Here is a 230,686-nt window from a genome sequence, read left to right as displayed (position 1 = left end):
TTTGCGTTTCTTGCTCCATTTGATACCCGAAACGCCTTCGAGTACGGTGGAGCCCTCCTCGATTCCCAAAGCCGTACTGGCTAAGGTAATCATCGACCAAGAGTATGCGACGTTGTTTATGATTGCCATGTTTACATCTATTTAGCGGTTAGTGATAAGCCTTCCTCGACATAGATTTTCACAGCTACGCCGACGGGTACGATGACGTAGCTGATGCGCAGCGTATCGTCCACCAGCACGTTCTGGTTGGGGTCGATGGTCACGGCATAGCCACTGATCTCCTGCGCTGCCTGCATCTTGGCCAGTATGTCACCGATCAGGGTCTTGAAGGCCGTAATCTTCGAGGGTGCGAGAAAGCCCGTTGCCGGGTTCACCATCAGAGGGCTGTGCAGATACGGCAGCAAGGCTTCGCGCACGGCACGGCGGCTCTTATTGATGGTACGGTTGCGGGCAATGGTGCGGTAATCTCCGTTGGAGCAGGTCTGATCTTTGGAGATATAGATGCCGTTCTCCCGACCCGAATACTTGATGGGGAAAATGTATCCCTTGTCATCCAGTTCGTCCAGCAACACCGGCGAGAGGGATTCGTACAGGTTGGTCGATACGAACTCGTCCTCGGCATCGAGCGTGAGATCTCCGAAACCGAGCTCGATCTGCTGGAAGTCATCGGTAAAGAGGTTGAACTGCCGCACCCAAGCAATGGATTCGTGAACGCTCGCCTTGGCAAGGGCGCCCATGACGGCACCCAGAAAACCGACCGGCGTATGGTTCGGGTTGCGGTACTGGATCATCGCGTTCTGGTCGTTTCGTGCCTGGCCGAAGATAACGCTGGTACGGGACGATTCACAGATAGCCGACGGGATGCGGTTCAGGTCGATGACCTTTGCCTCTTCCGTGTCTCCGCCCGTGTTGGCAGGGTTGGCACACAGCACCACTGACAGGGGCTGGTTCAGCTCGGCTAAAGCCACCGCCTTGTCGTTGATGCCTTTGACGAGGTTCAGGTTGTATTTCTCCTGCTCGCCGTTGAGCTTCCACAGCGGCTGTTCTGTCCAGATACCCACCTGCGAGATGAGCCCGTCTGCGGCACGCTGCATCACGTCGAGAGCGTCCCAGTTCTCGGAGCAGTCCGCGAACATGACGTACAGCCGGCCCGGACCGTCGATGTTGCCGCTCATGCGGAAGAACTCGCGGATGTGATATGCCGGAATGCCGAACAGGAAGTTTTCGTTCGTCTCTTCGTCAAGGTCGCACGCGACACGCTCTTTGATGCCGAAGTCCTGCACGGAGGATTTGCGGCTGGTGATGCAAATGACATCGCCCAGTGCCACGTTCGCCTCGTTACTTTTCCCGTAGCCGGCGGTAAAGAGGTCGGGCTGTCCCGATACGTCGAACAGCAGGCCCGTGATTTTCTCGTTGCTTGCGGATGCGGCATACGGCAGGTTGCCGTCCACATCCTTGATGATTACATTGCCTAATGCCATATCGCCTGCGTGTTATGATTTGTAATAGGGATTCTTGTAGAGGATGGCCTTGCCCCGGATGGCCGGAGCGGTCTGCGGCGTGTACATGCTGCCGTCGGCATCGATGTAGAGTTCCTTGTAATCGGGAAACTTTCCGAGGATGGCCAATGCAGCAGCAGGAATCTCGGCCGCCGCTTTCGGTGCCTGTTCTTTCTTCGGGGCTTTCTCGATTGCCGTATCTTTCTCTTCGGCCGCTGCCGTAGGTGCTGCTACTGTCGCTTCCGGCTGGGCGGTATCTGTTTCGGGAATGGTTGTTTGAGTCTTTGCCATAGATATTGCGGTATGAAAAAGGGGGATGGAGTATGGTGTCCATCCCCCGCACGTTGATATTCGGTGATTCGGTAAAGGGTTATGCCGTTTTGGTGTAGGCCGTATGGACGACGATCTCGGCAGGCTTGACGATGTTCACGTCCATCTTCATGCGCATCTGGAAGAAGAAGAGCTCCGAGTTGGATTGCAGGCGGTCCACTTTCAGTACCTCGGCGTCGTTGGCGTAATCTACGCCCATCCACAGGTTGGAGTCCATGCCCGACGTGAAGTTGCCCATGACGATGGTATGCTCCGGCACGCCCGTAATCGGAATGATACGCTTGCCCTTGAAGCGGTAACGGTTCACCTCGCTGTTCTCGGAGTATTTCACCATCTTGTCGGTGATATACTGGTCGTAGGCGTCCCACGCTTCCCAGCCCATGACGATGCTCAGGCCCGAGCGCTTGCGGATCTGCTTGGGGCATTTCCGCCACATCGAGTAGAGGGCCGCCTCGACCGCAGCACCGTCCTTGAGCTCGGTCGTACCGGAGACGATGCACTGGCCGCCCGCGATGGTCTGGGCGTCGGTGGCGTTCACGTTGTCGATGATACGCTTGATGACCCCGTCGAAGTATTTCTCCTTACCGGCTCCGATCTGCACGGCACCGGCGGGAGCCGTGATGCCTGCGGCGGCCGCACCGCCCTTGGCCGAAGTCCAGATGGCATTGCCGATGAACTCGTTTTTCTTGTCCATCAGAAGGCGCAGCATCGTGGCTTGCAACTTGGGGTCAAGCTCGCGGAAGACGAGGTTGCCCGTCGGCTGTGCGAATTTCCAGTACGCCTCGAAATCGCGCGGGTTGAATTCGAGGTAAACCATGAACTCGGCGGGTTCCAGGTGGCGTTCCGTGAACTGGTATTCGTTCTCGCCGTTCTCACCTTTGGCCCCGTGCGAACTCTGGGGCGTGGGCACGTTGTCCTGAATGATGTCTCCCAGCCGGATGGCGGGAAGAGTGTACTTGTGCTGGATGCCGGACTTGATGTGGATCAGCCCCTCACGGAAGGTGTCGTTGCCCTGCGCCGTATAGGTGAGCAGGTCTTCCAATACCTCTCCGGCATAGCCGTTCTGTAAGAAAGTTACTGTATCTGCCATTGTGTTAGTGATTTTCTGGGTTAGAATCTCGGCCGCGAACAGGGAGCATCGACTCAAAGCGGTAAACCACTTCCGGCAAATCAGTTTATGTGTATCGAGGTGGCGGGATGGTACGTCTCCCGCCGGACGGGGCTATTGCAGCTTCTTGAAGGCGAAGTCCTTGCCCACTACGGCTTCGACCTGTTCTGCCATCTTCTGCCCGGCACTTTTCAGAGCGTCGGCGGCCGCTTGGGCGTTACCGGGGTCGGTGGCGATCTGCTCGCTGATTTTCTCGCGGGCGGGAATCGAACCGATGGTGTCCTGTACCAACTGGAAGTTCGTGGCAGCCATCTCTTTCCAGCCGGGCACCGCGTCTGCCTCGATCTTGCCTTCGTCCACGGCTTTCTGCAAAAAGCTCTGGATGGCACTTGCTTTGGCATCGGCCTCTTTCTGCTCATAGACCTGCAACCGGGCGGTTACGCTGTCGAGGTCCTTCTGGAGATTGCCGATAGTGGCGTCTTTGCCGGCAATCACGGTCTTGGCATCGCTCAGGGCTTTGTTCGCCTCGGTCAGCCGGGCTTCCACACCGGTCAGCTCCGAAATGCGGGAGAGCACGTCCTTGACCTCGTTCTTCTCCTGCATGCCGAGTGAGGCGACCACCGCGCTGTATTCCGGGGATAATGTTTTCTCTTCGTTCATGGATCTGTGATTAAGTTTCGTATTAAGAATAGTGGTTTTCTCGTCCGACGGGTGATTTTCCTCTTCGGGCGGTGTGATGCGGTTCATGACCGCCTGTATGGCCGCCGCATCCGTAATACCCGACAGGTCGGCGCGCACCTTGTCCCGGAGCTGCTTGCTGGTCTTGAGCACATGGCTTTCGGGAATGATGCCTGCCTTCACGGCAGCCGCAGCATCGAAGAATGTCCCGTCCTGCCCGGCAGCCCCGTCCATGATGGCCCGGACCTTTTCACGGCTCAACCCGAACCGTTTGCGGTAGATGGTCTCGATTTGCGCCGTGAAGGCTTTGACCAAATCGGATTGCTCCCCGTCGTTTTCGTCAGGCAGGAACGGGTTATGAATCATCAGGATGCCGTAATCCCGCATAAATGACTTGTCCCCGGCTGCCCAGATGACGGAGCCCATCGAGGCGGCCATGCCTTCGATGACGCATTCGGTAGGCACCGAGGCGTTCTGGATGGCGGCATAGACCGTCATGCCGTGCAGAACCGAGCCGCCTTCCGAGTTGATGAGCACCCGGATAAGGGAGGGACGCACGATGTTCTCCAAAAAGTCGAACGCCTCGCTGAAACGACCGGCACTCTCTTCCGTGATGCGGCCGAAGAAGCGGATGGAAGCCGGACGCCCGGCACCCGACTGACAGACGATATGTTCAAAAGTTTCCGTGTTCATCTTTTCCTTTGGGTAAGAATAGCTTTGCTCGCGTGAAATGGTTTATAATCCGCTTTCGGAGCCGTTCGGGATATCCTCGGCGGGCTTTTCCTCTTCGGGTTCTTTTTCCTCTTCCTCCGGCAGGTCAGGCACATCGACCGACGGCTCGAATCCCGTAACCTGTTCGTAAACCGGTTCGGCATGGTGTCCGTGTCCAGCCGTGTCGTGTTCCGGGGCGTCGGCATGTTGCGTGAAAGGCGGCATGACCAAATAGCGTTCGACCCAGTTGCGGTACTTCCATGCGGAAGATTCCCGGAACCAGACCTCGTAATCCACCCAGTACGCCTGCAACATGTTGGTCGTCATAGGCATGTCGAAGTAAAGAAGATTGCATCGCTCGGTGAGTGCCGGTTCATGGCTTTTGGCATCCTGAATGGCGACGTTCAACCGCTGGAAAACGATGAACGGGTCGCATTCCCGCTCCGGGTCGGTGTGATTGAGCGTATTGAGGATGAAGCGGATGCGCATGGTGGCGCGGCCTTCGCCGATACGTTGCTGCTGCACGAGGTAGCGCACGTTCACGAAGCGGATGAAGACGGCCGGAAAGGCGATTTCCATTTCCAGATTCTCGCTGCGCACGATTCGGGAAAACTGTCCCGTGTCGATCATGATGGTCTTGAAAAACGGCGGACTTTGCGGCTCTTCCGGATGCTCTCGCAGTGTGAGGATGGCACGGCGGACAGCTTGATACATGTTCAGGAACGGATTCTCCGATACCTGTTCGGGCACGGCGACCGCAGGTTGTTCCGCTTTCGGAGCGGAACCGTTTACGGGTGGATTATATGGCTTCTTGTCTCTGATCATGGGTTCGGAAAGGGAAATCCCCGGAACAGGATGGGGATAAACAGTTGATTGACGGTATGGTTCAGTTTCGGGTTAATGCCGATAAATTGTCGGTGTTCAGGCCGGCGACTGCTATATTGGTTGACCGTGTAAAGCCCTAACGCCGGATCGGTATTATGGACGGCGGCATAGCTCTTGGAAGCACCGCGTTTTCCCGGCTGGTTGAAATTGCTCGCCTTGGTCCGGATGGCATAACGGGCTCCACGGCGGAAAATCTTCTTCCGCTCACCGTAGCCGCGCTGGGTGATGTTGGTGTGGTCCATGCGGTCGGCTTCCCCGGTGATGGAGCGCGACAAGGTTCCGGTGTCGTTCATCACGGGATGGGTGAAGCGTCGGCCCCAGCGGGATTTGCGCTCCGGCCACGGCTTGCCGCTGCCGTAAAAGCCGCCTTCGGCAAAGCTGGTGCGGAACCGACTTATGGAGTATTCGCCGGCCATTGTCACGAAGTCGTGGGTATTGAACTCCATCTTGTTGGGCAAATACCGGCCGTTGCCTTTCGGGGCCCATTGTTCGCAGAATTGTTCGAGGGTGATTCTCATGGCTTACGGGTTGGTGTCGGTTTGTTTCACGCCTCGGGGATGACCGTAACGTTTGTAGTATTCCTCGTCCGACATGATGCCCCGGTCGGACGAGCTTCCGCCGACTGCTATACCGCCTCCGCCGCCCATGCCGGGTATCACGTTGAGCTGCTTGCCCACGACGATACCGAACTCTTTTTCGATTTCATCCGCCGCCACCTCGTACTTATCCGTAATGAGTGAGTAGAGCTTGATACGGTCCTCGTTGTTCATGTCGATGCGGTTGGAATACTTGAATTCCAGTCCGGCGGAGATATAACCCATCGCCACGAACCGGGGGATGATCTGCTCGTTCATCACGTTCTCGATATAGCGGCGATACACCTCGATACGGTCGCGGAAGATGTCCTGATGTGCTTTGGTGGAGCCGACATACGACTGCATGCCTCCGGCCATTGATTCGGAGCCGAGGATTAGGTTCGAGACCTCCTTGTTGGCGAATTGGATCAGTCCGGTATATATCTTCTCGCTGTTGGACATGGTGAAGGTCTTGATGTCCACCTCGTCTTCCAGTCCTGTTACGATAACTTTGTTCTGGGCGGCATTGGAGATGTCCTGCGCCAGACGCTTGCGATCCATGTTGTTTTCGCTGACGGTCTTTCCGTGGATGATGGGCTGGCCGTAGGTATGACTGAAATTGACGTAGTTGGCGACCGTGAACTTTTTGGCGAGAATCAGCGGCGTCGTGGCCGAGAAAAGCCCCAGGTCTCCCGTCTTGATGAGCACATAACGTTTCCGATAGGCGGTCGAGTGGATGTCCCAGTGCGGCAGCCACAAGCCCTGCCGTTTGACGACAATGCCCTGTTCGGGCAGGACGTTACGGCGTTCGATGCTGTTCACCTCTTTCAGCCGTCCCGTATCAGGATCGATATCAGGCATGATTTCCAGCAGCGTATAGCCGTAGAGCTTGGCCTCGATGATGCCTCGGATGATTTTGTCGAACTGCGAGCCCTGTATCTTCTGGCTCTCTTTCACATCCTTGACGTATTTGCCCTTGTCGTTCAGGCGGGCGAGCATATAGCGGTCGCCGAGTATCTGGCTTTCGAGTGTCTCGATGACGGCACGGATGTGCGCATCCTGTTGCAGACACGCATCGTACAGGTCGATCAGACGCGCCCGGTCGTCGAGGATAGTTCCCAGCAGCATGTTCGAGCGCACCGAACGGTAGCGGTTGTGCCGTTCGATTTCCCGCACGTATTCCTGAATCGTTTTTTTCGACGTGTGGAATATGCTTTCGAGCAACTCGTGGTTGAATGTTCCTTCTTCCTGCATTTTTTTCGGGTTTCAAAAAGAATAGTTTGATCCCGAAAAAATGGGTTATCCGACCCCCTCGAACCATACGAACAAATCGGCTCCAATATGTTCGGTTTACCATACAAAATAGGCGGACGGTTACTTACAGATTTTTGGCTCGTTTTTGCGTCTGAAAGTCGCTTGTAAATACCTATAAATGAATTATTAACGATAAAATTTATCGTCAAATTTATAGTCAAAATCGAGCCGAAAAGTATATATTTGCCTGCAAAATTCAATATTTTGAGAAAATGAGAAGAATAGAAAATCATCAAGGGTTCAGACTTCGGTTCGGCGAGTTTCCGGATTTGCTGTTCACCGCCACTGATACCCGGACTTATTTTGACATGACACACTTCCTGCAATCCATGAAGCTGGACCCGGAAGAAAAGATTGATGAATTTACCGCAGGATTCGCCTTGTGGATAGACCATCTGGGCAAGATGTACGGCATACCGCCGGACGAATGTTTTGCCGTCGATGCCGCTACGGGACACTCTCTGGCGGAAGAATCTTTCGCCCTGCCATTCCTCTGCTGTGTCGATCCCGTATTCGGGGTGTACCTGCTGGAAAGCATGTCGCAGATGCTGCTGGCCGGAATCGCGTGTTCCGACTCCTACATCCTCATGCAGGCGCAACAGCGGTTTACCCAAGAAGAACTGCTTTCCACTCCAAATACCGATGAGCTATGAAAACGAAAGGACCATTTTTACCGTCGAAGCAGTTGCTGGTCTTCAACGGAGCGTATGTACTCATCGCCGTGGTGCGCTCGCTGCACAGTGCGGCGGATTTTTCAGGCATCAACCTCCAAAGCATATCGTTCTCCTGTACCGGGAAGTATGTAGCCACCGGAGGCTTCTATTTCCGACATGCGCACCCCGATGTGCAAATCGACCTGTCGGACCTCGACAACCTGACATTGCAGGAGTACGACCGCCTATGCGGTGTGGAACGCCGCTATTTCACCGTGCGTGAGACCGCCCACAAGCGACAGGCGTATGAGGAACGGCGCAAAGAGTTCCGGAAGTTCTGTAAACAACGTGATTTAGAAGAGAAAGAATGAAAAATAATACAAGATGAAAAGCAATGCGATACTATGTGAAGAGTACCCGGTCAGGGTGCTGTTCAACGATGACAAAACCTTGGCATGGGTAAACCTGCATGACCTCTGTAAAGTATTGGGGCGCGAGGAGATGCTGACCGACAAGGCGGCTATCCGCCAGTTGCCCTCCAGTATTCAGATTCCGTTCCGCAAGAAAGGACGCGAGATGTGGGCTATCAGCCCCTACGACGTCTATAAGCTGATCCGGCCCATGCGGCGCGAAAACTCCATCGCGGCAAAGAAGTGCGCCGCAGTGGAGACATGGCTCAACGAGCTGCTTGAAGATGCGGCCATACAGTCTGCCAAGGCGACGCAACCCGCACAGCAGGAAGACGTGGTGTTCAGCTATCAGGACCATCCGATCTCTTTCCGCGCGGCCAACAACAAGATGATGATAAACGCCACGCAGATGGCCCGCAGCTTCGGCGTGTTGCCGGCAGAGATACTGCGCAAGGCGGATTTCGTCCGCTATCGCCAGCATCTGGTCGAGAAGGGCATCTCGGAAAGCCTCGACAGCCAGATTTTCACCACGCGCGGCCGTAACAACGGGGCGACATGGATTGATGAAGAGCTGGCGATGGAGTTCGCCCGGCAGTTGTCGCCGGAGTTCTCGCAATGGTGCAACACGAAAATCAACGAACTGATGACACGGGGCTATGCCACGTTGGAACCCCGACCCGAAAGCGATACGAGCACTACCGAGAATCTGCCCGTGCCGCAAAGCCTCGACGAGGCGCAGCAGTTAATTGTCGCCCAACGCCACGAAATACACCTGCAACAGGAACGTATCGACGCCGATTCCTACAAGGTGGAGTTTTACGACAACCTGATAGAGGGACGGGATTACTATTCGACGACATGGCTCGCACAGGAGCTTAATACGACACCCCGGCAGTTGCACCAGTTCCTTGCCGAAAAAGGCATCTGCAAGTTCTCGAAAAACCAATGGGTGGCTTTCTTGCCGTACCGAAGCTGGCAGATTGATATGCCGTATTACTGGAACAACCTGCGCACCGGCAAGTGCTACGCGGCAGGGACACGGAAGCGGTGGAGCAAGATCGGCCGTGACCAGATTCTCGAACTCTGGAACAGGGAGCCGCCTAAACGTCCCGAGCTGCCGTCCGGACGCCGCAGGGTGGAGAACCCATACAGTCATCTGACGGAAGGCGTGGATTACTTCACGCCCACGCAACTCGCCCGGGAAATCGGCATCTCGGCCAGCCGCATGAGTAAGTTTCTGGAAGATAGCGGCATTTGTCAGTTCGTGAAGAAGCAATGGGCCGTCCTGCCGGAATATCGGGAGTGGCAAATCGACGTGCCATACTACTGGACGAATCCCAAAACCCAGAAACGATGGGCGTTCGGCTCCCGTAAGCGGTGGTCATTACTCGGTCGGGAGAAAATCATCGAATTGTGGAACAGAAGGAATGCCGGACAACAACCGGAATAGACAGTATGAGCAAGGAACTGACCGAAAAGATTTCAAGGGCGACGGGCCGCTATCCCGTGAGCTGCGACTGTCCCCGTTGTCGGAGACAATGCCTGACACCCTGTCTGGGCACGCCGGAGGACATCTGGCGACTGATAGAGGCTGGATACGAGGAAAGACTGCGGATTACATTCTGGGCTGTCGGTATGCTGGTTGGAGCCATCCCGTTCCCGATACTGATGGTACAGGCTCTCCAGACGGAGCGCGGCTGCATATTCTGGAAAAACGGGCTGTGCGAACTGCATGACCTGAAACTCAAACCGACGGAAGGGCGCCTGTCGTATCATATCCTCACGGAAGAGAGTATCTGTTTTAGCAAATCACTGAGCTGGAACGTGGCAAAAGAGTGGATCAACGTGGAGAACATCCCGCTCATTACCCGAATCCTGCAACGCATGGCAAAATGAAAACCGCATGAAACACAAAGGGAAAAGCAACAGTTCATTCCGGCACCCGAAACAGGTGCTGCTGTTCGGCCACACGCGCATACTGGTCGCCGTATTCAAGTCGATGCAGTCGTGCGCCGAAATCACCGGGACATCCGTCAAGACGGTCAGCCGGGCCTGCAAAGGCGAATATGCGCAGGCGGCGGGATTCTATTTCCGACGGCTACACCCGGACGTGGAGATTGAAATGGCAGACCTCGATACGCTCCTTCTGGAGGAGTATGACCGGCTCTGCGGCGAGGTGCGCCGCTATCTGCCCAAGGAGCAGGTGAAGGCTTTCAGGGAGAAGTTCGAGCAAACCTACGGGCATAAAAAAAGCTCTGATGGAGGCTGACCGACACCTATTTCCGGTTCTATAAATACAGAAAAGTAAGATGCAGTAATATATTATATATACTATACTACTATCTTACTTTTCTTTTTTTATCTACTAAAAGAAAAACATAGCGAACCCCTTTAGGGGTGAGCATTAAAGGGTATAAATAAACACTGGAGCGTAGCGGAAGTGCTTTATTTATACCCTCCACCTTGCTTCTTCTTTAGAAGAAGATAGAGAATACCGATACAAAAATTTCAAAGTGGGATTTACTTCTCCAGCAACAAGGTGACGGATAGCGGATGATTAGAAAATGACTATCCCTTTAACGGATGGCGGGACAGTTGTTCCTTCCGTTTCTCCTGTAACCGTAAGGCAAGTTCTTTTATGCTCTCTTCATCGGTGGAATAGTTACCGGCTTTGGCTCGCTTTATATCCCTTCGTCGTCCTTTATCCGTTGTCTTGCAGACCTTCCAGAACTCTTTCAGGTAGTAATACACGGTCTCTTCAGAACGGGAAACCGCACCGACACCCAGTTCGTTCAAAAGATATCTCCGGAGTTCCTCCATCGGTTCCCGATACCGGGAATAGTTCCCGTTATTGAAATACTTCGCACCTTTGGTCTTGCCTTGCTCGATAGTCCTGCATACCTCCCAGAACTCGTCCAGGTAGTAGTAGCCTTTTCCTGCCGGAGCCAGATAATTGACCGGCTCGATCCGTTTGTAAAACCCGTTCCAAAGGACACCGGCCTTTTCCAGCTCTTTCGCCAGTTCCTCACGCTGTCCCACGTTGATAGGCTCCAACTGGTAATCTTCTGCCGGTCCGACAACCTCCCGCAGCGAATAACGCACCGGACCGTCTTCCGGTTTCATACAGTACATGACAATCCGTCCCTCGGCATCGATTTCCCGAAACACACCGTAACCGATTTTCCGACCCAATACGCTGATTTGGTACTGGACATTCTCTTTGGGTGTTTCGCGCGGTCTGAGTCTGTTGCGCCACCGGTTCCAGACCAGCCCTTCCCTGTAAAGAGCCCGTTGCAGGCGGAGAACCGTCTCCTTGTCGGCGATTTCCAACGAGGTGTAGTCGAAACATCCGGAAGCAGCGTTCAGTTCATCACCTCTGATAGAAACGTACAAGCACACGGATTGATTTACGCCCACTGTTTCGACAATCCCTGAAATCCCATGCCCCACAAGGTTTACGACATCACCGCGTCGGGGCGTATCCGTCTCGAACCATTGTCGGAACTCTTCGTATGTTACGGGCAACCGTTTGTCGGGTGTCGCGTCGATAGAGACGACAAAGCGTCGCTGGGCACAAAACTGCGCGATGGCCAGTTCATGCGTCTCATTCTTCGGTCTGTAACATCGGAAGAAATCATGGATTGCCGACTTGCTTTTACTCATCCGGTATTTGCATCTATAAATTATATACAGGTTTACTTTAGGCAAAGATAAAGATTGTCGGGGAAATGCGGGCTTAAATTATCAATTTTCTTTTTAGGGAAACCTAATAAAAGTTTCGACAAAAAATTCGATAATTCATTAGCGCACAAATTTCTATGCAAGACTGTATATGCGACCGTCTGCTTTAATGCCCCATTTTGGAATGTTTTAGTAAACAAGATTCTCCGCATAACCGTGTCTGCCATAATATGAAATGACAATCGTCAAGAGGATCCGACAATGCAAAGCCGGCGGGTAAATGGATTCTTGCAAAGTCTGTCTATGACCGGACGGCTTCTCCCGCTGCAAATCCTGTTCTGTTTTGAACAAATAATCCCCCGAAACTGTGCCAAACTTTGAACAAAAAAGTCAGAGCCAAAAACGGGACTTGAAAATCAGGCCGTAGGGCGCGTATCGAATCCGCACCGGGGGTAGTACCCACCCCGTTCTTTTCAAAAATTATTAGTGTACTGTTATTCAGCATTTTAATGCCTTCACTTTGTAGAAAAGTGAAACTAAAAGCCTATAAATAGACCTCTGTTTCTTTCGGATTGAAAGCAAAAAAATTTTTCTCCCTTGTTTTTAGTCTGTTTTTAACTCGCAAATAATTGACTATCAATATATATAGTTTTTCTTTCAGTCTGTTTTTAAGCGTTGAACCCTATATTTTTTTGAAAAAAAATTTTTCTTTTCTGTAATAGATTGATTTTCAATCAAATAAAAACAGCCCTCGCGCGCGAGCGTCCACTCTCATTTTAGAGCCGTTTTTTCAGTCGGACGAAAAAAATTATTTGGAGGATTGAAAAATTTGTTTTAGAGTTGAATTGAACCCGAAAGGGAAACAGCCCCGACAAACAGACGGGGAAAACAGAAACAAAAAATATACAGACTTTCAAAAGCGGAACAACCGCAACAAGTCTGTAAATAGTAAAAACAAAAAAAGTCAGTAAGTAAGAAACAGACAGCAAAAACCGCAACAGCGAGAAACAAAGAGCCTTTTTTGTGGGAAACCTATTTTCGTGGCTCGGACAAACGAAAATTAGCCTGTTCGCTATGGAGCGATTAAATAGGGTGTTAAATAACCACACCGCGCAGGACTACAAACCAATGTAGCAAGTCGGAACGGTCGAAATACGTGTATTTTGTCCGCATACGCAAAACCCGTGATTTTGGGAGGGCGAGAGTCGTATGGAAAAAGGGAGGCGATAAAATAATGCCATAAGTCTGCCCTTGCGCAGCCGGAGATAAAAATCGCTATGCGGTAAAAGCAATCCGCACGGAGCTTGAGAAAAGAGCATTGCCAATGTCATGCCCATAATCACCAGCCGCCAACCGCCCTAATGTTAGCTGCCCCGTTGGAAAAGACGGGGGACGTGCCAAAGAAACACCCGTCGAAATTGGAGTATGTCGGGCTTGCCATGACAGCGGAAAACCGCCTTTGCGTGTGAACAATGCAAATGTAGGGCTTTTTTCCGAAATAGCGAGTATAGGGCACGTTTTAGTGAGGTGCAAATTGAGATGAAATCTGCACGCTATCGGGTGAAAGGTAGCGTGCGATTTTTGGGCGCGCACAGGTCGTGCCGTTTTGCCATCCGCAGAACGTGCGGTTCGATTCCGCAGTGCCCGCAATATGCACTATCGCATAGAAACCAACTAAATTTTATCATTATGGCAATCAGTAAGTTAAATGCAGAACAGTTTGCAAACATGGCAGTTAATGCCGCAGGTGTGGTTTTCGAGTATGCCGGCAAAGACGGCAAGAACACGGCTATGCACTTTTTCGGTGCCGATTACGAAGCAACCGTGAAAACGCAGGACGAAATGTTCCGTGTACTGCGCAACGTGGTGACGACATTCTGGGAAGTGAAGACCAAAGAATCGCTGCTCCGTGAATCGAATGACGGTATCCGCTCGAAACTCCGTGCAGGAACTCCGCACCGGCTCATCATTCGCACCTCCGCAGGCATTACGGTCAAAGTCTTCGACCTCGATGCAAGCGTATGGGCGCGAATCGGGTTAATGCCGACCAAAAAGGACTTGGAACGCTCCGCCCGCGACCGCAAGAAGTACATCCACAATGCCACCAAAGCACTCATGGAGGCTCTAAATTTCCGTGTGGAACTGCCCAAAGACATCGCCCAGCCCGAAGAGGTGCAGCCCGAACAGCCTGCCGAACAAGTTGCCGCCGAAAGTGCGACACCCATAGCCGTTGCCGAAACGGTGGCGGAACAGCCTGCCCGCAGGCGTGGCAGAAAGCCGAGAAGCGGAGCGGAAACCGTAGCGATTGCAGCGTAACGGCATAACGAACCCTATACAATCGAAGCTGGACAGCGTGCAGGAAATGTGCGCTGTCCTTTTTGTTTCATGCCATGTATAAACTCATCGCTTTCAACGAAGTGGCAGAAAATTTTTCTGCCCACTTTGCGCTCGGCATCTCCCCGTACTTCGACCGCTGCAAAAGCCATGAAACGGGGATGCTGCACTTCATCACGCACAAATTTGTGCGGTACTTATGCCAGAATTGCGGGTATGAACGCACCGAATCGTTAGAGAATTTCGTGTGCCGGAGATACAGCCCGCAGGCTTGGAAATTTCTCAAAAAACTAATGTAACAAACCTGAGTGTATGATTGAAATATTCAGCGAAGACCGCACTCGCAATTACGGGCGTTATGCCCATTTCAAGGCGGCCAAAGACACGCTCGACAAGCTGCGGGCAAAAGGCGAAATTGCCGGCGAACCGCCCGCCGTACTGGTCATGTGCTACAAAGGCACGGAGTTGCAACGCATCTATACGGCAACGTTCAACAGCCGTTGGCGTGTGCCTAAAGAGGCGAAAACACCCGATGCCGGAGAAAAATTGCGGGCAAAAGGAGTGCCGCAAAAACAATCTAAAAAGCCTCGGCGCATCCGTGCGAAAGAAGCACAAAGGCGTGCCGACAAGTGTTTCCATGCCGGTCAGCCCGATTGGCTCGTAAAGCCGCTGCCGATATTCATGTGAGTTCGGTAATCCAATCATGCACTAAAATCGAATGACAATGATAGAATTATATAATAATGCCGGAACCGAGAGTTACGGCAGTTTCGACAAATTGAAAAGTGCCGGAGGTGTGCTTGCAACTCTGGCTTCAAGAGGTGTGAAAAGCGTTACAGTAAGCAGTTTTCGCGGGCGAAGGCTCGTGCGGGTATATCGTGTGCTCACGGACGAGAGTTGCCGTATCATCAAAATGCCGACACTGCCACCGACGCCGACACCGGCGGCATAGCATAGTGTGAAATATATCGGTGCAGGCACGGGCGGAAAACTCGTGCCTTTTTTATGCCCGATTGTAGTCGAACCGTAATAATCAAAGCCATGAAAAAGATAATCGCCTTTGCCCGCAAACGGCAGGATGCCATTCTGAACACGGTGTTTGTCGCAGGCTTGCTCTTGCTTGTCTGGGTCGGAATCCGTGTGCTGACGGCTCCTTGTGCTCCTTGTTTCGGATTCTGAAACTGGTAACAGCATGAAACGGATACGTGCAGTTTGAACGTATGCCGACAAAAAAATATGCCCGAATTCCGACCGGATTATTCGGATAGCATCTATTCTTTAACAAATTCCGATTTGCCGATGGAAACAAAAGAACTTAATACCCACCAGCGCGGAGTAATCCTGCGCGGAATATGCGGCGGTGCTGCGCTGAAAGGCAAATCGCCGCTTATCTCAGAAAACAACACAGTCATAACCTGTACCCATGCACTAAATGTTTGGGACATCTGCTGCATCAGGTCCGATGCCGAGGCTTTCGGTCTAAAAGTAAAATTCGGTTATGACGGTCAAACCATAATAACTTTTACACATAAGAAATAAATGGCAGAAATCATAAAAACAAACGGGACGCGCCAATCGGTGCAACCTGCTAATGGGACCGACTTTACGCTGAAAGAAATGCAGGCAATAGTCGGCGGAGACATCGAACTTGTATTTCTGAACGAAACGGAAATCATGGTCGTGAACGAAGAGGGGAAAATAAATGACCTCGCATACAATTCTGCGGCAACCCGCATTTTCAAAGAAAACCACCCGAGTGTATCGGACTACATTGTCGGAGATGTGCTCGTGTGTGATAACAAACAAATCAAATAGCTATGTCAGGTGCAGATAAAAAATACAGATGTGAATGATGCGGAGAACCTATTACCCGAGAGGAATACATCAGTCAGGGATTATTTAATGCGTTTTGCAAAACCTGCAAAAAATTAAGCCCGAAAAAACGCAACGAGAGGGCATATCGGCTGTGGCAATCCGAGCATAAAGACAAAGATTAACTTTCTAACAATATGATTAACTTGTAAATGGCAGATAAGATATTGCAAATGTTTTTCGACATCGAGCGATGGACGAAAGCAATCGAGAAAGGTGTGGGCAAAGACATCCGGAAAGACCAGCTCATCCGGCTGACCGACGAACACACCCGGCTGGCAATGGCTGAAGCTATGATGCTGGGGAAGTATGAAATCTCTCCGCCCCATACGGCTCAAATCCCCAAAGACAACGGCGAGTTCCGCACGGTGTACGTGAACGAGCCGATGGACCGTGTGATACTCAGTATCGCCAACGACCTACTGTTCGACCTGATGCCTGAAATGCTCCACGAAACCTGCAAATCCTACCAGACAGGAATAGGCTGCGGCCGAGTGGTTACCGAAGTCAGTCATCAGATCGTAAACGCCGCAAAGAACGGAGTTCTGGGCTGGAAATCCGACCTCTCCAAATATTTCGACAGCGTACCGATTCAATTCGTCGATGAGGCATTCGATAAGGTTGAGGCCCAACACGGTCATTCCGTTTTAATCGACGTGCTGCGGAAATACTATCATTCGGACCTGTATTTCGATGAGGAGAACAGGCTCCGAAGTCAATACCAGTCCCTCAAGCAGGGCTGCGCCGTGGCGAGCTGGCTGGCCGATGTACTCCTGTATGGCCTCGATGAAGAATTGTCGGAACTGAACGGCTACTATGTCCGCTATTCGGATGACATGCTCTTTGTCGGTGCCGACTATGAAAAAGCAATGGAACTGCTCCAACAGCGACTTGCCGAGAAGTCCATGAAACTCAATCCGAAAAAGGTGGAGTACCTGACAGCGGACAACTGGTTCAAATTTCTCGGGTACAGCATCAAAGGCAAGATGATTTCGCTCTCGTCCAGCCGTATCAAAACCTTCCAGAAAGAGATTGAACAACGAACGATTCGCTGTCGGGACACGACGCTGACGAAAGCCGTCCATGCCGTGAACCGTTACCTGTACAAGGGCAACGGCGAGTTCAGTTGGGCGACACAGATTCTTCCCGTATGCAACGTGCGAAAAGACCTTGACGAACTGAATCTGTTTGTCATGGATTGTCTGCGGGCAGTTGCAACCGGCAAGCGCAAGATCGGTGGCCTGGGATATGTCAGAAACAAGTCTGACGGATGTATCGTCCGGGGACGGGGACGCAATGTGAAAGCGAACCGTTCCAAAACCGGAGGCAACATCCCCGGCTATCTGACGATTGGCTGCATGAGGAATGCACTGCTGACAAGTCGGGCTGTGTACAACACGCTGGTAGCATCACTGTAACAATGCCGAGTACACGGCAAGCTGATGAAGGGCTGGAATTCATATTACAGGTAATTTAACCAGAATTATCCTGAGTGAAATCCGGTTTATCGACCGGTTTCACTCAGGATTTCTTCTGGCAATAGCCTGTAACCATCAAAGTGATAAAGGAATGTGCCATCCGGCCAGACATCTGCACGAAAACTGAAACACATCAGCAGAAGTTCGAGGAATGAATTTGAGATTCCCGCGTGTAACCCAGCTCTATCGAGAGTCTTGAAGGTGATCGGACCATCACCTTCAGACTCCTCAAGAGCTGGGCTCTCGCGGGCAACATCAAGCAAGTAAAGAAATGTGTCTGTCATTATGAGAACTTCCCCTTTAGCACGAAAGCGCGGTGATTCAAGGAATATGATTCAACATGCCGAGTTTCGATACAGCCCGTCCGGCGCCGTCGTATCCCTAACGTCATACGACGGCGACCATCCGGCTTCCGAAACTGGCGTACATCAAAGCAATAAAGCAATGTGCCGATATTCTGAGAATCATGAGAAGCTGAGTACACAGCTACAAAAGTCGAGGTCGGAATTTCAGTTATGCTGCTCTTGAACTTGCGGCCACATACCTCCTCATCTCCGAGCGGAGATGAGGACATATCAGGCCAGCAGAACAGAGCAGCGCACATCAGGAAAATAAAGGGATGTACCGTCCGAATGAGATTTTTTCAGCACGGAAAACTGCGGTTCAGGGGACAAGAATCAGCGTGCCACAAGCAATGAAGTCCCGGCAATGACGTCGTTATTCACTATCAGGAACACGACGTCGCTGCCCGGACTTCAAATCGCGGCGCACATCGACCTATTAAAGCAACGTGCCGCAATCCTAAGAACCGCAAAACTTAGCACGAAGTGAAAAGTCAAGGTCAGGAGTTTAATGGTGCAGCTGATAACAGCAAGGACCATTGTCCCAAACCATCTGATTAGATGGTTATGGACAGGTCCGTAGCTGAATAGCTGCTCATATCGAACAGATATAGCAATGTGCCGGCCTGATTGAGACTTACGGGCAACGCAGCCCGATTTTGCATGAGGAATTGAATTTAACATACAGTATTCTACCTGGATCCTGACCAGGCGATTACCTGGTTCTGGATCCAGGACCTACTGTATTCATCAGAGCTATAAAGCCATGCGTCAGCGATTCGAGTGCATAAAATGACAAACAATTTAACCAGATAAAAAATGAACGTAAAAGACATTGAAATCGGAAACTGGTATCATATCTCGGGAGATATAGATAACGGGACCAAGGACGGGAAGCCTTACACCTCCCATGACGAAGTTACACGGAGAATCAAACGGGTTACGGACACCCACATCATTTGCGAGTGCGACAGGAAATTCCTGATTAACGACAACCTGAAGCTGAGCATTCCCGCCTTCAGGAGAACAGACATGGCCAATTCGTAGAAGCTATGGACAATATCTATCAGGAAACTGTCCGTGCCGTAGAAAACGGGGCGCGTTTCAAGGTTGATTTCCAAACGCGGAGCCTCAAAGTAAACGGCAAGTACGTCATCCGGAACGGCTCGTATGAAGGCGTGCTCGGAATACCGCATTGCAGCGATGAGGAATTCTTCTCGAAAGTGGAAGAGCTGTACCATCGTTACAAGCACTCGATTCCGTCGGAACGCAGCGAGAGTACATCGCACCGCTATTTTATGGCATTGCCTGAACGAGAACTAAGTGATGATGACATGCTCTATGGAGAGCGGCGCGACAAATCACAAATCGAACTGGAACTGTTCATCCTCTGCCAACTGCTCGGCGGCTTCAAATGGAATCCCGAGAAGTTCGGCAGGTGGTTCTGGCAGAGCAAAGAAGACAAGGAACTGGTAATACTCAGACAATGGGTAGAGCCGAATAATAATCAATCAACTATTTAATCATGAAGAAAAAACAAGAGACGAATGTTACGTGCCCGGCATGCGGGACGGAACTTGCCATCGCAGGCAAAAAAGTTACCATCGCAGAAACCCCTGCGGCATCAATCAAACAGGCACGACTGCCCAAAACGGCGCACGAACGCATCGAGGCACTCCGCAGTGTCGGCGTGGACGTGAGCTGCCTGTTCGCTATGCAGGGAGCCAACGGCGGCGATTATGTCGCCTCGAACAAGGACGGCAAGCTGTCGATTCTGGACGACAACGACCCGATTTTCGATTACATCCTCGAAAAGGGAACCGTACCCAACCGCCGTCTGTTCCGCCGCTTCGTCATGGCGCAGATGTTCCACATGCTCTCCTACAAGGACTACGGCGCTTGGGGTCCGGTCGGCGTGACCGAGATGATCCACCGTCTGGGCTATGAGTACCAGTGGAAAATGCTGCTCGACGAACTGCGTGCCCAACAGAAGATGGAGCGCAACGATCCCGAGAACTTCGCGGACAGGAACCGCTGGTTCAACGTCAAGGTCGCCACGGCTATGGCGGAAGATTACATCGAACACCTGAAAGCGCATGTCGATGGCCTGCCGGTCAAGAAATGCAAGGGCATTCCTTACAAACGTTTCGGCAGCAACAACATCTTCGTGCAGGACCTGCACTCCAAACTCTACAGCCCGCTGCGTCTTGCAGCCTACCACATCGGAGCGGCTAAAAATGCCACCCAACTCTACAATGCCGTGAAAAAGTTCAACGACAAGCGGTTCAAGATGAAGCATGCCACGCCCCAAAGCAAGGCATGGATAGATGCCTACAAGGGCGCCGGCGCATTCTACACGATGCAAAACCTCATCCGCTTTCACAACTGTACGGCCATCGACGACAGCGGACGACGGCTGGACAAATACCAGTCGCTCGCATTCCTCTCGGTCAAGGCCGAAGAGTATAAGAACGGCAATGGCTGGCGCCTGCTTGCCGCACTGAAAAAGATGCTCGACGACAACAGCATCGACATCAAAAAGAAGATGGCCCAGTGGCGTAGGAAATAAGCCGTCATCGCCTGGCAGGCTTGATGTGATGGACCGAAAACTTTCAGTTCGTCTTCCTTGACAGGATCCTGAGGCGCTGGCTACACGCCGTGCCTCAGGATCCTTCCGGAAGACCATACATCGAACGGATAAAGCCATGCCCCATATCGGTAATCGCATCATTTTTTCATACAATCAAAAAACAATCGAAATGGAAGAAAAAGAGATATCAGAAGTGCTGCTCGATATAGCAGATGACCTCAAACGCAAAGGCGATCAGCCGTGTGACCTTACCAACGACTGCGGTGAACCGACCGTGTTCGATGCCCGGAGCGAACTCTATATCCAGTACATCACACTCAATAAGGATGGTAATCCCTGCGCATTGATCCCGCTGGGATATTTGGAGGATGAGACGATCCGCGAAATTGCAAAGATGGTACATCAATGAACCGTCTGTTCAATCCTGCCGCCGAATGCACCGATCCCGATTCGCTACAATTCTGCTTGAAAATATCAGATACGGTATTCTGGTATTGCGAGCCGAATACCTGCCACCCGGATTTACTGCCGTGTGCTGAAACTGAGGCCAGCCGGATACACCAACGGTATCTCGGATACCCGACAAAGTTTCTGCACGATGCGCACAATGTGCCCGAGGTCCGAAAATTTGCAACGGACAACATGCTTTGGCGGGAAGGCAAAATCGACGTAACGGATTTCAGCCGGTCGGAGCAAGAAGAATTACTGAAAGATTACGGTTACAAGTGGGATGATTTCTCCACAGACATCGACCGTAACCAGATCATTTGTGAGAACCATTTCGAGCAATACCTGCTCGACTATCGAAACGACATTTGAATGAACAATCAAAAACATAAATCATCATGCAATACGAAACGACAGATTGGCGCGCGAGGGCCGTAAAATACCTCCAACAATACACCCGCGCCATGCGGGATGTGATAGAGCGTTTTGTCGAACTGTTCTGGGATCAGGATGTGGCGGACGAAGAGAACCTTATAGCTTTCGAGAATTACGAAAGCGAGTTGGAAACTGCTTATACATACTGATATGAACAGATACGAACAAATAACCTATAAAGGACACCACATCAATATTTACTACGATGACTGTCCCGAAAGTCCGCGCGAGTGGAGCAACCTCGGCACGTTCTACACGGCACACCGGCGTTACCGTCCCGAAAAAGAGTTCGACGAACATTTCGACTTCGACGAAGTATGCGACGGCCGCCCCGGAAACATTCGGAAATCATTCCTGCAAAAACATGTCGCTTTGAACCTTTTCCTCTATGACCATAGCGGTCTCAGCATTTCATCAGGCCCATTCTCGTGCCTATGGGACAGCGGATGGTTCGGGATTGTGGCGGTCAGTGTTGAACAGGTAAAAAAGGAATACGGCTGGAAAGTGCTCACGCAATCCCGCCGCAAGAAAATCGAGGAATACCTCCAAAATGAAATCGACACGTACAATGAATACCTGCACGGTGAAGTGTACGGATTTCAGGTTACGCCGGAAGATGACGACACGGAAATTCTGGACAGTTGCTGGGGCTTCTTCGGTGATGACGGGCTCGACCAGCTCAAAAGCGAATGTCAGGCGTACATCGATGATAAAATTGCCGAGGACAACCGGCAAAAACAAGCCGGGCATCTCCGCACATTCGGTCTGGAGCTCCCATTTCCGGAATTTGCATTATCAACAAACTAACACATACCGCAATGGCTGATAAACTGAAATATAACGCAACAAAAATCATAAACGGCTACAAAATAGACGTTAAGGTGCGGCTCGATGATGACTGCCGCAACGGACATGCCGACTTCGGCATTACAGCAACCATCTACGAAAAGGACAAATACGGTGTCTGGAAATGGTGCATGGCAGGGTGTTGCCATGAACAAATTGCAGTGGCCTTTCCCGAACTGTGTCCGTTCATCGCCTTACACCTGTGCGACGCCAAAGGAGCACCGATGTATGCGCAAGGCAACGGATTCTACCACTTGCGAAACAGCTCCAAGGAGGTTACAATGAGCGAACTCCGTATTACCCAACAAGAGTACGACCGATTCCTTCGTGAGGCGGAAGACCAACTTTACTTTACCTACCTGCTTCAGACGATGGGAATACCCGCTCGTTGGGAGGAGGAAGCTCGCGCTGCAATCAAACAACTCGAAGAACTGACCGGAGAACAATTTGAGGACACCTCCGTTCGCTATCAATTCACCCCTCTCACAGAGGAAGAATTCCAGCTTGTGGAATCCCGAATTGCCGAAGGGTATTATCTGCCCGCCAACATCAAAAAACGCAGACACGAAGCTCTGCTTGCTGCCAGACGGAAGAAAATAGAAGACCTTAAAACCCATGCGGCAAATGAAAAGGCGAAAATCGATCAGGAACTCACCGTCAAACTCCACGTGCTTCGCTGTGGTATGCCACTCGACAACTTCATCTACTACGACCATCGAAACACGGGCGTATTCAACTGGCGGGATTATGCTTCCAAGAACGACATCGTTACCCAGGAACAATTTGACCGCTTCCTGAAAAAAGTGGACTATTCCAAACTGCCTTCCGGCATCGAATTCCAACTCAAATCCGCGTGACATGATACAGGTACGATATATTCAGGAATGCGTATGCGGAGCGATGACCGTAACATTTGAGAACGGCGCAAGTAACAGTATGAGTCGCGAAGTTTTCAACCGTATCGGATTCACGGGAGAACATCTGCCGCAGGTCTTCTGTAATTGCAATCATTGCGTCAACCATTGGGGCATCGATCTCTGCAAATGCGGCTCGGGGCAGCCCGTCGGCAAATGTGACTGCGGAAGTGATGAAGCCAGCGAGGAACTCGGCATAAAAAGGCCTTTTGTCGGATGGGTATTTTAGCAGACCAAATCAACGCACTCAACCGTTTGGAAGAACAGTATAAACGGGAGAAAGAACGTATTGAACAAGCCATTGCCGATACCGTGCGCAACGTAGGGCAAAATCCGGCTGTCAAGCCAATCGGGAAAAACATGTTCACGATTCCCATGTCCGAACTGACAAACGCCCCTTGGTCTCCGGAATTCCACGACTGGACGATTCAAGCGGAACGCCTGCTGGCCGTACTGAACAAAAAGCCGGCTAAAGATTGGCTGACATTCATAAGGGAACTGCTCGACAAAAACTCCGGTAACGGGTGGTCCGGTGTCACAGTCTGCAAACAGGTACTGAGCAAAAAATTCCTCCGGAAGGTTCTCGAACGACTATAAAAATTAACACGAGAGAGAAGGTCTTCGTCTTCGCCTTCTCTTTTTCATTTTCAACTATTCTTCAACAGATAAAACAGAAACATCATGAGATACGTCGTAGATGCCCCGATGGTCGCCCATCTATGGGCACATCAAAGTCAGGATAGTGCACGAAATGGGCGCAACTTCTACTTCGAGGGCAAAGATATTTATTCCTATGGATCACATTTCCGATGTGCCTCGGTAGAAGCAAATCAACAAGGGCAAAAAGCCTATCTGGTAACGACCCGGACCTATTCCAACACCACCTGCAAACACATGGGCATGGTGCGGAAAGCAATTCCCTACGGAGAACTGATTTTCTACACACCCCGGTCGGTTTCCCTACACAACAACAAGCTGTCGGAATACAGCTATTACGAATCGGCATATTACATTGTCGATCAGGTGGAAAAAATCAGTGAATACATCAATGCGCAACAGAAATCCCGCACTCAGAATTATACGGAACATGTCAAAGAATGCCTGCTCAACATCGGGCGCTGGATTGAATTCTGGGGACTTGACAAACGGCAAAAGTCTGCAACCGGTCGCTGGCTCATGCCGGTACTGGCCAAATTGAGCAGTACCGCAAAAAAAGACATTACGAAATTCTGGACCGTAACAGGCGAACGACCTCGTTATTGCAGTGAACTGCCGAGAGAAAACAAGTCAGAATATCAGGAGTTGTTCCTCGATATTCTTGCACGAGGTCTGCTTCAGCCCACATCAGCCGCAGAATACAAGCCCCGGCTTTCTCAACTCTTTATTGACCGTACCGGCGATCCGCTGCTATGGGAGCATTTTGCCGAACGTAAAGAACGGCAGGACGCAATCAATCGTCGTAATGAAGAACTACGGGAGCAGCGGTATGCCGAACGTCGTGAGAGATGGTTGCGTGAGGAAAAGGAGCGGTGCCTCATAGCCAACATGTCTTTCGAGGAGAAAAAAGAACTATGGTATTCGGGCGAAATCTCAAATAGATGGTTCACCGTTCCTTACGGTCTTGACTTCAATGCGTTGCTCCGGGTACACAACGGGTGCATCGAGACCTCAATGGGCATTCAGGTCAAAGCCAAGGAAGCTGTCCGCCTTTGGAAATTGGTTGAACTGTTCCACAAAAACGAAGCCGACTTCCGACATGACCTTGTCCATGATGCCAACAACCATAATTGGAGTATCAATTCATACAAGAACGACATTCTGACGGCCGGCTGTCATCGCATCAGATACGAAGAAATGCGGAATGCCGCCCGACAACTTGGCATAGCCGCATAAATAAATGACTGATGGCTATGGAGCAGAAACCAATCCGCAAACTCAGAAAAGGAGAGCTTTTCCGCCTCTCAGACCGCGAAACCGCTCCGGTCTGGGTGCGTGGAGAATATATCCGTGAAGTGAAGAAATACATCACCTACAAATACGATGATGTAAATCACGAGCGGTTAGTCTCCGGCGGCAAGCGTGTCATCGTCGATTTCATTTTTTGACCGACAATAAAAATCTATACAATATGAGCAGAAGTTTACACACCGGAAAAATCTACCGCATTGAATACATGAATTGCAACCACGGAATGTTCGGCGGTGACGGACAAGAAGCATTTTACAACATCCTGTCAATGTTCGATATCGCCAATTCGGCAGAAGACGAGTTCGATGACGATTACGAGGTTCAACGCATTGAATTGGAACGCTTGCGAACGATCATTGGTGAGGAAAATGAAACATATCAGGCACATGCCGAGGAATTTCACGAGGAGTTGAACCGAGCACGAACAAGCAAAGAAGACTTTATAAATGTGCTCGACCTCCTGATCAAAGAAAGCGACCCAGGCAATGATTGGGTTCTCGTCTCTTGGTTCTAATACATCTAAAAATATGAAACGTACAAATGAAAACATCGTCTCCAGCTTCTTCTACTACATGTGGAACCGCTGGAGCAAAACGGAATGCGAAACCGTATTCGGAAGTATGTCCGGCCATTTCTGGGCAAAATGGTGCGGTCTGAGCAGCGCCACGTTGTCGGGTGCAGCCGAACGCTTCTATGCCGAACTGGGCAACAACGCCCGCGACAAAATCGTGGAACGGGCGTGCGAACTCTATGACGGACAAAGGTTCGTTACCGAAAGGGAGGTGGATGAAAGCCAAATCGAGGTATGTGAATGCTGCGGCGGTCGGAATATCGCTCCTGAACCTTATGACGACGGCTGGAGTACACGTACATGGTGTCCGGACTGCGAAGAGGAGCATTATGGCACCAACCTCAAAGAGTACAAGGAGACAATCAATGCGTGGTGGGATTCACTCGACAACGATACGGCAGAACATCTGTCCCAAGGAGCTGAAAACCGCAAAGCATGGTGGCAGTCACTCTCTTTCGACCAACAACGGTATCTGTACAAGAAAAATTATTGGGATAAAGAGTAAGAAAAAAGATGATGACAGAATTACATACTCTTGGCCACTCTGTCGCCATTACCGATGACGAAGAGGAAATCGTTGAGGTTTGGACGACACCCCAAACCAATCCGAAAACTTTCCGAAAAAGGGTAAAAAGTCTGATGATTTCCGGGTTGTCGCAATCGAAGGCCGAACACATTGCCTCCACCGAACCGATGAAACTGGAACTCTTCTATGATGTGGAACTCGGCAGCTTTGCCATTGACGCGGAAGCTGTCGGCAACACTCCGTTATATCATCCCTATACGGGCAACGAAATACCCGATGAAACGACATAGTAAACACAATTTATTCACCCGAGGCGGAGAGCGAAAGTTCTTCGCCTTTTTTATTCTTCAACTGTTATGAGTAAAGGATACAACGCCCCGGCAGAAGTCCGGGAACTGGAGAAACAAATCAACGACTTCACGTATCGGAACGGACTGGACGTGAAGACCGTCTTTCAGGACCTGCTACGCTACATCATCCACGGGTTCTCGCTCCCCGACACGCCTCCGCTCTCCGATTGGAGGTATAATAAAGAACAGACCAAAGTATTCTACGACATGTACGCCACATGGATACAAATCATGTCGCAGCAGATCGAACGATACGGCTGGTACGATGCTTTCGGCGACCTGTTCATGGCACTGACCTCCCAAAGTGGCCAGCAACAGAAAGGCCAGTTCTTCACACCCATGCACATTACCGACCTGATGTCGAAGATAACTATGGGCAAGCAAGAATCGCCGTCCAAAATCATTTCTGTGTGCGACCCTACGGCAGGCAGTGGCCGGACGCTGTTGGCGGCCAAGGCCGACCGACCGCAAAGCTATCTTGTCGCCTGGGACATCGACTACACCTGCTGCCTGATGTGCGTGTGCAACTTCCTGATAAATGGCTGTGTGGGCGAGGTGGTCTGCATCGACTCACTCCGGATGGATAACTTCAGGGGAGCATGGATTGTCAACGAAGCCCTATGCAGAACGGGACTTCCCACAGTCCGCAAACTCGACAAAAAAGAGTACAACCTCTTCAAGCAGGCCGAGATTCCGCCTTACGTCTTCTTCATCAATCAGAAAGGCTACGACGACTATTTCCGGATGCGGGAAACGTGGGCGAAAGTTATGTCCCTTTTTCAGGAACCCCCGATACCTCAAACAGGCATGTGATGCCGCATTATTAACATAAATCCTACATGTCTATGTCAGTCAAAGGTCAAATAACCACCGCCGAACCGCTGGAATTCAAGGATTTCCTCCGCCTGCTTTCCGGCCTTCACGAGGACGGCAACTACCTCTGGGAACTCTATTGCTGCATCTCTTTCTGTACCGCCTGCCGCATATCAGACGTTCGTTCCATGACATGGAAAGACGTACTCGAAAGAGACGCACTCTACAAAATCGAACAGAAAACCGGCAAGACGCGCCAGATTCCGTTCAACGAAAACGTACAGCGGCGAATCACGTCGCTATATAAACTGCTCGGCTCACCGGATAAACGGTTACCGGTCATCTGCAACCCCAAAACGAAGAAACCCTATACTTCACAATACATCAACGACACCCTGAAATATCTGCGGGTAAAATATCGGCTGCCGATCAAACGAATTTCCAGTCATACCTTCCGCAAGACTTTCGGTCGGTACGTTTACGAATTGATGGGACGTACAACCGAATCCCTGATTCTGCTGTCGATGATTCTCAAGCATTCCTCGCCGCAAGTAACAATGGTCTATCTGGGAATCCGGCAGGACGAAATTACCAGTGTATTCGGAAGTATCCAACTGAACTACTGACATATCATTCGCCATAATGATAACCGGAGCTGTTCTGACGTGAGTCCCGGCAGCTCCACCTTTTTTGAAAAATCAAGAGACGAGTAACGCCGGTCTCTCTCATATATCAACTAATCTTTATAAAATCTCTTCTTTATGGATAACATAAGCAATATCATGGCCGCCATTGTGGCCATTCTGAAAAACAACGGTTTGACGGAACTCTCGTTGGGCGATTATGCAGAACAGGAGGATCCGACCTTCATCATTTGGTTCGATAACGACGGAATTCCTTACGATGACCCTGCCATCAAAGTCATCGTGGAGAACTCCGATATCTCGGTAGAAGTGGAGGCCCGTGACTTCTCCAATAATGTAACCCTTCAGGATTACGAAATAGACCGTCTGGAATGGTGGCAAGGTCTCCATGCCGGTGTATTGGGTATTCTCGAAAAGGATGGCAAACGCCGCTGTCCGGCCTGCGGGAAACCGCTTCGCGCCCGACAGAAATACTGCTCCGAGACCTGCCGGAAATTCGCAATGCCCCAGCCGACACCGCAAAAAGTAGCCGAACTGGCTAACAAACGCATTCAGAAACTCATTGCCCGAATCGCACAGGGCAACCGGAAACTACGTGCGGAGTTAATAAAAAAATACATCGTCAAATTATGAAATACAAAGACTATACTATCGAGTACACATCGACAGGTAATACACATGTCGATCACATGGACGATATCTTTTGCAGGGTGTACCGACAACCCAAGGATGCGTCGGAAGCCGAGATGCTGAATAGCTTTATCATTCCGGGTGGAGAGATTCACGATTACGGATCGGCAGAGGCCGCAATAACCGCTTATATGCGGCGGGACTATCCCGACAACGATGAACAGGACGCACAAGATTACCGAAAATTGCAAGAGTATCGTAAAGAACTGCAACAACAGATGAAACTGCTCATCGAACGTCTGCTTACCCGACATGGCGGGAATATAACATCATATCCCGTCACCGACGAATACGGAGGTGGCGATTATCCCGTAACAATGATTTTCTATGGAAGACACGGCGCCCAGAATATCAACATTACCAACGTATATCTCGACGGAGCAGGGCGATTAAAAGCCGGTGGCATCAATGACCATGAAGGTGCCATTACGCGTGAGCTCGAAATTCTCCCCGAGCATTACACAGGGATACTTGCTTTTCTCGCCTTCGCACTTGGGATAAAACCGATTCCCCGTTAAATGCAATTCTAAAAAAACAATGATATGGACTTACACCAGTATTACAGAGAGAACAAAGACGAAATCAATTCGTCTATCATGGAAATTGCCAGCGATTTGGCCGTTGCCCGATTGGTTGACAAACACCAAATGCCTTTCGATTCCTTTGTCGAACCGGAGGACCCTGACGATCCTGACAGCGGAACCTGTTACAAGGAAGAGTATCAGGACGAATACAATCGGTTCTACGACGAGGAATACAACCGCCTTGCCCAACTGATGAAATTCGACATCACGTCTCCCGATGGTATCGCCTGCGACAGCATTGGTTCTCAGGCAACCGAAGTCAAGACGGTTTACGCCACGGTTCGCTACGACATCGAGAACCGAAACGGCAACGAGGTATCCGAAGAGGATATCGACGACATTCTCGACCAGCTCCACCGAGACACGAAAACCGTGGGCGACATCATCGTGAACACAGAAATCTGCGGCCGCAATGACGAAGGTGGTTTTTAGAAAATGGAAGAACGGCGACATCATCGCACTATTTCCGGATGATGTGAATCAACATGACGGCACCGTAACATCCTACATGCACATCGGTCAACACGGAGCCGCAGACTATGCCGGTGTAATCGCCGATACGTCTCCCGCACAAGAAAACGAATACAGGGATTTGCTTAATGAACTGAAAGCCATCGGTTATACCGATCTGCGCGTCGTTCAGCGAGCACGCCCCAAATTCACTAACAAAAACATGTAATGGAAAATAAGACTTACGAAATAGAAATAGACGGACGAATCATTCCCGTCACAACAAAAGAAGTGTTGGACTTCTACCCGAAAGAGTATCATCTTACCGAAGACGATATCCGGCAATACGCCGCCATGTACACTGCCCGAATCAAATGTTACAGAGAGTATGACGGCCCGCTCGATGCCGCTTACGTTCGCAGGCTTTTGGACGAAGAACGCCTGATGAAAAACGGAGAGTCGGACGGCTTCCGCCTGCAACTTGATTTCAGATGGTATGTAGAACTCCGCAAAGAAGACGGACCGCGAGTTGCCCCGTTCAAATATGCCATAGAGGCTTACTGTCTGGACAATATCCAATCTTTCTCACGCCGGTATGTCAGCATGGAAAAAGCACTGCTGCATTGCCTGAACGGATTCAACGAAAACGCAGCCATACCGAATCGCTACGAATCCATCCAAGATTACTTATCCAAACACCCTGAACAATGACAAAAGCAATAATCATCTTCGGTGGCGATGCCATCAGATACTATAACGAAACCGGCCAAATCCCGTCAGCCGAATGGTTGATGGACAACGGCGGTGCAGTTCAGAACATTGAATTCCCCACAAAAGCGGAGTACAACGCCTACGTGCAAGGCGTATCGGATGCCCACTTGTGGGGCGATTATCATATTCTCCCGAAAACTGCCGAAACGCCCCAACCAGAAAGTACGCTTTGGATGCGATTGGGCATAACCGTACACGGGACCAAAGACGACATCGAGAAAATCATTCAAGGAGACCATACGGCTTTAAATCGGCTTCTCGGAAAGAAGAGCTTCGACATTGATGGCGAGACATACATCCCGTCATCCGTGATTGAAGAATACAACAAAGAAAATCAGACCGACTTCGACGAAGAGGATATTGATTTTCCAACTACTTACATATCACAATAAATTATGACACCGCAAGAACAACAACAAAAACTATCGCAAAATATCGTGGATTCTCTCTGCCACATATCCGAACGCCCCGACGGGTGGTTACCTCACATCGTATTCGTGGAAGAAGAAGGAGAAGACGGCTATCCCTGCTATGTCAGGTATAACCTGATCGACTATCACGCGGACGGCACTTGCACGCTCCAGCGCCCGAATACGGATGTTCAGGAAACAGACCGTGAGCTTTGTGAAATCAATGTAGATTGGCTTATAACCGTCTGGAACTGGTACGTCGAGTTAAGCATCGAGCAGAAAACATGGAAGGACCATGCGGTTGAGGTCCTCCTGCAAAACTGCACCGCCGACGAAGGCTTGATTCGGGAATTCGTCGAAGAACACTGGCAGAATCTGCTGCTGGACAAAGACAACAGCAAGGCATTTGAGAATTGGCTGCATCAGGATGAATCAAAGCCACGTTACTATGCTTTCATCTGGAATTGCTGCCATCTGGACCGCAATATTTCCAATGAGCAACTGCTTGAAGCCTGGCGAAACGGTCCTTCCCGCAGCACCACAGACGAAGAAGACGAAACCGAATACGAAGTCGAACGACTGACGCTCGACGAATTAGCCGAGCGCATCAACGATGAATGCTTTAACGATACCGAAGACTATGTCCGATTCATACAAATGACCGATTAACACGGAAACATCATGGAAACAGATAGAAAAGAATACCTCCTGCGTCCTCTTATAGAGGGCGTTGTTTATGAGATCACAGACAATCTCATACGTGTCAGTAATTCCAATACACTCTTCATAAACCTTGAAAAAAGGGAGCGGATTCAGCTTACTGAAGTCGAAAAACTTTTCCGAGAATTACGAAAAATCGCAAAGAATAATCCCCGGCTCAAGCTGAAAGGAGTTACGAAATTCCTTCCGATTATACGAGAACTATATCCGGAATACTGTGATAGCGTCTCTCTTATAGAGAAAAACTTCTCGGAAATCAGCGAACTGTTCAGGCAAATCAAAACCGACGGACTTCACATAGGGTGTCGTGATGATGAATTGCTGAATCTGGCCAATGCAAAAAGATTCGAAATAGAACGTCAACACTACCAAAATAGCCCATATTCTCGATTTGTGAGATGTTATACGAACCTGAAATCCGCTCTGAAAATGCAGGGATGGAAAGACGAGGGAATCGTTTGCTACACCGTATTGCTGTTACCGTTCTAAATACTGATGCCATGTTCATATCAAAATCATTAGCGAAGAAACTTCGTCATTCCGCCTCGGTATTATTACACGACGGAACAGACGAAAACGGCATGCCGAAAGTCGCGGTTCGACAAGTGAAATCCGCTTGGGGTAAATTCGGGCCGACCGGCCGTAATGGCGGTGTCTGCTTTCCTGCGTTATCGGACGGCGCCACCCAAATCTCCTACGCAAACATTTTAGGCTACCATACCGGAAAAGAAGCCAGCATTCAACCTTTGATACTCAAAGACTACTTCTGGCGGTCGAAAATGTCGTACCATGACTGGCCGGAGTTTCTCCGGAACGCGGCAGAACTGCTGCTTGCTTCCCGAACAGATGCCGCCACCCATATCACAGCCTCAAAGCTCACAACCACGAACTATTGGTTCTGCGACAAATGGTACGGAAACCGGCTCTCTTTCGTCCGCTTGCGGGACGCAAAAAAAGCCGCCCGAGAGCAAATCGGAGTAAGCGTAACCATATTCTCCCGCAAAACCGGAGACATCGTCTGTTTCACCCCTGCATCGGGTTATTGCCCGCCTTGATATCACAATGTAGTTCACTCAATACCAAACATACGAAATGGCACAATTCAACATTCAGGATTACGACCGATACATCGTAAGTTTCAGTGGCGGCAAAGATTCTACCGCCACTTTTCTGTACCTGCTCGACCACGGCATTCCTCGTGAAAAAATCGAGCTGTGGCATCAGGACATCGACGGACGGGAACGTAACTTTTTCGACTGGGAAGTGACACCCGACTATTGTCGGCGGTTCGCCCATGCCTTCGGAGTTAAGATATACTTCCAGTGGAAAGAAGGCGGTTTCTACCGGGAAATGATGCGGGAAAACAGCCTGACAGCCCCCAACTGTTACGAATTGCCGGATGGCACTATCGGACGTTCCGGCGGCACTCGCGGCACACCGAATACACGATTACGATTTCCGCAAGCTGCCGCAGATCTTCGCACCAGATGGTGTTCCAGCTACTTGAAAATCGATGTCTGTTCCGCCGCTATTGTCAATCAGTCCCGGTTCAACAACATCCGGACACTCATTCTGTCGGGAGAACGGGGTGAAGAAAGTCCCCAGCGGGCAAAATATGCCATCTGGGAACCTGACAGGGCGGACTGCCGGAACGGAAAACATCATCGCCACGTTGACCGCCATCGTCCCATTCGCGACTGGACGGAAGCGCAGGTCTGGGAAATTATCAAACGTTACCGGGTTCGGGCACATCCATGTTACTACATGGGATGGAGCCGCTGTTCCTGTCGGTTCTGCATCTTCGGCAACAAAAACCAATTCGCCAGTGCTTCCGCAATCAGCCCGGAACGCATTCAGGAAATCGCCCTGTTGGAACAACAATTCGGGTGTACCATCAAACGGAAATGTGACATTCTGTCCTTCATCCGAACCGGTACTCCGTATCATCACATTACCGAAGCATGGAAAACAATAGCCACATGCAGGCTCTATATACTGCCCGTAATTCTTCCGGATGACGAACAATGGGAACTTCCGGCTGGTGCCTTCGGGGAACAATGCGGGCCGGTTTAACAACACCAATAATCCAAATCAATCATGAACAAAGACAGACGAAAACAACTCGAAGATGTGAAAGATTCCCTCGACGAAATCATCGCATCATTGAACGACATCAAGGACGAAGAACAGGATGCCTACGACAACATGCCTGAAAGCCTCCAATCATCGGACAACGGCTCCCGTATGACCGACGCCATCGATGCAATCGACGAAGCCATCTCTTCCGTCGAGGAGGCTCAACAACACATCGACGAAGCTGCCGCATAAAAATAACAGGGCGGCTTGCACCGGTTCCTTCGTCCAGAGCATTATTCTTTATTTACATGAACCATTAAAAGCAACGCTATGACAATAGAAGAACTGTTAAACAGCTACTTTCAGCGCGACGCGAAAGTTTCCGAACAGCTCGACACAATCGAACGTGCCGAAGCCGATAGGCAACCCGTGCCGAAATTGACTATTTCAGTACCTAACTATGCGGATGAAGTTATCCGGCCTATCCTGAAAATGGTGGCCGAGGCACTTCCCGAATACGAAATCACGGTGCCGTCCTCAAAACAGTGCAAACTGGTCAACGGACTGTTCCAGATACGGACGGACAAAATCTGCCTCGGCGGCCTCTCGTATCCGACCAAGGACGACCACAAACTCTATTTCGCCCCGCTGTTTCATCGCAAAGCCGGCGAAAGGCAGGAAGTGAAGACCTTGGAGCAGTTAGTGAAATTGCTCCGTGCAGAACTCAACAAACGGGGATTGCTAATCCTTCCGAAACACCTTTAATCCAATAGTGCCATGACAGAAGAAGAGTTAAAACGACAGACCGAACGGGAAATCCGGTGGCAGATAGGCTTCCGTCTCCTTCCGTGGATGCTCCTGATACTTATCATCTGTATCGGACTGCTGAAAGACTGCATCCGCTCACGAGACCTGATAGACGACAGCATCAACCGTGCGCAGGAAGTCGTCCGGCATCTCGAAGTATGCGACACCACCCGAAACGGATTCCGTGTAGTTTACGTCACCAACAATGCCGTCACAACAGAACGGTTGAACGAAATCCGACTCCGCCGACCGTTGAATCTGGCATTCTGCAAGCTAAAGGATAGTGCGGCATCGTACTTCGGCGGGAGCCTACTCCAAACCGACATCTACGACTTTGCAGCATACGCCCGTCGGTTCGATGTGGACGATGACGTGCGAATGCAGAACATCTTCGTTTTCGGCTCCAAGAAACAGAAATTATACGTTGGAAAGAACCCTCGGATAGAAAATTCCGCCACATGGATCAATCCTGCCACCGAACAGGGGGTACAATATATCAATGCAGATGATATTTATTTCCGTGTGGGCAAAGGCGAAAGAGTCTATCGGTATTGGAAATGTCACGGGAACCACTCAACATCCACTACTGACGAACGTTTCAGCCATTTTTCCGAAGACGAAAGACTATGGTAACAGGCTCCGTTTTTCTCTGTAAATAGCCCGTTTATCGGTCAAAAAATAGTCGTAAATTTATTTGCTTACTCGGAAACGAAAATATAAATTTGCGATATGATTTTAATAATAATGACTGATTTACATTTTGTTAATTGACCGTAAAACCAGATTGGAATAATATGAGAACGGAGTATGATATCAGAGCGAACGCAATTAAAATTTGCGACCTCGGAAAGAACCGGCGAGATCATCGGATTCGTGTCGCGCCATTCGAAGACCAAGCAACTGCGAGGAGTACGTGAGGATTCACCTTACAAGAAGAAAATTTGTGTATTGTCTGAAGACCTGAAAGGCAAAGTCCAGCCGAACATATTGTATTCGGTCGAACTCAAAGCAATGCACTCACGCAACGGTTTTGTCGTAGTAGCGGCTACACCGCTTCTTTTCAAGGCCACGATTGACACACTGGTGATACCGGGTGAAACTTATCGGGTAACCGTCAACTTCGGAAACAAAACCGTTTACTTCGATCCGCTGGGAGGTAATTCATACTCCAGCAAGACAGTATCGGGAGTTGTCTCCCTGTTACAACGCCGCACCGACATCGAAAACTTGGAGGGCGTAATCAACAGCTTCAAATCCGCTGCCGCGAGACTTCTGCGGAGAATGGCCGACGACGGATTCAGCACACCGACCATTCCCGGTTTGTAATGCGCCCGGAACGTGGAATAGCCACCGACGGGGCACATTCTATGAAAAGAGGAGTTACCCGGTACAGAGCCGTTGATTTGGCCACCGGCGAACTCCTCTTTGAACAGAATATCGGGAACCAGACCATCAATATCGGTGAATTTTTAGGCGTTGTCGAAGCCGCAAAATACATCATCGAACATCGTTTCAGCCCGGCAATCATCTACACCGATAGTCTTACCGCCCTGACGTGGTTTAACGAAAAACGAACAGCCTCACGCAAAAGAAACTCCGCACTCAAAAAAGCGGAAATCTTTCTCAAAGCGATGGCCTCCGAAATCGACAAAATCAAAGTGCTCCACTGGAACAATTCCCTGTGGGGCGAGACGCCCGCTGATTTCGGCGAGAAATAACAATTCAACCCCGCGACTTATGGCAAGACTCAAAAAAGACCTTCACAAATACGTTGAGATTCAGGAAGAAGACTACCTCCAATTAGTTGAAAACACAATGATTGTTGAGGCCATGAAACTGGCCGGAGTAGAAAAACTTCCCCTATGGAAAGCTGTCCGCCGAATCTTGGACGACAGACGTATCGAGATACACGTCAAACCCGTCAATCGCCGATACGCCGATTGACCCCAAACAACCGGTTCCCTTCAAAAATGGACAGGTCGTAAAACATCAAAAGCCCTCGAAAACAACGTTTTTTCGGGGGCTTTTATCGTCCATGTATCTCGTAATGAGTTCGATACTCCTTTCACTTTTGTCGGAAAGTGAAAACCGACACAAAAATCTGACAATTAACGTCTTATATTAAATAACTCTGTATATCTTTGTACTCGGAACAAATTCTAATATTAACCGGCTCATGTACGGCTGTATGTTAGGAATAGCACACCTCCACACAATTAACACCTGATAAACAGGGAGTTGATATTAAAGTTGAATAGTCTGCGAGGCTGTGAAGAAGGGATCCTTCACAGGAAGAAAAGACCCGTTGAACCTGAAGCAGTATTTGCAGATATTAAAGAAGCAGGCAAGTTCAGACGGTTCAGGTTAAGAGGCGTTGCTGGAGTCAATATAGAGTTCGGATTAAAAGCCATTGCACATAATATCAAGAAGATTAGGGCTTGCCGGGGGAAATGTGTCTTTTGGTGTAATAATTTGCAGAAAACAACTGTTTATTACGGCAAAAATCCGTCTTTAGAGGATCACAGATTAGGAATGGTTGCATAAGGAAGAAAAGAGGAAAAATATCATATAGGAAAAGAAAAAAAGAGGACTGCCAACATTTTATTGTTAGACAGTCCCTTTTTATTCATTACAACCATCAATTAATACTCATCCTCGTTGAAGAGTTGTTTCGTGTTTGTTTATCAGTAATTTATTGTCAAATCTTCATCATTTAGCCAAACAAACCACATCATTTGAGGCGGTCTGAGGCGAGAGTAGAAATAGGTGGACAAACAAATATTTTTGTATTCGATTTGGCAATCATAGTGGATATTAGAAGTCTCTTATGATTATCCGCAAAATACAATATCACTCTTTCTTTCCTCTGTGGATTCCTCCTCCAAGCCACTTGGCTGTAACAAGCCAGTTTTCATAGTAGTAAAACCATTCTGAAATCCAAGGAACAATTTCAGTTATTTTGTGCGAAGCATTCCATTCTTCTGATGGACGATGATAGATACAAAGGTGTTGGTCCGTGCTATAAACATGTGGTAATTCTTTCTCTCCTTCACACAGAGATAACTTGTCGATAGCGAACACGTCCACATGCTTTCCTTCTTTGTAGCAAATCTTGAACTGATATGTTCCGCTCAGTGACGATGGCTGCACGGAATACTTCCAGCAGAAACTTGATGGAGTTTCTGCGTAGAAATGTCCGTTAGGATAAGCTTGTTGCAAAAATGCCTTCTGATGTGTTTTTGTAAATTTCTTTTCTCTACGCATTTATTCGTCTCCGTGGAATGTATGAGCCTTCACTACCGTACCAATAGTTCCTAAAGTACCTGTTGTCGTAGCTTTTAACGTATTATTATCTCTGCCCTTACGCTGACTGTCGGCTATTGTGCTAAAAGTTCGCTGCACTACATCTCTACCGAAAGGTTTGTTCATCAACTCGGCAATCAACTGCAAACCGCCTCTCTTTGCAGTGATTTGTTCCATATCTTGCTTCACTTGTTTTAACCATGCAAAGAAGTTTAACTGTTTCTGTGGCGTTTCTACCCATTTGTCGGCAAAGTTCTCATCTGGATTTACGGGATTACGCACAATACACTGACCGGTACGTGGTTCACGTTCGATATATCTCTCCATGCCGTTGACAACGTTCACCAACGCATCAAGCACGTCTGTTTCTTTGTTGTATGCACGTGCTGCTAGTGTTGTGATGATAATAGAGATTGGCTTGTTTTCATCGCCGTTAAACATCATGTCACGGTGACGTTTAAGTATCTGAACAACACGTTGCAAAGGACTTTTCTTCTCTTTGTATGCTGGCACATTGCCAACTTTTGCTTCGGATAACAACACTGTTCTCTGAGTCAAGACACTGCACCTATCCTCAAACCATTTGGCATAGCCAAACGGATTGCTCTTAAGCCATTTGGTACTATCTGTCTCATATTTATAGTTAGGGCGTTCTCTGTCAGTAATGCGTAGAGCAAGCTTGTCAACCTGCTCCACCGACACGCTGAAATATTGCTCCCGAAGGCGAGTCTTCTCGTTATTCACACATGGTAGAATATCCATGTGATATTTGTCGCTCGCATTGTTTGAATTCTTGCGATATAAGAGTGTCCAACATCGGTGCCTCTCTTCGTCCAACAATTTCCTGTAGCGTTCAGAAGATTTCAGTCTATCGCCAACTTTTGCTTTTAAGTTTTCTGCTGTCCAACTAGGATGCTTTTCCATAAACTCACATACTAAGTCAATGTCAAGATCATCGTTCTCGTTGACCGGAGTAATCATCGTTCCTAGCAGAAACGAACCTTGCGGTTGTATCTCTGGTTTGTACGGTGCTAGTGGTGACGAGTCATCTCCAAGAAACTTGCCTACAGCCTGATAACTACTTACCAATTCGTCATATCTCGACTCAGGTACGTCCAGCGATGCACCCAAATTCTCAAAAATCTCATTGAACTGCTTATGTTCTTCTGTTGTCAATATTCTCATATCTTATTCAATTGTAATCGTTTTGTTTTCAGTATTGTTATAATAGTCATATAGTACTAGTTTCATATCGGCTTTAGGCATCCCAACGTGACCGAGTGTAAACGCACAAGCAACAGGCATAGCCATGTGAACCAAAATCTCATTATAGTCTGCTGATGATGCCTTTATTTTATCAAGCACTTCTCTAGTGATGTTTGTAAATTCTTTAAGCTTTGCTTCTGTCTTTAAGAAGTCATTGTTAGGATTAGTGCATGTAACCGTCCATATCGAAACTTCCTGGCTAGAATACAATGCCTTAATCCTCTCCGTGATGGCTGTAGCACTCAGCGCAAACACAAGGACTGGCTGCTTGCTCTTGTCTGTTGGTTCGATAATCTTAAACTCAATGTTCTCATCACCACTCCTCTGCCATTCCCATTTCCTTGTGTTGCGATGAGGTTGATAGATTTTCAACTCGCGGATATCGTTGAATAATGTACCAAGCCTTACCAACAAAGGCATGTCGGCAAACGGAAACAAAGAAATGTGCTTTGTTTCGGAATGCTGAATACGTTGCTTTACTTCGTAATCAAATGCAGCTTGCAAGTTCTTATCCTCTATCTCCCAAAAATTCGGATCAGAGTCCTTTATGGCATTTCCTTTCATACTGATCTCAATTGCTGTACTCGCCTCAGGGAAATAGTCCGGAAACAGGACAGAAGAGATTGTGTTGAACGAGAAGTCGGGAAGGTGTTTCCCGATTTTGCTATAGTACGTCACCACATGGCTCTTTTTGTCGTGTGCGATGCCTGTCACGAGACGAATTCTGTCCTCGTGACGTTTCTTCATCCCTTCTACTATTTCTATTGTATATTTCTTTGTGTCTGAGTCTATTATTTTATGACAAGCAGGGCACATCAATACGATATTTTTGATATCCTTTGCCAATGATTCTGACTTTTCTCCGCCTCGAGGACCATTTGGTGAATCTCCAATGACATGGCATAGTTCTCCAAAGTTTCCATACTCCTTCGTTATATCTCCTTCATAAAGGATTTTATAACATCCTTCAAACTCACATCTACCTGCGGCTCTGATCCAAAGCAATCGTTTTACATTTTCTGGGATACTTGTTTTTGACATATATTTTTATTTTTCAGCTTCGGTCTTACTATACATACTGCTCATTGCGTCTGCTGAGTCTTTCATCATTTGACGTAAAGACTCTGGCGCCAAGACTTCAATCTGTTCACCAAAAGAGCGAAGTAAGGAACGAAGTTCATAATTATTTTGAACCTTGAGAGTTACTTGCCTGTATCCGTTTTCCAAAGGAGTGGACACTGTAGATTGAGATTCATGCAATGGCTTAGTAACGATATATCCGTAGGTTTTATCACTAACCCTTAACACCACATTCTCAACAAGAGCATTACTTAATGAAACCCCTACTACATCACTAAAATACTCCTTGAGATCAATATCTTCTGCTAGGGGCTCGTATGGTTTTGAAGTTTCTTTAAAGCCTTCAATCCTATCAATCGCAAAATTGGAAAGATATTCTGAGCCCTTGTGCTTACCGATGAGAAACCATCTATTGTTATACTGCTTCAAGTAATATGGGTTAACCACAATCGTTCTTGCCTCTTTTCCAAAGGGATGATACACAATTTCAACAACTCTTTTACTAACAATAGAGTCAAATATTGGCTTATAGTATGCATCCATACCTCGCAAATAAGGATTATGCTGAAAACATACAACGGAATTCAGAGTTTCCCCCAGTTTACTGGTAGTATAAAGACGTTTTTCCAAATCATCCAACCACTCAAATTGTGGTACACCTTCAAATCTCCTCAAAAGTAGTAGTGCATCATGTATCAAATCAATTTCTTCCTGATTAATCGGTTGCTTCTTGATTGATGCGTCCTTCTCGTGGTAGCGATAATACCTACGATGGCCATCTTGAATCGCATCAATATCCATTGCATAACCCTCTTCGCTTCCAATGAACTTTAAATCCTCTTGAACCTGACGCTTCTTAACTCCACCTCCATTTTTTGTCTCTCCATTATGTAAGTAAAGAGCATCATTACATGCTTCAACAAGGTCTTCGATGTAATAACGTCTTGACCAATTGCTCAAACATTTATCGAGGACTTGATATCTTAATTGTGCGTTCTTATTAGTAGGCATAAACTCTCTGTTTTTAATGTACACGACAAAGATATAGCAAAAGAGTGCAGTCTTTCTGCACTCTTCTTTTATTCACTCTCATAGAATATTAATTTATGGTTTCTTTCCGAGGGATATTCTGCCCAAGGACTTCAGCAAAAGTAGTTGCACAACTTTTTATATCTTCATATTCGATTAACTCTTTTCCAGAAAATCCATCGGTTGTCCAATCTTCTATATTCATTGCATATATGCCCTTAATCGCTTTCTCGAGATATGACGGTGGTAGAGGAACGCTCAATGTTTTGATATTCATCTTATCAATGATTGATTTAAAGTAAGAGTAATCACCGTCAATCACAAATCCCATATCAACAGCTACACGATAGATAGCAATCCAATGTCGCTGTTTAGTGAAAAGAGATTTCTTTGGATTGTAACCCAATAGCTGTTTAATACTTCTTTTGAGGATGTCAATGCGAGTCTCTTCTGGTAAGTTCCGTACTTCAGCTGGCTCTGCGACCATTCCATAGCGATCTTCATAACGATATGGTTCAAAACTGATAATCTTACTAGTTGATGCACTTGGCATTTCACTATTCAACACATCGTGTCCATTCATTTCCAAATCAGTTATCGAGGAGCCTGTAACATAGAAATACATTGTTGTTATGATACTTATAGCAACATCCACTTCTTTTTCTGACGCAGTAGGAGATATATGAGATTCTGCATTTCTCCATCCTTTAACAAGAAGTAAGTATTCGTGTAATTGCTGTTTCGCAGGATCGGCATTGTATTTTAGATTCCATAAGCATTTATGAACATAAATAACATCCTTCCAAGTAGGATCTTCACCCTCATTCCTCGCTGCAACTTCTTTATCTTTAATCAAGTAATATAATTTCTTGAGATATGCCTCAAACTTTGTAACTAACAAGTTGAATGACACAAATTTATCCACAATAGTTGCCCCCTTCCCATATAGCGTAGCAAATGCTTTTTGGACAAATATGCCTACATTGTCAAGGGAATCTATAGACTTTGCATCAATAACATAGAATACGCTTTCAATAACTTCATCAATAGGACGCATATACGGAAGTACATCAGTCAAGGTTGCGGACAAAGTTTCACGAATTCTGCCCTTAATAGAAGTTGTAGTCTCAACAATTTCTCTTGGCTGTGCAGTGCTAGTTTCTGGTGCAGATGTTTCAATAACATCGACACCGCTTTCCAATTCTTGATTATCCTCAAGATTTAAATATGCCTTTAATATTCTCTCTCTTGCAACTCCATCAAGGATGAACTCTCGCAGTATTTTATCAGCCTTAGGCATAACCATACGGGCAGGAATATCCGTACCTTCAACTTTAGAGATAAAATCTCTGGTCTTAGACATATTGAGAGTAAGCTTGAGATTATCAAACTGGCTAAACTCATTAATTGTCTGCTCTGTCACATCTCGACCCATAATGTGCTCCAACTGGCTAGAGTTCACCCCTGTAGCCTCCGCAATAATCATAATTTGCTTATGGAGCTCTCTCATTTGATACTCCGTAATATAGTCATAGATAGTCTTGCCTGGCGAAAGATGTAAATCCCCACTTTGAATGTCGTGCAAGATAACCATTGCGGTACGCTGCTCCCGTTGAGACAGCGTGGAGAAAGTCTTATGAAATTCCTTCAACGCTTCTTTTGTCAGTTCACTACCTGGGCCTGTTGTGTACAAGTTCTTTATGAACTTAACAAACTTTGAATTGATATATTCTGCATCAATAGTACCAGTGCCAGTTTCTGTGATATAAGTGTCAATAGGATAATCAAATTCCTTAGATTCACCACTACCGCCACCTCCTGAGAATAGCTCTCTGTATCGCTGGAGTAGTATCAGGTAAGTTTGCTCATCCAATAACATAGTCACATAGGTATAAGTATCCCCATGCTGGAATTCATAATCTTTCTTTTCCCAAAGGAAACCTTGCAATTTCGCTGCCTCCAACAAATGAGTTATCTGGCAGAAATCCTTGGCGAACATATTTCTATCCTCTCTTGTTTCAGGAAGCTTTTTGAAATCCTCAATTTCATGTGACTTGAAAATATCACTGATGTGCAAGAAACGCTGATTGATGCTATTCAGATTGCTTTCAAGTTTATCAACAAACACGCCCAATGGCCTATCTACATAGACTTCCAGAGCATCATTAATATTCTGCTCCATAGTGTATGGGAAAGAATAATACTTAATGATACCAAATGGTTTGTCTGGACCAAACAATCTGTTTGTCCGGGAGAAAGACTGGATTATATCCACATACTTCATCACCTTATCAACATAAAGAACATTAACCCATTTCGAATCATAACCAGTTAGCATCTGTGACACAACAATAAGCAAGTCTATTTGCTGGTTATGATCGTGCTCAATACCAATATAAGGCTTTTTATGGGCTAACCTCTTAGCCACATCTTTCTTATACTTGGCATATGTAGATAACTGAAATGTAGTTTGATATTTGAGATTATAGTCTTCCAACATCTCAAGCAATGCATCTTCCTTAACAATACCACCGTCGGAGTTATCAATGTTATTATCAAATACTGCCACTACGTTTAACGATGGATATTGTTCCTTGAAAATTTTATAATAGGCGATTGCTTCAAGGATGTTTTTAGTTGCCAAAATACCATGGAACTTCCCATTTTTGCTAAGCCGATCACGCCCTTTGATTATATCAGCAGCTACGGCTTGATGATGAATTGGCTGTTGATACAGATCTTTGGGTAGGTAGTGTTCGATACCATGGCGAACTTCACCACCATCATTGTAAGTAGCCGGCATCTCAAGCTCGTTAATGAACTTGTTATAAATGGCCATTTTTTGCTCATCACCCTCAATATCTTCAATATGTTTGATACCTAATTGGGAAAAAGCAGCTTTCTCTCGCAGCTCATTATCATCGTATGTCTTAACCTGGTATGGGTCAAAACCTAATACATTCTTATCAGGTATTCCATTGGCGATAGTATATTTATGAAGCATATCGCCAAAGAGTGTTTCAGTTGTAATTTCATTCTTGGCATTCTCCTCAAACACAGGTGTACCCGTAAAACCAAATAAGAGGGCACGAGGAAAAGTATTTTTAATATCAATCAGCATATCACCAAAAACGCTTCTATGGCATTCGTCAATGATAAACACCAATCTTTTACGTCCAATACAATCTATCTCAGCTTGCAGTATTCCGTTCTTAACATTGACGTTAGACATCTTTTGTATAGACGTGACTATCAACTTGTCATCGTTATCAATACTCTTCAACTTGCTGACTAAGATAGCCGTATTCTGAGTGTCTTGAATTGCCTCATCTTCACCTGCAAAACCTCTGTACTCATCAAGAGATTGTGTGCTTAACTCAATTCTATCCATTAAGAACACAACCTTATCGGCATCTCCGGAATTAGCTATTAACTGAGCCGACTTGAAACTGGTCATAGTCTTGCCAGAGCCTGTTGTATGCCAAATATAGCCACCTCTATGCTGATGTGTATCCCAGTTTGTTTTATGAGTAACATCGCTTATCTTGCTTGCGGCAAAATACTGGTAGCTTCGGAGCACTTTTAAAGTCTTGTCCTTATCATCAGCAATCGTATAATATCCTATCATCTGGTGAGCCATCGGAATGCTCAACAGATCTGAGGTAACTTTGCGCCAATCACTTATCACCGTATTATTGAAATCTTGCCAATGGAAATAGAACTCAGGTTTGAAATTTTCTTCAAGTCCGGGATTTGCAAAATATAATGTCTCCTCAGGAGTCATCGCTACAAATATCTGAACCATTTTGAAAATACCATTGCTGAATATACCTTCATGCACATAACGTTTAATCTGGAATGTGGCTTGACTAACATCCACCTTTGATCGCTTCAATTCTATGTGAATCACGGGCATACCATTGATAAGCAGCATCACATCACCACGCCTTTCACCACCTAATGAATGAGACGCTTTGAAACGAGGTTGTCTTGCAATCTGATAACGGCTCTGACCAGCACTGATTTCACGCGCATCAAAAATCTTGAGATAGACCTCCTTACCAAAATTATTCTTATCAGCTGTATTATCTCGTTTGATACATACCTGACCGCCATTGATAAGCCTATTCATGGCATAAGGACTGTCACACATATTTATCTGGTCGATAATCTGCTTCATCTCACTATCAGTAAGAGCAGCATCGCCAAGTTTATTAATGTCACGGTTATTATCAAAGATAATCTTTGCCCAGTTCTTCACAAGATCCTCTTCGTAGGGCTGAACCAATACCTCTTTCTCCCAGCCATGATGTGGAAGAAGATCAACGAGAGCCTGTTCAAAGACAATCTCCTTAACGAAGAATTGCATATTATCAGTATTACTAGACATATCTTACAATATTATGTGGTTATACAAACATTTTATCTAAACATGCAGACTTGACTCGCTTTAGCTTTTTAAGGCACTTTAGTTCAAGAGATATTTGTTCTTCAAGTGAAGAAAAGAAATTTGCTATTGCCTGCTGCTCTTGAACAGAGTTTGGCACTAAAATAGGCATCAAAGTAAAAACGTCATCAGTGATAGATAAGCGGTCAAATCTTGCCCCGGTATTACCATTATCAAACATAAACCTATGCCACAAGGTGGTTTGAAAAAAATATGATAGATATTCTTTATTAACACCATGTGTCTTAAACACATAATACAAAGGAGACATAACGCCTGTATATCCTAATTTATTTCTATTAATAGGACCAACAGGTGCAGTAACTGATATTCGCGGATTATATACAAAATCATCGTTTTCAACCACATAATATCCAGAAATATTGCTGTTATTAGAAATTTCGTGGTCAAAAAAGTCTAATTGATTTATAACACCATGTTCAGCAGAATTGGTAAGTGTTATTTGATAGTTATTATTTGCATTTTTTAACGTTACTTTTTGGCTTATATCTTTTAATCGCACACAATTCCAGTCATCTTCAAAACCCTTAAATCTAACTTTAGGCATTGTCTCTCCCTTTTGTGGAAACATGGCAACAAAAGATGCTTCTTTCATTCGCTTAAGTTTCTCAATCTTTTTAGTCGTGGCAAGTATTATGGCATCCAATGATTGGAAGTAATTGACAATATCTTGTTGCTCATCAAAATCAGGAATACTTATATATCCTTTGAGCGCATTTTCATCGCTAATATTCATAGTGTTTTTTGCACCCTTACTTATAAGTGGCAAGAGATATCTATTAATCCTAAAATTAGGCTCAAAATATCTTTCAATATAGTTAGGACAAACACCCTCAACGGCATCGTATATTGCGTATAATACTGACACTATGCCGGAATCCCCTTTATTCACTTTAATTATTCCATAAGGTTTTTCTTTTAGAGGCGATTTAGTATAAACGACTTGATTAGGTTTAAGAATTTTGTAATTCTCAACTGAAAAGCCAGCATAGCTACGTCCTAGATGTTTTATTTGATTTACAACACCAAAGTCATCAGAAACAGATAACACGTGTTCTTTCCCATATTTGTTCCCTTTGTTTTTTGAAACATTTATGAGAAGACAATCTTGAAGAAGTGGATGTTTCCATCCTCTATCATATCCTTTTATTCTTATTTCCGGTACTTTCATGCCTAGTCATTGTTTTCATTCATACTCTCATTGTCTGCTGTTGCGATATACTTCTGGTCTGGATCGTTCGATTTTGGCTTTGTAGGACGCAGAAGTCCGGCAAAAATGAGTTGGGTAATATATTTCTCTCTTGAACGGCTTTGGTTAACAATACCAAGATGCTCAAATATCTCATTGCTTGATTTTGCATATACAGCACAAAACTCCAATACCATTTTTTGTTTTTTGTTGAGCTTGATGTTAGAGGTCGGTGCATTCCCATCAGAGGTTGGTGCATTTCCAAAGGGACTTGGTGCGTTTTTATCTGGGGTTAGTGCATTTTCAAGAGAACTTGGGTCATTTTCAGTTAAGGTTAGTGCATTTTTTCTCCAAAGAATTGCCCGAAAATTACTTTCTTGAATAAACTCAGGAGCTTTTAGGCCCATTGCTACGCACTCGTCAACCATATCACTTGTACCTGTTCCCAGACGTTCGATATAGCCGGCAAGGTAAAGCGGATTGGCAAGCACCGGATTGGCAGGGATTGATGTATGAGGTAATGACAGCTGAGCAGTAGTAATTCCAAATGGCAATCGTCCTGGATTCCACACCTCAAGCCTATCTGGGAAGAGCATCACTTGTACACTACCATTGCTTGTATAGTCGCGATGACATATGGAGTTCACAATACTCTCTGTTACAGACTTTATCGGAAGTTCAAAATCTATATCTACTTCGGCTCTTTTATCTCTTTCGCCTACACGAGCATCGATATGAGACATAACAAATGAAACAGCGTTGTCAATCATCTCGAACAATGAGCCGTTAAACACCTGGTAGGAAGCCAGCGGTTTACTAATGGTATTCGTGTAGAACTGGACACACTTTACTTCAGATGTCGGGAAGAATTTCTGAGGCTCTTTGCCAAAGAGTAATAATGCAGCATTGGTAATCTTGCCATTATCCATCAGATTCAGACTTTTCAGCACACGTTCCACACCTGCATCCATAGATAGTGGAAATGCACGTTTCTTACGAGCCCGCTCAACGAAAATGTCAACCTTATCTGCATCTATATCAGCAAGTGTAGCAGTAGAATGAAGAGTTGCATCAAAAGGTAACAGCCTTAGATATTCATTCTCCTCCAAGTAACGCACTAATGAAGCATAGATTGCAGAACGTAATTCTTCGTAATCACCGAAAGATTTACGGACAACACATTGTTCGGCTTTCTTGATAAACTCTATTTCCTTGGCATGACGCTTTTCTCGCTCCATTCGCTTAATAAAAATAAGGCGGTCCTTATGCAACTGGGTAGCCAAGTCAAATTCGCGTTCTGTAGGCGAAATACCTTCTGCATCTTCATAGCCATAGTTCGCACCCAATAACGCCAAATAGATATCAGCCTGTTCTACTTCGCCAAGATATACTTGTACAGCAGATTGTGATCTTGCAGGCATTTCTTCAAAGATGAAGACCTCGAAAAATCTGCCAAGCAAAGCATCGATACGGATATACTCTGCTAAAGCTCGCCTTTCATTTGCAAACTCTTGTTGCACACTGCTTATAAATATTCTTATTGGTCTCATACTCCTTATTCCTTTATTAAGTTTTGTAAACCCCTAATCGAAAATTCGTCACCAGTCAATTGCCCTATCAATTCTGCTAATTTATTCTGATTGTCAATAATTTGAACTTCAATATCGTTATATGATTCAGCATATTTCCCCTCAAGAGCTACAATTGCTTTCTCAAAGGTATTCAAAACTGCTGAGAGCGTATTTGAAATACCCTCACAAATTGGATCAATCCATTTCTTGTGCAAAAACATATTAATCTCTTCATCAGAAAGATGTTCTATGGTTTTGATGGTTTTAACTTCTAAGGAAACTTTATCAGCTTTGATTTCCTTGTTAAGCTTAGAGGCCTTATCCCATAATGCAACAATCTCTTTGAGCTTATCTTTTGTCTCAGGTTCAATACTGTTACCCTTGCCTTTCGCATCAGCTTTTATTGCATTCTTGTTGAATTTCGTATTATCATCTTCATCAAGATATACTTGTGACTCATCATCTGAGAAGTTATCGCGCAATTCATCCAATTTAGAAGCAATATCTTCAACCTGCATTTGCTTGGCAGCGATTGCATCAAGTTCCAGCTGAAATTTCTCCTTCTGTACCAAATCAAAAGGAATTATTCTGCCTTTCAATCCGTCGGACACCTCTATATCTTCTCCATCCTTCTTTACGATTTTATACGCAGGCTCAACCACACGCACAGCATCCAAGCCCTCTGATTGGATGGTTTCAATGTCGTTAACAATCTGTTGCCAATTATCGGAAAGTGCCTGATAAGCCGTGTATTTATCAATCAGAGGAATGACGTTAAGTCGTCTGAAAATATCATTTGCAATTTCATCCTGAGCATTCATTTCACGAACCTGAAGAACATTGGTAATCAGAAATTCGTGTAATTTGTCAGGGAAAGTAGTAAAGGCGTCGACAAACGACTTCTTCAATTCGACAACATCGACATTTTCGTTAATAGACTTTGCTACATCAGCCGATTTTACAGAAGCATATGGAGAACCATCTTCACTTGAAACAAAGATATCGGAACGTAATGATGGCAAAGCATCCCAATACTCGTGCAACAGGTCGATTTCATTCTCAGGGATACCGCCAAACATAGTCGCATAAATATCATATTGTTCAGCTATTTCAGACGAGTCAACATAACGAGGTATATTCAGGTTATAACCATTCTGTCGTATCTTGTCACGACTTACTTTACAAGAATAACCTTCTATATTTTCTCTGTTCCGTATAGTATCAGCTATGCGCTTAATATCACAAGCTCTGAGCTTGTTATTCTTACCGTCCTTCACAAAGCCTTTTGAGGCATCTATAATCAGCACATCGTCATTGTCACGATGTTGTTTAAGAACAAGAATAAGAGTAGGGATTCCTGTCCCGAAGAAGATATTCGCAGGTAATCCGATGATAGCATCCAAGTTGTTCTTTTCGATGAGATTCCTGCGGATTTTTCCTTCTCCGTCACTATTTTCATCGGCATCACCACGGAAAAGCACTCCATGCGGCAATACGATGGTAAGAATACCATCCGGTTTCAAGTGGTGCAACTCATGGAGCAGGAAGGCATAATCTGCCTTGCTCTGAGGTGCGACACCATAGTCTTTAAAACGGGAGTCAAACTCTTTATCCGATGAATCCCAGTGCTGAGAATAAGGAGGGTTAGAAACCACTGCGTCCACATATAAAGGCTTACCAATGTTACCCCCATCCCAATGTAGTGGCCAGTCTTCATCCAGTGAGTCAGCACATCGCGTATTAATATTGTCAGGTTTAATGCCTCTCATCACAAGGTTCATACGGGTCAGGTTATAAGTGTTCTCCTTCAGCTCCTGAGCGTAATATTTCACCTTGTTCTTATCTTCAATATGACGACCAACCGATTTGCCGATGGTAATAAGCAACGAACCGGAACCGCTTGTAGGGTCATAAATTTCAATCTGCTGTTTGTTCTTATGATGTTCGGCGACGATTTCTGACATCAGGATAGCAACTTCATGTGGTGTATAGAACTCACCAGCTTTTTTGCCTGCACTAGCAGCAAAGTTGCTAATAAGATATTCATATACATATCCCAAAACGTCATAATCCTGACTACCATCAATCGGAATGTCCTTAATAAGCTTGATCAAGTCTTTCAAAGCATGCGTCTGCGAAGCAGGATTCTCACCCAATTTGCTCAATCCTGCCTGCAAGGTCTTGAAGATATTGGCATATACATGCTTGTAGGTAGGACTAATCAGACGGTCGAAACTGCTCAACGCTGCTGAAAGGTCGGCAACGGTGAATGTGGAATTTGGCAACAACCAGGTACTGAAGAGGTATTTGTACTCGATGAAGTAGCCTATATTATTCTTACAATAATCAATCATCATGGCATTGTCGCTATCTTCATAATCTTCCACAAGCGATGGCAAGTCTTCATCTGTCCAACCATCTTTCTTGAGATAGCTTACCTCATTATCAGATAAAAACTTATAGAACACAAGTCCAAGTATATAGTCTTTGTATTCATTCGCCTCAATCTTTGAACGCATCTTATTTGCCGATGCCCATATCTTATTTGCCAACTGTTGCTTATTCATGTGTCATCAATTAATTATCTTGCTCTCGAATTAAGTCTTTAATTTCAACCTCTAGTACTTTGGCCACTTGCAATAACATCTCTAAACTAGGTTGTGCTGCATTTGTACACCATTTAGAGACAGTAGCGGGATCTTTACCAAGTTGTTCTGCAAGCCATTTGTTGGTTCTACCTTTCTCGGCAAGCATCACCTTAATTCGATTGATTTTTTTATTAGCCATATCTTTATGTATTAACCACCTCTGCAAATATAATGAATTATTCTGCAATAGAGTTATGATTAAGAGCATAAATTCGAATTAATAATAAATAATATTGCGAATAATTCATTTAACAATCACATACCATTCACCTTCTATATCCTTTTCTCTCAACCATCCCTATATTGAAAGCCTGCATCAAGCACCTCCTGCGATATACCTCTTCCTCTTCGTCAGGTCTTTTCTGTTTTGACGAGACTGCCCTATATCGAAATACCAAACAGCGCACATAATTCAGTATCAGGAAAAAGCTCCATTCCGAATTTCCAGTAAGTCTTTGTTTCCATTTTAATACACTCCGGATAGTCGCCACAATAAATCCGACCACACATATATGCTAAAAGCACTTTTGATTCTTTCCATTTATAATGGGAACCATGTTCTTCCATATAACCGGTTTCAATGGCTTTGCCGAAAACTTTCTTTGCGAGTTCCGTATTCAATGTCCCTGACAAAACAACGGCAGCGTCAATACCTGCTGTCTGTTCCTCCGAAACGGGAGTTACAATGATATTACCATTTTTATTTGTCTTTCCCTTATTTTTCTCTTTCAGTATTTCTGCACAAAAGGCGAGGGATGCGCCTGAAATCAATGTTATGATGGTGCCCAAAAATGTCGTAGAACCGGTCTTGTCTCCATCGATTGGATTTATTACACCAATTCCGACAAGTAATAGCATACCGGCAAACAAGACAATTGCACTTGACCAAAGAATCGGCCTTGCATATCTCTTGAATGCAAAGGATTAATCTTTTCGGTCTTCCCATACACTTTCCTCCTTTTAGTGATATTCCTGAGGTGAAGCAAAGATATGGAATTTTAGACAAACAAACCGCACCATCCCACACCATAAAACACCAGCGCGACAAACAAATTTTCATTGTTCATCGCGCTAACATTTAATTATTTAACCTATTAAGAGGCTGTTAATACTCATCCTCGTTAAAGAAGAAATCATCTTTACTCGGATAGTCCGGCCAAATATCTTCAATACTCTCGAAAATCTCCTCGTCATCTTCAATATCCTGAAGATTTTCAATCACTTCCATAGGCGCCCCAGAGCGAATGGCGTAGTCGATCAACTCATCTTTTGATGCAGGCCAAGGTGCATCTTCCAATTTTGAGGCTAATTCCAGTGTCCAATACATAGTTATATCGTTTATATAGTTTTTTCTATTTTGCCGCGAATATATACTTTATTTCTAATAATACAACCTCTTTACAATATAGAAGGAATTATTTAGAAACATTACAAGTAAAATATTTCACTCACTAATAACGGGAATACGGCTAAATAGTTACATATAAATTCTATTCATCATCGGAGAAGTGAATTAACACTTTACGGTAAGTATTGAATATCTTTGCTTTAGACACGAAACCGAGATATTGATGATCTTGTAAAACTGGCAAATTCCATGCCCCGGAATCCTCGAACTTTTTCATGACAACCTCCATCGAATCATTGATATCAATCACCACGGAAGGCGTCGTCATAAAATCCCTCACGTAAGTCTTGGAATACATATCCTGATTGAACATCACCTTACGGATATCGTCCAATAACACGATGCCCAATAATTGCTGTCGATCATTCAACACGGGGAACAAGTTCCGGCTCGACTTGGATACGACTTTTACCAGATCCCCCAACGTGGCATCTACCCCGATGGTTTTAAAATCCGTTTCCACGACCTTGTTCAACTTCATCAAGGTCAACACGGCCTTATCCTTGTTGTGAGTCAGTAAATCGCCTTGTATAGCCAACCGACGGGCATAAATAGAATAAGGTTCCATGCCTTGACTCGTCAGATAAGAGATAACTGACGTCAGCATCAACGGCAGGAACAAAGCGTATCCCCCCGAAATTTCAGCGATCAGGAACATCGCCGTCAAAGGTGCTTTCATTACTCCCGACATCGTGCCCGCCATACCCGCCAACACGAAATGACTCGGTTCCACGTGACGGATACCACTCAGGTTTATCAACATGGCAACCAAGAATCCGGCAACACCACCCGTGAACAAACTCGGTGCGAATACACCACCTACTCCACCGCTACCATTCGTCAGTGCCGTGGCGATCACCTTCACGAAAATTAAACCGACCACGAAAAGAATCAACATCAACGTACTATCCCGAAAACCGAAAAAATACGTGTTATTCAATAATTTATCGGAATGCCCAGCCATCAAATCATCCAACGCCGAGTAACCTTCACCGTATAGCGGGGGAAAAATAAAAATCACCACTCCCAATAACGCTCCACCGATAGCCACCCGTTTCCAGATATTTTTCACCCGCCCGATCAACTGCTCTATCCGGATATTCATCCGAACGAAATACACGGACAATACCCCGGCAAAAACACCCAAAATAACATAGTACGGGAAATTAGCCATCACGAACTTATCGGTAATCTGATACGAGAACACGAAACCGTCGCCCATCAGGAAGAAAGTCACGACATACGAGGTAATAGCGGTAAACATTAAAGGTACTAACGAAGCCATCGTCAAATCAAGCATCAGCACTTCCAGCGTGAACACAATTCCGGCAATAGGAGCCTTGAATATTCCGGCAATAGCACCGGCCGCACCACACCCGATCATCAATGTCATTACCTTATAGTTCATCCTGAACATACGCGCCAGATTCGAACCGATCGACGCCCCGGTCAATACAATAGTTGCCTCCGTTCCGACAGATCCACCGAACCCGATAGTCAATGTACTGGCAATCATAGAGGAGTAATTGTTGTGCGGTTTTATCATACTATTCCGACGAGAAATAGCGTACAAAACTTTCGTCACCCCGTGACTGATTCCCTCTTTCACGAAAAATTTCACGAACAACGTCGTGAGCAGAATACCGATAACAGGGTACACGAAGAAAAACAAGCTACCGCTATCCACCTGCATCCGTTCCGTGAAGAACACGTGAGTGTAATGTACCATATTTTTCAACACCACTCCCGCCAACCCGGTTACAATACCCACCAAGATACTCAAGATCACGATGAACTGTTTCTCCTTAATATTGCGAACACGCCACACCAAGAATCTCCCAAGTAACCCCTTATCGCTTACCTCCGCCATAAATAGAATTGTAAATACCTGAAATTATTTTTTTATCACACTTTTCAACGAACCGTATAGCGGATAAAATTCAAGGGCAATCCCCTCGTTATTGATCACATCCAACGGGAATTGCTTGATCACGCCTAACTGTGGAATAACACCGCTTACCGTCATCAGTACCTCTTTACCTTTCAAGAGGCAAATGTCAGCGATTGCCGGCTCTCGGTAAAACAACGAGGGAACCGGACGGGCAGACTCTTTTTGCGGCGCGTCTTGTTTCCGAACCAACAAATTACGAAGTTCCACGATATAAGGCTGTGCAGAAACATTATTCTTAGCCGTTATCCCGTCTTCCGCGGAAAAACGGAATAAAACAACAGCTTCGTCCGCTTTCTCGGGTACAAAGGTAAATGTACGAACAACTTTACTCCGCACCTTCTTACCCATGAAAAGACTCATATAATCCTGTTCCAGTTTATCCAACGCTTTTAGAGCCTCGGCAGTAGCCGTTCCGTTGGTTAAAAGTTCCAATCTCTTTTTCCGTATGGCAAATAAATCTTCCGTGATTTCGCTCACGTAATCTTTTTCTTCCTTCAGCACATGACGCTCGATCGGGTCCCACACTCTACGAATCTCTCCCTCTACTTCCATCTCCGTGAAATTGGAATCCAACACCTCTTTTTGCGTGGAACGCAACCCGAAACGCACGTAATCAATATCGGCATCCGTGGCTTCTTTATCCGGCGCATACACCATTTTCCCGTCGTGACTATTATTGGTAGCCCCGCTTCCCAATCCGGCCAAAAAACCTTCCGGGGTCACGTTGACCGTTATCGAATTATATTCACCCGCAGCATTCAGCGTGTACATCGCTTTGGTATCCGGCAACGCTTTCGGCACGAAACGGATATTCTTGATCGTCCATTCCTCTCCCGGCGTCACGATTTCCGGCTGCACCCCCAATTGCTGCATGGCATATTTACGGAAAGGTCCCGGCACAGCCTCCACACACTCCATCGTGACCACTATATCATAACCGATCTTCGGCAAGGCATAATTCACAGATACAGGAGTCGTTAATTCTCTCTTCTTCTGTCCTAAAACAGACAGGGATACTAATCCCATCAACCCGATAATCAATAAAAGTCGTTTCATTTCGTTTATCACTACTTAGCAATATTATATGTTTCCAACGTTTTCCACACCAACCCCAGCTTATCCGCGATGTCGCCCGCCCGGACTCCCCTCATTCCAAATTCCGCGGCTGCCAGATCACCCGCCTTACCGTGCGCGTAAACACCGATAACGGCTGCATCCAACGGCTCGTGTCCGCTTGCCAGCAACGCGGCAATGATTCCGGTCAACACATCTCCCGCCCCGCCTTTTGCCATTCCCGGGTTTCCTGTCATATTAAAATAACAATTACCGTCGGGAGAGGCTATCACCGTGCGCGCACCCTTCAATACAACATACAGTTGGTGTAGACCTGCAAAGGTGCTTAATTTATTTAATCTATCAAAATCATTTTCACTTTTTCCTGCCAATCTCTCGAATTCTTTCGGGTGAGGCGTCAACACGGCTCCCCGGGGTACCAGACTCAACAATTCCGCGTCGGCAGCAAGCAGATTCAAGGCATCGGCATCAATCACCATTTTCCCCCGCCATGCCTTCAGCAACCGACGCATCCCGTACCTCGTCACATCACTCGTCCCTAAACCGGGTCCGATCCCGACAGCCTGCACCCTAGACAAATCGTTCACGCCCGAGAAACAGTAGTCACTTGAGTCCATCTCCACCAATGCCTCGGGCACGGCAAAATGGATCATCTCTTTCACGGAACGAGGCACATGCACCGTCAACAATCCCGTTCCCGAACGAATGGCTCCTCTTGCCGCCAAAACGGCGGCTCCCGGCATCGCGGGAGTCCCCGCTATTAATAAGGTATTCCCCAAGGTCCCTTTATGCGAAAACTTCTCCGGCATCAGCAAACGGGAAGCCACCGCTTCCTCGGTCAAAAAATAATAAGAAGAATCCCGTTCCCGCAAAATACCCGGATGCAAATGAATATCCAACACCTCTACTTCCCCGACATACTTCCCGTTCTCCGGGAACATGAATGCCAGTTTAGGAAATTGAAATGTAAAAGTGTAATCAGCCTCCACGATAACCCCGTCATTCTCCCGGTTATCTTCACCGAGTAAACCGGAAGGAATATCTATTGCCACAACTGTATTAGGCAACTCGTTCACCTTTCGAATGACATCCCCCAAAAATCCGGTCACCGGACGATTCAACCCGGCACCGAAAATCGCGTCAATAATGACACTGTTTTCATCCGGCAGAAAATCTTCCGCTTTTTCCACCTCGATACACACTCCACCGTTTCGTACAAAACGCTCCCTGTTCACGGCACAGTCTGGCGATAATTGCTTCCCCGGACACAAATCGAACACCTTGGTTATCAACCCTTTTTCATTCAACAACCTAGCCACGACATACCCGTCGCCGGCATTATTCCCGCTCCCCGCCAGAATGTTAAAAATATGACCACGTGAAAAAAAAATCAATAATTTTTGTGTCAATAAACTAGCCGCCCTTTCCATCAGATTCAACGACGTTATCGGCTCATTCTCAATCGTATATTCATCCAATTCCCGCAGTTCGGATGTCTTGAAAATTTTTCTATATTCGTTCTTCATAACAGAGTTCAAACGTTTTCAAGGACTAAAGATAAAAAAATAAATTATATTTGCGTGCTGTTAGCGTGAATGAAATAATTTTAATATTAATCAATACGAATCAAAAACAAAAGTTATGTTTAAAAATCATCCTAAAGGGTTGCTTACCGCGGCTCTAAGTAATATGGGAGAACGTTTCGGCTACTACATCATGAATGCCGTACTCGTGTTGTTCCTATGTTCTAAATTTGGTTTGAGTGAAGCTGCCAGTGGTACTATCTACTCTTTCTTTTACGCCGGTATATACATTTTAAGCCTTGTCGGAGGTCTTATTGCTGACCGCACGCAAAACTACAAGGGTACCATTAAGACCGGTCTTGTAATTATGGCATTAGGATACATTATCCTGTCCATTCCAATCCTCGCTACCGCGGCAAACACGACTTGGTTGTTGACGCTCACTTGCGTTGCCCTGTTTCTCATTGCCTTCGGTAACGGTTTGTTCAAAGGTAACTTGCAAGCTATCGTGGGTCAAATGTACGATAACTTCGAGGCTGACGCCGCCAAACAAGGTCCGGAAGCTCTCAAAATCGCGAAAGACAAGCGGGATTCTGGATTCCAAATCTTCTACGTGTTCATCAACGTGGGTGGTTTGATAGCCCCGTTCATCGCTCCGGTTTTACGCCAATGGTGGTTGGGAACAAACGGATTCACTTACAACGCGCAACTCCCGGCACTTTGCCACGAGTATATTAACAACGCTGCCGCTATGGCACCGGAAGCTCTTGCCAACTTACAACAACTTATGGTTGCTGCCGGTGGAGCCGTTTCCGACCTGACCGCATCTTGCAGCCAATACCTGCAAATTTTCAATGAAGGTATTCACTATTCATTCATTGCATCTGTTGCAGCCATGCTTATCTCTCTTGTAATTTTCTTTATTTCACAAAAGACTTTCCCGAATCCCGCGAAAAAAGCTACAACTCAAAGCGTAGACTACACCCCGGAGGAGAAAGCTGCTATGGCTAAAGAAATTAAACAGAGAATGTACGCGTTATTTGCTGTTTTGGGTATAGTTATTTTCTTCTGGTTCTCATTCCACCAGAACGGTATGTCACTTTCATTCTTCGCCCGCGACTTCGTGGATTCCTCTGCAGTCGCTCCTGAAGTATGGCAAGCAATCAACCCCTTCTTCGTGATTGTCCTTACCCCCATTATCATGGCTATTTTCGGGGCTCTCGCGAGACGTGGTAAAGAAATTTCAACTCCTCGCAAAATCGCTATCGGTATGTTCATCGCGGGTATGGCCTTCTTGTTCCTTGCAATTTTCTCCTTGATGAAAGGTTATCCTTCAGCAGATTCATTCAAATTACTGCCTATCGCGGAGCAAATGGCAAGCAAGGCTCACTGGTGGGTTCTTATCGCCACTTACTTCTTCTTGACAGTTGCAGAGTTGTTTATCTCTCCTCTTGGATTATCCTTCGTGTCAAAAGTTGCTCCCAAGAGCATGCTCGGTTTATGTCAAGGTCTATGGTTAGCGGCTACAGCTCTCGGTAACCTTCTGCTTTGGATTGGTCCCCTTATGTACAACGCATGGCCAATCTGGCAATGCTGGACTGTATTCTTAATCGTATGCCTTGTATCCATGGGCGTTATGCTTGGCATGGTGAAATGGCTTGAAAGAGTTACAAAATAAGCAACAACTTTATTCATACAAAAAGAGGCTGCACGATGCAGCCTCTTTTTGTATCTTTATAACCGCCGTAACTGTTACGGCGGTTACAGAATAATAATTATCATTGTTGGCTTTCCGGTTCGCATGAACAAGTGTAATCCTATTGAAGAGCCACTGTAAAACCGCAGTAAAGTTACCTTTCTTACCAATATCGCTCCGTTCGTGCATTTATGTTGCTCCATGTAAGATAGGGGCAACATAGATGCACGAACACCTCAAGCACGGTAAAAACAGTAGCTTTAGGGTTATTTCTCTTCAGCTTTGCGGTTAAAGTAAGGATAATTAAACACAATTATTGGACTAATCAAGCCACTCCCTTGTATTTAGATTGCTCTAAAGGACAGACATATTTAATAAGAGTACATTATTGCCTTACTTCCCTATGATTATTCATTCAGTTCATATCGTCATTCTCGTATAGAATTAATAGGCTTTTTCGATGCGGCATATAATAAAATTCCTTCACCTACTGTTTCAATTGAAAGTCTGCAAGAAACAATTGAGCTATTGCAAGAAGAAAACAAAAAACTAAAAATAGATTTAGCAGCATCTAAAGCAAAATTGAAAAACATTTCAATGATTATAAATGATATAAAAGAAGACTAGAAAAAAACGTGGAATACGGTGCCTTGCAAGCATTCCGTATTCCACGTTTACACAAAATCTTGGTTAATCTTCCTAGAAATGAATCTGCAACCCCACTCCCAACACTTCTTTAAACTGAACCCGCGGTCCGGCGGTTCCGTCTTTCTGTGCGATCTTCACGTCATTATCATACAGCAAGTTGGTAGACAACGTGGTTGAAAACCATTTATTGATAGCCATATTCAACTGCACGTCCCAACGGACATCAATATTCTGCGGATCTTCCAAGTAATTGGAATACAATTCCAAACGGGAATAAATCGTCATGTTCTGCAAAAACTCGTAGTTTACTTCGGCCTTCAAGTTGGCACCGAACTCTGACAACAGATGTTTTCCCTTGTCCACGCCGAAAGCACCTTCATCCGACAGGCGTTTATTTGCCACGATAGTTCCCCGCCACGAAGCAGGAGTAATGGTCGCCGTAAATATTTTATTCGGACTCCACGTGGCACCGACTCCAATCACTAAATACCCGGGCGCCAAGAATTTAGATATAAAATCAGAATCCTCGATGTTATAATCATAACCCTTGGCAAACTGCGTGTTAAAGTTCAACAAGGCACTCCAGTACCAAGCTTTATACATCTGATAACCGTATGTAGAGGCGAAATAGATCTTATCGTTTGTCTTCCGGGCGCTTTTCCCGTCATTCTTGGTCAAACCGTATCCCAATTCCAAACGATTTTGCCATAATTGACGATCGCGTTTAAAATCGGCACTGTACGTTATCTGGCTATCGAATGCCATCGCAGACTCACCTCCGGCAGACCAACTACTCAAGCTAACCTGTGTCAATTTCAACCCGAAATATCCCGCTTTAGTCCAAGCCGTATCCCTTACGGGCTGCGCATCCAATTGCCCCCATCCCAACAGGAACAAGGCAATACATAAAAATCCTCTCATCATATTCTTTTTAAATAATTCGTGATATAATTCTACAAAGTAACTTTATCACATGAAACGTGAAACAATGAAAATTTGTTACACGTTAAGTTCATAAACTCAAACTTTAGCACAAAATTCGGATATCTTCACGATCAATTTAACCGCATTCTCCATGGACGACACGGGAATATACTCGTAACGCCCGTGAGAATTATGTGCCCCGTTAGACAAATTCGGGGTGGGCAATCCCATGAAAGACAATTTCGAGCCGTTAGTGCCTCCCCGGATAGGCACAAACAAAGGTTTGATGCCTAACTCCACCATGGCTTGTTTGGCGATATCCACGATGTACCGTACAGGTTCAAGTCGTTCTTTCATGTTCGCGTACTGATCCTTCATATCCAACAATACCGGCAAATCGTATTTTCTGGTAAACTCCCGAACACCGTTCTCGATTACCCCTTTGCGCCACTCGAAAGTTTCTCTATCAAAATCACGAATCAATATTTCAAGTACCGTTTCTTCCACGGTTCCTTTTATGGAATAAATATGGAAAAAGCCTTCGTAACCGGAAGTATACTCGGGAGCTTCCTTTTTCGGCAGACTTGCCATGAACTCGTTGGCTACCTTGATAGAATTAACCATCTTGTTTTTAGCGTAACCGGGGTGGAAATTCCTTCCCTTGAACGTCAAGCGAGCCAAAGCCGCATTAAAATTCTCGTATTCCAATTCCCCGATCTCACCCCCATCCAAGGTATAAGCGAACTTAGCCCCGAATTTCTTCAAGTCAAAATGATCTACTCCTTCTCCAATCTCCTCGTCCGGGGTAAAGCAAACGGCAATTCTCCCGTGTTTGATTTCCGGATGCTGAATCAAATACTCCATCGCCGTTAAAATCTCGGCAATACCCGCTTTATCATCCGCACCCAAAAGGGTATTCCCGTCCGTCACAATCAAATCCGTCCCCACGTAATTCTTCAACTCGGGGAAATCATCCGGCGACAAAGTAAACCCTTTTTCTTTATTTAAAAGAACATCTGTACCCTTGTAGTTCTCGATTATCTGTGGTTTCACGTGTTTACCCGTCATATCCGGGCTAGTATCCATGTGGGCGATAAACCCGATAGATGAACACTCCTTGTCCGTGTTCCCGGGCACAAATCCCATCACATACCCGTAATCATCTACTGACACGTCCTGCATACCCATTGCTTGCATCTCCTCTGAAAGGAGATAAGCAAATTCCAATTGTCCCGGTGTGCTCGGAATCAACCCGGTTTCCCGATCCGATTCCGTGTGTATCTTCGCATACCTGAGAAAACGCTCAACTACTGGCAACATAAAACAATTTTAAATTTTAGACTTTAAATTTTAAGTTTTAAATTATCCAATTTCGACTCAGACTGCCATTGCAATCTAAAATCTACAATTTAAAATTTAAAATTAATAAGCTCTCGCTATCAACACCCTCCTGCGCGACGGCTTCCCTGTCACCATGCACTTGCCTTCTTCCTCGGGAGCATCAAACGGGATACAACGAATCGTGGCTTTCGTCTCGTTCTTGATCTTCTCCTCCGTTTCCGGGGTTCCGTCCCAATGACACAAGAAGAACCCGCCTTTCGTGTCAATCAACGTTTTGAACTCCTCGTAAGAATCCACTTTCGTGATCCAATTGTTACGCCGATCCAGTGCCAATTTGTATATATTCTCCTGAATCTCGTCCAATAACTTCTCGATGTGTAATTCAATACCTTCCAAGGGTAACGTTTCCTTGGTCAAAGTATCGCGACGTGCCACTTCAATCGTTCCGTTTTCCAGATCACGCTCTCCCATGGCCAAACGCACGGGAACACCTTTCAACTCGTAGTCAGCAAATTTCCAACCCGGTTTCTGCGTGTCCCGATCATCGAACTTAACCGTGATTCCGGCTTTCTTCAGTTTCTCGATTAAACCGCTAACCGTTTGACGGATTTTCTCCAATCCCTCCATGCTCTTGTAAATCGGAACTATCGCCACTTGAAGCGGAGCCAGTTTCGGCGGCAACACCAAACCGTTATCATCGGAATGAGCCATAATCAACGCTCCCATCAAACGGGTAGAAACTCCCCAAGATGTGGCCCACACGTACTCTTGTTTCCCCTCTTTCGTGGTAAATTGCACGTCAAAAGCCTTGGCAAAATTCTGTCCCAAGAAATGAGAAGTACCCGATTGCAGAGCCTTCCCGTCCTGCATCATGGCCTCGATCGTCAGTGTATCCAAAGCCCCGGCGAAACGCTCCGTTTCACTCTTGTGTCCCATGATAACGGGCATTGCCATCCATTTCTCGGCAAACTCGGCATACACGCGTACCATCTTATGAGCCTCCTCGACAGCTTCTTCTTTCGTGGCGTGAGCCGTGTGACCTTCTTGCCACAAGAACTCGGCAGTACGCAGGAACATACGCGTACGCATCTCCCAGCGCATCACGTTAGCCCATTGGTTACACAAGATCGGAAGATCCCGGTACGACTGAATCCAATTCTTGTAAGTATTCCAGATAATCGTCTCGGAAGTCGGACGAATAATATATTCTTCTTCCAACTTGGCAGCCGGGTCAACAACTACCCCGCCCCCGTTGGGATCATTTTTCAATCGATAATGAGTTACAACCGCACACTCCTTGGCAAATCCCTCCACGTGGTCAGCTTCCTTGGAAAAGAAAGATTTGGGAATCAACAACGGGAAATAAGCATTGCTATGCCCGGTGTCTTTAAACATCTGGTCCAACTGACGTTGAATCTTCTCCCATATGGCATAACCGTAAGGTTTTATCACCATACATCCTCTTACTGCTGAATTCTCTGCTAATCCGGCTTTCACGACCAGATCATTGTACCATTGTGAATAATTCTCTTCTCTTGAAGTTAAAAACTTAGCCATCTCATTATTTTTTGATAAAACAAGCGCAAATTTACAACAAAAACTAGGATTTCCGATTTTTATTTTCTATTTTTATCATGATAATAGGCATTTTGCCTTTTATTCGTGCAAAATGCAACCGACAGATTGACAAGTTTATGACTTGTTAGCATGAAAGTAGGAGAAATAAACATAGCGTGGTACGCAATTTGTTATATTATAGAATAAACCAAGACACTCAAAAATTGTCATACAAGAAAGAAATAAATTTACAGCCATGAAGATAGCGTTATACATTTCAGCATTAGCAGTCATTTTCGGTGCCTGCTCTTCCTCGCAAAATTTCACACGAGCGCAGGAAGACGATATCTACTATGTTCCCGGGCAACGTTCTCTTTTCGCGCAGGAAATCAAGAAGAAAACGGGCGTGGACATCGTAGCGGACAAGAACTCATCTTCCAAAGAGAATACAGCAAACGATAAAGTCTATCCTAAAGAACAAGACAACAGCGTGAATCCTAAATCTCACGCCATAGGAATGGCACGTTACGCTACTGAAAAACAAGTACAGAAAGAAGAAGAAAGAACGGGACAACCCGTGACAAGAATTGAAGTTTCGGAAGGCGACGGGTATTGGATCGGGGGCTTCAGAGGCTCCGATAACGACTTGGAAGAATGCGTGCGCATCATGAACCGTTACCCGGAAGGCTTTGCTTATTTCGGCAACGGGTATGAAATCGCCCAAAACCTGTCATTCAGCTCCGACTGGAACGTTTTCACGTTAAACGGTCGTTACTGGTGGTTCCCCAGCAACTCGAATATTTCATTATATAACGAAATGATCTTCGGTAATTACCCGAAATACATTTGGACAGTAGCATGGAACGATCCCCGTTTCGACAGTTTCGCGTGGAGCAACCGCGTGGCATTCGGTTGGGATCGTTGGGGATGGAGAGGTTCTTTCGGATGGGGTAACTCGTGGGGATGGGATCCTTATTGGAATAACTACGGGTATTATCACGGGTATTACGACCCTTGGGGTTGGAATTCATGGGGCCCAAATTACGGTTACTACCCGGGATGGGGTTATCCGCACTGGGGACATCGCCCGGGATGGGGACACCACGGACCGAACTGGGGACATCATCGTCCGGGTTGGGGTGGTGGTGCAGTGGAAAGACCAACGGCTTCAACAACCCGTTATGCTCCTAAAAAACAGTACACGACAAATCGTAACGCCCGATCGTACAGCACGTACTCCCGCTCTTCGAGAAGTTCCGGCACAACCAGAAGCAGTAGCTTCGACCGCGGTAATTCAGGCTCAACCTACAATCCGTCATACAGTTCCGGAAGTTATTCCAGAGGCAATAGCAGCGGCGGATCATATGGTAGCAGTTCCAGTTCCCGCTCAAGCGGTGGCGGTAGCGGACCAGTTGAACGTACAAACACGGGCAGCAGAAGATAATTCTAAATTAATACTTTTGGATATGAAAATATTATATATACTCCCGGTTCTATTCCTCTTCACATTATCAGCTTCAGCACAAAACGAGGAAGATGCGCTTAGATTCTCCAGAATAGTCCCATTCGGTTCCGCAAGGGTTACTGCAATGGGTGGAGCTTTCACAGCACTGGGTGGTGATTTAACAACCTTATCAATGAATCCCGCCGGTATAGGGGTGTTCCGTAAATCCGAGTTTAGCTTTACTCCGATGATGGATTTCGCCCATGCCAAAACAAAAGGAATTGATAACGAAAAAAACATGTTTATCATGAGTAATGCCGGATTGGTATTATCCTTTAGTCCTAATAATAGAATATTAAAGAATTTCAATGTCGGTTTCAACTACTCGACCTTGAATAACTTCAACAGGAATATTTTCCAAGGATATTATGAAACAGACGGTAATTCATCCTTAGCAAACGTGTGGAAAGAAGAAGCAGACGGAAAATCGCCTCAACAGTTGAACGATTTCACTACAGGATTAGCTTATGACGCTTATATGCTTTATTTAAGCAAAGAAGCTATCGAAAACAAGGATTATAATTACGAGAATCCCATTCGGGAAACAGATCAACTGCAGCACTATAAATACACGAGGGAACGAGGATTCCAAGGTGAATATGCCATATCGCTCGGTGGTAATCTCAGTGATAAATTCTATTTTGGAGCAACGCTCGGAATTCAATCCCTGCACTATAAATCATATTCAGTTTATACAGAAGAGATAATTGGAAAAGACATAACAAATAAACTGGAAAAATTCAGTATGTATCAAGATTTCACATCAAGCGGTACTGGATTAAATTTCAAAGCAGGATTTATATTCCGTCCGATTCCGGCTATTCGTATCGGTGCGGCAATTCACACCCCGACATACTATAATTTAGATGCATTTGCGCAAAATAATGTATCGGCTAAATTCTCTGAACTACCAGTAGAAGATGCAGAACCAAAGCCCGGCTTTGAATATGGATGGACTGCCTATACAGATTATTCATACAAGCTGAAAACCCCATGGCGGGTAATGGCAGGCGTAGCTATCGTTCTCGGGCAACGGGCAATCATTAGTGGTGATTACGAGTACGTGGACTACACGGCAGCAAAATTCACAAATGATGATGCAAAAAATGAATACTTAGAAACCAACAACGCAATCAAAGACATCTACAAAGCCACCCATAATTTTAGAGCAGGTGCCGAGTTTAGACTCAACAGTGTTTTCTGCCTCCGTGGCGGATACGCTCTTTCGGCTTCTCCTTATAAAAAGGGTGAAATGAATGAAGATAATGACATTCAAATATATTCAGGCGGTTTAGGGGTAAATCTCGGTTCATTCTATGCCGATGCCTCTTACATGCACAAGAAGTCAGACATCAACGGGTTGTTCTATTACTATGAAGCACCTTCCGGTGTAATCGAATCCCCGGAATTCAACACGAAATTCAAAAACAACGAATTCAGACTTACATTAGGTTTCCGGTTCTAAATAAAGAGTTGTAATATAATAAAAATGCCGTCGCAAAAATTGTGACGGCATTCTTTTCATATTGTCAGTTCCTAGAACTTCCATCCGGCAGATAACTGGAATACACGGTTTTGGTTATTACCGTAAGTTTTATCCTTTTCAACCACGTTAGTCAATCCCAAATTGTAACGAGCCGATAAAACCAATCCCATATCGAAATCATAGGATAATCCCATTCCGAAACTCAAATCTACCGTATTCAAATGTTTTATAGTGGATTTCGTTTCAGTTCCTCCATGCTTTGTTTTATGCTTTCCATTCAAGGCAAATCCCAATTGCGGACCAAGATCAACACTCAAACCTTCCCACACGTAGAACTTCGCCAAAACGGGAATATTCAAATAATTCACCCTCATCCAATATTTAGTACCTCCCTCTTTCCCTTTATCACCTTGCCGGGAATAGCTCAACTCGGTTTGCAAACCAAATAAATCATTGAACTTGAATTCGGCAAAAGCTCCCACAAGGAAACTCAATTTACTTTTATTCGGGCCATCACTTATACCGGCCACGTTGAATCCGAATTTCGGACCGAAATAAAATTCCGTACCGGTTATACCTTCGACTTTGCTCTTGAACGCGGTCTGAGCATGAACACTTCCTAACGTGACCATAGCGATCACCACTAATAAAAACTTTTTCATTCCATCAAATTTTAGATTATTCAATTACAATAGCTCACAATGTATTAACACTACGTAACAACTCTATCAAAAAACAGACCAAAACAATACTTATTTTATTGTATTATTATAAGTCCCATCCTGTAAAGTCTTTACAGCCGCGTTTAACACTTTGTTCTGCTCATTGGAAATCTTGTATAACTCTGTCATATTCCACAAATCCCGAGCAATCAAGGATTTCACGAATAATTTTATTTCCGGAATAACCGGAGTCAACAGTTTCTCGTCCTTTTTCACACCCTGTTTCTCCCCTTTCTGCACAATCTCGTTCACCATGTCGTCGGTCACTTGAAAATCCTTCTTGAACATCTCAAACTTCGGGTATTTTTTCTTCAAAGCATCCCGGTTCTTATCCACGTAATTCAAAGTAAATTCACCGATAACACCCTTCGCCAACAAACGATTGAAATAACTGTAATTCACGTTCGTATCAATCGGCACGAACACGTCGGGAATAATACCCCCCCCGCCATAAACCAAACGATGCTCCTTCTTCGTGTAGTATTTCGTGGAATCCGTCAACGCGATACTGTCGGCATTCAGCAACTCCCCGTTAGCGTAACGTTCATACAATTCTATCTGATAATCTTTTCCCTTGTACGGTTTTTGGATACACCGTCCGGACGGTGTAAAATAATGGGATATCGTAAGACGAATAGCAGACTTATCTGCCAAAGGGTATTGACGTTGCACCAATCCTTTACCGAAAGAACGGCGTCCGACGATTAACCCGCGGTCCCAGTCCTGCACGGCACCTGCCAAAATTTCACTGGCAGAAGCGGAGTTGCCGTCAAGAAGCACGACAACCCGACCATCTTGGAATAATCCAGCGGGAGTAGAAAACTCTTCAGCCCTGCCATAAGCGGGACTATCCGTGTACACGATCATTTTTCGCCCGTCCAACAAGTGATCGGCAAGACCGATAGCCGCCCCCATGTAACCACCGCCATTACCTTGCAAATCTATAATCAAATCTTTCATCCCTTCTGCCTGCAATTGCTTCACGGCCTTTTCAAACTCCTCGACAGTCGTGGCAGCAAAACGGGCAATCTTGATATACCCGATATTCTTGTCAATCATGTATGCGGCATCGACACTGTAAATCGGAATCATGTCCCGCACGATATTGAAATCAATCCATTCATTCCCTCTCTTCACCTTAACTTTCACCACGGTTCCTTTCTCCCCTTTCAAACGCTTCCTCACGTCCGTGTTACTGATACCGATTCCCGCTATATTCTCCCCGTCAACCTCCGTAATCCGATCACCGGCGAGCAACCCGACCTTTTCAGAAGGTCCTCCCGCGACCACGTCAACCACGGTTAAGGTATCATGAAGCACGTTAAACTGTATCCCTATACCGAAAAAACCTCCTTCCAAAGGTTCATTTGCCTCTTCCAATTCCTCCCGAGGTATATACACGGAATGGGGATCAAGGTCAGCCAACACTTTCACGATAGCATCCTCCGTAATCTTTTTCAAATTAACCGTATCCACGTAATATCCGGCTATCAATTGCATTAATTGTTGATACTTGATAGACTGTTCCCGCACGGCTTGCATATCCCGTTGCGCCGAAACACTTTGCCAACTCAAACAAGCGATTAACAGAGCAACCGCCGATAGTAAAACTCTTTTCATATAATATATATTTAGTATTCTCTCTTTTCTACGAGTAACATTTGCAAATGTAACACTCCGAAAGCATTAATTCTATTAACAGAGTCTTAAATTAATTATTTTTCCAACTCTATCAATTCCAAATTCTCAATCCGATCCCCGTTGATTTCAAAGCGTGCGGCTGTTCTCACGGTATGAAAACCGAATTTTCCCGCCGCACCGGGGTTTATATGCAAACAATCCAATAATTGATCGTATTTCACTTTCGCGATATGCGAATGACCGCAAACAAATAATTTAGGTCGTTCCCGTCGTAAAACATCCGCCGCCTTCTTGTCATAATGACCGGGATATCCCCCGATATGAGTCATCATCACCTTCACCCCCTCGCATTGGAAAACCTCCGTCCCCGGAAACATTCTACGCAACAATTCCCCATCAATATTCCCGTACACGGCACGCAACTTAAACCGTTTCGCTAAAGCATCCGCCACCGCCACATCCCCGATATCCCCACAATGCCACACTTCATCACACGCTTTAAAAAACTCCACAATCTTCGGGTCTAACCACCCGTGGGTATCTGATAATAAACCGACTTTCATATTTTTAAATTTATGATTTATGATTTATGATTTATGATTTTAAACTTCCTCCCCCCTTCGGGGTATTGAGCCCGGAAACCGGTCTCGAACTGGCTCTCGTTCGACAGACAACGAGCAAGCTCTCTGTCTGTTCTCTCTTACTCGCCAGTTTCCCTCTATAAACAGAGGGAGAGCTGAATTACTCACTGTCTTCGGTGAGAGTCACCAACTCCTCCTCTGTTTATAGAGGAGGTGGCAGCCAAAGGCTGACGGAGGAGTTCTTTTCATTTTCAATTTTCAATTCTCCATTTTCAATTGTCAATTGTCACAACGCTTCCCCGTTCCGTCGTGTTCTCCACGAACACGCATACCGGTAATTCCTGCTGCATCTCTTCCACGTGAGAAATCAGACCGACAACCCGATTCTCTTCCCGCAACGACTTGAGTGTTTCAAAAACGACACGCAAAGACTCTTTATCAAGAGAACCGAATCCCTCGTCCAAGAAAAAGAAATTCTGGTCACTCCCCGTCAAATGCCGGATATTATCGGTCAACGCCAACGCTAACGAAAGAGAAGCTTGAAATATCTGTCCCCCGGAAAGCGTGCGGGCGCTACGGGTTCGTCCCTCGTTCATGTAATCCCGGATCACGAAATCATTATCCTCGTCCAACTCCAACTTCAAACGCTGGCGAGTCATCCGATAAAAACGCTCGTTCGCCGCGTTACACAAATTCTGCAAATAAATCGACGACACGAATTTCACGAAATCATTCCCGCGGAACAAACTTTTCAACACCAGCAAATTCCGAAGCCTTGCGTCCAGAACATCCAACTCCTTCCCGATCTTCACCCGTGCCGCAGCACGGTTTTCCATATCTTTGACTTGATTTGCCAACGCGCCATGTTCTGCCAACACTTCTCTCTCCCGTCGCCGATTCTCTTCCAGTTGACGAACCAATGCCTCGTGCTCCTCTGCCCGGTATTCCACCCCGGCAAGCAACTTCTCCAATTCCAATTTTCTTACCTGCACGACGTGCAATTGTTGATTAAATTGATTTATCCTACTTCGGCTGGCAGGTAAATCCAGTTTCTTATTCAGTATTTCCCGCACCGCCGCTATATCTTTATAAACACTCTCCCTTAACAACACGTTCAATTTCTCTTCTCCGCTCTTTTTTTCCTCTTTGAGCAACACGATTTCTTTCTCTTTTTCTTCCGCACCACCTTCCCATTTTCGATACTCGTTCTCCATAAGCTGCAATCGCTCGGTAGCCTCCCGGTAATCTTTTCCCAATTTTTCAAAAACAGTAAGGCATTTCTCTTTCTCTTCCTTCAAACTCTCAAGTCCGGTTTCCATGTACACGGTTACATCAAAGCCTTTCAACTGTTCCCGCACCAATTCCATCTGCGTTTCACGCTGCACCACTTCCCGGTCAATCTCCTCCAACCGTTTACTGTATTTTTCCAGATGACCTCTCTTCAATTCAATCTCCGACTCCGTCTGCTTCACCTCCGCCTCCAACTGTTTCCGTTCATTCCCTAAAGACGCCGCCCTGTCGATCTCTTCCTTGAGATGTCGTGCGTCATCCGGGGCGAAACCCTCCCATACAAAACGGGACAAATGCTCCTGCAATTTATGTTGTATTTCTTCTTGCTTTATCTTCGCCTGTACCTGTCTGTTCAAATTCAAGCGCTTTCGTTCACCCGCGATGGCTAAAACGGAACTCCACCGGTTCAATTCCTCCCGCTCGCGCTCCAACGCCTTGATTCTCTCCGCGGTCAAACGCATCACGCCCTCCATCTCCTCCGCGTGCAAAGGTGCGGGATGTGACAACGCACCACACAACGGGCAAGGTTCCCCCTCGCTCAATTCTTTGGCAAAATCGACTAAACGCTGACGAGTATTCAGATGCATCAATTCATCCCGACAACCCTTTAATTCCCGCTCTATCTGTTGGCTCCTTTTTTCAGATACTTCCAACAACTCTTCTGACGTATCGCTTTCCGCGTCAGCGAAGAAGGAATATTTTTGCTTATGGGACAGAACAACTTCCTTATCTTTCAACAGCTCATTTTCAACCTGCTTCAACTCCTCCCGCACCCGTGTTTCTTCCTCCCGCGCATGATGATACTGGCTATACCACTCCCGAATGTCAGACAATAACTTCATATCCGGGATAGACTGCACCAATTTCTCCAGTCTATCTTTCCGCTCCGCCAATTGACGTTTCAAAACCTCGACTTCCTCTCGTGTGGTAGCCACCATAGCCTCCCCTTTGGCATGCCGTTCCCGTAAATCCTTCTGTTCCACCGTCAAACTTCGCAAGCGAATCACCCCTTCCAACCGCTCCGCCCGCACTTTCAACTGATCCCGCTCCTCGTATCTCAACTTCAATTCATTATATTGTTCTTTAAAACAAGTCAACTCCTGTTGTTTGCCAACCAACCGTTCCCGATACCCGGACAAAGCTTTTTCAGATTCCGCCAAACGGCGGGAACTATCTTCCCAGCGATTGATCGGTTGTTGAAAATATTGCAAACAATACTCGTACTTCTCGACCTGTTTCAATAATTCGGCGATACTCTCTTTTTGTCCCAACAAACCTTTTTCCTCCTCTTCCCGAACACCCCGTTCCTCCACCAGCTGTTTCACTTTTTTCAATTGATTTTCCCGTTCCGTCCCCTCTTGCAACGCCTTTTTCAATCGTTCCGCATCTTCCCGCAATCCCACCAATCGTTTCTTGCTCTCTGCCAATGCATCCTCGCTAACCTCTCCCAATCCGGTCAACTGTCCTTTCAGATCAATCATTTTCTTGTTGGTTTCCCCCTCCAGATAAGCCACCTTACCGCCCAAATCATAACGGCGCAACTCCCCGAAAAGCTCCATCATCATCTCCGTGCGCTCCTTATCCCGAAGCATAAGAAAATCTTGAAACTTACCTTGAGGAATAATCACAACCCGCTTGAAATTTTGCGCGTTAAGCCCTATCGCCGCGATAACATCTTCCCGGGTACACGGCATCCATTCCCCGTCCTTCCGCGCGTGATATAAAAATTTCGGAACAGAGATATCGGTAAACCTTTTCTTGTTCCGCTTACTCTCGACCGTGGCTCTAAAATCCCGTCCCTGTTCGCCCGCCTTGAATTCAAAATCCACGAACAAGCGATCGGACTGAAGATTCATCAAATTATACTTCACCTCGTTGTTCAACCGATCGATCACCCCGTAAATCACGTAAATCATCGCCTCCAAAATCGTCGATTTCCCACTTCCCACCGGACCGAAAATACCGAACAACTTAGCCTCCGTCAGCCGATTGAATTCTATCGTCTGCGCTTCTCTATACGAATATATACCTTCTAATGTCAATCTAACCGGAACCATAATATAATTGAAAATTAAGAATTGAAAATTGAAAATGAGAACTCTTGATTTCGATTTGATAGCTTTTTATAATTTTCCATTTTCAACTTTCAATTTTCAATTGATAAAGTTTCTTTAAACAACGCCATAATCTCGTCATTCGGTTCCTGCCCTTTACGACGACGAAAATACTCGGCGAAAAGAGCGTTCACGTCAGAACGCAAATCATGTATCGACGCCACCCGTTCATCGGAAACCGACGCTTCTTTCACCTCCGGAATCAAACACACGATACCGTCATGCGCCTCGTGTATCGACTTCGTTTCAGCGGCAGTCAGGTAAGTATCGGTCGCTACCGTCAATTCCACCCACGCCTCGGGATGCCCCGCCAACCAAGCCACAGCCTGCTCCACCCCCTCGAAACGCACCCGCACCAACGGACGCCCGCTTGTCAAACGCCGCTTCTCGAAACGCACCTCTTGTCCCGGCTCCGCCTCCACGAGCGTGACATATTTATTCTGCTCCGCCTCGCTAAAACTATATCCCAGAGGACTACCGCTGTACACCGCCGGACAAGGCACCGTGTCCACCACTTGCCAGCGATGCAAATGCCCCAACGCCGCATATTGTATCCCGTCGGGTATCAATGACGTGTACACCGCATCCGCCCCGCCGATATTAATCGGACGTTCATCCTCGGGTTCCTCCGGCATATCTCCCCCTTCCCGCGCCACGTAAAGATGCGTCACCAACAAATTCACTCCCGCGTTATCACAATACTTCGCGGCTAACGCTCCCCAATGCTCCCGAAGCACGGCACGCAATCCCTCCTCCTGCTCCTCGACTCCAAGAAATCGACACAAGCGTAGACTATTGGCATAAGGGGTATGCATCACCCGCAAAGGATACTCGTATCCCGGCAACCGAAATTCGGAAATTCCCTCTTCCGAACGCGATAACTCAATCCCCCCGTCCGTCACCGTGGAATTAAAATGAACCTTCGGGCTACCCACGAAAAAGATTCCATGCTGACGAGCCAACACGTCGGGCGAATCCACCCGATCGGGCGAATCATGATTCCCCGCGATTGCCACCACCAACCGCTTGCCCCCGTTCGCCAAGCGATGCAACGCGCGATACAACAATTCTATCGCCTCCACCGACGGGTTAAACGTATCGAACAAATCCCCGGCAACAACAACAACATCCACGTTCTCCTCTTCCGTGATTCGCACAATTTCATCCATTACTTCTACCTGCTCCTGTATCCTTTCCCGCTCGTTCAAGCGTTTTCCCAAATGCCAGTCCGAAGTATGTAATATTTTCATTTTACAAATCCTTTCAACATCTTGATTTCCTCCGGCCATAACGATTCATCCGGTGTTTCCAGAATCAAAGGAATCCCGTCAAACCGCCCGTCTTGCATGATCCATTTGAACGGCTCGATACCTAACGTTCCCTTACCCAAACTATCGTGACGATCGACACGGGAACCCAACTCTTTCTTGGCATCGTTCAAGTGCATTCCCCGCAAATATTTAAACCCGATCACGTTATCGAAATGCTCGAATGTTTCCGTGAAACCGGAAGAAGTTGCCAAATCATACCCCGCCGCGAACGAGTGACAAGTATCAATACAAACCCCGACACGGGTTTTATCTTCCACCTTATCGATTATATAGGCAATCTGCTCGAATTTGTAGCCCAAGTTAGAACCTTGTCCTGCCGTATTCTCGATCACGGCAGTAACCCCGCGCGTCCGTTCCAATGCCATATTAATCGACTCCGCTATCAATGTCAAGCAAGCCTCATCGCTAATCTCCTTCAACGTGCTTCCCGGGTGAAAATTCAACCTGTCCAAACCCAACTCCTCGCAACGCTTCATTTCATCGAAAAATGCCTCTCTGGACTTCTCCAAACTCGCGGCTTCCGGATGCCCGAGATTAATCAAGTAACTGTCGTGCGGCAATATCTGTTTAGCCGTGTAACCATACTGCTCGCAACGCTCCCGAAACAGCCTTATACTATCTGCCGACAGGGGGGCAGCCTTCCATTGTCTTTGATTTTTCGTGAACAGGGCAAAAGCCGTTGCCCCAATCTCGTGCGCGTTAACCGGTGCGTTTTCAACTCCTCCCGATGCACTCACGTGTGCTCCTATATACTTTTCCATATCTTCCATTTTAGTTTTACAAAACTACGATTTTAAAAGACAAAAGTTAAATTTCACGACAAAAAGTTCGTCCCTTCAAGAGCACCCTATCTCTTCCCGAGACAAACGAGTGAATGCAAGTATCCTTTTTCTCCGGTATTTAAGTTAAAATAAGCCATATAATATATACAAAATATAAATATTATTTGTAGTTGGTTTATACCATCTCCTATTCAACTCCCATTCAACTCCTATTCATCCCCTATTCTAAAGGTAGAATAACAGAAAATTAATTGAAATTGAATAAAATTTGATAATTAAGAGATACATTATATCAATACAAATAATAACAAGAAGATTATTGAACACGCCAGAAACTTACCTCATCTCCCCACGCACCCCGGGTATAAATTTAAAATTTATTTCTATCTTTGCACCCGCGAAAATAAAATCTAAAATCATCAAGACAAATGGGTTTCAAGGAAGAGATTTTGAAAAGACGGACATTCGGTATTGTCAGCCACCCGGACGCGGGTAAAACTACATTAACGGAAAAACTATTGTTATTCGGGGGTGCTATCCATATAGCAGGTGCCGTAAAATCAAACAAAATTAAGAAAACGGCAACTTCCGACTTCATGGAAATAGAACGCCAGAGAGGAATCTCGGTTGCCACATCCGTTATGGGTTTTGAATACAAAGACGTTAAAATCAATATTCTTGACACTCCCGGCCATCAAGATTTCGCCGAAGATACTTTCCGGGTACTGACGGCTTGCGACAGCGTAATTATCGTGATTGACTCCGCCAAAGGTGTCGAGAGCCAAACCCGCAAACTCATGCAAGTATGCCGGATGCGCAAAACCCCGGTCATCGTGTTCATCAACAAACTCGACCGCCCGGGACAGGACCCGTTCGACCTGTTGGATGAAATAGAAAAAGAACTTCAAATTCAGGTAACCCCTCTGAGCTGGCCTATCGGCAACGGAGACGTCTTCAAGGGTATATACAATATACATAAAGAAAACTTGTGCCTTTACTCCGCCAGCGTGCAGACCATACAAGACGGGATTGAAATTAACGATATAGATTCCGATGAACTGGATAACCATATCGGTGAAAGATCAGCCTCCAAACTGCGTGAAGATTTGGAACTCGTGCGTGAAGTCTACCTCGCCGCAGACAGGGAAGCCTACCTGCAGGGGCAACTGGCACCCGTGTTTTTCGGTTCTGCCTTGAACAATTTCGGTATCCGGGAAATGCTGGATTGTTTTATCGAAATAGCACCTACACCCCTCCCGCGTGAAACAGAGGAACGTATCGTGTCGCCGGAAGAAGAGAAATTTACCGGTTTCGTCTTTAAAATACACGCCAACATGGACCCGAACCACCGTGACCGTATCGCTTTCGTGAAAGTTTGTTCCGGTACATTCAAACGTAACACGAATTACCTCCACGTGGGATTAGGTAAAAACCTTAAATTCTCGACTCCGACTGCATTCATGGCTTCCAAGAAATCTATTATCGACGAGGCTTATCCCGGTGACATCGTCGGGCTGCATGACACGGGAAACTTCAAAATCGGCGATACCCTCACGGAAGGAGAAAAACTACATTTCAAGGGAATACCCAGTTTCTCGCCGGAATTATTCAAGTATATCGAGAATGCAGATCCCATGAAATCAAAACAACTGGCAAAAGGCATCGACCAACTAATGGATGAAGGTGTCGCCCAGCTTTTTGTCAACCAGTTCAACAACCGGAAGATCATCGGAACAGTGGGTGCCCTTCAGTTTGAAGTCATCGAATATCGTTTGCTTCACGAGTATAGTGCGGCTTGTCGCTGGGAACCGATCAACCTCTACAAGGCTTGCTGGATTGAAGCATTGGACGACAAGGAACTGGAAGATTTCAAGCTTCATAAAGCACAGTATCTTGCCAAGGACAAATGGGGACGGGACGTGTTTCTTGCCGAATCGCAATACATGCTCCAAATGGCACAAAGCAATTATAAAAAGTTAATATTCCACTTTACCTCTGAATTTTAAAACAAGAAAACATGATTGTTTTGATTTGTGTTATTGCCATTTTTTTAGTTCTCGCCATTTTACTGTTACGCGGTAAAGGAGCGTCCCTTATCGCTGGGTATAACACAATGACAAAAGAAGAAAAGGAAAAGTATGATTCCAAAGCGCTTTGTAAAAGTACAGGAAAACTCATGCTTTCCCTTGTTTTTTGTATATCACTTATGCTTGCCTCCGAAATCTTTTCGCTATCTTTTTTACGCGTCATCGGGGGCATCGGAATACCCGTGTGTATAATTTTTTACCTTATTCACGCTCGAAACGGGGAAAAGTACCGTAAATCAAACTAAAAATTTAAAATTATATAGCCCATCTCATTGTCCCCGAAGAGGGGATTAATACCTCTCATTTTTATACAAAACTTAAAAGGGGGAAATATTATTAAATCATCGTTTATTAATGCGCAAATATATCAACATTTTTCGAAAACACAACTATATAGATAGCTTTTCGTTAATTTTAATATACAATTAATTGCGAAAATGACATCACTCGTGACAAATTTTCGATTTACAGTATCATTAAACGATCGTTTAATGATACTATATCGACATGAGAAACGTAAAGAGAAACAAAACTTGGCAACATTCCGGATACCGCATGGTTTACGGGAAGACACGAACACGCCAATACCAGAAATGCGCCTTACAGATGGCTTATTACTCACTTGCGCTTTTCGCGTTATTGTTAGTCCAAACGCCCTCTTTCGCCTACAATACCCACATGCGAGACAGTTTGGCACAAGATACGGTCATATTCCACTTCTCCCCGGGCGAAAAACTATTCCTCAAAAACTATAAAAGAAATAAAACAGCCATCGAACTCCTCGGTCTGTCTATCCGCAAGCATCGTCAAGAGATTGAAAATGGGGACATCAAAGTGCGGGTGCTCAGTTTTTGCGACTCGTTCGGCTCACCTGATATCAACCTACAAAAGACTAGGAATCAAAGCAATCAAGTAAAAAGTTATTTTATCATCCACGAGAGAATGAAGGAGCATCATTTCCAAACCACTAACACTCCCAACCGGTGGCATAACGTGGCGGACTTGGTTACCGTCAGTTACTTGTTTCGGGTGAAACAAAATGAAGTGGTAGCACTATCTATCCCCCCGAAAGAGGAACTTATCGCGAAAAAAGAATCTACCGATACGATTATACCGGAACCGACCTCACAGGTTGAAGTCAAAGACGTTCCCCAACCGGATACGACAACTCTCCTCGTGCCGAAACCCGCGAAGGTAGCCTCGCTCGAACGGCACCCGTGTTACCAATGGGCAATAAAGACGAACGTTGTCTACTTGGCAGCCACGGTCGCCAACATCGGCACAGAGATGGCTTTCAACAAACATTACTCAATGGATCTCTCTTTTATTTACAGCCCCTACGCCGTGGCACGGAATTACAGTTTGCGTTTTCTCGCCATTCAACCGGAATTCCGTTACTGGCCAAACTCGCCGATGAAAGGGCATTTCTTCGGTATCCACCTCAACATAGGGGCGTTTAACATTTCTGTAGACAGAGAGAACCGCTACCAATCACCCGATGGTTTCTACGGGGCAGGAATCAGTTATGGCTATGCACTCCCCTTCACCCGTCGCTGGGCAGCCGAGTTCACGATTGGCGCAGGTTACATTCACACGAAATACGATACATTCTATAATATCCCGAACGGCGCCCGCTACAAGAAAGACACGCCATACAACTACTGGAGATTGACGAAAGCCGGCATCAACATGGTTTATAAATTCGGTAAATAAAGGAGGCATGGACATGAAGAAACTAGCTATCTATATCGTTTGCCTACTCGTTCTCGCCATGACAGGGTGCGGCAAGACAATTCTGGAGTCCCCGAAAGACGGGGGTGTCGACCCCACGCTGGTGAACGTAGACCTGACGTTTGAAACCGACCCGAGCATAGAACCCTACACGTCGTCGCGTTCCGAAACCGCAAATGCCGGTGAACACGACACACGCTGGATCATCGAGGTGTTCCGTGACGAGATCAACGGCACTCCCGCTGCACGTCGCGTACTCTGTTGCAACCCGACGGTCGACGGCAAACATACCATCAGCACCTCGCTGCCGTTGCACGCCGCAAAATATTACATCGTGACATGGATGGATTACGTGCAGGACGGAACGTTAAAAGACAAATACTATACCGTTAACTCGCTCGCGTCCATCAGCATCCCCGAAACCAAGGCATATACCGGCAACAACGACTACAAAGACACGTACGTCGCTCGCCAAGAACTAGACTTGACGGGGTACCGCAAACAATGGAACGCGACAGTGAAACAGACCGTCACGCTCCAACGCCCGATGGCAAAGATCGAGTTTATCACCACCGATCTCGACAAGTTTCTCGACAAACTTTCCGAACGACTGTCGAAAACCGGAACCACGGCGGACAACAAACTCTCCCGAACGCCCGATCTTTCCACGATTCGGGTAGAAGTGGAATACACCTGCTACTTCCCGTGCGGTTTTAACGCCTATACCAACAAACCAAACGACGCCCGGTTAGGAGTGGCGTTCAGCAGCAATATAATCCGGCTCTCGGAGAAAGAAGGACACCTTGCCAGTGACTATATCTTCGTGAACGGCACGGAATCGGCGGTAACGGTCAAACTAACCATCCGCGACAGCGAAGGCGTCGTGCTCAACGAAATAGGCGGAATCAACGTACCCATCACACGCGGCAAACTGACAACAATACGCGACAAGTTCCTGACACGCAGCTACTCCCCCGGTATCGGCATCGATCCCGACTTCGACGGCGAAATAGACATTGTTATACCAGACTAAAAAAGATACACTAATGAGGTTGATAAACAACAAAATTTGAAGAATATATATATAAACCGTTGAGTTACCATCTTCCATGAATTTCCATGGGATAGTAATTCACTAAAAACTCAATACATTATGAAAAAATTATTCTTAATCATTGCAAGCCTTGCATTTACACTTGTAGCTTGCCAGAAAGAAAAGATCGAAGGACTTGATGCCGCGAACTCGCAAACGATCAGCGTGACCATCCCGCAAGCGGGTACCATGAGCCGTGCAGCCGGTGACGGAACACAAATAAACCGCTGTATCTTGGAAATTTACCGGAACGGGGAATTGTACGGGGAACGGAAGATTGCAACCGTATCCCAAAACCAAGCCACTTTCTCCGATTTACGCTTGGTGACCTCGCAAACCTACGACTTCGTGTTCTGGGCAGATGTCGCGGGGGAGAGTAATGCGGATAAGCACTACACCACGGCAAATGGCCTTACAGCTATCAAGGCAAAAGAGTACGCCGGGAACAATGACGAATTCGACGCATTCTTTGCCAAAAAAACGCTCAAAGTGACCGAGGCTTTCGCGGAAGAAGTTACACTCACCCGTCCTTTCGGGCAATTGAACGTGACAACAAATGACTTGAGCGAGATCAAAGACGCAAGCTTGAAGCCGACCCATGTAAAAGTAAATTTCAAAGCCGTACCCACCGAGTTCAACGCACTGACGGGAGTGGCGAGCGCTGAAACTGCATTAGAGTACACCGCGACCGTATCCAATGGCAACACCGGTCTGTTGACCATCGACTACATCTGGGCAACACCGGAGGAGGGAAGCACTTTGGCTGACTTCTCGATGACGTTTATCAACAACAAGACCAATATCACCACCAACGACGCATTTCACAACATCCCCATCCGCCGCAACTACAAGACCAACGTGTCCGGTAACCTGTTGACGAAGAAGGGAAGCATGAGCGTGACCATCAACCCGGAATTTAATACCCCCGATATCGAGAGTAAGATTGTCGAAGTGGGTACCACGGCTGAGGTGGCACAAGCCCTCAAGGATGGCGCCACCAACATCGTGGTAAAAGAAGCACCCGCCACGGATGCAGTCACAATCAGTATTCCGAAGATATACGAGGAAAACAACGCCGTACAACTCGCCATCTCTATACCTGCCACGGAACAGGAAATAACCCTCAATTCCGGTGAAGAAGAAACCAAAGCTCCTGCCGCCGTAACACTCGCCATTCCATCCGCCAAAAAGGTGACCATCAACCTTCCCGAGTCAACCGTAACCTTAAGCGGAAGTTACGAGGAAATAGACGCCACCACGGCTGATAACACATTGGTTATCCCGGAAGGAGTCACAGTAAATAAATTGAACGTGAAAAAAGGTAACGTCGAGATTCTCGGCACGGTAGGCGAAATCTCTTTCGAGGAAAGCGCCGGCATAGTAACAACATACGCCGTAGGTGATGTAGCCACCCTGAAGAAAGCCGTTGACCTAATCGGCACGAAAAAATGTACACGCATCGTGCTGACAGCCGATTTGGATATGCAAGGCAACACATCCAACCCGTGGGTACCGATTGACACAGAAGGCAAAGCCTTCAAAGAATTGGATGGAGCGGGATATACCATCAGTAACCTCTACGTGGACAATTACACGGGAAACAGCAATGACAAGGGGTACTACTATGGCGGACTGTTCTACGTGCTCCAAGGTACGGTGAAAAACCTGACCATCGACAAAGCTACCGTAACTTGCCATCGCGGAGGTGCCTTAGTCGGACGCATGGACCACGGTACGATAGAAAACTGCCACATTAAGAACGCTACTATCACCAGCTACCAAAAGGTAGCCGGCTTGGTCGGATTCATCTGTAACTCCGATAAAGACATCACCATACGCAACTGCTCGGTAAACGGTTGCGCCCTAAAAACCACAGCCCCGGCAGAAGGACTTTACCAAACGGGCGGTTTGATAGGTTACATCCAGTCATTCGAACGCAACGTGACGGTTGAAGGCTGCTCGGTAAGCAACATCTCGTTCGACAAAGTGTACGAATGTGCAGAGGATGTAAACGACCGTGTCTATGAGATGGAACAATGCTATTCCCATGCCTTTATCGGCACGATAGCTAACTGTTCATCCCAACCGGAGGCTTACAGTAAGTACACAATCGAATTGAAGAACAATACCGTGGCACAACAAGCCGATAATATTCCCACCTGCGACCGCACTGATAACTACATCGGTTGGTGGGCTGGTGACTACAATATCGGCAGTCGTCCTTATGCCCCGAAAGTGATTGTCGACGGCGTTGCCAAAGACCGGTACATCGAAGTGAACCGCTTGGTTAAACAAATCGAAGCGGGCGGCGAAGTGACCATTCGGCGCTATTACGACCTGTCGTCTATTGCAAGAGCTATTAATATTACAAAACCGACAACCATCACGCTTCACCAGAGCAATTCCAATTACGCAGTAGAATCAAGCCACGAGGATGTTTGTTTCATCAACACCAGCGAACTGACCATCAAAGGCAACGACAAGAGTGCTATCAACTTCAAAAAACGCGTGGTGGAAAACAAAGGAACCTTAACTGTCGAAGGCGGTCATTACACGACGAACACCATCGGTTCGGGTACCCTGTTCTGGAACAATGATGCCAAGGCTGTGATGACCGTAAAGAACGTGCAGGCTGTTGCCTCAAACTTTGCCATTGCCGGTGGCGGAGAGATTCATATTGAAGGCGGATACATCCGCTCCACATCCACGAACTTGAATGGACCAAACACGTGGGCGTATTGCGTGCGTGCTCAAGATGGTGGTAAAATGACTATCAAGGACGCTACTGTCGAGGGCGTACAGGGAGCCATTGCCTGTAACGGAGGCTCACATATTCTACTCACGAAGGTGAAAGCATTAGCAAAGAAGACACCTAATCAACCCCAAAATGATGCATTCTATGCACTTTACGCGGCATGGAACGGCATCATCGAGGTTGAAAGCGGCGAGTTCTACTCCGACCGCACGCCTTGCTGCCTCGCTTCGGATGAAGACCAACCCGGCACACCTATCGGAGGTTTTATTTTGAAAGGAGGAAAATACAGCTCGAAACCCTATACCAACAAACCTTCCAATATGGAATGGAGTCCTGCCGAAGGGTACAAATATAATGAAACCGGCGACGTGACTTATCCTTGGGAAATTATCGCAGAATAACCACTCCACCCGGGTACAGAATTAAATTCCGGAGTTTAAATATTTAATAAATCGAAAGGGGAAGGTTTTTTGCACCTTCCCCTTCACTTTTTCCTATATAAAAACAAGTGCTATTTCTTCATCTCGAACCCGAGAAGCATTCCGTCATACCCATTTAACAGAGAAGTTAAAGTAGACGATGTGTCAGATTTCTTCACCATTGACGACAGCACCTTGACAAACTTCATCAACCCGTCGACATTAAAAAGCATCGAAATCTGATCTCCCGATTTTGTCAGTTGTACTTCTGTCCTCTTCACGGTGAAAGCATTTCCCAGCGTGTAATTCAACACAAGTACCCTATTTTTCTCGTCTAAAGAATAAGTTCCCTTCAACGTCTTCTTCCCGATAACATTCGTAAAAGTACTGTCACTGTTAAACGTGTACGAAAACTTACCGGGAACGATACCCGCTTTCGTGTAAACAGCCGTGATCTTCTTCTCCAAAGTGGAAGACATAAGCGTCCCTCCCACCTCTTTCAATTTGTCATCGCTCGTCATCTTACACGCGGGTTCCACGTAATTCCAATTCCCTTGCAAATCAGAAAACTTGATCACATTTCCCGTAAGTGTATTCACCACATCCTTTACCGTGGAAGAATTCAAAATATCTTTCCACGACTGGGCATTTCCATTCTTTGCCCCCAACAAAACACAACAAGTCAATAGACTCAAAAATAATCTTCCTTTTTTCATAAACACAAGTAAATACGTATAAATTAGTATATTCAGACCTAAAAATCCATATAATTCTCAGATACAAATGTAATAAATTTACTTGTCACACGAAAATACACCAGTATTTGGATTATTCCAAAGTAAGAATTAATACAAAAATAAAAGAGAGATTGCTTTCAACATAAACAATCTCTCTTTCATGAGCCAATTTGGGGACTCGAACCCCAGACCTACGCATTACGAATGCGTTGCTCTACCAGCTGAGCTAAATTGGCGATAACGGCTGCAAATGTACGACTATTTTTGAAATTTGGAAATGATAAATCATTTTTTTTCGACTTCTTGTCGCACATTTTTTTATACATTCGCGGTGAGTTTTTAATAATCAACAAGATGAAACAACAGCCTTTCGCGAAAAAAAAATCACTCTGTCTATTTTGTAGCCTATTTTTTCTCTTGAATATAATATTCATCCCCCGTCTATCAGCCCAAAAGAAAGCGATAGAAACTTCCGGTGATATCATTTACTACGCGACTCCTGTCGCTTGCCTAGCAACAACATTATTGAAAAAAGACTACCAAGGCACTAAACAATTCGTCTTTTCCGCCGTGACCGCCGTGGGAGTAAGTTATATTCTAAAACATACCATTCGGAAAAAACGCCCTGACGGTAGCAATCATCACGCTTTTCCGTCAGGACACGCGACAGTTACTTTTCAAGGAGCCTCATTTATACAACGGCGTTACGGCTGGAAATTCGGAATCCCCGCCTATCTCCTTTCGGGATACGTGGCTTGGACCAGAACTCATTGTGACCGACATGACTGGTGGGACATTCTATGCGGGGCTGCCATCGGTGTCGGAAGTAGCTATATATTCACTAAGCCATACGGAAGGAGCAGCATCTCCCTCTCTCCCACGATTATCGAAAAACGACCGGGAATACACGCTTGTATCACTTTCTAACAAACTTCTAAATTATTTGTTAAAACAGTATTTAAAGAAATCATAAACCCGCCTTTTATTATGGCTGTTCCATAATATTATATCTATTTTTGTTTAAAATAGAAAAGAAAAATCATGCTACACCATATTTTCAAAATAGCCTTTATTTTACTGATGACCGTTAGTCCCGTGTCACTACTGGCTCAAACGCAGGTAAGGGATACGGTAAGAAAAGATACTGTCAAACAACAGGAAAAGAAAACCGTCGTACACACGATTAAAGGTGTTATCGTCGGGGATTCGGATGACGATACATTACCGGGAGCCCATATATACTTGGGAGCCGAAAAGAAACCTACCACGGTAACGGACGCCATGGGCGAATTCACGCTAAAGGATATACCGGCAGGGGAAGTAATCGTTACCGCCTCTTATGTCGGATTCAGACCCACGACCAAAAAATATCTGGTAAAAGCGGATACAAACGTGGGGATTATTAAACTTTTACCGGAAGAACTGGATGAAGTTGTTATCACGGCAAAACCGCCTCTTATCATCCAAAGAGGCGATACAACCGAATTTAACGCGGCAGCCGTGAAAGTCCCGGAAGACGCGGAACTGGAAGATTTATTAAAAAAATTACCGGGGTTTGAACTCGTGGACGGCAAACTCATGGCAAACGGAGAAGAAGTCAAACGCATCTATATTGACGGCACGGAATATTTCCTTGATAACCCGATGGCAGCCCTACAAACCTTACCGGCAAATATCGTTTCTAAAATCAAGATGTTTGACGGGAAAAGTGAGGAAGCGAATTTCTCCGGTTACAATGACGGTAAGAAATTCCGCTCTTTGAATATTGAAACCAAGAATCCGGATCAATTAAAAATATTCGGTAAAGCCGGATTAGGTTACGGCATATCGGATGATGTCGAAGATTCTTTCAAAAACAACAACTACAATCTGGACGCGAACGCAAACGCGTTCAATCGTAAACGCAGATTCTCTATCCGGGGAAGTTTGCGTAACACGAATCAAGGTTCGGATTTACCTAACGCCTCTTACAAGGGAAAAGGGGGACATAACAGGGGTAAAAACTTCGGCATGGACTTTTTCAATACTTTCAAAAAAGGTCTGGAACTAACCGGCGGTTATAGTGGTAGCGATAACGAATCCTACTCTGCCAGTTCTACCCGACAGGATTATTTCCCATCAGAAAGTTACCAAAGTAAAATTTACGAGAACGAGAATCACTCTTGGTCCGAGAGTTCCAGCCATAGCGTCAATACCCGCTTCAGTTATGAAATCAGTGAAAAAGACAGGATCAGCTTCTCCCCGTCATTCTCGTTACGCAAATCGGATAGCCGCTCCATCAGATTGGGAAATAGTATTCAAGACGGTGATACATTAAATATCACAAATGCCAAAAGCCAAAACCATAACGATTCTTATTCTTTCGGTGGAAATTTCTCGTGGATGCATGGGTTTGCCAAAAGAGGACGGACATTAACGATAAACGGAAATATAAATGTCAGTGACACGAAAAGCGACGGGATACAACAAGACAGTAGTATTATCAACAAAAGAGATACTTTGCGTAACCTGATCAACAGTACAAAAAGCTTTTCAAATTCATTAACAGGTTCCGTATCCTATTCCGAACCTTTGACCGAACACGCCCGTTTATCTTTCAATTACTCGTTAAGTTACAGTCAGGACGAATCGGATAAAGAGAGTATATCTTATAAAGACGCTCTTTTTACCGAAATCATAGGTATTGACACCTCTCTCACGAACAAAATCAGTAATACCAGAATAAATAATAGTATCGGGGTCAATTACAATTATTACAAAGAAAAATTCTCGTTCAACGGGGGTGGTTCCATTAATTTATCCAGTGAAAAAAACAAATACGAGTATTTAAACGCCCCGGATTCACTCGTGAAAAATAATTACTTGAATCTTTCTCCTCAATTCAATTTCAACTATTCTCTGACAGAAAGAAGCAATTTAAACTTTAGCTATAATGGAAATACAAGTTCACCCAGTGCAAGTCAACTGCAAGATGTATTGGACGTCAGTGATCAGTTAAGTGTATCCAAAGGTAATCCCGATTTGAAAAAAACATTTTCACAATCAGCCTCTCTCAGTTTCAGCAGTTCAAAAATTTCAGAAGAAAAATTCAACTTTCTAAATATAGGGCTTAATTTCAATAACTCGTTCAATAATATAGCCACCGCTACCCAATTTATCGAAAACGATACGGTTATCAATGGTTACGAGATATTGCGCGGAGCCCGGCTTTCCACGCCTATAAACTTAAATGGTCAATGGAGTATCTCCATGAATTCCAGTTACTCGTTCGGGATCAACGCTCTCAAATTAAGATTAAGCCCCTCCTTATCTTACAGTTATTCCAGAAGCCCGTCGATCTACGATAATATCAAGAATATTACCAATTCACACAGGGCCTCATTCAATCTAGGGATCACGAGTAATGTTTCAGAAAACTTGGATTACAATATTCGCTCTTCAACCTCTTACACTTCTTCAACAAGCACGACAACGGAAGGGTCCAGTTCTTTCAGTCAATCCGTCAACGCTAACGTCAAATGGGTATTCTGGAAAGAATTCATTCTCGCCGGAGATTATTCTTATAGCTACACGCTAAGTAAAAAAGGCGGGAATATCAACCAATCCAATAGCATGTTAAACATGGAGATCGGGAAGAAATTCTTAAAACGGAAACAACTTCAAGTAAGATTCAAAGCAATGGATTTATTGCGCCAAAGGAATTTATTGAATTACAGCATCCAAGACCTTTACACGCAAACCAGATACAGTACAAATACCCAGAATTATTACATGCTGACGATATCTTACCGCTTTAACACGATGGGAAGTAAAAAAGCTGATAGAAAAAGAGCAGGAGAAAACTCTCCCCCGGGATATTTCGGAGAATTTTAATAAAAAACAAGAGCCATGTTCAAAAATATACACGGCTCTTATTTTTTATCGTAGATAACGGTACTGTATCCGTCTTTCAATCTCCGCAAGAGGAATATCTGTCTTCACGTTTATTTTATACGTCCGTCCCGGCAGTATATCGATATAATTATCCGAAAAGAAAGCCGTACTATCCGGCAAAACAAACATCACGTTACATGCCAATTTATCTGCCGTTACCAAAATATACTTTTGCTTCCCCTCTTCCCGAGCCAGAATCGACAATTCCGGTTCTTGGGGCAAATTCAAATCTTTATGATACTCGAAATACACGTTTTTCTCATCCACGTTCTTTCCTCCCGCTGTCAAACGAACCACGGCAAAGACATCCTTTCCACTAGCCCCCCGAAGTAAAAAAGAACGCTTCATACCCGTTAAAACAATTGATGTATTAGCCGGAATTTCAACATTGGACTTCTCCGAATAGATAATTTTCCCCGAGAAATCCATCACATCAACACTCAATTCAGCTTCCACGGGTTGCAAACGGTCGCTGACAACATACACGAGCATACTGTCATTCCGCCACTTCGGGGCAACAATGAGCTCTTTAAAACAATCACGCATCACGTAATGCGCCGCTTTCCACTTGTGGTAATAATCCGTGGTCGACCAACTGGCGACAGGCCAACAATCATTCAATTGCCAAACAAGCGAACCCATGCAGTAAGGCATATTCCGGCGATGCGCCTCGATAGCCATTTTCGTCGAAAGCCCTTGCAAGACGTGCGTCATATAAATAAACTGTTCGAAATCAGTCGGAACCCGGTAATACATTTTCATGTAATCCGAAATACGCCCGTTACCGATATAACTCCGCTGATGTGATTTCATCACGTCCGAGTTAATATCATAATCCTCCGGTAAAGCATAGGTACGTATAGTACTCATTTCCGGGAAAGACTGGAACCCGTATTCACTACAAAAACGAGTAGTCACCTCGTCATAACTCTCCAATGGACGGAAACCGTGCCAAACACCCCAATAATGCTGGTCGCCGGAAGTCGTTCCGTCCAACCCGTGCTGAGTCGGTTCCGGTCCCGCCATAGGGGAAGAAGGCCAGTAATCGCACCCGGGCATATATTCACTCACCACGTGCGGTAATAAATCGTGAAACACGTCATAATAAGCCTTAAACACTGTATCCTGTTGTTCTTTCGTGAATTGCTGTTTCCAACCCCACCCGCCGGGAGAACCGTGACGCCATGCCAACGCATTTTCATTATTACCACACCACAGGGCTATACACGGGTGATTACGTGTCCGCACCACGTTATCAATAGCTTCTTCCCGAACATTATCCAAAAACTCCTTGTTCCCCGGATACATCGCGCAAGCAAACATAAAATCATGCCACACCATAATCCCATACTTGTCACACAATTCAAAGAAAACATCATCCTCGTATATTCCGCCACCCCATATCCGCAACATATTCATGTTAGCATTCGCGGCATCGGAAACCATTTTCTCGTACACCTCTCGATTCGCGCGAGGCAGAAAAACATCATTCGGTATAATATTCGCCCCTTTGGCAAAAACGGGTACACCATTCAATTCAAAACCGAACGATTCGCCCCATTGATCCTTCTTCCGTACCAATTTCAATGATCGCAATCCGGTCGTCACCTCTTTCTCGGCAACAACACCTTCGACACCCGTCACCCGCACTTTAAAAGAATACAAGTTTTGCTCCCCCAAACCGTTACTCCACCACAACCGGGGACTCTCCACCTCAAAAGGCACGGAAACGTTGTTTTCTCCCCGTTCCAAGCTCTTCTTACCGGAAGCCAAGACTCTCCCGTCACTCGTAATCTCAATTTCGACCTCTTGTCCGACATCCGCCTTCACGCGAATATCCGCACTTAAAGTTGCCAACTCCCTCGTGACCTCCGTTTGTTTTATATACACGTCCTCCACTTTCATACCACTCCACGCCTCGATGATAACCGGACGCCATATCCCCGAAGCCACCAAACGAGGTCCCCAATCCCAACCATAATGATAAGGAGCCTTACGGGTGTACACGCTTACCCGATCCTGTCCCATTCCCCCTCTTTCACTTTGATCATTATCTGCCGGCAATCTCAAACCGTAACGCTTCATCTCTTCCAACCCTCTCGCAGTGGGAGAAGCGAGTACAACACGCAATTCATTATCCCCGGCTTTCAATTTACCGGAAACATCAAATTTCCACGTACGGAACATATTATCCGCGGAACCGATACACTCACCGTTCAAGTAAATATCAGCGTACGTATCCAATCCTTTAAAAACAAGATATTGATTTTTCTTGTTTATCAGCTCATCATCAACCGAAAGCTCGGTTCTATATTCCCAATCCTTCTTATCAATCCACTGCAATCCGAGTTCATTCATCCGATAAAAAGGATCTTCTATTCTCCCGTTTGCCAGCAAATCCGTATGCACTGTCCCCGGAACAGTTGCCGGAAGCCAGTCGCCACTATCCTTTTGACGGAATTGCCAACCGGAAGAAACCTCCGTTCTTATCTCCTTCTCCGAAGAGCATCCGAGAATCCCCCCGATGCTACAACAGAAAAAGGCAAACCATAATATCTTATTCATTCGTTTTCGGCTCCTGCAAAATATGTTTGGCAAAATTATATCCCAAGGCGTCATAACGTTGCGTTAACAACTTGGCTCTATTCAAGAAACCTGAATAATCTCTTCGCGCTTGCGAAGTCCAAGCCACCTCTGACAACGCCGCCATACGAGGCAACAACATGTATTGAGCGTGACTGAAAGTCGTGATATACTCTGCCCACAAATTAGCCTGCACACCAATGATTTTTGCTGCCTCCTCGGGAGTCAACCCTTCCGTGGGATCCAAGCTATACACTTTCTCCACGGGTACGTAGCCACCGATACCGAAAGGCTCATCCTCCACCGGTTTCGCTTGGTAATAATCAAAATAAGCGTAATCATTCGGTACCATAATCACCTCGTTCCCCCTCTTCGCTCCGGCTATACCACCGCTCTTACCTCTCCACGACATAACAATAGCTGTCTTGGAAACATCGCCTTCCAAAATTTCATCCCAACCGATAATCCTCTTCCCTTTCGTCTTCAAAAAAGCTTCAATCCGGTGAACCACGTAATTCTGCAACTCGTACTCCTCCTTCATATTCTCCTTTTTCATTCGAGCCTGACATTTCTTACATTTTTTCCACTCGTCCCGCGGGCACTCGTCTCCCCCGATATGAATGATATCAGACGGGAATAACTCGGCAACCTCGGTCAACACCCCTTCCCAAAACTCAAATGTCTTCTCGTTTCCGGGACAAAAAACTTCCGGGAAAACACCCCACATCTGGCAAACCTCGTAAGGACCACCCGTGCATCCCAATTCCGGATAGGTTGCTAACGCAGCCAAAGCATGCCCGGGAAGTTCGATTTCCGGGATAATTGTAATATAGCGGTCAGCCGCGTATTGAATGACATCTTTTATCTCCTCTTGCGTGAAGAAATACGGCCCGTAAGGCTTCCCGTCATATTTTCCGGTATTTTTACCTATCACGGTTTGTTTACGTTGACTGCCTATCCGGGTTAATTCCGGGTATTTTTTAATCTCGATACGCCACCCTTGGTCATCCGTCAAATGCCAATGGAACACGCTCAATTTATGTAACGCCAGCATATCGATAAAAGTCTTCACTTCATCCACCGTGAAAAAATGTCTACAAACATCCAACATCGTACCCCGGTATCCCAAGCGAGGTTCATCTTGAATCCGTACATTCTGGATTCTTATTTTGTTCATTTTTTCCCCTTTCTCTATCCCGACAGGCATCATCTGCCGCAAACTCTGCATGGCGTAAAATACTGCCTTTGAGCTTCCACCTTGAATATGAATAGCATTCTCACTCACGGTCAACTCATAAGCATCAGCTTTCATGGAAGGATCAACAGTAATGTTCACTGCATTACTCTTGGCAGCACCTTTCTCGATCTTTAAAGGTGTCCCGAAAGATTTTTCAGTCAATGTACTAAGGAAAGTACAAGCGGGAGTCAAATCCTCCGCTCCTTGCACAACGTTAATCACCGTTTTCGGGGATAGTTTGAAACCACCATCCTCAACAGCCACACTCTGGGGTTGAGGAATAATATTCACCTCTTGATTAGGTTCTCCGGCACATCCGGCAAGCAAAATAATACACAATACTACGATTGAAACTAAATTGATCTTTTTCATAAACGTATTTTTTAAACACAACAGCCAAGATAGCCTAAAATTTACAAATACGCAATTCTTTTTAAGACTCTATGATCAAATTTGTAAAATCATCCGTGATACCCGTGTATTGCTCCGGATACTCGAACAAAGCAAAGCGGGATTCCGTGTGCCCTTCCGAGTAATGCCATATAGAAAAATAGTCTTCAACATTCTCTCCTAATTCTTCCAACTGGCGTAAATATGCCGCGATAGATTTATTCTCCACGATGTAAATATCCCCGATATTATCCACACCGGGACTATGTCGACGATTCGCGTCCAAGGAAAAACGTAAAATTCGCTTCCCTTGTTTAGTCAAACCGGCTGTCACAAAAGTCATACTTTTTCCTATCCCCGGCAGATTCATCACGTTCCGGTCGGTAGCCAAGAAGGGTTGACCATATTTCTCTAATAAACGAACCAAACCGGGATTCAGTAATTCCGGACGCTTCAATATATCCAACACCTCTTTCTCCAATTCCGGGGACAAACGACCGTATATTTTTTCTTCCTTTACCTCTTGCATAGAGCGACTGTTCGGGGCAAACAGAGCATAGTTCTCACCAAAGCCTTTCACTGAAAAAGTATAATAAGTCAAAATTCCTATTTTGTTCAATTCCTCCCTCAACCTTGCCGTGTGTCCCCGGCGGGATGCCGCCACGGTAAACACGAGTTGATTCGTTATAATCCATCCGGCATCCAGCAAGCGTCGTACCGCACGTACCACATCTTCCGTGATCTCCAACGGCGATTCAAAATGCGTTTGCACAAAAAATTGTTGTATCCCCGCACGAGTGGCTTTCTCCCGAAAACGTTTCAAGACATCAATCAATCCATCATCAATCCGACTCGGCAAATACGCCAATAAACGAGAACCCAATCTCACCCGCCGGATTTCGGCATATTTCTCTCCTTTAGTCCGCTCCCTGTTAGCCTCCCGTTTATGAACCGCCATCCGGTAAACGGCATCCAGAATTTTCTCCAACGTCGAATTCTGACTCATCAATGCATCACCTCCCGTGATCAAAATATCCCGTAATTGAGAATCATACTCGTAATAAGTCATCAACCGCTCCATCTTTCTCTCCCATCCTTCTATCGGCTTCAAGCGATCCAAGTTAAAATTCAGATGCCCTTTTTGAAAATCATACATCCGTTGGCAAAGAGCGCACAATCCTCCACAAGCACGCCCCATCGAATCCGGAATAAAAATAGCCACTTCCGGGTAACGACGGTGAATATTTGTCGAATTTGGCAATAACCAACCTGCCGCGTTGGGCTTACCGGCTTCCACGACATCCTCTTTCTCCCAAGCCTGAATATGTCCGAAATTCTCTACCAGTTCCCGAGAATAAATCACGTAACTCCGAATCGTGGAATCATCATACCCGTTCTCTTTCACGCTCAACAGGGATAAATAATAAGGCGTCACGAAAAAAGGTATTCCTTTCCGCTTTGCATCATGCAGGATTTGCATCGTTTTGTCAGATAACGTATGATTCAAAAACAGATTCAATTCATCCGGTTCCCGTATTGCCATCGTCAAATGAAATTTATAGTCTTTCCACCATTCGTCTATCAGCCTCATTTTGTCCTCTTCACTCGTTTCCGCGGCAAAACGATAACGGGAATTCATTTTATCCCGTTGCTCTATTTTACGAATTAACAAATAAGATATTCGCTTTCTATTCTCCCGGCGTTCCTCGGCAACATCTTCATCCGTACCCACTTCCCAACGTTCTCTCCAATTCTTGCATTGCTCTTGATCTGACAATACATCAAAGCTATTTTGAAACTGTTTAAACAAAAAATACCTGTCGATCAAAAAGTCCTGATGCACATCATTATCTTCCCCCCGCAAAGCCTCCCATAACCATTTTATCGGCTCGTACCGGATTTTCTCACCCGTCGAGAAATCATGAATATAACGGGAACGATTCACGAACATGCGAAAAAAACGCCGTATAGAAAGAGGCGAAGGACGTCTGATTAGAGTCGCTCGAATATATTCTTTCAAAAATTGCTCGAAGACTCTCCAATCATCGCTTATCCTTGCGTTATGCAATATACTCGGGAAGTCCTTTTCAAATAAATCTATTAATTCGGTATACGAATATTTCAGTACATTTTTCAGCTCCACGTTCCTCCTATTTCAAAAGTTAAACAAAAACACAACATAAAATGTTGTAGCGTCCGAAAACGCCCTCGAATGCCAAGAAGTGACATGTATTTATACAGAAAGCAAATACCTGAGGTTTACAAATTTAATAAAAAAAGAGAAAAACAGCAAGAAATATTTGGAAATAGGACATAAAAATAGGGCGTATCCTTCTCAAAACACGCCCTATTCATAACTTTATAGAACAGAGATTCTAATACTTGACTTTGTTCTTTTCCTCACGCCAAAGCTCAAATTCCTCCCCGGCACCCTCTTCTTTCTCGTTCACGAACGGGATAAAACGTCGCGAACCATCCAACATGATTTCCTTATAGATAAAAGAATCATCAAATCCGCCTTCAGCCGCATCCTCTTTCGTACAAGCATAATAAACAGCTTTCGGACGAGCCCAATAAATTGCCCCCAAACACATCGGACAAGGCTCACAACTGGAATAGATCTCACATCCTTCCAGTTGAAAGGAATCCAAATTTCTACATGCCTTACGAATAGCATTCACTTCGGCATGAGCTGTCGGATCATTATCCGGTACTACCGTATTCCCGGAAGATGCAATAATCTCCCCGCCTTTCACAACAACAGCCCCGAAAGGACCTCCCGTCCCATTCTTCACATTCTCCACGGCAATTCGAATTGCCTCTTTCATGAATCTTTTATCGTAACCCATATTCACCTAGTCATAAATTACTTCGCTTTCAACGGCATTTTATTTCTCCATACCATATAGATACCCACAAGGACAAAAGGAATACTCAGCCATTGCCCCATATTCAATGTCATCGAAGCCTCGAAAGCCTCTTGATCCTCTTTCACGAACTCGATAAAGAAACGTGCTGCGAAAATCAAGATCAAAAACATGCCGAATAAAAAACCCTGTTTATCTTTCGCGTTCGTTCTCCAATACAAATGCATTAACACGGCAAAACTGATTAAATAACAAATTGCCTCGTACAACTGAGCCGGATGACGAGGTAATTCCGGATTCTCAATCCTATGCCCGTGGATAAAAATAAAACCCCACGGCAAAGTGGTCGGAAGTCCGACTATTTCCGAATTCATCAAATTCCCCATCCGGATAAAAAAACCGGCAAGAGCAATAGGAATCACGGCACGATCCAATATCCAAAAGATTGATTTTTTACTCACTTTCTTGGAATAATACCATAATCCCGCGATAATACCTATCGCGGCACCATGACTCGCCAACCCTTGGAAACCCGTGAATTTAAACGGACTGATCTGAAATGGCAAAACAATTTCCAATAAATGGTTCTGATAATATTCCCACCCGTAAAAGAAACAATGTCCCAATCGAGCACCGATCACGGTTGCCACGGCAACATATATCCATAATTTGTCCAACCATTGCTGACTTAATCCCTCTGATTTGAACATCTTCTCTTCTACCTTGTATCCGCAAACAAACGCCAACGCAAACAACAAACCGTAATACCGGATAGAGAAGCCTCCTAAATTAAAAATCTCGGGACTGACATCCCAGTTGATAAATAATGAAACCATAATAATTTTAAATTTTTAAATTGTAGATTTTAAATTATTTATCAACAACCTAAAACCTACAATTATATTTTATTCTAAATCTCAATTTTAAACTCAATGCGTCAAAGCAATCTAAAATTTAAAATTTAAAATCTAAAATTAATTTTCTTCTCTACCGTGGCAATTCTTGTATTTCTTACCACTTCCGCAAGGACAAGGATCATTACGTCCCACCTTAGGACCGACTTTCACCGGCTCCACTTTACGAGGTCCTTGATTTGTCTGTGCTGCGGGAGCATCCGTACGTCCCGTGCGCATTTTGCTCATATCCGTACGTCTTTCCTCGGCTTGTCTTACTTCCTCCGGAGCCTCGAACGGAATTTGTCCTTTCATCAAAGTAGAAACCACACTCTTGTTGATCTTATCCACCATCGTCTTGAACAAATTGAACGATTCGAATTTATAGATCAATAACGGGTCTTTTTGCTCGTACGTGGCATTCTGAACCGATTGTTTCAAATCGTCCATTTCCCGCAAATGCTCTTTCCATGCATCATCAATATGGGCAAGCATAATCGATTTCTCGTAGGCACGTACTAATTCTTCCCCCTCTGTCTTATATGCTTTTTCCAAATTCGTGACCACATTATACATTTTCTTGCCATCCGTGAAAGGAACCACGATATTCTTAAACATTTCACCCCTTTGCTCGAATACATTCTTAATCACCGGGAATGCCTGTTTCGAAATTCCTTCTACTTTGCGGGTAAAGGTTTCTCTCACTTCTTTATACAATCTCTCGGTCAATTCCGAAGCGGAAGTCTTTTGGAATTCTTCTTCCTTTATATCAAAATTCACGGACAGATATTTCAATACATCCAGTCGGAAATCCTCTACTTCGTTGCTATCTTTATGTACTTCTACCAACGTTTCACAAACATCGTACATGTTATTAGCAATATCCACCCCGATTCTCTCCCCGAGTAATGCATGACGTCTTTTCTTGTAAATAACCTCACGTTGCGAATTCATCACGTCGTCATATTCCAGCAAACGCTTACGAATACCGAAGTTATTTTCTTCCACCTTACGTTGCGCACGCTCGATAGATTTCGTGATCATCGAGTGTTGGATCACATCCCCCTCCTCGTGTCCCAAACGGTCCATAACACGAATAATTCTTTCGGAACTGAAAAGACGCATCAAATCATCTTCCAATGACACGAAGAATTGTGATGAACCCGGATCCCCTTGACGTCCGGCACGACCTCTTAACTGACGGTCAACACGACGGGAATCATGACGCTCCGTACCGATAATTGCCAAACCACCCGCGGCACGAACCTCCGGACTCAACTTGATATCCGTTCCACGACCGGCCATGTTGGTAGCGATAGTAACAACTTGCGATTTACCGGCTTCAGCCACGATATCAGCTTCCCGCTGATGTAACTTAGCGTTCAACACGTTATGCTTGATACCGCGCATTTTCAACATACGGCTCAGTAACTCGGATACCTCAACCGAAGTCGTACCCACCAGAACGGGACGTCCCAATTCCACTAATCGGCTAATCTCCTCTATTACCGCGTTATACTTCTCGCGTTTCGTCTTGTACACGTAGTCGTTCGCATCTTTCCGGATAATCGGTTTATTCGTCGGGATAACCACGACATCCAATTTATAAATATCCCAGAACTCTCCCGCTTCCGTTTCCGCCGTACCGGTCATACCCGCCAACTTGTGGTACATACGGAAATAATTCTGTAAAGTAATTGTAGCAAATGTCTGGGTGGCAGCCTCCACCTTCACGTTCTCCTTCGCCTCGATAGCTTGGTGCAAACCGTCGGAATAACGGCGACCTTCCATGATACGTCCGGTCTGCTCGTCCACGATTTTCACTTTATTATCCATCACCACGTATTCCACATCCAACTCGAACAAAGTATACGCTTTCAACAACTGGTTCACCGTGTGTACCCGCTCCGATTTGGTGGCATAATTCTGTACCAACTGGTCTTTTTTCTCGACCTTTTCCTCGTCAGACAAATTCATCTTGTCTATTTCAGCCAACTCGGAACCGATATCCGGCAATATAAAGAAGTTCGGGTCCTCTCCCGCCGCTGTAATCGTATCATGCCCTTTATCCGTCAAATCTATTGAATTCAACTTCTCGTCGATCACGAAATACAACTCGTCCGTGATCTCTGGCATACGACGGTTGTTTTCCTGCATGTATATATTCTCGGTCTTTACCAAAGTCGCCTTATTTCCCTGTTCACTCAAGAACTTGATTAATGGCTTGTACTTGGGCAACCCCTTAAACGCTCTCAATAACAGAATAGCCCCCTGTTCCTCCTGTTTCCGGTCACCGCTGGCAAGCAAAGTCTTCGCCTCGTTAAAAATCCGTGAAACCAACTCACGCTGCATACGAACCAATTTCTCCACACGGGGTTTATACTCGTCAAACATCTGGATATCCCCCTTGGGTACAGGACCGGAAATAATCAACGGAGTACGGGCATCATCGATCAACACGGAGTCCACCTCATCCACGATAGCATAATTATGCTTCCGTTGCACAAGGTCTTCCGGGTGTATCGCCATATTATCTCTCAAATAGTCGAAACCGAACTCGTTATTCGTACCGAAAGTGATATCCGCTTGATAAGCCTTTCTTCTCTCGGGAGAATTAGGCTCCGTTTTATCAATACAATCTACTGACAAACCGTGGAACATATACAACGGTCCCATCCATTCGGAGTCACGCTTGGCAAGGTAATCATTGACCGTTACCACATGTACGCCTCGCCCTGTCAAAGCATTCAAGAAAACAGGCAAAGTTGCCACCAACGTTTTACCTTCACCGGTAGCCATCTCGGCAATCTTCCCTTGATGTAACACGGAACCTCCGATCAACTGCACATCGTAATGTACCATATCCCAAGTTATCTCCGTACCTCCGGCAAGCCATGAATTAAAATAAACGGCATCGTCCCCGTCTATTTCCACGAAATCTTTACTAACCGCTAAATCCCTATCAAAATCCGTGGCCTTTACCACGATTTCCTTGTTCTCGGTAAATCGTCGTGCAGTATCCTTAATCACCGCGAAAGCTACTGGCAATATTTCATTCAAAATATCCTCCAGTTTCTTGTCAATCTGCTCTTCCAGCTTATCAATCCGGTTATATATTTCCTCCCTCTCCTCGATAGAGGGTTTCTCGTTTTCCACTTTTGCTTTCAACGCGGCGATCTCATCCTCCTCTGATTTTACATGAGCGTGTATCTTCGCCTTCAGATCAGCAGACACCTTTCTCAAATCATCATGGCTCAATCCTTTAATCTTCTCCCACTCCGCGTTCACCTTCTTAACCACCGGTAACAACTCCTTCATATCCCGATCTGCCTTGTTACCGAACATACTTTTTAATATATCATTAAATCCCATACTTTTTTATAATTGAAAAATTGAAAAATGAAAATCGAAAATGATAAAACATAGTTTACCTCTTCAATCGTAAATCTAAAATCATAAATCTAAAATTATCAGCATCTCCCCGGCGCTCGTATGGGATTAGCTGTTACTTCGGGTACTTTCCAACCCGGAAGCACTAAAGGTGAGTAAGTATAATAAACCTTTACACTATCAATAGAGGCTAAATAATTCTGATGACTAAAAACACCATAGTCCAAATCATCCGCGGTCCTCTTATCCGTGCAAACGGTTATAATTTTTTCAGTGGGAGAAGAAATCAACAAACGGTAGCTGTCATTGGCAACAGGGACATTCCCGGCACGCACCCCAATCGGGAGTGTTGCCACACAACCGGCAAACACATATAAGGCAGCTATTAAATATTTGTTCATTTCCATGACGCCAAAGATAATGCTTTAATCTGAACCTTCAACTTTTAGCTTTTAGTTTTTATCTTTAAGTTTTCACAATTTCTCTCCAAATGCCAAATCACCGGCATCACCGATTCCCGGATCAATATAACAACTCTCCGTCAATCTCTCGTCCACAGCACCTGTCCATATCGTAACCGGCTCATCTTTCAACGCCTCGGTAATCTTATCCACACCTTGACGACTGGACACGATAGCTGCAATATGCGTGTGCAGCGGTCTTCCACCTTGCTTCAACAACTCATGATAAGCAACCACGATAGACGCTCCGGTTGCCAGCATCGGATCTACCAGCAACAATTGCTTTCCTTCCAGACTAGGCGTGTAAATTGAATCGAAACGAATCTCAAAATCTATATGATTCTCTTTATATTTTCTTCTCGCAGAAATAAAAGCACTCCCCGAACGGTCAAAGTAATTTAGAAACCCTTGATGAAAAGGAAGCCCTGCACGCAAAACAGAAGCCACCACCACTTCATCATCTGCCAACCTCACGTCCGCCACATCTATCGGGGTTTGCACCTTTCGCGACGAATAGTGAAAAGTCTTGCTGATCTCGTAAGCCATAATCTCACCGACTCTCTCCAAATTCCGTCGAAAGCGCAAAGGATCCTTTTGTATTTCTTTATCTCTGAGCTCTGCTAAAAAACGATTATAAACCGAATCCTCCTTGTTAATAATATACACCATTATATCTATTCTTAAATAATACTATCCTAAGCCCACAAACTCTTCCTCAATCATAAATCGTAAATCCGAAATTAAAAAGGTTATTCAACTTCCTCATACTCCGTGTCCTCAATCTCACCCCCACCCAACTTCTGTTGTTGTTCCGCCTCATGCGCCTCTTTTCTCAACTGATTAATCCGGCGTTGATTAATCAAATCGGTAATCCCGTAAAATATAGAAATCGCCCCGAAAAAAGTGATTATTCCTTCTTTCGCGGAAAACGGATTCGCAAAAATAACAATACCCGCCAAAAGTACGATTATCGGGAACAAATAACTCATCCCGCTAATCTGCCCGAATCTCCTCGCAGAAATAAGAACAACCAATTGACCGATACCCGCAACAACCAAAATAAAACCAAGCAGGTACATCAATATATTGGTAAAAGTATCCGCCATCACCCACAACAGAATACCCAGAATAATACTTCCGATCCCGTTAAAAGAAGTCAAACCTCTCGGCGAGTTCCCATCCTGATCCCGCAAAGACACGAGGAAAGACACGATTCCGGCAAGACAGAACACCGCCCCGATAATCTTAACCGTGTAATTCAACACCTCTGTCGGCCAAAGCACCAAAACGATACCTGTCACGATTGCCACGATAGACCTTACCATCGTTCTCTTATATGTCCCGGAAGAAAAAATAACCTGCATAATTTTATATTTTTAAGTAACTTCAATCAAATTCATCCAACGAAAGTAATGATTTTTTCTGAAATAAATAAGCCGGACGTTTGTCCGGCTTAACTTTTTTATTTTATCAACTCCACGCTTCGCTTGACAAACCTGTTTAAAGCCTCTCCTTTCAACAACCCGTTTGCCAACAAAGCCAAGTCAATCAACTGACCTACAACCTTATTACCTTTTCCATATTCTTCCAACAACTCGTTCTTCTGCTTCTGTAAATCGGAAACAGTTTTATTGTACTCAGTCTTTCTATCTTTATCTACCTGCGGAATTTCCTCGTCTTTCTTGCCCTTGTTCAATTCATCCAACTCCGCCTGCTTCTTCTCGGTTTCCTTAATCTCGAAGTAAATCGGTTCCAACTTGGCTTGCATCTCGCTCTTCTCGTTCTCCAGAATATCATTCACCAACTTGTGATCCGTGTTCACGACCAAAGTATACTGATCTCCCATAGCTCCATAGAATCCCATACCCGGATTCATTGCCGCCATGTCTTTCATACGACGCATAAACTCGGAACGCGTAACGATCACCGGATCACCATTCTCACCCATCGCCTCGAAATTCACCATGAACATCCCCCCGTCTTTAGGCAATTGGGACGAGAACACGGCACGCAATTCCTCCTGCTCCTCGTGACTCAAAGCCACTTCCTTAGCGTCCTCCTTCGGTATCAACTTATCAATAACATCCGAGTCTACCCGCACGAAACGATGTTCCGCATTCTTCTGCTCCAAATGATTGATAAAGTGCGTATCCAACTGACCGTCCATCAACAACACATCGTAACCTTTCCCCTTCGCGGCTTCAATATACGTGTATTGCTCTTTTTCGTCCGTGGCGTACAAGAATACCACTTTATTATCCTTATCCGTCTGGTTAGCTTTAATCAAATTCTCGTACTCCTCGTACGTGAAATACTTCCCTTCGGTATTTTTGAACAAGAAAATACTCTTTGCCCTCTCGTCAAATTTCTCGTCCGTCAGCATACCGTATTGGATAAATATCTTCAAATCATCCCACTTCTTCTCGTAATCCTCACGCTTGTTCGTGAATATATCGGTCAAACTATCGGCAACCTTCTTCGTGATATGACTGGAAATCTTTTTCACGTTACGGTCACTTTGTAAATAAGAACGCGACACGTTCAAAGGAATATCCGGAGAATCGATCACCCCGTGCAGTAATGTCAGATATTCCGGTACGATTCCTTCCACCGAATCCGTCACGTACACTTGATTGCTGTATAACTGTATCTTATTCTTCTGAATCTCGAACTTATTATCAATCTTCGGGAAATACAAAATACCGGTCAGGTTGAACGGGTAATCCACGTTCAAATGAATATGGAACAACGGCTCCTGAGCCATCGGGTATAACTCGCGATAGAACTTCTCGTAATCCTCCTCATTCAAGTCCGCGGGCTTACGCGTCCACGCCGGATTCGTGTCATTGATCACGTTATCCTCGTCCGTATCCCTATACTCACCGTCTTTCCACTCTTTCTTCTTCCCGGAAATAATCTCGATAGGCAAGAACTTACAATATTTCGTCAGCAACTCGTTTACCTTCGAATCCTCCAAGAAATCCTTCTCTTCCTCGTTGATATACATGATAATGTCCGTACCTCTCTCGGCTTTCTCCGTTTCTTCCAACGTGTACTCCGGATTCCCCTCGCACGACCATTTCACCGCTTTCGCCCCCTCTTTATAAGATTTCGTCACGATTTCCACCTTGTCACTCACCATGAACGAAGAATAAAAGCCTAACCCGAAATGACCGATAATAGCCGCCGCGTTATCTTTGTACTTGTTCATGAACTCTTCCGCGCCGGAAAAAGCGATCTGATTGATATATTTCTCCACTTCTTCCTGCGTCATTCCGATACCGTTATCCGATACCGTCAACGTACCTGCCGCTTTGTCAGCCTTCACTCTTACCTTCAACTCACCAAGTTCACCCTTAAACTCCCCGTTCGAAGCCAGCACCTTCATCTTTTGTGAAGCATCCACGGCATTCGATACAATTTCTCTCAAAAAGATATCATGATCCGAGTATAAAAACTTCTTGATAATCGGGAATAAATTCCCTGTTGAAACTCCAATCTTTCCTGTTGACATAACTCTATATTTTTAATTTAATTATACTTCAATTTTTTACGACAACTAAATGACAATAGTTATGCCAAAAAATGTTCTCTGCCGATTTGACAGTTTCATTTTTGACTAATCCCCCGGTAATACCACCGTATTACTACCTCCCGCCCCTTACCGACCACTCGCAACACGCTTACCCCACCGTTTCCCCACGATGCTAGAAGTGCCACACACTTGGGTTGCAAGCAAGGAGAGATATTATTACCCTAGGATTACCTTGGGAATACGGTAGGATTTTGAATGAAATTCACTACCTTTGCACCTCGGAAATGAAATTTGAGAATGGAGATACGGAATTTTTACATAGAAACTTATGGTTGCCAGATGAACGTGGCGGATAGCGAAGTGGTGGCAGCCATACTAGAAGATAAAGGATACAAACGAACCGAAGACAAAAACGAGGCGGATTTAATTCTGGTCAACACTTGTTCTGTCCGTGAAAACGCCGAACAACGGGTACGCGGGCGAGTACAAGGCTTCACCGAGGTGAAAAAGAAAAAACCGCACGTGTTGGTTGCCATCATGGGATGTATGGCGGAACGATTGGGCGACGCTCTCTTCGAACAGGAAAAAAACGTGAATATCGTCGTGGGACCGGATGCCTACATGGACCTTCCCTTGTTGATAGAAAAAGCGGCAAAAGGAGAAAAAGCCATCAATATCGAATTATCGACAACCGAAACCTATAAAGACATTTGCCCTTCCCGCATAGACGAAACGGCCATCTCCGGATTCGTGTCTATCATGCGGGGATGCAACAACTTCTGTACCTACTGCATCGTGCCCTACACGCGGGGACGCGAACGCAGCCGCAGCCCGAAAAGTATCATCAACGAAGTACTCGACCTCCATTCAAAAGGATATAAAGAAGTTACCCTACTCGGACAAAACGTGAACTCGTACTTGTGGCGGGGAGATAACACGGAAATGAACTTCCCGGCGTTGCTTGCCATGGTTGCAAAAACGGTACCGGACATGCGTATCCGTTTCGCCACATCACACCCGAAAGACATGAATGATGACATACTTCGGGCAATCGCCACTTATCCCAATATCTGCAAACACATCCACCTGCCTTTCCAATCCGGCAGTAACTCCGTGTTGAAAGACATGAACCGGAAATACACCCGTGAATGGTATCTGGACCGTATCCGTGCCATCCGTGAGATTGTCCCGGATTGCGGAATATCTACCGACGTGTTCGTGGGCTTCCACAACGAGAGCGAGGAAGATTACCGGCAAACTCTCGATTTGATGAAAGAAGTGATGTTCGATTCCGCTTTCATGTTCAAGTACTCCGAACGCCCCGGCACCATGGCATCCCGTAACTTACCGGATAACGTGGACGAGGAAGTCAAGGGCAGACGCCTGCAAGAACTGATTGACATGCAAGTAGAAATATCTCATCAAAGTAACTTGAAAGACGTGGGTAAAGTCTTCGAAGTTATGGTCGAAGGTGTTTCCAAAAAGAAATCGGACGAACTTTTCGGGCGTAGCAGCCAAAATAAAGTAATCGTGTTCCCGGATAACGGCGCTAAAGTCGGCGACCTCGTTCAAGTTCGAGTAACCGAATGCACGGCAGCCACCTTACTCGGCAAAACAATTGAAAATTGAAAATGCAAAATTGAAAATTAAAACTCAAAAAACATATTCAATCTTCAAATAAACTAAAAACTATCATTAATAACCCCAAATTGAAAATCGAAATGACTCACCCTCATTTTCAATTTTCAATTTTCAATTTTCAATTTCATGTCCCATCGCAAACTCCTCAACGAAGAACTGAACCGCCTCTCCGCGGAAGAATACAAAGAGGCTGAAAAACTCCCGCTTGTAGTAGTTCTTGACAACGTGCGCAGCCTGAACAACATCGGTTCGGTATTCCGCACGTCGGACGCCTTCCGGTTGTCGAAAATATACCTTTGCGGTATCACCGCCACCCCACCCCACCGGGAAATACACAAAACAGCCCTCGGCGCGGAAGAAAGCGTCGACTGGGCATATTTCGAGGAAACTACCGATGCCGTGAAAGAATTGAAAAACGAGGGGTACACCATTCTATCCGTGGAGCAAGCGGAGAACAGCATCTCTCTCGAAACCTTTACCATCACTCCCGGACAAAAATACGCCTTCGTGTTCGGCAACGAAGTGAAAGGCGTGCAGCAGGAAGTCATCGACCTCTCGGACAACTGCATTGAAATACCCCAATTCGGGACAAAACACTCCTTCAATATCTCCGTCACTGCCGGAATCGTGCTATGGCAAGTGATTCACCCTCTCATCGCCTCCACGATCTTCACTGCCTCCACGGCTTCACGAACATCGTGAACCCTAAGGATGTGAGCACCTTTAATTAGCGATATCGTGTTGAGCACGGTAGTACCGTTCAGTGCCTCTTTCGGGGTAATATCCAATAAACGCCATATCATCGTTTTGCGAGAAATGCCCACGAGTAAAGGATATCCAAAATCGAGAAAAGACTCCATTTTATCCATCAATTGATAATTATGTGCCACGGTCTTCCCGAAACCGAAACCTTGATCCAGTATGATATTATTAAATCCCAAGGCATTCAGACGGGCTATACGCTCCGTGAAGAACTCCCCAACCTCACGTACCACGTCATCATAACGTGGGTTTACTTGCATATCTTGCGGCGTACCTTGAATGTGCATCAATATATAGGGTACCCCCATCCCGGCAACCGTTTCGAACATCCTGTCATCCATCGTGCCACCGGAAATATCATTCACGATAACCGGTCCCAGACAGTGATTAATCTCCTTTGCCACTCCCGACCGGAACGTATCTATCGAAACCGAAACCTCGGGATGGTATTTACGCACTAGCTCGACGGCAAAACTCAACCGTGAAAGTTCCTCTTCCTCGCTCACGAAAGCAGCCCCGGGACGAGTGGAATAAGCTCCCACGTCAATAATCCCCGCCCCTTGCTCCACGATCTCGTCGATGCGCTTGATTACCCCGATTTCACTCAAGTACTTTCCCCCGTCATAAAAAGAGTCGGGTGTCACGTTCAAAATACCCATCACGACAGGTCGCTCCAAACTAACTTTTTTATCTCCTAAAACGATCTCCATCATAATTTTCCAATTTCAATTTCCGGTTTTGAATTATTTGACTAATTTTACACTTCAAAGAAACAACTTATTTTTCAAATTCTGTTACTAAAAAACGATAGAATTATGCCAAACACAGCGCAAGAATATGATAAAGTGATAGATATATGTCAGGATATTTTCGTGAAAAAAATGCAGGATTACGGGACAGCGTGGAGAATACTCCGCCCGACGTCGATCACTGACCAGATATATATCAAAGCGAACCGAATCCGGAGTATCGAAGAGAAAGGAGTCACGAAAGTAGGAGAAGGTATCGTTCCCGAATTTATCGGCATCATCAACTACTCCATCATGGGATTGATTCAATTGCAACTCGGTCCGGGCAACGACACCCCGCGAGAAGAAATATTGCATCTCTACCAGAACTATTTCCTGCAAGCGAAAGAACTCATGCTTGCCAAAAACCACGATTACGACGAGGCGTGGCGGGAAATGCGTGTCAGCTCGTACACGGACTTAATCCTGATGAAAATCAACCGGACCAAACAGATCGAAGATCATCAAGGAGCGACAATCATATCGGAAGGTATTGACGCGAACTACTTCGACATGGTGAATTACGCCGTGTTCGGGTTAATTCGCCTGGTCGTGGAGAATTAAAGACTGAAAACTAGAAAAGTAAACATGATAAGCAAATTCATTCAAAATCTTTGCAGGATCGTGGTCGGTATCGTATTTATCTACTCCGGCTTCGTGAAAGGGATAGATCCGCTAGGGTCGGATTATAAATTCACCGACTACTTCAACGCGTTCGGCATGAGTTGGATGAATGCCACGACACTATTTTTCTCCTTTGCCCTCTCGTTGGCAGAATTTCTGATCGGGATAGCGTTACTGTTCAACCTGTGGGTATCCCGCCTCGCTTGGGGAGCTTTACTATTCATGGCATTTTTCACGCCGTTGACGTTAGCGCTCGCCTTGACGAATCCTGTCAGTGATTGCGGGTGCTTCGGGGATGCCCTCGTACTGACCAATTGGCAAACGTTCTGGAAGAATATCGTCTTGTTATTATTTGCCATCGTGGTCTTTGTTTATCGCGAAAAGTACAAACCCCAACTTACCCCGCTGGGGCAATTCTCGATGCTCGTGCTCGCGGGAGCCGGAATGTTGTGTCTGTCCGTCTATTGTTACCGTCATTTACCCTTGATAGATTTCCGCCCCTACGCGATCGGTAAAAATATTGCCGAGGGAATGCGACTACCGGAGGGAGCCGAACCCGACCAGTACGAGGTGACTCTAAAATACAAGAACAGGCAGACCGGAGAAATACAATCATTCACAGAGGAGAACTACCCTTGGCAGGATACCGTAAACTGGGAATACGAGAGTAGTTCGGAACGCTTGGTAAAGCAAGGATACATCACCCCGATACACGATCTCGTGATCGAACACCCGGAATTGGGCAACATCACGGAAGAAATACTTGAAGATGACAATTACACGATACTTGCAGTTGCCTATAATATCAACAAAAGCGACGCCGATGTACAACCCGCTTTGAACCGATTGGCAAATCTGGCGCGGGAAAAAGGATACAGGTTCTACGGTTTAACTTCTTCCTCGCAAAAGGATATCCAAGCCTACCGAACCCGCCATCACGTGCCGTACGAGTTCTGCGCGGCAGACGAGATACAGTTGAAAACCATGATCCGTTCCAATCCCGGCGTGATTATTTTACGGCAGGGAACCATTCTGGACAAACGCGCGGGGAAAGATATCCCGGATATCAAAGATTTAAAAGACACGGACTTGGCAGCCTATTGCTTGCAGAGTCAACAAGAAATGCAACGGAATTATTTGGTTTACTCCTTTATCCTTCTTTTCTTTGTAGCATATTTACTTTTTCCCCGTATAAAGAAAAGAAGAAACTAAATAAAACACAACGATTTAAATCTATAGACATGAGAAAAAAGATTGTAGCAGGTAACTGGAAAATGAACAAAACCTTCGCTGAAGGTGTCGAATTGGCAAGAGAAGTGAACGACTACGTGAGATACAAGGAAGGTGCAGAAGGCGTGTTGGTTGTTCTTGGAACCCCTTTCATCCATTTGGCAAAGGTGGCTCACAATATCACGGAACCCTCGATCATGGTTTCCTCGCAAAATTGCGCAACCGAAAAATCCGGGGCTTACACGGGTGAAGTATCAGCCGAAATGGTTGCTTCCACCGGGGCAAAATGCGTGATTCTAGGACACTCCGAGAGAAGAAGTTATTACGGGGAAACAAGCCCTATTCTCGTGAAGAAAGTAGCACAAGCATTGGACAGCAAACTGGAAATCATCTTCTGCGTGGGTGAAGTACTGGAAGAGAGAGAAGCGGGTAAACATTTTGAAGTGGTAAAACAACAACTCGTTGACGGTCTTTTCAACTTAACCCCGGAGCAATTCGCTCACGTGGTTATCGCTTATGAACCTGTTTGGGCTATCGGAACCGGCAAAACCGCCACTCCCGACCAAGCTCAAGAAATGCACGCTTTCATCCGTTCCGTGGTAGCCGAGAAATACGGGCAAACCGTTGCCGACGATACCTCTATCCTTTACGGGGGGAGCTGCAATCCCGGCAATGCCGACGCGATATTCTCCAACCCTGACGTGGACGGCGGATTAATCGGGGGTGCTTCACTGAAAGCAGCCGATTTCTTCGAAATCATCAAAGCACGGGCAAGACACTAATAACCTCTAAATAAACAATCAAGGGTTGTCAAAAAAGTAATTGACAACCCCTGATAAGGATATCCCAAAATAAGGCTTTATCACTGAAATTCAACTGATAAAGCCTTATTTATATATTACCCCAATATTCCCAGCGTCCCCGATGCCTTTCGCCCGTTGGCGCTGGCGGCAAACCCGTAAACGACCAGTTGCCCCGCATCCCACTCCTCGGGCAGCATCCATGCCAATTCGCCACTCTCTCCCCTCGTTCCCAACTCCACGAGCCGACTTCGTTGCAACACCCGCTCGTACACCACGCCGAACAAACGATCGTCTTTCGCGGCACGAGGCATCAACGGTTGCCGTTCCCACCGGAACAGCACTTGCCGTTCGTTCGCTTCTATTTCTGCCCCTACCCGGGGAATGTTGAGTTCTCCACCCGACAGGGAAAGCGACAACAAATCCAAGGTCACGTTCATATCATCGTCCACCTCGACTTTCCCGACATTATCCTTCATGAAACAATTCAGGCAAACCTTCTTCGAGGAAGAACAATACCCTGTCTCCAAAGCGGCGTTAAAACTACGCCGCAGTTTCGTGATCACGCTCACCCGGGTACGCTGTTTCAACTGCGCCGGCGTCTTCGCGTCCTTCACCTCGAACGCCTTCGCCCGCGCCACGTGCTTGTCGCCCAACTTATACGTCGTCACGTTCCCCACGGAACCCGAGATATCTTGAAATATAGTAGGATTGAATGTAGCCATTACCGTGATGATTTAAGATTTACAAACAGAGAAATACATGCACGGGGAATAACGCCGTCCGTCAGCCGCCCCGAAGAAACAGTACAGGTGAACCTCGTTCCATTCCCCTCCCGGGATACTCGCAACACCCCGCCCGTCAGCGCGACATCCCGTCACGTTCTCCAACACCACGGGTTGATATGGCTCGTTGTCAAAAATAGCTGCCACCATCAACCGGTCTGTCGATTGTGCCGTGACAGTCGAGGTATTATCCAGCCACTCCATCTCCACCTTCCCCGCATCCCCTTTCACCATTCGCATCCCGAACGGCAATTGTAAACTACCGTCCGCCAGAACCAGACGGGGGTAATCGACGTAATCATTCACCCCGAACACTTTCATGTTCGCGTGCAGGAACCAATGGTAGCCCGAACGCCGTTCCTCTTCCCGTGCCACGATCGTGTACACCCGTTCCAGCACGCTTCCCCTCGTCGCCCGGTGCATCGTCTGCGCTCCCGGTAACTTGGAGCGTTGCGCCGTCTGCCCCTCTGTCCGGGGATTCGCTATGGTCTTGGGTGCCTTGCGCGCGTGCGTTTTCTTCCCGACCTTGTAAATCACGTAACCATCAAGTTTACCTGAAGCACCATCTAAAATAGAGCCGTCCAATGTCGCCATTCTTTCTTTTATTTCGTTAAACATGCTGCCGTACACCTCAAGTATTCCTGCGATACACGGCAATTATACTATTATCCTAGTTTAAAATAACAGGCAACAAATATATAACAAATTTTATTCAATTCCTAATAAAATACTATATTTTTATAATTGGAATAGGGGATGAATGGGAGTTGAATGGGAGTTGAATAGGAGATGCTATAAAGAAACTATAAATATGAATAATATATAATTTATATCATATAGCTTATTTTAACAGAAACTATTTAGGAATCGAGCGTGAAATTTCTCTTTGTTATGTTTCAAAAAAAAGTCTTGCATCTTAAAAATTTGCACGGGAAAACAAAGATATCACCCGTGTTTGCAATGAAACTCTCCGGTACAAAAGTCCATAAAACCTATAAAATCATCATATTCTTTTCCGAAGATCCCGAATAAACGGGGGAATCAGACAGACTATCAACTGTGCCCTAGGCCAAGCCAAACATCTTTGGAAACATATCATCGCCAACCCGATAAATATTGCAGCCCCTACAATTACCTGCAAAGGCAACCACAACAGCCCCTCCCGGGGAATAATCATCGGAATCAGAGCCACCGCTCCGGCGGGAGCAAAGAACTTTCCAAGGAACTCGAAAAGCGTGAACAGGCAAACAAATATCATAAAAGCAACTATAAATTCCGGGATACCGAAATAATAATGCCCGATAAACTGGAATGTCACGCCGAGTATTGCCGCCATAAACAGAACTAATAACACTTGCACCGGTCTGTCGCGAAACCCCGCTTTAGAATTGGCAAATTCCACGTAGGTAACAATCAACGGTGGAAGAATAAAGTAAAGATTCGTCGTGTAAATCGCTAACCAAGCAACGGCGAGCATGCTGACAAGCAAAAGCGACCAACGTTGCAACCGCTCCCCCCGCCCCCTCTCCGCGGGAACAAACTCTACCATTGTCCTCAATTCTTTTCTTTCCATCCACCATTGCCCGCAAATCACGATCAAAGACATCACGAGTACCGCCAATGGATACACCCAACTCTCCGTTCCCAACAACACGGGCAACATACAGGCAGACACCAAAGGGACAAGCGTGGAACGGGTCAAAGTCAACCCGATTGCCGCGCAAGAAAACGCTAAAGCAAGGTTTCCGATCAACGGCAACGGCGAATAACGCACGATACAAACTCCGGCCGCGGCACCAAGCGTCATTAACACGACAACAAGCAAACGACGCACCTGCCATACCCGCTTATCCACGATCCACATACCGATTGTCAGTGCCGCCATTTCCGGAAATATAATTTCCTTCTCTCCCAACCATTCTGCCACACCGATCATCAGCAATATCATCAACATAGCATAAAAATAACGCTTACGCTGTATAACATCTCCAAACAAAGGTTTTCCGGCAGCACTTCTAATTACCATGAATGAAATAGTTTATAAAGTTCATAAAGTTTATAAGGTTTATAAAGTTACCAAACATCCTGAATACAGGTATCGGGACTTTATAAACCTTATTCCTCTTATTCTTTATCCTTTAGTTACTCTAACCCGGTGAGCGGTTTCCCCGGTTTCCTCTACCGCCGCCACGACATTGCGGGCTAAATCCCGGAATGCCTCGCCGGTAACCGTGTTCTCGTCCAAGGCGACGGGCGTACCTGCCTCTCCCCCTTCCATGATACTCTGCACGATAGGAATTTGTCCCAACAGACGCAATCCTTTCTCGTCAGCCAGTTTCTTCGCGCCCTCTTTACCGAAAATATAGTATTTATTATCCGGCAATTCGGCAGGAGTAAACCACGACATATTTTCAACCACTCCCAACACGGGAACTTGTATCCCGGGGGATTCGAACATATTAATACCTTTTACGGCATCCGCCAGTGCCACTTGCTGCGGGGTACTTACCACGATCGCCCCGCTCAAGGCTACCGTCTGTACCAGCGTCAAGTGAATATCACTCGTCCCCGGGGGAAGGTCTATCAACATGAAGTCCAATTCATCCCAGAAACCACCCTCAACCATCTGTTTCAAGGCATTGGAAGCCATCGGACCTCTCCACACGGTAGCGGAATTAGGGTCAACGAAGAAACCGATAGAAAGTAATTTCACCCCGTATTTAACCACGGGATCAATCAACTCTTTCCCGCCGACTTCAACCATATAAGGACTGGCATCTTCACAATCGAACATCTTCGGAATGGAAGGACCGAAGATATCCGCGTCCACTAGTCCCACTTTATAACCCAATTTAGCCAGAGCAACCGCCAGATTGGAAGCGACGGTAGATTTACCGACTCCCCCTTTGCCGGAAGAAACGGCCAAGATATGTTTCACTTTTTCCAACGCTAAAGGTTTCTCCAAGTCATGCACGAAAACCGTTTCAACCCGTACCCCCGTGTAATTCAATTTTTCCTTCAGCAAAGCCTCGCATTTCTTGCTTACCGCACCCACGAACGGGTCGTTCGCTTTCTGGAATACCAGACGGAAGCTCACTTGCCCGTCTTCTACCTTAATATTCTGCACCATATCCAGTGCCACGATACTTTTCGACGTTCCGGGGTATTTCACCTCCGCCAACACGTCACGTATTTCTTTTACAAGTTCTTGCATAATATCCAGTATGTTATTGTAAGATTTTAAATTTGCATGTTCATTTTCGCGCTTTCCACGATTTCACGTGCCCGATGATTGTAACAAGCCACGACGACCTGTTCAAAATCGGGATGTGCTATCAGGAAAGTCATTATTTCCCGAAGTGCTATCCGGGCGGCATCCTCCATCGGGTAACCGTAAACACCCGTGCTAATCAAGGGGAATGCTATCGTTTTCAACCCGTTCTTCGCCGCCAACTCAAGACTGTTGCGATAACAAGCAGCCAGAAGTTGCGGTTCCCCGTGTTGCCCATCCGAATAAACCGGTCCCACGGTATGAATCACGTGCCGGGCTTTCAAGTTATACCCTTTCGTGATTTTCGCCTCCCCGGTCTTGCACCCGCCTAAAGTCCGGCATTCAGCCAGCAACTCTTTTCCCGCCGCCCGATGAATGGCTCCATCGACACCTCCACCGCCTAACAACGAAGAATTGGCAGCGTTCACGATAGCGTCCGTGTCTAACACGGTAATATCCGCTTCTATAATTTTCAATCTCTCCATAGGATTATATTTTATCAGGAATCAACGTTTGTACCCGTTTCAAATCGAACGCGGCGAAACGCTTGTCCGGTTGTTCAAAACCACTTAATTGCAAATAAACTTTCACTTTCAATTGTTGCAGCGCTTTCCGGAACATATCCTCGTGGTCAAAAGCCAAAGAAGGCATCTCGAGGATATCATACCAGCGGGCATCCGCCGCGTCATCCTGCCCCGAAACTTTCATACCGCGGGGATCTACCAAAGCGTAAAAAGCGACCGTGATCGTTCTTCCCCGGGGATCCCTGTCTATCGCCGAAAAAGCATGGAACTGTTCCGCGAAAACATCTTTCATCCCGGTTTCCTCTTCCAGTTCGCGGGCAGCACACTCTTCAACCGTTTCGTCCATGTTCAGGAAGCCTCCCGGGAAAGCCCACCTTCCCTTGAACGGTTCGCCTCCCCGTTCGATAAGCAACACCTGCAACTTTTGCCCGTCAAAACCGAAAATAACGCAATCGGTGGTCACCGCCGGACGAGGATATTGATAACAATATTTTTCTTCCATAATCAAATTCATTTATACCCGTGTATTATACTCCCTCAACCGCCCGCGAAGTTTCATGCAATCGGGACAAACTTTCTTCATTAACGACCAAAAGTCGGCGGAATGATTCTTCTCCACCGTGTGGCAAAGCTCGTGCAGGATGACATAATCGATAATCTCGTCGGGTAACTTCATGAGTTTCACGTTCAGACTGATGTTATCCTCGGCGGAACAGCTTCCCCAGTTCGATATATTGTTCCGGAAAGATAAATCCCTGTACCGGAAACCGAAGCGCTCCGCCAATTCCTTCACCCTGCCCGGCAAATATCGTTTGCTTTCCATGCGGTATACCTCCACGAGGAAACTCTCCACGTAAGGGGCTATTTTCGCGTAATCGGTATCGCGGGGAATATACAACCGAATTTCTGTGCCTTCTATCTTGTAACGGGGACGCGGCTCGTCACAAGCGAGTACCTTCAAAACGTGGAATTTAGTCTTCACCTCGGAATCCATTCCCAGTCCCACTCCCGTGTCTTTCTCGTAAGTTTTGATCTTCGCGAGATTGGTCTTGATCCATTCCTGTTGCGAAAAGACAAATTCTTCCACTTTCCGCCCGCTCACCCCGTAAGGGACATTCACCCACACGCCTCTGCCCGGTGCCATACGCACCGAGAGGAAACGGATATTCATACCCCGCCTCACTTTCACTTTCGCTATTCCCGGTAAAATAATCTCGTCCTGCATCATTTAAAAAAAGAGGCCGTTTAAAAGCCTCTTTTCAGTCCTTAAAGTCTATAAGGTCTTCCCGATTAGTTAAGCATTCTTCTTGATAAGCTCGCTCAAACGAGTAAATTCACCATCTATCGTTTTCAACAAATCGATAGAAATCCCTTTATAGTATGCTTTCGCTTCTTTCTTGTCGTTAAAAGACTTACGACCGGAAATCTTGCTTCTCACTTCATTTCTATATTCAACCATGTCCTTCACGATATTGACAACCTCAGGGTCATTCTTCTCCGTGGTAGAATTGTAGTTCATACAATCAGCGATTACCGCGAAAGTCAAGTAATCAACATCTTTCTTCAATCTTCTTATACTTGCCATAACAAATGATATTTAATTTCTACAAAAGTAATAAAGATTATATCCAAATCAAACAAACGGACGACTAAAAATTACGTGGCAAAAGCGTCAAAATGCTTTTGCCACGGTTCATAAGGTTTATAAAGTTCATAAAGTTTATAAAGTAACGGGTGTCCTTCGGACAATATTTATCGGCAGCTTTGCTGCCGTAGACCAAGCGCCCGCGGGGTCTATAAACCTTATGAACTTTATGAACCTTATGAACTAACTAAAACCGCCCCGCCTCCAGCAACATATCCAGCACCACCATAGCCGCCATGGATTCGACCACCGGAACCGCACGAGGCACAACGCAAGGATCATGCCGCCCGTGAGCGGAAAACCGGATTTCCTCGCCCGAACGGTTCACGGTTTGCTGTTCCTTCCCGATTGTCGCTACCGGTTTGAAAGCTACCCGGAAATAGACGTCCGCCCCGCTAGTGATACCGCCTAATATTCCCCCGGCATGATTGGTCAGCGGTTTAATCTGCCCGTTCTCGGTCACGAACACGTCATTATGCTCGCTTCCCCGCATCGCGGCGGCATGAAAACCTTCCCCGTACTCGAATCCTTTAGCAGCATTTATTCCCATCATGTAATACCCCAGACGAGCTTGAAAACGATCAAACACGGGTTCACCGACTCCCGCCGGAAGTCCCCGGATCACGCAACTCACCACGCCCCCGACGCTATCCCCATCCGCCTTCACTTCCCGTATTAAAGTTTCCATCTCCCGGGCAATCCGCTCGTCGGGGCAACGTACCGCACTCTCGTCTACCCGGTTCAGTTCCAATTCCGTGTACGATTTATCCACTTCCACGCGACCGATTCGAGAGGTGTAAGCCTGAATCGAAATACCGCGAGTCCGCAGTACCTGTTTCGCTATGGCACCAGCCACGACACGAGCCACGTGTTCACGGGCAGAAGAACGTCCTCCTCCCCGGTAATCCCGAATCCCGTATTTTGCCTCCACGGTATAGTCCGCGTGAGAAGGGCGATACACCTCTTTCAGCGCCTCGTAATCCCGGCTTCGCTGGTCTTGATTACGCACGATAAAACCTATCGGCATCCCCGTGCTCTTGCCCTCGAATATGCCGGAGAGAAACTCTACACGGTCTTGCTCCGCCCGTGCCGTTGTCAAATCCGATTGTCCGGGTCTGCGCCTGTCCAGTTCTCGCTGCACTTCCTCCGGCGACAGGATATACCCTGCCGGACAACCGTCAACGATACCTCCCATCGCCTCCCCGTGCGATTCCCCGAATGATGTCAGCGTGTATAACTTCCCGATCGTGTTCATTGAATGCAATTGAAAATTGAAAATTGAAAATTGAAAATGAACGAATCACTGTCAATAATACAATCTCCAAGGGTTAATAAGGGAATCAAATGTATGAAAAAAAATGGAAAATCAAGATCACGTGAATCTTAATTTTCCATTTTCAATTTTCCATTTTCAATTGTATCAGTGGCAGCAACCGTCACTGCAACCTGAACCGCATCCGCCGTCGTCAGAGCCACAACCGTGACACCCGCCGCATTTGTGTGAATGCAAGGCTTCCAGTTCCTCGTCGGTCGCATCTCTTACCGCTAATACTTTACCCTTGAAATATAAATCTTTACCTGCCATCGGGTGGTTGAAGTCCATTTTCACGAAATCATCGCCCACCTCGGCAATCGTACCGTTCAAGTGACGTCCCAGACTATCCTGCATCGGTAACGTGTTACCGGGTTGCAATTCGTCAGCCTCTACCTCGGCAAATATATCTTTAGGCAATTCTACAATCATGTCCTCGTTTACCTCCCCGTACCCGTTAGCCGCCGGAATCTTGAAATCAAAAGAATTTCCGGTATTCAAGTTCAACAGGTTCATCTCGAAATATTCGAGTGTCTGTCCTTGTCCGCAAATAAATTCCAACGGAGTACTTGCATCCGCGATCTCGATTGGTTCTGCATCCGCTGCTGTTCTCAACTCATAGCTCACGGTCACATGCTTATTTTTTGTTATCATTTCTCAGTTATTTAATTATTCAAGTTGCAAAGATACAATTAAAAGCCGAAAGCGGAAAGTTAAAAAACAGGTAAAAAAATATCGGGATGTCAAGACACCCCGATATTTTTGCCCGTTTTTACCCGATACCCTACTAATCCACTATTACAACTCGGTTCATTGCTTTGTCCGAGAAATCGCTGACTCCGCCTTTGCCGACAACCTGAAGTTGGTTTGCATTCACTCCAAATTTCTTGACGAGAATATCGGCAACGTTACGAGCCCGTTTTTCACTCAATGCCTGATTGAATGCAGCCGAACCCGTGGCTTTATCCGCGTAACCGAATACTTTGTATTTCTTGTCCGGAGATTTCTTGATGATCTCGGCGTAAGATTTCAAATTCTCCATTTGACGTTTGTCGATATTTGCTTTATTGATAGCAAAGAATACATACAAAGCGGGGGCTTCCACCTCTTGTTTTACCACGGGGGTCTGTTCTTTCCGGCGAGCTTGTGCCAATTCATCCTCCAATTGTCCTATTCTACTGATAGCATCAGCCAAACGAGATTCAGCCGCGGTCAACATCGCGGGAGAAACACCCGTGTTAACGATTTCCTTTCTTTCTTTTCTGAAGAAACGATCCTTGAATTTATAAGTAAACCCGACGGTCACACTCACGAATCCCTCAGCCCGATGATTATCCACCTGACCATCAAACTCCTGCGGCACCAGATGCCCGTTGATATCCAAGTTAAAATCGAAAGCATCCGAAATACGGAATTTATTATTAATGCCACTCACGAACATAAATTTGGTACTACCGCCTCCCGTGTAAGCGTGCGCCATACCAAAACCGGCCAAAAATACAGTTTCATAAAAACGATCCGTACGATAACCGCCTATCCAGTTGGCTAAATTCACCATACCGTCAACATGTATGTTAAATTGATCCCATTCCTGTTTGTACAACCCGCGATTATCCGGCGCACCTTTGGCATAAATATTATTGGGATCATCCGTTAATCCCTTTAAAGTAAATCCCCCGGCTTGCAATCTCACACCGAAAGTTGGCATGAACCATTTCCCCACGGCTATATTAAACGCCGGAGTGATACGTCTTCCAAAACGGCTATGGTGATCACGTTCCCCAAAGTAAACCTGTCCCCCGGCACCTGCCGAAATAAACCAATTATCCCAGAAGCGATTAGTAACGAATCCTCGCCATGAACCGGCTTCTTCTTCTACTATAACAGTCTCTTTCACTTGTTGTGCTGAAGCGATTAAAGGCAAAACCACTACCAGCAGCATAAAAAATGTCTTTTTCATACTCTCTACATTATTTATAATTTTGTCGATTATTTGCTAATATATAGCTTGTTTATCATACCTCAAAATACGGTAACTCCTGTAAAAACGTTACACAAAACACAAATAAAAATTGTGTTAAAGTATATTTTAACATATTCATGCCCTTTACCTCCTAAAGCCAAAAACAAAAATAAACAATCCAACAACTTATTAATCATATAATAACACATGATATTCCCACACGAATCCTGAAAACTTCACGAGTCACACGATCTTCATTTTTTTTCTACTCACCATTGCAGAATCAAAAACATGCATTATATTTGCAACCGCAAAAGAAAATAACAGAGGTTGTTTTCACGCATTCAAAATTAGGTCTGGTAGTTCAGCTGGTTAGAATACATGCCTGTCACGCATGGGGTCGCGGGTTCGAGTCCCGTCCAGACCGCAAAAAAACTTCGGAAATTAATTCCGAAGTTTTTTTATGCCTTTTCACGAAAGTAACTAATTCATCGACTCGCTAATGACACGACTACACCTAAAGATAGTGTATCAAAAAGTGTGTAAATCCCAATAATTTTTATTTTTGTAATGCTCAATATCAAAAATGAATTATTATGGAATTTACACACTTTTGGGGACACTATCTAAAATCTACAACGTTCACAATAAACGCCGAATTCTGCTATCGAAAGCGTCCCGTTAGACTTCAATACTGTTATCCGCACGGCATCTCCCCACACCGTGTCAAAACGATGGATTTTCACTCGTGAGCTCACGAGAGCCTTTCCCTCGTAAATTGTTTTCCACACGCCATTTACGCGATACTCCACACGATACTCCTGCATACAGTCATTATTCCGTTCTGTGACAACCACCATATTGAAAGGTTGTTCCCGTTCAAAAGCCACTGTAAACCACGGAGTTTTCACCTCCGGATTGGAATTCCAACATGTACCGAAATTATCATCATTGGCAAAATCCATAATAGCATAATCACTACTCCACGACCCTTCGGCAGGTTTGAATTTAGCTATATTAGAAGAAATAATCGGCTCCTCTGTCTCGGGAAGTATAGCAACTTGACCATCATTCTTCCAAAGTTTACCGATTTCTTTCAACGCTTTCAACGCATTGGCATCCATAAGCCCATCCCTATTGGGTGCCACATTTAAAATAAAATTACAATACACCTTCCCCATCGGAATAATATTCTCGTTCACCATTCTTTCCGGATTCTTCACTGCCGTGGAAGGAAAACCCTCTTTCCAAAACCAATTTGCTTGCAACGGCAAACAAGATAATGCCGGCAAACGATTGGTTTCTTTAGAAATATGTTGCCCCGCCCCCTGCTCGTAAGATTTTATATCCGTGTAGAACAACACCTCTGCCGGATACTTAGCGGCATTCAAATCCATCACCAGACAATGGGGTTGAAGCGATTTAACCAAACAATAAATATCCTCAAAAGGAACTTCATCATACGAGATTCGGGACCATGGAGCATCCCACCCATCAATAATCAAAGCGGTAATTTCCCCGTAATTCGTGAGTAATTCACGAATCTGTTCTTTGATCATCTCCACATGCTCCGGAGTGATACAATGTGGACGCAACCGGGCATGCATATCCAATATAGAATAGTAAAGCATCACTTTCAAACCTTCTGCCCGGAATGCATCGGCATATTCTTTCACCACATCACGCTTAAACGGACTATTCGTGACACTATAATCTGTCGTTTTGGTTTCCCAAATACAGAATCCGCTATGATGCTTCGTTGTCAAGCATCCGTAAGTCATATTCGCGGATCTCGCCGCTTTCGCCCATTGCTTACAATCCAACTTGGTCGGATTGAAAAGTGCTGGCGAGGCATCCGGGTCAGGCCAATCCTCGTTAAAATAGGTCGGCATATTAAAATGAATAAACATACCGAAACGCAAATCCACAAATTCCTGTTGCAACTGATAAAGCGATTTATCTTGAGCATACATGAATTGTATAGAAATCATCCCTAGAAATAAAATTATAAGCAACCTCTTCATCTCTCTATAATTATTAAAATAATTATCTATTTTTATCTGCTATTCAATAAAATCTTCCATTTGCGGTACTCAACCTATCTTCCTTTCCTACGAATCCAAATGAAAATACCCCCGAAAGCCAAAAGCATAGGTACAATAGCTACAAATAACCATTTAATTACCTCATACCCTGTCTTATTCACGTACACTTTATCATCCGGCAAATCGGGACGTCTTATATCAATCGGCACCTCCCCATTTGACAACCAATAAAACCCACCCGCGATCAACGTGTAATTCGATGCTTGCTTCCCGGGGATTCTCCGTCCGAACTCACCATTACTGATACAATCCGCATCACCCGTTAAAATAATTTTTTGTACTTTATCCCCAATATTCTTGGATAATGCTACTACCGTTGAAAAATGCTTTTCAATCTCTCCTATCGAGGGATTCAAACGAACCGCATCATCAATAAAATCAGTTGTTTCCAATTCATTCCAAACTCCCGTTGTATCCGTCTTGAACATAGGAATTACCTTGTATCCCTTATCGGCAACTTGTTCCAATCCCGCAACACTCGGTGTCGACAACACGAATTTACGCGTATACATCCGCTCGAATTCATAAGAAATACTATCAACGGCTGCTTTCGTCGGATAAGAAAGAATAACATCCGCTTGAAGACTTGAATCTTGTTTAACCAACACGCCCTCAGTCATCTCGAAACCGAACTTAGCAAAAAGGGGGTTCATGATCTCCCGACGTTTTGGTTCTCCTAAAATAAATAAATTCCCGCCACGATCAATATATTGCTGCAAATTAACCTCTTCTTCCGGAGTCAGCCATTCACGCATATCAGAAATCACAATAATATTGATATTTTCCGGAATTTGCCCGCTCAAAGAAACACTCTCCACGTCAAACCCTTGATTCATCAAAGCGTTGCGAAATGTTTTTTCGCTCGCGAACAAACTATAATCCCGATCCTTTCCCCCGGTGAAACTCCGTTCCCCGTGTCCTTCGACCATTCCCACGATCGGAAGTTTCATTACCATCCGTTTAAAGGCGGCTGAAATCTCCCGTTCCGTCGGGAAACGCTGCATATCATTGTATATCCTTAACCATGCTTTCTCTCCATTGTCTCGTGCTATTTGACGGACAAAAGTATTTTTTTCTCCCGACAGATCTATTTTTGCACGAATTTCTTTCGGACTCATGAATCTATTTGAATCCAACCCATACACCTTACATATTTCACACATCTTTTCTCGCAACGTTTTATCCGGGAAACGTCTATCCAGATCGGGATTCGGGGTTTCGTCATAATAATACACGTATTTCAATTTCATATCCGGCTTGAAACGCAAATATTGATCAAAACGCTCCATATCCGGCTTTAAAAAATTGTATGCGGCAAACCATGCCCCACCGGGTTCTAGAACATTTATATAAGTAGTAATAGTCACCCCTCCGTCCAATTTCGCCACAATTTCTTGGCTATTAGGTGTCAATGTATTATGCTTAGTTTCCGTTACATCATAATACACTCTCATTAAAGGAAGCGAGGAAAGATAACCTAAAAAACAACTCAAAAAAATCACACCAAGATTCTTCCCTACCGTGATCGAAAAGCGAATTTTTTGCCGTACGGCATTTAAACGAATAATCGTTAATGCCAAGAATAAACATATAACTATGATAAAATAAAGTAAATCTTCACTACAAATTAACCCGCTCACGAATTTACCACATCGTCCGGATATCGCCAACCAATAGGTTACATCCCGTACAAAATCGTACTCCTGCCACCATCCGCCAACCATATTCAATATCATCAACACTGCCAAAGTACCGATTGCCGCAACAATTTGATACGATGTCAATGAAGACATAAAAATACCGATTGCCGCATAAGCGCAAATCAACAAATACAAACCCAACAAACCGGTCAACACCAAAGGCAAGTCAAAATCTTTGACAAATCCCCAGCTACACAAAACAAGTAAAAAAAGCACACCAATCATAACGAGGGCATAAATCATCATAGAGAAAAACTTACCCACGATAATCTGGAAATTGGTGATCGGGGAAGAATACAATAAACGAATAGCCCCACTACTCAAATCCTTGCTAACCAAACTCATGGTCAGAAGAGGAATATAATAATACAAATATTTCTGCATCGTCACGAAAACGCCCCCCCAGTAAACAGAGAAAAGGCGTTGCGTACATCCATAAGGGATATATCCCATTTCTTGAGAATACACGGTATTTTGAAGTTGACCGGCAAACGACATTCCGGCTTGTATACCAAAAGCAACCAATATAAACCACGCGACAGGAGAATAAAACAGCATCTGTAACTCCGTTTTCGCTATATTAAATATCATTTTAAACATAACCCTATTCTTTTATTGCACTTTTTTAGACAATTCTGAAAATACTTTATCCAAAGAACTTTTCTCCACTCTAATTTCCGATAAATGCCAATCATGAATTGCACATTGCTTTACAATATCATCAATAGCTCCTTGAGCATCATTAAAACGAACACGGAATTTCCTTTCCCCTAATTCTTCCACACCCAGCACGTTTTCTAAATTATTCAATTCTTCCATGGCAGGAGGATCCATCATAGAAAGATAGAGCGTATTAGGAACTATATAGTTATCAAATTCATCCACGGTACCCATGAAAACAAGCTTTCCCTGCTCGATCATCATGATGTGATCGCAAGTTGCTTGCACCTCTGGTAAAATATGAGTGGAGAGAATAACCGTGCGCTCTTGCGCAATGTCCTTTATCAAATGGCGAACCTCCATAATTTGATTAGGGTCTAATCCGTTAGTCGGTTCATCAAATATCACAATATCGGGTTTATGGATTATGGCTTGTGCAATCCCCACACGTTGTTGGTATCCCCCGGAAAGATTTTTTATTAAACGTTTTCGGAAATGGGTAATACCACAACGGGATAAGACCTCTTCCACGGATGACTTTAGTTCTTGATTTGAAACCCAACGCAAGCGGGCTGAATAACGTAAAAACTCCTCCACGGTCAAATCCCCGTATAAAGGAGGCTTTTGAGGTAGAAAACCGATATGACGCTTTGCATCAATCGATGATTTTCGAGCATCAACACCTTTAATAAAAATACTTCCCTCCGTTTGCTTGATTACCCCACTGATAATATTCATCGTGGTCGATTTACCCGCCCCATTTGAGCCTAATAACCCGTAAATTCCTCGTTTGGGTATTTCAAAACTAATATCCCTTACCGCCCATTGAATATTATAGCGATGAGACAAGTGTTCAATCTTTAAAATAGATTCTTGCATAAATTTATTATCAATATTCATAATTTCTTATCATACGTATATACTGATTTCTTGAAAATCTCGTCTAACCACCTTACTCTCGCAACGAGCACCCCATATTCACTGTATAGTACAAATATTTATCACACACATTCCACATACAACAGATATACATAAAAAACACAACATTCCCAGCCAGAATATTTTTCTGGCTTCATATCTTTAACCTTAAAAAATAGAATTTTAAGAGTAGGGGAAATCCCCTACTCAAAATATACTACCACGGGGCACTCCCACCACTGCTATTCGAAAAATTCCCGTACTTGAATATCACCTGTTTGATCTCACCCAAGTCAACGTTATCGGGTGATTCATACATATTTCCCGCGGCCCACGGATCCGGGGAACCCAACACTTGATCTATCGTGTAGAATATAAATAACTTACCTCCTTCCAAAGTTATCAACAACCGTTCGCCACTATAATCCGGGGTTAAATGTATAACATTCCTATCAAAATCATGTATTTTCTTCACGATCTGTCGCATTCCCTCGGCTTCAGCACGAAACTCGCAATAATACAAAGACTTTCCTTCCGCGAAGTACATGTAATTTCCATTTCTCAACATAGCGTACACCGTGCGATCGGATACAATATCAGAACCGGCAAACAACCACTTACCTTTATTCGATACGTTCATTGTCACGTAAGAATACTCTTTAGTCAACGAAAATTTTTGAACATAATACTCGTCATCCTTTTTGAATATACACCGGTAATGTCCTGTACTATAATCACCCCTCTCACAGGTCGCCCAAATCAAAGAATACTCGCCAAAATTCGTCAAATTCACAAACTCATCTGGATTTGTCGAATTATCCCGAATGACTCCCTGTGACCCTGCCGACGGATCACTATTAGCAGCAATAGCCACAAACCGATTATTCGCTTTATCATGCATCAACTGTAACCCTACCCAAAAATAAGTAGCGGGAATAATCCTGTCAATATAAGTATTTGCCTTGTCAAAATCAAAGGGTATATTCATAAAACGAGTCAGATGAAAACCCGTCGGCTGAGTTGATTGTGGATAAATATACCGGGAATAAGCTTTCCCGTCATCACCTATCATCAAGTCAACTACATTACCGAACAACAAAAGCTTCGGATTCACCCCTTTCGGGTAACCACCGTAAAATTCTTCCTCCAAGGCAACCTCTTTATTCAACAACGCCCCGTTCAAAGAAACGCATCCCCCTCCTTCTTGAAGTATCGTTAACTCGTCTCCTCCGTTATTAGGACTTGTGAAATTCTCCGCGATGTAATAAGGTTTCCGTCCTAAAGGTTCCCCCGGGTACAAGGAAGTGTAAAGATTGTAAAAAGGAGTATAATAAAAAGGCTTATCCGTAGGCTTTTCCAATCGCAAAAAATGAAGCTCCGTCGTCCCGTCGCTCTTTTCCGCCAAAAGCACGAAACCGTATTTATACGGGGAATCTATCTGCAAAGCCACCCCGTTACGGTCATAATATACTTGCCCGGATTTCCGATCCGTCACGAATAGATTAAGCGAATAAATCGCACATTTCCCCTCATGCGTGTACTTCAACACACGTTCACGCGAAATAACCGTTGTATCAAGTTTCCAAGCATAATCGAATTCCAGTGTATCCGACGGATTTTGAAATGTCAACTCAGGGACAACCGTAAGTTCTTCCCCGAGATAACCGTAAATCGTGTACGTGTTCGCCGGTTTCACGGTAACAGTCACCTCGTTTACTTCAATATAATCATAATTACCCTTGTCCTCGTAGCATCCGCTTAATAACCACGAGCACACTATTCCCCAAAATATAATCGTTTTTCTCATCATATATTCCATTTAATCAACCCCCTATTACTGTAACAGTCATTTTCGTGTGTCCGTCTTTCTCGTACACGGTTTCATCGTTTGCCTCTTTTTCATTCAAATACTTTTTCAAAAGCAACGCGTTGTAACGACACTCCACGGCATCATCCGGATCCAAGTACCCTATCCCGGTAACCTTGATAAACAATCGATACTTTTCATCGGAATAAGTCCCCAAATAACTATTTATGATCGTGTTATTCCACCAACTCGGTTGAGAAATCTTATCATTTATCCAAAGGATTCGAGCGGAATGAGATGTCTCCCCAAGCATAAAATCCCGGGTCGGTTCCAGACGCACGGTCAACCTTACCGGTGTCGTTTGCAAATCCGGAGTTTTAATAATCTTTACCACCAACTCGGTTTGTTCCTCGTTCTTTCCCAACACGCAACGTTCCGGTAATATATAATTCCCCGGGGCGGCAGTCGTGTAATCATCCACGACAACGACCTTGTACTCTCTCTCCCGTTCTTCCGGATGCCCAACTAATTTCACGCCTAAAGCGTAATCTATCGTATCTTGGTTCGGGTAAAAAGTAAAAGACACCTCTAAAGAATCCGCCATCCTATCCGTGAACTGAATATAAGCATCATTACCGTAAGTCATGATATGCTCTCGTTCACAACCCGAAAAGAGATACAACATTCCTAATATCAATAGTATTCGTTTCATAAATTCTTCCATTAAATTAATAAGACGTTTCATTATTAGGATATTCGGCAATAAACTTATCTGCTGTCATCGGAATATCCCTATCCCCGTTAAAAATATCATGATTCAATCGCTTGTACATGAAAAACGTTTGTCCCTCTGTCAACCCTTCGCGAATCATATCGTACACCAACTTTTCCTTCAAGTCATCCGGATCATCCGGCAAAGCATACTCCTTCACCCCCCGCTGGATTCTCAACGTGGCAAACAACTCTTTCGCCTCCACGATCTGTCCCTTGTTAATCAGACACTCGATCATGATGTGATACATCTCCGGGAAACGAACTATCGGGATAAGCGGACACTGATGGGTAATATTCGTGGTTACGGTACCACTCATATTAGTTATGGACGCAATCGGACGCTCCCACACCAGATAGCGGTGATTATCATTATACCGGTTATAAAATTTATAACGATAATCATCCGTTTCCAACCCGAAAAGTTTCTCCATTTCATTCATTCTAAAATAATGAGCATACGAAGCTACCTTCTCGAAATTCTCCAGATTATCTTTATTATAGAATCCCAACAGAAGCTCTTCCCAGCGTTTGGGATCGGACATTTCCGGATATGCATCGTAATTCCCGTGATTATTGGCAGGTGTCCACTTAAACCATCCCGTATCCACGAATCGTTTGATAGCCGCCGCATTTTTATAAGCCATCTCCTCGTTACCCATCCACATGTATATCCGTGCCAACAATGCGGTTGCACCCCAATAATTCATTCGTACCCCCCGGTAATTCAGGAAATCATCTCCACCTAACGGGGTTGCATGAGCTCCCGACGTGAAACGATGCTGCCTCCCTTTCGTCCATGCCGCGAATTTCAAGGTATCCAAAGGTCCCAACTTCTCCTGTGCGAACTCCATATCCGAAACGATATTCTCAAGCACTTGCTCCATAGTCATACGCTCGGGCTGATGATCCGGATATCTCGTCACGTAAGGAATAGCCGGACTGCCTTGATTCGTTCCCGAGGGCATCGGGCAAAACAAGCGTAACATATCAAAATGCAACAACGCCCGCAAGCCACGCATCTCGGCAAGAATCAACTGTTTCTCTATATCCTTGTTATTAAAAAAAGAACTATCCTTCTTCTCCACCTGCTGTATGATATTATTACAACTGGCTATCACATTATAGGCTTTCGCCCATGTACTTTCCGTCACCTCCTGTACACTCGAATTTTTCCAATTATAATTAGAAGCCTCCACCAACTCCGTGGGCAACCCGGAAGTAAGGTAATTTCGGGCTAAAGCACTGGTAAATCCCCAGCTCAAGTTCTTCCCGTACAAATTCGTGACACTAATTTCCCGGTACACACCGTTCACGGCCATTTGCACCCCGGTATAATCACCGAAAATCTCCTCTTCCAGTAACACACTGTCGGACTTTATATCCAGCCAATCATTGCACGATGTCAACGCCATCGCTACCAACAACCACTGTATCAATCTCTTCATTTTCATTTCACTCTATTTTTTAGATTAGAAACTTGCATTTAAAGTAAAAGTAAAGGTTCTGGCAAAAGGATAACTTAACCCCATCTCCCGCTTGATAGAAGAAACCGTGGCTATATCATTCATGCTAAACTGAAGCCTTAACATATCCAGACCGATACGTTGAATTAAACCACGATTAAAATCATATCCCACGTTCAACGAATTGAACGTCAACGTCCGGTCTTTTTGCACGAACCGGGAAGTCGGACGGGTAATATAATAACGATCCTTCAAAGACTTCAAAGAAGTCACATCCCCCGGCTTTTGCCAACGTTGGGAAAGCACCCGGCGATCCGCGTTATTCCGCCACAAGTTGACATTTTCCACGTTATCCACCAACGTCTGGTTATACTTGTCACCCCCGAATTCAAACATAAATGTAGTATAGAAAGTAAAATTCATAAACCGTACATTAATACCCAACGAACCATTTCCCCAAGGTTCGGTATCCCCTATCTTCTGTTGTTCGTAAGTTGACCACTCGTAACTGATAGTTCCGTCACGCTTGAGATAGATTTCCTGCCCGTCAGCCGGGTTTATCCCTTTCGACTTCATCCCGTAAATCGAGGTCGTTGAATTACCCGCCTCGTACTTCATCACCGGCTTCGAGTACACCCGGTTATCATCCGCTGTCCACAAAATAGAAGTCAACGGGGAATTGGCATTGGCATTAGCATATTTCTTAAAATGCTCGTCTACCCGGTCATTATATTCCTCCAGAGCCTTAGACAACTTCAGAATCTTATTTTCATTGTGTGACAGAGAACCGTATATCACGATATCCAACTTCTTGGAAGTATAAGGTTTCACGTTCAGATAAAACTCCATTCCCCTGTTCTGTATCTCTCCCGCGTTACTCTTGTAACTGGAAAAACCCGCGGAAGCCGGTAAAGAAACATCCGTGATCCCGTCAATCGTCTTCCGGTTATACCAGTTAAACCGACCGAACAAAATTCCATGAAAAACACCGACTTCCATCCCCAGATCCCAAGAAAGCGTTTTCTCCCACGTCAGCTTATCATTTCCCATGGCAATCAAAGTTGCCCCTATTCCGGTTGGATACCATTGATCCAACTTGGTTTCGAAAGAATGTCGGGCGGCATAAGGCGGGAAATTCAACTTACCCGTCTGTCCGTAAGTAGCCTTTACCTTCAATTGATCCAAGAAACTCCATTGTTCGGCGAACGCGTACTTGTGGATATTCACCCCGGCACCGGAAGACCAGAAAGGTCCCCATTTCTTGTCGCTCCCGAATTCGGATGAACCGTCACCACGGAAAGAAAAATCGAATAAATAAATATCATTATAACTATAATTCAACGTGGTAAAGAAACCGAACAAACGTGTTTTATTATCCGTTACCGTGGGTTTCTTCACGATCTCGTAGGCATAAGAAATCGCGTGACGTTTGGCATTGGGAAAACCTTTGTATGCAGACTCCTCGAATCCTCTCTGATCCTCCTTCACGTTAATACCCACCGACAAATTGATATTGTGCTTCCCCAAACTACGGTTATACGATGTAAACAAGTTCACGTTCCATCCAAAACTCTTTGTTTCAGTCAAGTTCCTCTCTCCTTTGGTAAAAGCGGAAGCTGTCACGCTGTAAGTGGAAGAAGCCGGATCCGTGAACTTGTCCGTATCCGAAATATTATAATTCAGAGCCAATTGCCCCTTAATCTGCCAATAATTATTGATATACCAATTTACCGTCAAATTATTCGTCCAATCCTTATATCCCGATTTAGAGTAGTTTTCTAACTGTGCCTCATACAAGGGATTTTTCTCTATCGTTCCGGTCAATCCATAACCAGGTAACGTTTGTACATAATTCCCGTCTTTATCCACCCACTCGTCATACGGGTGACGCCGGGTATAATCGGCAAAAGTGCCGTAAGGAGAATCCTTTGTACGCGTAATATCAAAAGTCGTTTGATTCCTCACCTGCAACCCTTTATACCGGTAATCCAATGCAACCCCGGCACCCAATCGATTCCGGTAAGATCCCTTCATCACACCATTTTGATTATTATAGCGCAAATCTATCCCAAAACGTATACTTTCGCTTCCACCCTCTACATAAACGCTATGATTAGCATTAACCTCCGTCCGCAAAGGCTGCGACAACCAATAATTATCCACCCCTTTGGAAACCTTATTAAGTTTCTCTATGTAATATTGATTCTTATACTTTATTTGTGACAAAGGGTCCGTCGTTGTATCTCCCGGATCATAATCAAACAACCCGGCAGCCACCTCCGCCTCCAAAGCTTCCTTGGCATTCATCATATTGTAAGACGACAAATCCGGGGCGGTAATACTCAAATTCCCGCTATAACTAATCCGTAACTCTCCCGGGGCAGGAGCCACCGATTCAATCACGATCACCCCGTTGGAAGCCCGGGAACCATACATGGCTGTTGCCGCCGCATCTTTCAGAATTGTAATATTGGCAATCCTGTTAATATCAAAATCATACACCTTCTCAACACTCACCTCGAAACCATCCAAAATAAAAATAGGAATATTCGGATTGCTCGTCAAAGCGAATTTCGCAACACTGGAAGAACTTCCCATCTCATCCAACTCCTTCACGCTGGCTATTCCCGAACGCCCCCGCACGTAAAACTCCGGCAAGGTATTCGGGTCGGAACCCATCTCGTTATTTTTGACCAACCGCAACGAAGGATCGAATACCGCCAAGGCACTTATCAAATTAAAAGAGGACACTTTCAATATCTCCTCCCGGCTCACTTGCGTGGCAGAACCCGTGAAACTGGATTTCTTGATATTGGCATATCCTGTCACGACCACCTCTTCCACGCTTTTCACATCCTCCCGCATCACCACGTTGATCGTGTCTTTTCCCGAGTATTTCACCTCTTGAGTCTCCATACCCAAAAACGAGAAAAGTAAAGAAAAACCCTCCATCCGGGGTAACGTCAAAGCGTATTTACCATCCATATCCGTGGCGGTACCCACGGTTAATCCTTTCACCAAAACGGTCACGCCCGCCAGTGGCAGTTTCTTCTCGTCGGTCACCTTCCCCACGATCCTTATCTCCTTCTTCTCGTCCGTTATCGGTTTGAAAGTCACCACGATCAAATTATTCATGATCTCCCACCGGTAATCTTTTCCCAGTAACTTTCCCAAAACTTCTCCCAACTCCTTGTCCTCCACGGAAAGCGAAACCTTACGTTCCACGTCCAACGCCTTGTCATTGAAAAAGAAATACAAACTCGTCTGCTTCTCCAATTCTTTCAGTACTTTCGAAAGTACCTCGTTCTCGCATTTTAGCGACACTTTCTGCTGTTGAGAGTAAGTTGCCGCACTCACGTGTATAAAACACACGCACAGAATAAAAAATGTTAATTTCATAACACGAAGCATTTTTTTTAATAAAAAACTTGACCTAGCAACGTGTAATTGCTTTTTTTTCATAAATTTGAACTTTAAAGTTAGACAATATCCGGGTTTGCTACCAACAAATTACCGGAACATTAAACTTACCGATAGACGCTACCAACAACTATCGGTAATTTTTTATATTACAATCTGGTGACGACTACATTCCCGTCTTTCAGAGAAAAACGGACATCTACCACCTTTTCGATCACCTTAAATGTTTCCGCTGCCGGCAGATTCTTATCAATCATCCCCGTAAAAGTGTACTCCTCGATTCCACTACCGAAAAAAGTAACCTTTAAACCATACCAACGCTCCATTTGAATCATAATATCCCGTAGCGACATTTTGTTGAAAATAAACATACCGTCTTTCCAACTGGTATACTCCCGCACATCGACTTCCCTCACGTGAATATCACCATTCACGCACGCGGCCTGTTCCCCGGGCGACAATACCACCCGTTTCGTCCCGCTCGTCACTTGTACCTTACCGCTCGCCAACGTGGTTTGTACATCCGGTTTTTCCGGGTAAGCATTTATATTGAAACTCGTCCCCAACACCTCCACTTCCATATTCCGGACTTCCACCTTAAAAGGATGAGCCTCATCTCTGACCACTTCAAAGTAACCTTCTCCCTCCAAGTACACTTTCCGTTCCGCTCCCCCGAAAGTCACCGGGTACCTCAACTTACTACCGGAATTCAAATACACCACGCTCCCGTCGGAAAGCTGCAAACGAAAATCGGCAGCTACCGGAATTTCAAGAGTATGATATCGCTGAACCGTGTCATCCTCGGCTTTTGTTTCATAAACCAATCCCTTCGTACTATCCTGCCGTATCTCCACCGTACTCTCTCTAGTCAGATACTTCTGTTGCATTTCCCTCAGATTCAACTCCGAACCGTCGGACAATGTCAGAAGAATAGCATTCTTGGGACGCTCAAACGACACTGCCATTTCACCGGACGGCTTATCCCGATTTAACAGGAACACCCCGCTTAAAAGTAATATAAACGGCAAAATAATCACGGCAGCATACCTTAATACCCGCCGTATCTTGTGACGCCGCACGATAACCGGGTCTTTCACCACCCGATTCCATATCCCGTCATAATCGGGTTCCGGCATAGACGTCAAATCATACAGCTTCTCTATCGCCTCCCGCACATCCGAATCTATCTTCTTTTCCGGGGAATACTCATTGGGATACAATACATTCCATAATCTCTCGAACAATTCATCTTTCGTTTTCATGAATACATTCATTTATCATTACACTATAAATGCACTCGAACTATCGAAAAGGGTGAAAAGATTATAACATTTTTTTCAAGGAAAGTAAAAATAATATAGTAAGCGCCATATTGTCGGGATTATTCTGCACCGACTCCTTTATTTTCTTATAGGCTATCCTGACCTGAGATTTCACTGTATTCACGGCAACTCCCATGGATTCCGCCGTTTCGGCATAACTCACTCCCTCGATTACCGCCATCACGAATATCTTGCGGCATCCCTCCGGCAAAGAATCAACCATCGAGCGAATAGCCTCGATCTTTGGCGTTATATCCTCCTCCTCTTCGTTCAGGAACACCTGTTCCCGAATAATATCCGCTTCCTTTTCCGCCCGCACCTTCTGGTGACGCATATAATTCAACACGTAATTCCTAACCATTTTCCGCAAGTAATTCACGAGCGAATGTTTCACGTTTATCTGTTCCCGGTGACTCCACAAATAAACAAAACTCTCCTGCACGGCATCTTCCGCCACCGCTTGATCACGACTTAATCCCAACGCGACAAAATACAACTCCCGGGAATAATCACGAAACACTTTTTCGAAAGCCTTCACATCCCCGGCAATTAGTCGCTGCACCGTATTTTGTTCATCTGTCATATCCAACATCCTTTGGAAAAGCAAAGATAAAATTAAATTTTAAATATCAATAACCAACATCTGTTAAACAGAAAATTCTTGTCTACATTCAATAAATCTACCTGTTGAATTTCCAAGGCAATCCTACCGTAATACAACCCCTACCCCGTCACAAAATACTTCTACCCCTCTTATCCCCCCGTTGGCAAAGGACGCGATAACCGCGTGACATCCGGCTTATAAGCAAGTTAAGGTAGTATTACCTTAGGATAACGAGAGAATTTCCGTGAAAAAAGATAAATTTACAGAAAGCAAATCGACAACATTGCACAAAAAAATATACTTTTGACGTGAAATTAAAATAACACTAAAGATAAAACACATGGGGCTATTTAGTAAACTTAGAGGCGAGTTTATTGACATCATCGAATTCTTGGACAACACCCAAGACACCATCGTGTACCGTTTCGAAAGACATGGCAACGAGATAAAAAACAACGCTAAACTTATCGTCCGGGAAGGACAAACGGCTGTTTTTGTCAACGAGGGACAAGTAGCGGATATATTCACCCCGGGAACTTATACCCTTAACACCGAGAACCTCCCGATATTAAGCACGTTGAAGGGCTGGAAATACGGTTTCAACAGTCCGTTCAAGGCTGAAGTTTACTTCGTGAGCACGAAAAACTTCTTGGACCAGAAATGGGGAACAAAAAACGCCATTATCCTAAGCGATAATCGATTCGGGATGGTTGAAATACGGGCATTCGGAATATACTCGTTCAAGATTACCGATGCTCCCGTTTTTATCCGGGAGATCGTGGGCACAAACCAATCGTTTACCACCCGGCATATCAGCGAACAATTGAAGAGTATCATCGTCACTCGTTTCTCCGATGCCACGGGAGAGTCAAATTTACCGATCGAGAGTTACGCTTCCAACTTGAACGAATTATCGGAAGCCATCTTCGGTTACATGCAAAGTGACTTTGCCGCCTACGGCATGGAAGTAACGAAATTCCTGATTGAAAACATCTCTATGCCCGAAGATGTGAAAAAAGAAATATTCGAACTCAGCCGTCTGGAAAAAATCGACTTAGATAAATTGACTAAACTAAAAGCCGCCAAAGCCATGGAAGCTGCCGCGGAGAATCCGTCGGGCACAGCCGGAATGGGCGTCGGTCTGGGAGCGGGTATAGCAATGGCCCAACAGATGACTCAAAACATGATGAACCCGTCGGACAGACAAAACGGGCAGAATACCCCTGCCACTCCCCCGCCGTTACCGGGAGAAACACTGTACTACGTCGCCATCAACGGTCAACAGTCCGGTCCCTATAACCTCGCGCGATTACTCGAACTGGTAAAGCAACAAGTTCTGAACCGGGAGTCTCTGGTATGGAAAAACGGATTACCGGAGTGGGTTCCGGCCGGAGAGCAAGCTGACTTACAGAGTTTATGGACAACAACACCCCCGCCGCTTCCAAAACAGAAATAAAGTATGACGGAAGAAACCGAGGACAACCGGACGATCGGTGACACATTCCCGTGTGAATGTTGCGGAGCCGTGCTAAAATACAAACCGGGAACAACATTCCTGCATTGTGAATATTGCGGGGCGGACACCCCAATCCAAACGAAAGTGGTGGTCAATATCAACGAACTGGACTACATGCAACACATCCGGCACGTTGAAGAGCTCAACACGCGCAACACAAACATCATCAAATGCCGGAAATGTGGCGCCGAATCGACATTCGACGAAAACATGAAATCCATGGAGTGCCCCTACTGCGGTACTCCCTTGATTGAAGCCGACGCGCATTATGAACGACTGTTCAAACCATCCTACCTGCTACCGTTCCAAATCTCCGGCAAGGAAATTGACGACTGCCTCCACAAATGGTTACGGAAATTATGGTTCGCACCCGGTAACTTGAAACAACAAGCCCGTTGCTCCGAAAAAATGCAAGGCGTGTATATCCCTTGTTGGACATACGACGCGCAAACGGAAACCCAATACACGGGACAACGGGGTGTTACCTACACGACCTCGGTAGGAACAGGCAAAAACCGACGCACGGTAATCCGCACGGCGTGGAGTTACCGCGACGGAAACATATCCCTCTTTTTCGACGATGTAATGGTTCCGGCGTCCAAATTAATCGCCTCGGGAACCGTGGCAAAAATCGAAGACTGGGACACGGAAAACCTCGTGGAAATGGACAACCGTTTCCTAAGCGGGTTCATCACGGAAAAATACATCATCAACCTCACCCAAGGATTCGAGATTGCCCAAGGCAAAATGGCAACACAAATAGACTCTGCCATCCGACGGGACATCGGTGGCGACAAACAGCGGATTTTATCAAAAAACACACGGTACGACAACATCAAATTCAAATTGATATTACTGCCTGTTTACATGTCGTCTTACTTGTATGGCAAAAAAGTATACCACTTCTTCGTGAACGGAAGAACGGGAGAAGTCACGGGGGATCGCCCCTACAGTACCCTGAAAATCGTGTTCACGATCATCTTGGGACTTTTACTAATCGGGGGAATAATATACTACAACCGGTAAGTAAATGACACATACTATTGGAAATAACCCAAAAAGCACTATCTTTACTCCCGAAAATAATACAATTGCTTTTTGAAAACAACAAATTCTAAGAAGATAAATGCGTAATTAACAGTCTGTAATCTTTTCAGACTGGGCTTTTCGATTCGGGTATTCCACCCGGAATGATTTCTTATTGAAAACAATTTTAAGGTTTTGAAGCACATCCACGGGTGCCTCGAAAATCATCATTTGAATCCTTGTGCCCGAAAAGCACGTGATTCAAAACATATTATTCATTATTCAAAAAACAAGTACATCATGAAAGAAGAATTGAAATTAATCGCGGACTTCGACATGAACATGATCGAAGACTTTTTCTCACCATTGGATCGTCAAGGTCCCGGAAGTGAAGAGGTAACAAAACTGGCGTTAAGCTTCGTCGGGAATCTATCCCCGGAATCAAAAATCGCCGATATCGGTTGCGGGGCGGGAGGACAAACCCTAACCCTCGCGGCGAATACGCGAGGGAAAATCACGGCTATTGATTTACTACCCAAGATGATTGCCAGAGTAAACGATCGCATGAAACAACATGGATTCAGCGACCGGGTATCCGGAATCACGGGTTCTATGGCAGAATTACCGTTTAAAGAAAACGAACTGGACTTGATTTGGGCGGAGGGTTCAATTTACAACATCGGGTACGAGAGAGGATTGAACGAGTGGAAAAAATTTCTAAAACCGGGAGGAATAATTGCCGTTTCGGAAGCATCATGGTTCACGCCGACACGTCCCGAAGAAATAGACCGTTTCTGGACATTCCATTACAGTGAAATCGATTTGATCTCGACCAAAGTAAAACAAATGGAACAGGCGGGATATACTCCCGCGGCACATTTCGTGTTACCCGAAAATTGTTGGACAGAAAACTTCTTCCGTCCCGCGCAAGAACACGCGGAATCATTCCTGCAAAAATACAAGTACAGCGATGACGCCAAAACCTTCGTGACCGGACAATTGAACGAGAGCAATCTCTATCAACGATACAAATCGTATTACGGTTATGTATTCTACATCGGAATAAAAAATTAAAATACATGAAAATATCTATCAGACAAGAAAAAGAGCAAGACCACGCGTACGTGGAGAACATGACACGGGAGGCTTTTGGGGACGTGTATCAACCGGGAGCGTCAGAACACCTGTTATTACACAAAATCAGAAAAGCGGATTGTTTCATTCCCGAACTTAACTTTGTTGCCGAACACGAAGGGAAGATCGTCGGGCATGTCGTGTGTACCCGGGCAAAAGTCGTGGATAAAGAAGAGAAGGAACATACAATCCTTTACCTTGGACCGATTTGTGCCGCACCGGAAGTACAGAAACAGGGAATCGGCACCCGGTTAATAGGACACACGAAAAACGTTGCCGGACAAATGGGATATAAAGCCATCGTTCTCTGGGGAAACCCGGCATATTACCATAGATTCGGTTTCGTGAATGCAGCCCAATTCAATATTACCACGCACGAGGGTAAGAATTTCGAGCCATTCATGGTCTATGAATTGGCAAAAGGAAGTCTGAGCGAAATATCCGGCAAATTCTATGAAGACGTCGTGTTCAATATGACCGAAGAAGAAATAGAAGAATATGACAAAGCTTTTCCGTACAAAGAGAAACACGTCACAGACACTCAGTTGAAGTAAATAAGAAAATAGGGCTGGTTAGCCCTATTTTCTCATCTCTCTCCACCACAAAACATACACGCTTTCAAATGTACGGACAGGACATTCCCACACGCTTTACATCTCCATTTTTCCCGTTCCTCTTCCAAGAAACGAACTTCACCAACTTCTTGCACCCGTCTAAGATTATCGATAAGACTTATCCCGTAATTAGTCCGGTATCGTTTATCCAATCCTTTCACCGACAAGCAAGGGAACTTCTCACATTCGTGGCAATAATGCCCCCCGGATTCCCGCGAAAGAAGACAATTCTTAATACGACAGGAGGTACAATGTTTCATCTTCACACCATCAGACCAACATCCCCTACATGGCTTTTTCTTTCTCAAATAAGCCATACACACCCCACAATTCACCCCACACGGGGCAACCGAATTTTCCTTGAAAAAATTATCTATTTCCACCGCGAATTTCTTCAATAACCAACTCTATCGCTTTCACGGTAGCTTTGCCGATATTCCTTTCCCGCGTAAAAGAAAAGGTGAACTTACGGGCGACCGTCCTTCCCGGTCCGGCAACACCGATCCAGACCGTACCGATCGGTTTCTCCGGCGTACCACCCGTGGGTCCCGCAATGCCGGACGTGGACACCCCGTAGTCGGTTCCAATCAGGCGGCGTACACCTTCTGCCATTTGTCGCACCACGGGTTCGCTAACGGCACCGAATTGTTCCAGATCCTCCCGGCTCACTCCAAGCACCCGTTCCTTCACGTCATTAGCATAAGCGACCACGCTTCCCCTGAAATAAGCCGAAGCCCCGGCAATGGAAGTCAATTGGGCGGCAATATTCCCACCCGTGCAACTCTCGGCGGTAGCGATCGTCCTTCCTTTCATCAACAGCAACTCTCCCAATTCCCGCTCCGTCCCCCCGTTCTCTCCTTCCGTGTAATGCAATCCCTCCAGTGTTTCTTTCAACCCGTCGAAACGGGCATCCAAATTATACACCTGCTTTCCTTTCGCCGTCAATCGCAACATAACAAATCCCGGGGAAGGCAGATAAGCCAGACTGAATCCCTCGGGAAGCGTTTCTTCCCATTGACTCAATCGGATAGCCAATTCCGACTCCGGGATATCATACACCTTCAGCATCCTGTAATCCAGTTGCAGGTGCGGGAACAAGTGTTGCAACCCGGGAACCACACTTTGCATCATCAAATCCTCCATCTCGAAAGGCACGCCCGGCAAAGAAACCAATACTTTCCCGTCCCGTTCGAACCACATGCCGGAAGCCGTCCCCTTGCGGTTGAACAGAATCTTTGCCGATTCGGGTTGAAGAGCCTGACCGCGATTCGCCTCGTTCATACTCATTCCCCCGTTCTCCAACAACTTCTCGATCCACTTCAACACCTCCTCGTTCATCACCAAGCGGGTATTGAAATAATCCGCCAATACCTTCTTCGTCACGTCATCTTTCGTCGGTCCGAGCCCACCGGTCACGATAACCAGCTCCGCCCGCTTCATGGCGTAATCCACCCAATGGCATATCTCCTCCCGATCGTCGGCAATAGATAAAATATCAATCACTTCCGCCCCGAGGCGAGTCAATTGTTTCGAAATATATTGTGAATTGGTATCCAGTATCTGTCCTAACAGGATTTCATCACCGATTGTAATAATGATCGCTTTCATGGATTTACATTTTTATTCGTGAATACGTTTAATTGCCTTAATCCGTTTCAATAAAGAAGGATGAGAATAATGAATATACTCGTACAGCGGGTGAGGCGTCAGATTGCTCAAAGACTTCACCGATATTTTCTTCAATCCCGACACGAGATACTCCCCCTCGTAATGAGTCCCGGCGAAAGCATCCGCCTCGTACTCGTTCTTCCGTGACCACACGTTCATGCCGATACCCAAAATCAAGTTAACCGGAGAATAAAGTATAGCGAAAGCCATCAATCCCAACTGGAAATATGCCTTATCGCCTCCTAACGCCCCGGACAATGCCGCGTTGTCGACACACAGGGAAAACAGCCAGAGTATAATACCCGTTTGCACTATCGAAAGTCCCATGGACTGTAACGTGTGCCGTTTCTTGTAATGCCCGATCTCGTGCGCCAGCACGGCAACGATCTCCTCTTCCGTCAAATCGTCAATCAACGTGTCGTACAACACCACCCGTTTCTTGGGCCCCAGTCCCGTGAAATAAGCGTTAGCCTTTGTCGAACGTTTCGAGCCGTCGATCACGTATATATTATCCAACTTGAATCCCACCTTCCCGGCAAACGCCTGAATCTTATCCCGCAAACTCCCCTCCTGCAAAGGAGTCTGTTTATTAAACAGAGGCACTATCAACTGGGAATAAAACATCCCCATGAAAAGCGAAAACACGATCACGACTCCCCACGCGTACAACCAGAAAGAAGCGCCCGCCCACGTGTAGAACCACACGACAAGCGCCAGCAACACGCCTCCCATGACAAGAGAAACCAGTAATTCCTTCACGGCATCGAGCCAGAAAATCTTCCTCGTGGTTTTATTGAACCCGTATTTTTCTTCAATATGAAAGGTAGCGTAATAGTCGAAAGGGATATCCAGCACGGATGAAGCCAAAGATAACCCGACCACGAAAAGAAGTGTCTGCCACACGGCACTATCGGTCACGGACACCACCCAATCATTGTACCACCCGAAACCGCCCGCCAGAAGGAAAATCATCATCACGGCAAAGCCGAACCCGGAACTCCAACTGTCCAACCGTCCGTTTTCCCGCTTGTACGACTGGAAACGCCCGTATTCCCTCTCGTCATAGATACCCTTCAGACTCTCGGGTAACACGGGCGACATATGCTTAAAATTCAAATGTTCCAGCACCCGTTCAAGGATAAAATCCAGACACAGGAAAACAACAATAACAATAAATATCATTTTACCTCCGGTAAAGTTACAGGTTACATTTGCCACAAACGGCAAGTTACAAGTTTAAATTCTTGAACAAAGATACAACAAATTTCATAACCTGCAACTTGCCAGAGGCAAATGTAACCTGCTAGGGCAAACGCGTCAAAACGCTTTTCGTCCGGTTCATAAAGTTGAGCTTTCAGCTCCTAAAGTTTATAAAGTTCATAAAGTAACGGGCGTCCTTCGGACAAGGTTTACCGGCGGCTATGCTGCCGTGGACAAAGCGCCCCGCAGGGGTCTAAGAACCTTATAAACCTTATGAACTTTATAAACTTTTGACTAAAAGGGCAAAAAGCGTTTTGACGCGTTTGCCCCGTGTAAATATAATTTGCGTTTCTCATTTATTAATTCTAATTTCGTTGCGACAAATTAAAGAAATTTTTCCGTTATGGAACAATAGAATATAAACACAAAAACAATACAGATTATGGCAGAATTCAAGTATCAAGAACCATTTCCGATACAGAAAGATGACACGGAATATCGTTTATTAACAAAGGATTACGTGAAGACAATAGAAGTCGAAGGACGTAAAATACTGAAGATTGAAAAAGAGGGGCTTGAATTACTTGCCCGGGAAGCGTACGCCGACGTATCTTTCTATCTTCGCGCTTCTCACTTGCAGAAATTAGCCAATATCCTGCAAGACCCGGAAGCCAGTGACAACGATAAATTTGTCGCCCACACCATGTTAATGAATCAAGTCGTGTCCGCCGAGGGAGAACTCCCCACCTGTCAGGACACGGGTACCGCCATCGCTATCGGCAAGAAAGGTGAAAACGTGTGGACCGGATTCAACGACGCCGAGGCAATCAGCAAAGGGGTGTATGAAACCTACCGCGATCGCAACCTGCGTTACTCGCAGGTAGTACCTTACACCATGTTCAACGAGAAAAACAGCGGAACGAACCTTCCCGCGCAAATCGACCTGTACGCCACGCAAGGCAATAAATACGAGTTCCTGTTTATCACCAAAGGAGGCGGTTCTGCCAACAAGACTTTCCTCTATCAACAGACCAAAGCCCTTCTGACCGAGGAAGCGTTGACCAAGTTCATCAAGGAAAAGGTGAAAGACTTGGGTACTTCCGCTTGTCCTCCTTACCACCTGGCCGTGGTCATCGGCGGAACTTCTGCCGAAACCTGCTTGGCGACCGTGAAGAAAGCATCCGCGGGATATTACGACAACCTGCCTACCGAGGGAAACGAGGGAGGTCAGGCATTCCGCGATCTGGAATGGGAAGCCAAAATACAGAAAATTTGCCAAGATATGGGTATCGGGGCACAATTCGGCGGCAAATACTGGGTACATGATGTACGGGTAATCCGTATGCCGCGTCACGCCGCGTCCTGCCCCGTGGGAATCGGTGTCAGTTGCAGTGCCGACCGCAACATCAAGGCGAAGATCACCGAAGACGGAATCTTCCTCGAACAACTCGAGAAGAATCCCGCGCGTTTCCTGCCCGCCGAGAATCCGGCTCTAGCCCCTGCCGTGGATATAGATTTGGATCAACCCATGGAGGAAGTACTGAAGATATTAAGCCAATACCCGGTAAAAACTCGTTTGAACCTGTCGGGAACCCTAATCGTGGCACGCGATATCGCGCACGCCCAAATCAAAGCGATGCTCGACGCGGGCAAACCCATGCCGGAATATTTCAAGAAACACCCGATCTATTACGCCGGTCCCGCCAAGACACCCAAAGGTATGGCATCCGGGAGCTTCGGTCCCACGACAGCCGGACGTATGGACCCGTACGTTGACTTGTTCCAAGACCACGGCGGTTCCATGATTATGGTTGCCAAAGGTAACCGTTCGCAAGCCGTTACCGACGCCTGCAAGAAGCATGGCGGATTCTATCTCGGTTCCATCGGCGGACCTGCCGCGATCCTTGCCAAGGAAAGTATCAAATCGGTTGAAATCGTCGCTTTCGAAGAATTAGGAATGGAAGCTATCCGGAAAATCCGGGTTGAAAACTTCCCCGCCTTCATCATCGTCGATGACAAAGGAAACGACTTCTTCGCCGAGTGGTCACATTAAAATTACCCTTAGGCTACCTATACACTACCTCATGAACGTAGCATAGACGTAGCATGAACGTACACGAGCGTCCATGCTATGTCAATGGTATGTAAAAGCAGTATTTTTAAGATGGGATAAGGGTGAAATAAAGATAGCGCATACATAAAAAAAGACCGGCTAACTGAAATGAGATGTTTCTCAAAAGTTAGCCGGTCTTCTTTTTAATTTTTATTCCTCTACCGGTTCGAAGTCTTCTTTACCGACGCCGCAAAGCGGGCAAACCCAATCTTCTGGAATATCTTCAAAAGCGGTTCCGGGTGCAATACCCCCGTCCGGATCACCCTCCGCGGGATCATAAATATAACTGCAAACTGTGCAAATGTACTTTTTCATAGCGCTATTGTTTTTAAATTTCAACAAATATAATAATTCTTATCAGACATCACATAAATTTTTTAATCAATTTCAAATGCTTATACGGGGCATAACGAAAATGGTTATCAATAAAGGTGGGAGAAATTACAACAGATTTCAAATTACTGAACAATTCAAAACTTGCCTTCCCGTGATACTTGCCCATCCCGCTCGTTCCGACACCCCCGAAAGGTAAATGAAAATTACCCACATGAATAATTGTATCGTTGATACAAGCTCCGCCAGAAGTAGTGTGTTTCAACACTTTTTCTGCCGACGCCGAAGGTCCGAAATAATACAACGCCAAAGGCTTTTCTCGTTTATTCACGAAATCTATCGCCTCATCCAACTCCTTGTAATTCAAAATCGGCAAAACCGGTCCGAAAATCTCTTCCCGCATGATCGGACTATCCGGCTCCACACCCGTCAACACGGTCGGCGCGATATATTTATCTTCAACATCGACCTCTCCCCCCACGACCACTTGCCCGGAGGAATGCATCAACTTCATCAGACGTTTCGTTCCTTCCTGATGAATAATTCTCGTGTAATTCGGGCTCTCCGCGGGATTCTCCCCGTAGAAAAGTTGTATCGCGCGTTTCACAGCCTCCACGAAAGCCGCTTCATGCTCTGCCGGAATAAGAACATAATCCGGAGCCACGCAAGTCTGTCCCGCATTCAGGAATTTCCCCCAAGCAACACGCCGAGCCGCGATCTCCAGATTCGCATCCCGATCCACGATACAGGGACTTTTACCCCCCAATTCCAGCGTCACGGGCGTCAGATGCCGGGAAGCCGCCTCCATGACCTGCCTCCCGAAACGAGGTCCTCCCGTGAAAAAGATATAATCGAACCGCTCCTCCAGCAAGCGATTGACCATTTCCCCGTCCCCCTCGAACATAGCCACATGACCGGGATCAAACACGTCAGCAACAATCTCCCCGAGCACCTTTGTCGTCGCCGGGGCAAAAGGAGAAGGCTTCAACACGGCACAATTCCCCGCCGAAATAGCCCCGATCAAAGGTGCCATAATTAACTGGAACGGGTAATTCCAAGGAGCTATAATAAGCACCACCCCGTAAGGTTCGTACACGATCCGACTACGAGAAGGCAAAAAAGGTAACAGAGTGGGCACCCGCTTTCCTTTCGCCCAACGCCTCAAATGCTTCACATGATAATCAATTTCCCCGATGACCACCCCGATCTCCGTCAGGTATGCCTCGCCCTCGGACTTCCTCAGATCCACCCACAGAGCCTTGTTTATACTCTCCACTCGTGAAAGAATAGCTTTTTTCAATTCTTTCAATTTCACCAATCGCCATGAAATATCACGAGTAATTCCCTGCCTGTAAAACACTTGGAGGGATTCCGCATACCCGTGCCGCGTATTCAATTCTGTCATTACCGGTTCTGTTATATTTAGCAAAACAAAGATATATTTTATTTCAATAAAAAACTTTTCACCCGAACATATCGTTATATCCGAACCAAATTAAAATAACCAAGCATGAAAATAGGTGCCCTATACGCGTTGTTATCTATTATCACATGGGCAATAATCAGCGTTATTACCCGCTTCTGCATCGTGTACTTGGAAGCGAACATTCTCGTGTTCGCCACGTTACAGATATTCTCGGCAGGAGTGGCACTGTTGCTCATCCGAAAACCCGTCACCCGTGAAGGTTGGCGTTCGGGTGTAAAATACTCGTGGCTGTACACGATACTTCAAATATGCCGTAACTTTTTCCTTGCCGCCGTTTACCTGTATATCACCAGCACGGAAACGAGTTTATTGATAAACGGGGAAATAGTGGTGACCACGATTTTCGCTTACATTTTCTTTAAACGCCGCCCCCACGCGAGTAATATTTTCGGTATGATCGTCATCATGGTGGGCATCGTGTTATTCATACAATCGCTACCGGAAGCCATACAATTACGAGTCAGCGTACTCATGTCCGCGGTTATTATAGCCAGTTGCACCCGCGCTATCGTGGTCGAGAAAACAACTATCGCGAGTCCCGACACAACCACCCGCCAGAAATGCGGTATTTCCGGGTTCACCATGTTCTGGGGTGGTATTATCGTGATGTCGGCACTTACCGTCATCGCCATCGGGGAACATATTTTCGCCCCGGGATTCTTCGACAGCCATCCCTCGTGGTTCTATTTGCCCCGAATTGAAGATATCCTTCACCCCACGACCATCGTGTCGGCGTGCCTCACGGGATTCATGCTAACTTCCCTGTCAACCTACCTGTATTACGCCACCCTGCAAACCGCCACGGCAGAAACCTTTATGACTTTCCGGGCATTCCAACCCATGTTGACCTACGGGCTCGAATCGCTTGTCGCGGTTTACGCTATCAATTTAAAACCCGATTTGGATATAAAAGATTATATTCTCGGGTGCGTTATCATTTTAGGTTCGTTCCTTATCCTACTCATGCCGCCCCGACGCACCAAGCAACTGGAGCCGAAACAATACATGACGGACTAAATAATTGAAAATTGAAAATTGAAAATTGAAAATGGATTCCCTTACAAGAAAGGGTAATTCAATCACTTAATCTAAAATTAAGGAATTTAAAATGGAGCGGATTTCCTCTTTTTGGGAGGGATGGAACCAATGGATGTCCGAGTCATTACGATACCATGTAAGTTGCTTTTTGGCGTAACGGCGGGTATTACGCTTTATCAGACGGATAGCCTCTTCCCGGTCAAACTTCCCATCAAAATAATCAAACCATTCCTTGTATCCCACGGTGTTCAACGCGTTCAAATGCCGCAACGGGTAAAGGGCTCGCGCTTCTTCCTCCATACCCGATTCAACCATAATATCCACGCGCCGGTTGATACGGTCGAACAATTCTTCCCGTTCCCGGTTCAGTCCGATCTTCACGATATTAAATTCCCGCTCTTTCACGGTGCGTGTCAAAAAAGAAGAATACGGCTTTCCCGTCATCAGGCAAACTTCCAACGCGTGCATAACCCGTTTACCGTTCTTCAGATCCACTCGCGCGTACCACTCCGGGTCCAATTTCTTTAGTAACAGACGCGAGGCTTCTATCCCGTCCCGTTCGAACATCTCTTTCACCGACGCCCGCACCTCGTCGTCAATAGTAGGCATCTCGTCAATCCCTTTGCACACCGCATCAATATACATCATCGAACCGCCCGCCATAACCACGACATCCCTCTCCTCGAAAAGCTCCCGTATCTTACGTAAAGCCTGCTGCTCAAATTCCCAGCAATTAAAATAATCCCGCACGGACACGGTCTGAATAAAAAAATGAGGAACTGCCGCCAGTTGCTCCCGCTCCGGTACGGCAGTTCCTATATTCATTTCTTTATAAATCTGTCGGGAATCACAAGAAATTACAGATGTCCGGTAATGCTTCGCCAACTCTATACTCAAGTCAGTCTTCCCCACCCCCGTCGGTCCTAACAATACCAGCAATGTCTTCATCCATTTAAAGATTTTAGATTTACGATTTATGATTTACGATTATAATTTCAAATTTATGATTTTAGAAAATCAATCTTAAATCTAAAATCTTTAAATCTAAAATTACTAAAGTCTATCAATATAATCATCCAAACTCTCGTAACGGGAATCCCTATAGTAATCATCATCACCGTCACGATCCTGACGATCGTCGTCGTCATAACTGTCATTCCCGAATTCCTCCATGAAACTGTCGTCGTAATCGCCGTCATATTCTTCCTCGGGCTTGTCAAATTCCCAGTTAGCATTGCTCTCGTCATACGAGAATTGTTCCGGGATATCTCCCTCGCAAGCAATACAAACCGGCATCACGTCCGACGAATCGCGGATATATTCCCCGGCATATTCCACCTTATAATACTTGTTGGAAAAGAAATCGTACACGTATTCCAGTTCGAGGCATCCCGGCTTAATGATATCGCTGATCTTCGTGCTGTCCATAACGAGGTTTTCACTCTCCTCGTCATCCACGGCCATATCCATCAAAGCGATTTCTTTCACCCGGTTCCCCATCCGGTCTAACGTGAAGAAAGAAGCCATTTGAGAACTGTCGTAATTTAACGTCTCAACAATTTTATCGTGAAACTGTTGGAATGTCTGTTCTCCTCCAACCGCGATTTCACACCTAAAATCCGAACTAGTCGGTAAACTGATTTCAAATCTGTAATCCATATGTTATTTAATTTTAACCTAGCATCAACGCCGAACCGACACCCAGTGCCGTAACACCCAGTATAACAAGGATAACGAAAGCGACTACCGCCAAGGCAACACAAATCCCGATGATCCCGCAAACACGCCCGGCACTCACGTTTTTATAAGATGCCTCCGTGTACTCGTCCGGATTCTCCAAATAAGCCTTGCGAGGCGACGAAGCCATCGCCACGGCGAGAATCCCCAACACCAATCCAACGAAACCGTAGCACCAGCAAAATACCAATGACAATATTCCCAATACCAACACTGCCGTTGCATTCGGGAGGTCTTTTTTCTTCGTTTCAATAATCTCCATCGTTGTCGTTTTAGTGGGTTATTAATTTAAGCAAATATGAAATTAAAATTATTATCAAGCAAACAAAACCCGTAATTTTTAATATGCCGGGCGATATTTTTTTTATTCCCGCAATACGCCCTGCCACAAGGGCCAGAAACACGATCAAGGGGATTAATCCCGGGTAAGTTTTCACGGAATTGACAATCTCTCCCCTTAACAACATAAAAACCGCTGTCTGAAACCCGCAACCGGGACATTCGATACCGATAGATTCCTTCACCAGACAAGGCAACTGGTGCGCTTCCAGCCAATTAATGAGCTCTCGCGTGAATATCACCATTCATCCCGCCGGAATTAAATATCGTGAACCACGGTTTCCAAAATATCCATCGCCTCCTTGATCAGGTTGATATTCGCCTGCGATCCCATGTGACCGATACGGAATACCTTTCCCGCCAATTTACCGTAATTTCCGCCGACAACCATACCTTGTACTCTCAACTCGGAATCCAAACGTTCCCAAGTCATGTGTTCGGGCACGTAAACAGCCGTCACGGTCGGGGAACACACGGCATCCTCGGCAGGATACAGCTTTAACCCCATATCCTTAATCCGTTCCCGGCAATAAGCGGCGACTTTCTCGTGACGGGCAATGCAACTATCCAAGCCCTCCTCGAATATCAATTCACAAGCCTTATGCAACTGAGCCGTCCCCTGCCAGTAAGGAGTGTAAGGGAAATATCCCGTTTCCGGGGCAGTCAGGAAAGGCAACAAAGCCTCGTAACCCGCGTAATTCACCTCTTTCACGATGTTCCACGCTCCCTCGCTCACGGAAAGGAAAGACATATTTGCCGGGGCAGACAAACATTTCTGCGAACCGCCCAAAGCCAGATCCACGTGCCAAGCATCTACATCGACAGGAGTACCACCCAAACCGGAAACAATATCCACGCATAACAACGGTACCCCGTGTTTCACTTTCAAATCCCCAATCTCCTGAACGGGATTTGTCGTCCCGCTCGGGGTTTCATTCTGTACCATCGTGATCATTTTCGGCTTGAACTCCACGATAGCCTTTTCTATAGCATCAAAATCATGGAAGGTCCGGTCATACCCGAAATCCAACGTCATCACCTCGCACCCGATCGCTTTTGCCATATCACCGAACCCTTCGCCGAACAACCCGGTAGAAAGCACCAACACCCTATCTCCCGGCTTTAACGTACTTTTCAAAGCCGTCCACAAAACCAACATCCCCTCGCCCGTCTGAATCACTACCCGTTCGCGGGTTTTCATCATCTTCTGCAACAACCCCTCCGTTTCCCGGTATAAAGCCGCGTATTCCGGCTCACAATCCGCGGACCCGAAGTTCCGGGCAGCAACTTTCAAAATCTCTTGCGGGACAGCTACAGGCCCCGGAACTAACGGTATCAGATACTTTTCCATTCTTTTCTACAAGTTTATAATGTTTCACGTTACAATCCAATCCCGCCCCCTTATTTCATGGTTCGGTAAACGACAAAATCGGCGCACTGGTTTGCAAAACTATAAATAAGATTTGTTAAAAACACTACCAATGAATAAAAAAATTAACCATCTTCACTTTTATAAAATTTATCCTCTAAAAATCCAAACCTATTCCACTGACAATTCGTCATAATAACAAACAACGGGAAAATAGGTACGCTTTTTGTAAAGGGATTAAATATTAAATGTATATTTGTACTTTAAATTAGAAATTAGTTATAGAGAATGAGTGGAGCAGAAAAAATAGTTGAACAAGTAATTGAAACATTAAATAAGAACAAGGGTGTCGATATAGTAAAGATTGATTTAAGAAGAATCGAAAACTGTTTCTGTAGTTTTTTCGTAATATGTCACGGAACTTCCAACACGCACGTGGCGAGCCTGTTGGATTACGTTCACGATGAAGTCAACGAATACACGGGGGAAAAACCGTTACACGTGGAAGGGGAGCAACAAGCACAATGGGTTGTTCTGGACTATGGAAACGTGGTCGTACATATATTTCAAAAAGAACAAAGAGATTATTATCAACTCGAAGACTTTTGGGTGGATGCAGAAATAACCAGAATAGAAGAAAATTAATACACGATATGGCAGAAAACAACAAACACGATAACTTTGATTTTCCCCCGGTCGGGAGGAAGAACAACAGGAACCAGAGATTCGGCGGCTACTGGACCTATATTATTATTGCCGCCATTCTTATAGGCTACCAATTTTTCAGTATGCCGACAAACCCGGAACGTATCTCGTGGCAGGAATTTAAAACCAATATTCTCGCCAAGGACGAGGTGAAAGAAATTCTTATCGTCCGCAACGGGGGAAAGGCAAATATCTTCCTGAAACCGGAGAAGATAGAAACTCACGATAAATTAGTTTCCAAGGGATTTAATCAAAAAAGTACGGGACCACAATACTACGTACCTTTCGGGACATTGGAGCAATTCGAAAAGAATCTGGAAGAAGCACAAAAGGAATACCCGGAAACCGCGGACATACATGTCGATTACGGCGACGAGTACAACTGGTGGGCAGACATCATATCCATCATCCTGCCCTTGGCTCTATTTGTAGGTATTTGGGTATTCTTCATGCGCCGGATGAGTAAAAACGCCGGCGGCGGCGGTGGCGGCGGTATCTTCAACGTGGGAAAATCCAACGCCAAACTGTTTGACAAGGAATCCAATATCAAGATCACGTTCAAAGACGTGGCAGGATTAGCCGAGGCGAAACAGGAGGTGGAAGAAATCGTGTCATTCCTCAAATCACCGGATAAATACACGAAGTTGGGAGGTAAAATACCCAAGGGAGCCTTACTCGTGGGTCCCCCGGGAACGGGAAAAACCTTAATGGCAAAGGCGATGGCGGGAGAAGCCAACGTACCGTTCTTCTCCATGTCGGGATCGGACTTCGTGGAAATGTTCGTCGGGGTCGGGGCATCCCGCGTACGCGACTTGTTCAAGCAAGCGAAATCGAAAGCCCCGTGTATCATATTCATTGACGAGATCGACGCCATCGGTCGCGCCCGGGGCAAAAACCCGAACATGGGTTCCAACGACGAACGCGAGAACACGTTGAACCAGTTGTTGACTGAAATGGACGGCTTCGAAACTAATTCGGGCGTTATCATTCTGGCTGCCACCAACCGGGCGGATATTCTGGACAGCGCGCTATTGCGTGCCGGACGTTTCGACCGTCAGATATACGTGGATCTCCCCGAATTGAAAGACCGGGAAGATATTTTCAAGGTACACTTGAAACCGTTGAAACTTGCAGAGGATATCGATTACAGCTTCCTCGCGAAACAAACACCCGGGTTCTCAGGCGCGGATATCGCCAACGTGGCGAACGAGGCAGCACTGATCGCCGCCCGTAAAAACAAATCGGCAGTAGAAAAACAAGACTTTCTCGATGCCATCGACCGTATCGTGGGAGGACTCGAGAACCGGAGCAAGGTAATCAAACCGGGCGAGAGAAAAACCATCGCTTATCACGAGGCGGGACACGCTACCGTATCGTGGTTGCTCCGACACGCTCACCCGCTGTTGAAAGTGACTATCGTACCGCGAGGCAAAGCCTTGGGTGCGGCGTGGTATCTGCCGCAAGAACGCCAGATCACCACGAAAGACCAATTACTCGACCAAATGGTTTCCGTGTTGGGCGGACGTGCCGCGGAAGAAATCGTCTTCGGCGAAATATCCACGGGCGCGCAGAACGACTTGGAACGTGCCACGAAACAGGCCTATGCCATGGTATCCATCTACGGTATGAGCGATAAAGTGGGAATGTTGAGTTATTACGATTCCACCGGACAAAGTGATTTCAACTTCACGAAACCTTACTCGGAAAAAACGGCGGAGATTATCGACGAAGAAGTGAAAGCGATGGTTTCAGCCGCGTACGAACGGGCAAAACAACTATTGAGTGAACATAAAGACCAGCACCGCCAAGTTGCCGAACTCTTGATCGAGAGAGAGGTAATCTTCAGCGATGATCTGGAAAGAATACTCGGGAAACGTCCTTGGACAGAAGACGGGGAAACCATTCAACCCGAAGAATTATAAGAACGAAGGGCTATTCCCGACAGGATAAAAACAGTATAAACTAAAAAACGAAAGTTATGGAAAATTGGGTATCTGTTTTCTCGACAACCGAAGAATTCGTCGCTGAACGAATCAAGGAAGTGTTAACCGACTCGGGAATCCCTGCCGTAGTTCTGAATCAACGGGATTCTTCTTACAAAACATTCGGCGATATCAACGTCATGGTAAACAAAGAAGACCGGGAAAAAGCCGAGCAAGTTATAAAAGCATACAATGATCGTGAGTAATTTCTTAAAAAGGGCAATCAGCGGATTGCTGTTTGTCGTGGTACTAACAGGGTGTATTTTCATACACCCCATTTGTTTTTACGTACTGTTCTTTATCATCAACATTCTGGGACTTCTTGAGTTCGGCCGTATGGCACGACACATGAACATCCACGTCAACCTCTTTTTCTGTATCGTGTGCGGAAGCGTGCTATTCACCGCGGGATTCCTGCATAACTACATCGGTTACAAAGACGGTTACCTCTATTTCTTCATACTGACATTTATTATGGCTATCCGCGAGCTCTATCGCAAAAAGGGAAACGGATTCCAGAACATCGCGTTCTCCTATTATGCCCTCCTGTACATCAGCCTGCCTTTTACCTTATTGATATACTTGCCTTACATGTCAAACTCGGGACAATGGATGCCGGAAATCATCTTTTTCCCCTTCCTGCTCGTGTGGGTAAACGACACGTTTGCCTACCTTTCCGGTTCTTTACTCGGCAAGCATAAACTTTTTCCCCGGATATCCCCGAAGAAATCTTGGGAAGGAGCCATCGGCGGCGGGCTGATGACCATTATTGTCGGGCTGTGCGTGGCTCCGTATATCGAGGGATACCGCGTTTTCGACACGGCAGTCATCTCCTGCATCGTGGTGGTATTCGCCATTTACGGCGACTTACTGGAATCTATGTTCAAACGTAGTATTGAAATCAAGGACTCCGGCAATATTCTGCCCGGGCACGGGGGAATCCTCGACAGATTCGACGCTGTCATATTTACAATCCCCGCTATTTTTGTATATATGGAATTCATGTATTAACTTTGCCCGCTGTTTTAATAACGTAACGAAAAGAATATGAAGATACATAAAGCAGGTCATTCACTGTTAATTAAAGCATTTGTAATTATCGCCATTATCAACGTACTTGTCTACGTTTTCTCTCCCGGTATCATTGTTTTCAGGGCTGTGCTCGTTGTCAGTGCTATCTGCTACCTCCTGATGGTAAACTTTTTCCGTTTCCCGAACAGGCACATCGCGCCGGACGATATCACTATCCTCGCCCCTGCCGACGGGAAAATCGTGGTTATAGAGGAAACATACGAACCGGAGTACTTGAAAAAACAATGTATACAGGTATCCATATTTATGAATATCTTTAACGTACACATCAATTGGTTCCCTATCAACGGAATCATCAAATATTTCAAATACCATCAAGGAAGATACATGGCAGCCTACCTGCCCAAGTCCTCCACGGAGAATGAAAGAACCACTATCGCCATAGAAGCCCGTGACGGGCGGGACATCGTCATGCGCCAAATCGCCGGGGCTATGGCAAAACGTATCGTATCTTACGCTCCCGTGGGCGGAGAAGCACGTCAAGACGAACACGCCGGATTCATCAAATTCGGTTCCCGTGTTGACCTATACTTGCCGCTAGGGACTAAAATAGACGTGAAACTGGGACAAAAAGTGACCGGTTCACAAACACTTATCGGAACATTTAAAGAACCTGAGTCCAAGTGATCCGTTCACCGGCTCGTAAAAAATCAGTACTATGTCTGTTCAAAAGAAAGTAAAAAGAGTAACCACCCACGTGTTGTCGGAAATGAAACTGAAGGGTGAAAAAATAAGTATGCTTACCGCTTATGACTATTCCATGGCAAAGATTATCGACAATGCCGGAATAGATGTTATACTCGTGGGTGACTCCGCGTCCAACGTTATGGCAGGACACGAAACCACCCTGCCGATTACGCTCGACCAGATGATATATCACGGTGCTTCCGTGGTTCGGGGCGTGGAACGCGCCTTGGTTGTCGTGGATTTGCCTTTCGGCAGTTACCAAGGGAACAGCAAGGAAGCCCTTTGCTCGGCTATCCGCATCATGAAAGAAACAAGCGCCGACGCCGTGAAACTGGAAGGTGGAAAAGAAATCCTCGAATCGGTTTCACGCATTCTCTCTGCCGGAATCCCTGTCATGGGACACCTCGGGCTTACCCCGCAGAGTATCCATAAATTCGGTACTTACGTTGTACGGGCACAGGAAGAGGAAGAAGCCAAGAAACTGATCGAAGACGCCCATGCTTTGGAAGAATCCGGTTGCTTCGGCATCGTTCTGGAGAAGATTCCGGCAAAACTAGCCGCGCAAGTGGCACAAGAAGTAAGTATACCCATTATCGGTATCGGTGCCGGCGGCGGCGTGGACGGTCAGGTACTCGTGATTCACGACATGCTGGGAATCAATCAGGAATTTTCACCCCGGTTCCTGCGTCGCTATCACAACTTGTACGCGGAAATGACGGGAGCTGTCAGCAACTACATCAACGACGTGAAGAGCCGCAACTTCCCGAACGAGAGAGAACAATATTAGAATTTTAGATTTATGATTGACGATTTTAGATTGAAATCATCAATCACAAACCGTGAATCATAAATCATAAATCATAAATCGTAAATCATAAATAAACATGAGGGATTTGGAGATTTTATACGAAGACAATCACATCATAGCCGTGAACAAGCGGGTATCGGATATCGTGCAGGAAGATAAAACGGGTGATGAGCCGCTAAGCGAACGGGTAAAAGCCTACATCAAGGAGAAATACAACAAGCCCGGTGATGTGTACTTGGGTATTCCCCACCGCGTGGATCGCCCGGTGAGCGGTGTCGTATTATTCGCCAAAACCAGCAAAGCATTGGTTCGTCTGAACAAGATGTTTCAAGAACACGATCAGGAAATCACCAAAATCTATTGGGCTATCGTGGGGAATCTTCCCGACGAAGACCATGCCCGATTGACTCACTACCTGACGCGTGATCCCGAGAAGAATAAATCATACGCTTACAACAAACCCAAGAGTGGAGCGAAAGAAGCTATTCTGGAATATACCCTGCTGGGAGCCGGACAACGTTATTACCTGTTGGAAGTGAAGCTGTGCACGGGACGTCATCACCAGATCCGTTGTCAATTGGCAAAGATCGGATGCCCCATCAAAGGCGACTTGAAATACGGTTTCCCCCGTTCCAACGAGGGAGGAGGTATCAGCCTTCATGCCCGTTCCATCACGTTCATGCACCCGGTGAAGCAAGAGATGGTGACCGTCACCGCTCCCCCGCCATTGAACGACACGTTGTGGCGCTTCTTTTACGAGAACTTGAAGTAATTAAAAAAAGACAAGGCTGCCGGGTAATTCCGGACAGCCTCGCTCCATCATCCAGTAGTACAAACTTAGGGTTATTTACTATCCTTCAATGCTTTATTCAACTTCATCAACATGGATTGATAATGCACTTTCGTGTCGCCCGTTGCCCCGGCAACTTTAGAAGACAACAAACGCTGTGCTTTCAATGCCATATCCTGTATGTAGGTCTGTGAATTATCAATCTCACCGACCGTAACCCGCCTTTGGAAACCATAACCGTAGCCGAACTCGTTCAAAGCCATTTGCCGTGCCACGTAGCCAACCCCGTGTTCTTCTTCCAACTGACGGAATTGATCTATATACTTGTGAATAAACCCGCTTTCATCCAACCCGTAAGCGGCAATCTCCTCCACCGAAGGCACATAAGCCGCATCCGTCAACATCCGTAACGCACCGCCTCCGGCATCTTTAAACGCGCTGCTGGATACATCCACGATAAAACGTTGCAACATCTTGTCACCTTCCGTCAATTTCCGTCCCTTGATCGTGCTGTCGAAAGCCCCGTTATACAAATCTGTCAAGTATTCCTGCACCGTGTAAGGATTCGATGACAAATGAGCGGACAAAAGTATATTTCCGGTCAGGCGTTCCAACTGATCCAGAAGCCTCTTTTGCAACACGGGCGTCATATCGACAGCCATGCTGAAATTCTTCGTCAACTCCTTGTTATTTAGCCAATCGGCAGATTTGAACTCCTTCAATATCCACGCCAGCGAAGCCTTTTGCACGTTCTTCGGCACGGACACGTGACGTTGTCCTCGCGTACCGTCTTTCACTTCCGTCAAGTAAATCCCTCCCACGTTGTACATCACGTTCATAAGATAACGGTAATATTGATTCGCGATTTGCTTGTACAATTGTTCGCGATGAGTGAAATCGGTATCGTCGGTTACCCAATCATTCATGTTGGCAAGAATATATTTCAAGTTTTTGATACCGTATTCTCCGGCTTTCATCGGGTCGTCACCCAAATCTTCCTCAATGGCACTCGGGTCATAGCGGGAATAGATCTGCTGCCTACCGTAACGATAACGGGGATCTCCCGCTTTCTCGTCCACCCAACCTTCCAAAGTTGCTTGCTCGTCCCACTCGTCCCCGGCATCCAATAAAGGCTGATAACTCCACTTCACAAGGAAATAATCGTAAATTCCCAAGTCGGGCGGAGTCAGACGCACTCCCTTGTCGCCCGGTTGCGCCACGTAATTGAAACGGGCATAGTCCATAATACAGGGCGTAGTCCCGTAAGTATTCGTGAAAGAAGCGGAACGCAAAGAATCCACCGCGTAAGAAGCCGATGCCGCCATATTGTGCATGAACCCCAGACAGTGTCCCACCTCGTGAGCCACCACGTAAGCGATAGACTCCTTCACGATATCATCCGGCATCTTCTTTGCCCGTACCGAAGGGTCGATTTGTGCCGTCTGCACGAAACGCCAGTTATTAATCAGACGAATCACGTCATTGTAAACCAACACGGAAGCGTTGATAATCTCCCCGGTTGTCGGGTCTACCCAAGAGGGGCCCATCGCGTTAGCGGTCGAGGAAGGCAAATAGCGGATACAGGAGTACTTCAAGTTATCCGGATCGAACTCCGGATCATCAGCCGGGAAATCACGTACCTGCACGGCATTCTTGAAACCAATCTTCTCGAAAGCGGCATTCCAACGCAAAGTACCTTCCTTTATCGGCTGTTTCCACAATTCCGGGAAGGCATCATCAATGTAGAACACGATAGGTTTCACCGGCTCCACCAGTTCCCCCCTTCTGTAAGCGGCAACATCTTTCGGCTCCAAACGCCAACGATTGGCAAGCGTGTAGTTTTGTATACCGTCTTTCTCCGTGGAAACGTGTTGTTTACTCGTCACGAATATCCCCACGCGGGAGTCAGAAATACGAGGACGCATTTTCTCCTCCGGCAATAAAAGTAATGAACGGGTTACGGTTGCCGTCAATGGCATATTATCCAATATCGAGAAAGCCATGAACTTCAACGACATTTTATAAGACAGCATAGACTTCACCGTCAGGTTATCATCAAACGCCTTGATTTCTCCCAAGGCTGACCCGTCTTTATTGAAACTGGTCACCACTTGAATCAATCCCATGATAGAAGTCGGCAGGAAAGCAAACTCCTTCATATCCGTGGTAAACATCGGAGTCACGTCAATCACGACTGCCGTACTGTCACCATTATAGGCAGCTATCTTGTAAGAATAGAGAATTGCATCCATGAAATTCTTATCTATCGCCTTGCGCAAAGACGGCTCATTCGGGTTCGACGTCACGTAAGCATTCACCTCGTTGAGGTAGATCGTGCTGTCGATCTTCGTGAACTTGATATGCAGCGGATCATTCTGCTTGTATCCCACGTCACAGAAATCGTTACTGGACGTCGATGTCAACGTGGAAGCCAGCAACATTTCCCGTCCGAGATACTTCGTCGGAATCTCGAAATACAATTTGCCGTCCACCTTGTGAAGCGTGATAAAATTACTCTTCACGGTTTCACACGACTTCTTTTTGAACAATTTGTCATAAGCACTCTTTTTCTCCGGTGCCTTGACCTCCGTCGTTTTACCTTTTTTCTTACGACCGGAAGCGTACGTTTCTCGCGTGCATGGTAACACCAGAAGCCCTACCAGCAATACTAACATCCATTTTTTCATACTTTTCATTTTTATAGTAAGACATTGAAAAATCTTCTCTCTTATTCCACCTTCGTGAAACGGAATACCAGCGGGTACAATTCCCTCATCGGGTACTGTGGCGGATCGCCCCATCCCGGGTTCATCTGGTCTTTGTAAGTTCCCGTCAAGAAATCAGTCGGTTCGTAATCCACAACCCGAAATTCCAAGACTTTCCCTTTGCTCAACAAACGCACCAAAATAATCGCCGGGCGTTCCGTCACGTTAGCGGCGGAATAGTTCACGTTCGCTTTACTTAACTCCAGCGTCACGACATCCCGTTTTATCCCGTAAGCATCCTGATCCCATAACTGCTCGGGCTCTTCCCCCTTATAGATTACGTCACAATTCCGCAAGTATTTTGCCAAATCACCATACACGCCATCCACGTTTAAGGTATTCGCCGCACCAAACACGATCTTGTCCGTGGCGGGATTATTCAATGGCAGATTATCGCAATCGTTCGGGTGTCCCCAAACCATACTCTTGATAAAGTCAACACTTATCAAATTAGGAGAAATCCATGTCCCTACAAATTCCTCGTAACGCGTCGGTCCGTTCACGTTTATGACCACGAAACCGTTCGTACCCGCCTCGAAACGACCTTCTTCCACTAACCGAAGGATCACTTTATCTTTCCCCTCCTCTTTCTTGAGGAAACGCACGGTCACGTCAGCCGTGGCCTTCATTACTCCCATGTACAACTCACGTCCGCCGCCCACGATCTCGTAATGCTCTCCTTCCACTGCCGTGGATTCAGGATCTATCTCGAAAGGTACGCGCAACTCTTCCCGCTTGTACATGTAATCTTCCCCTGCCACTTTCATTCCGGCAGACACGACGATCTCATTCTTCAAATCCATGGAAGTCTGGGTAAATGAGCCGGTAAACAAATCCTTCGTTTCCACGGGAATCATCGCCCAACGATTGTTCCACAAGCGATATCCCGGCACTTCCTGTAAACTCAAGCGAATTTCACGTCGTCCTATCACGTTATCTTTCGGCTTCACGTGAATCGTATCAATCATCTGACCCGGTTGGATTGTAAATTCCCTTGCCGACAACGTGTAATCTTCACCTTCCACGGCCGATCCTTCTACCGTGAAAGGAACTCTCACCACTTCCGTTACCGGTTCCGATACCATTACCTCCACTGCCAAAGAATCAACAGCTTTCAGTATATATATAGGACGCCCGAAACTCAACGTGGGTCCCTTATCATCATCATCCGAGCAAGCCCACAGGAGGCTCAAACTCACCAGTAACGAAAAAACAAATAAAATCTTTCGCATAACTCTATTCTTTATTCGTGGAACTTCAATTTTCTTCCAACGCTTCATTATAAGCATCTCTTCTCTCTTGAATAACAGCCCTTTCCGCGTTTGTCAAACGAGGCAAGGCAGGCATAATAAACGTGGTGGAAATGTCCGCCAGACGGGGCGGCATATCATCCACATCGTCACATCCCGATAATACTAGAACCATTATTCCTATGATATATTTTAACGCTTTCATGTCATTCTATATTAAATGTTATTATTACAGTCCCTCGTACCCGGGATTCTGGATTAATCCCGAGTTCAAAGCGATATCGGTTTTCGGGATCGGGAACAAATACATAAACTTTGCCGTTTCGTACTTCACCCCACTAAGTCCCCACCACATGACAGGACTTCCGTTACGCTTCAACTCGTACCAGCGATCAAATTCCAAGTACAATTCCTTGCGCCGTTCGTTCAATATCGCGGACATCAAGGGAGTCAACGCTTTGCCCGTGGCATCGACCTTGACTAAAGCGTCAGTATTCACTTCAGGAAGATTCTGTGCCGTGTACGGAACATACTCACTGATCCGATTCTCCCGCAAATGATTCAGGTACCGCAAGGCGTTCGTTTCGTCCCCGGCGTGCGCGTAACTCTCTGCCATAATCAGACACATCTCGGCAGCCCGCACGGAAGTCTTCAACATCTTGGTATTCAAAAATTGCTCGTCAAAAAAGAAAGTATAACGAATATCCCGCTCTTTCTCCGTGAACAACTTCACCAAGTCCAACGAAACCGGACGTTGTTTCGACCGTTGCATGTACAAACGAGTGTACGCTTCACTCTGTTTTGTTCCGCTACGAATCAATTCATTCCCTTTCCGTTCCACTTCACTCTGGAGCATCTCTCTATAAGCATCCCCGCGAATCAGCGGGTAGGCATCCAACACCTCTTTTGCCGTGCTTGCCGCCAAGTCCCACTCCTGCGTCCAAAAATACGTCCTCGCCAGATACGCGTTAGTGACATCGGCGTAGAAAAGATACTGTTTGTCCGTCTGGTTGAGTTTCAAGGCTTCTTTCAAATCATGAATAATAAAATCCGCTGTCGCTTTCAAACTTGCACGGTCAGGCTTCCCCTCCATGTCGAACTTATCCACCAGAGGCACCCCCAATTGCTCCCCTGCCCTTGTTTTATCATACGGTTCACAGAAATTACGCATCAGGTTATAATAACAAACGGCACGCATCGTGTAAGCCGTGGCCAAAAGCTTTTTCCCGAACTCCGTGTCCCGTTCTTTCAACTCGTGCAGCACGATATTACAATCCTTTATCACCTCGTACAACGAGCCGAACTTACCGGAAAGACTATTGATGTCACTTCCCACGTACTCGGGAATATCCCTCTCCGAAATCGTCAGGTTCGCGTCCATGTTATCCGTGTAGAACTCGAAAGGCAACGTGTTCAGGTACGCCCCGAAGAAAGCATACTCGCTCGCCTGCTCGATATTATTCAAACGCGTGTGCAATATAGCGGAAAACTCCTCGGCAGTTTTCGGTACTACTTCACTCTTGTCTTTCACGTCCAGATAACGCGAGCAGGACGTTTGTCCAATCAAGAGCAAAACCATGATATATAAACCAAATCTTCTCATATTCATTCAATTTAATACATTACTAGAATCCTACATTCAGCCCGAAGGTAACCGAACGCGTCAAGGGGTAAGTTGTTCCCGGCGTTTCCGGGTCAATACCCGAATAATTCGTGAACGTGATAAAATTATTCATCGTGAAGGAAAAGACTACCGATTTCAACCCAAGCGGATGCAACAACCGCTCCGGCAAATTATAATACAACGATATATTCTTTACCCGCAGGAAAGACACGTTTTCAAGGTACGCCCCTTGCGTGATTTCCGTGTCGTGCACATTATACTGGTCCAACAACAACCGCTCCTCCGCCAGATAATCAATAATTCTGGGATACTTCACGCCGGTGCGCCTCTCTTCCGTCCAGCGGTTGGTCACGGACTTCTCCACGTTCAAGTGATTGCGATACAAATCGCTGTACGCGGTCTGCGGTTTCTCGCCCGTGGCTAAAGAAGTCACGCTCCTGTAACCGGCGGGCGAAGTAACCGTGTTCAATATCTTCGCGCCGGAAGAAACCACCCCTCCCACGTTCAATCTCAAACCGCGATACGAGAAATTCACGTTGAATCCACCGGTGACAGGCGCCACCGAGGTCCCGAGATAGAAACGATAATTATCCTTCGACTGCAAATCGGTACCCGTGTAAATTTGCGCGTCAGGTCTTAACTCGAAGGTATAAACCCCGTCCCTCTCGTCTATCTTTATATAACGTCCCGCGAAAACGGATTCCAGCGGGAATCCCTCGTACCTACCGTTACCAATCACCCGTTTCCGGCTGTATTTCGACAATATGTTCCGGTTCCAAGCGATATTTCCCCCCACGTCAAGTTTAAAATCCTTACCGTTCAAAACCTTCACGTTCAAGGTTCCCTCCACGCCTTTATTCTTTATCTCGGAAGTATTATAGGGCTGCCCGGAAAAACCCGTGCTCGACAACACGTCCACCGTCGACACCACATCCGAACTCACGCGGTAATACGCTTCGACCAACCCGCTTACCCGCTCGTCGAACAAACCGAAATCCAACGCGACTTTCATGTCTTTCGTTTTCTCCCAACGCACGTTCGGGTTAGGAGCCGAACTCACCGACCCCGTCCGCGCCCCGTTCCAGTAAGTCGTGGTATATCTCAACACCAGCTCCTTGTTCACCGATTTCACGATATTCCCGGTGTACCCCATGGAAGCCCGCAGGCTCAACCGATTCACGATCGGCAACAACGAACTCATGAAGCGTTCCTGATCCAGATGCCACCCCAAACCTAACGACCACGTGGGGTTGAACTGCTCGTCGCTACCAAAATTGTTGGAACCGTCCGTCCGGAATGTAAAACTGAACAAATAACGTTGTAAATAATTATAATCCAGCGAAGCGTAAAATGAAGCGAACCTGTTTTCAGTCGTGGTTTCCCCCGCCAACTGGTCAAACAAGTCGGCGTACTTCCCCACGTCCGTGACGGATGGCTCGGGCGGAAGCGGCATCGCCGAGTAACCTGTCACCTCGTCATACCCGAAACGCTTGAAGTAAGTCCGTTGATTTTTATCCCCCCGCAATTCCGCTCCCCCTACCAGACTCAAATAATGCTCCAAGGCAAACGTATTCTTGTATTCCAACTGTCCCCGCACGTTGTAGCTGGAACCGTTCGTGGATGTCTGCGTGATTGTCCCGTAAGGCGTCCACTCGTCATTATATTCATCAAAATACAAGCGGTCTAAAAATGCCGCATACGTGTCCCGCCCCCTCGTGTCCTCCACTTTATTGTGAAAATAGGTATAGGAAGCCAACCCGGAAAACCTCAAATAACTCAACAAATCGTAAGTCAGATTCATCTGCACCCGCGCGTTCGCGTTATCCGCCGTACTTGATGTTTCTTTCAGCTCCCGCATGATATTGAAACCGTTGGTAGGCAATATCACGATATTGGCATTTCCCTCGTTAATCGATTGCAAGTTGAAATACGTGCGGTCGGGACGATAACTCCCGTCCTCGTTATACACCTTCTCGTAAGGATTCGCGAAATAAGCGTACTCGAACGGGTTTATAACGGTCGAGTAACTCTTTGACTTCTGTTTCGAGAGATCAATCCCGAACATCATGTTCAAGCGTTCCGTCGCGTTCGTGTTAATCTTGGCATTAACGTTATACCTCTCGTAATCCGTTTCCTTCACCAACCCGTTCTGGTCAGCAACACCCAGTGACACGTAATACGTGTTCCGGTCCGATCCCCCTGAAAAAGAGAGATTATGATTCATCGAGAAGGAATTTCGGAATATCACGTCAAACCAATTCGTGGTGCGTTTGCCCAATTCCTCGATATAGGCATCCTGTTCCGCGGTACTCATGGGTTCGAACCCGTCTTCCAGCCACAACTTATCATCCCGCCCGAGTTTTTCCGCCCGGAGCATACCGACAATTCCCACTACCGGGTAATGCTTCAACGGCTTTTCCGTCTTATTATGCTCGAAAGGAGCGGCCGAAAACTCGTCCCACAACTCCCGCTCCCACGCCAGTTTCTCCCGTGAATTCATCAACTTCGGATCACGTTGCGGTTTCAACCCCACGGAAAACGTGGCACTATAATTCACTTTCATTTTTCCCGCCTTTCCTTTTTTAGTCGTGACCACTATAACACCGCCCGCAGCTCTCGACCCGTAAATGGCGGCGGCGGAAGCATCTTTCAATATCGTCACGCTCTCTATATCGTTCGGGTTAATCCCCGCTACCCCCGTCACGAAAATCTCGTTCAGATTCCCCGACTTGATCTGCCCCGTCGATATTTCCGGGATATCCTGCTGAAGAGGCACACCGTCCACTACCCACAAGGGCTCGGCGTCCCCGCTAATCGTGTTCGTTCCCCGGATCCGTATTTTCGCCGCTTCACCCGGTCTTCCGGAAACAGCGACAACACTCACCCCGGCTATCTGCCCCTGCAAAAGCATATCCACCGTGGGAATGGCTTTATTCTCGAAAACCTCGGCGGCCACCGTACCGAAAGAACCCGGGGAATTGCGTTTCGTCGTCTGCCCGTAGCCCGTGACCACGACTTCGTCCAGCTGGTCGACCTTTTCTTTCATCACGACCGTGAGCGTCTTCGTCACGTCGGACACTTTCACCTCCCGCGTTTCCATACCCACGAAAGAAACGAGCAGCACGATATCTTTCCGCGCCGGGATCGCCATCTCGAACTTCCCGTTGATATCCGATATCACACCCGCGTAAGTCCCCCGCAAAATCACGGTAGCACCGGGGATAGGCACGGAATCCGTCGTCATCACCACCCCTTTCACCACCACTTTTTTCACCTCGTCCCGCGCGGGACGTTCGGGACGTATGATCACGACGTCGTCTTCTATCTCGTAGGAGAACCCGGTGCCTTCCAAGCATTTGTCCAGTACCTCCTCGAGCGTGGCGTCTTTCACGTCCAGCGATTTCACGCGGATACCCTGCAAATCATCCAAGTTGTACACGAACGTGTAGCGGCTATTCTCCCGAATCTCCGTCAAGATATCCGTGAGATTCTTGTTCTCGGCCTTCAATGTCAGTTTCACCTCCTGCGAGTACACCGCCGAGAACGCGAGGTTCTGCACCAGCATACACAGGCATAAAAACTTAACAAGTAATAACTTCCTCCACAGCTTTTCCCTACTGGAACTGCTTCGCGTGTCATTTTTTTTCATACTTTTGTTTTTAGGTTTCACATTAAATTCAATGATGAGCTTAGCGAGCGGGCAATGGGGCAAACATTGCCTGCTTACTTTTTCAATAAGCTAACTTGATTTACTATTTTTTCACTTTCATGTTTCCGGCAAAAGTACTCTCTCTCCCGATACGCGCAAATCACCATTTATAGTGAAATTACCTTGCCGGAATCACGTGTTTCAGCTACCCGGTTCCCGGTACTCCCCCACGCGAATTTCTCTTCCCTCGATCCGGAACCTTACTTTCCGTGTCTTTTCAATTTTCGTCAATAAATCCTGAATATGTTCATACCGTTTCATCTCGACCGAGAACCGTAATTTCCCGAGTTCTTCGTCGTCAAAGTTCACGTTCACGTCATACCACCGCGCCAAACGTTCCATGATTGTCGCCAGATCCGCCCCCTCGAAATAGAATATACCGTCTTTCCACAGGACGAACTCCTTCACGTTCACTTCTCGTGTCCGTATCCCGCCGCTTCCCGGGAGCACTTCCGCCTGCACGCCGGGCAGCATCAACACGGATTCCCCGCCGTGGGTCAGGCACACCCGTCCTTCCACCAGCGTGGCTATCGTCCGTCCCCGGTAAGCGGTCACGTTGAAACTCGTTCCCAGCACGCGCAAGTCCGCGCCGTTGGCGAACACGTGGAACGGGGCTGTCGAGTCGGGCATGACCTCGAAATAGCCCTCCCCCTCGAGCCTCACGTCCCGCCGCGTGCCCTTGAAACGTAAAGGGAAATATAATTTGGATTCCGAGTTCAGCCAAACCCGCGTACCGTCCGGCAATTCCATGAAAAACTCCCCGCCGCGGGGAACGACCAGCGTGTTGTACTTCTCTTCCGCCAAGGAATCTGCGCGTGCGGCGATTTGCCGGTACACGCCCCGCTCCCCGGCGGGTACCACCACGCGCCCCGTTGTGTCTACCAGAAGCCCTTTTTCATCTTTCAACTCCACGGATTGCCCGTTGGCAAGTATCAGCACGGCTTTTCCCCCACCCGGAACGATCCCCGTGCCGTCCGCCGCCGGAAGCCCGCTTCTCCCGGGAGCGGCGTACCACAAGTACCCCGCCACGCACAAGGGCAACATGAACAACGCCGCGTATCTTGCCACCGCGCGCCGGGTAAAACGCTTCCCGTGACGTGCCCGTTCAAACTTCCGCCACTCGTCTTTCACCATTTGTCGTTCCGCCCGCGTCGGCGCTTCCCGTGACAAGAGATACGCCCTCGTTTCCCCGTACTCGCTCTCGTGCAAGGGTGATTCTCCCCGCCACCGTTCCAGCGAAGCACGTTCCTCCCCTTCCAGCGTCCCGGCGATCTCCTTGGCTATCCAACGGGCTACATCAAAACGTTTTTTCAATAAATCTGTCATCTATTCAAGTTTACGGTTTATATAGAAGACGATCGAGAGAAAAAAGTGGGTGAGTGGAGATGACTATTTTTCGAGCAGGATGAAAAGAATCATTAAAATATCCTTGGAAAGTAATTCACGCAACTTCACGTAAGCGCTCTTTTTCAATGACTTCACCGTGTTCACGGATACACGCAACTCCGCCGCGACTTCCGTGTTATTATTCCCTTTCAAGTTCAACAAGATTACCGCGCGGGATTGTGCCGGCAACTTGTCTATCGCCTCGTACAATACCCGGTACGTTTCCTGCCGGGTAACCTCTTTCAGGAAATCATAATCCTCCGCCTCGTTCTCGTTCAGACGGGCAGAGTATTGTTCCTCGATCTTCCGGTGCTTGCAATGATCGAGGTAGATACGGCGGGCAACCGTGTACACGAAAGCCTTGGCGTTTTCATCCGTCGCGAATTCCTCCCGGTGCTCGAACACCCGCGTGAACGCCTCCTGCGTGAAATCGCGGGATAATTCCGTTTCCCCCGTGTATCGCTGCATCAAGGTATATACCGGTAGAAAGAATGTCTCGAAAAATGCTTTAAACTCTTTATGTGATACTATCGCCATAAGTTACAGTTACAAGTTACAGGTTGCATTTGCCTTCGGCAAGTTACAAGTTTTTCTACAAAAAACCATAAATAATACACGGTAAAAATAACCTGCAACTCGCCGAAGGCGAATCACTGTTCCAGAAAGGACGCGATTACCCGGAACGGGACATCTTTAAAGATAATCTTTTTATCCCTGTCCAGCAGGTAGAATGTCGGGATCGCCCGCAGGTCGTACAAGCGTTGTTCCTTGATCACCTGCCCGTCGTCGTAAGCGCACACCCATGACTCCGGTTGCTCTTTCAGGTGCCGACGCCACGCTTCAACGTCGGGGTCGGGATACACGGAAAGAAATACCAGCCGCCGCAATTCCCCCCGTTTCTCTCTCAACAGGAAATTCACGAAATCGGCGGCCTCAAACTCCGCTTTGATTGCCCGGCAAGCGTCGCAATCGGGATTGTTGAAGAATAGAATCGTGTAATCGGCCCGGATGCCCGACAACTTTTCTCTCTTGCCCGACGGCAAGGTGTAAACGAAATCGGTAGCCGCGGTTCCCGGTCGGTTCTTCAACGCCATTTCAAGCCGGAACGCCGGTCGCAGCTTGTCGACCTCCCCCACCCGCGGCGACGCGACGATATACCGCAACACGGGAATGTAAAATTCCTCGCTCAACATGGGCGAATTGGGGTCATACAAGTATTTCTCGTACAGGGAAGTGAAATGGGCGAACATCACCGAATCGGCATCCATCGCCCGGTCGAGCATCGACGCTATCGCCCGTTCCACGTCCGCGTAAGGCACCCGGGGAAACAATTGCAGGTAGTTGGCGAACGCCTGTTCCGTTATTTCCGGACGACGGATCAACGAGGTGTCGGCGAAATCGAAATGCTCCCAGTAACGTGCAACGAGGTATTTCACCTGTTCCCTCTCGTCCGTGTATATAGAAGGTATTTCCGGCAGCCGGAATGCCTGCATCCGCGCCGCACCTTGTTCCGCTTTTTTCCCGCGTGAAAAAGAACACGCCGCCAAGGCGACGCATAACCCGATGACAATATTCCGTGTATAACTTTTCATGGTTTCGATCGATTGATACGCGAAGATACGATTTAGTTTATAAAGTTCATAAGGTTCATAAAGTTTATAAAGTTGCACGGACGCGAGGAACTTTATCCACGGCAGCCCGGGCTGCCGTTAGACTCTGTCCGAAGGACGCCTTGTAAACCTTATAAACTTTATGAACTTTACAAACTTTATGAACTAGGGGGGCGCGCACGCGCCCCTCCTCTCTCACTCCTCACTCGGGGTCAGGTACTGTGACGTTGAGGTTTGTTTCCCGGAACGGGTGGTCATGAAGGTGTAAATGGCGAGATTGTCGAGGTCGTACTCCTCGTCCAGTCCCGCCGAGGTGCTACTGGTCTCGTTACGCGAGCGTAGCGTCACGAGCAGGCAATGCTCGTTCGTCTTGTCGAAGACGACCGCGTACCCCTTGTCGTCCGCGTAACAATCCGCCCCGTCAACCACGTTTGCCGTTTGGAAGAATTGCAATTTCCGCGACTCCCTGACGAGCGTTACCGTCACCTTTCCCTTCAACAGCCTACCATAGGACACGAGCAGGCGGGAGAAGTCGACCACCGTTTCGAACACCTCCTCGGGTTTCGCCTTCGGGTTGAAATCCCGTTCGGGATACCTCCGCGTCGCCGTTACGATATCCGACTTGTTGATTTTCAAGAATTTCGCGTTGCACTTCACGCCCTTGTTGTCCGGCGGACAACTCACGCGCAACACCCGTTTCAGCGGTGACGCCAAGCGCCCCAGCGCACCGAAACACGCGTCCTGACGCATCACGTCTTCTTTTAACGACCCGTTCCACGCGGGCATCGATTTGACGGTCACGCCGCCGTTAGGTTTCTTCGAGAACAGGTTGGGTCCCACTTGCCCGGAAATACTCTTGCATAGATTCATTTTAGCGTCTGCCATAATTTGATTCTTTTAAATGGTTAATATTCCGAAACACCTCTATCCAGCATCATTATCATCAACAAATTTACGATATAAAAAAAAGAAAATCAAGAAAAAATGAAGTTTATTTTAATTTATTTTAACAATACAACACGAGGGATACGCGAACAGGGCAACAAGCCCACGGGAAACGGGGAGCAGTCGGCGAGGAAACGGCGGAGTTATTCTGAACTTCTCCTGAAGTTCTCCTGCAGTTATTCTAACGAGGTTAGAATAACTGCAGGAGAACTATTGTTTAATTAAAAAAAAATTAGTAGTTTTACACGAAGATTGGCAGTCGCTTACAACCGACTCAGAATGTAGTTGAATTAAAATCGAAGGTTATGGACTTGAGTTTTCCACCGATGGACGGTTCCCGTAAATGCTGGCGCGTGAACGGGATAACTTATTACTGGCGCAACGGGCAACTTATCTGCCGCACGTCGAAGAACGAGAAACGAACTCCCCGGAAGGACGAGAACGGCGAAGAACTCCCCCTCCGCAGTCCCGCCCAAGAAAAGTCAAGTGAGGTATTCTCGGAATCTTTCTCGATGACGAAGGCTTATTTCCTCGCGCACGGGCACTTGCAAATCTGGGTGGTGGCACCGAAGACGAAACCCGGGCAATCGTCATGGGGGCTGCACCGCCACCTGAACAAGGCGGCGTACGTCCCCGACGAGGGCGTGCGCTATTTCAACTCTTACCGTTTCAGCCACGGGATTCTCGAGCTTCCGGATAATTTCACCGTTCGGCGTGAAAGCTGGCACATTACCCTCGAGTGGGAGGACGACCGCGACCAACCCGCCGCTGCCGCCGGGGACCTACTGTTCGTGGGCTATTTCCACGAGGGATATCCCCGCTCCCCGCTTCTCGTCCCGGTGACGGGCGCCACCCGCGGCGAGCAACGCGCGGAGTTCGACATCCCGCCCCTCGACCAGCCCGACGGCGGCGTGCTCCACCTCTACCCCTTCTTCGGGCGGGCGGACAAGAGCGCGTACGCGGGCAGTTATTACATGAGATGCTAGTGCCGGGGTATCGTGAATAAAAGAGGCCGCCCCGCGTCTTCCCGGAACGGCCTCAACCTTTAAGAAATCACACGCGCACTTATAATGTATCTATAATTTTCTTTTGTTCGTTAAAGAAATTCATTCGCTGTATCTCACCGCTTTGTGAAACGAGAGTTGAATGTCTTTTCAACGAATGAATCCATTTTTTCTGGTAATTACATACCTTCCCGTCGCGCGAGTCCATCGAGTTTATAGAATACACTCGCAGGAAACAAATCTGGAAACCGGTTTTCTCGACGTAACTGTACGTGGCTTCAAAATCAACGTTCGAGAGGTAAATTGACAGAAGGTTACCGTTATGGAAGGCTCCTTTTTCCGACAATAATTCCAGCTCGCGCAGAAGTTGATGCAACTCTTTCTTCATGTTCGCGACATCGGTCGCGGACACGAGCCCCAGCTCGGCGAAATACTTTATTTCCTTCACGAAAGAACCGAATATTCCCTCGTCGAGGATAAAACAAGTCCTGTGCACCTGTCTTAAACTTTCCAAGAGTTCTTTCTGCGTTTTTGCCAATTTCTCCGAAATAACCACGTCGGATAGTGAAGCAGGCGTTCTCAGTTTCTCGTTCTGGTACAGCCACCTGCTAATCCGGAATTTGGACAAATTCTCGTAAGGGGCGTAAAATGTATAAGGAATGGTATTCGACGCGGTTATCACCTCTGTCGTTGGATCCGCCTTGACGTACCTGAATAATTTATGGTAACGGGCAAGTATCTCGTGATAATTTTCCATCGGCTCCACGGAGTGCAACACGTTCAGGTCGAACATCGCCCCGCTGGACATACTGTTACCGACAATCTTGTCTAACGATATGCCCATCTGGCTGGCGATGATCGCCACTTCGCTGAACGTGAAAGCAACCTCCCCCCTTAATCTCCGGTAAATTGCCTCCTTACTCATGCACAATACCTCCATGAGGATGTTGGCGAGATTATTCTCTTTCGGGGTAATCTCGCGCATCGTGCTGATCAGTTCATCTACCACGGCATTTTTCATCGGGGTGCCGCTCCTTAGTCAAAAAAGTATTTACCGATGGAGAATTTAACCACTTTTTTCGCGGGAATGGTCATGTTTTGCTTGCTGTTCGGGTTGTAACCGTTACGGGCTTTGCGTTCCCTGATAGAGAAAGAACCCAGTTCCAACAAGGAAATCTTCTCCCCGTTCTTCAAAGATTCCGCCATTGTCCCGATTACCGCGTTTACAGCCTTAGCGGCTTCCACTTTGCTTGTCCCGTTTTTCTCCGCGACCTTCTCGATTAATTCACGTTTGTTCATTGTCAATAGTTTTAATATTAATAAATAGAGTTTACCGGCGTGTATTACACGAAACCGCACCCGACGCACGGGGCGTCAAGCGCGATTCCGGGTACTATCTATAATTCTGTTTCATCGATACACACGCTTTTAAATGAATTTTGCCAAGCTGACGTTCTGCCCACTTAGCAGTACAAAGATGAAAGATTTTATTCAATAATCAGTGCTCATTACAGAGTATCAGCCAAATGCGTTTTTTCTATTTCTGTATGGATTATCAAAAACAGACTTGAATAATGAAACAGCTTCTCTATTTATTGTTAAACATTCCGTTATTCGTAACTACAACACGGGAAGATTCCCGTGTTGGGTTTATAAAGTTTTTAAGGTTCATAAAGTTCATAAGGTATATAAAGCGTCCCTCGGACAAAATCAAAACGGCAGCTTACGCTGCCGTTAATATAGCCCCCCACTGGAAGCTATAACTTTATAAACCTTACAAACTTTACGAACTTTATAAACTCTATTCGCACAAACCATTGACGATTTCCCGCTGGTCTTTAAAGAATTTACTCCGTTGGATTTCCCCGCTTTGAGAGATCAGCACGGAATATTTCCGCAAGGAATCAACCCACTCTTTCACGTTACGGAACACGTTCTCGTCATGTGAAGTGATCGAGTTGATGGCGAACAGCCGGATCAGGCTCAACTTGTAGGAAGAGGTCGCTATATAACTATATGTCGCCTCGAAGTTAATGTTGGCTATATATATAGATACCTCTTTCCCGCTCTTGAACGCCCCTTGAACGGCAATCTCTTCCAGTTCGTCGAGTAACCCGAACAACTCTTTTTTCAATTTCTGCACGTACTCCTGTGAAATCAGGTTCGCCCGGGCAAAATACCTGATATCGTTCACGAGATAGAAAAAGATTTTGCAATCCCATATATACTCGGTATGATTGAACTCCTGCGACTCTCTCACGAAATCGCGTTGGCGGTCGAGCAGCTTATCCACTATGTTGAGCTCCTCGAAATGATGCTCGATATCGATCTTCTCGAACTGGTACAACCATTTGAACATGCGGAATTTCGACAGCAACTCGTATTTCAGGTAGAACGTCTGCGGGATAATATTCGACGCCGTGCAAAGCTCCGAGGTCGGGTCATCCTTTATCTCTTGAAAAACCTTCACGTAATTGTCCACGATGGAATAATAAGTTTCCAACGGGTCGGTATAATGTATAACGTTCAAGTCGAATATCGCACTCATTCCTTTCTTGGAACCGACCAGCTTGTCCAACGACACGCCCATCTCGCGGGATATGATAGCAGCCTCAGCCAAGGTGAAGGGAACTTCACCCCGCAACCTGCGGTAAACGGCTTCTTTACCGAGGTATAACTTATCTATTAATGTATTTGCCAGATTAACCCCACGCGGGAGCTTTTCCTTCATGGCTTTAATTAATTCTTCATTGTAATCAAAAGTTGTCATGATTTGAGTATTTATTAATACAACTATATTACTCGTTATACGAGTCTGTCGTTTCAATAGTTCCGAAAAGTGAAATTATTTACCCGGCAATTTAATAAAAATATCGGAATACAAATCAAAAAATGGATAAGAGTGCTTCAATAGAAACGCGTTAAATCACAAATACACTTTAAAGGTCACTAATTCTTGACGCGAGCGAGATACTTTTGTAATATCAAAAACAAAGTGAAAGGGTTATGATGAGGAAAATGATTTTCGTGCTGGGTATGATCGCGCTTGTTTCGACAAGCAAGGTTAGCGGACAAGAGAGAGATTTCTACAACGCCCCGCTTTTCAGCGTGAAAACGAATGCCTTGTACTGGTTGACAACCACGCCCAACATGGGATTGGAAGTCGCGCTGGGGAAAAAGATAACTTTGGACCTGTCCGGTACGTATAACCCGTGGAGTTTTGGTGATAACAAAAAGATTAAACACTGGCTGGTACAACCGGAGTTCCGGTACTGGGGAGGCGAACGTTTTAACGGGCACTTCTTCGGGATTCACGGGCTCTACGGTAAGTTCAACGCGGGAGGAATCAAGATGTTGGGATTGGACAAATACCGCTACGAGGGCTCGTTTCACGGTGGAGGAATTTCATACGGTTATCAATGGATAATCGGGAAACGCCTGAACTTGGAAGCCACGCTCGGGATCGGGTACGCGAGATTCGAGTACGACAAACACGAGTACCAGACCGGGGGTAAATTTATAAAAAAGGGTGAAAAAGATTATATAGGCCCGACGAAAGCTGGAATTAGTCTGGTGTACATTATAAAATAAGAGTGATGAGAAAGACAATCATATATAGTATAATTTTACTGACCGCGGGTCTGTTTTCAACGAGAGTGGAAGCACAGAGCAACGTCTACGTGGGCGAGATACGCGTCACGCAGAATCGTTTCGAACAGCGGGGTGACAGTGTTTTCATCGAAATGACAATCGACATGAACGGGTTACCCGTGGGCAACAACGAAGCCTTCACGCTAACCCCCGTGATCGAGAAAGGGACTGAAGTAGAAGAATTACCATCGGTAATCGTGAACGGGAAGCGTAGGTCTAAGGCGTATCAACGGTCACTCTACTTCAATCGTGGGGCGAAACCTTTCCCCACGTACTCGGTTGTGGCGGCTAACAAGCGCACGCGGGAGAAAGTAAATTATAAAATAAGTGTTCCTTATCAAGCGTGGATGCAGGACGCGGCATTAAATTTGCACGAGAGTTTTTATGATGGAATAGATCAACGCTTGATATCGGTAAACTTGTTGGCGAAGGCACTCAAGCCGGACGCGGCCTTGAAAGGGAAGGTGCAGATTGTTGCCCCCACTCCCCTCGCACCCGAACCGGTAACGCGAACGACCCCGGTCGTGAAAGAGAATACCGCGTCGCCCGTGAGAATTGTTGAAGTGACAAAAACGAAAGAGGAAAAGCGGATTGCCGTGAAAAACGATTCTTACAGCAAAGAAGGCTCCGCCTATCTTGATTACCCGAGGAACCGGACAAATATTATCCCGGATTACAAGGATAATCGCGAGGAGCTTGCCAAGATCAAGGCTATGATTGACGAGATCACGAGCAACCCGGATCACGAGATAACGGGAATTTATCTCACGGGATACGCTTCCCCGGAGGGAACGTACGCTCAAAACGAGAAACTGTCACGGGAACGCACGCTGGAATTGCGCGACTACCTGCTTGACAGGTACCCGATGCCAAGAAACCTCTACCACGCGGATTGGGTGGCGGAAGACTGGACAGGACTGAAAAAATTGATAACACAATTCGGGATGCCCGATAAAGATAGAGTTCTTTACATTATTAATAACGTCGATATTTTCGAGGGAAGAGAAAAACAACTCATGGATCTGGCTCAAGGAGTGCCTTACAGGTACATGTTGAAAGAATTTTTCCCGCAATTACGACGAGTTGATTACAAAATCACGTATCGAGTAATCAAATAAAGCACGAGAGAATAAGATATTCCTGAATGCCCCCCGGTATAACAAACGCCGATCCCCACATACACCTCTTACCGGGGGCATTCTTCAAAAACATTATCAAGAGCTATCCTCGAATGCCCCCCGGTTGTAACAAACGCCGATCCTCACATACACCTTCTTGACCGGGGGCATTCTTTTCCAAGAGCCGATTTCTGATCGGCTCTTTTCTTTTGCCGTGACAGTGTCCTGTTACTTTTTGTCATGCCGAATGACTCTTTGTCACTTCCTTTGACATGAATAAAATGTCCAGAAATTGGAACTTTTTCATGGCTGTTTAAGTTTAAATATACAAATGAATCTAAATCTTATAAGTTATGATGTTTATTTGGTATATTTTAATCGGTATCGCGGCGGGATTTATCGCCGGGAAAATAGTCCGCGGAGGTGGACTGGGATTGTTTTTAAACCTGATCGTGGGGATTATCGGCGGAGTGTTGGGCGGCTGGCTCTTCGGGGTAATGGGCATTTGGACGACGGGTGTCATCGGAAGCCTGATAACGGCAACCGTGGGAGCTATCGTGTTGCTGGCTATCGTGTCATTATTCAGCAATAAAAAAGCATGAGATGATGAAAAGGCGGCGGCGTATTATTGTTCCGGTCTTCTTCTTTTGCTTGCTTTGCCCGGCAGTGCTGCAAGCGCAAACGGACGAGGAAAAAAAGATATTGCGGGAACGGGAGGAAATTGCCAAGAATAAAACCGGGGGTACGGTAGTTGTCAGCGAGAAGAGCGCGTTGGAGTTGTTCGACAACACCCCCAGTTTCGGCATATTCCGGGATAATTACTTCGTCTCGGGCATTCCTACCAACCACAAGATCGACAAGCACACGGCGGATGCCAAATTCCAGATCAGTATACGCCAACGCCTGACAAAAAGTATTCTCCCGTTCAAAACCTTCCTGTACCTGACCTACACGCAAAAGTCTTTCTGGGATATTTACGCCAAATCGAGCCCTTTTCTGGATAATAATTTCAACCCGGGAATAAGCCTGAGCAAAGCATTGATCTATCGCGATCAATTGATGGGAATGGCGGTACTTTCATTCGAGCACGAGTCAAACGGGCGTGATTCTCTGGCTTCCCGGAGTTGGAACTATATCTCGTTGTCCGGCTCGTGGTTTATCGATTACCGCTTCTCCGTGCAGATGAAAGTATGGGGCGGCTGGGTGGACAAAGAAGGAAACCCGGATTTACTGAAATACAAAGGGTACGGCTTTGTCGCTTTCAACTACCAAAGTGCTAACGAACGACTGTGGTGCTCTGCCATCATCAATCCCCGCCGACAGTTTATCAACATGAATACCACGTTGGAGATAAACTTCAAACCCAGCTTGAAAGCAAACGAATATTTGTTTATACAGTATTACAACGGTTACGCGGAGAACTTGCTGGAATACGACCGCTACGTGTCCATGGTGAGATTCGGGATCTGCATCAAACCGGCTTTACGCAATTACTATTAGGTTTGTAAAGTTTATAAAGTTCATAAAGTTTATAAAGTGACGGGTGTCCTTCGGACTGTGTTTAACGGCAGCTCAAGCTGCCGTGGACAAAGCGCCCCGCAGGGGTCTAAGAACTTTATAAACTTTATGAACCTTATAAACTTTATAAACCCTTACACGTATACCCCCTATAATTAAACAAGGTATTATGTGTAAATTAATATTAGTCCGGCACGGGGAGAGTGTCTGGAACAAGGAAAACAGGTTCACCGGATGGACGGATGTCGATTTGAGTGAAAAGGGGGAACAGGAAGCTCGCCGTGCCGGTGAGTTAATTCGGAAACACGATTTGTTATTTGATGTAGCTTTTTCTTCCGTGCTGAAACGGGCTATCCGCACGTTGCATTTACTGGAAGAATCGGCAGACCGGATGTGGGTACCGGAAATTCATAACTGGCGTTTGAACGAGCGGCATTACGGGGCATTACAGGGATTGAACAAAGCGGAAACGGCAAAGAAGTACGGGGAAGAGCAGGTACATATCTGGCGAAGGAGTTTTGATGTTACACCTCCTTTACTGGAGCCTGACGATCCTCGCGGAGCCGTCTACGAGGACAAGTACAAGAACGTGGACCCCGCCGTGCTTCCCTTGGGCGAGTCGCTGGCACTGACGATCACGAGGGTCATTCCTTTCTGGCAGGATTATATCGCACCCTGCCTGATCTCGGGAAACACGGTGCTGGTCGTGGCACACGGCAATAGCCTGCGGGCATTGATTAAATACTTGGACGGGATCAGTGACGAAGATATTGTCGGTTTGGAAATCCCGACAGGAGTACCGCAGGTATATGAATTAGATGCACAATTGCGCCCGAAGAAACGGTATTATTTGAAATAAGCCACCGGGGCAAAGCAGTAAAGTTTATAAGGTTTATAAAGTTCATAAAGTTTATAAAGTTTATAAAGTGACGGGTGTCCTTCGGACTGTGTTTAACGGCAGCTAGAGCTGCCGTAGACAAAGCGCCCCGCAGGGGTCTAAGAACCTTATAAACCTTATGAACTTTATAAACTTTATGAACCTTAAGAACCTTCGGCTCGACATTAGTAAAACTTTTTTTGTAAGTTTGAGGCATAATGCAAAAAAACGAACCATGAAAATAGTTACTTATAATGTCAATGGCCTACGGGCTGCCTTATCGAAAGATTTCACGAAATGGTTGGAAGACGAACAGCCTGATGTCGTATGCCTGCAAGAAACAAAAGCACAACCGGACCAGATACCGACACTGGAATTCGAGGCTTTAGGCTACCGTTCTTACTTCTTTTCAGCCAAGAAAAAAGGATATAGCGGGGTAGCGATACTCTCGAAAACGGAGCCGGATCACGTGGAATACGGGATGGGGCTCCCCGCGTACGACGACGAGGGACGTTTCATTCGTGCCGACTACGGCGACTTGTCTATCGTAAGTGTATATCATCCTTCCGGAACGACAGGAGATGAACGGCAGGCATTCAAGATGAAATGGTTGGAAGACTTCCAGAATTACGTGGAAGAACTGAAGAAAACCCGCCCGAACCTGATCCTTTGCGGGGACTATAATATTTGTCACCGCCCGATAGATATTCACGATCCGGTACGCAACGCCAAGAACAGCGGTTTCCTGCCCGAGGAACGGGAATGGATTGGTGGGTTTATCGACTCCGGCTTTATAGATACCTTCCGTTACTTCCACCCGGAAGAGGCAGAAAAATACACGTGGTGGAGCTATCGCTTCAACGCCAGAGCCAACAACAAAGGCTGGCGCATCGACTACTGCATGGCAACCGAAAACTTGAAACCCCGCCTGAAAGACGCGTATATCGAACCGGAAGTCTATCATTCAGACCATTGCCCAAATGTTTTGATAATTGAAAATTGAAAGTTGAAAATTGAAAATGAAAAGAACTCCCTCCCCCCTTCGGGGTACTCCCTCTATAAACAGAGGGTGAGCTGGATTACTCACTATCTTTGGTAAAAGTCACCAGCTCCTCCTCTGTTTATAGAGGAGGTGGCTGCGAAGCAGACGGAGGAGTTCATTTTCAATTTTCAATTTTCAACTTTCAATTGTTACAGCAGTCTTTGTCCGTTGACGATCAGTTCGAAATGAATATCCAAGTACTCGGCAGCTTTGCGGCTCAGAAGCATACGACCGAGGAAAATTTCAAAGTAATCCATGACAGCGGAGATTGACGTGTCGATTTTCAAGTCAAGAATAATAGCCGTGTTGTCCTCGTTGAAGTAGATACGGGATTCTTCGACAGCATAGTTTACACGGTCATGTATGTCAAAGTTAGAGAAATCTTGATTGCGTACGCGGGAACGACGTACATCGGTTTTATCCGCGAGAATCAAGGCAGCGGCGATCGGGTTGACAGCCGCGGCTGTCCCCTCGTCATGGTTGCCGATAGCACTGATGACTTGGGCTATCTCATCCGGGTCCATTCCCATGCGGTCGAGCAGGCGGAACGCCATGACGGCTCCGCTTTGAGCGTGGTCGATACGGTTGACGATATTCCCGATATCGTGCATGTATCCCGCGATCTTGGCCAACTCCGCCGTGCGTTTCGGGTAATTCAACGTCAACAGAATCATTTCTGCCATCTTCGCCGTTTTTACCACGTGGGGGAACGAGTGTTCCGTGTACCCCAAAGCAAGCAGCACCTTATCCGCCTCGTTAATATACGTTTTTATACTCTCGTCGTTTCGGATATCCTCGTATGTAACTAACATCTTTTCTTTATTTTATTCTCAACATTCTCAAACATAAATCAATTTCTTCGGGCTCACCCGTATGCTTGCCCGCCACGTCAGACAATTTGACAGTAGGGAGAAATATATCACTTCCCTTGGGACGGCACTCGAAAAGTTTAATCACGATGTTTAGCGGTGTCACGCCGACGTCGTTCGTGATATACGTGCCGATACCGTAAACATCGTGCAGGCGCCCGGCAACGTACTCTTTGATTCTCTTTACCCCGTCGAGGTCAAGAGCATCGCTGTACACGATCGTCTTGCTCGCCGGGTCAACCCGATGCCGACGGTAATGACGCAAGGCTTTCTCCGTGAACTCGAAAGGATCGCCGCTATCCCACCGCAAGCCGTCAAAGAGCTTGGCATACTTCGTGTCAAAACTACTGAAGAAATTATCCGAAGTATAGGTATCCGACAAGGCTATCCCCAGATAACCGTCGTAGACGTCCACCCAGTTTGCCAGCGCCATGGCATTTGCCGAGCGATAGCCGAAATGCGCGCCGTGATACATGAACCACTCGTGAGGATGCGTCCCCATGGGCGTGAGATTATATTTCATGGCAAAGTAAACGTTACTCGTGCCGTTGAGCAATCCCTTCATGTTTTCCCGCAATATGCCGATCACCCGATCCTGCACCTCGAACGAGAAGCGGCGACGAGTGCCGAACTCGGAAATCTCCGCGTGCATTTCCGCGAAAGCCTTCGCCTTGGCCATAGCCCTTTCTTCCGTGTCGCATGCCTCCTGCCCCGTCATCCGGAAATACAATTCCGAAATAATTGCCAGCAAAGGCACTTCCCACAATACCGTCCGGTACCATAATCCCCGCACCTCGACGTCCAATCGGCCTCCCGCTTGACTCACCTTGACCTCGTCGGGATTGAAACGGAATCCCTTTAACAAGTCAAAGAAAACAGAGTCGAAGTAATAACACCGAGCACGCAAAAAGCGTTCATTCTCGGGCGATAGCACCAAGGCTGCCATCTCGTCCACTTCCTTCCTTACCGCCTCGGCAAAACCGGGGGGAAAGAGAGTGTTTCCCCTGTTCACGAAGCGATAGACAACCTCGGCATCCGGAAACTTTTTCTGGATAGCGTTCATCGTCGTGAACTTGTAGAGGTCGTTATCTAAAAAATCATGTATTATCATCTTAGTCTTTATCCAACAATATTGAATCGGATTTGACGAAACGCGCCCCGAGGCGTGCCGCCTTGCCGTAGATAGGTACGGACAATCTCTCGCATCCCGGTATATCGCTCATGCAATCCTCGATGATCACGAGCTTGCGGACAATCTCCGGGAAGTCGAATAACTGTTTTAACGTGTTTGCCACGCAATGGGTTTTAGCCTCTCCCGCCAACCATATCGTATCGTATTGTTCAAACTCTTCTTTCAACTTCACGTTAAAGGCTGTTTCGGGAGCCGAAGCGATAGGCACGTTTGCCCGGAAAGCCCCGAAAAACTCCGTGCCGGGATGTAGTCCTTTCTCGACAATCCCGTAATAACGCCCCTGACGCGCCCAGCGGATGACGGCATCGAACAAAGCCGGAATCACGGCAGCCCCCTCGCTTCCCTTGATACAGTGCTCCGGCCAGATCACGTGCTGATACTCCCCCGTCTCCTTGAGTTGACGCAGGTACTCAACGACTTCCGCCTTGTCGCCGAACGGTATCCACTCCCCGGACACGACTTCCCACCAAGATATGGCGGTGAATGGTTTCGGGTTTTCGCCCTTGGCATTCCGCCAATAGAAAGGATGCGCGATGTCCATCACGTGATGTTGATCGAGCGTAAGGATAATTTTGTCTATCTCTTCCTTCTTCCGATCTATCAATCTCCCCAACCGCTCGGCGTCTTTTTCCGCTCCCGGTACATATAGAGAACCGCGGGGCGAACAAAAGTCGTTCTGCATATCCACGATAAACAACAGTGTCTTCATATCCCTACAACATATCTAAATCATGAAACATTACGCGGTAATCAGCCGCTTTTTCCTCCAACGGTTTCGGATAAGCCCTTGATGACGACGGCATACGGTAAAGCCGCATCGGGCGTCCCTCGTGCACGAACTCGCTATACCCGCCTACCCGGGGGGACGCGGCATCGATTTGTTCCAACAGGGTATCGGTCGCCTTCTGTCCCGTGGTCACGATAGCGCGACACGCGGGAATCCGCACCAAGACCCGTTTCAAATCGACCGGGGTAACCACTTCCAAAAACTGATCGGATGCGTTTCCCTTGTGCCGGATGATCTCCATGGCGGTATCGAATAACGCTATTCCCTTCTCGTTGAGGAAGGCGATAATCCGATCCTTGTCAAAGCTTTTCTTTCCCTTCTCTAAAAAATAGTCCTTATCCCCGAAGAATAATACCCCGTAAAGCCGCCACATATCGTTCTGCAAATTGGGGTAGTAAAAATCCATCGACCAACGTGCCCGCGGCGGAGGAAAACTCCCCAGCATGAGCAACCGGGCATTACCCGGCAGGAATGGTTGCAACGGATGCTTTTCTATCAGATCATTCATATTCCTATTATATCGTTTACTTCAAATCTTTAGTTATACTATCGTCTTCTCTTTTTCTTCTCCACAGACCAACCAAATTTACCGATTTTCTTGCCCAATTCAAAATATCCGCCGTGTAAATACACCAGAGGTTCGGCGTCCGCCAACTCGAATTTGCCCGTTTCCCCGCTCAAGTAACGGTCATCCGCTTGCACGTTCACGACATCGGCGATAAACATATGATGTGACCCCAGCGGCACAATCTCTTTCACCCGGCACTCGATAGACACGGGCGATTCCTCTATGATAGGAGCCTTCACGACCTCTCCCGGCACGGGCGTGAGTTTCATCTCCTCGAATTTATTGTACTCCCTGCCGGAACGCACCCCGCACCAATCGGTGGCATACGCCATATCTTTCGTCGTGAGATTAATCACGAACTCCATGTTCTTTTTGATGATCGGGTAAGAATTTCGTTCCGGTCGCACGGAGATATAGCACATCGGCGGGTTGGTACATATCGTTCCCGTCCATGCCACGGTCAAGACTGCGTATTCCTCCGGTTCGCTCCCGCAAGTCACCAGCACCGCCGGCAAGGGATAAATCATGTTTCCCGGTTTCCAATTGTGTTTCATTCCAGTTATTTTATCGCCAAAGATAAGCTAAAACACAAAACGATCAAACTACCCGACATCCGTTTATCTCCCCGGCAAGAAGAAGTGAATGTATCTCTCCGTTATTTCATGGGGTTCTCTTCATCAACACTCCGACAAAAATAGGACTACCGGATTCTATCGACATCACGGGAAATACATGGATATTGTATGAAAAAAGACCGGGTTCTATTCAAACCCGATCTTTACAACACAACTTAGTCATGAACGATGTCACAACTCCAATACACGTTTTTTGTTATCACTCGACATCTTTGATATATACTAATGCCACGCAACCACTTCCCATCCAAGGCTCAAGTACTTTATTCGTTTTCGGGTCAAACGGGAGAATTCCTTCACCGTCTTCTCCATATATACCATAAATCAAGCCTGTCGTCGGGTCGTACACCTGATCGACAAAATAATTATCAATAGTTGCAATAACCGGATTATTGTAGTCATCACCATACCACTCGTATTCTTCACCAAATTCATGTACGGTAGCTTGGGTTGTAGCGTCTTCACCTTCATTATTCTTGAACACGTAATGGTTTTCATCCGTCTTGACGAAGTGGTAAGATTTCATCATATCCTCTGCTGCAACATAATCATAATAATCATCAGCCAACTCACCAGTGATAGACACATGATACACAACATCTCCCATATCAATGCGTAAGCCGACGAATATATATTCTTCTCCATACAAGAATGTGCCACCCGTTGAATAAAGACGCTTGTAAGATAAGTCGAATTGATCGGAGTAAGTATTCAAGAGCTCGGCACTTCCATCACGATCAACAGAATATAAGCAGATATCATAACTATCTGTATTATATGTCAAAGCGTACAACTTTTCCCCATCCGTACTGATCGAGAAACAACGACCGGCTTCTGCCCAGTCGATCTTTCCGCCTTTACCCGCTTTTATATCATAATAACGTAACTCATTGGTACTCTTGTTATCCACGAACGTTATAGCAGTATAGTATACCACACCATGATTATCCGCAACGATACCCAAGATGTCATTATTATCTAACATAAACAACGCTTTCCCTCTTCTTTGCGTGGTAACGTCGATCGGGCACACGGAAGTAGACTCCTCGTCGGCAAACACGCCATACAAGGTTGCCTCGACCTCGGGAGCTTCTTCAAAAGTCAGATCACCCAACTCGTATGATTTCCCGCCTTGTAGCAAAATCACTTTACATTTACCGGTCACTTCTGCCGGAGCCTTAAAGGTTATTCCGGCATTGGTAACTTCGACAATCGCGGCATCGATAGCCTCGGCAACCCCTTCCGGTTTTACCTGTATCTTGCAATCCTGTGCGAATCCCTTACCCGCGATCGTTACATTGTCCCCGACAACGGGATTTACCGTCGGCAGTTGCAAATCAGTAATAGGCATCTTGGGTTCCTCCGGATTATCTTTATCATCGGAACAGGCAATAAAACTCGCCAACAAGCAAAATAATAACATTAATCTTTTCATGGTCTTTCATTTTTTTTCACCTTGTACCCCAAAAGGTTCTGTTAGTGTTAATATGGACGAAGAGGTAGGGTATGAATAAACCTCTTCCTGTAATTATTCTTCTAATTTCTTTACATATTCCTGTACCGCCGCCGACAAACCGGGATTATTGAATTGCAGGGAAATCACGTAAGCCTGATCATAACACTTCTTCGCATCCTCCTTGCTTCCCGAAGCCTTGTAACAATCGCCCAGCATCAGCAAACAACGCATCTGCATCTCCGGCTGCAACTTGCTTTTCAGAGCTTCGTTCAACCAACTGATTCCCTGACGTGCCACTTCCGGCGTGATCTTTTCCCCCAGTACTTCATACAGCGACTCCAACGCCCCGATATAATCCTGAGGACGAATACCTTTACCCAAGCCCGCGAAATATTTCTCCATGTACGAACGGTACTTTTCGACATCCTTCTTGTTGTACAGGTAATACTCCGCATCAAACAGTAGCTTTAAACCGGAATACGTGTCCATCCCCCCGAAATTCATGATAGAATCATACACGACCTTCAAATCTCCCCGCACGCGCTCCAACTCCTCCCGGTAGCTCATATCACCTTTTTTCGCCAACTCTTCCATCCAAGGATAACTCAACATGAACAGGAAATTGGAAACCTCGTTCCGATCAATCACTCGCGCGTAATCATCAAAGTGCAACAACACAAATTCAAACACCTCGTCTTTCTTCCCCATCCCCGTGTGGTATATAGAGAAAATCTTCAAGTCATTCGCCGTGATACAATCTTCCAACGGTCTTTGCTTCCGGTAATCGGCGTATAACTTCTCGATCCGGTATTCCCATTTGTCATGATCCTGACCGGACAAGCGGGCGATATACCCCGGGGCTTCCAACAGAATCTCCTGCATCAGTGTTTGATTCTTCCTGTCCTTCTTCAGTTTCTCGTAAAGCTGGTCCACGGGCAACACTTCCTTCAATGCCAACCGGGCAAAACGGAGAAAACCGTTCTTGTCGGTAGCCCCCAGTTGCCGCCCCAGCACGTTGCCCTCCGTGTCCAGAATCAACATATTCGGGTACGCCGTGACGCCGTATCGCTTCACTTCCGGCAGGTACGCCTTGTCCTCGGCATTAATCTGATAATTGATAAAATGTTCGTTGAAATACTCCCCGACCTCGTCGTCCGGGAATACATTTTTGGACATCAGTTGACAAGGTCCGCACCACGTGGTGTAGAAATCGACAAACACCTTCTTGTTCTCTGCTTTCGCCTGCTTCAAGGCATCTTGGAAGGAACCCTTGAAAAAACGGATACCTTCCCCTCTTGCCCCGGCAGCGAAAATACATATCATTAATAATAACACGCTCTTTCTCATAGTCATTTATTTTACTATTCCACGATAAAAGTGAACACGTCAGGGATTACCTTGGAATATCCCTCGTTCGACACCCTGACGGAAACCACGTAATGCCCCACGGGTACACTTACTTTCAAGGGAAACTCCATTCTTCCGCCTCCCCGGATATTCAGGAAACTCTTGAACATGGCGGCATCGCCGTCCTCGGAAGTCACGTCCACGATCTCGAACAGAACGGGAGCCGTACCGTCAACCCCCTGACATTTCGGGGATACCCAAGGAGCATTGTTCATCTTCCGGTAAGCATCTTTCAGCGGATCCAACTCCTTGCGAATAATCATCGTGTCGGGCACGTATTGCGCGTTACCCGTTTCAAGATACCCCGGCGTGGGGTTGTGACATCCCCACCAAACCAATATCACCCCTATCAAAACCAAATATTTTTTCATCTCTCCCATGCTATTAATGATTAACTATTGCCCAATATCTATCCGTGTACATCTCTCCCAAATTATAACTGTACGGCAACGAATGTACCATCCCGTTCGTCGGTTTCACGCCGATTGTAGCCATACCGATGTCCTTGATTTTCTTGCCCTCGCCGTCAACCGATGCCATTTCCACGATAACCGGTCCCATCTCGGGAATATTCATGTAAGGTTCCTGTATCGTCCACAACCACACCCGGTTACCCCAACGAGTGGTAAAAATATTGCCCCCGCCGTCCATTTTTTGTTCCTCGTTATAGGTAGCCCTCGCGATATCATCGCGGGCGATAATTCCCTCTACCACGTGGCTCAACACGATTTTCCGGCATATTTCGACAGGTACCCGTTGGATACTCTTGTAACCGTGAATCACGTATTCCTTGTCCGTGTTTCCCACGCCACCTATCTTATCCCAGAAAAACCACTTGCGAATGGTGATATTCGTGGGTCCCAAAAAAGTGAAATCCTCCTTTTCGAACATCTCTCGTAATCCCGCGCGATCAATAATCTTCACGATAGAATCCCAATCGTAGTGATTACTCTGCAAGTATTCATACATATTACCCCGGAATTCCTCCTCGCAAACTCCCGTATCGATATAGTCGTATTTTGTACCGCAAGCCGTAAATACACCCGCCACGACCAGTATAAACAGTATCTTTTTCATAGCTTATTTCATTTTTGACGCCCAAAACGTGTTCTGGATCATTAAATCATTTTGTGAAAATGCAGTTTGGGGAACAGGCAGGTAAAGAGCCCCGTCTTTCACGTCCTCAACCGACAAATCGTTAAAACCTCCCTGCAACTCCGTTTTCCAGTATCCGTTACGAACCACGTCGTAATAACGGTGTCCCTCGTACAACAACTCCTTCTCCCGCTCCTTGAAAATATCGTATTGCAAATCCCCGCTATCACCTTCGGCAGGCCATAACTTCGCTTCCGCCCGATCGCGGATTACGTTCAGATCGGCTTTCGCTCCCGCCGGGTCATTCATCTTTACCCGGCACTCCGCGCGCAACAGGTACATATCCGCCAACCGGAAAATAACCCGGTTCACATCCATCCCTTTAAGCCAGACTTCCCCGGCAACCGATGCCCCGTAACGGGCATACCGCCATTTATAGAGATAAGCCAATCCCGCTTCCTGCCATTCCGGATCATCCAGATGGTAGAAATAAGCCTCCCGACGTGCATCTCCTGCCGGGAACAAAGAATTTACTCCCGCTATCGTTATTCCAAAATCCTTATCTTTAATATCCATCTTTTCCTCGGTCTTCACGATCGGGGCTCCGATCATGGAATAAGCGGGTAGAAAAACGGAGTAAGTACTGGCATCCTGATAATTAATTTCCAACTCGAAAATACTCTCCGCACTTTTCCTGTGCATCACCTCGGCACAAACCTCTTCCGGGTTCTCTGCAAGAGTATAGACACCCACTTCGTCGCGATACTTTTCCTCGATCAACTTACTCGCCCATTTCTCCGCCTCCTTCAAATCCTCCTGACCGCCGACCACGTGAGCCTTCCATGCGTACAGGTGAGCCAACAGGGCGGCAGCACTTCCCTTACACCCGTATTGCTTCGAGGTCAACGCTTTGTTATTCGAGTTTTTCAGACCGCTGAACTTGGGCAACATGTCATACGCCCGTAAGGCGGCATGAATAGCCGTGTCCAAAACGACGGATGCCGGGCTTTTGGCGTATTTATCAATGTAATTGCTTCCTTTCGTGATAACAGCATCACCCCACATCCGTACTAAGTAAAAATAGCACATGGCTTTCACGAATTCTCCCTGACCGCAATAAAAACGTACCCGTTCGGGAGCCACATCCTTGGCTTTTTTGTAATTATCGAAAAACAAATCCACGATAGCAAGCGTGTTGTAGTAAGTCTTCCATTGCTGTTGATTAGTAACATTCAACAAATAGTCGGTATTCAACCCGCGTATTTTATTTATATAAGATCCCTGCTTCACGACATCCACCCGGAGTCCCATAAACTCCTGTTGAGTCACCCCTGTCAAAGCTGTTCTCAAATTCCCATGCATTTGTATTACTACCGCTTCCAAATCCTGTTCCGTCGTGAAATAGTGTTCAAACGTCACCCCGTTCTTCGGTTCCAGATCAAGAAGCGAATCACAAGAAGCACACAGCAACACGACCAGTACACTATATAAAAATCTTTTCATAATCTACCTCGTTTAAAAATTTACAGTCAAACCAAAAGTCCATTTCCGCGCCAAGGGATAAGTACGACCGTCATCGAATCCGGTAGCGATATTCGCCACTTCCGGGTCAAGCCCCGAATAATTTGACAACAGGAACAAGTCTTCTCCCGTCACGAAAATCCGGATACCGTCCAACCACAACTTCTTCATGATACGCTTCGGAAGATTGTACCCTATCGTCAATTGTTTCAACCTGCAATAATGTACGTTTTCCAGTGAAGCTGTCGTTTGTCCGGTTATATTGATCAACGTGGAATTGCCATACAAACCGAGAGTCTGGTACTTACTCCCGTCACCGGCATACTGCCAAAAATCGGACAATGACACATCCGCGAAAACGGGATAAACTCCCAATCTTCCCTGAAGGGTACTATACTTGAACTGATTCACCATTTTACGCCCGAGCGTGTAAGTCAACAAAATATTCACGTCAAAATTCTTCCATTTAATCTCGTTCACAAGCCCGCCGTAAGCCTGTGGCAAAGTGGTCCCGGAATAAACCAAATCATCTTCCGTGATCTGCCCGTCGCCGTCAATATCCGCAATACGGCGCATTCCCTTCGTGAAAAAATATTCCTCGTCCCCTTCCGGTGACAACATCTGTTTTTTACCGGATTGATCGAATATATACGGGACATCGGCATCACTCTCGATCATACCCAAATCCTTGAAAAGATAAATCCCGCTCAACGGTTTGCCAATCACCTTGTCATAGAAATCTCTCCCCGAGTAACTCTTCCGGAAACGATTCCAGTTCCGGGATATATTGAAACGCGTACGCCATTTCACTTCCGTGTCTCTCAGGATATCGATTTTGGCGTCCAACTCCAACCCCTCGTTGGAAATAGCCATCGTGTTCCGCCATTGTACCCCGTTGAACCCGTACATATCGCCGGGCAGCGACTCTTTGTTTATCAAGGCACGTGTGTATTTATAGTAATAATCTATGGTCAGGTTCAAGCGATAATTAAAAAAGTCCATATCCAACCCGAAATCATATTGATCCGACTCTTCCCATTTCAGTTTACGGTTAATCACCCCCTCGGGCTGCATTCCCTGTACCCCGTCAAAGATCGTTCCCGGGGACATCAAGCCCTGTGCCAGATACGGGATCGCGAACTGGCTACCGGAGCGTCCCCAGCTAGCCCGGATCTTCCCGTAATTCAACCACCACGCCCACTTCATGAAACGCTCGGTAGAAAAAGCCCACCCGACCGCTACGGACGGGAACGTAGCCCAACGCACATCCGCACCGAACACGGAAGACCCGTCCCGCCTCACCGTGGCTTCCAACAAGTATTTTTTGTCATAATTGTAAGCCAGACGCCCGAAATAACTCACCATCGCTGTTTCCGAAAAATCGGAACCATAATCTTTTAAAGCACGGTAATCATCCACCCTCGGATCGTATACCAAATCCTGAAAACCACTTCCGACATACTCGATCCGGTCACTCGGTCCCCGCAACCCGTGACCGCTGTTACTCCATTTCTTGCTACCGTCATACGCCAACCCGAACAACAAATCAAAATTGTGCACCTCGTCGAGCGTGAACACGTAACTCAACAAATTCTCGTTCGACAACAACATATCCCGGGCAATCTCTCCCGAAGATTTACTTTCATTATAACCGTTAGGATCCAGATAACTGGGAGTAAACTGGTTCTGGTTCGCTTGGGTATAATCCAACGCCAAAGAAGTCGAAACAGACAATCCCTTCAATATCTCGTACCTCAACTGCAAGTTAGCCCTTAAACGGTAAGAAGTGTTATTTTCCACTTGCCCGTTCAGCATCTGCAACATTTTTTCTTCTACCGCCCCACCCTTCAAAAGCAACGAAGAGGTATAATTGGGATCGACCGTGAAGCTCTCGTACTTGAAAGCATCCCCCGATGTCGCACCCCGGCTTCTGTCCGTGTACGCCAGATAAAAACGGCTGTCCACGGTCAACTTCTTCACGGGATTGAAGGAAAGATTCGTCAACAAATTCACACGGGAAAAGTCACTTCCCGGCATAATCCCCGTTTCCTTGTAATACCCCGCACCAACCATGTAAGTCATCTTTTCCGTACCGCCGCTTGTCTGGATATTAGCATTCAGTATCTTTCCCGTCCGAAAGATATACTTGTACCAGTTCGTGGAATTGTTGAAAAAAGGGTTCAAGGAATCCTGAACCATTCTAATACTCTTTGTTCCCACCCCTAAACCACTATTCCAAAAAGCATCATATATAGCCTCGTTATTAGCAGCCTCCTCGTATGAAGTCGGGTACTTGTAATATCCCTTCCCCTTCACCTCGTAGGCATTTCTTTGCGCCCGCATGACCGCCATATGGTACAGGCGTTCCTCCCGTCCGCCCAACTGTGTCGGGGCTTTCGGCAACACGGAAGCCGAATAGGACAGGTTCACGGAGAACTTCCCCTCGCCCGCACGTCCCTTTTTCGTGGTAATCAATATCACCCCGTTCGCGGCACGTGAACCGTAAATAGCGGCAGAGGCGGCATCCTTCAACACCTCCACCGACTCTATCGTCGAGGGATCAATCTCCGCTATCGTGTTCGTTCCCGTCACCGGGGAAGTAAACGAATGCACGGGCACCCCGTCGATCACGTACAGCGGCGAACCGTCGCCCCCTCCCGCTTCATCTAGCCACAAGGAATTGTACCCGCGTACCGCCACGTTCGTTCCCCCGCCACCGGGAGAACCCGACTGGATATTCACCCCAACACCCGCCATACGCCCCTGCAACAAGGTTTCCAGACTGGCAGCGGGAATCTCTTTTATATCATCCGCCTTGATCGATGCTACGGAAGTGATCAACTCCCGTTTCTTTCTTGACCCGTAGGCGATCACCGTCACCTGATCCAAGTCGGAAACTTCCTCTTCCATCTTCACGACCACCTCCTTGCCGGAAGTCACCGCCACCTTCTTCGCACTAAAACCGATAAAAGAGAATATCAGATTCCCCACCGGCTTATCGATCGCCAACGTGAACGTCCCGTCCGCGGCACTTGCCGTCCCGACCGTCGTGCTATCCAGACGCACGGTGACACCCACCATCGGTTCCCCTTTCGTGTCCACGACCTTACCTTTAAGTATATGCTTTTTGGCAGACACGTCGGCAACCTTCGGTCTTATAATCACCATCACCCCGTCCGTCCGGTACGTGAACGGCAAATCCTTCAACACGAGATCCAATATCTCCAACACCTTCTTGTCTTTCACCTCCAACGTGACCTTTTTCCCCTTCACGTCGTCATAATTGAACATGAATTTATACACGTCCGCCTTTTCCAGCTCCTTCAACACGGAGGATAATTCCTGATCTACAAATTTAAAAGAAACCTTATTTTCCTGAGAGAAACCAAGGAACCCCCATAGCATAAAAAACATCCACAATGTCATTTTCCTCCATCCTTGTCCCCGCCTTAAATAAACCGATCTTCGCTTTTTTTCCATAATTCATTTATTTAACATTCTAAAATTCAAGACACAACAATCCCCTTTTCGAGAGGCTCACGCCTTTCAAATACTTGATTTCCAATACATCATTTCTACTTCTTAAAAACTATAATACAATTATCCCGAACCTCTATTTTTAATTTTCCCATTTCATTCAAATATTCCACGACCTTGCTGAAAGTCGCCTTCCGATCTGCCCAAATCTTAAAACGCAACTCCTTCAATTCCGGTTCCTCGTATACCACGCTGAAATTATACCAACGTCCCAGTTCCGTCAATATATCTTCCAACCGCTCGTCGTCATAATAGAAATACCCTTCTTTCCACGAGGTATACTTCAGTATATCCACCTTCGTCACTTTCAGTTTTCCCTCGCTATACAGGACATTCTCGTGAGGTTTCAACACCACTTCTTTCCTCCTCCCGGTAGCCTTGACCGCTACACTTCCATTCACGAGCGTGATATTTTCTTTCTCCCTTGAATACGCCTGAACGTTAAATTCCGTTCCCAACACACGGGTACGAACCCCTGCCGTCTTCACTATAAAAGGTCGCGTCTCGTCCCGCCGCACTTGAAAATAAGCCTCTCCCGACAACTCCACCACGCGTTCCTTTTCCCCGAACACGACCGGATAACGAAATTCCGTCTCCGCATTCAACCACACTTTCGTCCCGTCATCCAAAATCACGAAATACTCTCCACCCCGGGGCACCTTTAACGTGTGATTCCCTTCCAATTCGGGGAGCGGTTGCCCGGGAGAATAAACCAACCCCTTTAAAGAATCCGCCGTGATAGACCGGATCACTTGGGGCAAACGCTGCACCAAAACCTTCCGGTTCTCCCGGTTCAAATCGATCTCCTCCCCGTTATTCAATACAAGTGTAACCCCTCGGGGGGTAAAATCGTCATTCTCAGGCATCACCATCACGAAAGGCGTTCGCTTCGCGGGCATCGGACTCCTCCACAACCAACCGATTGAAATCACGATACCGATGCAAGCGACAGCCGACGCTACCCTGTAAGTCCAAAGCATCCTTTTCCGCAAAATCTTCCGGTTCAACTTCTTCCATTCCCCGTCGACATCCGGCTTCTTTTTATCGACAGCCGCCAAACTCCCTTCCCGGATACGGCGCAATTCTTCCAGCAATTGCCCGTGCTCCTCGTCCCGCAACCATTCTCGCACCAATTCATCGTCCTTCACCAGATGATTGAGCACGTCCATGCCAAATTCTATATCCCGATAATTATACTTTTTATCCATTTTGTCATATTCATCTACCCCATACACGTAGACCCCTGCAAAATGGGTAATGCCAAAAACGACTTTTTTTTATTTTTTTTCGGTAGACTTCCCGAAACACAAGAAAAGCAGTATAAACTCTTCCCCGGAGAATTGTTCCCGCAGTATCCGTAACGCTTTCATAACATGGGCTTTTACCGTGTTCACCGTGATACCGAACTCCGCCCCCGCGTCCTGATATTTTTTCCCTTCCAGAAAACATCTTTTGAACACGTTCCTCGTTTGAGTCGGCAACTGCTCCACGGCACGGTGTATCCGGTCGATCAACAACTCGTATTCCAAATGCTTGCTTTCGTCCACCGCCTCGGGTTCTTCCCGCATATACGCAGCAAAACGTTGCGCTGTCTTTTCATGCCGCAATTCATCCAGACAGGCATTACGGACAAGTTTATATAAAAAAGGAACTAATGAAGTTGAAAATTCAAGGCGGTCCCGCCCCTTCCACACGATCTCGAAAACATCACTCACCACATCTTTCGCCCGCTCGTCATCATTCAAAAAACTTAAAGCGTAGTAATATAGCCGGGAATAACTCTCCCGGAACAATTGTTCAAAATAGCGTTTTTTTTCCAATAATGTAAACATACGCTCCCCATTAGTGCCACAAATATAGAGTTAAAAAACAAAAATGACAAACGGGATATATTTTTGCTCGTCAAAATACACGAGAACACCCTTGCGAGAAGATTCTTCCCACGCATTTCCAGGCTAAAAAAGCACGTTTTTAATACAACTTATAAACAAATGATACACATCGTTAACCTGCTCTTAACCTGCCATTAATCTGCCCATAAACTGCTAAAGCAGATTAACGCCACCTAAACACCACGTTACCGACAACTAACAGACACGCGCAACACCGTTGTAACCATCATACGCCGCTCACGTATTCTGTCTATCAAAAATAATTTTTCTTCATCCCTGTCAAATTGGCATTACAAACTTGATAACTTGACAACTCTTCCCTGTTTGGCATATCTTTTGTCTATTTCTGTTCGTGAATAGAACAGCTATTTTCAAATAACCGATTTCTACTCATTATAAATTAATACTTTAACGATTAAATTATTAGGAGAATTTATCATGGGTGCAGCAGGAAACAAAAAACCGAAAAAAAGCAAAAACAAGAAAAATGTACCATCTTACGTGGCAGAAGAAGCGACACATGAAACACCGCTAAAAAACAAAAACCACAAATAGGTACAATTTCACGAGGACTGAAACACAATTTCTTTACTCTAAAATTGCATTCAGTCCCCGCAATTCATAATTTTTCCTTTTCCGCATATTAAAACTAAACTTGCTTGTTTAAAAGGAACACTACAAGAATGACCTCCTCCCTGGAAAACCTAGCCCTCAATATCTTTAACGCTTTATTTATGTGTGTTTTAACCGTATTTATAGAAATACTCAATTCGTCAGCCGCCTCTTGATATTTTCTGCCATCCAAAAAACATTTTTTAAAAACAACCTTCGTCTGCCCGGGCAATTGCTCCACGGAGTAACGTAACTTTTCTATCAACATCTCATATTCCATGTACTCCTCATTGACACACACCTCCTCTTGCAACATCTCTTTGGCAAAACGCTCCCGCACCCGCCTGTGACGAATATAACTAACACATCGATTCCGAACTAAAGTATATAATAACGGTACTATCGAAGTCGAAAATTCAACCTTTTCAAAATTCACCCATACACGCTCGAATACATCATTCACGATATCTTTCGCGGTTTCCTCATCATTCAAAAAACTGAAAGCATGATAATAAAGCCGGGCATAATTCTCCCGAAACAATTGTTCAAAAATCCTCTTGTAATCAACCGATTCTATCATATATTCTCAGATATACGATACAAATATAACATCAATGAATGATTTATCCCATCTTCATGGAGCAAAATCAGCTATATAGGAATCTTTTATATCAAGATTCTTTTTGACACGAATCATTTCAAACACTCTTCTACCTTCTTTCTCAATTGTTCCCGGTTCAAATGGCGTCCGATAATTTTATTATTCTCATCCAATAAAATCGTCACGGGAACCGCGGTCACCCCGTACAAAAGAGCCGCAGATTCCTTGCCTCCCCGGTCACACCCGTTATATTTCCATACTAAACCGTCTTCGGAAATCGCTTTTAACCAATCTTTTTTTCGGCTATCCAAAGAAATACTGATTATCTCGAAGCCTTTATTATTATATTCTTTATACAAAACCAGCAAATGTGGATTCTCCGCTCGACAAGGAGAGCAAAATGAACCCCAGAAATCTATCAATTTCAACTTTCCTTTCACGCCATACAAAGTAAAAGGCTTCCCTTCCGGATCGTCTACCGTGAAATCGGGAGCAATTTGCCCTACCGAAGTCGCGATTTCCCTCGCCTGAGCTTCCATCTGTCCCGCTACGGAAGCCATTCGTTCCTCTATGTTTCTTGTCCGCAACCACCCCTTTGCCCGGTCGCTCAAAGAAACATACCTCCTCTCAATCTCTTTCCAACCTTCCACTTCCAGTCCGGCAGAAGCAACCCGATTACCCAAAGCATAATCGAATTGCCTCATCCTTCTCGTGTAAATTACAACATTACCGAGTATTGCCGCCGCCGTCGCGTACGAGTCCGGGTTTTTCTTTACCAACCCTGTTTCCGTTCTCTCGTATTCATCTATAACTTTCCTGTACATCTGCCCTACCGAGTCTTTTACCTCTTCCGTTCCGGTCAAATATCTTTGAAACAAAGCTTCTCTCCGCTCCAAAAGTTGCCGTTCATTTTCACAAAAACGCCCGGCCAGTTCAGCCATAGCTTGGTCTTGCCGTATCTCATTCAAAGATCTGTTATAACTCAAATACACGAAATATCCCCCTCCGTTAAAAGAATTTATACTTGTTGTCCCCACGATTTCTCCATTCAAAACGGCATTCACTTTTACAGGAACAACACGCTCCAATACTCCGGACATCTCAAAACGCCCGTTTACCGCGAGAGTTTCATTCAACGTGTCCCGGCTTTCACCGTTTTCCATGATCAAATACACTTTTTCCCCCCTCTCGACAACCCCGGCAATATGGTATCCGTTTTGAGCGCAACCGGTGACCATCCCTATTATAAGGATGATCACCAACAATACAGCATTTTTCATTTTTTACTTTCCTTTTCGACGAATCAACAAGACAACCCCTAGCAGCAAAAGTAAAGCAGGTAATACCCATTTCAAAACAATCGTCATGATATAAGAAGTCCGATGATTTATATAAATGTTATTATCAATCTTACTATCGTAAACCGTATTCACGGGTAATTCCCCGTAAGACAACCATTCAAACATGGCATCAATCAAAACACCATTCGAGGAAGGTATTCCCCGGCGAGAAGCCTCCAATTCGCCCATACTGAAACAATCGGCATCTCCAACCACGATAATCCGTTGATCCCGCCCGTTACGCTCCCGGTTAAGGGCAAGCATGGTTATTTTCGTTCCCGCATGTTCTCCCGAAGCCGTATCCAGCGTGGCAATTTCATTAATAAAATCAATTGTCTGCAATTCATTCCAACAGTTTGAATCCCTGCTCACCAACAAAGGGGTCATTCTAAATCCACAATCTTTCACCTGTTCCAACGCCGCCGCCCCGGGCATCGTATAGTTTCCATCCATTGTAAACGAACGACTAAAATAACGAGAAAAACCGTGAGCTTCATCAGCAACCCGGCAGAACAACAAATTCGCCGGTTGATCATATTCCGATTTTTGAACCAGAACACCGGAAGTAAAACGTACCCCCAACATATCCGTTAAAGGCTTCAAATACTCATCCGTGTTGGGTTTCCCGGCAACAATCAAATTTTTCCCGTTATCAATATGCCGGTTCAACAGTGCCAATTCCTCTTCCGAGAATGGTTCCAAAGGCTCCGCTACAACCAAGACATCCAAGCTGTCAAGCATATTGCGGTCCCGAACCAATTGTATCTCATAGACATCAAACCCTTGGTTCACGAGAGCCTGACGATAACTTTTCTCCGCCATCATGTAAGAATAATCCCGATTACGATCTCCCGAAATGGAACGAGCTTTATGATCCGATACAAAACCGACAGATGGCAATTTCATGGCTATTCGTTTTAATGCAGCGGAGATTTCTATCTCGGAAGGAACTTTCCGAGAATCATAAAACGTGCGTAAAAATGTCTTTCTTCCATTCTCCCGTTCTATCAGGCTCACGAAACGATACCTTTCACCCGAAAGATCGATTTGCCGATTGATTTCATCAGGACGAAGATACCTTCTCAAACTCGTCCGGCTCATTTCTGCCTGATCCTCTGCCGCCTGCCGCATGGTTTTCCCCGGGTTATAGTACCTGAATGACCGACTATTCGTATCCGCATAATAATAAAACACGTAATCCAGTTCTATTTCCGGTTTGAAACGCACGAAACGGTCATACCGGGCAATATCCCGTTTTATACGGTCATGAGTAATACGATAATTCATGTCCAACAAATTCACGTAAGTCGTGATTTTCAACCCACCGTCCAACTTTTTCACGATATCCTGACTTGCCTGTGTCAAGGTATTCACCTTGTTGTAAGTAGAATCATGATATATTTTCATCATTGGACGAGAAGTAATATATCCCAACAACATCGCCACCACAAAAATAGCCAGATAACGTCCCGTTTTATTTATAAACGAAGCACGCTCCCGCCGTAATTGCATCTTCAGAATAGCGAAACAGACAAACATGGCACTCAAGATCATAAAGTAAAGCAAATCCTCGCTACAAATCAACCCGTTAATAAAATTATCCGCGCGCTTACCGATAGCCAACCAATAAGTTATCTCACGCACGAATTCATACCCCTGTCCTATCTCCGAGGTTATATTCAAAATAGCAAGCATGGCAAACAAACCGATCGCCGCGACAATCTGGTAAGTTGTCAAGGTCGACATAAATAATCCGATCGCCGCGTAAAGCGCCATTAAAAGGAACAATCCCAACATCCCGGTCAATACCGCCGTCCACTCGAATGACTTGATGCAACACCAACCGACAAGCACGTAAAGCATCAACACTACCATAATGACCAAACCGTAAAACATGATACCCAAATACTTCCCAAGCACGATTTGCCGACTGGAAATCGGTGATGAAAAAAGCAATTTCACGGATCCGCGACTAAATTCCTGACTGACCAATCCCATCGTCAACAAAGGCATAAAAAAATAAAGCAGCCTTTTCATCATCGGCCACATGCCGTTAAGACCGTAGAAAATATTCTCCGACACGGCATAAAAACTCTCCGCCCCGAACCGTTGATACAATGTCATTCCGTCAAAAGCCTGCGTGAACATGGAACTCATCATGAATACCAAAATCACAAGCAACATCCACGCCACGGGCGAATAAAAAAGGTTAGCCAACTCCAGCCGGGCTATTTTATATATCACTCTCATGATTCTCTCGTTTTATAATTTCCACTCTTTTTACCTGATAATTTCGCAAAAACATCTTCCATTGAACTTTTCTCGGCACGAATTTCCATCAATTCCCATCCCCGGGAAATACTCTCTCGCACGACCCGTTTGACCGTGTCCCGATCCCCGTCATACCAAACCCGCAACCCTCGCTCATTCACCATTTCTGCGCTACTGACACCCGGTATCCCGGTTAATTCATCCGGTAGCGGGGGAAAATCAAAACTCACGTACATAACGTTTAACTCGATATTATGGTCAAATTCATCCACCGTTCCGGAAAAAACAACTTGCCCATGCTCGATCATCATGATCGAATCGCACGATGCCTGCACTTCCGAAAGAATATGAGTCGAAAGCATCACCGTACGCTCTTGCGCAATACTTTGAATCAGATGCCTTACCTCCAATATCTGGTTCGGGTCCAACCCGTTCGTCGGTTCATCCAGAATCACGAACTTAGGCCTATGCAAAATAGCCTGAGCTATCCCCACGCGTTGCTGATAACCGCCGGAAAGATTCCGTATCAATCGGGATTTGAAATGAGTTATACCGCAACGCTCTTCGGCTTCCTCTACCGCTATTTTTATCTCCCTCGCATTCACCAAACGCATCTCGGCACTAAAACGCAAATACTCGTCCACGGTCAAGTCCGGATAAAGCGGAGGCTTTTGCGGGAGAAAACCTATATTTTTGCGAGCCGCAATAGGATCTGCCAACGTGTTCACCCCGTCAATATACACCTCCCCGCCCGTTTGCTTCAACACGCCACAAATAATATTCATGATCGTAGACTTTCCCGCCCCGTTCGAACCGAGCAACCCCACGATTCCGGTACGCTCGATACTGAAACATACATCCTGAATCGCCCATTGTGTCGTGTAACGGTGATACAAATGTTCTACTCTTACAATTGGATTTTCCATACAATACTTCATTTATGATTTACAACATACAACATCTGGCAAAGAAGAAAACGGCGTCTACCCACGCACGGCATCCACCGCCTCCCTCTTGTCAACAAAAGATTAAAATTCATTTCAATAAGGAGCGTACATATTCCCTATTCCTTGCAGGTCTATACCTATATCATTCAATGCTTTTACTAAAACATCATACTTCTCACGAATCAATCCTCCCGAATCTTTCTTCTCGTCAAATATTCCGGTACAATCATTCCTGTCATAATCTCCACTCAATGCCTCATCATTCAACATATCAAAAGAATGATCCACCACCATGCACAAATACGATTTCAAATCGACCTGTTTCATCCGTGTCGCGTTTTGCCCCCAGCCCACGATATTATCCTCGTAATTCACCAAACCGTTCGGGTAATAACTATTATCCTGTAACCAGATTGTCACCAAATAATCATAATCCGTGAAAGAAAAGAACCCCTCCGCTTCGGCTACTTTATAAATCTTATCAAATAACTTCTCCGACAGAAACCATTTATTCATTTTTGACTTACTTTCCCACTTGTCGTAATCACTCATGTTATCCTGTGTTTCATCACCGTAACTTACCACAAATACATTGGAAACAACGATAAAACCGCTTACTTCCGGAGGAGTCAGATCATTAATATAAGTGAGCAGATTCTTTCCCAAAATCAACTTCAAGGGCATATATTCACGCAGGAAATCCTTACTGTAATGATTCAAAAAAACCTCTTCCAACCACACCAATTGCTTCCCGACATATTCCTCGTCAGCCTGATCTACCCGGAAACCGTTTAAACTACCCTTCGCCCTTATCTCTTCTTTCTCCACGACAAATTCATCCCCGTCAAAATAGGCTTTATACCCGTCATGCTCGCCCAACCGGTACATCTCGCCCGTTTCACTGGTAAGAATATAAACATTATCCCCGGCAACAAACACGTCATCCGAAGCATAGCGCAACGTTACATCCGTCGTGTCAACCTTTATCTCCAGGGAACCGCCCCCCATGTTGAAATAAACATCCCTGGGTTCAAATTTGTAAAGGATATAAAAACCACACTCTTCAAACCAATTCATAATCTTTTCATCATAATCATGCTCCCCTTGGGGAAGAATATATCCCGGCTCCAAACCTTCCGACGGAGTCAATTTCTCGGAGTCGTCACATCCCGCCCAAAGCAACACGAACATGATCAAATACAATAATCTATATCTTTTCATAACCTTTGTTTTTCGATTTATACTATCTTGAGTTCTGCACCAAATTCGGGTTCAGATTCATTGCCCTTTCCGGTATCGGCAAAACATAAGCCTTTGTTGTCAACTTATACTCCACCGGGTTTTCTGAAACATCCGTGAAAAAATAATGCTTTATCTCCGGCATACCCGTGCGCCGCAAGTCAAACCAACGGTGATTGGTTTCCCCGCTTAATTCTTTCCGACGTTCCAACAGACAAAAATCAATCAAATCATCGGCATTCGCCATACTCACTTCCTCGAAAGGATACACGTTATTATTCAAACGATGGCGACGCAACTCGTTCAAATCAGCCAATGCCCGTGTACGGAACTCTTCCGTTCCGTCTTTCTTATACTTGCGGGCATAAGCCTCTGCCCGGTTCAAATATAATTCCGCCGTGCGGATACCCTGGTATTTCCCGTACCAATCATCTTTCACCGTCCCGATCTGGTAATCATCGTATTCCATTCCCACCATGACAGAACTCCACGAGAAGAAAAAACCTCCCCGCAAATCCTTTAACACGTCTGCGTCAAAATCCATGAAGGAACTTTCCATCAAAGCAACCAACTCGTCCGACACCGAATAAGGATACTTATAACTCATGTGGCTACCCAAGTTCGTTTGATGATACTCGCGTCCCCAGATAATCTCCACCGGATTCAAAGGAGAGTACACGGAATGAAAAGAATGCTCGGAATATAAATTCGGAACGGGCAATTCATCCAAATTCAACAACTCCGATTTCACCAGTAACACGGAATCCGCATAAGCCAACGCTTTATCCCAATCTTCCATATACAAGTACATTCTTGACAGCATCGCTTTTGCCGCCAAATCACCTATCCGGAAATAATCCCGTCTTTCCATGTCATAAATGGTCAGCAAACGATTGGCTTCCAGTAAATCCTTCTCTATTTGCCGGTAAACTTCTGCCACAGTATTTCTGGTGAAATACTCATCCGTCACATCGGCATCCAACTTCAGCGGAACACCCAAGTTCTCGTTCGAATCACCGTAATTATAGGGAAAACCGAAAAAATTCACCAAATGGAAATAAAGCCATCCCCTCAACGCCAAAGCCTCTCCCCGGAGACTTTCCCGTTCATTCTCCTCGCCATACATTTTATCCAGATTATCCAACACCAGATTACAACCGGCAATCCCCTTGTAGGGAATTTCCCAGAAATTCTCGTTATTCCCCCCGCCGCTACTCGCAAACATATTTTCCTCCCAACGGAAACACCATTTCCGGGCATCAAAATAAGACTGCATGGATGAATGCGCCACCCCGTTGCATTTCATGTTATCCGTCAAAATATCCGTCAAATTATAAATATTATAATCTATCAAATAGCCCTCGCCCAATAAAAGTTGATCCAAATCCGCTACCGTGGAAGGACGTATTTCATCCTGGCTCGATTCCTTCAGAAAATCACTACAACCGCCCAACCAGAAAGTCAATAGTATGATATATATCTTTGTCTTCATCGTCTTATTGTTTTATGATTAAAAAGTCACATTTATCCCGAACGAGAAACTCTGCGGCTTAGGTTGTTTACCTAAAGCGACCTCCGGATCACGTCCTTTGAAATCTTTGCTCTTGATCTGCCACGGGTTACTTGCCGAGAAATTCAGCATCACGCTTCGCGCGAAACCGGCAATCCACTTCTCAGGGAGATTATAAGAGAACGAAAAATTATTAAAACGAATAAACCAAGCTTCAACCACGCGAACATCCGAATACATCCAAGCTGTATAAGGAGCTAATTCATTCCCATTAAGGAACGGTTTTAACGCCTTACAATTATCCCCGACGGGGATAGAAGGTATGTTCGTGTATCTCTCGTCCCCGGGTTCCCGCCAACGTTTCAACAATTGAGTTGAAGCATTTTGATATTCACTCGGCATCTGATAAGGCAACGGATACGGGGAATTCAAAAACGTTTTATTCCCTCTCACGTAATAAATGCCCAAGGGAATAGAAAAACGTTTCCACCGAAAGACCATATTGAAACCTATATTAGATTTCGGTTCCATGGAACCCGCGTAAACCATATATTTCGTGGCATCCAACAAAGCCTCGTTCGTATCCGCCCCGGTCAGGTCGAACAAAGGTCCCCCGTTTTCATGATCCAATCCTTTAAAACGGAAAGCCCAGAATGCCCCGATAGGATACCCCTCTTTCACTTTATTCCCGGAAACGGCGTCATCGTATGAATGTATCGGTTCCATGGAAGAATTCACCTTATTATTGTTAGACGAGAAACTCGTGGATATACTCCACATGAAATCTTTCGTTCGTACCGGTATCACGCTCAAACTCAAATCCCAACCGGAATTAGTAATATCCCCCCCGTTAATATACATACTGATCACCCCGTTTTCAGCAGGCACACTCCGTTGCGTGATCACATCTTTCGTCTTTTTTAAATAATAATTATAAACCCCGTTAATCCGATTGTTGAAAAAAGCAAAATCAATCCCCACGTTCATCGAAAGAGTCTTCTCCCATTTCAAATCCGGCGTCGGACGTTTAGAAACCTTCAATGTCGATTCGCCCGTATTAACATCCACTTTTTCTATACTACAAATCAAATCCGGACTGACATTCTCCGCCACGTTACCCTGATACCCCAGCGATCCCGTGAAAGCAAGATTGCTCACGATATTTTGCCCCTTCATCCATTTTTCGTCCGATGCATTCCAACGTAATCCCAACGACCAAACCGGTTGGAAGCGATGCCGGGCATCCTGACCGAAGCGATTGGATATATCCCCTCTCATGGAAAGATTAATCGAATAACGATTATCGTACATGTATCCTCCCGACAAATAATACGACAAATAATTTGAAGTTTTATCGGTTATCGTCGGTTGAGTCCTGGCGTAATCCGTATTCAATATTCCACTGGGAGTCTCGATAGGCACGTGGGCAAAACTCTTTCCCCGATCCGGTTGATACCCCCAATTCGTTTGCGTGTATCCCTCATTCTGGTTACTTCTGGCTTCCACGCCCCCCATGATGTTAAACGAATGCACTCCCGCTAATTTCACGTATTCCGCCTGCAAGCGGGTAGTGTAATTAAAATTACGGTTTTCCAACACGGTTTGTACCCCACCTATCGGCAACCTTGAATCTTGATAAGGTTTATCAACAGCTGTATACTCCCCGAAATTATATCCCCGGTCGAATGCAATCTTGTTCGACCTCTCCGTGAACCAAGTTTCCGCAAATGTTGCACTGCTACCACCACCTAACGTCAAAGATACCGTCAAATTCTCCGTTACCACCCAACGGGCACTCAAGTTCGTGATAAGACTTCTCGCCTTATTCTCGTTACCGGAATTAGCCAATTCATTCAAAATATTATAATCATACCCGTTCTTATCGTAATACATCAACTTTCCATCCTTATCGTATGCCGGAAGCACCCGGCTAGTACTGAAAGCATACCCGAAAGGATCTACCCCATTGGCAAAAGCCCTTGTTTCCGTGTGATCCCCGGATAAAAAAGCGGACAACGTCAATTGATTCCAAAGAATCACATCCATATTCAAACTGGCATAATAGGACGTCTGGTCATTCCCTCTCGCCGTGTTCTTCACGTCAGTATACCCGAACGAGGAGCGGTATGTCGACTTATCATCCCCGCCCGAGAAACTAATCGTGTGGCTCTGGCTAAAAGGTGTCCGGTAAAGAATATCAAACCAATCCGTGTTCGTCGTTTCCAATTCCTTCACTTTCTCGCTAAACTCCTCCAAGCCGATTTCTCCTCTTTCATAAGCCAACGCTAACCCCGTGTAACCTATCGTTTCCTTGGGCATTTTCGCTCCCCGGCGATACCCCTCCCGCGATAGATCCACCCGTTCTTTGGAATTCATGATTTCCAACTTGTCGTAATTCATTCTTACGCTCGTGGTAAAACTTCCCGCGTAATTTAACGACATCTGCCCCCTTTGCCCTTTCTTCGTCGTGATCACGATCACCCCGTTTGCCGCCTTCACCCCGTAAATAGCTGTCGCCGACGCGTCCTTCAATATCGTTATATCTTCAATATCATTCGGGTTCAGCCACGAAACGGCACTCCCGACAAAATCCTTCATCATATCCACGTTATTGTCCCCGATAGTATTAAATATATCCATCTGGAAAGGCACCTTATCCTCCTGTATAATTCCGTCCACTACCCAAACGGGATCGGCATTTCCCAGCAAAGTGGAAGTTCCCCGCACCCGCACCTTCTGGCGGGTACCCGTCAAACCGCTCTGGTTGATAACCATCATGCCCGGTACCAACCCTTGCAACATTTGCTCCAACGTTTCGTTGCCCGTTATGAGCAAATCCTCCGCTTTTATCTTCGTGTACGCCCCGGCTACCCCTTTCTCTTTCACGGCCTGATACCCCGTCTTCACGACTTCTTCCAACACTTCCGAAGACTCCTTCATGATTACATTGATCGTGTCCTTCCCGTCATAAGCCACCTCTTTCGTCTCCATCCCGATAAAAGAGAACACCAACACGAAACGCTCCATGTCCAAAGGTATCCCGATTTTGTAATTACCATCCTTATCCGTCGCCCCTCCCACTTTCATGTTTTTCACCATCACCGTCACCCCCGGCAATGGTAGTTTCCGCTCATCCTTGACATTACCCGAAATCCATCTCCATTGCCCCGCACTCTCCGTCTTCCGGCGTATCGTGATATAATCTCCCGTGACACGATATGAGAACGGAAGTTCCCGCAACACGATATCCAGTATCTCCGTCACGCTTTTCCCGTTCATTTCTGCCGTCACCTTGTAAGCCTTCACGTCCTCGTAATTGAACACGAACTTGTACGTGTCCGAACGTTCCAAAACCTTAAACACCTCGTTCAAAGGTTTTTCTTTCCACGTAAAACTCAAATTCTTCGCTTGACCGTACGAAGAAACAGAAAAAAGCATTGACCCGAATAAGGTAAATAGAACCAATATCAAACGCACTTTTCGATGCCAACTCCCTTTTTCTTCTTTCAAAGAAGGGTTCATTTCTCTTTTTTTCATAGATTTGTATGGTTTTTATTAATATTCAGGCTGAAAACTTTCAACCTAGTATCCCCGGGAAAAGGTTTGCCGACCTTTTCCCGGTTTATTACATTATAATTACATTCTTTCCTTTCAAACTAATACCCAACTTTCCGGTTTCGTTTAAACGTTCAACCACCTCTTCCGTCGTCTCCCTACGGTTTGCCCAGAAATTAAAACGATAGTCTTTCACTTTCGTATCTCTATAAGAAACGGTAAAATCAAACCAACGTCCCAACTCGTTTAATATATCTTCCAACCGAACATTGTCATAGTAAAAAAATCCGTCTTTCCATGCCGTGTATTTCAACATATCCACCTGTTCCACCATAAAGGAATCTCCTGTCCATGCGGCATTCTCTCCCGGTTTCAATGTCACCTCCCCGGCATCTTTTCCACCTCCCCTCACCGCCACGCATCCTTTCACCAGTGTCACGTTTATCGCCTTTTCCTTGTAAGCCTGCACGTTAAATTCAGTCCCTAACACCCGGGTACTCACTTCCCTCGCCACCACCACGAACGGGCGTTTCTCGTCCTGTTTCACTTCAAAATAAGCCTCTCCTTCCAAGTACACCTCACGTTCTGTAGCCCCGAAAGCCACGGGATAACGCAACTCCGATTCGGAATTCAGCCACACCCGGCTTCCATCATCCAAGATCACCGCGTATTCCCCTCCCCTCGGTACCAGCAACCGGTGATACTCTTCCTTTTCAGCCTTTGCAGTATCTCCCTTCACGTATGTCAATATACCCGTCGAATCAATAACTATATTTTCTTCTCCCGGTACATCCACCACGTTTTTCACGTTCAATCCCAACAATATCTCATCCCCTTTCCCGGTAATCAATTTCACCCCGCCCTCCCCGGAAAGCATAACGGCTCCCGATTCAACCGGAATCTCCTCCTTTGCTCCATCATATTTTAAAAGTAAACCGACACCAACCGCCACGACAAGCATTGCCACTATCCCGTACCACCATCCAAGATAAAGCATTCGCTTTTTTCCCGGCTCTCTTAAATTCATTTTCCGCCATTGCTTTTCGACATCCGGCTCCCCGATTCCCAATTCACGTATTCCCGCCTCCCGAAAAGCTCTCAACTCTTCCAGCAAAGCCTCATGCCCCGCTACCGACAACCATTCCCGAACCTTATCATTATCCATACATTCCGGATGCTGTAACACATAAAGAGCAAATTCTATTTTATCTAAATCATGTTTATCCATCATTATTCATTACATTTATATCCTATACACGCCAAGGATATTAAAACGGGTGATGTTTATCTCCGACTTTTTTATTTATTTTCTGCAAAAACATGTACCATCCCACGTGCCAAAGAAGACGGCTCACCCAAAGAATCACATGCAAAGCAATAAAAATGAAAAAATAAGGCTCTTTACCACGTGTATTCAAAATAAAATAAGTTAAATAATTAGAATATTTAACATATGTACTTTGTACTTGATTTATAGCATCTCCTATTCAACTCCTATTCAACTCCCATTCAACTCCTATTCATCTCCTATTTTAAAGGTAAAACAATAGTATTTTAATTGAAATTGAATAGAATTTAATAATATAAAAGTACATGATATATAAATTGATAATTCGAATAAAATAATGAAATACGACGAAAACTCATCCTCAAACAGAGAGGACAAAGTATTTCCAAACGTTTTCCCCGGGTTACGCTTGAAATATCGCTAAAACAAAAAAATCAGAATGTCGCGCTTAAACTAAACGTGTACGAGGGACGTACCGGCACCGCGATAGAGGAAGATGAGCCGGTCTGTGTACTCGGGTCTTGCCCCTTCAACGCCCGATGACTCCATGTAGCTAAATGAAGAGCCATTAAAGAAAGTTGCATCGAACTCATTTTCATCGTTTCGCACCAACGTTCGGGCAGAGTGTAACGCAGGCTCACCTGTTGCAGTTTCAAGTAATTACCGCTCACGACACGGATATCCGAATCATTATACATCTGCCATATATTCTCCGCGAACTTGAACGATTCGTTTCTCCACCAAGGTCCCGGGGCATTCACGGTTTCGGCAAACTCGGCATTCGGCAATATCCCCGGAATGACTGTATATTTTTCATCTCCGGGTCGTTTCCAACGATCGACCATTTCCCGGCGCAAATTCTCCGCAGGTTGGGGTATCACGTTCTTTACATTACTATATAATTTCAACAAACGCACTTTTGCCCCCACACTGTACGTGAAGTTACAACTCAACATGAAATTTCCGTAAGTAAATGTATTTCCTATCCCACCTTGAATATAAGGCATCCTACAACCGGAGAAATTCATTACCGTCTGAAAAACATCCTCGTTCGTCATCGCGTCATACACTTCCCAGTTCTCTTCCCCGATGTTGGCAAAAGTAGGCCTGCCATCCTTTGAGCTTAACCCTGTAAACTCATAAGAAAAGAACGAATACAAAGGACGTCCCACGATCTGTACCTCCCCGTCAATATAATCCTGATAGCTGTAACTATTATGTAGCACTTGATCTCGTTCTCCTTTTTTCACGTGCCGATCGACCAACATATTCAGAACTTTACTTAACTGGGGATCTATTCGCCACGAGAAAGCATTTTTCTTTGTCGACGCTATCAAATAACAACTTAACCCTAATTCCATTCCTTGGTTTTCAATTGTTCCTTGATTCACTACATATTCCCGGGTACCGTTAATAACGGATATCTTTTTCTTCAGAAAAGCATCTTCCGTTTTTTTGTAAAAATAAGAAGCCGTACCCCGTAATCGTCCCTTGAAAAGTGAAAAATCCGCCCCGACATTTAGAGAAGCCGTCTTCTCCCATGTCAGATTGGGATTCGGGAATTTATAAATATACGCTTCGTTCGCTTCCATCTTGTCATTCCAATCGCCTTTTTCTATAATCATCTCCGGGGTTTCCAAATCCAGAATATTTCCCTGATAGCCGAAAGACACACGAAAAGAAAAATCATCCATCCAATTTATTCCGCGCAACACGCCGTCTTTTATATTCCAGCGCCCGGACGCCGACCAGATCGGCAACAACTTTCTATTAGCCTCCTTACCAAATTTATTGGAGGCATCGATACGCGCGTTCACGTTAAAAATGAAGGTATTCTGTATTGAATAAGTAAGCGAACCGTATAAAGAAATCATATTCGTCACCTGATGTTTAGTTATTCCCCGTGCCTCGGGAGTATCCTGTAACCATCTTTCAAATGTCGGATACTTCTTTCCATCCACAGGTTCGACCAATCGCCCGTTATCGGATAATCCACCCCGGTATACCTGCCTCTTTCCCGTATATTTCGAAGAAATCACTTCTCCCCCGACCACAAATGAAAAAGAATGATTCCCCGCCTTACCCGGATAAGAATTGAAATTCAACTGTCCCCGCAAAGTATAACTATAACTTTTCGTGTAATCCTCTCGTGCTTCTCCCCCGAAAGGAAGTACCCCGCGGCTTTGACTTCCGTTATAAAGCTCACCCCGCAAATCGGCCGCGTAAGCCGTCTTTTCCCCGAAATAAGTATCTTGATCCGTATGATTACGACTATACGCGAACACGGTTTCCGCTTTTAACGTCTTTGTCAATCGATAGCCCAAATGGGTCGAAAAAGAAATTCCCTTTCCTTCTATCGTGTTTCCACTGTGCTCCCGCTCGTTCAACACGTTATAATTTACCATATACGTCGTTCCCTGCCGGGGATAATACCACAAGGAACCGTCTGTATTATATACCGGAACGGCACGACTTGTATTATAGGCATAATTCAACAATGCTACCTCGGAAGGAGTATAGTACCTTTTCTGCACATTGCCTGCCAACCCGAACGAGAAATCCAATCGCTTGTAATTTCCCGACAAACGTATTTTAGCCGTGTAACGCTCTCCCCTCTCTTTCTTCAATATTCCATTTTCCCGGTTATACCCAAGCGAAACGTAATATTGTACGGAATCCGTCCCACCCGAGAACGACAAATTATGGTTATGTGAAAAAGCATCCCGACAAATCACATCAAACCAGTCCGTGTTATTCCGCTCATAGTACCCTACCTGCTCTTGAAATTCCGAGAAAGAAAGTTTACCACTATAATATTCCCGCAACACACCTTCATAACCGACCCAAGAACTGACATTCGACAACACGATCCCCTTTTCTATCATCTCCCGCGAATAGTCGATACGTTCAACCGCATTCATCATGTCGACAGAACGATCCGTATACCTCGAACGAGTGGTTAAGGATGCCGTAAAATTGTAATTCACGGATAAAGGTCCCGCTTTTCCTTTTTTAGTCGTGATCACGATCACGCCGTTGGCAGCCCTAACTCCATAAAGGGCGGTAGCCGAAGCATCTTTCAGTACATCGATCCGTTCCACGTCATTCGGGTTTAGCCCGGAAATGGCATTTCCCAACAAATTCACGAAATCCAGATCATTGATTTGCGCCGCATCCACGTTCACCGGGTCATTCTGCACGACACCGTCAATCACCCATAAGGGTTCCTGCGTTCCCAGTATGGTTGAACTTCCCCGGATTCGCAATCTCGGGGCTACTCCTATCTGTCCTGAATTTTGCATGAAAATCATCCCCGGCACGTGCCCTTCCAGCATTCTGTCTATCGTGGACACTCCCGGTAACATGATATCGCTCGCTTTCATAGAAGTCACGGCACTTGTCAAATGGCGTTTGGATATATTCTGGTATCCCGTGATGACAACTTCTTCCACTTCCTGGTTCTCGTCCACCATAACAATATTCAAATCGCCTCGTCCTAAATACTCCACTTGTTTTGTCCGTTTCCCTATAAAGGAAAAAAGTAATATAACATGATCCGTTTTCGATAATAAAATTCTATATTCTCCGTTACCATCCGTTATTACACCTCGGCTCGACCCCTTGAGCACAATAGACACACCCGGCAACGGATCTCCTTTTTCATCAGAAACTTTTCCCTTTACTTCGTGCATTTCAAGTATACCTTCTTTCCCGGCATGAACAGGACGAATGACTATATAACTATTCAATATTTCAAATTCCAGTCCCGTACCCTTCAACAAATAATCGTACAACTCCTTTAACGTGTATTCCCGAAGTTCCAACGTCACTTCCCGGTACATATCCAACTCGTTATTACTAAACAACGTGAGCATACTTGTCTGTTGCTCGACCTCATCGAACACCATGCTTAGAGTCTGCACCGGCCGCGTAATCTTTACCGTTTGTGCAGTCCCCTCTTCCGACACCCAAAAAATGAGCACGATGGCCCACACCAACGTCCATCTCATAATACTCCGCTTTACTACAAGAATATCCCATATTCACACTCGCACGTGAACATTTTCATTAGCTTTTCGCTTTTTATTTCTCCTTAATAGTGATATTGTTCTCGTTAATCTTAAATTTTACATTCGTTGTACTTTCCACCAATTGTATAAACTCGTTGAAATCCACGTCTTTCCGAACTGCTCCCGTGAACCGGTAAGCCTTACAAGCATCATTTTCAAAAATAAAATCCACATCATACCAGCGCTTCAACTTCACCGTCAATTCACCCAACGGCATATCCAGAAAACGGAACATACCATCCTTCCATGAAGTGTACAAGCGTACATCTACTTTCTTTACAATCGGCTCTTTTCCATCTTCCCTTACCTCCAATTGCTCTCCGGGAGTCAATTTATAGTGTTTCCCCTTGTAATCCACCTCTACCGCTCCGGACACCAAGGTCGTTTGTTCAAAACCATCTTCCGCATAGCCACATACATTGAACGATGTTCCTAACACACGTATCGCGGTTTGTCCTGTCTTCACGACAAACGGGTGTTCCGTATCTTTCGTTACATCAAAATAAGCTTCTCCTTTTACTTCCACGATACGCTCTTTCCCTTTAAAAACCGAGGGAAATTTTAATTCACTTTCCGAGTTGATCCATACCTTTGTCCCATCCGCTAACACGACACCGTACTCCCCACCTTGCGGTACCCGAATCGTCGTTTGTTCCACATCTCCCTTCACGTTTTTCGGGACAATCAAAGTATTTGCCGAATCTCGTCCCAAAACCTTTCCGTTTTCCCCCACGAGCAAACGTTCACCACCTTTCTCCAACTCGATGGTTTTTCCTCCCGCCAGTTCCCATATCGCTTTTTGTGAACCCGGCTTAAAACCTGCCGCGGAAGAAAGTAAAGTTGTACTCACGGGTTCTTGCGGACGATTTATAAAAAATATTCCCGCGATGATTATCACAACAATTGCCGCTGCACTCCACCAATAAGGAATCATTCGCCCGCGCTTTTTCCCCGGAGTCTTTCCGGTCTTTTGATCTACCCGTTTCCAAGCCTCCTCCGTATTAATTCGTCTGAAAGTCCGGATGTCACGCCCCGCGGCAGCATATCGTTTTAACTGCTGCATCTCTCCTTCCAGTTCAGGATGAGCTTGCAACCACTCGTTTATATCTTTCTGTTCATTCTCGGTTAACCCCTCTTCACAGGATTTTAAAACCAAACGAACAATATCTTCCGGCATCTCGTTCATAATAATATATTTCTTCTCACCACCACGACAGGAAAAACTCGAAAATGGGTGACAACAAATATAAAAATATTTTTCCATACAAAAAATTCCCGGGCAACAAGACGTTATCGCAATCTCTTTCCAACCCCGATGATAATAGCTAACTCGTCAAAAAATAAAAAAAAGACCGGAATCCGACCGGATATCGTATTTGCCTCCCGGGAATATATTTTCAATCGTAAATCATAAATCGTAAATCATAAATCTAAAACTCTATCTCGCTTTCCGGAAATTCCAAATCGCCCACCCGTTAAACACGATAATAAAAATACACAAGGCTCCCATCTGGGGCAACACGTGTTTCAATTCACTACCATAAGCAAAGAAAAGGCGCATAGTCTGAATATAATACCGCAACGGGTTAATATCCGCGATTACCTGAGCCCATCCCGGCATACTATCTATCGGTGTCCACATCCCACAAAGCAAACAAATAATCAGCAAGAAGAAAAAACAAAGTAACATCGCCTGTTGCTGATTCCGGCAAGCCGTTGAAATCAGTATCCCGAACCCGACCATGGCAACCAAGAATAAAAAAGAAGTGAGATAGATTCCCCCGTAACTTCCCCGTGGTACAATACCGTATACCAACCACACGATAATCAAACCGATGGTCAAAATGATCATCCCGATCACCCAGAAAGGAATAATCTTGGAGAAAATGAAAGCACTTCGTTTCACCGGACTCACGTTCATTTGCTCGATCGTCCCGCTTTCTTTTTCCGTCACGATATTCAATGCCGATAAAACGGTCCCGATCAAACAAACTAATATTGCCAATATAGAAGGTATCTGGTACAAACTCGACTCCCCGTCCGGGTTATACCGGTTATTCATAAGCATATTCACTTGCTCGAAATTCGCATCCGCGGGCTTTTCTAATAGCGGGATATTCACGTCCGGCACACTCGAACTTATCGAGATTCCCGGCACGTGCATGGTTTCCACCCCGTATCCCGCATTTATTTTTTCCGTCATGGATTTTTCCACCGACACCGGTATTTGCACCCGTGTAGCCTCCGCTTCCATCTGTGCCTGTTCCGCCTCCGCCCGGGCGATCATCATCGCCTGTGATTGTGCTATCCGGGATTGTGATTCGACTTCCGCCTTGGCTCTCTTCATCATTTCCGCCTGAGCCTCCGCCTCTACCCGGGCAAGGATTTCTTCCTGTGACTCGAGCCTGAAACCCGGTTGAAAGCCAAACCCGTCGATATATTCCCAAATATATCTTTCCATGATCCGGAGAAAATAAAAAGAAGACAACCCGGCGGTCACCCCGTTTACCGCATCTATTTCCAACAACAAGGATGCCGGACTTCGCTCCATGATACTTTTCTCGAACCCTCGCGGGATTTCCAGTATACCGGACGTTTTATTTTCCTCCAGTACTGCCAATCCCTCGTCGTAAGAACCCACGTAAGCCCCTATCACGAACTGACTCGAAGCGGTTAACTTCTTCAAGAAATTCGTCGATGTTGTCGAACGGTCATGATCCACCACGCTCAAGGCAATTTTCGATGTTTCCACCTTTGCCGCCGGGGGAAGAATAAACAGTAATATCACGGTAATCAAGAATAAAATCAGCAAAATCGTCTTATCCCTGAATATCTGAAGAAACTCTTTCTGTAATAAAAATCCTAACATTCTCATGACAACCGGTTTTTAAAGCATTTGATACTGATAATGATCAAGACTACCGTTATCACGACCATTAAAATTAATTCCGGGTAAACCGCTACCATTCCCAATCCTTTGATCATGATATTTCTCGCCGCCGAAATAAACAAAGTTACCGGCATCAGGTGCACCGCCGCACGCATTGCCGGGGAAAGCACATCCAACGGAAAGATAAACCCGGACAACACGATAGACGGGAGCATCAACCCGGCAATGGAAACCACGATAGCACTCCGTTGCGTCTTGGTCAGCACGGATACCATGATACCCAACGCCAAAGATGACAAGGTAAATATTGTACCAATAAAGAAAAGCAAGAATATATTCCCGGCTATCGGCACATCCAGTATAAATACCGATATCAGCAAAATAATCACGATATTAATCATACCCACGATCAGGTAAGGCACCAGTTTCGCTAAAATGATTACCGGCGGACGTATCGGCGACACCAGCAACACTTCCATCGTCCCGGATTCTTTTTCTTTCACGATAGCCAAGGAAGCCATCATCGAGCATACCAGCATCAACACGATACCGATCACCCCCGGCACGAAATGGAACGCACTGCTCAATTCCGGGTTATACCGCATCTTCACTTCCGGTATAATCTGAATCGGTATCTCCCTGCCGGAATTCATTTTCTGCTGGAATTTCAACAAAATCACCAGAATATGTGATTCCAAGGTGGAAGAATTAATTTGCAGGCTGGCATCCATGATTACCTGCATATCCCCTTTTCCCGTTTGTTTGATACTCTTCTCGAATCCCGGCATAAACACGAATGCCTGTGACAACTTTCCCCGCTTGAATAATTCATCCACTTCCTCCATCGAATGTACCCGTCCGAGTACTTCAAACGTCGTGCTGGCATCTATTTCCGCCATCAACTGCCGGCTTAACGGATCATTCGACATATCCAACACCACCGTGGGCATCTCCGTCAAATTACTGTTCAACGCGAAACCGAATATTAACAATTGCGTGATCGGTAACACGATCAACACCAGCAAAGTCTTCCGGTCACGTAATATATGAAAAAACTCTTTCCGCGTGAAAGCTAAAAATTGATCTATAAATGTCTTTATCTTCATATTAACCGTCCTTTCTTTGTGCCCTCCGCGCCAACAAGTAAAACACCTCCTGCATACTCGCCACGCCATATCGTTGTTTCAACGCCATCGGCGTGTCCAACGCCTCGATACGCCCGTCCACCATGATCGACACCCGGTCGCAATATTCCGCCTCGTCCATGTAGTGCGTGGTTACAAACACGGTAATCCCGTCCCCGGCAGCTTTATAAATCAACTCCCAGAACATCCTTCGCACTGCCGGGTCTACTCCACCCGTCGGTTCGTCGAGAAACACGATCTGGGGTTCATGGAATGTAGCCACGGAAAACGCCAGCCGTTGCTTTACCCCTTGCGGCAACAACTTCACCAGTGTACCCCGTTCTCCCGATAACCCGAGTTCACCCAGCACCCGATCCATTTTTCCCCGGATTCCCGTGCGGCTCATCCCGTATATTCCCCCGTACAGACGAATATTTTCCCTCACGGTCAGCGTCTCGTACAGCGAAAACTTCTGACTCATGTAACCGATCCTGCTTTTTATTTTTTCCGATTCCCGGGCAATATCAAACCCCACGACTTTCCCGGTTCCAAAACTAGGCTTGCTTAACCCGCACAACATCCGCATGGCGGTCGTCTTCCCCGCCCCGTTTGCTCCGAGAAAACCGAATATCTCTCCCCGGTACACCTCGAACGAGATATGGTCAACAGCCGTGAAACTCCCGAATTTCTTCGCCAGACGTTCTACCTCAATCACCTTTTCCATCACACTTGTCATTAGTCAATTTCATGAAATAATCTTCTATACCCGCCTCTATCCGCCACCATTCCACACTTTTATGTCCCGCTTTCATTAAACGCCCCGCCAACTCTTCGACCGCATATTCCCGTTCATGAAAAGTCACGTGCAACGCATCCCCGAACGTGAAACAAGAGTAAACGGCAGGTTCTTTTCGTATATCCTGCAACAAAGTATACATGTTCCGCCCCTTGAAAGCCACTAATTTTTTATCATGCTGTTTCACCAGATTATCCGGACTATCTATAGCAAGTATTTTTCCCTTGAATATCAACCCGATCCGGTCACACAAACGAGCCTCATCCATGTAAGGCGTCGATACCAGTACAGAAATGCCATCCCCGCTCAAGCGCTTTAACACATCCCAGAACTCTTTCCGTGAAATCGGGTCTACCCCCGTCGTCGGTTCATCCAAGAACAACACCTCCGGTTTATGAATCAAAGCACAACACAAGCCCAGCTTCTGCTTCATTCCTCCCGACAGAGCACCCGCCTTCCGGTCTTTAAATGGTGCCAACTGCTCGTATATATCTTTAATCTGCCCGTAATTCGCTTGTACCGTCGTATCGAACACCCGAGCAAAAAAACGAAGATTCTCCTCTACCGACAAATCTTGGTACAGGGAAAACTTACCCGGCATATACCCCACGATATTCCGCACCTCCCGGAATTGCTTTACTACATCATATCCACCCACGAAAGCCTGCCCCGCCGAGGGCAACAAAAGCGTCGTCAATACCCGGAACAGCGAACTTTTCCCCGCCCCATCGGGACCGATCAACCCGAACACTTCCCCTTTCTTCACCTCCAGCGAAATGCTTTTCAAGGCGACCACCTCTTTCAGCATCTGCCGGTAAGTCATTCCGATATTTTCCGCTACAATCATACGTCATCTATAAAGAATTAAACTTCACGTCAGCATACATCCCTACCCGCAAGAACCCGTCATTCTCCACGCGTACCTTCACGGCATACACCAGATTGTCCCGGTCATCCTGCGTCTGTATGGTCTTCGGGACAAACTCCGCTTCCGAAGCTATCCAAGATATCTTTCCCATGTATTCCCGCTCCTGTCCCCCGCCTAACTTGGCAAATACCCGTACCGGATCGCCCACTTTCAATCCCGCCATTCGCCCTCCTTCCAAGTAAACCTGAAGGTTCATGTTCTTTAAATCCCCGATCTTGTATAACGCCTTTACCGGAGCTGCCAACTCCTTTTCCTGCGAGTATTTTGCAAGCACGGTACCGTCGATCGGGTTTACCACCTTGCAGCGCCTGATCTGGTCATTCACTTGATCAATTTTCAAGGCTATTGCGGCACTCTCCGCTTTCGCCCCGGCAATCATCACTTCCGCCTGATGTGTCTGTCCCTTCAACATCGAACGCCCTTCATCCACTATCGCTTTCACGTCATCATACTGTTTCTGTGTTGCCGCCTTCCCTTCCAACAAACGTTCCACCCGTTTTAACTCCTTTTCTCCCTTTTCCAGTTTTAACCGATACACTTCCAGCATCTTATCCAAATTCGGGATTCTCTCGTCTACCGCCTTCACTGCCTGCTGTGCCTGTACCTTCAACCAGTGTAACTGCATCGTATCAATAAGACCAACCACCTTACCCGCCTCGATATAATCCCCCTCCATTACATCCAAACGTTCAATCCTCCCGCTGATCTCCGATGACACGATCACCTCCCTTGCCTCAAACATCCCCGAACCATCCCGCTCCTCTCCTTTATCCTTGCAACCAACTCCCAGACAAACCAAAACCGCTAAACTCAATACCTTGCTTTTCATACTTTTACTTTATAAACCTTACAAACCTTATGAACTTTATAAACCCAATGTCAACTTCTTCGTGTAAACCATCATTCCCAACTCGATTTCCCGCAACACCTTCTCCTGATGTGCGATCAACGCTTGATTTACATCCATGATCAACTCTGAAATCGTACACACCCCGTTCTCGTATTTCACGACAGAGGCTTCCCGGATACTTTCCCTCAGACGGACAGCTTCCTCGTCACTTTTCACCATCTCTCGTAATTTCTTGATCTCCGCGTCTTGCATCAATACCTCCATTCTCGTGTTAAAAATAAAACTCTCCTGCATATTCCGCATACTCTCCTGCTGCACTTGTATCAACTTCTTCTCGTTCCTCGACGTGTTCAGTTTCCCAAAATTCCAACTGAACATCACTCCCCCGATAAAATAAGGTTGAAAATCACTCTCGAACGTGTTCAATCCCGATTTACCGTAGCCTCCCATCGCGAACAATCCCAATTTCGGCATATTCTCTGCATTTTGCATCTTTAAATCGGCATCCAATCGCTTGATCTTCCGCTCCATGTATTCCAATTCCGGACGCTTGATCTCGTCGCTCTTCGTGAACGTTGCCGTTTCCGGCATCACCAGTTCCGTTTTCTCGGTCACGGACTTGCCCGTCAAACTCGATAACACTCCCAGACAAACCTCTCGCTTGGCGTTCAATTCCATGCGCAATTGCCTGTATTTAATCCGCTCCACGTCGATCACATCCAAGTCCGTTTCGTAAATCACCCCTTGTTTCAATGCCACCCCGACACGCACCCGCAAGCTATCCAAAATCTCGTCAGCCCGGTTCAACTGCTCCTCCCGTCCTTCGATGGTCAATAAACCGAAATATAACTGCTTCACTTTATCCTTGATCTCGTACAACTTCGTATCCAATCCCGCGTGCATCGCATCTATTTCTGCCTTTGCCATCTCCTTCCCGGCTTTCACTCTTCCTCCCGTCCACAATGCCTGTTGCAATGATAGTGACACGTTATATCGGTCCTGATCACTCACCGGGATTTTCATCCGGGGAATCGATACAGGAATATTCACCGTTGGTAAACTCATCCCCGGGATCGAAACCACCTCATTCAAATCCGCCGACACGTTCACCTTATCCTTCATCTTCAACTCCAGTTCTGTCTTCTCCGACTGCCACGACGCCACCCCCGTCAAACTAAACTGCGGCCTGTACACCCTTGCGATATTCGACAAGGTGTATTCCTTCGCCTGTTCCAACAACCCGTGTTGTTTTATCGCCGGGTAGTTCTCCATCGCCCATTGCTGGCACTCTTCTATTGTGATTCTCTCCTGCGCTCCACCCCGTACCGGAATCACGCTTAATAACAGAAATCCGAAAAATAAAGCAAATGTTTCCTTAAAGCATCCCAAAAAGGGATGCTTTAATTCCTGTCTTTTCATCATATTTAATTGTTATTTATTTGTCTATACTTTAGTATGTCGGAATTTTCCATCATCTCCAACATAGTCTCGTACTTATGAACAACCAAAGGGTAATCCCTATATCGTTCCCGTATATCTTGATCGGAGTTAATCAATATCAAACCAATATAACTAGCATAATCCTGCTCTTTCGTCGGGACAAATACATGAGTAGGTGTAGGTTCCGCTCTCCAATCTAACAAACCAAACATTTCCGGAGCCGGCTTGGGATACGAAATCGAACCTTGAGGTTTACCACCATAATTATTCACTCGTAACGGACGGAAAGCCACATCTGTAGCTTTATATACCGTTTTTGTTACAATCGTATCAAATGCCTCAAACAATTCTTCATTCAACAAAGTATTGTTAACCACATCTTCTACTAATTCCATGGCAGCGATTTCTGACATCACCTTACGTTTCTTATTATCATCCCAAGATCGCACCCGTTCTATATTGCCAATAACAGTCGTTTTCATCGACTTATAACAATTAGTCAACAACGCATCCTGTGCTCCCCCGGGTGTCAAATACAAAGAATCCACCAACAAATAAGAAAACGGATATTGCTCTTTTGGCAAAAGATTCAACAAATATTTTTGCATTAATTCAATCATTGCCTGTACATCCTCCCGATTGTCAGCCAAAGCATAACTTGCAGCAGAATTATAACTTGAAATACCATATCCTATGTCTATCACCTCATAATAAGTATAGGGGTTTCCTCCCGCATCATAACGTTCCTCCGAAGCCAATGTATCATTATAGAAAATAGGAAGCCCTAATTCCGAATAAATTTGATAACGCAAATGATCCAAAGCATCATTAGGGTTATCCTCAACCACAAAATAATCACGATCACTCTTAGAAGGTGACAATTCATCCTCTTTTTTACACCCGAATAATAAAATACAGGCTAAAATTCCATATATAATCTTCATTCCCATAATTTACTTGTTTTAATAAAGAATACTTTCATACCGTTCGTTATTTTCCATTCTTCCCTCGTTCTCTTCAATTTCAAAACCGGGTATCGGCAAAACCCAATTATTAGAAGGATAAGGGGGCAACAAATAGTATCCCTCATACGCCCCAGGCATTTGAAGCCCCCCAGTAGTATGAGTGTAATGATTATGCCTGATCTCCTTCGTCATGACATAATTCGGACATACGGCATAACGACGTAAATCAAACCAACGGTGTCCCTCGAAAGGAAGTTCCAAACGACGTTCTAAACGGATCTTTTCAATCAAATTTTCTCCGCTTTCCGTAACCGTTCCGACACTAGAAGACTTGATTCGTTTTTCGCGTAATTCTTGAAGCAACTCTCTCGCACCAGCCTCATCCCCCGTCATGGCTGACGCTTCCGCTAAATTCAAATATACTTCAGACAAACGAAGTGTAAAAATATCTGATATATATTCATTTAGAAATGTTGAATTATTACCGGCTTTTGTAATTTTAGGATAATACCCTCCTCTTAAATAAGTAAACAAAAGAGTTTTACGACAATCATCCTGATTATATAAAGCATACAACTCGTCAGAGACCTGAAATGTTGAAATAGAAGTAGGTTGTGAGGATATCTCCCAAAACATTCCATCCCGATGACTCTTTCCCATTGTAAAAATCAACTCAGGACTACTGGGAGAAATCAAATACTGCGATCTTTCTGCCGCTATTAACCCCTCATTTCTGACAGCATCAAATAAAGAATACTTCTTTAATAAAGGATTACATACTTCCGGTATAGAATCCCATCTGCCCATATAACAATACACCCTACTTAACAGCACTCGTGCAGCATCTTCTCCTGCCCAATAATAAGATTTCGGTATCATACCGGAAAAACAATGAATAGATGTTTTCAAATCGTTCACGATCTGGTCATATACTTCAGCAACAGAAGCACGTCCCCAATAACGATCATCAATAAAAGCAAAAGTCTTCAAAGGTACTCCCAAATCCGATTCTGATGTTATTTTAGAATAGGGCTTTGCATAAAGATTTACTAAATAGTAATAATAATAGGCACGTAGAAAATAAGCTTGTCCCTTCACACGGTTCCGTTCCTCTTCCAAATCATCAGTAAAATCATCTACTTTATCCAATACGGCATTCGTGACGCCAATATACGTGTACAATTCAGACCAAACCGGATCGTCATACTCCCCATCCTCGTCTATACACGGATCCTTTGCCCAAGAATAAAATCCAGCCAATTTTCCCCTTGTCAATCCTTTTTGCGTTGTACCATATACAAATTCGTTCACGTCATCATCCATCACATGAAGCATTTTAAAATTAGTAGTATGTGCGGCATAGGCTCCTCCTACCAATAATTCCTCCAAATCGACACAATTGGTTGCATAGGTCAAATCCTGCGACTGTTCTTCCAAAAAATCACCACATCCACACAAAAGAACAACAACACACCATATGTAAATTATATTTTTCTTCATAATCCTCTATCTAAAATGAAACATTCAAGTTAAACGTGAAAGACGGACGCGACGGAACCGATATCGTCGATGATGATCCCGATTGCGTGGTTGGATCCTGACCTTTCAATTTTTTGGAAGCCCAAGTATACAACTCTGTAGCTGATATGGACAAATAAAGCGACGTCAAATTCATTTTTTTACACCACTCTTCCGGCACAGAATAACGCAAACTGATATTTTGTACCTTCAGATAATCACCACTGACCACGCGTATATCCGAATTATCATACATCTGCCAGATATTGTCTGCAAACTTATACGGTTGATCTTTCCACCATGGTGCCATAGTTTCACTATAAACCTTATCTGTCTGTATACTGGGAATATTTGTATACTTTTCATCACCAGATTTCTGCCAACGATTTACCAATTCCCGACGCAGATTTTGTACAGGCTGGGGTGCACTATTATTGGAAACCTCTCCATACAATTTCATCAACCGGATCTTAGAACCAACACTATAAGTTAAATTACAACTCAACGTAAATTGCCTATATCCAAAAGTATTCGATATTCCACCTTGCAAATAAGGAACACGACAACCGGAATAATCCATTACTTCCAGAAAAACCTCGTCATTATTCATTTCATAAAATTTTTCCCAATTCTCTTCCCCGACATTAGCAAAAGTAGGAACACCATTTCTTCCGTCCAAGCCAGTAAATTTATAGGAAAAAAATGAATCTAAAGGTCGACCGGCAACTTCAGCCTTACCGTTTAAATAATCTTCATAAGTATAATCATCGTGCAACGTCTGATCACCTTTTTTACTCTCGGTCGCTTTACTTACCAATTTGTTTAACACTTGTCCTAATTGTGGATCAATTCGCCATGTGAAACCTCTCTTTCCACCTCCCATTGCACCGAGATTAGGTGGAATAGGATAAAAACTAAATGCAAATTCTGTTCCTTGGTTTACAACCGTACCCTGATTCACCGTATATTGCCTAACTCCGTTCACGATAGATATTTTCTTAGTCAGAAAAGCATTTTTCGTTTTTTTGTAAAAATAAGATACGTTACCGCGAATTCGATTTTTCCAGAAAGAAAAATCTACTGTCGTGTTAAAATTTGCGGTCTTTTCCCAACTCAAATTAGGATTGGGAAATTTATTTACAGTGGAAATATAATTTTCCATCAAATCGTTATACCCACCCTTTTTAATAATCAATTCGGGACTTTCAGAATCCAACATATTACCTTGATAACCGAAAGAAGCACGCCAAGAAAAGTCTGACACCCAATTCCAATACTCAAATAAATCCTCCTTTATGTTCCAACGAGCAGATACTGACCATACGGGCAATAACTTATCATTGGCCCTACTCCCGAATTTATTCGAAGCATCAATTCGCATATTCGCATTCAACACATACATATTTTTATACGAATAAGAGACAGTGGCATAACCTGAAACACTATTAGTCAATTGATCTTTTAATACCCCGCGGGCTTGCTGTGTTTCAACCAACCATTTTTCAAAGTGCGGGTAAGTCCCCGGTGTAAAGGTCGTTATCAACATTCCCCGGTCTTTCAAATATCCGCGATGAGTTTGACTCAATCCAGTGTAAGTCGTTGAAGAGGCTTCCATACCCGCGGCGGCCGTGATCACGTGTTCATTTGCTTCATCCAAGGCTTTCGTGTAATTTAGCTGTCCCCGCAACAAAAGGCTGGTATTTTTTGTATTGCTTTTCCGCAATTCCGCTCCAACAGGCATTTTTATTTCTTTCATTTGTGTCCCATCATACTTTTCACCTCGCAAAGCTGCTGCATAAGCCGATTTCTCTCCAAAATAAATCTCCTCATCGCTATTATTAACCGTATACGACATAGTCACCTCTGCTCTCAACTCCGGCAAAAACTTATACCCCATATTAAGGGACATAGATAAAGAATTGCTATTCATTTCCCGTGTAGCATGTTTTCGCTCATGTAATATATTATAATTCACAGGAAAATTAAAACCTTCAAGTTGCCGGGGATAATACCACAATGATCCGTCCTCATTATACGCCGGTACAGCCCGACTCGTGTTATAAGCATATCCCATTAATCCCACTTCATCCGGTGTATAATGCTTCTCCTGTACGTTTCCGGACAAATTAAATTGCATATTAAATTTGTTATAATTCAAAGTCACACCTAATCTTGCCGTATAACGATCTAATGCCTCTTCCCGCAACATTCCATTATCCCTACTGTAACCTAAAGAAGCATAATACTTCATATTTGCAGATCCCCCGGAAAGAGATAGATTATGATTGTGGGAAAAAGCATCTTGGCAAATTATATCAAACCAATCCGTATTACTCCGCTCCAAATAACTTACTTGATCCACGAACTCCCCATAAGTAAGTTTTCTATTATAATAGTCCAATAGAGCAGCTTCGTATCCTACCCATGAACTCATAGTCGAAAAAGTCAATCCTTTTTCTATCGCTTCCCGAGAATAATCTATACGTTCCTTGGCATTCATCACATTCACATTCTTATTCGTGTAACGGGAACGCGGCGAAAGCGTCCCGGTAAAACTGTATGATACTGTCGGGGGACCCGGTTTCCCTTTTTTAGTTGTGATTACAATCACACCATTTGCCGCTTTCGTTCCATACAAAGCAGTAGCAGAAGCGTCTTTCAACACATCAATCTGCTCAATATCACTCGGATTCAATCCGGATATTGCATTTCCCAATAAGTTCACGAAATCCAAGTCATTCATCTGCTCCGGATCAACATTAACCGGATCGGTCAACGGTATACCGTCAAGTACCCACAATGGCTCTTGATTTCCCAATATCGTAGACGTACCCCGTATTCTCAACTTCGGGGCAGCCCCCACTTGACCGGAATTCTGCATAAAAATCATTCCCGGCACATGCCCTTCCAGCATCCTGTCTATTGTAGTAATACCCGGCATCATGATATCATCCATTTTCAACGTTGTCACCGCACTCGTCAAATGACGTTTCTCAATTTTCTGATATCCGGTAATTATCACTTCCTCTATTTCATGATTATCATCTTCCAAAATCACCTGCAAATTGGTTTGTCCTGTAAATTTAATCTCTTTTGTCCGTTTTCCCATAAAAGAGAAGCAAATAATCAAACCATCCGTCTTTTCCGGTAACGGAATCATGAATTTACCATGAGCATCCGTGATTACTCCTTGAGTAGTCCCCTTTATCACCACATTCACTCCCGGTAGCGTATCCCGATCTTGTCCGAGTACCACCCCGGTCAATACTTTCACTTTCGTTTGAGGTAATATTTCTCCATCATACTTCAGACCGGAATTTCCGGTTGAACCATAAGTCACTAAAGTACCAACGAAAATCATCACAAACGTAACGATCAGTTTTATTCCTCTATATCGACGAGGATATACTGAACTTTTTCCGTGTAAAAAACATAAACGACTCTCTTTCATAAATATGTATTGGTTAAATAAAACATTAATTCATCATGCCCCCAAAGCATGTTATATTTTTTCCCCTTTAAAAATAACTTTCGGTTCCGCTACCATTGGTATGACAACCAAGGTTAATTCAACATTCAATTCTTCGTTTTGAATCTTCCCTTTATGCGAATAATTAAATTTCTGTTGTCCATAATTCACACTCCCTTTCCCATCCAAACTGTACACCGATTCATCTTGTATCACTTTACAAATCGTCGGCTCCAATACAATCCCTTCCGCAGGCATTTTGAAATCTATCAATTCCATGGTTACCTCATTCTTATCATTTACTTTCACTTCCACTTTGCATGGAATTGGTCCGTCCGGTAACAACTGTTGCCCCGCTTGACTTTGGATTTTCTCCGCCATTTTTTTTAAATAATCAGATAACACGAGCGTTGCCTCTCCTTTGTATATTCCCGGTAAACCACTGACATCAGTCACTTTCGAGCCTCCAACTCCAACACAAACCCGATACACTGTAGCCGCAACAACGACAACGATAAGTATTCCGATAATAATTAATGTCCGTTTCATTCATCATCTATTTTGATTTTTCCATACTCAATCTCTCCGCCACTTTCACGGCACCCAAAGCATTCAAGATTCCCCCGGTAGAACACAACTCCTCGAAATCAACCTCTTCTTTCCCCCGAGTACCCGGTTTCCCCACTTTTTCTCCTTTTCTCACGGTCACCCCTTCCAACACGGCTTGTTTTACTTCCCATGGACTTAATTCTGGGAAATAATTCCAAATCAAAGCTATCACACCTGTAACCACCGGAGCCGCCATACTAGTCCCGCGCAAACTCATATATTTATTATCCGGGACAGAAGAATAAATACCATCACCCGGGGCAAATACATCCACTTCATTTTTGTCATAATTCGATGACATCGCCGGTTGACCAACCATCCCGATTGAGCCCACGGAAATCCAGTTCTTTAAAATCTTCTTCGCCGTAATATGTTTCGTGGGATACAAATGATGTACTTTCAACGAGGCGCCATCATTACCTGCCGCATGCACCAAGAGTACCCCCTTTTTCTCGGCATAACGCATAGCATCTGCCACCATTTTTTTCCCGGGAGAGGTGCGTTTCCCGAAACTCATGTTAATCACGCGGGCACCATTATCTACCGCATAACGAATAGCAGAAGCAACATCCTTATCCCGCTCATCGCCAGCACCATCACTCACGCGAATAAACATCAGTTCCACATCGGCAATCCCATCAATTCCGATCCCGTTATTTCGGGTTGCCCCGGCAATTCCTCCCACATGCATCCCATGAATGGAACTCGGTTGAGCAAACAAATTATTATTCCCGTAAATCCGATCGGAAGCTTTAGTTTGATTATCCCCCAAAGACGCCCTTTCATTTTCAGAAGCAACCGTAACATCAATCCGTTTTTGATGCTCTTGCTCGGCTTCACTCACCAAAACATGCCGTTTTGCATAAAATTTATTCCAATTAGCCAATGGTTCCTTTCTCCATTTGCTCAAGAAAAAACGAAAAGCACGTATCCGGTCTGTATCCGCTTCGTTCTCATCCATAATCCCCGTAAAATGTTTCGACGTAAAAAACTTCTTGCCAGGATGTTTCGCTCGCAACTCCTTCTCGAACTGCTCTATATATCTAACAGCCACTTTCGCTTCTTCTATATTCTGTCCGGTTTGCCAAATAAAAGAAAAAGGTTCCACCTCTTCTTTAAAATAACGATATTCCCGGTAAGCTTTTTTAGACAAACGAGAAGTATCCACGCCCTCAAATTTCTTACTCAATAGTAAATACTCCCGGTCAGCCTCCAAGCTACTGGAAGACAATTGGGAACCATCCGCATATCCGGCAAAATTCCATCCGTGCACATCATCAATATACCCGTTTCCATCGTCATCAATCCCGTTGCCCGGAATTTCTCCTCGGTTCACCCACAAACTCGCTTTCAAATCTTCGTGCTCGATATCCGTTCCCCCATCAATAATAGCAACAATTGTCTTCATTTTCGGCTCCCGCCCTTTCAAATATTCATACGCTTTCAACACTTCAGCTCCATACACCTTATCCGTGTCAAAAGCTCGCAATTGCCAATCTAAAGCAGGGTTAGCTTTCTTCTCCGGCTTCTTTTTAGATTGAGCCGAAGAAACAAAAGCCACAAAAACGAAACAAACACATACTATAAATATTCTTGCAGTCATTATTGTTCTATCTTTATTTTCTTAAATAATCATCTATTTCACCGTATCCCTCACTCGTGAAATCACCTAAAAGATGTTTCGCAAAATGAAACCACATCTTTCGTTCATAAAACTCCATCGATGCCCCTATATAGTAATGTTTCATTCCGGGAAATATAACTAAGTCAAAATTCTTTCCCTCTTTTATCAAAGCATCAACCATTCGCATCGTTTGTGCCGGATGTACGTTATCGTCCGTGTCACCGTGCATCAACATCAAATGTCCTTTTAAGTTCTTCGCCAATTCCATGTTGGTCGGTACGTCAAATTTAAATGACACCTTCTCCTCGATAATTGTCGTGTCTTTGCCGGTCAGCGCACTTTTTTCAATCTTCTTCTCCAGTGTCTTCACCTCTTTCAAACCGTGAAAAGTTTCTCCCCACCAACGATTATATATACGATTATCGTGATTTCCAGAGGAAGACACCGCCGCTTTGTAAAAATCCATGTAAGTACAGATTGCCGCCGTCGACATAAATCCTCCACCCGAATGCCCGTAAATTCCCACCCGATCGACATCAATAAACGGATAACGGTCTGCCAGTTGCTCGATTCCATATTTATCATCAGCCAAAGCATAATCCCGCAAATTCCCATGCCCGTACATATGATACCATTTGTCACGGAAGGGAGTCCCTCCCCGATGCCCGAAATTAACCACGATAAAACCGACCTCTGCCAATGCGGTATTGTGATATCCAGAGGCAATAAATTCAAACGGAACAGCATCCGATTGCGGTCCGGGATAAACATACGAAATAATCGGATAAATCTTCGTCGAATCGAAATCACTCGGTTTCCACATATAACCGTATAAATCAGTCACGTTATCCGCCGCTTTCACGGTAAACGGTTCCGGCATCTTCCACCCCATCTCGTACAAACGACTTAAATCGGGAGAAGCCAATTCCAAAATCACCTTTCCTTTATTATCCCGCACCACGCTCCGGGGTTCCAAATCCACTCGCGAATAATTATCCACGAAATAACGCCCCGATTCCGAGAACACAGCATCATGCGTCGCCATTTCCGGGGTAAGCATCTCCACCTCACCGTTACCATCAAGCCTAGCACTGTTTACTCTGGCAAAATAAGGGGATTCGCCCTCCACTTGCCCGTAAACATTGAAATATATCACCCGATTCTTCTCGTCCGTCTTAAGGACTTTTCCCGTCACGCCTCCCCCGGTTGTAATCGCATTCTTCAAATTTCCATACTCGTCATACAGGTATAACTGACCTCGTCCCGTGCGTTCCGACCACCAGATAATCTCCTCCCCGCTATTCAAAAAAGAAAGATTAAAGAAATCCTCCGTGAAATAAGGCTTACTCACCTCGTTGATGATCACTTTCACCTCTCCATCCGGGCAAACCCGGCAGACATCGAGCTCGTCACAGGTTCTCTTTTTTCGCGTAAAATAGCATCTCTTCATTTGTCCTTCCTCTCTTGCCGGGAAAAACTGTACTTTTTGATCCGTCCATTTCTCGTCCACTCGCACCACTTTCTTTTGATCCACGTGACAGAAATACAATTCTTCGCGTTTCACAATCTTATCTCCCGGTATTTCATACTCGTTTCCGGCACCCTGTTGCGGACGACCGACACCCAAATAAAGCATCAAAGGCATTCTCCCCACGTTTCGTTGATCAGTGCGTTCAACTATAAAACTTTTAGAATCCGGGAACCAAGATACCCGTCCCACGGTCTTATCATTGTTACCACTAGCCGACTTGGCAAAAGAAAACCCTTTTTCCCCATCTGTCGTCAATTGTGTTTCGGTAGAATCTACCACGGAAAACAAATACAAGTTATGATTCTTCACATACACCACATAAGCACTATCGGGCGAACAAGTCCCCACGATATATTTCCCCCTCTTTTTAGAAGCCGTCGTTTTCTCCTTTTCCGGCACAGGAACAAAACGGTGCGTGTATATATTATAAGCAAAAGGACAATTATCAACCTTAAACGTGATCGTTTTCTCATCTTTCAAAAAAGTGATACTCAAGTCCAACTCTTTATAATGCAATGTCCCGTGAGTTTTTTCATTTATCTCTCCCGCCACGAATTTCCGATCGAACATCTCCCGATGCACTTTAGCTTTCGGATCTACAAAATAATACCGAACCCCATCACCTGTCTTATACTTGTACCAAAACTTGTCGCTATGCTTCAAAAACTCGGGTTTCACCTTCGTGGTTCCGATCAACGTTTTCAACTTATGATGCGTAAAACGGTCCGCAGACTTATAATTCGCCTTTTGCCCTACCCCTGAAAGCGCAAGTACACAAAACACTATCCACAACAACAAATATTTCATAACAACTATCTTTTCCTGTATTTCTTCAATATTTTCTTGATAATCTTATCCGTCAAATCATTGGGACTTCCCTCCCAACGCACGATTCCTTTCGGATCTACCAACAACGCGTAAGGCACAAACCTTAAATCTATGGCATGATAAGTTCGGCTTTGAGTATCATATCCCTTGTAATAAGTGGCATCCGGTTCTTTGGGATGTTTACCCTTACTACGATTACAACCGATAATAACCATTTTATCCTTGTACTTTTCATGAAAAGCATTTAGTCTGGGAACAGCCTCCCAACAAGGAGGACACATAAGTCCATAAATCTCAAACAAAATAAACTTGCCCACGGTGTCCGGCTCCACCGTCATCCACTTCTCCACAACTAATGCCGGAGCCTTTTTATTCAAAAAAGAATTCTTCACACCCCGACGAAACCACGTCTCTTCTTTCTGTTCTTGTGCAAAAACAGATACCGTTGCCATAAGAGTAATTATCAATATCGTTATCTTTTTCATAACAACTATTTTTTATATTTCTTGATCATTTCCTTGAAAAATTCGGCAGTCAACGTATTGGGATCCCCCTCCCAGCGTACGATGCCTTTCGGGTCTACCAACAATGCATAAGGCACAAACTTCAAGCCTAACGTATTATAAGTCGTCCGTTTCAAATCAGTTCCTTTATAATAATCCGCCTTCGGCTCCTGTGGCAATCTGCCTTTATGCCCTGCAATACCCATAATCACCACGTCATCTTTAAATTCATGATGCAGCTTATTCAATTTCGGGATAGCCGTCCAGCATGGCGGGCAAACTAACCCGTACATCTCGAACAACACGAATTTACCCTTGGTATCCGGTTTTTCCGTTTCCCACGTTTCCACCACCAATTCCGGGGTCTTCTTGTTCAAATAAGATTTCACGCCCCATTGCGTCACATCCACCTGTTCCGTTTTCTTGACAACGCTTTTATATTCCTCTATAATCTTGTCTATCAACTCGAACGTCACCTTTTCCGGGAAACCTTCCCAACGCACGATTCCATCCGGGTCAATAATCAACGTGTGAGGAATAAATATCAATTCCAACGCCTTACGGGTCAGACTTTTCGAGTCTATCGCCACCGGGTAATTCATCACCGGTTTTACCCACTCTACTACTTTGCCATCCTTGATCACAGGCTCTTTCATTTTAGCTATTTTCTCCTCCGAATCGGAAGTCAAACTGACAATCACGGCATTCCGCTGTTTCATCCCTTTATTCAATTCATTCAAGTGCGGAATGGCCGCTTTACACGGTCCACAGGTTGTGCCCCAAAACTCAAGGATTACAAATTTACCTCTTAAATCCTGCGCTTCCCCTATCCATTTCTCAATAATAATCTCCGGAGCCTTCTGATTCAAAAAAGACTTCACCCCACCTTTGGGTGTTGCCAGATTCTGCCCGAACGCCATCGATACAAATACAATAGTAACAACAAACAATACAATCTTTTTCATATCCCTTATTTATTTGAAATTCCGTGATTAATCACCAAATCCGCAATCACCAAATCGCTTGATTATTAAATCTCTTTTTTAATCAACTCCCTCATCTTCTCACACCCCATAAAACCAACCGTCTCGTAAACCACCTCGCCTTTCTTGTTTACTAATAAATAAAATGGCACTCCCGTTATATTAAACCTGTCCGTCAAATACTTGTTTTGTTTCCGGGTCAAGCGATAATGTTCTCCTCCGATATTCGGAATCATTTGTTGCCATATCTCCAGCGGTGAGGCATTCTGGCTAGTAATAAACACGTAAGAAATCGGCTGCCCCTCGAACTCCTTTTTCACCGGTTTCATCATCTTCATCGCTTTCACGCAAGGCACGCAGGACGTTCCCCAGAAATCGATAAAAATCACTCGCCCCTTGTATCTTTCCAATATCATTTCAAACGCCTCTTCACCAGATGCTTTCTCGGAAATCTCTCGAACCGCGTATCCCGGTTTGGCTAAATGAGCCATCCATGCCTTGTTACCCTCCGAGTACACCTTCTCGAACAATCGGGCTATCTCAGGGGTTGCCGTTCTCATAACAGCAAGTTGTTCTTCCTTCAGAGGCAAATTCTTACCAAAACGAGGAAAACACACTTGCGCCTTATACAAATCAGACAAATACCCTTCACCGAAGTATTCTTTCACCTCTCCTTCCGTCTTGAAAGAATTTAACATTTTCATAAACGGAACAGAATTCAACAACATCAAATCATAATTCGTTAAATCAAAAGATTTCAACGGTTTGAAATACGCCTTTTCCACTCTAGGCAAACGCTCATCACCTATTCCGCATTGATACATTTTAGTAAAGTTGGCACGCATATACAAAATCCGATTTAAACAAATCAACTGAGCCTCCAACTTAGAGTAATAACGATATTCATCGCTTAAAGAAGAATCGTTCTCGAGAAATTGCAAGGCATCATTATATTTTTCAAGGCAAAAAGCCACATACTTCTCCGGCTCCATACTTTCCCCCTTCTCCCAAGTAAGTTCATCGGAAGGTATTTCGGTCCATAACCGGGCAAGCAACCGCCGGTTCAAATCCTCCCTGTTACCACTGTAATAACCGACAGGACGTTCATATTCATCCCGAAAATAGGAACTGTATCGAAAATTGGCAATCTGCACGTCAACGTAAAGCGTGGCATCCTCGCCCGGATCCACCACGACGCGAATAATCCGTTTACCCACCACCACCTGCACCTCCGTACTCACGTACTGGTCAAATTCTGCAACC

204 protein-coding genes, 2 tRNA genes and 3 pseudogenes (2 of these 209 cut by a window edge) are annotated in these 230,686 nt (G+C 45.8%); 83 read left to right on the top strand and 126 right to left on the bottom strand.

All coding sequences use genetic code 11. From position 1 onward, the window contains the following. From ACK8P8_RS01750 to ACK8P8_RS01715, 8 genes are all read right to left on the bottom strand, one after another. Positions 1-129, bottom strand: the start of a protein-coding gene (locus tag ACK8P8_RS01750) for a hypothetical protein (protein WP_302363163.1). The gene continues 327 nt to the left of window position 1, outside the view; only the first 129 of its 456 coding nucleotides appear in the window; the start codon lies at positions 127-129; the stop codon falls past the left edge of the window. 8 nt (positions 130-137) lie between these two features. Continuing rightward, positions 138-1,481 (bottom strand): DUF2586 family protein, encoded by a 1,344-nt coding sequence (locus tag ACK8P8_RS01745; protein WP_410025451.1) that lies wholly within the window; start codon positions 1,479-1,481, stop codon positions 138-140. Positions 1,482-1,493: 12 nt separating this feature from the next. After that, entirely contained in the window at positions 1,494-1,790 is a 297-nt protein-coding gene (locus ACK8P8_RS01740; RefSeq protein ID WP_410025450.1) for a hypothetical protein, read from the bottom strand. 79 nt (positions 1,791-1,869) lie between these two features. Then, positions 1,870-2,919, bottom strand: a complete 1,050-nt coding sequence (locus tag ACK8P8_RS01735) for a hypothetical protein (RefSeq protein ID WP_306449691.1) — start codon at positions 2,917-2,919, stop codon at positions 1,870-1,872. A gap of 132 nt (positions 2,920-3,051) precedes the next feature. Continuing rightward, complete coding sequence (locus ACK8P8_RS01730) at positions 3,052-4,308, bottom strand: Clp protease ClpP (RefSeq protein ID WP_410025449.1); 1,257 nt, start codon at positions 4,306-4,308, stop codon at positions 3,052-3,054. Between the two features lie 42 nt (positions 4,309-4,350). Further along, on the bottom strand, positions 4,351-5,151 hold the full coding sequence (locus ACK8P8_RS01725; protein WP_410025447.1) for a hypothetical protein: 801 nt from the start codon (positions 5,149-5,151) through the stop codon (positions 4,351-4,353). After that, positions 5,148-5,729 carry a hypothetical protein gene (locus tag ACK8P8_RS01720; protein WP_369859148.1) on the bottom strand — a complete coding sequence of 194 codons (582 nt, stop codon included), beginning with the start codon at positions 5,727-5,729 and terminating at the stop codon, positions 5,148-5,150. The genes ACK8P8_RS01725 and ACK8P8_RS01720 overlap by 4 nt, the downstream gene beginning before the upstream one ends. A 3-nt stretch (positions 5,730-5,732) precedes the next feature. Beyond that, complete coding sequence (locus tag ACK8P8_RS01715; RefSeq protein WP_410025446.1) at positions 5,733-7,040, bottom strand: phage portal protein family protein; 1,308 nt, start codon at positions 7,038-7,040, stop codon at positions 5,733-5,735. A gap of 272 nt (positions 7,041-7,312) precedes the next feature. Here ACK8P8_RS01715 and ACK8P8_RS01710 point away from each other — a divergent pair, with 272 nt between their 5' ends. The 5 genes from ACK8P8_RS01710 to ACK8P8_RS01690 are packed head-to-tail and all read left to right on the top strand — an operon-like array spanning position 7,313 to position 10,432. Beyond that, the gene (locus ACK8P8_RS01710; RefSeq protein ID WP_306449697.1) at positions 7,313-7,753 is read left to right on the top strand and encodes a hypothetical protein; all 441 of its coding nucleotides are present in this window, start codon (positions 7,313-7,315) and stop codon (positions 7,751-7,753) included. After that, entirely contained in the window at positions 7,750-8,124 is a 375-nt protein-coding gene (locus ACK8P8_RS01705; RefSeq protein ID WP_410025445.1) for a hypothetical protein, read from the top strand. The genes ACK8P8_RS01710 and ACK8P8_RS01705 overlap by 4 nt, the downstream gene beginning before the upstream one ends. A gap of 13 nt (positions 8,125-8,137) precedes the next feature. Then, a complete protein-coding gene (locus ACK8P8_RS01700) occupies positions 8,138-9,613 on the top strand; it encodes a KilA-N domain-containing protein (RefSeq protein WP_410025444.1) in 1,476 nt (491 codons plus the stop codon). Continuing rightward, entirely contained in the window at positions 9,577-10,059 is a 483-nt protein-coding gene (locus ACK8P8_RS01695) for a hypothetical protein (RefSeq protein ID WP_410025443.1), read from the top strand. The genes ACK8P8_RS01700 and ACK8P8_RS01695 overlap by 37 nt, the downstream gene beginning before the upstream one ends. Before the next feature lie 7 nt (positions 10,060-10,066). Continuing rightward, positions 10,067-10,432 carry a hypothetical protein gene (locus ACK8P8_RS01690; protein ID WP_306449700.1) on the top strand — a complete coding sequence of 122 codons (366 nt, stop codon included), beginning with the start codon at positions 10,067-10,069 and terminating at the stop codon, positions 10,430-10,432. Between the two features lie 299 nt (positions 10,433-10,731). Here ACK8P8_RS01690 and ACK8P8_RS01685 read toward each other — a convergent pair whose 3' ends face one another. Beyond that, a complete protein-coding gene (locus tag ACK8P8_RS01685; protein WP_410025442.1) occupies positions 10,732-11,826 on the bottom strand; it encodes a hypothetical protein in 1,095 nt (364 codons plus the stop codon). Between the two features lie 1,322 nt (positions 11,827-13,148). Here ACK8P8_RS01685 and ACK8P8_RS01680 point away from each other — a divergent pair. Both ACK8P8_RS01680 and ACK8P8_RS01675 read left to right on the top strand, forming a co-directional pair. Next, the gene (locus tag ACK8P8_RS01680) at positions 13,149-13,313 is read left to right on the top strand and encodes a hypothetical protein (RefSeq protein WP_410025441.1); all 165 of its coding nucleotides are present in this window, start codon (positions 13,149-13,151) and stop codon (positions 13,311-13,313) included. 220 nt (positions 13,314-13,533) lie between these two features. After that, positions 13,534-14,160 (top strand): hypothetical protein, encoded by a 627-nt coding sequence (locus ACK8P8_RS01675; RefSeq protein ID WP_306449702.1) that lies wholly within the window; start codon positions 13,534-13,536, stop codon positions 14,158-14,160. Between the two features lie 67 nt (positions 14,161-14,227). Here ACK8P8_RS01675 and ACK8P8_RS01670 read toward each other — a convergent pair whose 3' ends face one another. Further along, on the bottom strand, positions 14,228-14,464 hold the full coding sequence (locus ACK8P8_RS01670; RefSeq protein WP_410025440.1) for a hypothetical protein: 237 nt from the start codon (positions 14,462-14,464) through the stop codon (positions 14,228-14,230). A gap of 26 nt (positions 14,465-14,490) precedes the next feature. Here ACK8P8_RS01670 and ACK8P8_RS01665 point away from each other — a divergent pair, with 26 nt between their 5' ends. The 6 genes from ACK8P8_RS01665 to ACK8P8_RS01640 all read left to right on the top strand — a co-directional run bounded on the left by ACK8P8_RS01665 (position 14,491) and on the right by ACK8P8_RS01640 (position 17,468). Beyond that, positions 14,491-14,865 carry a hypothetical protein gene (locus tag ACK8P8_RS01665; RefSeq protein ID WP_306449704.1) on the top strand — a complete coding sequence of 125 codons (375 nt, stop codon included), beginning with the start codon at positions 14,491-14,493 and terminating at the stop codon, positions 14,863-14,865. 37 nt (positions 14,866-14,902) lie between these two features. Beyond that, the gene (locus ACK8P8_RS01660) at positions 14,903-15,130 is read left to right on the top strand and encodes a hypothetical protein (protein WP_306449705.1); all 228 of its coding nucleotides are present in this window, start codon (positions 14,903-14,905) and stop codon (positions 15,128-15,130) included. Between the two features lie 89 nt (positions 15,131-15,219). Next, positions 15,220-15,357 carry a hypothetical protein gene (locus ACK8P8_RS01655; protein ID WP_153881015.1) on the top strand — a complete coding sequence of 46 codons (138 nt, stop codon included), beginning with the start codon at positions 15,220-15,222 and terminating at the stop codon, positions 15,355-15,357. Positions 15,358-15,477: 120 nt separating this feature from the next. Further along, a complete protein-coding gene (locus tag ACK8P8_RS01650) occupies positions 15,478-15,717 on the top strand; it encodes a hypothetical protein (protein WP_306449706.1) in 240 nt (79 codons plus the stop codon). Next, positions 15,718-15,993, top strand: coding sequence for a DUF3846 domain-containing protein (locus tag ACK8P8_RS01645; protein ID WP_306449707.1), 276 nt, complete (start codon positions 15,718-15,720; stop codon positions 15,991-15,993). Between the two features lie 209 nt (positions 15,994-16,202). Continuing rightward, the gene (locus ACK8P8_RS01640; protein WP_306449708.1) at positions 16,203-17,468 is read left to right on the top strand and encodes a reverse transcriptase domain-containing protein; all 1,266 of its coding nucleotides are present in this window, start codon (positions 16,203-16,205) and stop codon (positions 17,466-17,468) included. Positions 17,469-17,554: 86 nt separating this feature from the next. Here ACK8P8_RS01640 and ACK8P8_RS01635 read toward each other — a convergent pair whose 3' ends face one another. After that, positions 17,555-17,812 (bottom strand): hypothetical protein, encoded by a 258-nt coding sequence (locus ACK8P8_RS01635; RefSeq protein WP_306449709.1) that lies wholly within the window; start codon positions 17,810-17,812, stop codon positions 17,555-17,557. Positions 17,813-18,688: 876 nt separating this feature from the next. Between ACK8P8_RS01635 and ACK8P8_RS01630 the strand changes: the two genes are divergently transcribed. The 33 genes from ACK8P8_RS01630 (at position 18,689) to ACK8P8_RS01470 (ending at position 37,025) form a co-directional block, all read left to right on the top strand. After that, complete coding sequence (locus ACK8P8_RS01630; RefSeq protein ID WP_195272874.1) at positions 18,689-18,916, top strand: hypothetical protein; 228 nt, start codon at positions 18,689-18,691, stop codon at positions 18,914-18,916. Between the two features lie 5 nt (positions 18,917-18,921). After that, complete coding sequence (locus tag ACK8P8_RS01625; RefSeq protein ID WP_306449710.1) at positions 18,922-19,392, top strand: hypothetical protein; 471 nt, start codon at positions 18,922-18,924, stop codon at positions 19,390-19,392. Positions 19,393-19,394: 2 nt separating this feature from the next. Then, a complete protein-coding gene (locus tag ACK8P8_RS01620) occupies positions 19,395-20,438 on the top strand; it encodes a ubiquitin carboxyl-hydrolase (RefSeq protein WP_410025439.1) in 1,044 nt (347 codons plus the stop codon). 190 nt (positions 20,439-20,628) lie between these two features. Next, the gene (locus ACK8P8_RS01615) at positions 20,629-20,868 is read left to right on the top strand and encodes a hypothetical protein (protein ID WP_410025438.1); all 240 of its coding nucleotides are present in this window, start codon (positions 20,629-20,631) and stop codon (positions 20,866-20,868) included. Further along, positions 20,865-21,278 carry a hypothetical protein gene (locus ACK8P8_RS01610; RefSeq protein WP_306449712.1) on the top strand — a complete coding sequence of 138 codons (414 nt, stop codon included), beginning with the start codon at positions 20,865-20,867 and terminating at the stop codon, positions 21,276-21,278. The genes ACK8P8_RS01615 and ACK8P8_RS01610 overlap by 4 nt, the downstream gene beginning before the upstream one ends. A gap of 26 nt (positions 21,279-21,304) precedes the next feature. Next, positions 21,305-21,490: a hypothetical protein gene (locus ACK8P8_RS01605; RefSeq protein ID WP_306449713.1), complete on the top strand. Its 186-nt coding sequence runs from the start codon at positions 21,305-21,307 to the stop codon at positions 21,488-21,490. A gap of 1 nt (position 21,491) precedes the next feature. Next, on the top strand, positions 21,492-22,148 hold the full coding sequence (locus ACK8P8_RS01600) for a hypothetical protein (RefSeq protein WP_306449714.1): 657 nt from the start codon (positions 21,492-21,494) through the stop codon (positions 22,146-22,148). A gap of 11 nt (positions 22,149-22,159) precedes the next feature. Continuing rightward, complete coding sequence (locus ACK8P8_RS01595) at positions 22,160-23,044, top strand: hypothetical protein (RefSeq protein WP_306449715.1); 885 nt, start codon at positions 22,160-22,162, stop codon at positions 23,042-23,044. A 273-nt stretch (positions 23,045-23,317) separates the two neighbouring features. Then, entirely contained in the window at positions 23,318-23,698 is a 381-nt protein-coding gene (locus ACK8P8_RS01590; protein ID WP_306449717.1) for a hypothetical protein, read from the top strand. 84 nt (positions 23,699-23,782) lie between these two features. Next, a complete protein-coding gene (locus ACK8P8_RS01585; protein ID WP_410025437.1) occupies positions 23,783-24,994 on the top strand; it encodes a hypothetical protein in 1,212 nt (403 codons plus the stop codon). A 17-nt stretch (positions 24,995-25,011) separates the two neighbouring features. Next, positions 25,012-25,206 (top strand): hypothetical protein, encoded by a 195-nt coding sequence (locus ACK8P8_RS01580; RefSeq protein ID WP_306449719.1) that lies wholly within the window; start codon positions 25,012-25,014, stop codon positions 25,204-25,206. Positions 25,207-25,229: 23 nt separating this feature from the next. Beyond that, positions 25,230-25,583, top strand: a complete 354-nt coding sequence (locus ACK8P8_RS01575) for a hypothetical protein (protein ID WP_306449720.1) — start codon at positions 25,230-25,232, stop codon at positions 25,581-25,583. Beyond that, positions 25,555-26,145: a hypothetical protein gene (locus ACK8P8_RS01570; RefSeq protein WP_410025436.1), complete on the top strand. Its 591-nt coding sequence runs from the start codon at positions 25,555-25,557 to the stop codon at positions 26,143-26,145. The genes ACK8P8_RS01575 and ACK8P8_RS01570 overlap by 29 nt, the downstream gene beginning before the upstream one ends. A gap of 8 nt (positions 26,146-26,153) precedes the next feature. Next, positions 26,154-26,456 (top strand): hypothetical protein, encoded by a 303-nt coding sequence (locus tag ACK8P8_RS01565; RefSeq protein WP_306449722.1) that lies wholly within the window; start codon positions 26,154-26,156, stop codon positions 26,454-26,456. Positions 26,457-26,522: 66 nt separating this feature from the next. After that, positions 26,523-27,329, top strand: coding sequence for an N-6 DNA methylase (locus tag ACK8P8_RS01560; protein ID WP_306449723.1), 807 nt, complete (start codon positions 26,523-26,525; stop codon positions 27,327-27,329). Between the two features lie 32 nt (positions 27,330-27,361). Next, positions 27,362-27,955 carry a tyrosine-type recombinase/integrase gene (locus tag ACK8P8_RS01555; protein WP_306449724.1) on the top strand — a complete coding sequence of 198 codons (594 nt, stop codon included), beginning with the start codon at positions 27,362-27,364 and terminating at the stop codon, positions 27,953-27,955. 135 nt (positions 27,956-28,090) lie between these two features. Then, complete coding sequence (locus ACK8P8_RS01550; protein ID WP_306449726.1) at positions 28,091-28,606, top strand: DNA gyrase inhibitor YacG; 516 nt, start codon at positions 28,091-28,093, stop codon at positions 28,604-28,606. Next, positions 28,603-29,181, top strand: coding sequence for a hypothetical protein (locus tag ACK8P8_RS01545; protein ID WP_306449727.1), 579 nt, complete (start codon positions 28,603-28,605; stop codon positions 29,179-29,181). The genes ACK8P8_RS01550 and ACK8P8_RS01545 overlap by 4 nt, the downstream gene beginning before the upstream one ends. 24 nt (positions 29,182-29,205) lie before the next feature. Continuing rightward, a complete protein-coding gene (locus ACK8P8_RS01540; RefSeq protein ID WP_306449728.1) occupies positions 29,206-29,679 on the top strand; it encodes a hypothetical protein in 474 nt (157 codons plus the stop codon). Next, positions 29,660-29,926: a hypothetical protein gene (locus ACK8P8_RS01535; protein ID WP_306449729.1), complete on the top strand. Its 267-nt coding sequence runs from the start codon at positions 29,660-29,662 to the stop codon at positions 29,924-29,926. Before ACK8P8_RS01540 ends, ACK8P8_RS01535 begins: the two co-directional genes overlap by 20 nt. Next, the gene (locus ACK8P8_RS01530) at positions 29,926-30,408 is read left to right on the top strand and encodes a hypothetical protein (protein WP_306449730.1); all 483 of its coding nucleotides are present in this window, start codon (positions 29,926-29,928) and stop codon (positions 30,406-30,408) included. Before ACK8P8_RS01535 ends, ACK8P8_RS01530 begins: the two co-directional genes overlap by 1 nt. Beyond that, on the top strand, positions 30,405-30,860 hold the full coding sequence (locus ACK8P8_RS01525) for a hypothetical protein (protein ID WP_306449731.1): 456 nt from the start codon (positions 30,405-30,407) through the stop codon (positions 30,858-30,860). The genes ACK8P8_RS01530 and ACK8P8_RS01525 overlap by 4 nt, the downstream gene beginning before the upstream one ends. A 3-nt stretch (positions 30,861-30,863) precedes the next feature. Further along, entirely contained in the window at positions 30,864-31,547 is a 684-nt protein-coding gene (locus tag ACK8P8_RS01520) for a hypothetical protein (protein WP_306449732.1), read from the top strand. Between the two features lie 12 nt (positions 31,548-31,559). Continuing rightward, on the top strand, positions 31,560-32,087 hold the full coding sequence (locus tag ACK8P8_RS01515; protein WP_410025435.1) for a hypothetical protein: 528 nt from the start codon (positions 31,560-31,562) through the stop codon (positions 32,085-32,087). Further along, on the top strand, positions 32,036-32,653 hold the full coding sequence (locus ACK8P8_RS01510; protein WP_410025434.1) for a hypothetical protein: 618 nt from the start codon (positions 32,036-32,038) through the stop codon (positions 32,651-32,653). The genes ACK8P8_RS01515 and ACK8P8_RS01510 overlap by 52 nt, the downstream gene beginning before the upstream one ends. Before the next feature lie 37 nt (positions 32,654-32,690). After that, positions 32,691-33,671: a phosphoadenosine phosphosulfate reductase domain-containing protein gene (locus tag ACK8P8_RS01505; RefSeq protein ID WP_306449735.1), complete on the top strand. Its 981-nt coding sequence runs from the start codon at positions 32,691-32,693 to the stop codon at positions 33,669-33,671. Positions 33,672-33,695: 24 nt separating this feature from the next. Next, on the top strand, positions 33,696-33,926 hold the full coding sequence (locus tag ACK8P8_RS01500) for a hypothetical protein (protein WP_099290300.1): 231 nt from the start codon (positions 33,696-33,698) through the stop codon (positions 33,924-33,926). Between the two features lie 78 nt (positions 33,927-34,004). After that, positions 34,005-34,439 (top strand): hypothetical protein, encoded by a 435-nt coding sequence (locus tag ACK8P8_RS01495; protein ID WP_306449736.1) that lies wholly within the window; start codon positions 34,005-34,007, stop codon positions 34,437-34,439. A 12-nt stretch (positions 34,440-34,451) separates the two neighbouring features. Then, positions 34,452-35,114 carry a hypothetical protein gene (locus ACK8P8_RS01490; protein WP_410025433.1) on the top strand — a complete coding sequence of 221 codons (663 nt, stop codon included), beginning with the start codon at positions 34,452-34,454 and terminating at the stop codon, positions 35,112-35,114. 378 nt (positions 35,115-35,492) lie between these two features. Beyond that, positions 35,493-35,807 carry a hypothetical protein gene (locus tag ACK8P8_RS01485; RefSeq protein WP_410025432.1) on the top strand — a complete coding sequence of 105 codons (315 nt, stop codon included), beginning with the start codon at positions 35,493-35,495 and terminating at the stop codon, positions 35,805-35,807. Beyond that, the gene (locus tag ACK8P8_RS01480; RefSeq protein ID WP_306449739.1) at positions 35,807-36,199 is read left to right on the top strand and encodes a ribonuclease H family protein; all 393 of its coding nucleotides are present in this window, start codon (positions 35,807-35,809) and stop codon (positions 36,197-36,199) included. Before ACK8P8_RS01485 ends, ACK8P8_RS01480 begins: the two co-directional genes overlap by 1 nt. Positions 36,200-36,218: 19 nt before the next feature. After that, the gene (locus tag ACK8P8_RS01475) at positions 36,219-36,425 is read left to right on the top strand and encodes a hypothetical protein (RefSeq protein WP_306449740.1); all 207 of its coding nucleotides are present in this window, start codon (positions 36,219-36,221) and stop codon (positions 36,423-36,425) included. Between the two features lie 294 nt (positions 36,426-36,719). After that, positions 36,720-37,025, top strand: coding sequence for a transposase (locus ACK8P8_RS01470; RefSeq protein ID WP_410025431.1), 306 nt, complete (start codon positions 36,720-36,722; stop codon positions 37,023-37,025). Positions 37,026-37,331: 306 nt separating this feature from the next. Here the strand turns inward: ACK8P8_RS01470 and ACK8P8_RS01465 are convergent, their stop codons facing one another. The 14 genes and pseudogenes from ACK8P8_RS01465 to ACK8P8_RS01400 all read right to left on the bottom strand — a co-directional run bounded on the left by ACK8P8_RS01465 (position 37,332) and on the right by ACK8P8_RS01400 (position 56,994). Then, complete coding sequence (locus ACK8P8_RS01465; protein ID WP_369860049.1) at positions 37,332-37,745, bottom strand: type II CBASS E2 protein; 414 nt, start codon at positions 37,743-37,745, stop codon at positions 37,332-37,334. Beyond that, a complete protein-coding gene (locus tag ACK8P8_RS01460) occupies positions 37,746-38,969 on the bottom strand; it encodes an SMODS domain-containing nucleotidyltransferase (protein ID WP_369860048.1) in 1,224 nt (407 codons plus the stop codon). Between the two features lie 3 nt (positions 38,970-38,972). Further along, a complete protein-coding gene (locus ACK8P8_RS01455; protein ID WP_369860047.1) occupies positions 38,973-40,091 on the bottom strand; it encodes an SAVED domain-containing protein in 1,119 nt (372 codons plus the stop codon). Positions 40,092-40,097: 6 nt separating this feature from the next. Next, positions 40,098-41,141 carry a helix-turn-helix transcriptional regulator gene (locus ACK8P8_RS01450; protein WP_369860046.1) on the bottom strand — a complete coding sequence of 348 codons (1,044 nt, stop codon included), beginning with the start codon at positions 41,139-41,141 and terminating at the stop codon, positions 40,098-40,100. 88 nt (positions 41,142-41,229) lie between these two features. Next, positions 41,230-45,549: a type I restriction endonuclease subunit R gene (locus ACK8P8_RS01445; protein ID WP_369860045.1), complete on the bottom strand. Its 4,320-nt coding sequence runs from the start codon at positions 45,547-45,549 to the stop codon at positions 41,230-41,232. A 19-nt stretch (positions 45,550-45,568) separates the two neighbouring features. After that, the gene (locus ACK8P8_RS01440) at positions 45,569-46,798 is read right to left on the bottom strand and encodes a restriction endonuclease subunit S (RefSeq protein WP_369860044.1); all 1,230 of its coding nucleotides are present in this window, start codon (positions 46,796-46,798) and stop codon (positions 45,569-45,571) included. 2 nt (positions 46,799-46,800) lie between these two features. Continuing rightward, positions 46,801-48,366, bottom strand: coding sequence for a DUF4062 domain-containing protein (locus ACK8P8_RS01435; RefSeq protein ID WP_369860043.1), 1,566 nt, complete (start codon positions 48,364-48,366; stop codon positions 46,801-46,803). Between the two features lie 5 nt (positions 48,367-48,371). Next, positions 48,372-50,954: a type I restriction-modification system subunit M gene (locus tag ACK8P8_RS01430; protein ID WP_369860042.1), complete on the bottom strand. Its 2,583-nt coding sequence runs from the start codon at positions 50,952-50,954 to the stop codon at positions 48,372-48,374. A gap of 10 nt (positions 50,955-50,964) precedes the next feature. Beyond that, complete coding sequence (locus tag ACK8P8_RS01425; RefSeq protein ID WP_369860041.1) at positions 50,965-51,174, bottom strand: helix-turn-helix transcriptional regulator; 210 nt, start codon at positions 51,172-51,174, stop codon at positions 50,965-50,967. A gap of 177 nt (positions 51,175-51,351) precedes the next feature. Then, positions 51,352-51,929: pseudogene (locus ACK8P8_RS01420) on the bottom strand (hypothetical protein). Positions 51,930-52,140: 211 nt separating this feature from the next. Continuing rightward, complete coding sequence (locus ACK8P8_RS01415) at positions 52,141-52,362, bottom strand: DUF2795 domain-containing protein (RefSeq protein WP_009135471.1); 222 nt, start codon at positions 52,360-52,362, stop codon at positions 52,141-52,143. 163 nt (positions 52,363-52,525) lie between these two features. Then, a complete protein-coding gene (locus ACK8P8_RS01410) occupies positions 52,526-54,313 on the bottom strand; it encodes a chloride channel protein (protein WP_099292693.1) in 1,788 nt (595 codons plus the stop codon). 24 nt (positions 54,314-54,337) lie between these two features. After that, on the bottom strand, positions 54,338-55,450 hold the full coding sequence (locus tag ACK8P8_RS01405) for a DUF4831 family protein (protein WP_369860039.1): 1,113 nt from the start codon (positions 55,448-55,450) through the stop codon (positions 54,338-54,340). An 11-nt stretch (positions 55,451-55,461) separates the two neighbouring features. Continuing rightward, on the bottom strand, positions 55,462-56,994 hold the full coding sequence (locus ACK8P8_RS01400; protein ID WP_369860038.1) for an NAD(P)H-hydrate dehydratase: 1,533 nt from the start codon (positions 56,992-56,994) through the stop codon (positions 55,462-55,464). A gap of 115 nt (positions 56,995-57,109) precedes the next feature. Between ACK8P8_RS01400 and ACK8P8_RS01395 the strand changes: the two genes are divergently transcribed. Next, positions 57,110-58,669, top strand: coding sequence for a peptide MFS transporter (locus ACK8P8_RS01395; RefSeq protein WP_227214869.1), 1,560 nt, complete (start codon positions 57,110-57,112; stop codon positions 58,667-58,669). A gap of 717 nt (positions 58,670-59,386) precedes the next feature. Here ACK8P8_RS01395 and ACK8P8_RS01390 read toward each other — a convergent pair. The 3 genes from ACK8P8_RS01390 to proS all read right to left on the bottom strand — a co-directional run bounded on the left by ACK8P8_RS01390 (position 59,387) and on the right by proS (position 63,157). Beyond that, positions 59,387-60,259 (bottom strand): DUF3078 domain-containing protein, encoded by an 873-nt coding sequence (locus tag ACK8P8_RS01390; protein ID WP_227214870.1) that lies wholly within the window; start codon positions 60,257-60,259, stop codon positions 59,387-59,389. Positions 60,260-60,355: 96 nt separating this feature from the next. Next, positions 60,356-61,579: a peptidase T gene (pepT, locus tag ACK8P8_RS01385; protein WP_292269050.1), complete on the bottom strand. Its 1,224-nt coding sequence runs from the start codon at positions 61,577-61,579 to the stop codon at positions 60,356-60,358. 102 nt (positions 61,580-61,681) lie between these two features. After that, complete coding sequence (gene proS / locus ACK8P8_RS01380; protein WP_099292710.1) at positions 61,682-63,157, bottom strand: proline--tRNA ligase; 1,476 nt, start codon at positions 63,155-63,157, stop codon at positions 61,682-61,684. A 256-nt stretch (positions 63,158-63,413) separates the two neighbouring features. Here proS and ACK8P8_RS01375 point away from each other — a divergent pair, with 256 nt between their 5' ends. Beyond that, a complete protein-coding gene (locus ACK8P8_RS01375; RefSeq protein ID WP_369860037.1) occupies positions 63,414-64,601 on the top strand; it encodes a hypothetical protein in 1,188 nt (395 codons plus the stop codon). Then, positions 64,522-66,126, top strand: a complete 1,605-nt coding sequence (locus tag ACK8P8_RS01370) for an OmpP1/FadL family transporter (RefSeq protein ID WP_410025430.1) — start codon at positions 64,522-64,524, stop codon at positions 66,124-66,126. Before ACK8P8_RS01375 ends, ACK8P8_RS01370 begins: the two co-directional genes overlap by 80 nt. Positions 66,127-66,197: 71 nt before the next feature. Here the strand turns inward: ACK8P8_RS01370 and ACK8P8_RS01365 are convergent, their stop codons facing one another. The 6 genes from ACK8P8_RS01365 to nfo form a co-directional block, all read right to left on the bottom strand. Further along, the gene (locus ACK8P8_RS01365; protein ID WP_369860036.1) at positions 66,198-66,809 is read right to left on the bottom strand and encodes a porin family protein; all 612 of its coding nucleotides are present in this window, start codon (positions 66,807-66,809) and stop codon (positions 66,198-66,200) included. Between the two features lie 90 nt (positions 66,810-66,899). Further along, positions 66,900-68,489, bottom strand: coding sequence for a S41 family peptidase (locus ACK8P8_RS01360; RefSeq protein WP_369860035.1), 1,590 nt, complete (start codon positions 68,487-68,489; stop codon positions 66,900-66,902). Between the two features lie 95 nt (positions 68,490-68,584). Next, on the bottom strand, positions 68,585-69,073 hold the full coding sequence (locus tag ACK8P8_RS01355) for a metallophosphoesterase family protein (protein ID WP_227214880.1): 489 nt from the start codon (positions 69,071-69,073) through the stop codon (positions 68,585-68,587). A 290-nt stretch (positions 69,074-69,363) separates the two neighbouring features. Next, positions 69,364-72,438, bottom strand: coding sequence for an SbcC/MukB-like Walker B domain-containing protein (locus ACK8P8_RS01350; RefSeq protein ID WP_369860034.1), 3,075 nt, complete (start codon positions 72,436-72,438; stop codon positions 69,364-69,366). 89 nt (positions 72,439-72,527) lie between these two features. Continuing rightward, entirely contained in the window at positions 72,528-73,745 is a 1,218-nt protein-coding gene (locus ACK8P8_RS01345) for an exonuclease SbcCD subunit D (RefSeq protein ID WP_369860033.1), read from the bottom strand. Continuing rightward, on the bottom strand, positions 73,742-74,587 hold the full coding sequence (gene nfo, locus ACK8P8_RS01340; RefSeq protein ID WP_227214888.1) for a deoxyribonuclease IV: 846 nt from the start codon (positions 74,585-74,587) through the stop codon (positions 73,742-73,744). The genes ACK8P8_RS01345 and nfo overlap by 4 nt, the downstream gene beginning before the upstream one ends. 449 nt (positions 74,588-75,036) lie before the next feature. On the opposite strand from nfo, the gene ACK8P8_RS01335 reads away from it, so the two are divergent. The 5 genes from ACK8P8_RS01335 to ACK8P8_RS01315 all read left to right on the top strand — a co-directional run bounded on the left by ACK8P8_RS01335 (position 75,037) and on the right by ACK8P8_RS01315 (position 82,675). After that, on the top strand, positions 75,037-76,614 hold the full coding sequence (locus ACK8P8_RS01335; protein WP_369860032.1) for a peptide chain release factor 3: 1,578 nt from the start codon (positions 75,037-75,039) through the stop codon (positions 76,612-76,614). An 11-nt stretch (positions 76,615-76,625) separates the two neighbouring features. Continuing rightward, positions 76,626-76,940, top strand: a complete 315-nt coding sequence (locus ACK8P8_RS01330; RefSeq protein WP_369860031.1) for a DUF3784 domain-containing protein — start codon at positions 76,626-76,628, stop codon at positions 76,938-76,940. A gap of 262 nt (positions 76,941-77,202) precedes the next feature. Then, entirely contained in the window at positions 77,203-78,408 is a 1,206-nt protein-coding gene (locus tag ACK8P8_RS01325; RefSeq protein ID WP_369860030.1) for a DUF3575 domain-containing protein, read from the top strand. A 7-nt stretch (positions 78,409-78,415) separates the two neighbouring features. Beyond that, a complete protein-coding gene (locus tag ACK8P8_RS01320) occupies positions 78,416-79,459 on the top strand; it encodes a DUF6562 domain-containing protein (RefSeq protein WP_369860029.1) in 1,044 nt (347 codons plus the stop codon). A gap of 120 nt (positions 79,460-79,579) precedes the next feature. Further along, positions 79,580-82,675: a DUF6562 domain-containing protein gene (locus tag ACK8P8_RS01315; protein ID WP_369860028.1), complete on the top strand. Its 3,096-nt coding sequence runs from the start codon at positions 79,580-79,582 to the stop codon at positions 82,673-82,675. Positions 82,676-82,785: 110 nt separating this feature from the next. On the opposite strand, the gene ACK8P8_RS01310 is transcribed toward ACK8P8_RS01315, so the two are convergent. Continuing rightward, positions 82,786-83,409: a DUF4923 family protein gene (locus tag ACK8P8_RS01310; RefSeq protein ID WP_369860027.1), complete on the bottom strand. Its 624-nt coding sequence runs from the start codon at positions 83,407-83,409 to the stop codon at positions 82,786-82,788. Positions 83,410-83,593: 184 nt separating this feature from the next. Next, a tRNA-Thr gene (locus ACK8P8_RS01305) sits at positions 83,594-83,666 on the bottom strand. A gap of 118 nt (positions 83,667-83,784) precedes the next feature. Here ACK8P8_RS01305 and ACK8P8_RS01300 point away from each other — a divergent pair. Together ACK8P8_RS01300 and ACK8P8_RS01295 are read left to right on the top strand one after the other, a co-directional pair. After that, positions 83,785-84,357, top strand: a complete 573-nt coding sequence (locus ACK8P8_RS01300) for a phosphatase PAP2 family protein (protein ID WP_369860026.1) — start codon at positions 83,785-83,787, stop codon at positions 84,355-84,357. A gap of 114 nt (positions 84,358-84,471) precedes the next feature. Continuing rightward, the gene (locus ACK8P8_RS01295) at positions 84,472-87,303 is read left to right on the top strand and encodes a TonB-dependent receptor (RefSeq protein ID WP_369860025.1); all 2,832 of its coding nucleotides are present in this window, start codon (positions 84,472-84,474) and stop codon (positions 87,301-87,303) included. Positions 87,304-87,348: 45 nt separating this feature from the next. On the opposite strand, the gene ACK8P8_RS01290 is transcribed toward ACK8P8_RS01295, so the two are convergent. The 10 genes from ACK8P8_RS01290 to htpG all read right to left on the bottom strand — a co-directional run bounded on the left by ACK8P8_RS01290 (position 87,349) and on the right by htpG (position 102,698). After that, on the bottom strand, positions 87,349-89,928 hold the full coding sequence (locus ACK8P8_RS01290; RefSeq protein ID WP_369860024.1) for a beta-mannosidase: 2,580 nt from the start codon (positions 89,926-89,928) through the stop codon (positions 87,349-87,351). Further along, the gene (locus ACK8P8_RS01285) at positions 89,921-91,555 is read right to left on the bottom strand and encodes a beta-N-acetylhexosaminidase (protein WP_227214894.1); all 1,635 of its coding nucleotides are present in this window, start codon (positions 91,553-91,555) and stop codon (positions 89,921-89,923) included. Before ACK8P8_RS01285 ends, ACK8P8_RS01290 begins: the two co-directional genes overlap by 8 nt. A gap of 61 nt (positions 91,556-91,616) precedes the next feature. Then, on the bottom strand, positions 91,617-93,716 hold the full coding sequence (locus ACK8P8_RS01280) for a KamA family radical SAM protein (RefSeq protein ID WP_369860023.1): 2,100 nt from the start codon (positions 93,714-93,716) through the stop codon (positions 91,617-91,619). Positions 93,717-93,948: 232 nt separating this feature from the next. Beyond that, the gene (locus tag ACK8P8_RS01275) at positions 93,949-94,422 is read right to left on the bottom strand and encodes a nucleoside deaminase (RefSeq protein WP_186975672.1); all 474 of its coding nucleotides are present in this window, start codon (positions 94,420-94,422) and stop codon (positions 93,949-93,951) included. Positions 94,423-94,439: 17 nt separating this feature from the next. Next, complete coding sequence (lgt, locus tag ACK8P8_RS01270; RefSeq protein WP_369860021.1) at positions 94,440-95,276, bottom strand: prolipoprotein diacylglyceryl transferase; 837 nt, start codon at positions 95,274-95,276, stop codon at positions 94,440-94,442. A gap of 138 nt (positions 95,277-95,414) precedes the next feature. Then, positions 95,415-98,705, bottom strand: a complete 3,291-nt coding sequence (gene secA, locus ACK8P8_RS01265) for a preprotein translocase subunit SecA (protein ID WP_227214899.1) — start codon at positions 98,703-98,705, stop codon at positions 95,415-95,417. A gap of 98 nt (positions 98,706-98,803) precedes the next feature. Further along, entirely contained in the window at positions 98,804-99,124 is a 321-nt protein-coding gene (locus ACK8P8_RS01260) for a hypothetical protein (RefSeq protein WP_176555086.1), read from the bottom strand. A 72-nt stretch (positions 99,125-99,196) separates the two neighbouring features. Beyond that, positions 99,197-99,853, bottom strand: a complete 657-nt coding sequence (gene upp, locus ACK8P8_RS01255; protein WP_176555087.1) for a uracil phosphoribosyltransferase — start codon at positions 99,851-99,853, stop codon at positions 99,197-99,199. Positions 99,854-99,933: 80 nt separating this feature from the next. Further along, a complete protein-coding gene (locus tag ACK8P8_RS01250) occupies positions 99,934-100,548 on the bottom strand; it encodes an HdeD family acid-resistance protein (protein ID WP_292269023.1) in 615 nt (204 codons plus the stop codon). 98 nt (positions 100,549-100,646) lie between these two features. Continuing rightward, entirely contained in the window at positions 100,647-102,698 is a 2,052-nt protein-coding gene (gene htpG / locus ACK8P8_RS01245) for a molecular chaperone HtpG (RefSeq protein ID WP_099292760.1), read from the bottom strand. Positions 102,699-103,016: 318 nt separating this feature from the next. Between htpG and miaB the strand changes: the two genes are divergently transcribed. Continuing rightward, a complete protein-coding gene (miaB, locus tag ACK8P8_RS01240; protein WP_099292772.1) occupies positions 103,017-104,348 on the top strand; it encodes a tRNA (N6-isopentenyl adenosine(37)-C2)-methylthiotransferase MiaB in 1,332 nt (443 codons plus the stop codon). Between the two features lie 138 nt (positions 104,349-104,486). Further along, positions 104,487-105,062, top strand: a complete 576-nt coding sequence (locus tag ACK8P8_RS01235) for an RNA methyltransferase (RefSeq protein WP_099292774.1) — start codon at positions 104,487-104,489, stop codon at positions 105,060-105,062. On the opposite strand, the gene folP is transcribed toward ACK8P8_RS01235, so the two are convergent. Beyond that, complete coding sequence (folP, locus tag ACK8P8_RS01230) at positions 105,005-105,835, bottom strand: dihydropteroate synthase (RefSeq protein ID WP_410025427.1); 831 nt, start codon at positions 105,833-105,835, stop codon at positions 105,005-105,007. The genes ACK8P8_RS01235 and folP overlap by 58 nt on opposite strands. 102 nt (positions 105,836-105,937) lie before the next feature. Between folP and ACK8P8_RS01225 the strand changes: the two genes are divergently transcribed. The 3 genes from ACK8P8_RS01225 to tpiA are packed head-to-tail and all read left to right on the top strand — an operon-like array spanning position 105,938 to position 108,546. After that, positions 105,938-106,474 carry a DUF1599 domain-containing protein gene (locus tag ACK8P8_RS01225; protein ID WP_099292782.1) on the top strand — a complete coding sequence of 179 codons (537 nt, stop codon included), beginning with the start codon at positions 105,938-105,940 and terminating at the stop codon, positions 106,472-106,474. A gap of 24 nt (positions 106,475-106,498) precedes the next feature. Then, on the top strand, positions 106,499-107,746 hold the full coding sequence (locus ACK8P8_RS01220; RefSeq protein WP_369860019.1) for a BT_3928 family protein: 1,248 nt from the start codon (positions 106,499-106,501) through the stop codon (positions 107,744-107,746). Positions 107,747-107,775: 29 nt separating this feature from the next. Continuing rightward, positions 107,776-108,546, top strand: coding sequence for a triose-phosphate isomerase (tpiA, locus tag ACK8P8_RS01215; RefSeq protein WP_303180577.1), 771 nt, complete (start codon positions 107,776-107,778; stop codon positions 108,544-108,546). Positions 108,547-108,662: 116 nt separating this feature from the next. On the opposite strand, the gene ACK8P8_RS01210 is transcribed toward tpiA, so the two are convergent. The 11 genes from ACK8P8_RS01210 to ACK8P8_RS01160 all read right to left on the bottom strand — a co-directional run bounded on the left by ACK8P8_RS01210 (position 108,663) and on the right by ACK8P8_RS01160 (position 118,061). Further along, the gene (locus tag ACK8P8_RS01210; RefSeq protein WP_369860017.1) at positions 108,663-109,289 is read right to left on the bottom strand and encodes a DUF6266 family protein; all 627 of its coding nucleotides are present in this window, start codon (positions 109,287-109,289) and stop codon (positions 108,663-108,665) included. Between the two features lie 12 nt (positions 109,290-109,301). Further along, positions 109,302-109,943 (bottom strand): DUF6266 family protein, encoded by a 642-nt coding sequence (locus ACK8P8_RS01205; protein ID WP_369860016.1) that lies wholly within the window; start codon positions 109,941-109,943, stop codon positions 109,302-109,304. Between the two features lie 409 nt (positions 109,944-110,352). Beyond that, positions 110,353-111,375 carry an HPP family protein gene (locus ACK8P8_RS01200; protein WP_369860015.1) on the bottom strand — a complete coding sequence of 341 codons (1,023 nt, stop codon included), beginning with the start codon at positions 111,373-111,375 and terminating at the stop codon, positions 110,353-110,355. A 105-nt stretch (positions 111,376-111,480) separates the two neighbouring features. After that, the gene (locus ACK8P8_RS01195) at positions 111,481-112,563 is read right to left on the bottom strand and encodes an Mrp/NBP35 family ATP-binding protein (RefSeq protein ID WP_099292792.1); all 1,083 of its coding nucleotides are present in this window, start codon (positions 112,561-112,563) and stop codon (positions 111,481-111,483) included. A 26-nt stretch (positions 112,564-112,589) separates the two neighbouring features. Beyond that, positions 112,590-113,105, bottom strand: a complete 516-nt coding sequence (locus ACK8P8_RS01190; RefSeq protein ID WP_099292794.1) for an O-acetyl-ADP-ribose deacetylase — start codon at positions 113,103-113,105, stop codon at positions 112,590-112,592. 4 nt (positions 113,106-113,109) lie between these two features. Next, positions 113,110-113,646: an NUDIX domain-containing protein gene (locus tag ACK8P8_RS01185; protein ID WP_227214925.1), complete on the bottom strand. Its 537-nt coding sequence runs from the start codon at positions 113,644-113,646 to the stop codon at positions 113,110-113,112. 12 nt (positions 113,647-113,658) lie between these two features. Next, a complete protein-coding gene (locus ACK8P8_RS01180; RefSeq protein ID WP_369860014.1) occupies positions 113,659-114,372 on the bottom strand; it encodes a M48 family metallopeptidase in 714 nt (237 codons plus the stop codon). Positions 114,373-114,438: 66 nt separating this feature from the next. Beyond that, complete coding sequence (locus tag ACK8P8_RS01175) at positions 114,439-114,729, bottom strand: hypothetical protein (protein WP_099292798.1); 291 nt, start codon at positions 114,727-114,729, stop codon at positions 114,439-114,441. A 247-nt stretch (positions 114,730-114,976) separates the two neighbouring features. After that, positions 114,977-116,044 (bottom strand): chorismate synthase, encoded by a 1,068-nt coding sequence (gene aroC / locus ACK8P8_RS01170; protein ID WP_292271389.1) that lies wholly within the window; start codon positions 116,042-116,044, stop codon positions 114,977-114,979. Positions 116,045-116,209: 165 nt separating this feature from the next. Beyond that, positions 116,210-116,755: an FKBP-type peptidyl-prolyl cis-trans isomerase gene (locus ACK8P8_RS01165; RefSeq protein ID WP_099292802.1), complete on the bottom strand. Its 546-nt coding sequence runs from the start codon at positions 116,753-116,755 to the stop codon at positions 116,210-116,212. A gap of 133 nt (positions 116,756-116,888) precedes the next feature. Further along, positions 116,889-118,061 (bottom strand): OmpA family protein, encoded by a 1,173-nt coding sequence (locus ACK8P8_RS01160; RefSeq protein WP_227214931.1) that lies wholly within the window; start codon positions 118,059-118,061, stop codon positions 116,889-116,891. A gap of 356 nt (positions 118,062-118,417) precedes the next feature. On the opposite strand from ACK8P8_RS01160, the gene ACK8P8_RS01155 reads away from it, so the two are divergent. Further along, positions 118,418-118,491 (top strand) — tRNA-Asp (locus ACK8P8_RS01155). Positions 118,492-118,690: 199 nt separating this feature from the next. Here the strand turns inward: ACK8P8_RS01155 and ACK8P8_RS01150 are convergent. The 9 genes from ACK8P8_RS01150 to ACK8P8_RS01110 all read right to left on the bottom strand — a co-directional run bounded on the left by ACK8P8_RS01150 (position 118,691) and on the right by ACK8P8_RS01110 (position 132,816). Next, a complete protein-coding gene (locus ACK8P8_RS01150) occupies positions 118,691-120,055 on the bottom strand; it encodes an alpha-L-fucosidase (RefSeq protein WP_370645573.1) in 1,365 nt (454 codons plus the stop codon). A gap of 107 nt (positions 120,056-120,162) precedes the next feature. After that, entirely contained in the window at positions 120,163-122,469 is a 2,307-nt protein-coding gene (locus ACK8P8_RS01145; protein ID WP_227214954.1) for a Gldg family protein, read from the bottom strand. A 12-nt stretch (positions 122,470-122,481) separates the two neighbouring features. Continuing rightward, positions 122,482-123,408, bottom strand: coding sequence for an ABC transporter ATP-binding protein (locus tag ACK8P8_RS01140; RefSeq protein WP_227214992.1), 927 nt, complete (start codon positions 123,406-123,408; stop codon positions 122,482-122,484). Between the two features lie 256 nt (positions 123,409-123,664). Continuing rightward, complete coding sequence (locus tag ACK8P8_RS01135; RefSeq protein WP_369860013.1) at positions 123,665-125,257, bottom strand: PKD-like family lipoprotein; 1,593 nt, start codon at positions 125,255-125,257, stop codon at positions 123,665-123,667. Between the two features lie 13 nt (positions 125,258-125,270). Beyond that, a complete protein-coding gene (locus tag ACK8P8_RS01130; RefSeq protein WP_369860012.1) occupies positions 125,271-125,966 on the bottom strand; it encodes a DUF4843 domain-containing protein in 696 nt (231 codons plus the stop codon). Between the two features lie 16 nt (positions 125,967-125,982). After that, positions 125,983-127,479 carry a RagB/SusD family nutrient uptake outer membrane protein gene (locus tag ACK8P8_RS01125; protein ID WP_369860011.1) on the bottom strand — a complete coding sequence of 499 codons (1,497 nt, stop codon included), beginning with the start codon at positions 127,477-127,479 and terminating at the stop codon, positions 125,983-125,985. 18 nt (positions 127,480-127,497) lie between these two features. Continuing rightward, on the bottom strand, positions 127,498-130,890 hold the full coding sequence (locus ACK8P8_RS01120; RefSeq protein WP_369860010.1) for a SusC/RagA family TonB-linked outer membrane protein: 3,393 nt from the start codon (positions 130,888-130,890) through the stop codon (positions 127,498-127,500). 170 nt (positions 130,891-131,060) lie between these two features. Continuing rightward, positions 131,061-132,173: a FecR family protein gene (locus ACK8P8_RS01115; RefSeq protein ID WP_369860009.1), complete on the bottom strand. Its 1,113-nt coding sequence runs from the start codon at positions 132,171-132,173 to the stop codon at positions 131,061-131,063. Between the two features lie 61 nt (positions 132,174-132,234). Further along, positions 132,235-132,816 carry an RNA polymerase sigma factor gene (locus tag ACK8P8_RS01110; RefSeq protein ID WP_369860008.1) on the bottom strand — a complete coding sequence of 194 codons (582 nt, stop codon included), beginning with the start codon at positions 132,814-132,816 and terminating at the stop codon, positions 132,235-132,237. A 361-nt stretch (positions 132,817-133,177) separates the two neighbouring features. On the opposite strand from ACK8P8_RS01110, the gene ACK8P8_RS01105 reads away from it, so the two are divergent. The 4 genes from ACK8P8_RS01105 (at position 133,178) to ACK8P8_RS01090 (ending at position 137,067) form a co-directional block, all read left to right on the top strand. Beyond that, positions 133,178-134,293 carry an SPFH domain-containing protein gene (locus tag ACK8P8_RS01105; protein ID WP_369860007.1) on the top strand — a complete coding sequence of 372 codons (1,116 nt, stop codon included), beginning with the start codon at positions 133,178-133,180 and terminating at the stop codon, positions 134,291-134,293. 3 nt (positions 134,294-134,296) lie between these two features. Next, a complete protein-coding gene (locus ACK8P8_RS01100; protein ID WP_369860006.1) occupies positions 134,297-135,379 on the top strand; it encodes a TFIIB-type zinc ribbon-containing protein in 1,083 nt (360 codons plus the stop codon). Positions 135,380-135,679: 300 nt separating this feature from the next. Beyond that, on the top strand, positions 135,680-136,453 hold the full coding sequence (locus ACK8P8_RS01095; protein ID WP_227214967.1) for a class I SAM-dependent methyltransferase: 774 nt from the start codon (positions 135,680-135,682) through the stop codon (positions 136,451-136,453). A 5-nt stretch (positions 136,454-136,458) separates the two neighbouring features. Continuing rightward, entirely contained in the window at positions 136,459-137,067 is a 609-nt protein-coding gene (locus ACK8P8_RS01090; protein WP_369860005.1) for a GNAT family N-acetyltransferase, read from the top strand. Between the two features lie 32 nt (positions 137,068-137,099). On the opposite strand, the gene ACK8P8_RS01085 is transcribed toward ACK8P8_RS01090, so the two are convergent. The 3 genes from ACK8P8_RS01085 to ACK8P8_RS01075 are packed head-to-tail and all read right to left on the bottom strand — an operon-like array spanning position 137,100 to position 140,013. After that, positions 137,100-137,510 carry a DUF3795 domain-containing protein gene (locus ACK8P8_RS01085; RefSeq protein ID WP_303179134.1) on the bottom strand — a complete coding sequence of 137 codons (411 nt, stop codon included), beginning with the start codon at positions 137,508-137,510 and terminating at the stop codon, positions 137,100-137,102. Beyond that, a complete protein-coding gene (locus ACK8P8_RS01080) occupies positions 137,497-138,735 on the bottom strand; it encodes a competence/damage-inducible protein A (RefSeq protein WP_186975701.1) in 1,239 nt (412 codons plus the stop codon). Before ACK8P8_RS01080 ends, ACK8P8_RS01085 begins: the two co-directional genes overlap by 14 nt. Before the next feature lie 12 nt (positions 138,736-138,747). Further along, on the bottom strand, positions 138,748-140,013 hold the full coding sequence (locus ACK8P8_RS01075) for a M48 family metallopeptidase (protein WP_369860004.1): 1,266 nt from the start codon (positions 140,011-140,013) through the stop codon (positions 138,748-138,750). Between the two features lie 424 nt (positions 140,014-140,437). Here ACK8P8_RS01075 and ACK8P8_RS01070 point away from each other — a divergent pair, with 424 nt between their 5' ends. Beyond that, positions 140,438-142,048, top strand: coding sequence for a fumarate hydratase (locus ACK8P8_RS01070; RefSeq protein ID WP_369860003.1), 1,611 nt, complete (start codon positions 140,438-140,440; stop codon positions 142,046-142,048). A gap of 210 nt (positions 142,049-142,258) precedes the next feature. Here ACK8P8_RS01070 and rd read toward each other — a convergent pair whose 3' ends face one another. Next, on the bottom strand, positions 142,259-142,423 hold the full coding sequence (gene rd, locus ACK8P8_RS01065) for a rubredoxin (RefSeq protein WP_099292841.1): 165 nt from the start codon (positions 142,421-142,423) through the stop codon (positions 142,259-142,261). 49 nt (positions 142,424-142,472) lie between these two features. Then, on the bottom strand, positions 142,473-143,846 hold the full coding sequence (locus ACK8P8_RS01060) for an aldehyde dehydrogenase family protein (RefSeq protein ID WP_369860002.1): 1,374 nt from the start codon (positions 143,844-143,846) through the stop codon (positions 142,473-142,475). 105 nt (positions 143,847-143,951) lie between these two features. Between ACK8P8_RS01060 and ACK8P8_RS01055 the strand changes: the two genes are divergently transcribed. Beyond that, the gene (locus ACK8P8_RS01055) at positions 143,952-144,944 is read left to right on the top strand and encodes an EamA family transporter (protein ID WP_369860001.1); all 993 of its coding nucleotides are present in this window, start codon (positions 143,952-143,954) and stop codon (positions 144,942-144,944) included. 66 nt (positions 144,945-145,010) lie between these two features. Here ACK8P8_RS01055 and miaA read toward each other — a convergent pair whose 3' ends face one another. From miaA to ACK8P8_RS01030, 5 genes are all read right to left on the bottom strand, one after another. Further along, positions 145,011-145,913 carry a tRNA (adenosine(37)-N6)-dimethylallyltransferase MiaA gene (gene miaA / locus ACK8P8_RS01050; RefSeq protein WP_369860000.1) on the bottom strand — a complete coding sequence of 301 codons (903 nt, stop codon included), beginning with the start codon at positions 145,911-145,913 and terminating at the stop codon, positions 145,011-145,013. Positions 145,914-146,018: 105 nt separating this feature from the next. Beyond that, complete coding sequence (locus tag ACK8P8_RS01045; protein ID WP_099292849.1) at positions 146,019-146,624, bottom strand: IS1096 element passenger TnpR family protein; 606 nt, start codon at positions 146,622-146,624, stop codon at positions 146,019-146,021. A gap of 13 nt (positions 146,625-146,637) precedes the next feature. Further along, entirely contained in the window at positions 146,638-146,964 is a 327-nt protein-coding gene (locus tag ACK8P8_RS01040; protein ID WP_099292851.1) for a CCC motif membrane protein, read from the bottom strand. Positions 146,965-146,974: 10 nt separating this feature from the next. Next, a complete protein-coding gene (locus ACK8P8_RS01035) occupies positions 146,975-147,286 on the bottom strand; it encodes a DUF2752 domain-containing protein (RefSeq protein WP_227215644.1) in 312 nt (103 codons plus the stop codon). 14 nt (positions 147,287-147,300) lie between these two features. Further along, positions 147,301-148,392, bottom strand: a complete 1,092-nt coding sequence (locus ACK8P8_RS01030; protein ID WP_292270954.1) for a pyridoxal-phosphate-dependent aminotransferase family protein — start codon at positions 148,390-148,392, stop codon at positions 147,301-147,303. A 306-nt stretch (positions 148,393-148,698) separates the two neighbouring features. Between ACK8P8_RS01030 and rsfS the strand changes: the two genes are divergently transcribed. The 7 genes from rsfS (at position 148,699) to ACK8P8_RS00995 (ending at position 154,456) form a co-directional block, all read left to right on the top strand. Beyond that, on the top strand, positions 148,699-149,055 hold the full coding sequence (rsfS, locus tag ACK8P8_RS01025) for a ribosome silencing factor (RefSeq protein WP_410025425.1): 357 nt from the start codon (positions 148,699-148,701) through the stop codon (positions 149,053-149,055). Between the two features lie 8 nt (positions 149,056-149,063). Continuing rightward, complete coding sequence (gene ftsH, locus ACK8P8_RS01020; RefSeq protein WP_186975707.1) at positions 149,064-151,037, top strand: ATP-dependent zinc metalloprotease FtsH; 1,974 nt, start codon at positions 149,064-149,066, stop codon at positions 151,035-151,037. A 56-nt stretch (positions 151,038-151,093) separates the two neighbouring features. Beyond that, positions 151,094-151,303 (top strand): putative signal transducing protein, encoded by a 210-nt coding sequence (locus ACK8P8_RS01015; protein ID WP_099292865.1) that lies wholly within the window; start codon positions 151,094-151,096, stop codon positions 151,301-151,303. Next, a complete protein-coding gene (locus ACK8P8_RS01010) occupies positions 151,290-152,108 on the top strand; it encodes a phosphatidate cytidylyltransferase (RefSeq protein WP_099292867.1) in 819 nt (272 codons plus the stop codon). Before ACK8P8_RS01015 ends, ACK8P8_RS01010 begins: the two co-directional genes overlap by 14 nt. 36 nt (positions 152,109-152,144) lie before the next feature. Then, complete coding sequence (locus tag ACK8P8_RS01005) at positions 152,145-152,816, top strand: phosphatidylserine decarboxylase family protein (protein WP_099292869.1); 672 nt, start codon at positions 152,145-152,147, stop codon at positions 152,814-152,816. A gap of 31 nt (positions 152,817-152,847) precedes the next feature. Beyond that, on the top strand, positions 152,848-153,663 hold the full coding sequence (gene panB, locus ACK8P8_RS01000) for a 3-methyl-2-oxobutanoate hydroxymethyltransferase (protein ID WP_369859999.1): 816 nt from the start codon (positions 152,848-152,850) through the stop codon (positions 153,661-153,663). A gap of 106 nt (positions 153,664-153,769) precedes the next feature. After that, complete coding sequence (locus ACK8P8_RS00995) at positions 153,770-154,456, top strand: RluA family pseudouridine synthase (RefSeq protein WP_099294618.1); 687 nt, start codon at positions 153,770-153,772, stop codon at positions 154,454-154,456. A 71-nt stretch (positions 154,457-154,527) separates the two neighbouring features. Here the strand turns inward: ACK8P8_RS00995 and ACK8P8_RS00990 are convergent, their stop codons facing one another. The 9 genes from ACK8P8_RS00990 to ACK8P8_RS00950 all read right to left on the bottom strand — a co-directional run bounded on the left by ACK8P8_RS00990 (position 154,528) and on the right by ACK8P8_RS00950 (position 167,703). Beyond that, entirely contained in the window at positions 154,528-157,161 is a 2,634-nt protein-coding gene (locus tag ACK8P8_RS00990; RefSeq protein WP_410025424.1) for a zinc-dependent metalloprotease, read from the bottom strand. Between the two features lie 41 nt (positions 157,162-157,202). Then, a complete protein-coding gene (locus ACK8P8_RS00985; protein ID WP_410025423.1) occupies positions 157,203-158,471 on the bottom strand; it encodes a hypothetical protein in 1,269 nt (422 codons plus the stop codon). Positions 158,472-158,496: 25 nt separating this feature from the next. After that, the gene (locus tag ACK8P8_RS00980) at positions 158,497-158,664 is read right to left on the bottom strand and encodes a hypothetical protein (protein ID WP_176555093.1); all 168 of its coding nucleotides are present in this window, start codon (positions 158,662-158,664) and stop codon (positions 158,497-158,499) included. A 54-nt stretch (positions 158,665-158,718) separates the two neighbouring features. Further along, complete coding sequence (locus tag ACK8P8_RS00975) at positions 158,719-160,092, bottom strand: RagB/SusD family nutrient uptake outer membrane protein (protein ID WP_292270971.1); 1,374 nt, start codon at positions 160,090-160,092, stop codon at positions 158,719-158,721. A 22-nt stretch (positions 160,093-160,114) separates the two neighbouring features. After that, a complete protein-coding gene (locus ACK8P8_RS00970; protein ID WP_410025422.1) occupies positions 160,115-163,762 on the bottom strand; it encodes a SusC/RagA family TonB-linked outer membrane protein in 3,648 nt (1,215 codons plus the stop codon). Between the two features lie 201 nt (positions 163,763-163,963). Then, positions 163,964-165,148 (bottom strand): FecR family protein, encoded by a 1,185-nt coding sequence (locus ACK8P8_RS00965; RefSeq protein WP_410025421.1) that lies wholly within the window; start codon positions 165,146-165,148, stop codon positions 163,964-163,966. A gap of 63 nt (positions 165,149-165,211) precedes the next feature. Continuing rightward, positions 165,212-165,745: an RNA polymerase sigma factor gene (locus ACK8P8_RS00960; protein WP_099292878.1), complete on the bottom strand. Its 534-nt coding sequence runs from the start codon at positions 165,743-165,745 to the stop codon at positions 165,212-165,214. 113 nt (positions 165,746-165,858) lie between these two features. Further along, the gene (locus ACK8P8_RS00955; RefSeq protein ID WP_410025419.1) at positions 165,859-166,800 is read right to left on the bottom strand and encodes a DUF5106 domain-containing protein; all 942 of its coding nucleotides are present in this window, start codon (positions 166,798-166,800) and stop codon (positions 165,859-165,861) included. 213 nt (positions 166,801-167,013) lie between these two features. Then, positions 167,014-167,703: a DUF6266 family protein gene (locus tag ACK8P8_RS00950; protein WP_410025418.1), complete on the bottom strand. Its 690-nt coding sequence runs from the start codon at positions 167,701-167,703 to the stop codon at positions 167,014-167,016. Positions 167,704-167,802: 99 nt separating this feature from the next. Between ACK8P8_RS00950 and ACK8P8_RS00945 the strand changes: the two genes are divergently transcribed. Beyond that, positions 167,803-167,988, top strand: a complete 186-nt coding sequence (locus ACK8P8_RS00945; RefSeq protein ID WP_410025417.1) for a hypothetical protein — start codon at positions 167,803-167,805, stop codon at positions 167,986-167,988. An 80-nt stretch (positions 167,989-168,068) separates the two neighbouring features. Beyond that, positions 168,069-168,749, top strand: coding sequence for a hypothetical protein (locus tag ACK8P8_RS00940; RefSeq protein ID WP_410025416.1), 681 nt, complete (start codon positions 168,069-168,071; stop codon positions 168,747-168,749). A gap of 79 nt (positions 168,750-168,828) precedes the next feature. Here ACK8P8_RS00940 and ACK8P8_RS00935 read toward each other — a convergent pair whose 3' ends face one another. The 3 genes from ACK8P8_RS00935 to ACK8P8_RS00925 form a co-directional block, all read right to left on the bottom strand. Further along, a complete protein-coding gene (locus ACK8P8_RS00935) occupies positions 168,829-169,788 on the bottom strand; it encodes a helix-turn-helix domain-containing protein (RefSeq protein ID WP_410025415.1) in 960 nt (319 codons plus the stop codon). 14 nt (positions 169,789-169,802) lie between these two features. Beyond that, positions 169,803-170,126 carry an HU family DNA-binding protein gene (locus ACK8P8_RS00930; RefSeq protein ID WP_227215632.1) on the bottom strand — a complete coding sequence of 108 codons (324 nt, stop codon included), beginning with the start codon at positions 170,124-170,126 and terminating at the stop codon, positions 169,803-169,805. 442 nt (positions 170,127-170,568) lie between these two features. Next, a complete protein-coding gene (locus tag ACK8P8_RS00925; RefSeq protein ID WP_410025413.1) occupies positions 170,569-171,537 on the bottom strand; it encodes a hypothetical protein in 969 nt (322 codons plus the stop codon). Between the two features lie 236 nt (positions 171,538-171,773). On the opposite strand from ACK8P8_RS00925, the gene ACK8P8_RS00920 reads away from it, so the two are divergent. The 6 genes and pseudogenes from ACK8P8_RS00920 to ACK8P8_RS00895 all read left to right on the top strand — a co-directional run bounded on the left by ACK8P8_RS00920 (position 171,774) and on the right by ACK8P8_RS00895 (position 176,934). Beyond that, positions 171,774-172,358 carry a DUF3575 domain-containing protein gene (locus ACK8P8_RS00920; RefSeq protein ID WP_410025412.1) on the top strand — a complete coding sequence of 195 codons (585 nt, stop codon included), beginning with the start codon at positions 171,774-171,776 and terminating at the stop codon, positions 172,356-172,358. Between the two features lie 5 nt (positions 172,359-172,363). Then, positions 172,364-172,657, top strand: a pseudogene (locus ACK8P8_RS00915) (DUF3868 domain-containing protein); the annotation flags it as partial. 1,232 nt (positions 172,658-173,889) lie between these two features. Then, the gene (locus tag ACK8P8_RS00910; RefSeq protein ID WP_227215629.1) at positions 173,890-174,138 is read left to right on the top strand and encodes a GlsB/YeaQ/YmgE family stress response membrane protein; all 249 of its coding nucleotides are present in this window, start codon (positions 173,890-173,892) and stop codon (positions 174,136-174,138) included. A 1-nt stretch (position 174,139) separates the two neighbouring features. After that, the gene (locus ACK8P8_RS00905; RefSeq protein ID WP_410025411.1) at positions 174,140-175,036 is read left to right on the top strand and encodes a phospholipase A; all 897 of its coding nucleotides are present in this window, start codon (positions 174,140-174,142) and stop codon (positions 175,034-175,036) included. 187 nt (positions 175,037-175,223) lie between these two features. Then, positions 175,224-175,913, top strand: coding sequence for a 2,3-diphosphoglycerate-dependent phosphoglycerate mutase (gene gpmA / locus ACK8P8_RS00900; RefSeq protein ID WP_186975721.1), 690 nt, complete (start codon positions 175,224-175,226; stop codon positions 175,911-175,913). 253 nt (positions 175,914-176,166) lie between these two features. Further along, positions 176,167-176,934, top strand: coding sequence for an exodeoxyribonuclease III (locus tag ACK8P8_RS00895; RefSeq protein WP_099294630.1), 768 nt, complete (start codon positions 176,167-176,169; stop codon positions 176,932-176,934). Positions 176,935-177,122: 188 nt separating this feature from the next. Here the strand turns inward: ACK8P8_RS00895 and ACK8P8_RS00890 are convergent, their stop codons facing one another. The 37 genes and pseudogenes from ACK8P8_RS00890 to ACK8P8_RS00710 all read right to left on the bottom strand — a co-directional run. Further along, complete coding sequence (locus ACK8P8_RS00890; protein WP_099292887.1) at positions 177,123-177,785, bottom strand: HD domain-containing protein; 663 nt, start codon at positions 177,783-177,785, stop codon at positions 177,123-177,125. A 7-nt stretch (positions 177,786-177,792) separates the two neighbouring features. Next, entirely contained in the window at positions 177,793-178,953 is a 1,161-nt protein-coding gene (gene pncB, locus ACK8P8_RS00885) for a nicotinate phosphoribosyltransferase (protein ID WP_369859981.1), read from the bottom strand. A 1-nt stretch (position 178,954) separates the two neighbouring features. Next, complete coding sequence (locus ACK8P8_RS00880; RefSeq protein ID WP_369859980.1) at positions 178,955-179,743, bottom strand: cysteine hydrolase family protein; 789 nt, start codon at positions 179,741-179,743, stop codon at positions 178,955-178,957. A gap of 4 nt (positions 179,744-179,747) precedes the next feature. Next, positions 179,748-180,329, bottom strand: coding sequence for a uracil-DNA glycosylase family protein (locus ACK8P8_RS00875; protein WP_369859979.1), 582 nt, complete (start codon positions 180,327-180,329; stop codon positions 179,748-179,750). 38 nt (positions 180,330-180,367) lie between these two features. Beyond that, entirely contained in the window at positions 180,368-180,943 is a 576-nt protein-coding gene (locus ACK8P8_RS00870; RefSeq protein ID WP_186975726.1) for a flavin reductase family protein, read from the bottom strand. A gap of 280 nt (positions 180,944-181,223) precedes the next feature. Then, a complete protein-coding gene (locus ACK8P8_RS00865; RefSeq protein ID WP_369859978.1) occupies positions 181,224-182,459 on the bottom strand; it encodes an IPT/TIG domain-containing protein in 1,236 nt (411 codons plus the stop codon). A 93-nt stretch (positions 182,460-182,552) separates the two neighbouring features. Further along, positions 182,553-183,827, bottom strand: coding sequence for a thioredoxin family protein (locus tag ACK8P8_RS00860; RefSeq protein WP_099292900.1), 1,275 nt, complete (start codon positions 183,825-183,827; stop codon positions 182,553-182,555). A 14-nt stretch (positions 183,828-183,841) separates the two neighbouring features. Beyond that, positions 183,842-184,258 carry a hypothetical protein gene (locus ACK8P8_RS00855; protein WP_410025410.1) on the bottom strand — a complete coding sequence of 139 codons (417 nt, stop codon included), beginning with the start codon at positions 184,256-184,258 and terminating at the stop codon, positions 183,842-183,844. Positions 184,259-184,271: 13 nt separating this feature from the next. Next, positions 184,272-184,964: a hypothetical protein gene (locus ACK8P8_RS00850; protein ID WP_099292904.1), complete on the bottom strand. Its 693-nt coding sequence runs from the start codon at positions 184,962-184,964 to the stop codon at positions 184,272-184,274. A gap of 3 nt (positions 184,965-184,967) precedes the next feature. Next, positions 184,968-186,485, bottom strand: a complete 1,518-nt coding sequence (locus ACK8P8_RS00845) for a RagB/SusD family nutrient uptake outer membrane protein (RefSeq protein WP_369859977.1) — start codon at positions 186,483-186,485, stop codon at positions 184,968-184,970. A gap of 12 nt (positions 186,486-186,497) precedes the next feature. Then, complete coding sequence (locus ACK8P8_RS00840; RefSeq protein ID WP_369859976.1) at positions 186,498-189,983, bottom strand: SusC/RagA family TonB-linked outer membrane protein; 3,486 nt, start codon at positions 189,981-189,983, stop codon at positions 186,498-186,500. A 95-nt stretch (positions 189,984-190,078) separates the two neighbouring features. After that, on the bottom strand, positions 190,079-191,248 hold the full coding sequence (locus ACK8P8_RS00835; protein WP_369859975.1) for a FecR family protein: 1,170 nt from the start codon (positions 191,246-191,248) through the stop codon (positions 190,079-190,081). A gap of 69 nt (positions 191,249-191,317) precedes the next feature. Beyond that, complete coding sequence (locus tag ACK8P8_RS00830) at positions 191,318-191,872, bottom strand: RNA polymerase sigma-70 factor (protein ID WP_099292912.1); 555 nt, start codon at positions 191,870-191,872, stop codon at positions 191,318-191,320. Between the two features lie 709 nt (positions 191,873-192,581). Beyond that, positions 192,582-193,124 (bottom strand): RNA polymerase sigma-70 factor, encoded by a 543-nt coding sequence (locus ACK8P8_RS00825; RefSeq protein ID WP_369859973.1) that lies wholly within the window; start codon positions 193,122-193,124, stop codon positions 192,582-192,584. 113 nt (positions 193,125-193,237) lie between these two features. Continuing rightward, positions 193,238-194,425: a TlpA family protein disulfide reductase gene (locus ACK8P8_RS00820; RefSeq protein WP_369859972.1), complete on the bottom strand. Its 1,188-nt coding sequence runs from the start codon at positions 194,423-194,425 to the stop codon at positions 193,238-193,240. A gap of 3 nt (positions 194,426-194,428) precedes the next feature. After that, positions 194,429-196,735 (bottom strand): Gldg family protein, encoded by a 2,307-nt coding sequence (locus ACK8P8_RS00815; RefSeq protein WP_410025408.1) that lies wholly within the window; start codon positions 196,733-196,735, stop codon positions 194,429-194,431. Then, positions 196,732-197,682 (bottom strand): ABC transporter ATP-binding protein, encoded by a 951-nt coding sequence (locus ACK8P8_RS00810; RefSeq protein WP_369859970.1) that lies wholly within the window; start codon positions 197,680-197,682, stop codon positions 196,732-196,734. The genes ACK8P8_RS00815 and ACK8P8_RS00810 overlap by 4 nt, the downstream gene beginning before the upstream one ends. A 114-nt stretch (positions 197,683-197,796) precedes the next feature. Continuing rightward, positions 197,797-198,924 (bottom strand): hypothetical protein, encoded by a 1,128-nt coding sequence (locus tag ACK8P8_RS00805; RefSeq protein WP_369859969.1) that lies wholly within the window; start codon positions 198,922-198,924, stop codon positions 197,797-197,799. 22 nt (positions 198,925-198,946) lie between these two features. Then, the gene (locus ACK8P8_RS00800) at positions 198,947-200,434 is read right to left on the bottom strand and encodes a RagB/SusD family nutrient uptake outer membrane protein (protein WP_369859968.1); all 1,488 of its coding nucleotides are present in this window, start codon (positions 200,432-200,434) and stop codon (positions 198,947-198,949) included. Positions 200,435-200,452: 18 nt separating this feature from the next. Next, complete coding sequence (locus tag ACK8P8_RS00795; RefSeq protein ID WP_369859967.1) at positions 200,453-203,989, bottom strand: SusC/RagA family TonB-linked outer membrane protein; 3,537 nt, start codon at positions 203,987-203,989, stop codon at positions 200,453-200,455. 88 nt (positions 203,990-204,077) lie between these two features. After that, entirely contained in the window at positions 204,078-205,238 is a 1,161-nt protein-coding gene (locus ACK8P8_RS00790) for a FecR family protein (protein ID WP_369859965.1), read from the bottom strand. A 491-nt stretch (positions 205,239-205,729) separates the two neighbouring features. Then, complete coding sequence (locus ACK8P8_RS00785; RefSeq protein ID WP_369859964.1) at positions 205,730-209,305, bottom strand: SusC/RagA family TonB-linked outer membrane protein; 3,576 nt, start codon at positions 209,303-209,305, stop codon at positions 205,730-205,732. 73 nt (positions 209,306-209,378) lie between these two features. Next, on the bottom strand, positions 209,379-210,551 hold the full coding sequence (locus tag ACK8P8_RS00780; RefSeq protein WP_369859963.1) for a FecR family protein: 1,173 nt from the start codon (positions 210,549-210,551) through the stop codon (positions 209,379-209,381). Between the two features lie 252 nt (positions 210,552-210,803). Continuing rightward, the gene (locus ACK8P8_RS00775; RefSeq protein WP_369859962.1) at positions 210,804-212,240 is read right to left on the bottom strand and encodes an ABC transporter permease; all 1,437 of its coding nucleotides are present in this window, start codon (positions 212,238-212,240) and stop codon (positions 210,804-210,806) included. Beyond that, complete coding sequence (locus ACK8P8_RS00770; RefSeq protein WP_369859961.1) at positions 212,237-213,361, bottom strand: ABC transporter permease; 1,125 nt, start codon at positions 213,359-213,361, stop codon at positions 212,237-212,239. Before ACK8P8_RS00770 ends, ACK8P8_RS00775 begins: the two co-directional genes overlap by 4 nt. A 1-nt stretch (position 213,362) precedes the next feature. Next, positions 213,363-215,022: pseudogene (locus ACK8P8_RS00765) on the bottom strand (ATP-binding cassette domain-containing protein). A 7-nt stretch (positions 215,023-215,029) separates the two neighbouring features. Next, positions 215,030-215,932, bottom strand: coding sequence for an HlyD family secretion protein (locus ACK8P8_RS00760; RefSeq protein ID WP_369859958.1), 903 nt, complete (start codon positions 215,930-215,932; stop codon positions 215,030-215,032). A gap of 36 nt (positions 215,933-215,968) precedes the next feature. Continuing rightward, a complete protein-coding gene (locus ACK8P8_RS00755) occupies positions 215,969-217,375 on the bottom strand; it encodes a TolC family protein (RefSeq protein ID WP_369859957.1) in 1,407 nt (468 codons plus the stop codon). A gap of 2 nt (positions 217,376-217,377) precedes the next feature. After that, complete coding sequence (locus tag ACK8P8_RS00750) at positions 217,378-218,343, bottom strand: hypothetical protein (RefSeq protein WP_369859956.1); 966 nt, start codon at positions 218,341-218,343, stop codon at positions 217,378-217,380. A 12-nt stretch (positions 218,344-218,355) separates the two neighbouring features. Further along, positions 218,356-219,858 carry a RagB/SusD family nutrient uptake outer membrane protein gene (locus ACK8P8_RS00745; protein WP_369859955.1) on the bottom strand — a complete coding sequence of 501 codons (1,503 nt, stop codon included), beginning with the start codon at positions 219,856-219,858 and terminating at the stop codon, positions 218,356-218,358. Positions 219,859-219,868: 10 nt separating this feature from the next. Next, complete coding sequence (locus tag ACK8P8_RS00740) at positions 219,869-223,237, bottom strand: SusC/RagA family TonB-linked outer membrane protein (protein WP_369860161.1); 3,369 nt, start codon at positions 223,235-223,237, stop codon at positions 219,869-219,871. Positions 223,238-223,378: 141 nt separating this feature from the next. Then, positions 223,379-223,894: a hypothetical protein gene (locus tag ACK8P8_RS00735; protein WP_369859953.1), complete on the bottom strand. Its 516-nt coding sequence runs from the start codon at positions 223,892-223,894 to the stop codon at positions 223,379-223,381. Positions 223,895-223,901: 7 nt separating this feature from the next. Next, positions 223,902-225,557 carry a S8 family serine peptidase gene (locus tag ACK8P8_RS00730; RefSeq protein WP_369859952.1) on the bottom strand — a complete coding sequence of 552 codons (1,656 nt, stop codon included), beginning with the start codon at positions 225,555-225,557 and terminating at the stop codon, positions 223,902-223,904. A 13-nt stretch (positions 225,558-225,570) separates the two neighbouring features. Continuing rightward, on the bottom strand, positions 225,571-227,916 hold the full coding sequence (locus ACK8P8_RS00725) for a S9 family peptidase (protein WP_369859951.1): 2,346 nt from the start codon (positions 227,914-227,916) through the stop codon (positions 225,571-225,573). Between the two features lie 5 nt (positions 227,917-227,921). Beyond that, on the bottom strand, positions 227,922-228,422 hold the full coding sequence (locus ACK8P8_RS00720; RefSeq protein WP_369859950.1) for a TlpA family protein disulfide reductase: 501 nt from the start codon (positions 228,420-228,422) through the stop codon (positions 227,922-227,924). A 5-nt stretch (positions 228,423-228,427) separates the two neighbouring features. Beyond that, positions 228,428-229,405, bottom strand: coding sequence for a redoxin domain-containing protein (locus ACK8P8_RS00715; RefSeq protein ID WP_369859949.1), 978 nt, complete (start codon positions 229,403-229,405; stop codon positions 228,428-228,430). 65 nt (positions 229,406-229,470) lie between these two features. After that, positions 229,471-230,686, bottom strand: the 3' portion of a protein-coding gene (locus ACK8P8_RS00710; protein ID WP_369859948.1) for a TlpA family protein disulfide reductase. 644 nt of this gene lie beyond the right edge of the window; the window shows 1,216 of its 1,860 coding nt (coding positions 645-1,860); its start codon lies off the right edge, out of view; it ends in the stop codon at positions 229,471-229,473.

The organism is Butyricimonas muris (assembly GCF_046365375.1).
GTDB lineage: Bacteria > Bacteroidota > Bacteroidia > Bacteroidales > Marinifilaceae > Butyricimonas > Butyricimonas muris.
This window is presented reverse-complemented; position numbering and strand designations above follow the sequence as displayed.

Coding starts and splice junctions, on each gene's coding strand:
- ACK8P8_RS01745 (WP_410025451.1), bottom strand. CDS start 1,481: ATGGCATTAGGCAATGTAATCATCAAGGATGTGGACGGCAACCTGCCG.
- ACK8P8_RS01740 (WP_410025450.1), bottom strand. CDS start 1,790: ATGGCAAAGACTCAAACAACCATTCCCGAAACAGATACCGCCCAGCCG.
- ACK8P8_RS01735 (WP_306449691.1), bottom strand. CDS start 2,919: ATGGCAGATACAGTAACTTTCTTACAGAACGGCTATGCCGGAGAGGTA.
- ACK8P8_RS01730 (WP_410025449.1), bottom strand. CDS start 4,308: ATGAACACGGAAACTTTTGAACATATCGTCTGTCAGTCGGGTGCCGGG.
- ACK8P8_RS01725 (WP_410025447.1), bottom strand. CDS start 5,151: ATGATCAGAGACAAGAAGCCATATAATCCACCCGTAAACGGTTCCGCT.
- ACK8P8_RS01720 (WP_369859148.1), bottom strand. CDS start 5,729: ATGAGAATCACCCTCGAACAATTCTGCGAACAATGGGCCCCGAAAGGC.
- ACK8P8_RS01715 (WP_410025446.1), bottom strand. CDS start 7,040: ATGCAGGAAGAAGGAACATTCAACCACGAGTTGCTCGAAAGCATATTC.
- ACK8P8_RS01710 (WP_306449697.1), top strand. CDS start 7,313: ATGAGAAGAATAGAAAATCATCAAGGGTTCAGACTTCGGTTCGGCGAG.
- ACK8P8_RS01705 (WP_410025445.1), top strand. CDS start 7,750: ATGAAAACGAAAGGACCATTTTTACCGTCGAAGCAGTTGCTGGTCTTC.
- ACK8P8_RS01700 (WP_410025444.1), top strand. CDS start 8,138: ATGAAAAGCAATGCGATACTATGTGAAGAGTACCCGGTCAGGGTGCTG.
- ACK8P8_RS01690 (WP_306449700.1), top strand. CDS start 10,067: ATGAAACACAAAGGGAAAAGCAACAGTTCATTCCGGCACCCGAAACAG.
- ACK8P8_RS01685 (WP_410025442.1), bottom strand. CDS start 11,826: ATGAGTAAAAGCAAGTCGGCAATCCATGATTTCTTCCGATGTTACAGA.
- ACK8P8_RS01675 (WP_306449702.1), top strand. CDS start 13,534: ATGGCAATCAGTAAGTTAAATGCAGAACAGTTTGCAAACATGGCAGTT.
- ACK8P8_RS01665 (WP_306449704.1), top strand. CDS start 14,491: ATGATTGAAATATTCAGCGAAGACCGCACTCGCAATTACGGGCGTTAT.
- ACK8P8_RS01660 (WP_306449705.1), top strand. CDS start 14,903: ATGATAGAATTATATAATAATGCCGGAACCGAGAGTTACGGCAGTTTC.
- ACK8P8_RS01655 (WP_153881015.1), top strand. CDS start 15,220: ATGAAAAAGATAATCGCCTTTGCCCGCAAACGGCAGGATGCCATTCTG.
- ACK8P8_RS01650 (WP_306449706.1), top strand. CDS start 15,478: ATGGAAACAAAAGAACTTAATACCCACCAGCGCGGAGTAATCCTGCGC.
- ACK8P8_RS01645 (WP_306449707.1), top strand. CDS start 15,718: ATGGCAGAAATCATAAAAACAAACGGGACGCGCCAATCGGTGCAACCT.
- ACK8P8_RS01640 (WP_306449708.1), top strand. CDS start 16,203: ATGGCAGATAAGATATTGCAAATGTTTTTCGACATCGAGCGATGGACG.
- ACK8P8_RS01635 (WP_306449709.1), bottom strand. CDS start 17,812: ATGACAGACACATTTCTTTACTTGCTTGATGTTGCCCGCGAGAGCCCA.
- ACK8P8_RS01630 (WP_195272874.1), top strand. CDS start 18,689: ATGAACGTAAAAGACATTGAAATCGGAAACTGGTATCATATCTCGGGA.
- ACK8P8_RS01625 (WP_306449710.1), top strand. CDS start 18,922: ATGGACAATATCTATCAGGAAACTGTCCGTGCCGTAGAAAACGGGGCG.
- ACK8P8_RS01620 (WP_410025439.1), top strand. CDS start 19,395: ATGAAGAAAAAACAAGAGACGAATGTTACGTGCCCGGCATGCGGGACG.
- ACK8P8_RS01615 (WP_410025438.1), top strand. CDS start 20,629: ATGGAAGAAAAAGAGATATCAGAAGTGCTGCTCGATATAGCAGATGAC.
- ACK8P8_RS01610 (WP_306449712.1), top strand. CDS start 20,865: ATGAACCGTCTGTTCAATCCTGCCGCCGAATGCACCGATCCCGATTCG.
- ACK8P8_RS01605 (WP_306449713.1), top strand. CDS start 21,305: ATGCAATACGAAACGACAGATTGGCGCGCGAGGGCCGTAAAATACCTC.
- ACK8P8_RS01600 (WP_306449714.1), top strand. CDS start 21,492: ATGAACAGATACGAACAAATAACCTATAAAGGACACCACATCAATATT.
- ACK8P8_RS01595 (WP_306449715.1), top strand. CDS start 22,160: ATGGCTGATAAACTGAAATATAACGCAACAAAAATCATAAACGGCTAC.
- ACK8P8_RS01590 (WP_306449717.1), top strand. CDS start 23,318: ATGGGTATTTTAGCAGACCAAATCAACGCACTCAACCGTTTGGAAGAA.
- ACK8P8_RS01585 (WP_410025437.1), top strand. CDS start 23,783: ATGAGATACGTCGTAGATGCCCCGATGGTCGCCCATCTATGGGCACAT.
- ACK8P8_RS01580 (WP_306449719.1), top strand. CDS start 25,012: ATGGAGCAGAAACCAATCCGCAAACTCAGAAAAGGAGAGCTTTTCCGC.
- ACK8P8_RS01575 (WP_306449720.1), top strand. CDS start 25,230: ATGAGCAGAAGTTTACACACCGGAAAAATCTACCGCATTGAATACATG.
- ACK8P8_RS01570 (WP_410025436.1), top strand. CDS start 25,555: ATGATTGGGTTCTCGTCTCTTGGTTCTAATACATCTAAAAATATGAAA.
- ACK8P8_RS01565 (WP_306449722.1), top strand. CDS start 26,154: ATGATGACAGAATTACATACTCTTGGCCACTCTGTCGCCATTACCGAT.
- ACK8P8_RS01560 (WP_306449723.1), top strand. CDS start 26,523: ATGAGTAAAGGATACAACGCCCCGGCAGAAGTCCGGGAACTGGAGAAA.
- ACK8P8_RS01555 (WP_306449724.1), top strand. CDS start 27,362: ATGTCAGTCAAAGGTCAAATAACCACCGCCGAACCGCTGGAATTCAAG.
- ACK8P8_RS01550 (WP_306449726.1), top strand. CDS start 28,091: ATGGATAACATAAGCAATATCATGGCCGCCATTGTGGCCATTCTGAAA.
- ACK8P8_RS01545 (WP_306449727.1), top strand. CDS start 28,603: ATGAAATACAAAGACTATACTATCGAGTACACATCGACAGGTAATACA.
- ACK8P8_RS01540 (WP_306449728.1), top strand. CDS start 29,206: ATGGACTTACACCAGTATTACAGAGAGAACAAAGACGAAATCAATTCG.
- ACK8P8_RS01535 (WP_306449729.1), top strand. CDS start 29,660: ATGACGAAGGTGGTTTTTAGAAAATGGAAGAACGGCGACATCATCGCA.
- ACK8P8_RS01530 (WP_306449730.1), top strand. CDS start 29,926: ATGGAAAATAAGACTTACGAAATAGAAATAGACGGACGAATCATTCCC.
- ACK8P8_RS01525 (WP_306449731.1), top strand. CDS start 30,405: ATGACAAAAGCAATAATCATCTTCGGTGGCGATGCCATCAGATACTAT.
- ACK8P8_RS01520 (WP_306449732.1), top strand. CDS start 30,864: ATGACACCGCAAGAACAACAACAAAAACTATCGCAAAATATCGTGGAT.
- ACK8P8_RS01515 (WP_410025435.1), top strand. CDS start 31,560: ATGGAAACAGATAGAAAAGAATACCTCCTGCGTCCTCTTATAGAGGGC.
- ACK8P8_RS01510 (WP_410025434.1), top strand. CDS start 32,036: ATGGAAAGACGAGGGAATCGTTTGCTACACCGTATTGCTGTTACCGTT.
- ACK8P8_RS01505 (WP_306449735.1), top strand. CDS start 32,691: ATGGCACAATTCAACATTCAGGATTACGACCGATACATCGTAAGTTTC.
- ACK8P8_RS01500 (WP_099290300.1), top strand. CDS start 33,696: ATGAACAAAGACAGACGAAAACAACTCGAAGATGTGAAAGATTCCCTC.
- ACK8P8_RS01495 (WP_306449736.1), top strand. CDS start 34,005: ATGACAATAGAAGAACTGTTAAACAGCTACTTTCAGCGCGACGCGAAA.
- ACK8P8_RS01490 (WP_410025433.1), top strand. CDS start 34,452: ATGACAGAAGAAGAGTTAAAACGACAGACCGAACGGGAAATCCGGTGG.
- ACK8P8_RS01485 (WP_410025432.1), top strand. CDS start 35,493: ATGCACTCACGCAACGGTTTTGTCGTAGTAGCGGCTACACCGCTTCTT.
- ACK8P8_RS01480 (WP_306449739.1), top strand. CDS start 35,807: ATGCGCCCGGAACGTGGAATAGCCACCGACGGGGCACATTCTATGAAA.
- ACK8P8_RS01475 (WP_306449740.1), top strand. CDS start 36,219: ATGGCAAGACTCAAAAAAGACCTTCACAAATACGTTGAGATTCAGGAA.
- ACK8P8_RS01465 (WP_369860049.1), bottom strand. CDS start 37,745: ATGCGTAGAGAAAAGAAATTTACAAAAACACATCAGAAGGCATTTTTG.
- ACK8P8_RS01460 (WP_369860048.1), bottom strand. CDS start 38,969: ATGAGAATATTGACAACAGAAGAACATAAGCAGTTCAATGAGATTTTT.
- ACK8P8_RS01455 (WP_369860047.1), bottom strand. CDS start 40,091: ATGTCAAAAACAAGTATCCCAGAAAATGTAAAACGATTGCTTTGGATC.
- ACK8P8_RS01450 (WP_369860046.1), bottom strand. CDS start 41,141: ATGCCTACTAATAAGAACGCACAATTAAGATATCAAGTCCTCGATAAA.
- ACK8P8_RS01445 (WP_369860045.1), bottom strand. CDS start 45,549: ATGTCTAGTAATACTGATAATATGCAATTCTTCGTTAAGGAGATTGTC.
- ACK8P8_RS01440 (WP_369860044.1), bottom strand. CDS start 46,798: ATGAAAGTACCGGAAATAAGAATAAAAGGATATGATAGAGGATGGAAA.
- ACK8P8_RS01435 (WP_369860043.1), bottom strand. CDS start 48,366: ATGAGACCAATAAGAATATTTATAAGCAGTGTGCAACAAGAGTTTGCA.
- ACK8P8_RS01430 (WP_369860042.1), bottom strand. CDS start 50,954: ATGAATAAGCAACAGTTGGCAAATAAGATATGGGCATCGGCAAATAAG.
- ACK8P8_RS01425 (WP_369860041.1), bottom strand. CDS start 51,174: ATGGCTAATAAAAAAATCAATCGAATTAAGGTGATGCTTGCCGAGAAA.
- ACK8P8_RS01415 (WP_009135471.1), bottom strand. CDS start 52,362: ATGTATTGGACACTGGAATTAGCCTCAAAATTGGAAGATGCACCTTGG.
- ACK8P8_RS01410 (WP_099292693.1), bottom strand. CDS start 54,313: ATGGCGGAGGTAAGCGATAAGGGGTTACTTGGGAGATTCTTGGTGTGG.
- ACK8P8_RS01405 (WP_369860039.1), bottom strand. CDS start 55,450: ATGAAACGACTTTTATTGATTATCGGGTTGATGGGATTAGTATCCCTG.
- ACK8P8_RS01400 (WP_369860038.1), bottom strand. CDS start 56,994: ATGAAGAACGAATATAGAAAAATTTTCAAGACATCCGAACTGCGGGAA.
- ACK8P8_RS01395 (WP_227214869.1), top strand. CDS start 57,110: ATGTTTAAAAATCATCCTAAAGGGTTGCTTACCGCGGCTCTAAGTAAT.
- ACK8P8_RS01390 (WP_227214870.1), bottom strand. CDS start 60,259: ATGATGAGAGGATTTTTATGTATTGCCTTGTTCCTGTTGGGATGGGGG.
- pepT (WP_292269050.1), bottom strand. CDS start 61,579: ATGTTGCCAGTAGTTGAGCGTTTTCTCAGGTATGCGAAGATACACACG.
- proS (WP_099292710.1), bottom strand. CDS start 63,157: ATGGCTAAGTTTTTAACTTCAAGAGAAGAGAATTATTCACAATGGTAC.
- ACK8P8_RS01375 (WP_369860037.1), top strand. CDS start 63,414: ATGAAGATAGCGTTATACATTTCAGCATTAGCAGTCATTTTCGGTGCC.
- ACK8P8_RS01370 (WP_410025430.1), top strand. CDS start 64,522: ATGGTAGCAGTTCCAGTTCCCGCTCAAGCGGTGGCGGTAGCGGACCAG.
- ACK8P8_RS01365 (WP_369860036.1), bottom strand. CDS start 66,809: ATGAAAAAGTTTTTATTAGTGGTGATCGCTATGGTCACGTTAGGAAGT.
- ACK8P8_RS01360 (WP_369860035.1), bottom strand. CDS start 68,489: ATGAAAAGAGTTTTACTATCGGCGGTTGCTCTGTTAATCGCTTGTTTG.
- ACK8P8_RS01355 (WP_227214880.1), bottom strand. CDS start 69,073: ATGAAAGTCGGTTTATTATCAGATACCCACGGGTGGTTAGACCCGAAG.
- ACK8P8_RS01350 (WP_369860034.1), bottom strand. CDS start 72,438: ATGGTTCCGGTTAGATTGACATTAGAAGGTATATATTCGTATAGAGAA.
- ACK8P8_RS01345 (WP_369860033.1), bottom strand. CDS start 73,745: ATGAAAATATTACATACTTCGGACTGGCATTTGGGAAAACGCTTGAAC.
- nfo (WP_227214888.1), bottom strand. CDS start 74,587: ATGGAAAAGTATATAGGAGCACACGTGAGTGCATCGGGAGGAGTTGAA.
- ACK8P8_RS01335 (WP_369860032.1), top strand. CDS start 75,037: ATGGGTTTCAAGGAAGAGATTTTGAAAAGACGGACATTCGGTATTGTC.
- ACK8P8_RS01330 (WP_369860031.1), top strand. CDS start 76,626: ATGATTGTTTTGATTTGTGTTATTGCCATTTTTTTAGTTCTCGCCATT.
- ACK8P8_RS01325 (WP_369860030.1), top strand. CDS start 77,203: ATGAGAAACGTAAAGAGAAACAAAACTTGGCAACATTCCGGATACCGC.
- ACK8P8_RS01320 (WP_369860029.1), top strand. CDS start 78,416: ATGGACATGAAGAAACTAGCTATCTATATCGTTTGCCTACTCGTTCTC.
- ACK8P8_RS01315 (WP_369860028.1), top strand. CDS start 79,580: ATGAAAAAATTATTCTTAATCATTGCAAGCCTTGCATTTACACTTGTA.
- ACK8P8_RS01310 (WP_369860027.1), bottom strand. CDS start 83,409: ATGAAAAAAGGAAGATTATTTTTGAGTCTATTGACTTGTTGTGTTTTG.
- ACK8P8_RS01300 (WP_369860026.1), top strand. CDS start 83,785: ATGAAACAACAGCCTTTCGCGAAAAAAAAATCACTCTGTCTATTTTGT.
- ACK8P8_RS01295 (WP_369860025.1), top strand. CDS start 84,472: ATGCTACACCATATTTTCAAAATAGCCTTTATTTTACTGATGACCGTT.
- ACK8P8_RS01290 (WP_369860024.1), bottom strand. CDS start 89,928: ATGAATAAGATATTATGGTTTGCCTTTTTCTGTTGTAGCATCGGGGGG.
- ACK8P8_RS01285 (WP_227214894.1), bottom strand. CDS start 91,555: ATGAAAAAGATCAATTTAGTTTCAATCGTAGTATTGTGTATTATTTTG.
- ACK8P8_RS01275 (WP_186975672.1), bottom strand. CDS start 94,422: ATGGGTTACGATAAAAGATTCATGAAAGAGGCAATTCGAATTGCCGTG.
- lgt (WP_369860021.1), bottom strand. CDS start 95,276: ATGGTTTCATTATTTATCAACTGGGATGTCAGTCCCGAGATTTTTAAT.
- secA (WP_227214899.1), bottom strand. CDS start 98,705: ATGGGATTTAATGATATATTAAAAAGTATGTTCGGTAACAAGGCAGAT.
- ACK8P8_RS01260 (WP_176555086.1), bottom strand. CDS start 99,124: ATGAACAAATATTTAATAGCTGCCTTATATGTGTTTGCCGGTTGTGTG.
- upp (WP_176555087.1), bottom strand. CDS start 99,853: ATGGTGTATATTATTAACAAGGAGGATTCGGTTTATAATCGTTTTTTA.
- ACK8P8_RS01250 (WP_292269023.1), bottom strand. CDS start 100,548: ATGCAGGTTATTTTTTCTTCCGGGACATATAAGAGAACGATGGTAAGG.
- htpG (WP_099292760.1), bottom strand. CDS start 102,698: ATGTCAACAGGAAAGATTGGAGTTTCAACAGGGAATTTATTCCCGATT.
- miaB (WP_099292772.1), top strand. CDS start 103,017: ATGGAGATACGGAATTTTTACATAGAAACTTATGGTTGCCAGATGAAC.
- ACK8P8_RS01235 (WP_099292774.1), top strand. CDS start 104,487: ATGTCCCATCGCAAACTCCTCAACGAAGAACTGAACCGCCTCTCCGCG.
- folP (WP_410025427.1), bottom strand. CDS start 105,835: ATGATGGAGATCGTTTTAGGAGATAAAAAAGTTAGTTTGGAGCGACCT.
- ACK8P8_RS01225 (WP_099292782.1), top strand. CDS start 105,938: ATGCCAAACACAGCGCAAGAATATGATAAAGTGATAGATATATGTCAG.
- ACK8P8_RS01220 (WP_369860019.1), top strand. CDS start 106,499: ATGATAAGCAAATTCATTCAAAATCTTTGCAGGATCGTGGTCGGTATC.
- tpiA (WP_303180577.1), top strand. CDS start 107,776: ATGAGAAAAAAGATTGTAGCAGGTAACTGGAAAATGAACAAAACCTTC.
- ACK8P8_RS01210 (WP_369860017.1), bottom strand. CDS start 109,289: ATGGCTACATTCAATCCTACTATATTTCAAGATATCTCGGGTTCCGTG.
- ACK8P8_RS01205 (WP_369860016.1), bottom strand. CDS start 109,943: ATGGCGACATTGGACGGCTCTATTTTAGATGGTGCTTCAGGTAAACTT.
- ACK8P8_RS01200 (WP_369860015.1), bottom strand. CDS start 111,375: ATGGTAATTAGAAGTGCTGCCGGAAAACCTTTGTTTGGAGATGTTATA.
- ACK8P8_RS01195 (WP_099292792.1), bottom strand. CDS start 112,563: ATGCAAGAACTTGTAAAAGAAATACGTGACGTGTTGGCGGAGGTGAAA.
- ACK8P8_RS01190 (WP_099292794.1), bottom strand. CDS start 113,105: ATGGAGAGATTGAAAATTATAGAAGCGGATATTACCGTGTTAGACACG.
- ACK8P8_RS01185 (WP_227214925.1), bottom strand. CDS start 113,646: ATGGAAGAAAAATATTGTTATCAATATCCTCGTCCGGCGGTGACCACC.
- ACK8P8_RS01180 (WP_369860014.1), bottom strand. CDS start 114,372: ATGATGCAGGACGAGATTATTTTACCGGGAATAGCGAAAGTGAAAGTG.
- ACK8P8_RS01175 (WP_099292798.1), bottom strand. CDS start 114,729: ATGGCAAGTATAAGAAGATTGAAGAAAGATGTTGATTACTTGACTTTC.
- aroC (WP_292271389.1), bottom strand. CDS start 116,044: ATGAACACGATCGGGAAGTTATACACGCTGACATCATTCGGGGAATCG.
- ACK8P8_RS01165 (WP_099292802.1), bottom strand. CDS start 116,755: ATGATAACAAAAAATAAGCATGTGACCGTGAGCTATGAGTTGAGAACA.
- ACK8P8_RS01160 (WP_227214931.1), bottom strand. CDS start 118,061: ATGAAAAAGACATTTTTTATGCTGCTGGTAGTGGTTTTGCCTTTAATC.
- ACK8P8_RS01150 (WP_370645573.1), bottom strand. CDS start 120,055: ATGATTTCTATACAATTCATGTATGCTCAAGATAAATCGCTTTATCAG.
- ACK8P8_RS01145 (WP_227214954.1), bottom strand. CDS start 122,469: ATGTTTAAAATGATATTTAATATAGCGAAAACGGAGTTACAGATGCTG.
- ACK8P8_RS01140 (WP_227214992.1), bottom strand. CDS start 123,408: ATGCAAGAATCTATTTTAAAGATTGAACACTTGTCTCATCGCTATAAT.
- ACK8P8_RS01135 (WP_369860013.1), bottom strand. CDS start 125,257: ATGATGAGAAAAACGATTATATTTTGGGGAATAGTGTGCTCGTGGTTA.
- ACK8P8_RS01130 (WP_369860012.1), bottom strand. CDS start 125,966: ATGAAACGAATACTATTGATATTAGGAATGTTGTATCTCTTTTCGGGT.
- ACK8P8_RS01125 (WP_369860011.1), bottom strand. CDS start 127,479: ATGAAAATGAAGAGATTGATACAGTGGTTGTTGGTAGCGATGGCGTTG.
- ACK8P8_RS01120 (WP_369860010.1), bottom strand. CDS start 130,890: ATGAAATTAACATTTTTTATTCTGTGCGTGTGTTTTATACACGTGAGT.
- ACK8P8_RS01115 (WP_369860009.1), bottom strand. CDS start 132,173: ATGAAAACGAAAGATGAATTGTTCGAGAGATTATGGAATGTATTGTAT.
- ACK8P8_RS01110 (WP_369860008.1), bottom strand. CDS start 132,816: ATGACAGATGAACAAAATACGGTGCAGCGACTAATTGCCGGGGATGTG.
- ACK8P8_RS01105 (WP_369860007.1), top strand. CDS start 133,178: ATGGGGCTATTTAGTAAACTTAGAGGCGAGTTTATTGACATCATCGAA.
- ACK8P8_RS01100 (WP_369860006.1), top strand. CDS start 134,297: ATGACGGAAGAAACCGAGGACAACCGGACGATCGGTGACACATTCCCG.
- ACK8P8_RS01095 (WP_227214967.1), top strand. CDS start 135,680: ATGAAAGAAGAATTGAAATTAATCGCGGACTTCGACATGAACATGATC.
- ACK8P8_RS01090 (WP_369860005.1), top strand. CDS start 136,459: ATGAAAATATCTATCAGACAAGAAAAAGAGCAAGACCACGCGTACGTG.
- ACK8P8_RS01080 (WP_186975701.1), bottom strand. CDS start 138,735: ATGAAAGCGATCATTATTACAATCGGTGATGAAATCCTGTTAGGACAG.
- ACK8P8_RS01070 (WP_369860003.1), top strand. CDS start 140,438: ATGGCAGAATTCAAGTATCAAGAACCATTTCCGATACAGAAAGATGAC.
- rd (WP_099292841.1), bottom strand. CDS start 142,423: ATGAAAAAGTACATTTGCACAGTTTGCAGTTATATTTATGATCCCGCG.
- ACK8P8_RS01060 (WP_369860002.1), bottom strand. CDS start 143,846: ATGACAGAATTGAATACGCGGCACGGGTATGCGGAATCCCTCCAAGTG.
- ACK8P8_RS01055 (WP_369860001.1), top strand. CDS start 143,952: ATGAAAATAGGTGCCCTATACGCGTTGTTATCTATTATCACATGGGCA.
- miaA (WP_369860000.1), bottom strand. CDS start 145,913: ATGAAGACATTGCTGGTATTGTTAGGACCGACGGGGGTGGGGAAGACT.
- ACK8P8_RS01045 (WP_099292849.1), bottom strand. CDS start 146,624: ATGGATTACAGATTTGAAATCAGTTTACCGACTAGTTCGGATTTTAGG.
- ACK8P8_RS01040 (WP_099292851.1), bottom strand. CDS start 146,964: ATGGAGATTATTGAAACGAAGAAAAAAGACCTCCCGAATGCAACGGCA.
- ACK8P8_RS01035 (WP_227215644.1), bottom strand. CDS start 147,286: ATGGTGATATTCACGCGAGAGCTCATTAATTGGCTGGAAGCGCACCAG.
- ACK8P8_RS01030 (WP_292270954.1), bottom strand. CDS start 148,392: ATGGAAAAGTATCTGATACCGTTAGTTCCGGGGCCTGTAGCTGTCCCG.
- rsfS (WP_410025425.1), top strand. CDS start 148,699: ATGAGTGGAGCAGAAAAAATAGTTGAACAAGTAATTGAAACATTAAAT.
- ftsH (WP_186975707.1), top strand. CDS start 149,064: ATGGCAGAAAACAACAAACACGATAACTTTGATTTTCCCCCGGTCGGG.
- ACK8P8_RS01015 (WP_099292865.1), top strand. CDS start 151,094: ATGGAAAATTGGGTATCTGTTTTCTCGACAACCGAAGAATTCGTCGCT.
- ACK8P8_RS01010 (WP_099292867.1), top strand. CDS start 151,290: ATGATCGTGAGTAATTTCTTAAAAAGGGCAATCAGCGGATTGCTGTTT.
- ACK8P8_RS01005 (WP_099292869.1), top strand. CDS start 152,145: ATGAAGATACATAAAGCAGGTCATTCACTGTTAATTAAAGCATTTGTA.
- panB (WP_369859999.1), top strand. CDS start 152,848: ATGTCTGTTCAAAAGAAAGTAAAAAGAGTAACCACCCACGTGTTGTCG.
- ACK8P8_RS00990 (WP_410025424.1), bottom strand. CDS start 157,161: ATGAAAAAATGGATGTTAGTATTGCTGGTAGGGCTTCTGGTGTTACCA.
- ACK8P8_RS00985 (WP_410025423.1), bottom strand. CDS start 158,471: ATGCGAAAGATTTTATTTGTTTTTTCGTTACTGGTGAGTTTGAGCCTC.
- ACK8P8_RS00980 (WP_176555093.1), bottom strand. CDS start 158,664: ATGGTTCTAGTATTATCGGGATGTGACGATGTGGATGATATGCCGCCC.
- ACK8P8_RS00975 (WP_292270971.1), bottom strand. CDS start 160,092: ATGAGAAGATTTGGTTTATATATCATGGTTTTGCTCTTGATTGGACAA.
- ACK8P8_RS00970 (WP_410025422.1), bottom strand. CDS start 163,762: ATGAAAAAAAATGACACGCGAAGCAGTTCCAGTAGGGAAAAGCTGTGG.
- ACK8P8_RS00965 (WP_410025421.1), bottom strand. CDS start 165,148: ATGACAGATTTATTGAAAAAACGTTTTGATGTAGCCCGTTGGATAGCC.
- ACK8P8_RS00960 (WP_099292878.1), bottom strand. CDS start 165,745: ATGGCGATAGTATCACATAAAGAGTTTAAAGCATTTTTCGAGACATTC.
- ACK8P8_RS00955 (WP_410025419.1), bottom strand. CDS start 166,800: ATGAAAAGTTATACACGGAATATTGTCATCGGGTTATGCGTCGCCTTG.
- ACK8P8_RS00950 (WP_410025418.1), bottom strand. CDS start 167,703: ATGGCAGACGCTAAAATGAATCTATGCAAGAGTATTTCCGGGCAAGTG.
- ACK8P8_RS00945 (WP_410025417.1), top strand. CDS start 167,803: ATGAAGTTTATTTTAATTTATTTTAACAATACAACACGAGGGATACGC.
- ACK8P8_RS00940 (WP_410025416.1), top strand. CDS start 168,069: ATGGACTTGAGTTTTCCACCGATGGACGGTTCCCGTAAATGCTGGCGC.
- ACK8P8_RS00935 (WP_410025415.1), bottom strand. CDS start 169,788: ATGAAAAATGCCGTGGTAGATGAACTGATCAGCACGATGCGCGAGATT.
- ACK8P8_RS00925 (WP_410025413.1), bottom strand. CDS start 171,537: ATGACAACTTTTGATTACAATGAAGAATTAATTAAAGCCATGAAGGAA.
- ACK8P8_RS00920 (WP_410025412.1), top strand. CDS start 171,774: ATGATGAGGAAAATGATTTTCGTGCTGGGTATGATCGCGCTTGTTTCG.
- ACK8P8_RS00910 (WP_227215629.1), top strand. CDS start 173,890: ATGATGTTTATTTGGTATATTTTAATCGGTATCGCGGCGGGATTTATC.
- ACK8P8_RS00905 (WP_410025411.1), top strand. CDS start 174,140: ATGATGAAAAGGCGGCGGCGTATTATTGTTCCGGTCTTCTTCTTTTGC.
- gpmA (WP_186975721.1), top strand. CDS start 175,224: ATGTGTAAATTAATATTAGTCCGGCACGGGGAGAGTGTCTGGAACAAG.
- ACK8P8_RS00895 (WP_099294630.1), top strand. CDS start 176,167: ATGAAAATAGTTACTTATAATGTCAATGGCCTACGGGCTGCCTTATCG.
- ACK8P8_RS00890 (WP_099292887.1), bottom strand. CDS start 177,785: ATGTTAGTTACATACGAGGATATCCGAAACGACGAGAGTATAAAAACG.
- pncB (WP_369859981.1), bottom strand. CDS start 178,953: ATGATAATACATGATTTTTTAGATAACGACCTCTACAAGTTCACGACG.
- ACK8P8_RS00880 (WP_369859980.1), bottom strand. CDS start 179,743: ATGAAGACACTGTTGTTTATCGTGGATATGCAGAACGACTTTTGTTCG.
- ACK8P8_RS00875 (WP_369859979.1), bottom strand. CDS start 180,329: ATGAATGATCTGATAGAAAAGCATCCGTTGCAACCATTCCTGCCGGGT.
- ACK8P8_RS00870 (WP_186975726.1), bottom strand. CDS start 180,943: ATGAAACACAATTGGAAACCGGGAAACATGATTTATCCCTTGCCGGCG.
- ACK8P8_RS00865 (WP_369859978.1), bottom strand. CDS start 182,459: ATGAAAAGATTAATGTTATTATTTTGCTTGTTGGCGAGTTTTATTGCC.
- ACK8P8_RS00860 (WP_099292900.1), bottom strand. CDS start 183,827: ATGAGAAAGAGCGTGTTATTATTAATGATATGTATTTTCGCTGCCGGG.
- ACK8P8_RS00855 (WP_410025410.1), bottom strand. CDS start 184,258: ATGAAAAAATATTTGGTTTTGATAGGGGTGATATTGGTTTGGTGGGGA.
- ACK8P8_RS00850 (WP_099292904.1), bottom strand. CDS start 184,964: ATGAAAAAGATACTGTTTATACTGGTCGTGGCGGGTGTATTTACGGCT.
- ACK8P8_RS00845 (WP_369859977.1), bottom strand. CDS start 186,485: ATGAAAAGATTTTTATATAGTGTACTGGTCGTGTTGCTGTGTGCTTCT.
- ACK8P8_RS00840 (WP_369859976.1), bottom strand. CDS start 189,983: ATGGAAAAAAAGCGAAGATCGGTTTATTTAAGGCGGGGACAAGGATGG.
- ACK8P8_RS00835 (WP_369859975.1), bottom strand. CDS start 191,248: ATGGATAAAAAGTATAATTATCGGGATATAGAATTTGGCATGGACGTG.
- ACK8P8_RS00830 (WP_099292912.1), bottom strand. CDS start 191,872: ATGTTTACATTATTGGAAAAAAAACGCTATTTTGAACAATTGTTCCGG.
- ACK8P8_RS00825 (WP_369859973.1), bottom strand. CDS start 193,124: ATGATAGAATCGGTTGATTACAAGAGGATTTTTGAACAATTGTTTCGG.
- ACK8P8_RS00820 (WP_369859972.1), bottom strand. CDS start 194,425: ATGAAAAATGCTGTATTGTTGGTGATCATCCTTATAATAGGGATGGTC.
- ACK8P8_RS00815 (WP_410025408.1), bottom strand. CDS start 196,735: ATGAGAGTGATATATAAAATAGCCCGGCTGGAGTTGGCTAACCTTTTT.
- ACK8P8_RS00810 (WP_369859970.1), bottom strand. CDS start 197,682: ATGGAAAATCCAATTGTAAGAGTAGAACATTTGTATCACCGTTACACG.
- ACK8P8_RS00805 (WP_369859969.1), bottom strand. CDS start 198,924: ATGAAAAGATATAGATTATTGTATTTGATCATGTTCGTGTTGCTTTGG.
- ACK8P8_RS00800 (WP_369859968.1), bottom strand. CDS start 200,434: ATGAAGACAAAGATATATATCATACTATTGACTTTCTGGTTGGGCGGT.
- ACK8P8_RS00795 (WP_369859967.1), bottom strand. CDS start 203,989: ATGAAAAAAAGAGAAATGAACCCTTCTTTGAAAGAAGAAAAAGGGAGT.
- ACK8P8_RS00790 (WP_369859965.1), bottom strand. CDS start 205,238: ATGATGGATAAACATGATTTAGATAAAATAGAATTTGCTCTTTATGTG.
- ACK8P8_RS00785 (WP_369859964.1), bottom strand. CDS start 209,305: ATGAGATGGACGTTGGTGTGGGCCATCGTGCTCATTTTTTGGGTGTCG.
- ACK8P8_RS00780 (WP_369859963.1), bottom strand. CDS start 210,551: ATGAACGAGATGCCGGAAGATATTGTTCGTTTGGTTTTAAAATCCTGT.
- ACK8P8_RS00775 (WP_369859962.1), bottom strand. CDS start 212,240: ATGAGAATGTTAGGATTTTTATTACAGAAAGAGTTTCTTCAGATATTC.
- ACK8P8_RS00770 (WP_369859961.1), bottom strand. CDS start 213,361: ATGAAGATAAAGACATTTATAGATCAATTTTTAGCTTTCACGCGGAAA.
- ACK8P8_RS00760 (WP_369859958.1), bottom strand. CDS start 215,932: ATGAAAAGCAAGGTATTGAGTTTAGCGGTTTTGGTTTGTCTGGGAGTT.
- ACK8P8_RS00755 (WP_369859957.1), bottom strand. CDS start 217,375: ATGATGAAAAGACAGGAATTAAAGCATCCCTTTTTGGGATGCTTTAAG.
- ACK8P8_RS00750 (WP_369859956.1), bottom strand. CDS start 218,343: ATGGGAATGAAGATTATATATGGAATTTTAGCCTGTATTTTATTATTC.
- ACK8P8_RS00745 (WP_369859955.1), bottom strand. CDS start 219,858: ATGAAGAAAAATATAATTTACATATGGTGTGTTGTTGTTCTTTTGTGT.
- ACK8P8_RS00740 (WP_369860161.1), bottom strand. CDS start 223,237: ATGATTTTCGTTGGTACTTTAGTGACTTATGGTTCAACCGGAAATTCC.
- ACK8P8_RS00735 (WP_369859953.1), bottom strand. CDS start 223,894: ATGAAACGGACATTAATTATTATCGGAATACTTATCGTTGTCGTTGTT.
- ACK8P8_RS00730 (WP_369859952.1), bottom strand. CDS start 225,557: ATGACTGCAAGAATATTTATAGTATGTGTTTGTTTCGTTTTTGTGGCT.
- ACK8P8_RS00725 (WP_369859951.1), bottom strand. CDS start 227,916: ATGAAATATTTGTTGTTGTGGATAGTGTTTTGTGTACTTGCGCTTTCA.
- ACK8P8_RS00720 (WP_369859950.1), bottom strand. CDS start 228,422: ATGAAAAAGATAACGATATTGATAATTACTCTTATGGCAACGGTATCT.
- ACK8P8_RS00715 (WP_369859949.1), bottom strand. CDS start 229,405: ATGAAAAAGATTGTATTGTTTGTTGTTACTATTGTATTTGTATCGATG.